The organism is Aeromonas sp. 75A, assembly GCF_051919425.1.
Taxonomy (GTDB): Bacteria; Pseudomonadota; Gammaproteobacteria; order Enterobacterales; family Aeromonadaceae; genus Aeromonas; species Aeromonas veronii.
Window position 1 is genome coordinate 3776423 of record NZ_JBQBES010000002.1, and the last position, 230686, is coordinate 4007108.

Annotated in this window: 199 protein-coding genes, 5 tRNA genes, 3 pseudogenes and 1 riboswitch (2 of these 208 cut by a window edge); of the genes and pseudogenes, 119 read left to right on the forward strand and 88 right to left on the reverse strand. The window is 59.3% G+C overall.

Going from position 1 to position 230686, the window contains the following annotated elements:
- A protein-coding gene (locus ACTG2T_RS17610) for an aminotransferase-like domain-containing protein (protein WP_330125545.1) crosses the window boundary here: on the reverse strand, positions 1-1409 show its 5' portion. It extends 7 nt beyond the left edge of the window; the window shows 1409 of its 1416 coding nt (coding positions 1-1409); the start codon lies at positions 1407-1409; its stop codon lies off the left edge, out of view.
- 122 nt (positions 1410-1531) lie between these two features.
- On the opposite strand from ACTG2T_RS17610, the gene ACTG2T_RS17615 reads away from it, so the two are divergent.
- The 8 genes from ACTG2T_RS17615 (at position 1532) to ACTG2T_RS17650 (ending at position 8022) form a co-directional block, all read left to right on the forward strand.
- A complete protein-coding gene (locus ACTG2T_RS17615) occupies positions 1532-3103 on the forward strand; it encodes a cytochrome ubiquinol oxidase subunit I (RefSeq protein WP_279496536.1) in 1572 nt (523 codons plus the stop codon).
- Positions 3103-4242, forward strand: a complete 1140-nt coding sequence (cydB, locus tag ACTG2T_RS17620; RefSeq protein WP_330125546.1) for a cytochrome d ubiquinol oxidase subunit II — start codon at positions 3103-3105, stop codon at positions 4240-4242. The genes ACTG2T_RS17615 and cydB overlap by 1 nt, the downstream gene beginning before the upstream one ends.
- 16 nt (positions 4243-4258) lie before the next feature.
- Positions 4259-4369: a cytochrome bd-I oxidase subunit CydX gene (cydX, locus tag ACTG2T_RS17625; RefSeq protein WP_005337572.1), complete on the forward strand. Its 111-nt coding sequence runs from the start codon at positions 4259-4261 to the stop codon at positions 4367-4369.
- 131 nt (positions 4370-4500) lie between these two features.
- Complete coding sequence (locus ACTG2T_RS17630) at positions 4501-5460, forward strand: MBL fold metallo-hydrolase (RefSeq protein ID WP_330125547.1); 960 nt, start codon at positions 4501-4503, stop codon at positions 5458-5460.
- The gene (locus ACTG2T_RS17635) at positions 5453-5785 is read left to right on the forward strand and encodes a hypothetical protein (protein ID WP_330125548.1); all 333 of its coding nucleotides are present in this window, start codon (positions 5453-5455) and stop codon (positions 5783-5785) included. Before ACTG2T_RS17630 ends, ACTG2T_RS17635 begins: the two co-directional genes overlap by 8 nt.
- Positions 5773-6630: a DUF692 domain-containing protein gene (locus tag ACTG2T_RS17640; protein WP_330125549.1), complete on the forward strand. Its 858-nt coding sequence runs from the start codon at positions 5773-5775 to the stop codon at positions 6628-6630. Before ACTG2T_RS17635 ends, ACTG2T_RS17640 begins: the two co-directional genes overlap by 13 nt.
- Positions 6623-7417 (forward strand): HvfC/BufC family peptide modification chaperone, encoded by a 795-nt coding sequence (locus tag ACTG2T_RS17645; RefSeq protein WP_330125550.1) that lies wholly within the window; start codon positions 6623-6625, stop codon positions 7415-7417. The genes ACTG2T_RS17640 and ACTG2T_RS17645 overlap by 8 nt, the downstream gene beginning before the upstream one ends.
- A complete protein-coding gene (locus ACTG2T_RS17650) occupies positions 7414-8022 on the forward strand; it encodes an HvfX family Cu-binding RiPP maturation protein (protein ID WP_005337566.1) in 609 nt (202 codons plus the stop codon). Before ACTG2T_RS17645 ends, ACTG2T_RS17650 begins: the two co-directional genes overlap by 4 nt.
- 114 nt (positions 8023-8136) lie before the next feature.
- Here the strand turns inward: ACTG2T_RS17650 and ACTG2T_RS17655 are convergent, their stop codons facing one another.
- Both ACTG2T_RS17655 and ACTG2T_RS17660 read right to left on the reverse strand, forming a co-directional pair.
- The gene (locus ACTG2T_RS17655; protein ID WP_330125551.1) at positions 8137-8808 is read right to left on the reverse strand and encodes an NAD(P)H-dependent oxidoreductase; all 672 of its coding nucleotides are present in this window, start codon (positions 8806-8808) and stop codon (positions 8137-8139) included.
- Positions 8809-8963: 155 nt separating this feature from the next.
- A complete protein-coding gene (locus tag ACTG2T_RS17660) occupies positions 8964-10142 on the reverse strand; it encodes an MFS transporter (protein WP_330125552.1) in 1179 nt (392 codons plus the stop codon).
- 352 nt (positions 10143-10494) lie between these two features.
- On the opposite strand from ACTG2T_RS17660, the gene ACTG2T_RS17665 reads away from it, so the two are divergent.
- Positions 10495-11505 carry an HAD family hydrolase gene (locus tag ACTG2T_RS17665; protein ID WP_330125553.1) on the forward strand — a complete coding sequence of 337 codons (1011 nt, stop codon included), beginning with the start codon at positions 10495-10497 and terminating at the stop codon, positions 11503-11505.
- Between the two features lie 162 nt (positions 11506-11667).
- Here ACTG2T_RS17665 and dkgB read toward each other — a convergent pair whose 3' ends face one another.
- From dkgB to ACTG2T_RS17685, 4 genes are all read right to left on the reverse strand, one after another.
- Positions 11668-12471 (reverse strand): 2,5-didehydrogluconate reductase DkgB, encoded by an 804-nt coding sequence (gene dkgB, locus ACTG2T_RS17670; RefSeq protein WP_279464899.1) that lies wholly within the window; start codon positions 12469-12471, stop codon positions 11668-11670.
- Between the two features lie 65 nt (positions 12472-12536).
- Positions 12537-12833, reverse strand: coding sequence for a putative quinol monooxygenase (locus ACTG2T_RS17675; RefSeq protein ID WP_199416070.1), 297 nt, complete (start codon positions 12831-12833; stop codon positions 12537-12539).
- A 119-nt stretch (positions 12834-12952) separates the two neighbouring features.
- Positions 12953-13315 (reverse strand): VOC family protein, encoded by a 363-nt coding sequence (locus ACTG2T_RS17680; RefSeq protein ID WP_236374082.1) that lies wholly within the window; start codon positions 13313-13315, stop codon positions 12953-12955.
- Entirely contained in the window at positions 13302-13700 is a 399-nt protein-coding gene (locus ACTG2T_RS17685) for a DUF6404 family protein (protein WP_330125554.1), read from the reverse strand. Before ACTG2T_RS17685 ends, ACTG2T_RS17680 begins: the two co-directional genes overlap by 14 nt.
- A gap of 195 nt (positions 13701-13895) precedes the next feature.
- Here ACTG2T_RS17685 and ACTG2T_RS17690 point away from each other — a divergent pair, with 195 nt between their 5' ends.
- The gene (locus ACTG2T_RS17690) at positions 13896-14798 is read left to right on the forward strand and encodes a LysR substrate-binding domain-containing protein (protein WP_330125555.1); all 903 of its coding nucleotides are present in this window, start codon (positions 13896-13898) and stop codon (positions 14796-14798) included.
- Positions 14799-14969: 171 nt separating this feature from the next.
- Here ACTG2T_RS17690 and ACTG2T_RS17695 read toward each other — a convergent pair whose 3' ends face one another.
- From ACTG2T_RS17695 to ACTG2T_RS17710, 4 genes are all read right to left on the reverse strand, one after another.
- A complete protein-coding gene (locus tag ACTG2T_RS17695; protein WP_005337550.1) occupies positions 14970-15203 on the reverse strand; it encodes a hypothetical protein in 234 nt (77 codons plus the stop codon).
- Between the two features lie 193 nt (positions 15204-15396).
- Complete coding sequence (locus ACTG2T_RS17700; protein ID WP_330125556.1) at positions 15397-17373, reverse strand: methyl-accepting chemotaxis protein; 1977 nt, start codon at positions 17371-17373, stop codon at positions 15397-15399.
- Between the two features lie 226 nt (positions 17374-17599).
- On the reverse strand, positions 17600-19102 hold the full coding sequence (gene glpK / locus ACTG2T_RS17705) for a glycerol kinase GlpK (RefSeq protein WP_005337546.1): 1503 nt from the start codon (positions 19100-19102) through the stop codon (positions 17600-17602).
- Between the two features lie 54 nt (positions 19103-19156).
- Positions 19157-20005 carry an MIP/aquaporin family protein gene (locus tag ACTG2T_RS17710; protein WP_005350866.1) on the reverse strand — a complete coding sequence of 283 codons (849 nt, stop codon included), beginning with the start codon at positions 20003-20005 and terminating at the stop codon, positions 19157-19159.
- Positions 20006-20494: 489 nt separating this feature from the next.
- Between ACTG2T_RS17710 and glpT the strand changes: the two genes are divergently transcribed.
- The 9 genes from glpT (at position 20495) to ACTG2T_RS17755 (ending at position 30410) form a co-directional block, all read left to right on the forward strand.
- Positions 20495-21853 (forward strand): glycerol-3-phosphate transporter, encoded by a 1359-nt coding sequence (gene glpT, locus ACTG2T_RS17715; protein WP_005337540.1) that lies wholly within the window; start codon positions 20495-20497, stop codon positions 21851-21853.
- Positions 21854-21955: 102 nt separating this feature from the next.
- Positions 21956-22714: a DeoR/GlpR family transcriptional regulator gene (locus ACTG2T_RS17720; RefSeq protein ID WP_005347045.1), complete on the forward strand. Its 759-nt coding sequence runs from the start codon at positions 21956-21958 to the stop codon at positions 22712-22714.
- A gap of 317 nt (positions 22715-23031) precedes the next feature.
- The gene (gene glpD, locus ACTG2T_RS17725; protein WP_103251020.1) at positions 23032-24519 is read left to right on the forward strand and encodes a glycerol-3-phosphate dehydrogenase; all 1488 of its coding nucleotides are present in this window, start codon (positions 23032-23034) and stop codon (positions 24517-24519) included.
- A gap of 106 nt (positions 24520-24625) precedes the next feature.
- Positions 24626-25714, forward strand: a complete 1089-nt coding sequence (glpQ, locus tag ACTG2T_RS17730; protein WP_330125557.1) for a glycerophosphodiester phosphodiesterase — start codon at positions 24626-24628, stop codon at positions 25712-25714.
- 218 nt (positions 25715-25932) lie between these two features.
- Positions 25933-26415 carry a serine protease inhibitor ecotin gene (eco, locus tag ACTG2T_RS17735; protein WP_005337529.1) on the forward strand — a complete coding sequence of 161 codons (483 nt, stop codon included), beginning with the start codon at positions 25933-25935 and terminating at the stop codon, positions 26413-26415.
- A 298-nt stretch (positions 26416-26713) separates the two neighbouring features.
- A complete protein-coding gene (locus tag ACTG2T_RS17740; protein ID WP_005350885.1) occupies positions 26714-27085 on the forward strand; it encodes a DUF413 domain-containing protein in 372 nt (123 codons plus the stop codon).
- Positions 27085-27957, forward strand: a complete 873-nt coding sequence (hdfR, locus tag ACTG2T_RS17745; RefSeq protein WP_330125558.1) for an HTH-type transcriptional regulator HdfR — start codon at positions 27085-27087, stop codon at positions 27955-27957. Before ACTG2T_RS17740 ends, hdfR begins: the two co-directional genes overlap by 1 nt.
- A 175-nt stretch (positions 27958-28132) precedes the next feature.
- Positions 28133-29074 (forward strand): hypothetical protein, encoded by a 942-nt coding sequence (locus tag ACTG2T_RS17750; RefSeq protein WP_330125559.1) that lies wholly within the window; start codon positions 28133-28135, stop codon positions 29072-29074.
- A 145-nt stretch (positions 29075-29219) separates the two neighbouring features.
- A complete protein-coding gene (locus ACTG2T_RS17755) occupies positions 29220-30410 on the forward strand; it encodes an amino acid aminotransferase (RefSeq protein WP_005347039.1) in 1191 nt (396 codons plus the stop codon).
- A 106-nt stretch (positions 30411-30516) separates the two neighbouring features.
- Here ACTG2T_RS17755 and ACTG2T_RS17760 read toward each other — a convergent pair whose 3' ends face one another.
- Entirely contained in the window at positions 30517-31020 is a 504-nt protein-coding gene (locus ACTG2T_RS17760; RefSeq protein ID WP_042081972.1) for a DUF2062 domain-containing protein, read from the reverse strand.
- On the reverse strand, positions 31014-31532 hold the full coding sequence (locus ACTG2T_RS17765) for a DUF2062 domain-containing protein (protein ID WP_069555024.1): 519 nt from the start codon (positions 31530-31532) through the stop codon (positions 31014-31016). The genes ACTG2T_RS17760 and ACTG2T_RS17765 overlap by 7 nt, the downstream gene beginning before the upstream one ends.
- Before the next feature lie 27 nt (positions 31533-31559).
- Between ACTG2T_RS17765 and ACTG2T_RS17770 the strand changes: the two genes are divergently transcribed.
- From ACTG2T_RS17770 to ACTG2T_RS17820, 11 genes are all read left to right on the forward strand, one after another.
- On the forward strand, positions 31560-33761 hold the full coding sequence (locus ACTG2T_RS17770) for a DNA internalization-related competence protein ComEC/Rec2 (protein ID WP_330125560.1): 2202 nt from the start codon (positions 31560-31562) through the stop codon (positions 33759-33761).
- A gap of 104 nt (positions 33762-33865) precedes the next feature.
- Complete coding sequence (gene msbA, locus ACTG2T_RS17775; RefSeq protein WP_330125561.1) at positions 33866-35629, forward strand: lipid A ABC transporter ATP-binding protein/permease MsbA; 1764 nt, start codon at positions 33866-33868, stop codon at positions 35627-35629.
- Entirely contained in the window at positions 35629-36618 is a 990-nt protein-coding gene (gene lpxK, locus ACTG2T_RS17780) for a tetraacyldisaccharide 4'-kinase (protein WP_330125562.1), read from the forward strand. The genes msbA and lpxK overlap by 1 nt, the downstream gene beginning before the upstream one ends.
- Before the next feature lie 120 nt (positions 36619-36738).
- Entirely contained in the window at positions 36739-36927 is a 189-nt protein-coding gene (locus ACTG2T_RS17785; protein WP_005347033.1) for a Trm112 family protein, read from the forward strand.
- Positions 36924-37673, forward strand: a complete 750-nt coding sequence (gene kdsB, locus ACTG2T_RS17790; protein WP_330125563.1) for a 3-deoxy-manno-octulosonate cytidylyltransferase — start codon at positions 36924-36926, stop codon at positions 37671-37673. The genes ACTG2T_RS17785 and kdsB overlap by 4 nt, the downstream gene beginning before the upstream one ends.
- Before the next feature lie 212 nt (positions 37674-37885).
- A complete protein-coding gene (gene uvrY, locus ACTG2T_RS17795; protein WP_005337448.1) occupies positions 37886-38530 on the forward strand; it encodes a UvrY/SirA/GacA family response regulator transcription factor in 645 nt (214 codons plus the stop codon).
- 127 nt (positions 38531-38657) lie between these two features.
- Positions 38658-40511 (forward strand): excinuclease ABC subunit UvrC, encoded by a 1854-nt coding sequence (gene uvrC, locus ACTG2T_RS17800; RefSeq protein ID WP_330125564.1) that lies wholly within the window; start codon positions 38658-38660, stop codon positions 40509-40511.
- Between the two features lie 199 nt (positions 40512-40710).
- Positions 40711-41265 carry a CDP-diacylglycerol--glycerol-3-phosphate 3-phosphatidyltransferase gene (gene pgsA, locus ACTG2T_RS17805; protein ID WP_031227442.1) on the forward strand — a complete coding sequence of 185 codons (555 nt, stop codon included), beginning with the start codon at positions 40711-40713 and terminating at the stop codon, positions 41263-41265.
- 181 nt (positions 41266-41446) lie between these two features.
- A tRNA-Gly gene (locus tag ACTG2T_RS17810) sits at positions 41447-41522 on the forward strand.
- A gap of 35 nt (positions 41523-41557) precedes the next feature.
- Positions 41558-41631: transfer RNA gene (locus tag ACTG2T_RS17815), tRNA-Cys, on the forward strand.
- Between the two features lie 41 nt (positions 41632-41672).
- Positions 41673-41759: transfer RNA gene (locus ACTG2T_RS17820), tRNA-Leu, on the forward strand.
- A gap of 416 nt (positions 41760-42175) precedes the next feature.
- Here ACTG2T_RS17820 and ACTG2T_RS17825 read toward each other — a convergent pair.
- The 3 genes from ACTG2T_RS17825 to ACTG2T_RS17835 are packed head-to-tail and all read right to left on the reverse strand — an operon-like array spanning position 42176 to position 45147.
- The gene (locus tag ACTG2T_RS17825) at positions 42176-43708 is read right to left on the reverse strand and encodes a tripartite tricarboxylate transporter permease (RefSeq protein ID WP_019445074.1); all 1533 of its coding nucleotides are present in this window, start codon (positions 43706-43708) and stop codon (positions 42176-42178) included.
- Between the two features lie 9 nt (positions 43709-43717).
- Complete coding sequence (locus tag ACTG2T_RS17830; RefSeq protein ID WP_040067758.1) at positions 43718-44149, reverse strand: tripartite tricarboxylate transporter TctB family protein; 432 nt, start codon at positions 44147-44149, stop codon at positions 43718-43720.
- Between the two features lie 11 nt (positions 44150-44160).
- Positions 44161-45147 carry a Bug family tripartite tricarboxylate transporter substrate binding protein gene (locus ACTG2T_RS17835; RefSeq protein WP_042082378.1) on the reverse strand — a complete coding sequence of 329 codons (987 nt, stop codon included), beginning with the start codon at positions 45145-45147 and terminating at the stop codon, positions 44161-44163.
- Positions 45148-45369: 222 nt separating this feature from the next.
- Here ACTG2T_RS17835 and tctD point away from each other — a divergent pair, with 222 nt between their 5' ends.
- Positions 45370-46044 (forward strand): transcriptional regulator TctD, encoded by a 675-nt coding sequence (gene tctD / locus ACTG2T_RS17840; protein ID WP_330125565.1) that lies wholly within the window; start codon positions 45370-45372, stop codon positions 46042-46044.
- Between the two features lie 43 nt (positions 46045-46087).
- Complete coding sequence (locus tag ACTG2T_RS17845; protein ID WP_330125566.1) at positions 46088-47443, forward strand: sensor histidine kinase; 1356 nt, start codon at positions 46088-46090, stop codon at positions 47441-47443.
- 65 nt (positions 47444-47508) lie between these two features.
- Here ACTG2T_RS17845 and ACTG2T_RS17850 read toward each other — a convergent pair whose 3' ends face one another.
- The 6 genes from ACTG2T_RS17850 to ACTG2T_RS17875 form a co-directional block, all read right to left on the reverse strand.
- Positions 47509-47757 carry a GlsB/YeaQ/YmgE family stress response membrane protein gene (locus tag ACTG2T_RS17850; RefSeq protein WP_005359720.1) on the reverse strand — a complete coding sequence of 83 codons (249 nt, stop codon included), beginning with the start codon at positions 47755-47757 and terminating at the stop codon, positions 47509-47511.
- A 248-nt stretch (positions 47758-48005) separates the two neighbouring features.
- Positions 48006-48182: a DUF3606 domain-containing protein gene (locus tag ACTG2T_RS17855; protein ID WP_005350931.1), complete on the reverse strand. Its 177-nt coding sequence runs from the start codon at positions 48180-48182 to the stop codon at positions 48006-48008.
- Positions 48183-48439: 257 nt separating this feature from the next.
- Positions 48440-51874, reverse strand: a complete 3435-nt coding sequence (locus ACTG2T_RS17860; RefSeq protein WP_330125567.1) for an ImpA family metalloprotease — start codon at positions 51872-51874, stop codon at positions 48440-48442.
- A gap of 297 nt (positions 51875-52171) precedes the next feature.
- Positions 52172-52927: a UDP-2,3-diacylglucosamine diphosphatase gene (gene lpxH / locus ACTG2T_RS17865; RefSeq protein ID WP_330125568.1), complete on the reverse strand. Its 756-nt coding sequence runs from the start codon at positions 52925-52927 to the stop codon at positions 52172-52174.
- Positions 52924-53721, reverse strand: coding sequence for a DUF4269 domain-containing protein (locus ACTG2T_RS17870; RefSeq protein WP_330125569.1), 798 nt, complete (start codon positions 53719-53721; stop codon positions 52924-52926). The genes lpxH and ACTG2T_RS17870 overlap by 4 nt, the downstream gene beginning before the upstream one ends.
- Positions 53711-54208, reverse strand: a complete 498-nt coding sequence (locus tag ACTG2T_RS17875; protein WP_005337417.1) for a peptidylprolyl isomerase — start codon at positions 54206-54208, stop codon at positions 53711-53713. The genes ACTG2T_RS17870 and ACTG2T_RS17875 overlap by 11 nt, the downstream gene beginning before the upstream one ends.
- Before the next feature lie 212 nt (positions 54209-54420).
- Here ACTG2T_RS17875 and cysS point away from each other — a divergent pair, with 212 nt between their 5' ends.
- Positions 54421-55797, forward strand: coding sequence for a cysteine--tRNA ligase (cysS, locus tag ACTG2T_RS17880; RefSeq protein ID WP_323929874.1), 1377 nt, complete (start codon positions 54421-54423; stop codon positions 55795-55797).
- 725 nt (positions 55798-56522) lie between these two features.
- Here cysS and ACTG2T_RS17885 read toward each other — a convergent pair.
- From ACTG2T_RS17885 to ACTG2T_RS17925, 9 genes are all read right to left on the reverse strand, one after another.
- The gene (locus ACTG2T_RS17885) at positions 56523-59615 is read right to left on the reverse strand and encodes an SIR2 family protein (RefSeq protein ID WP_330125570.1); all 3093 of its coding nucleotides are present in this window, start codon (positions 59613-59615) and stop codon (positions 56523-56525) included.
- Positions 59616-60828: 1213 nt separating this feature from the next.
- Complete coding sequence (locus tag ACTG2T_RS17890) at positions 60829-61584, reverse strand: substrate-binding periplasmic protein (protein ID WP_075115588.1); 756 nt, start codon at positions 61582-61584, stop codon at positions 60829-60831.
- Positions 61585-61723: 139 nt separating this feature from the next.
- Entirely contained in the window at positions 61724-62470 is a 747-nt protein-coding gene (locus ACTG2T_RS17895) for a substrate-binding periplasmic protein (RefSeq protein ID WP_043819315.1), read from the reverse strand.
- A 130-nt stretch (positions 62471-62600) separates the two neighbouring features.
- Positions 62601-63347 (reverse strand): substrate-binding periplasmic protein, encoded by a 747-nt coding sequence (locus tag ACTG2T_RS17900; RefSeq protein WP_330125571.1) that lies wholly within the window; start codon positions 63345-63347, stop codon positions 62601-62603.
- Positions 63348-63418: 71 nt separating this feature from the next.
- Positions 63419-63937, reverse strand: coding sequence for a GDYXXLXY domain-containing protein (locus tag ACTG2T_RS17905; protein WP_139472792.1), 519 nt, complete (start codon positions 63935-63937; stop codon positions 63419-63421).
- The gene (locus ACTG2T_RS17910) at positions 63934-64938 is read right to left on the reverse strand and encodes a DUF4401 domain-containing protein (RefSeq protein ID WP_330125572.1); all 1005 of its coding nucleotides are present in this window, start codon (positions 64936-64938) and stop codon (positions 63934-63936) included. The genes ACTG2T_RS17905 and ACTG2T_RS17910 overlap by 4 nt, the downstream gene beginning before the upstream one ends.
- On the reverse strand, positions 64931-65869 hold the full coding sequence (locus ACTG2T_RS17915) for a DUF2157 domain-containing protein (protein WP_330125573.1): 939 nt from the start codon (positions 65867-65869) through the stop codon (positions 64931-64933). The genes ACTG2T_RS17910 and ACTG2T_RS17915 overlap by 8 nt, the downstream gene beginning before the upstream one ends.
- Before the next feature lie 164 nt (positions 65870-66033).
- Positions 66034-66591 (reverse strand): TMEM165/GDT1 family protein, encoded by a 558-nt coding sequence (locus ACTG2T_RS17920; RefSeq protein WP_005337386.1) that lies wholly within the window; start codon positions 66589-66591, stop codon positions 66034-66036.
- Between the two features lie 259 nt (positions 66592-66850).
- On the reverse strand, positions 66851-67180 hold the full coding sequence (locus ACTG2T_RS17925) for a translation initiation factor (RefSeq protein WP_005337385.1): 330 nt from the start codon (positions 67178-67180) through the stop codon (positions 66851-66853).
- A gap of 119 nt (positions 67181-67299) precedes the next feature.
- Here ACTG2T_RS17925 and ACTG2T_RS17930 point away from each other — a divergent pair, with 119 nt between their 5' ends.
- The 3 genes from ACTG2T_RS17930 (at position 67300) to ACTG2T_RS17940 (ending at position 70163) form a co-directional block, all read left to right on the forward strand.
- On the forward strand, positions 67300-67527 hold the full coding sequence (locus ACTG2T_RS17930) for a FeoA family protein (protein ID WP_005337384.1): 228 nt from the start codon (positions 67300-67302) through the stop codon (positions 67525-67527).
- A 129-nt stretch (positions 67528-67656) separates the two neighbouring features.
- A complete protein-coding gene (gene feoB, locus ACTG2T_RS17935) occupies positions 67657-69927 on the forward strand; it encodes a Fe(2+) transporter permease subunit FeoB (RefSeq protein WP_330125574.1) in 2271 nt (756 codons plus the stop codon).
- Positions 69924-70163 (forward strand): FeoC-like transcriptional regulator, encoded by a 240-nt coding sequence (locus tag ACTG2T_RS17940; protein ID WP_005346763.1) that lies wholly within the window; start codon positions 69924-69926, stop codon positions 70161-70163. The genes feoB and ACTG2T_RS17940 overlap by 4 nt, the downstream gene beginning before the upstream one ends.
- Positions 70164-70262: 99 nt before the next feature.
- Here ACTG2T_RS17940 and ACTG2T_RS17945 read toward each other — a convergent pair whose 3' ends face one another.
- Together ACTG2T_RS17945 and ACTG2T_RS17950 are read right to left on the reverse strand one after the other, a co-directional pair.
- Positions 70263-70913 carry a DUF2913 family protein gene (locus ACTG2T_RS17945; protein ID WP_330125575.1) on the reverse strand — a complete coding sequence of 217 codons (651 nt, stop codon included), beginning with the start codon at positions 70911-70913 and terminating at the stop codon, positions 70263-70265.
- A gap of 98 nt (positions 70914-71011) precedes the next feature.
- Positions 71012-72307, reverse strand: a complete 1296-nt coding sequence (locus tag ACTG2T_RS17950; protein ID WP_330125576.1) for a DEAD/DEAH box helicase — start codon at positions 72305-72307, stop codon at positions 71012-71014.
- A 287-nt stretch (positions 72308-72594) separates the two neighbouring features.
- On the opposite strand from ACTG2T_RS17950, the gene ACTG2T_RS17955 reads away from it, so the two are divergent.
- Positions 72595-73173 carry an O-methyltransferase gene (locus ACTG2T_RS17955; RefSeq protein ID WP_127006443.1) on the forward strand — a complete coding sequence of 193 codons (579 nt, stop codon included), beginning with the start codon at positions 72595-72597 and terminating at the stop codon, positions 73171-73173.
- A 79-nt stretch (positions 73174-73252) separates the two neighbouring features.
- Here ACTG2T_RS17955 and ACTG2T_RS17960 read toward each other — a convergent pair whose 3' ends face one another.
- Both ACTG2T_RS17960 and gltB read right to left on the reverse strand, forming a co-directional pair.
- The gene (locus tag ACTG2T_RS17960) at positions 73253-74668 is read right to left on the reverse strand and encodes an FAD-dependent oxidoreductase (protein ID WP_042056188.1); all 1416 of its coding nucleotides are present in this window, start codon (positions 74666-74668) and stop codon (positions 73253-73255) included.
- A 12-nt stretch (positions 74669-74680) separates the two neighbouring features.
- A complete protein-coding gene (gene gltB / locus ACTG2T_RS17965; protein ID WP_127006444.1) occupies positions 74681-79138 on the reverse strand; it encodes a glutamate synthase large subunit in 4458 nt (1485 codons plus the stop codon).
- 611 nt (positions 79139-79749) lie between these two features.
- On the opposite strand from gltB, the gene ACTG2T_RS17970 reads away from it, so the two are divergent.
- The 9 genes from ACTG2T_RS17970 to ACTG2T_RS18010 all read left to right on the forward strand — a co-directional run bounded on the left by ACTG2T_RS17970 (position 79750) and on the right by ACTG2T_RS18010 (position 103141).
- Entirely contained in the window at positions 79750-80679 is a 930-nt protein-coding gene (locus ACTG2T_RS17970) for a TIGR01212 family radical SAM protein (RefSeq protein ID WP_005350979.1), read from the forward strand.
- Between the two features lie 377 nt (positions 80680-81056).
- Positions 81057-83201 carry a type I secretion system permease/ATPase gene (locus ACTG2T_RS17975; protein ID WP_127006445.1) on the forward strand — a complete coding sequence of 715 codons (2145 nt, stop codon included), beginning with the start codon at positions 81057-81059 and terminating at the stop codon, positions 83199-83201.
- Positions 83194-84627 (forward strand): HlyD family type I secretion periplasmic adaptor subunit, encoded by a 1434-nt coding sequence (locus ACTG2T_RS17980; RefSeq protein ID WP_005350982.1) that lies wholly within the window; start codon positions 83194-83196, stop codon positions 84625-84627. The genes ACTG2T_RS17975 and ACTG2T_RS17980 overlap by 8 nt, the downstream gene beginning before the upstream one ends.
- A 37-nt stretch (positions 84628-84664) precedes the next feature.
- On the forward strand, positions 84665-85990 hold the full coding sequence (locus ACTG2T_RS17985; RefSeq protein ID WP_005359768.1) for a TolC family outer membrane protein: 1326 nt from the start codon (positions 84665-84667) through the stop codon (positions 85988-85990).
- Between the two features lie 135 nt (positions 85991-86125).
- Complete coding sequence (locus ACTG2T_RS17990) at positions 86126-86878, forward strand: transglutaminase-like cysteine peptidase (protein ID WP_204420651.1); 753 nt, start codon at positions 86126-86128, stop codon at positions 86876-86878.
- Positions 86879-86881: 3 nt separating this feature from the next.
- The gene (locus ACTG2T_RS17995) at positions 86882-88807 is read left to right on the forward strand and encodes an EAL domain-containing protein (RefSeq protein WP_330125577.1); all 1926 of its coding nucleotides are present in this window, start codon (positions 86882-86884) and stop codon (positions 88805-88807) included.
- 263 nt (positions 88808-89070) lie between these two features.
- Positions 89071-101721 (forward strand): DUF5801 repeats-in-toxin domain-containing protein, encoded by a 12651-nt coding sequence (locus ACTG2T_RS18000; RefSeq protein ID WP_439973805.1) that lies wholly within the window; start codon positions 89071-89073, stop codon positions 101719-101721.
- A gap of 86 nt (positions 101722-101807) precedes the next feature.
- The gene (locus ACTG2T_RS18005; RefSeq protein ID WP_005337339.1) at positions 101808-102368 is read left to right on the forward strand and encodes a hypothetical protein; all 561 of its coding nucleotides are present in this window, start codon (positions 101808-101810) and stop codon (positions 102366-102368) included.
- 56 nt (positions 102369-102424) lie between these two features.
- A complete protein-coding gene (locus ACTG2T_RS18010) occupies positions 102425-103141 on the forward strand; it encodes an SIMPL domain-containing protein (RefSeq protein WP_330124514.1) in 717 nt (238 codons plus the stop codon).
- A 136-nt stretch (positions 103142-103277) separates the two neighbouring features.
- Here the strand turns inward: ACTG2T_RS18010 and ahpF are convergent, their stop codons facing one another.
- The 3 genes from ahpF to ACTG2T_RS18025 all read right to left on the reverse strand — a co-directional run bounded on the left by ahpF (position 103278) and on the right by ACTG2T_RS18025 (position 106686).
- Positions 103278-104858, reverse strand: a complete 1581-nt coding sequence (ahpF, locus tag ACTG2T_RS18015) for an alkyl hydroperoxide reductase subunit F (RefSeq protein WP_064339974.1) — start codon at positions 104856-104858, stop codon at positions 103278-103280.
- 124 nt (positions 104859-104982) lie between these two features.
- Positions 104983-105549 carry an alkyl hydroperoxide reductase subunit C gene (gene ahpC, locus ACTG2T_RS18020; protein ID WP_005337335.1) on the reverse strand — a complete coding sequence of 189 codons (567 nt, stop codon included), beginning with the start codon at positions 105547-105549 and terminating at the stop codon, positions 104983-104985.
- A gap of 690 nt (positions 105550-106239) precedes the next feature.
- The gene (locus ACTG2T_RS18025; RefSeq protein ID WP_013723842.1) at positions 106240-106686 is read right to left on the reverse strand and encodes a CBS domain-containing protein; all 447 of its coding nucleotides are present in this window, start codon (positions 106684-106686) and stop codon (positions 106240-106242) included.
- A 212-nt stretch (positions 106687-106898) separates the two neighbouring features.
- On the opposite strand from ACTG2T_RS18025, the gene queA reads away from it, so the two are divergent.
- The 7 genes from queA to nlpI all read left to right on the forward strand — a co-directional run bounded on the left by queA (position 106899) and on the right by nlpI (position 113868).
- Positions 106899-107951, forward strand: a complete 1053-nt coding sequence (queA, locus tag ACTG2T_RS18030) for a tRNA preQ1(34) S-adenosylmethionine ribosyltransferase-isomerase QueA (RefSeq protein WP_040066529.1) — start codon at positions 106899-106901, stop codon at positions 107949-107951.
- Positions 107952-108025: 74 nt separating this feature from the next.
- Positions 108026-109162 (forward strand): tRNA guanosine(34) transglycosylase Tgt, encoded by a 1137-nt coding sequence (gene tgt / locus ACTG2T_RS18035; RefSeq protein ID WP_005337329.1) that lies wholly within the window; start codon positions 108026-108028, stop codon positions 109160-109162.
- Between the two features lie 52 nt (positions 109163-109214).
- A complete protein-coding gene (gene yajC / locus ACTG2T_RS18040) occupies positions 109215-109550 on the forward strand; it encodes a preprotein translocase subunit YajC (protein ID WP_005337327.1) in 336 nt (111 codons plus the stop codon).
- Between the two features lie 18 nt (positions 109551-109568).
- The gene (gene secD / locus ACTG2T_RS18045) at positions 109569-111422 is read left to right on the forward strand and encodes a protein translocase subunit SecD (protein ID WP_267529145.1); all 1854 of its coding nucleotides are present in this window, start codon (positions 109569-109571) and stop codon (positions 111420-111422) included.
- Between the two features lie 10 nt (positions 111423-111432).
- Positions 111433-112380 carry a protein translocase subunit SecF gene (gene secF, locus ACTG2T_RS18050; protein WP_005337322.1) on the forward strand — a complete coding sequence of 316 codons (948 nt, stop codon included), beginning with the start codon at positions 111433-111435 and terminating at the stop codon, positions 112378-112380.
- A gap of 84 nt (positions 112381-112464) precedes the next feature.
- On the forward strand, positions 112465-112833 hold the full coding sequence (locus ACTG2T_RS18055) for a rhodanese-like domain-containing protein (protein ID WP_005351016.1): 369 nt from the start codon (positions 112465-112467) through the stop codon (positions 112831-112833).
- 90 nt (positions 112834-112923) lie between these two features.
- Positions 112924-113868 carry a lipoprotein NlpI gene (gene nlpI / locus ACTG2T_RS18060; protein WP_005351017.1) on the forward strand — a complete coding sequence of 315 codons (945 nt, stop codon included), beginning with the start codon at positions 112924-112926 and terminating at the stop codon, positions 113866-113868.
- 65 nt (positions 113869-113933) lie between these two features.
- Here nlpI and ACTG2T_RS18065 read toward each other — a convergent pair whose 3' ends face one another.
- Both ACTG2T_RS18065 and ubiU read right to left on the reverse strand, forming a co-directional pair.
- Complete coding sequence (locus ACTG2T_RS18065; protein ID WP_129504229.1) at positions 113934-114806, reverse strand: U32 family peptidase; 873 nt, start codon at positions 114804-114806, stop codon at positions 113934-113936.
- 11 nt (positions 114807-114817) lie between these two features.
- Positions 114818-115813 carry a ubiquinone anaerobic biosynthesis protein UbiU gene (gene ubiU / locus ACTG2T_RS18070; RefSeq protein ID WP_040066524.1) on the reverse strand — a complete coding sequence of 332 codons (996 nt, stop codon included), beginning with the start codon at positions 115811-115813 and terminating at the stop codon, positions 114818-114820.
- Positions 115814-116002: 189 nt separating this feature from the next.
- Here ubiU and ubiT point away from each other — a divergent pair, with 189 nt between their 5' ends.
- Positions 116003-116536 carry a ubiquinone anaerobic biosynthesis accessory factor UbiT gene (ubiT, locus tag ACTG2T_RS18075; RefSeq protein WP_101530750.1) on the forward strand — a complete coding sequence of 178 codons (534 nt, stop codon included), beginning with the start codon at positions 116003-116005 and terminating at the stop codon, positions 116534-116536.
- Here ubiT and ACTG2T_RS18080 read toward each other — a convergent pair.
- Positions 116489-116905 carry a hypothetical protein gene (locus tag ACTG2T_RS18080; protein WP_005351023.1) on the reverse strand — a complete coding sequence of 139 codons (417 nt, stop codon included), beginning with the start codon at positions 116903-116905 and terminating at the stop codon, positions 116489-116491. The genes ubiT and ACTG2T_RS18080 overlap by 48 nt on opposite strands.
- A gap of 187 nt (positions 116906-117092) precedes the next feature.
- Between ACTG2T_RS18080 and trmJ the strand changes: the two genes are divergently transcribed.
- The 20 genes from trmJ (at position 117093) to ACTG2T_RS18180 (ending at position 136082) form a co-directional block, all read left to right on the forward strand.
- Complete coding sequence (trmJ, locus tag ACTG2T_RS18085) at positions 117093-117815, forward strand: tRNA (cytosine(32)/uridine(32)-2'-O)-methyltransferase TrmJ (RefSeq protein ID WP_245147977.1); 723 nt, start codon at positions 117093-117095, stop codon at positions 117813-117815.
- Positions 117816-117907: 92 nt separating this feature from the next.
- Positions 117908-118411, forward strand: coding sequence for a Fe-S cluster assembly transcriptional regulator IscR (iscR, locus tag ACTG2T_RS18090; protein WP_026035025.1), 504 nt, complete (start codon positions 117908-117910; stop codon positions 118409-118411).
- A gap of 53 nt (positions 118412-118464) precedes the next feature.
- Complete coding sequence (locus ACTG2T_RS18095; protein ID WP_330124515.1) at positions 118465-119679, forward strand: IscS subfamily cysteine desulfurase; 1215 nt, start codon at positions 118465-118467, stop codon at positions 119677-119679.
- Between the two features lie 41 nt (positions 119680-119720).
- Positions 119721-120104: a Fe-S cluster assembly scaffold IscU gene (iscU, locus tag ACTG2T_RS18100; RefSeq protein WP_005333813.1), complete on the forward strand. Its 384-nt coding sequence runs from the start codon at positions 119721-119723 to the stop codon at positions 120102-120104.
- Positions 120105-120119: 15 nt separating this feature from the next.
- Positions 120120-120443, forward strand: coding sequence for an iron-sulfur cluster assembly protein IscA (gene iscA, locus ACTG2T_RS18105; protein WP_005333812.1), 324 nt, complete (start codon positions 120120-120122; stop codon positions 120441-120443).
- 118 nt (positions 120444-120561) lie between these two features.
- The gene (gene hscB / locus ACTG2T_RS18110; protein ID WP_330124516.1) at positions 120562-121080 is read left to right on the forward strand and encodes a co-chaperone HscB; all 519 of its coding nucleotides are present in this window, start codon (positions 120562-120564) and stop codon (positions 121078-121080) included.
- A 28-nt stretch (positions 121081-121108) separates the two neighbouring features.
- The gene (gene hscA, locus ACTG2T_RS18115; protein WP_005351033.1) at positions 121109-122956 is read left to right on the forward strand and encodes a Fe-S protein assembly chaperone HscA; all 1848 of its coding nucleotides are present in this window, start codon (positions 121109-121111) and stop codon (positions 122954-122956) included.
- Position 122957: 1 nt separating this feature from the next.
- Positions 122958-123296, forward strand: coding sequence for an ISC system 2Fe-2S type ferredoxin (gene fdx, locus ACTG2T_RS18120; protein ID WP_005333808.1), 339 nt, complete (start codon positions 122958-122960; stop codon positions 123294-123296).
- Positions 123297-123469: 173 nt separating this feature from the next.
- Positions 123470-124774 carry an aminopeptidase PepB gene (gene pepB / locus ACTG2T_RS18125; RefSeq protein ID WP_330124517.1) on the forward strand — a complete coding sequence of 435 codons (1305 nt, stop codon included), beginning with the start codon at positions 123470-123472 and terminating at the stop codon, positions 124772-124774.
- Entirely contained in the window at positions 124771-126054 is a 1284-nt protein-coding gene (pepB, locus tag ACTG2T_RS18130; RefSeq protein ID WP_167569474.1) for an aminopeptidase PepB, read from the forward strand. The genes pepB (ACTG2T_RS18125) and pepB (ACTG2T_RS18130) overlap by 4 nt, the downstream gene beginning before the upstream one ends.
- 267 nt (positions 126055-126321) lie before the next feature.
- Complete coding sequence (ndk, locus tag ACTG2T_RS18135; RefSeq protein ID WP_005333805.1) at positions 126322-126750, forward strand: nucleoside-diphosphate kinase; 429 nt, start codon at positions 126322-126324, stop codon at positions 126748-126750.
- Positions 126751-126917: 167 nt separating this feature from the next.
- The gene (locus ACTG2T_RS18140; RefSeq protein WP_005344856.1) at positions 126918-128021 is read left to right on the forward strand and encodes a bifunctional tRNA (adenosine(37)-C2)-methyltransferase TrmG/ribosomal RNA large subunit methyltransferase RlmN; all 1104 of its coding nucleotides are present in this window, start codon (positions 126918-126920) and stop codon (positions 128019-128021) included.
- 11 nt (positions 128022-128032) lie between these two features.
- A complete protein-coding gene (gene tapF / locus ACTG2T_RS18145; RefSeq protein ID WP_085943024.1) occupies positions 128033-128824 on the forward strand; it encodes a PilW family type IVa pilus biogenesis/stability lipoprotein TapF in 792 nt (263 codons plus the stop codon).
- Complete coding sequence (rodZ, locus tag ACTG2T_RS18150; protein WP_330124518.1) at positions 128814-129782, forward strand: cytoskeleton protein RodZ; 969 nt, start codon at positions 128814-128816, stop codon at positions 129780-129782. Before tapF ends, rodZ begins: the two co-directional genes overlap by 11 nt.
- Positions 129783-129792: 10 nt before the next feature.
- On the forward strand, positions 129793-130908 hold the full coding sequence (gene ispG / locus ACTG2T_RS18155) for a flavodoxin-dependent (E)-4-hydroxy-3-methylbut-2-enyl-diphosphate synthase (protein ID WP_005333801.1): 1116 nt from the start codon (positions 129793-129795) through the stop codon (positions 130906-130908).
- A gap of 138 nt (positions 130909-131046) precedes the next feature.
- The gene (hisS, locus tag ACTG2T_RS18160) at positions 131047-132324 is read left to right on the forward strand and encodes a histidine--tRNA ligase (RefSeq protein WP_330124519.1); all 1278 of its coding nucleotides are present in this window, start codon (positions 131047-131049) and stop codon (positions 132322-132324) included.
- A gap of 3 nt (positions 132325-132327) precedes the next feature.
- Positions 132328-132978, forward strand: a complete 651-nt coding sequence (locus ACTG2T_RS18165; protein WP_236341807.1) for a YfgM family protein — start codon at positions 132328-132330, stop codon at positions 132976-132978.
- Positions 132971-134155: an outer membrane protein assembly factor BamB gene (gene bamB, locus ACTG2T_RS18170; protein WP_005333796.1), complete on the forward strand. Its 1185-nt coding sequence runs from the start codon at positions 132971-132973 to the stop codon at positions 134153-134155. Before ACTG2T_RS18165 ends, bamB begins: the two co-directional genes overlap by 8 nt.
- Positions 134156-134229: 74 nt before the next feature.
- The gene (gene der, locus ACTG2T_RS18175; protein WP_005333794.1) at positions 134230-135726 is read left to right on the forward strand and encodes a ribosome biogenesis GTPase Der; all 1497 of its coding nucleotides are present in this window, start codon (positions 134230-134232) and stop codon (positions 135724-135726) included.
- A gap of 131 nt (positions 135727-135857) precedes the next feature.
- On the forward strand, positions 135858-136082 hold the full coding sequence (locus ACTG2T_RS18180) for a zinc ribbon domain-containing protein (protein ID WP_307896631.1): 225 nt from the start codon (positions 135858-135860) through the stop codon (positions 136080-136082).
- Between the two features lie 373 nt (positions 136083-136455).
- Here the strand turns inward: ACTG2T_RS18180 and mltF are convergent, their stop codons facing one another.
- A complete protein-coding gene (gene mltF, locus ACTG2T_RS18185; RefSeq protein ID WP_005344877.1) occupies positions 136456-137940 on the reverse strand; it encodes a membrane-bound lytic murein transglycosylase MltF in 1485 nt (494 codons plus the stop codon).
- A gap of 149 nt (positions 137941-138089) precedes the next feature.
- On the opposite strand from mltF, the gene purL reads away from it, so the two are divergent.
- The gene (purL, locus tag ACTG2T_RS18190) at positions 138090-142025 is read left to right on the forward strand and encodes a phosphoribosylformylglycinamidine synthase (protein ID WP_330124520.1); all 3936 of its coding nucleotides are present in this window, start codon (positions 138090-138092) and stop codon (positions 142023-142025) included.
- 230 nt (positions 142026-142255) lie between these two features.
- On the opposite strand, the gene nuoN is transcribed toward purL, so the two are convergent.
- The 31 genes and pseudogenes from nuoN to ACTG2T_RS18345 all read right to left on the reverse strand — a co-directional run bounded on the left by nuoN (position 142256) and on the right by ACTG2T_RS18345 (position 174776).
- Positions 142256-143719 carry an NADH-quinone oxidoreductase subunit NuoN gene (nuoN, locus tag ACTG2T_RS18195; protein WP_330124521.1) on the reverse strand — a complete coding sequence of 488 codons (1464 nt, stop codon included), beginning with the start codon at positions 143717-143719 and terminating at the stop codon, positions 142256-142258.
- Positions 143716-145260, reverse strand: coding sequence for an NADH-quinone oxidoreductase subunit M (nuoM, locus tag ACTG2T_RS18200; protein WP_005337249.1), 1545 nt, complete (start codon positions 145258-145260; stop codon positions 143716-143718). The genes nuoN and nuoM overlap by 4 nt, the downstream gene beginning before the upstream one ends.
- 98 nt (positions 145261-145358) lie before the next feature.
- Positions 145359-147206, reverse strand: coding sequence for an NADH-quinone oxidoreductase subunit L (gene nuoL, locus ACTG2T_RS18205; RefSeq protein WP_330124522.1), 1848 nt, complete (start codon positions 147204-147206; stop codon positions 145359-145361).
- Positions 147203-147511, reverse strand: a complete 309-nt coding sequence (nuoK, locus tag ACTG2T_RS18210; RefSeq protein ID WP_005337247.1) for an NADH-quinone oxidoreductase subunit NuoK — start codon at positions 147509-147511, stop codon at positions 147203-147205. The genes nuoL and nuoK overlap by 4 nt, the downstream gene beginning before the upstream one ends.
- Complete coding sequence (gene nuoJ, locus ACTG2T_RS18215; protein WP_139747384.1) at positions 147508-148059, reverse strand: NADH-quinone oxidoreductase subunit J; 552 nt, start codon at positions 148057-148059, stop codon at positions 147508-147510. Before nuoJ ends, nuoK begins: the two co-directional genes overlap by 4 nt.
- Positions 148060-148069: 10 nt before the next feature.
- Positions 148070-148612 carry an NADH-quinone oxidoreductase subunit NuoI gene (gene nuoI, locus ACTG2T_RS18220; RefSeq protein ID WP_101346854.1) on the reverse strand — a complete coding sequence of 181 codons (543 nt, stop codon included), beginning with the start codon at positions 148610-148612 and terminating at the stop codon, positions 148070-148072.
- Positions 148613-148622: 10 nt separating this feature from the next.
- Positions 148623-149591: an NADH-quinone oxidoreductase subunit NuoH gene (gene nuoH, locus ACTG2T_RS18225; protein ID WP_111899614.1), complete on the reverse strand. Its 969-nt coding sequence runs from the start codon at positions 149589-149591 to the stop codon at positions 148623-148625.
- Positions 149588-152344: an NADH-quinone oxidoreductase subunit NuoG gene (nuoG, locus tag ACTG2T_RS18230; RefSeq protein ID WP_330124523.1), complete on the reverse strand. Its 2757-nt coding sequence runs from the start codon at positions 152342-152344 to the stop codon at positions 149588-149590. Before nuoG ends, nuoH begins: the two co-directional genes overlap by 4 nt.
- Positions 152345-152385: 41 nt before the next feature.
- A complete protein-coding gene (nuoF, locus tag ACTG2T_RS18235; RefSeq protein ID WP_005359832.1) occupies positions 152386-153771 on the reverse strand; it encodes an NADH-quinone oxidoreductase subunit NuoF in 1386 nt (461 codons plus the stop codon).
- On the reverse strand, positions 153768-154310 hold the full coding sequence (nuoE, locus tag ACTG2T_RS18240; protein WP_128814753.1) for an NADH-quinone oxidoreductase subunit NuoE: 543 nt from the start codon (positions 154308-154310) through the stop codon (positions 153768-153770). The genes nuoF and nuoE overlap by 4 nt, the downstream gene beginning before the upstream one ends.
- Positions 154311-154390: 80 nt before the next feature.
- A complete protein-coding gene (nuoC, locus tag ACTG2T_RS18245) occupies positions 154391-156196 on the reverse strand; it encodes an NADH-quinone oxidoreductase subunit C/D (RefSeq protein ID WP_330124524.1) in 1806 nt (601 codons plus the stop codon).
- Between the two features lie 2 nt (positions 156197-156198).
- Entirely contained in the window at positions 156199-156873 is a 675-nt protein-coding gene (locus ACTG2T_RS18250; protein WP_005344917.1) for a NuoB/complex I 20 kDa subunit family protein, read from the reverse strand.
- Positions 156874-156902: 29 nt separating this feature from the next.
- Positions 156903-157307, reverse strand: a complete 405-nt coding sequence (locus ACTG2T_RS18255) for an NADH-quinone oxidoreductase subunit A (protein ID WP_150998911.1) — start codon at positions 157305-157307, stop codon at positions 156903-156905.
- Between the two features lie 100 nt (positions 157308-157407).
- A complete protein-coding gene (locus ACTG2T_RS18260) occupies positions 157408-157644 on the reverse strand; it encodes a hypothetical protein (RefSeq protein ID WP_330124525.1) in 237 nt (78 codons plus the stop codon).
- Positions 157645-157685: 41 nt separating this feature from the next.
- Entirely contained in the window at positions 157686-158255 is a 570-nt protein-coding gene (locus ACTG2T_RS18265) for a DUF1566 domain-containing protein (protein WP_330124526.1), read from the reverse strand.
- A gap of 13 nt (positions 158256-158268) precedes the next feature.
- Positions 158269-159708: a DUF1566 domain-containing protein gene (locus ACTG2T_RS18270; protein WP_330124527.1), complete on the reverse strand. Its 1440-nt coding sequence runs from the start codon at positions 159706-159708 to the stop codon at positions 158269-158271.
- 59 nt (positions 159709-159767) lie between these two features.
- Positions 159768-162215, reverse strand: a complete 2448-nt coding sequence (locus ACTG2T_RS18275; RefSeq protein ID WP_330124528.1) for a proprotein convertase P-domain-containing protein — start codon at positions 162213-162215, stop codon at positions 159768-159770.
- The gene (locus tag ACTG2T_RS18280; RefSeq protein ID WP_330124529.1) at positions 162212-164218 is read right to left on the reverse strand and encodes a prolyl oligopeptidase family serine peptidase; all 2007 of its coding nucleotides are present in this window, start codon (positions 164216-164218) and stop codon (positions 162212-162214) included. The genes ACTG2T_RS18275 and ACTG2T_RS18280 overlap by 4 nt, the downstream gene beginning before the upstream one ends.
- Complete coding sequence (locus ACTG2T_RS18285) at positions 164218-166356, reverse strand: TonB-dependent hemoglobin/transferrin/lactoferrin family receptor (protein ID WP_330124530.1); 2139 nt, start codon at positions 166354-166356, stop codon at positions 164218-164220. The genes ACTG2T_RS18280 and ACTG2T_RS18285 overlap by 1 nt, the downstream gene beginning before the upstream one ends.
- A 162-nt stretch (positions 166357-166518) precedes the next feature.
- Complete coding sequence (locus ACTG2T_RS18290) at positions 166519-167394, reverse strand: flagellar motor protein MotB (protein ID WP_106844513.1); 876 nt, start codon at positions 167392-167394, stop codon at positions 166519-166521.
- A pseudogene (locus ACTG2T_RS18295) lies at positions 167372-168129 on the reverse strand (flagellar motor protein). Before ACTG2T_RS18295 ends, ACTG2T_RS18290 begins: the two are co-directional and overlap by 23 nt.
- A 382-nt stretch (positions 168130-168511) precedes the next feature.
- Positions 168512-168599 (reverse strand) — tRNA-Ser (locus ACTG2T_RS18300).
- Positions 168600-168744: 145 nt separating this feature from the next.
- Positions 168745-169362 (reverse strand): TPM domain-containing protein, encoded by a 618-nt coding sequence (locus ACTG2T_RS18305; RefSeq protein ID WP_005337196.1) that lies wholly within the window; start codon positions 169360-169362, stop codon positions 168745-168747.
- A gap of 20 nt (positions 169363-169382) precedes the next feature.
- Complete coding sequence (locus ACTG2T_RS18310; RefSeq protein WP_005351128.1) at positions 169383-170108, reverse strand: TPM domain-containing protein; 726 nt, start codon at positions 170106-170108, stop codon at positions 169383-169385.
- Complete coding sequence (locus ACTG2T_RS18315) at positions 170105-170695, reverse strand: LemA family protein (RefSeq protein WP_005346564.1); 591 nt, start codon at positions 170693-170695, stop codon at positions 170105-170107. Before ACTG2T_RS18315 ends, ACTG2T_RS18310 begins: the two co-directional genes overlap by 4 nt.
- 85 nt (positions 170696-170780) lie before the next feature.
- The gene (gene mepA, locus ACTG2T_RS18320) at positions 170781-171518 is read right to left on the reverse strand and encodes a penicillin-insensitive murein endopeptidase (RefSeq protein ID WP_005359850.1); all 738 of its coding nucleotides are present in this window, start codon (positions 171516-171518) and stop codon (positions 170781-170783) included.
- A complete protein-coding gene (locus tag ACTG2T_RS18325) occupies positions 171512-171703 on the reverse strand; it encodes a hypothetical protein (RefSeq protein WP_257691729.1) in 192 nt (63 codons plus the stop codon). Before ACTG2T_RS18325 ends, mepA begins: the two co-directional genes overlap by 7 nt.
- Complete coding sequence (locus ACTG2T_RS18330) at positions 171700-172392, reverse strand: ABC transporter permease subunit (RefSeq protein WP_439973806.1); 693 nt, start codon at positions 172390-172392, stop codon at positions 171700-171702. The genes ACTG2T_RS18325 and ACTG2T_RS18330 overlap by 4 nt, the downstream gene beginning before the upstream one ends.
- A complete protein-coding gene (locus ACTG2T_RS18335; protein WP_330124532.1) occupies positions 172392-173213 on the reverse strand; it encodes a transporter substrate-binding domain-containing protein in 822 nt (273 codons plus the stop codon). Before ACTG2T_RS18335 ends, ACTG2T_RS18330 begins: the two co-directional genes overlap by 1 nt.
- 2 nt (positions 173214-173215) lie before the next feature.
- Positions 173216-174013: an amino acid ABC transporter permease gene (locus ACTG2T_RS18340; RefSeq protein WP_150389275.1), complete on the reverse strand. Its 798-nt coding sequence runs from the start codon at positions 174011-174013 to the stop codon at positions 173216-173218.
- Entirely contained in the window at positions 174006-174776 is a 771-nt protein-coding gene (locus ACTG2T_RS18345) for an amino acid ABC transporter ATP-binding protein (RefSeq protein WP_330124533.1), read from the reverse strand. Before ACTG2T_RS18345 ends, ACTG2T_RS18340 begins: the two co-directional genes overlap by 8 nt.
- A gap of 106 nt (positions 174777-174882) precedes the next feature.
- On the opposite strand from ACTG2T_RS18345, the gene ACTG2T_RS18350 reads away from it, so the two are divergent.
- Both ACTG2T_RS18350 and ACTG2T_RS18355 read left to right on the forward strand, forming a co-directional pair.
- On the forward strand, positions 174883-175425 hold the full coding sequence (locus tag ACTG2T_RS18350) for a hypothetical protein (protein ID WP_247822969.1): 543 nt from the start codon (positions 174883-174885) through the stop codon (positions 175423-175425).
- Between the two features lie 216 nt (positions 175426-175641).
- Positions 175642-175923, forward strand: a complete 282-nt coding sequence (locus ACTG2T_RS18355) for an RNA recognition motif domain-containing protein (RefSeq protein WP_005337180.1) — start codon at positions 175642-175644, stop codon at positions 175921-175923.
- A gap of 71 nt (positions 175924-175994) precedes the next feature.
- Here the strand turns inward: ACTG2T_RS18355 and ACTG2T_RS18360 are convergent, their stop codons facing one another.
- Positions 175995-176894 carry an aldo/keto reductase gene (locus ACTG2T_RS18360; protein WP_026034846.1) on the reverse strand — a complete coding sequence of 300 codons (900 nt, stop codon included), beginning with the start codon at positions 176892-176894 and terminating at the stop codon, positions 175995-175997.
- Positions 176895-177041: 147 nt separating this feature from the next.
- On the opposite strand from ACTG2T_RS18360, the gene ACTG2T_RS18365 reads away from it, so the two are divergent.
- From ACTG2T_RS18365 to ltaE, 3 genes are all read left to right on the forward strand, one after another.
- Entirely contained in the window at positions 177042-177449 is a 408-nt protein-coding gene (locus ACTG2T_RS18365) for a helix-turn-helix domain-containing protein (protein WP_005351138.1), read from the forward strand.
- Between the two features lie 87 nt (positions 177450-177536).
- Entirely contained in the window at positions 177537-178238 is a 702-nt protein-coding gene (locus tag ACTG2T_RS18370) for an SDR family oxidoreductase (RefSeq protein WP_330124534.1), read from the forward strand.
- 112 nt (positions 178239-178350) lie between these two features.
- On the forward strand, positions 178351-179370 hold the full coding sequence (gene ltaE, locus ACTG2T_RS18375; RefSeq protein ID WP_330124535.1) for a low-specificity L-threonine aldolase: 1020 nt from the start codon (positions 178351-178353) through the stop codon (positions 179368-179370).
- An 89-nt stretch (positions 179371-179459) separates the two neighbouring features.
- Here the strand turns inward: ltaE and ACTG2T_RS18380 are convergent, their stop codons facing one another.
- The 3 genes from ACTG2T_RS18380 to ACTG2T_RS18390 are packed head-to-tail and all read right to left on the reverse strand — an operon-like array spanning position 179460 to position 181915.
- Entirely contained in the window at positions 179460-179891 is a 432-nt protein-coding gene (locus ACTG2T_RS18380) for a PAS domain-containing protein (protein ID WP_042081919.1), read from the reverse strand.
- A gap of 8 nt (positions 179892-179899) precedes the next feature.
- The gene (locus tag ACTG2T_RS18385) at positions 179900-180922 is read right to left on the reverse strand and encodes a response regulator (RefSeq protein ID WP_043851470.1); all 1023 of its coding nucleotides are present in this window, start codon (positions 180920-180922) and stop codon (positions 179900-179902) included.
- 54 nt (positions 180923-180976) lie between these two features.
- The gene (locus ACTG2T_RS18390; RefSeq protein ID WP_005337171.1) at positions 180977-181915 is read right to left on the reverse strand and encodes a LysR family transcriptional regulator; all 939 of its coding nucleotides are present in this window, start codon (positions 181913-181915) and stop codon (positions 180977-180979) included.
- Positions 181916-182776: 861 nt separating this feature from the next.
- Between ACTG2T_RS18390 and ACTG2T_RS18395 the strand changes: the two genes are divergently transcribed.
- The 5 genes from ACTG2T_RS18395 to ACTG2T_RS18415 all read left to right on the forward strand — a co-directional run bounded on the left by ACTG2T_RS18395 (position 182777) and on the right by ACTG2T_RS18415 (position 188739).
- The gene (locus tag ACTG2T_RS18395; RefSeq protein WP_013723827.1) at positions 182777-184729 is read left to right on the forward strand and encodes a putative bifunctional diguanylate cyclase/phosphodiesterase; all 1953 of its coding nucleotides are present in this window, start codon (positions 182777-182779) and stop codon (positions 184727-184729) included.
- A 143-nt stretch (positions 184730-184872) separates the two neighbouring features.
- Positions 184873-186438 carry an AbgT family transporter gene (locus ACTG2T_RS18400; protein WP_040069319.1) on the forward strand — a complete coding sequence of 522 codons (1566 nt, stop codon included), beginning with the start codon at positions 184873-184875 and terminating at the stop codon, positions 186436-186438.
- A 71-nt stretch (positions 186439-186509) separates the two neighbouring features.
- On the forward strand, positions 186510-187235 hold the full coding sequence (gene nfsA, locus ACTG2T_RS18405; protein ID WP_005351148.1) for an oxygen-insensitive NADPH nitroreductase: 726 nt from the start codon (positions 186510-186512) through the stop codon (positions 187233-187235).
- A 191-nt stretch (positions 187236-187426) separates the two neighbouring features.
- The gene (locus tag ACTG2T_RS18410) at positions 187427-188191 is read left to right on the forward strand and encodes a hypothetical protein (protein WP_005337161.1); all 765 of its coding nucleotides are present in this window, start codon (positions 187427-187429) and stop codon (positions 188189-188191) included.
- On the forward strand, positions 188185-188739 hold the full coding sequence (locus ACTG2T_RS18415) for a VOC family protein (RefSeq protein WP_330124536.1): 555 nt from the start codon (positions 188185-188187) through the stop codon (positions 188737-188739). Before ACTG2T_RS18410 ends, ACTG2T_RS18415 begins: the two co-directional genes overlap by 7 nt.
- Positions 188740-188884: 145 nt before the next feature.
- On the opposite strand, the gene ACTG2T_RS18420 is transcribed toward ACTG2T_RS18415, so the two are convergent.
- Positions 188885-190108, reverse strand: a complete 1224-nt coding sequence (locus ACTG2T_RS18420) for an MFS transporter (RefSeq protein WP_330124537.1) — start codon at positions 190106-190108, stop codon at positions 188885-188887.
- Positions 190109-190203: 95 nt separating this feature from the next.
- On the opposite strand from ACTG2T_RS18420, the gene ACTG2T_RS18425 reads away from it, so the two are divergent.
- Together ACTG2T_RS18425 and ACTG2T_RS18430 are read left to right on the forward strand one after the other, a co-directional pair.
- The gene (locus ACTG2T_RS18425) at positions 190204-191079 is read left to right on the forward strand and encodes a LysR family transcriptional regulator (protein ID WP_005351154.1); all 876 of its coding nucleotides are present in this window, start codon (positions 190204-190206) and stop codon (positions 191077-191079) included.
- A 63-nt stretch (positions 191080-191142) separates the two neighbouring features.
- Positions 191143-192099: a LysR substrate-binding domain-containing protein gene (locus tag ACTG2T_RS18430; protein ID WP_330124538.1), complete on the forward strand. Its 957-nt coding sequence runs from the start codon at positions 191143-191145 to the stop codon at positions 192097-192099.
- Between the two features lie 81 nt (positions 192100-192180).
- On the opposite strand, the gene ribA is transcribed toward ACTG2T_RS18430, so the two are convergent.
- Positions 192181-192774: a GTP cyclohydrolase II gene (ribA, locus tag ACTG2T_RS18435; RefSeq protein ID WP_167567461.1), complete on the reverse strand. Its 594-nt coding sequence runs from the start codon at positions 192772-192774 to the stop codon at positions 192181-192183.
- A 248-nt stretch (positions 192775-193022) separates the two neighbouring features.
- On the opposite strand from ribA, the gene cmk reads away from it, so the two are divergent.
- The 6 genes from cmk (at position 193023) to pyrF (ending at position 198196) form a co-directional block, all read left to right on the forward strand.
- A complete protein-coding gene (cmk, locus tag ACTG2T_RS18440; protein ID WP_019444698.1) occupies positions 193023-193715 on the forward strand; it encodes a (d)CMP kinase in 693 nt (230 codons plus the stop codon).
- 94 nt (positions 193716-193809) lie between these two features.
- Positions 193810-195480 (forward strand): 30S ribosomal protein S1, encoded by a 1671-nt coding sequence (gene rpsA, locus ACTG2T_RS18445; RefSeq protein WP_005337148.1) that lies wholly within the window; start codon positions 193810-193812, stop codon positions 195478-195480.
- 92 nt (positions 195481-195572) lie between these two features.
- A complete protein-coding gene (gene ihfB, locus ACTG2T_RS18450) occupies positions 195573-195857 on the forward strand; it encodes an integration host factor subunit beta (RefSeq protein WP_005299934.1) in 285 nt (94 codons plus the stop codon).
- Between the two features lie 158 nt (positions 195858-196015).
- Entirely contained in the window at positions 196016-196300 is a 285-nt protein-coding gene (locus tag ACTG2T_RS18455; RefSeq protein ID WP_005337143.1) for a LapA family protein, read from the forward strand.
- A 9-nt stretch (positions 196301-196309) separates the two neighbouring features.
- Positions 196310-197476, forward strand: coding sequence for a lipopolysaccharide assembly protein LapB (gene lapB, locus ACTG2T_RS18460; protein ID WP_047438342.1), 1167 nt, complete (start codon positions 196310-196312; stop codon positions 197474-197476).
- 18 nt (positions 197477-197494) lie between these two features.
- On the forward strand, positions 197495-198196 hold the full coding sequence (gene pyrF / locus ACTG2T_RS18465) for an orotidine-5'-phosphate decarboxylase (protein ID WP_139442044.1): 702 nt from the start codon (positions 197495-197497) through the stop codon (positions 198194-198196).
- Here pyrF and rrtA read toward each other — a convergent pair.
- Positions 198171-198764, reverse strand: coding sequence for a rhombosortase (rrtA, locus tag ACTG2T_RS18470; RefSeq protein WP_279496013.1), 594 nt, complete (start codon positions 198762-198764; stop codon positions 198171-198173). The two genes, pyrF and rrtA, sit on opposite strands and share 26 nt — an antisense overlap.
- Between rrtA and ACTG2T_RS18475 the strand changes: the two genes are divergently transcribed.
- The 5 genes and pseudogenes from ACTG2T_RS18475 to ACTG2T_RS18495 all read left to right on the forward strand — a co-directional run bounded on the left by ACTG2T_RS18475 (position 198763) and on the right by ACTG2T_RS18495 (position 201650).
- A complete protein-coding gene (locus ACTG2T_RS18475) occupies positions 198763-199386 on the forward strand; it encodes a tRNA-uridine aminocarboxypropyltransferase (protein WP_158110732.1) in 624 nt (207 codons plus the stop codon). The two genes, rrtA and ACTG2T_RS18475, sit on opposite strands and share 2 nt — an antisense overlap.
- A 20-nt stretch (positions 199387-199406) precedes the next feature.
- Positions 199407-200114 carry a 7-cyano-7-deazaguanine synthase QueC gene (queC, locus tag ACTG2T_RS18480; RefSeq protein ID WP_330124539.1) on the forward strand — a complete coding sequence of 236 codons (708 nt, stop codon included), beginning with the start codon at positions 199407-199409 and terminating at the stop codon, positions 200112-200114.
- A 61-nt stretch (positions 200115-200175) separates the two neighbouring features.
- Entirely contained in the window at positions 200176-200847 is a 672-nt protein-coding gene (queE, locus tag ACTG2T_RS18485) for a 7-carboxy-7-deazaguanine synthase QueE (protein WP_019444695.1), read from the forward strand.
- Between the two features lies 1 nt (position 200848).
- Positions 200849-201079 carry a DUF3820 family protein gene (locus ACTG2T_RS18490; protein WP_167569438.1) on the forward strand — a complete coding sequence of 77 codons (231 nt, stop codon included), beginning with the start codon at positions 200849-200851 and terminating at the stop codon, positions 201077-201079.
- Positions 201076-201650 (forward strand): annotated as a pseudogene (locus ACTG2T_RS18495) (cob(I)yrinic acid a,c-diamide adenosyltransferase). The gene ACTG2T_RS18490 and the pseudogene ACTG2T_RS18495 overlap by 4 nt, the downstream one beginning before the upstream one ends.
- Before the next feature lie 69 nt (positions 201651-201719).
- On the opposite strand, the gene ACTG2T_RS18500 reads toward ACTG2T_RS18495, so the two are convergent.
- Positions 201720-202124 (reverse strand): H-NS family histone-like protein, encoded by a 405-nt coding sequence (locus tag ACTG2T_RS18500; protein WP_005337123.1) that lies wholly within the window; start codon positions 202122-202124, stop codon positions 201720-201722.
- A 302-nt stretch (positions 202125-202426) separates the two neighbouring features.
- A riboswitch (Lysine riboswitch) is annotated at positions 202427-202598 on the forward strand.
- 88 nt (positions 202599-202686) lie between these two features.
- Between ACTG2T_RS18500 and ACTG2T_RS18505 the strand changes: the two genes are divergently transcribed.
- Positions 202687-204267: a Na+/H+ antiporter NhaC family protein gene (locus ACTG2T_RS18505; RefSeq protein ID WP_005351177.1), complete on the forward strand. Its 1581-nt coding sequence runs from the start codon at positions 202687-202689 to the stop codon at positions 204265-204267.
- Between the two features lie 91 nt (positions 204268-204358).
- The gene (locus tag ACTG2T_RS18510) at positions 204359-204940 is read left to right on the forward strand and encodes a thymidine kinase (protein WP_005337121.1); all 582 of its coding nucleotides are present in this window, start codon (positions 204359-204361) and stop codon (positions 204938-204940) included.
- Between the two features lie 80 nt (positions 204941-205020).
- On the opposite strand, the gene ACTG2T_RS18515 is transcribed toward ACTG2T_RS18510, so the two are convergent.
- Positions 205021-206358, reverse strand: a complete 1338-nt coding sequence (locus tag ACTG2T_RS18515) for a flavohemoglobin expression-modulating QEGLA motif protein (protein ID WP_330124540.1) — start codon at positions 206356-206358, stop codon at positions 205021-205023.
- A gap of 158 nt (positions 206359-206516) precedes the next feature.
- Between ACTG2T_RS18515 and ACTG2T_RS18520 the strand changes: the two genes are divergently transcribed.
- The 4 genes from ACTG2T_RS18520 (at position 206517) to htpG (ending at position 210063) form a co-directional block, all read left to right on the forward strand.
- A complete protein-coding gene (locus tag ACTG2T_RS18520) occupies positions 206517-206972 on the forward strand; it encodes a YbjN domain-containing protein (protein WP_005337119.1) in 456 nt (151 codons plus the stop codon).
- Between the two features lie 134 nt (positions 206973-207106).
- Positions 207107-207194, forward strand: a tRNA-Ser gene (locus ACTG2T_RS18525).
- Between the two features lie 184 nt (positions 207195-207378).
- Positions 207379-207981, forward strand: coding sequence for a recombination mediator RecR (gene recR, locus ACTG2T_RS18530; protein WP_005346280.1), 603 nt, complete (start codon positions 207379-207381; stop codon positions 207979-207981).
- Positions 207982-208149: 168 nt separating this feature from the next.
- The gene (htpG, locus tag ACTG2T_RS18535) at positions 208150-210063 is read left to right on the forward strand and encodes a molecular chaperone HtpG (RefSeq protein ID WP_330124541.1); all 1914 of its coding nucleotides are present in this window, start codon (positions 208150-208152) and stop codon (positions 210061-210063) included.
- A gap of 104 nt (positions 210064-210167) precedes the next feature.
- On the opposite strand, the gene ACTG2T_RS18540 is transcribed toward htpG, so the two are convergent.
- From ACTG2T_RS18540 to pspF, 6 genes are all read right to left on the reverse strand, one after another.
- The gene (locus ACTG2T_RS18540; protein WP_216948463.1) at positions 210168-210953 is read right to left on the reverse strand and encodes a peptide ABC transporter ATP-binding protein; all 786 of its coding nucleotides are present in this window, start codon (positions 210951-210953) and stop codon (positions 210168-210170) included.
- Positions 210954-210987: 34 nt separating this feature from the next.
- On the reverse strand, positions 210988-211986 hold the full coding sequence (locus tag ACTG2T_RS18545; RefSeq protein ID WP_005333679.1) for a peptide ABC transporter ATP-binding protein: 999 nt from the start codon (positions 211984-211986) through the stop codon (positions 210988-210990).
- Complete coding sequence (locus ACTG2T_RS18550; RefSeq protein WP_005333677.1) at positions 211986-212879, reverse strand: ABC transporter permease subunit; 894 nt, start codon at positions 212877-212879, stop codon at positions 211986-211988. The genes ACTG2T_RS18545 and ACTG2T_RS18550 overlap by 1 nt, the downstream gene beginning before the upstream one ends.
- Positions 212880-212914: 35 nt before the next feature.
- The gene (locus ACTG2T_RS18555) at positions 212915-213874 is read right to left on the reverse strand and encodes an ABC transporter permease (RefSeq protein ID WP_021231386.1); all 960 of its coding nucleotides are present in this window, start codon (positions 213872-213874) and stop codon (positions 212915-212917) included.
- A gap of 2 nt (positions 213875-213876) precedes the next feature.
- Positions 213877-215472 carry an ABC transporter substrate-binding protein SapA gene (gene sapA, locus ACTG2T_RS18560; protein WP_041202111.1) on the reverse strand — a complete coding sequence of 532 codons (1596 nt, stop codon included), beginning with the start codon at positions 215470-215472 and terminating at the stop codon, positions 213877-213879.
- 108 nt (positions 215473-215580) lie between these two features.
- The gene (gene pspF / locus ACTG2T_RS18565; RefSeq protein ID WP_005333674.1) at positions 215581-216609 is read right to left on the reverse strand and encodes a phage shock protein operon transcriptional activator; all 1029 of its coding nucleotides are present in this window, start codon (positions 216607-216609) and stop codon (positions 215581-215583) included.
- A gap of 196 nt (positions 216610-216805) precedes the next feature.
- Here pspF and pspA point away from each other — a divergent pair, with 196 nt between their 5' ends.
- The 15 genes and pseudogenes from pspA to tyrR all read left to right on the forward strand — a co-directional run.
- A complete protein-coding gene (gene pspA / locus ACTG2T_RS18570) occupies positions 216806-217492 on the forward strand; it encodes a phage shock protein PspA (protein WP_005361184.1) in 687 nt (228 codons plus the stop codon).
- Between the two features lie 3 nt (positions 217493-217495).
- Positions 217496-217732, forward strand: coding sequence for an envelope stress response membrane protein PspB (gene pspB, locus ACTG2T_RS18575; RefSeq protein ID WP_005333672.1), 237 nt, complete (start codon positions 217496-217498; stop codon positions 217730-217732).
- Positions 217729-218132 (forward strand): annotated as a pseudogene (gene pspC / locus ACTG2T_RS18580) (envelope stress response membrane protein PspC). The gene pspB and the pseudogene pspC overlap by 4 nt, the downstream one beginning before the upstream one ends.
- 145 nt (positions 218133-218277) lie before the next feature.
- Positions 218278-219684, forward strand: a complete 1407-nt coding sequence (locus ACTG2T_RS18585) for a YcjX family protein (protein WP_330124542.1) — start codon at positions 218278-218280, stop codon at positions 219682-219684.
- Between the two features lie 53 nt (positions 219685-219737).
- Positions 219738-220769 (forward strand): YcjF family protein, encoded by a 1032-nt coding sequence (locus ACTG2T_RS18590; RefSeq protein WP_330124543.1) that lies wholly within the window; start codon positions 219738-219740, stop codon positions 220767-220769.
- 190 nt (positions 220770-220959) lie between these two features.
- Positions 220960-221883, forward strand: coding sequence for a LysR family transcriptional regulator (locus tag ACTG2T_RS18595; RefSeq protein WP_330124544.1), 924 nt, complete (start codon positions 220960-220962; stop codon positions 221881-221883).
- A gap of 197 nt (positions 221884-222080) precedes the next feature.
- Positions 222081-223226, forward strand: a complete 1146-nt coding sequence (locus ACTG2T_RS18600; RefSeq protein ID WP_144712756.1) for an ABC transporter substrate-binding protein — start codon at positions 222081-222083, stop codon at positions 223224-223226.
- A gap of 142 nt (positions 223227-223368) precedes the next feature.
- Complete coding sequence (locus tag ACTG2T_RS18605; protein WP_019444921.1) at positions 223369-224382, forward strand: ABC transporter ATP-binding protein; 1014 nt, start codon at positions 223369-223371, stop codon at positions 224380-224382.
- Positions 224379-225347, forward strand: coding sequence for an ABC transporter permease (locus tag ACTG2T_RS18610; protein ID WP_005346227.1), 969 nt, complete (start codon positions 224379-224381; stop codon positions 225345-225347). Before ACTG2T_RS18605 ends, ACTG2T_RS18610 begins: the two co-directional genes overlap by 4 nt.
- A gap of 35 nt (positions 225348-225382) precedes the next feature.
- Entirely contained in the window at positions 225383-226210 is an 828-nt protein-coding gene (locus ACTG2T_RS18615) for an ABC transporter permease (RefSeq protein WP_330124545.1), read from the forward strand.
- Positions 226211-226239: 29 nt separating this feature from the next.
- Entirely contained in the window at positions 226240-227670 is a 1431-nt protein-coding gene (locus ACTG2T_RS18620; protein WP_144712760.1) for a gamma-aminobutyraldehyde dehydrogenase, read from the forward strand.
- Between the two features lie 152 nt (positions 227671-227822).
- Positions 227823-228617 (forward strand): phenylalanine 4-monooxygenase, encoded by a 795-nt coding sequence (phhA, locus tag ACTG2T_RS18625; protein WP_040069354.1) that lies wholly within the window; start codon positions 227823-227825, stop codon positions 228615-228617.
- Between the two features lie 63 nt (positions 228618-228680).
- Positions 228681-229019: a 4a-hydroxytetrahydrobiopterin dehydratase gene (locus ACTG2T_RS18630; protein ID WP_267967690.1), complete on the forward strand. Its 339-nt coding sequence runs from the start codon at positions 228681-228683 to the stop codon at positions 229017-229019.
- Positions 229016-229138 (forward strand): 4a-hydroxytetrahydrobiopterin dehydratase, encoded by a 123-nt coding sequence (locus tag ACTG2T_RS18635; RefSeq protein ID WP_330124546.1) that lies wholly within the window; start codon positions 229016-229018, stop codon positions 229136-229138. Before ACTG2T_RS18630 ends, ACTG2T_RS18635 begins: the two co-directional genes overlap by 4 nt.
- A 148-nt stretch (positions 229139-229286) precedes the next feature.
- Positions 229287-230686, forward strand: partial view of a transcriptional regulator TyrR gene (gene tyrR, locus ACTG2T_RS18640; protein WP_069556244.1) — the 5' portion only. The gene runs 148 nt beyond the window's last position; the window shows 1400 of its 1548 coding nt (coding positions 1-1400); its start codon is at positions 229287-229289; its stop codon lies off the right edge, out of view.

The window sequence follows — 230686 nt, forward strand, 5'->3', positions numbered from 1 at the left end:
TCACCGAGCTGCGCGGCAATCAGCTCCGCCAGTCGGGTGAGGGCCTGCTCCAGCTGTTCGCTCCAGGGATGGGAGCTGTTGAGGCGCAGGCAGTGGTTGTGTTGTCCCTGACTGGAGAAGAGCGCGCCGGGGGCCACTGAAAAACCGCTGCCCAGAGCCTTGGCGTGCAGGGCTCGGCTGTCGAAATGGGCAGGCAGCGCCAGCCAGAGGAAGTAGCCGCCATCGGGGGAGGAGATCCGCACCTCGTCCGGAAGCAAGCGCTGCAGGGCCGCCCGCATCTGCTGCTGGCGCTGGGCCAGGGTGTGGCGCAGGCGGCGAAAGTGGGCATCGACCCCGCCCTGGCGCAGCATCTCGGCCAGAGCAAGCTGGCTCGGTACATTGGTGGAGAGGGTGGACATCAGTTGCAGCCGTTGCACCCGCTCGGCATGGGGCCCCGCCACCACCCAGCCGACCCGAAAGCCCGGCGCCAGACACTTGGAAAAGGAGCTGCAGAGCAGGCTGTCGCCACGCTGATCCCAGTGGCGGATCGGCTTGGGGCGCTCGCGGCCGAAGTAGACCTCGGCATAGACGTCATCCTCCACCAGCGGCACCCCATGGCTGTTGAGCAGTGCCATCAGCCCCTGTTTGTGTGCATCGGGCATGGTGTGGCCGAGCGGGTGCTGCACATTGCCCATCAGCCAGCACGCCTTGACCGGAATGCGGGTGAGGGCGTCGGCCAGCAGGTCGAGATCGATGCCCACCCCCGGAATGACCGGGATCTCCACCGCCTTGAGTTTCAGCCGCTCGATGGCTTGCAGGGCGCCATAGAAGGTGGGGGACTCCACCACCACCCAGTCACCGGGCTCGGTCAGCACCTGCAGGCTGAGGGAGAGCGCCTCCATGGCGCCGGTGGTGATGATGATCTCCTGCGGATTGACCGCCACTCCGTCGCTGGCGTAGCGCTGGGCGATGGCGCGGCGCAGCGCTTCGTTGCCGGGGGGCAGGTCGGCCACCGTGCTGAAGGGGTCGAGCTTGCGCATGCAACTGGCCAGCGCCCGCCCGAGCTGGGGATGGGGGAATAGGGTCGGGTCTGCTACCGACATGCCAAGGGGCACCAGATCCCGCGATTTGCTCGCCTGCAACACCTCGAACACCAGATCGTTGATATCCACCGAGCCGCTGTAGTGGGTCTGGCTCGGCGTGTGCTGCACGACCTGTGGTGAGGCGGCTTTGACGTAGTAGCCGGACTGGGGGCGGGCGAGGATCCGCCCTTGACTCTCCAGCAGTTGATAGGCCTGCAGCACCGTCATGGGGCTGAGCCCGTGGGTCTTGCAGCTCTGGCGAATGGAGGGGATGCGCTCCCCCGGTTGCCAGATACCATCGTCGATCTGGCTTTGCAGGCGGTCGGCCAACTGCTGGTAAAGAGACATGATCTGGATCAACTGTTATAGGTGTAATTCAATATAACTGCATCTGTTATAGGTGTCATGCTCCGTGATGTACTTGTCACGCACGAAACGTGCAAGGCAAATACAACAAAAGAGAGTGACGCATGATCAATCCGGATGACGTGGTCAGCCTGTCTCGCCTGCAATTTGGCGCCACGGCCCTGTTCCACTTCCTGTTTGTGCCCCTCACGCTGGGGCTGTCCTGGATCCTGGTGATCGCCGAGTCGGCTTATGTGATGACCGGCAAGGTGATCTATCAGGACATCACCCGCTTCTGGGGCAAACTGTTTGGCATCAACTTCGTCATGGGGGTCACCACGGGGATCACCATGGAGTTTCAGTTCGGCACCAACTGGGCTTACTACTCCCACTATGTGGGGGACATCTTCGGTACTCCGCTGGCCATCGAGGGGCTGATGGCCTTCTTCCTCGAATCGACCCTGGTGGGGCTCTTCTTCTTCGGTTGGGACAAGCTCTCCCGCGGCAAGCACCTGCTGGTGACCATGCTGGTGGCGCTCGGCTCCAACCTCTCGGCGCTCTGGATCCTGATCGGCAACGGCTGGATGCAAAACCCGGTGGGGGCCGAGTTCAACCTGCTGACCCAGCGCATGGAGCTGGTGGATATTGCCGCCGTGCTCTTTAACCCGGTGGCGCAGGTGAAGTTCGTTCACACCGTTGCGGCGGGCTATGTTGCGGCCTCCATGTTTGTGATGGGGGTGAGCAGCTGGTATCTGCTGCGCAAGACCGAGGTACAGTTCGCCCTGCGCTCCTTCGCCATCGCCTCCGGTTTCGGGCTGGCGGCCATCCTCTCGGTCATTGTGCTCGGGGATGAGTCGGGCTATCGCACCGGTGAGGTGCAGAAGGTCAAGCTCGCCGCCATCGAGGCGGAGTGGGAGACCGAGCCAGCGCCAGCCTCCTTTACCCTGTTCGGCTTCCCGGATCAGCAGGCGGAAACCACCCACGCCGCCATCAAGATCCCGTATCTGATGGGGATCATCGCCACCCGCTCCATCGACGAGGCGGTGACCGGTCTCAAGGATATCAAGGTGCAAAACGAGGCGCGCATTCGCAGCGGCATGGTGGCGGCCGAGGCCCTCGAGCAGATCCGGCAGGGCGATGACACCCCGGCCAACCGCGCCCGCTTCGAGCAGCACGGCAAGGATCTCGGCTACGGCATGCTGCTCACCCCCTATGCCAGCAATATCGCCAAGGCCGGTGAGGCAGAGATTGCCAAGGCGGTCGATGACTCCATCCCGCCGGTGGCGCCGCTCTTCTGGGGCTTTCGGGTGATGGTGGGGCTTGGCGTCACCATGCTGGGGCTGATGGTAGTGAGCTTTGTTCAGCTCTGCCGCAACCGGCTGCAAGACTCACCGCGCCTGCTCAAGACCCTGCTCTGGAGCATTCCGCTGCCCTGGATTGCCATCGAGGCGGGCTGGCTGGTGGCCGAGCTCGGCCGTCAACCCTGGACCATCAGCGATGTGCTGCCGGTCTCGGCCTCGGTCTCTTTGCTTCAGCCGGGCCAGCTCTGGTTCAGTCTCATCGCCATCTGTTCCATCTACACCCTGTTGCTGGTGGTGGAGCTCTTCCTGCTGCGACATGTGATCCGCAAGGGGCCCGCCATTCTCCATACCGGCCGCTACAGCGGTGAACAACCCGAACTTGCGAGGATCGCCTGATGGATTACGCAACCCTGAAACTCATCTGGTGGGCGCTGGTGCTCTTCATGATGGTCGGTTTTATCGTGATGGATGGCTTCGATCTCGGCATCGCCATGCTGCTGCCGGTGGTGTCGAAAGATGACGACGACCGCCGTCTGGTGATCAACAGCGTGGGGCCGGTGTGGGAGGGTAATCAGGTGTGGCTGATTGCCGGTGCCGGTGCCCTGTTCGCCGCCTGGCCGCTGGTCTATGCCGCCGCCTTCTCAGGGCTTTACATCCCCATGGTGGTGCTGCTGCTTGGGCTCTTTCTGCGTCCGGTCGGCTTTGACTATCGCAGCAAGCTGGCCGATCCGCTGTGGCGCCGCTGGTGGGATCGGGCGCTGGTGGCCGGTGGCCTGATACCGGCGCTCATCCTTGGTGCAGCTATCGGTCTGGTGATGGAGGGGCTGCCGTTTCGCTTCGACACGGCGCTGCGTCTGCACTACGGCGCGTTCGACTTCCACTGGGGCTGGCTGATCTCGGTGCTTGCTACTGCCATCAGCCTGTTGCTGCTGCACGGCGCCGGTTTTCTGCAAGCCAAGGTGACCGGCACCCCTGCACTGCGCGCACGGGGGATCGCCATCCTGCTGGCCCCGCTGGTGAGCCTCTGCTACCTGCTGGCCGGCTGGCATCTGGTGGATCTGCAAGGGTTTCAGCTGACCGGTGTCGGCACACAACCCTTTGACCCGAATGCTGCCATCAGCCCGCTGATGAAGGGGGTGATCCCCCACGCCGGAGGCTGGCTGCGCAACTACTTTGACTATCCGCTGCTGTGGCTGGTGCCGATCATCGGGGCGCTGGCGCCGCTGGTGAGCGGGATTGCCTCCTGGCTGGAGCGGGGCCGGATTGCGCTGCTGGCCAGCGCCATTGCCTGCGCCGCCATGCTCTGCTCGGTGGCCATCGCCCTGTTCCCCTTCGTGCTGCCTTCATCCCTCGATGCGGTCAGCAGCCTGACCTTGTGGGACAGCACCTCCAGCTACAAGACCCTGGCCATCATGTTCGGCCTCGTGCTGGTGCTGATGCCGGTCAACCTGGGCTACACCGGCTGGGTCTATCGGGTGGTGCGCGGCAAGCTCGACCGTGCCCGCATCAAGCGCGACAGCCATCAACTCTACTGACCTCAAGGGATCTGCTATGTGGTACTTCACCTGGATTTTAGGCCTCGGATTCGCCCTGCTGCTGGGCCTGTGCAACCTGCTCTGGCTGGAAGCGCGCTGGCAGGCGGACGAACGGGACGGTAACTGACGGCGGGGCTCGCGCCCCTCCCGATGGCCGTTGGCTGGCGCTCCACTCGTCGCCATCGGCCCCTCTCTCCCCCTCTTTAAACGACACAAACGACACACTTTCAACCGACAACCAACCGACAGGTAATTGTGATGAAACAGAGATTGAAAGCGGTGGCGCTGGTCATCGGGTGCGCGCTCACCGTCGCCCCGGCCTGTGCCGAACCGGTACAACTGACGCCACTGGATAAAACCTTCACCCTGCAGGTGCTCGGCAGTGGTGGCCCCATCTCCGACGACCTGCGTGCCTCCTCCAGCGAGGTGATCTGGTGGAAGGGGAAATCCCGCATCCTGATCGATGCCGGTGGCGGCGTCTACCTGCGCTTCGGCCAGGCGGGGGCCAAGCTCGAAGAGGTCGATTTTATCGGCATCACCCACTTTCACACCGACCATGTGACTGACCTGCCCGCCCTGCTCAAGGGGGCCTACTTCTTCGAGCGCAGCGATCCGCTGGATCTGGCGGGGCCGCAAGCCGGCTCGGCCTTCCCCAGCATGAGCGGCTACTTCGATGCCCTCTTCAACAAGGACAAGGGCGCTTATGCCTACCTGAGCGGCTTCAAGGATGGCACCGATGGCCTCTTCCCCATCACCTTGCACGATGTGCCCTACCAGAGCCCGCAGCCCCACACCGTCTATCAGCAGGATGGGCTGACCATCACCGCCCTCGGCATCCCTCACGGTGACGTGCCCTGTCTGGCCTATCGTATCGAGAGCGCCGAGGGGACCATTGTTATCTCGGCGGATCAGAACGGCAGCAACCCGGCTTTTGTGCCGTTTGCCAATGGGGCCGACATTCTGGTGATGCCGCTCGCCATCCACGAAGGGGCCGACCCTGTCTCCGCCTCGCTCCATGCCAAGCCATCTGTGGTGGCCAAAATTGCCGCCGAGGTGAACCCCAAGCTGCTGGTGCTCAACCACTGGATGGGAGTTGGCCTCAATCACAAGAAAGAGGCGATGGCCATCGTCAAACAGCAGTTCCACGGCCAGATCGTGGCCGCCCGCGATCTCTCCAGCTACCCCGTTTCATCAGTCAAGGAGTCCGCCCATGAGTAACTCAAGCAGCAACAAAACCAACAAACTGACCCTCTCCATCGCCATGACCAGCCTGATTGCCCTGACCCCGGGGCTGGCGCTGGCGGCCACCCCGAGCGATGCGCCGGTGAAAACCGCCCCCAGCGAACAGCACGGCGGCAAGTGCGCGGCGGGCAAGTGCGGCACCGAGAAGCGCTTTGAAAAGCAGGCTCTCGACAGCGATCCGCAGGGGCGGCTGGTGCGCGCCCGCGACGGCAAGTGCGGCGTGGCGGGAGAGGGGATTGATGGCGACAGATCCGGTTCCAACAACGGCAGCAAGATGACGGAGGGGGTATGCGGCCAATAAGCTCCCGCAGTCGGGGGATCGGGCTGCGCCAGGAGCATCTGGATGCGCTCTGCTCCGGCCCCGTCCGCCCCGGTATCGACTTTCTCGAGCTGGCGCCGGAGAACTGGATGGCCATCGGCGGCGCCAGGCGGGCGCAGCTGCATCAGCTGGCCGAGCGTTACCCGATGGTGGCCCACGGCCTCAGCCTCTCCCTCGGCGATTGCCAGCCCCTCAATCGCACCCTGCTCAGCCAGATCCGTACCTTTCTGGATGAGTTCGGTATCGGGATCTACAGCGAGCACCTGAGCTTTTCCCGCGACCAGCAGGGTTATCTTTACGAGCTTTTACCGGTGCCGCGCCAGTGGGAGAACATCCCCTATCTGGCCGAGCGGATCGAGCAGGTGCAGGAGGCGCTGGCCCGCCCGCTGGTGCTGGAAAATATCTCCTACTACCACGGCTATGACCATGAGATGCCGGAGGAGGATTTTCTCGCCGAACTGGTGGCGCGCAGCGGTTGCGAGCTGCTGCTCGATATCAACAACGTCTTTGTGAACAGCCGCAACCACGGTTACTGCCCCAAGCGGATGATCGCCGGGCTGCCGGGCAGTGCGATCCGTTACTTCCATATTGCCGGTCATCTGGAAGAGGCGGATGGCACCTTGCTGGATACCCATGGCAAACCGGTGTGCGAGGAGGTGGTGGCGCTGGCCCGTTATACGGTGCAGACCCATGGCCTGCGCCCCCTGCTGCTGGAGCGGGATCACCATCTGCCACCGCTGGCAGAGCTGGAGGCCGAGCTGGCGCGGGTGCACGGCGCCTGTTGCGAGGCACTCGACCGTCAGGTGCGGGAGGTGCGTTATGGATAGACGGTTATCTCTGATCACTGCGCCCAAAACGGCACCGCAGCGGATGCAGCAGCAGACCGCCTGGCTGGCGAGCCGGGTGCGGCTGCCGCAGGATGGCATCGCCAGCCACTATGCCCGCAGCGTGCGCGCCAATGTGGAGTCGGTGCTGGAGAGCGCTTTTCCGCTCACCCACGCTCACTGGGCGCCGGTGGACAGGTGGCAGCTGGTGGAGGGCTTTGTTATCCAGCACGGCGCCGAGGCCCCGGAGTTTCACCATATCGCCACCGAGTTTGTCCGCTATGTGCAGCATCGCCACGGCGAGGGCTCTCTCAACTGGCCCAGGCAGCGGCTGGCGCTGCTGGAGTACGAGTGGGCCTGCCTCTGTGTCGAGATTGATGAAGGGGTAGTGCCGCAAGTTATGGCGGGGGAGGTGGTGACGGCGGAGAGTTCGTTTGTGCTCAATCCCACCCTGCAACTGCTTGAACTCCCCTTCGCCATTCGTCGCAGCGGCGTGGTGCTGACCCGGCAGGGCAACCACTTCTATGGCCTGTTTCGCAGCCCGGAGCATCAGGTGGTGACCCAGCGGTTGCGCGAATGGGACGTGGCGCTGATCCAGCTGCTGCAACAGCAACCGGGGATCAGCCAAGCCGCGTTCCAGCAACAGGTGCAACAGGTTCGCAGTGATTTTGATCTGAGCGAGTGGGCTCGCCATTTTCACCGGTTGGGTCTGCTTACCCTGCCCGTTGGCGAGCGCCAGCCCGGCACCCCCTTGCCCCCATTTAGCAAACACCAAGGAGAATTCCCATGAACAACACCCTGATCCAGTGGTACGAGCGGGCGGTGGCCCAGTGCAAGCGGCTCGATTTTCTGGCCCTGTTGGCCATTCGTCTCTATCTCATTCCGGTCATCTATGTGGGGGCCCACTCCAAGGTGATGGGCTTTGCCGGCACGGTCGCCTGGTTTGGCGCCCCGGTCTCGGAAGGGGGGCTCAACCTGCCGTTCCCGACCCTGCTCGCCTTTCTGGCGGCGGGCACCGAGGTGCTGGGCTGCATCTGCATCGCCCTTGGCCTCTTTACCCGCATCATGGCCATTCCCACCATCTTCCTGATGAGCGTGGCGAGCGCCATGGTGCACTGGAAGCACGGCTGGGATGCCATCGCCACCGGCAGCATGGAGGCCACTGTGCGCCTCAACGGCTTTATCGAATGGCTGGCGGCGAATTTCCCCGGTCGCTACAACTACATCACCGAGCTCGGGGATCCCGTGATGCTCAACAACGGGATGGAGTTTGCCGCCACCTACTTCGTGATGCTGCTGGTGCTGCTGGTTTACGGCGGGGGCCGTTACGTCAGCCTCGACTACTGGCTCAAGCGGGCGGTGACCGGTAAAGCAGGCGTGCAACAGGCGGCATAAGGCTTGCCCACGGATAACAAAAACCATAACGACAGAGCGTGAAAAACAGCGAGCGGCCGGCGGCCGCTCGCTGTTTTTGTGCTGTGTGGGGGAGAGTGTCAGCTGCGTCAGCCGTTACTGGTAGCGGCCGACCGCGATGGGGGACTCCTGCTCAATCTGGCCAAGGCGATCGGCCCACTGGGCGAGCCAGGCTTCCCGCTCTTCTTGCGAGACCCGCACCGGGGCATAGCAGATATGGGGGCGCAGCACGTCGAAGCCCACAAATTGCAGGATCCCGCGCTGGATGGGGCGCAGCACCCCGTCGATATCGCCGTTGAAGCCGTCGGGCAGATAGGTCTCGGCAGGGCCGCCGGTGGTGAGGCTCAGCAACGCCCGCTTGCCGCGAAACTTGCCGCTCTCGTAGATATGGCCCTGACCATAGACCCGCCCCATGGCAAAGACCCGATCCACCCACCCCTTGAGGATGGCGGGCAGGCCGAACCACCAGAGCGGGAACTGGAAGATCAGCAGATCGGCCGCCTCCAGCTTTTGCATTTCCTGCTCCAGCTGCGGGGCAAAGCTGTCCTGCTCGGTGGCAGCCAGCTCTTCGAGCTGTAGCTTGAGAAAATCGGGATCGCTGGCGGCAGTGAAGTTGCGCCGATCCGAGACGGGATCAAAGCCCATGGCATAGAGATCGCTGGTCATCACTGTGTGGCCCGCCTGCTCCAGCGCCCTGATGGCGTGGCAGAAGAGGGCACCGTTGAAACTTTTGGGTTCGGGATGGGCATAGACAATAAGCACCTTCATAACAGACTCCGTGGCAAATGATGCGAGGGTGACAGGCTTGGTTGCTGAAAAAGTTGCTGAAACAGTTGCCGGGTTGGCGCTGTGTCACAGCATAGAAGCCTGCCGCACCGATTGCAGCAGGCGCCACGCCCTTGCGTGACGCCTGCTGGCGCAGCTTATGCCTGACAGGCTGCGAGCCGGAGGGCTTCGCGGCGCTCGCTGACATGGGTCAGTCCGTAGGCCAGCAGCACGATAAGGGCGCCGATCCAGGGGGTGTGCATCAGGCCGAGGTGCTCAACCACCAAGCCACCAACCACGGAGCCGAGCGCGATGCCGACGTTGAAGGCGGCAATATTGAGGCCCGATGCCACATCCACCGCCTTGGGGGTGTGCAGCTCGGCCTGCTTCACCACCAGAACCTGCAGACCCGGCACGTTGCCGAAGGCAAAGGCGCCCCACACCAGCACGGTGAGCACGGCCAGCACCGGATGGGGGGCGGTGAAGGTGAGGGCCAGCAGCACCAGCGCCAGACCGGCAAACAGCAACTTGAGCGCAGGCAATGGGCCCATCTTGTCGGCCAGCTTGCCACCCCAGATATTGCCGACGGCGACCGATACCCCGTAGACCAGCAGGATCAGGCTCACCGCACCGGCGCTAAAACCGCTCACCTGCTGCAGGATGGGGGCGAGGAAGGTAAACGCCGTGAAGGCACCGCCATAACCGAGGGCGGTTTTGGTGTAGACCAGCAGCAGCGGCTTCTTGGTCAGTACCGAGAGTTGCTCGCGGATGGTGGAGGCCGCCCCCTTGGGCAGGTTGCCCGGGATCAGCAGCAGGCTACCCACCATGGCGACGAGGCCGAGCAGGCTCACCACCAGAAAGGTTTCCCGCCAGCCAAAGACCTGACCAATCCAGGTGCCGAGCGGTACGCCGGTCACCAGCGCCACGGTAAGGCCGCTGAACATGATGGCGATGGCGCTCGCCGCCTTCTCTTTGGCCACAAGACCCGTGGCTATGGTGCTGCCCACCGAGAAGAAGACCCCGTGCGCCAATCCGGTCAGGATGCGGGCCACAATCAGGCTCTCGTAACCGGGGGCCTGCCAGGCCAGCAGGTTGCCGGCGGTAAAGAGCGCCATCAACCCTACCAGCAGCCACTTGCGCGGCACCTTGCCGGTGAGCGCCGTGAGCACGGGGGCGCCGATGGCTACGCCAAGGGCATAGAGGCTGACCAACAGGCCCGCCGAGGGGAGCGAGACACTGAGCTGCTCGGCGATGGTAGGGATAAGCCCCACGATCACAAATTCGGTGGTGCCGATCGCAAAGGCACTTAAGGTAAGGGCAAATAACGCCAGTGGCATAACAACTCCTTGGTTTGGGACTCCCGACGGGAGAATGGCGCCAGTATGCCGATGGGTTTTGTTGGCAAAAATGACGGTGACATCAAATTACTTTTGCCAAATAAGCAGCAATAACGCTGAGTGGGATGATGTTTGGGTTGCCCGCGGCGTGAGCGCAACGCAGTGATCTGCCTCGCAAAACGGGATGAACGCTGCTCCTTTTCTGAGCTTGCTTAAGCTCCAGTACAAGCTGGCCGCCATAGGATTTTCCCTGTGAAACCCGAGTGTGTTGAACCCATGCGCGCCGGTGTTGTGATGGCCGTGCGCTTTCATCTACAGGCAATAGACAGGCAATATCCAGCTGACAGGTAACATGATGACATTGAACCGACTCTCCTCTCTTTTGCTGCTGTGCGGCGCCTTTGCGGTACAGGCTGGCCAGAGCGATCCCCTCTCTGCCTGGAATGACACGGCAGCCAAGCAGGCGATCACCCGCTGGGTAACCAATGCCACCGATCAGCTGCAGGCCACTTTTATTCCGCCAGAGAAGCGCCATGTGGTGTTTGACAATGACGGCACCCTCTGGCCTGAAGCGCCCATGACCTATCAGCTGCAGTTTGCGATGGACGAGATCAAGCGCCTGGCGCCGGAACACCCGGAGTGGAAGGCCGACCCCATCGTCGCGGCAGTGCTGAACAACGACCTCAAGGCCGTGGCCAAATCGGGGGAGAAGGGGCTCGCCAAGCTGGTGGGACTGACCCACAGCGGCATGACTACCACCGAGTTTGCCGAGCGGGTCACTCGCTGGGTCAACAGCAGCAAGGATCCCCGTTTTGGCTGCCACTACGATCAGCTCGGTTATCTGCCGATGAAGCAGCTGCTGGGGTATCTGCGGGATAATGGCTTCCAGACCTGGATTGTCTCCGGCGGCGGCGTCGATTTTATGCGGGTGATGTCCGAGCAGATGTATGGCATCCCGCCCCAGCAGGTGATTGGCTCCTTTACCCTCGGCGAGTTTGCCCTGACCGGGGAGGGCAGCGAGATCCGCAAGACCATGAACGGCGCCTATTTCGATGACAGCAAGGCGAAACCGGCCGCCATTCACCTCTTTATGGGGCAGCGTCCGGTTGGCGCCTTTGGTAACAGCGATGGCGACGTGCCCATGCTGCAATACACCTCGACCAACCCGGATTACCACACTTTTGGTCTGTTGGTGCACCACACCGATGCCAAGCGCGAATACGCCTACGACAGCCATCCGCCAGCCAGCGGCAAGCTGATCGACGGGCTGGTGCAGGCAAAAGCGCGGGGCTGGGTGGTGGTCGATATGAAATCAGACTGGAATCAGGTTTTCGATCCCGCCCTTTGCCAGAACGCGCCCTGATTGCGGGGCTGCATCTGGCATCAATATGGCGGCTGGACGTTCAGCAAGCGCTGCAAAGCGTGAGGCAAGAAAAGAGACAGGGAGAGCATGATGCTCTCCCTGTTTTATCTGGCTTGCTGGCAGAGCCAGCCTTTCTTTCGCGTTAGCCTCACGCCTTTCGCGTCAGTCCCATGCGGGGGCAAAATCGGGATTGGCGCAGCGCTCGCCCCGATCCAGCGTGGCGATGGCGGTCATCTCCTCGCTGCTCAAGGTGATATCGAGAGCGGCCAGATTGGCGGCCTGATTCTCCCGCTTGGTGGAGCTCGGGATCACTGCCATGTCCTGCGCCAGCAGCCAGGCCAGCGACACCTGTGCCGCTGATACTCCGTGGCGCTGGCCAATCTCCATCAGCAGCGGCTCGCTCAGCACCTTGCCATAGGCGAGCGGCATATAGGCGGTGACGGCGATACCCTGGGCTTTGCAGAACTCGACCACCTTGCGGTTTTGCAGCAAGGGATGAACTTCGATCTGCTGGTGGGCGATGGCCCCCGGCCCCAAAATCTCGATAGCTTGTTTGAGCTGGGCCACGGTGAAGTTGGAGACCCCGATCTCCCGGGTCAGGCCCCGGGCCTTGGCCTCGGCCAACTGCTCCAGATAGACTGCCATCGGCACCTCATCCTTGGGGGAGGGCCAGTGGATCAGCGCCAGATCCAGATAGTCGGTGCCCAGTTTTTCCAGGCTCACCTCAAGGCTCGGGATCAGCTTGCCCGGGCCAAACTCGCTGGTCCACACCTTGGTGGTCAGGTAGATCTCGTGGCGGGCAACAGTGCTGCGGGTCAGCACGTCGCCGACCTCGGCTTCGTTGTCATAGATCTGGGCGGTATCGATATGGCGATAGCCCAGCTCCAGACCGTTGGTCAGGGTGGCAAGCAGCGGCTCGCCCTTCAGGCGAAAGGTGCCCAGACCCATGGGTGGCATATTGATCATCTCGTTCCTCAATGGGGTGGTGGTTGGCCCTTGACGGGCTGAACGGAAAGCGGCACAGGGGCCAGTCAGGCGCCCAGCGGCAGATAGCGGCGAATAGTGCTGCTGGCAAACCAGGGCTCGGCCTTGGCGACAAATTCGGTAAAGTGGGGCTGACCCTGATGGGCGGTGAGGGCCGCTTCGCTCTCCCATACCTCGTAGAGCATCCAGCTGTGTGGATTGTCCAAGTCCTGATGCAGCTGATAGCGCTGGCAGCCCGCCTCTTGCAAGGTGGCCGCAATCAGCGGCTCAAGGGCGGCGCGAAACTGGGCGGCGAATTCGGGTTTGGCTTCAAGCTGGGCAATCACAATCACGGGTGATGACATCTGAACCTCCTTGGCAAAAACGAAGGGTCAGTATGCCTGCCGTGACTTGCAGGAAACAGGGTTAATGGAGCAGCAGTGAATTGAGAGGCACAGCAATCGGGGGCCGTGGCCCCCTACTATCAGACTTTGGCGGGTTCCGACCAGACTGCAAACTCATTGCCGCTGGGCTCAACGAAGTGGAAACGGCGGCCACCGGGGAAATCGAAAAGAGGACAGTTGATGGTGCCACCGTGTTGGCTCACCTTGGCTTGAGTCGCTTCAATATCCGCGCTGTAGAACACCAGCAGGGCGCCGCCCTGAGCGGTCAGGTTGCACAGATCCGCACGATAGAATCCGCCATCCAGCCCCTCATCGGAAAAGGCACAGTAGTCGGGGCCGTAATCGACAAATTGCCAGCCAAATACGGCCTGAAAGAATGCCTTGGTCGCGGCGAGATCCCTGGCCGCAAACTCCACATAGTTCAATTTTTCATGGGCTTTCATTCAGTTCGTCTCCCTCATCATCAGCATCGCTGGGTTCAGCAAGTTGTTCCCACGGGGTCAGTTTAAGCTGCTTGCGCCGTAGCCAGAGCCAAGATGCCATGGTCAGGCCGAAGAATCCCGCAAACAGGGCTGTTTGGCGCAGGGCAAATAGCGGATCTATCCCCATGGGGTGCCAGCTGAAAAACCACATCGCCATGCCCCAGACAAGACCAATGCCGACCCCGAATACCAGAACGTTGGTTAACCAGCCCTCATAGTGAGGCGGTTTGACGGGATAACCGAACCTGCGCAGCAGCCTGCACAGAGGGGGATTGTAGTTGGCATGCCAGACCCCTTTGTTAGCCAGCTCCTGATGGGCGGCGGCCAGCCGTTCTTCAAATGTCATGGTATTCATCCTTGTGAAATAAGTGGTGCCATACGGTGCTTTTTAGGCTGCATTGTACTGACAAATCGCGGGTATGATGTGGGCTCGCGGTCACGTTATTTCTCTGTAGAAAAAAAGAACTGGCCTCACCGCATGCTTGCCAACCCACAGCGGCTGCGCCTATAAAGGCCCATTACTCTTGTCCGGATAACAGCAATGAAGACCCATTCTGATGAACTGACCCTGTTTGTGGCGGTGGTGGAGGCGGGCAGTTTTCGCCAGGCGGCGGAGAACCTCGGCATGGACAACTCGGTGGTGAGCCGTGGCATCAAGCGGCTGGAGGAGAAGCTCTCCACCGTGCTGCTCAATCGCACCACCCGCCGGGTCAGCCTGACCGAGGAGGGGAGCTGGTTCTATCAGCGGGCGGTGAAGATCCTGACCGAGATGAGCGAGGCGGAGGGGCATCTGCTGATGCGCCGGGAACAACCCGAAGGGGTGTTGAGAGTCGATGCGGCTACCCCCTTTATTCTGCACCGGCTGGTGCCGCTCATCGGCGAGTTTCGCCGCCGCTACCCTGCCATCGAGTTGCAGCTGCACAGTTCGGAGGGCTTTATCAATCTGATGGAGCGGCGGGTGGACATGGCCATCCGCATCGGCGAGCTGACCGACTCCTCCCTGCGTGCGCTGCCGCTTGGCCGTTCGCGGTTGCGGCTGCTGGCCTCTCCCGCTTACTTGAGCGAGCGCGGCACCCCGCGCCAACCGGCGGATCTGCTGAGCGGTCACGAGCTGCTTGGATTTTTGCATCCCGATCACCTCAACCACTGGCCGCTGCTCAGTGCCGAGCAGGGGGATCGCTTTGCCATTATCCCCAGCCTGCGTGCCAGCAGCGGCGAAACCTTGCGTCAGCTGGCGCTGGCGGGGCAGGGGATCGTCTGTCTGTCGGATTTCATGACCGGGCCGGATCGAGAGAGCGGCGCGCTGGTGGAGGTGCTGGCCCGCAGCAACAGTGGCGCCTCGCGCCCCATCAACGCCGTCTTCTACTCCGATGCCCAGCGGGATATCCGGCTGCGGGTCTGGCTCGATTTTCTCAAAGAGCAGCTGGGCAGCCATACCCTGTAGTTCAGGTTGGTTTGTGCGGTTTGTTTGAACGGTTCGTCGTTGCGGTTTGCTTAACGAAAAACAAGCCGCGCCTTCGTTGCGGCCAATCAGCATGAGCCAGCCGGCAGATAAACAGACGGCCGACTTGAGGGTCGGCCGCCGGTTCGGGAAGGTGTGTGAGCTGAAGCGCAGTTAGCGGGGCAATTTGCCCCATACCCGGCTGAGCAGGGCGCCGCCGATCACCGGTGGAATGGCCAGCAACAGGGTCCACTGCCAGGAGAGGCCGCCGACGGTGGCGGCCAGTACGATGCAGGTGAGCACCACCAGTTGGGCCACCATCATCAGGAAGGTGCCTTCGCGGGGGGTCAGGGTCTCTTTTTGAGTGGCGACGTGGGCTACGGGCGCTTGAGTGGTGGTCGGTTTCATGGCGATATCCCTCTGTTGAGTCTGATATCACTAAGCAATGGCCATTCCACATTTTTTCATGTTAATTATCAATTGCTTGCGAGTTTTGTCGTCATTCCCGTTTCGAGAGCGCAGGCAAAATGATTTGCAAAATGAAAACGCCACCCTGCGGTGGCGTCTTGGTTATTGAGAGGGATAGAGGGAAGCGCCGGGTCTAGCCAATCCGGTATTGGCGGATCTGCTCGTCGATGGCTTTGGCCAGTTCGAACAGTTCGCGGCTGGCGGCATTGCTCTCCTGCGCGTGTTCCCGCTGGTGTTCGGCCACCATGGCCAGCTCGTCGAGCGCGGTTCTGGCTTGCCCCATCTGTTGATTCTGCGCCTGCGCCAGCGCGCTGATCTCGTTGATCTCGAGGGCGGTCTGGTTGATCTGGCTGGTGGCATCAACCAGCACTTCTCTGGCCTGATTCATCCGGTTGTATCCCTCTTCGCTCAGGTTGCGTGAGTCTGCCATCGAGCTGCTGGCCTGCCGGGTTCCCTCCTGCAGGCGCAAGATAAGATCCTGCACATCCTTGGTGGCGGTCTGGGTACGTACCGCCAGCTGGCGTACCTCATCGGCCACCACCGCAAAGCCCCGTCCCATATCCCCCGCCCGGGCCGCTTCGATGGCCGCATTGAGGGCCAGCAGGTTGGTCTGGTTCGAGACATCGCGGATGAGATTCATGATCTGGGTGATGTTGTTGCTGTCTTTCACCACCTCATCGAGCAGAGCCGAGGAGCTGCCGATGCTGCTGCGCAAGGTGTCGAGTTGCGCGGCGCTCTGGGTCACATCCTGCTCGATGCTGAGCATATGGTTGGCGATGCGTTGGGTTACGTCGTTGACCCCTTCAGAGCGGCTGGCGATCTGCTCGGCGTTGTCGCCGATGGTGGTGACCACAGTGGTCAGCTCCTGAATGCTCTGGGCCTGCTGGCATGCTTCTCCTGCCAGTGCCTGGGCCTGTTGCATGGATTGGGACGACTGCGCGGAGAGGGCGCTGCCTGACTGCTGGAAGCGGGAGAAGCTCTGGTTCAGGCTCTGGATCAGCTGATTGAAACTTTGGGCCATCATGCCCAGCTCCGACTCGTCAGAGAAGTCGAGGCGGGTCGCCAGATCCCGATCGGCGGTGATGTGGTGCATGCCATCGGCTGCCTGACGAATCGGGCGACTGATGGAGTGAGCCAGCCAGGCGGAGGCCAGCATGGCGATCCCGCCGATGGCGAGCGACACCATGATGATGAGCTGGCGGGATTCCTGCAGTCCCTCTTCCAGCTCGGAGCTGTTGATCTCGCCAATCAGCAGCCGGTTGAGGGTGGGGATGTAACGCACCGCGATGAGGTAGGTTTGCCCCTCCAGTGTTAGCGCCTCTACGGCCACCTGTTCCCGGGCATTGGGAATAAGCCGCTTGACGGTATCGAGGAAGGATTGCTGGTGGTGGGCGGCGCCTTCCACCTCCTGCTCGGGGTGGATCTCGATATTGCCCTCCATGTCGGCCAGATAGACCTGACCGCTCTTGCCGATCCGGTAGCCGCTGATGAGTTTGCTCAGGGCGCTCATGTCGATGGAGGTGCCTGCCACTGCCAGGGTCTTGCCCTCGTGGGTGACGGCGGTGTTGATATAGAGGGAGGCGCGCTTGTCAAAATCGGAGATGTCGAGGTTCAGCTCATAGGGTTTGCTGCGTTTGAGAAAGCCGAAAAACCACCCATCTTTCGGGTCTGATTCGCTCAGCGATTTCTGGGCGGTGGGGCCGCCGCTGAAGTTGATCAGGGTGTTGCTCTGGCGGGGGGCGATAAAGACGTTGCCGCCGATCCGCCGTTGCAGATCCTGAAAGTAACGCTCCATGGCGGGCCACTCTTGCTCTGGCATGCCAGCGGTCAGCCAGTCGATGACAAAACGGTTGCTGGCCAGCGCCTGCGCCTCGGTCAGGTGCTGGATAAGCTGCGCTGTCAGCTGGTTGGCAATGCGATCCACGCTGCTTGGCAGCTCGTAGCGTTCGACCCGCTGCTGGGCCTGACTGTGGGATATCTGCTCGAGGATCAAGGTGATGCAGCTGATGGCGATGGCCATCAGTATCGCCACGCCAGCGAGGATCCTAGTGCGGATCCCGAGACCTGACCAGAGTGATTGCAGTGTAAAACGGTGTATCGCCCTCTCCATATCGCTCTCCTCATAAATAAGGTCGCATATGCGACCCAGATGATGATTATAGATAGATAACTCAATTGCGTTGTGGCGGATGGTGACAACAGAGGGTGGCAGAAAAACAGGAGGGAGCAATGAGCAGGGAAGGGGGCAGAAAGCGGCAAGGGAAAGTATAAAAAGAGAGGCCGACATTGCGGTCGGCCTCTCTGGTGTCTATCTCAACGGAATGTCGGGTGCCCGATCAATCCTCTTCAGCCCAGCGGCGTGAACGCTCAACTGCTTTTTGCCAGCCGCTGTAACGTTTGGCGCGATCGTCTCTGTCCATCTGCGGGATGAACTCGCGGTCCACGCTGAACTTGTCTTCCAGCTCGTCCGAGCTCTTCCAGAAGCCGACTGCCAGACCTGCCAGGAAGGCGGCGCCCATGGCGGTAGTCTCGATGCGGGTCGGACGTACCACCGGGGTGTGCATCATGTCAGCCTGGAACTGCATCAGGAAGTCGTTGGCTACGGCGCCGCCGTCTACTTTCAGCGCTGCCAGCTTGATGCCGGAGTCCTGCTGCATCGCATCCAGCACGTCGCGGCTCTGATAGGCGATGGATTCCAGCGCAGCACGGATGATGTGGTTGCGGTTGGCACCACGGGTCAGACCAACCATGGTGCCGCGAGCATACGGATCCCAGTAGGGCGCGCCCAGGCCAACGAAGGCCGGCACCAGATAGACGCCGTTGGTATCGCCCACCTTGGAGGCGAAGTAGTCGGTGTCGCGGGCATCGTGGATGATCTTCAGCTCGTCACGCAGCCACTGGATGGTGGCGCCACCCATAAACACCGCACCTTCCAGCGCGTAGTTCACTTCCCCTTTCGGGCCGATGGCAACGGTAGTCAGCAGGCCGTTGCTGGAGCGAACCGGCTCGGTGCCGGTGTTCATCAGCATGAAGCAGCCGGTACCGTAGGTGTTCTTGGCCATCCCTTTTTCAAAGCAGAGCTGGCCGAACAGGGCAGACTGCTGGTCACCGGCGATACCGGCGATGGGGATGCGGGAGCCGCCGCCACGGGTGGTGTAGCCATAGACCTCGGAAGAGGGTTTCACTTCCGGCAGCATGGACATGGGGATGCCCAGCTCGTCCAGCATCTTCTCGTCCCACTTCAGCTCACGGATGTTGTAGAGCATGGTACGGGAGGCGTTGGTCGGGTCGGTGACGTGCACTTCGCCATTGGTCATCTTCCAGACCAGCCAGGTGTCGATGGTGCCGAACAGCAGCTCACCGTTCATCGCCTTCTCGCGGGCACCTTCCACGTTGTCGAGGATCCACTTCACCTTGGTACCGGAGAAGTAGGCATCCAGCACCAGACCGGTGTTCTCGCGAACGTACTCTTCCAGACCGCGAGCTTTGAGCTCTTCGCAGATGGCGGCGGTGCGGCGGCACTGCCAGACGATGGCGTTGTAGATGGGCTTGCCGGTGGCCTTTTCCCAGACAACGGTGGTTTCACGCTGGTTGGTGATACCGATGGCGGCGATCTCTTCGCTGCGCAGGCCGGTCTTGGCCAGTACTTCGGTAAAGACGGAGGATTGGGTCGCCCAGATCTCCATCGGGTCGTGCTCTACCCAGCCCGCTTTCGGGTAGTGTTGGGTGAATTCGCGCTGGGAGGTACCGACAATGTTGGCATCCTGATCAAACACGATGGCGCGGGAAGAGGTGGTTCCCTGGTCCAGAGCGACGACATATTTCTTTTCAGCAGACATGATGTTCTCCACGTTTCTATTTTCCACGTTTTTATACGTTGGAGGGGGCCGCTCTTATGCGGCAGCCTCTTCTTTGGCGGTTTGGGTCGCTTGCTCGGTGGTGACGACACGGTTGCCCGGGACGCAGGGAGCCAGCACTTTGACATACAGAGCGGTACCAATCTGGGCGCCAACGATGGGGCCAAGGATCGGAACCCAGAAGTAGGGGTTGTCACGACCACCGGTCAGGGCAACATCACCCCAGCCAGCAAAGAACGCGAACAGTTTCGGACCAAAGTCACGGGCCGGGTTCATGGCAAAACCGGTTAACGGGCCAAGGGAGGCACCGATCACCGCGATCAGGATACCGATCAGCAGAGCGGCTGCGAAACCTTTGGGAGCGCCGTTGTTGTTGTCACCCAGCGCCATGATGCCCAGCATCAGGACGGCGGTGATCACCAGCTCGACGGCAAAAGCTTGCATATTGGTCAGCAGGGCATTGGGGTAGGTGGAGAAGATCCCGGCGGTGCCGAGGCTCTCGACGCTGCCGCGCACCACGTTATGGGTCACTTCCCACTGGGTGAAAAGGTTACCATAAAGGAAGTAGACAAGGGCGGCGAAGCAGAAGGCACCGGCCATCTGGGCGATGATGTAGGGGACCACCTTGCGCTTGTCGAACCCGCAGAAGGTCATCAGCGCCAGGGTTACAGCGGGGTTCAGATGAGCACCTGAAATGCCGCCGGTCACATAGATGGCGATGGCCACACCCAGACCCCAGGTAATGGAGATTTCCCACTGCCCGAAGTTGGCGCCTGCCAGCACCAGTGCCGCCACACATCCGACGCCGAAAAATATCAGCAGGCCGGTTCCGATAAACTCGGCGATGCACTCGCCAAGCAGGGTATTGGGTCTTTGTATGCTCATACTTTTGTTCCTTATATCCACCCGTAGAGGTTTGATGTTCCGTTTTATCTTTTTGTGTCTATCCGTTGCCGCCGAAAACGTTTCCTTGTTGTTTTTGCGTCTTGCGCAAACGTTATGCTCGTTTGCGCTCGTTATCGGTCGTGACAGAAAATAACCCTTCCCAATAATTTCACCATCCCCCCTCCATAGGAAATGTGGACAAGATCCCACTCATTGCTAAGAAAATGTGACGTAAAGCATCTTGATAACCGCCAGTTACCACTTAGGGGGTAGCTCGCAACCCTTGCCACACAAGGGCTGGCGCTTGCTGAGTGATTTCTCATTTGGAGCTTTTATTTGTAATAAAACTGCAATATTTGAGCATGCATCACAGATTAAATGAGCGCATATGAGCACAATAGGCTCGCTTACGAATCAGCGGACTCACATGATTCGTCGGAATGGTCAGGGCATCCTCAACCGCCCATAACAACAATAAGGAAGCAGAACATGCTTAGTCTCTTCAGGCCTGCGGCGCACATCGACAGGCTCCCGGCTGACAAGGTCGACCCCTTCTACAAACGCATGCGTTGGCAGGTGTTTTTCGGGATCTTCTTCGGTTACGCCGGCTACTATCTGGTACGGAAAAACTTCAGTCTGGCGATGCCCTATCTGATCGAGCAGGGCTTCTCCCGTGGTGATCTCGGTTTCGCGCTCTCCGGGGTCTCCATCGCTTACGGTTTGTCCAAGTTCCTGATGGGGAACGTCTCTGACCGTTCCAACGCCCGTTATTTCCTCTCCGCCGGTCTGCTGCTCTCGGCTGCCATCATGTTCATGATGGGTACCATGCACTGGGCCACCTCCAGCATTGCCATCATGTTTGTGCTGTTGTTCCTGAACGGTTGGGCACAGGGCATGGGCTGGCCGCCCTGCGGTCGCACCATGGTGCACTGGTGGTCACAGAAAGAGCGCGGCGAAGTGGTTGCGGTCTGGAACGTGGCACATAACGTGGGTGGCGGCATGATTGGCCCGCTGTTTATCCTCGGGATGGGCTGGTTCAACGACTGGCGCAGCGCCTTCTATGTGCCTGCGGCAGCGGCGGCCGCCATCGCGGTGATCGCCTTCTTCGTGATGCGTGATACCCCGCAATCGGTCGGTCTGCCTCCTATCGAGGAGTACAAGAACGACTATCCGAAGGATTACAACGAGAGCCACGAGCAGGAGTTCTCCGCCAAGGAGATCTTCGTCAAGTACGTGCTGCACAACAAACTGCTGTGGTACATCGCGATCGCCAACGCTTTCGTTTACCTCATTCGTTACGGTGTGCTGGACTGGGCGCCAACCTACCTGAAAGAGGCCAAGCACTTCACCGTCGACAACTCCTCCTGGGCTTACTTCCTCTACGAGTGGGCCGGTATTCCGGGCACCCTGCTGTGTGGCTGGATCTCTGACAAGATGTTCCAGGGCCGCCGTGCACCGGCCGGTATCCTGTTCATGGTGCTGGTGACCCTGGCTGTACTGGTCTACTGGTTCAACCCGGCCGGCAACCCGACCATCGACATGATGGCGCTGGTGGCTATCGGCTTCCTGATCTACGGCCCTGTCATGCTGATCGGCCTCTATGCTCTTGAGCTGGCACCGAAGAAAGCAGCCGGTACAGCGGCAGGTTTCACCGGTCTGTTCGGTTATCTGGGCGGCGCCGTGGCAGCCAACGCCATGCTGGGTTATACCGTTGACCACTTCGGTTGGGATGGCGGCTTCATGGTGCTAACCGTCTCCTGCGTGCTCTCCATCATCCTGCTGGCGATGACCCTCAAGCATGAGAACATTGCCGTTGCGGCCAAGAAAGCGGCTGCCCATAAGGCATAAAACGTGATCCTCAGCTTATTGATCCCAAAGGGGATCAGGTAAACTGCCAAAAGGCCCCGCATCTGCCGGGGCCTTTTTTTGTCTCATCATCGGAGTGCAAGCGTGAAGCAAACCCAACGACATCTGGAGATCCTGGACGTCCTGACGCGGCAGGGATTTGTCTCGACCGACGATCTGGTGACCCACTTTGACGTCAGCCCCCAGACCATTCGCCGGGATCTGAACGATCTCGCCGAACAGAACAAGATCCGGCGCCATCACGGCGGTGCCTCCCTGCATTCGAGTACCGTCAATACCGCCTACAGCGCCCGTAAAGTGATGCAACTCAAGGAGAAAGAGCGCATCGCCCGCGAGGTAGCGGCCAATATTCCCGACGGCTCATCGCTCTTTATCGACATAGGCACCACCACCGAAGCCATTGCCCGCGCCCTGCTCGATCACCGCGAGCTGCGCATCGTCACCAACAACCTCAACGTGGCCAGCATTCTGACGGCCAAGGATGACTTCACCGTCATCATTGCCGGCGGCGAGATCCGCAACCGCGATGGCGGCATCGTGGGGGAGGCGACCCGCGACTTTATCGGTCAGTTTCGCATGGACTATGGTGTCATCGGGATTTCGGGGATCGACAACGACGGCTCCCTGCTCGATTTCGACTATCACGAGGTGAAGATTGCCCAGGCCATCATCGCCCACTCCCGTCAGGTCTTTCTGGCCGCTGACCACACCAAGTTCGGTCGCAATGCCATGGTCAATCTGGGCAATCTCAGCCAGATCCACGCCCTCTTTACCGATCAGGAGCCACCGGAAAAGCTGACGCGATTGATGGCGCAACACCAGATCGCCTGCCACATCTGCTGACGGCGAAACACGCCAAGGCTGTGCCGGTCGCCCGTCAGGGCGGCCTCCTTTCTCTTTTTCTCCCCCATCTCCGCACCCATATCACCCCTTTATGGGTATTGCCAAAACCACTATTCAATCTGGTTTTTTTGGCTATTAACCCGCCGATGTTGGCCCGACGCCATTTGCTCCGCTGACCAGTTCCCTTTGTCACCTCTGGCGGGCTGTGGCGATCACACTTTCATCATAAAATGTTCGTTTGTTGTATTTTCATGTTCTAAAATGAGCGAAATCAAACATTGTTGTTATAGCAATCATAAAAATGAAAGTAGGTGAACATGAGCGAACATTATGATCTGGTCGTCGTCGGTGGCGGCATCAACGGGGTCGGCATCGCAGCCGATGCGGCAGGACGGGGTCTGAAGGTTGCCCTGTTTGAGGCGCAAGATCTCGCCTCTGCCACCTCCTCCAACTCCAGCAAGCTGATCCACGGCGGTTTGCGCTATCTCGAACATTACGAATTCCGGCTGGTGAAAGAGGCGTTGGCGGAGCGTGAGGTGCTGCTCGGTATGGCGCCTCACATTGCGCGTCCCATGCGTTTTCGCCTGCCGCACCGCCCGCACCTGCGTCCGGCCTGGATGATCCGCGCCGGTCTGTTCCTCTATGACAATCTGGCCAAGCGCGACAAGCTAAAGGGGAGCTGTGGCGTGCGCTTCCTGCCGCAAGATGGCTTGACCGCAGGGATCAATAAGGGGTTTGAATACTCGGACGCTTGGGTCGACGATGCCCGGTTGGTGGTGCTCAATGCCATGATGGCCCGTGACAAGGGGGCCGACGTGCAGACCCGCACTCGCTGCATCAAGGCGGTGCGCGGTTCCAAACACTGGACGCTCACTTTGGAGCGGGAAGGGGGCGAGCAGTTCACCGTCACCTGCCGTGGTCTGGTCAATGCAGCGGGCCCCTGGGTCAAGACCTTCTATGACGAGAGCCTGCACGAGAAATCCCCCCGCGGCATTCGCCTTATTAAAGGCAGTCACATGATAGTGCCGCGCATCCATGAGCGCGAAGAGGCTTATATCCTGCAAAACGAAGACAATCGCATCGTCTTCGTCATCCCGTATCAGCAGGACTACTCTCTCATCGGCACCACCGATGTGGAGCACCACGGCAGCCCGCGGGAAGCGAAGATCAGCGAGGCCGAAATTACCTACCTATGCAAGGTGGTCAACGCCCACTTCACTCGCCAAATTGCGCCGAAAGATGTGATCTGGACTTACGCCGGTGTGCGCCCGCTCTGTGATGACGAGTCAGATTCACCGCAGGCGGTGACCCGCGACTACACCCTCGAACTTTCTGGCGAGTCTGACGGTGCGCCGCTCTTGTCGGTGTTTGGCGGCAAGCTCACCACCTATCGCAAGCTGGCGCAGGCCGCCTGCAACAAGCTCAAACCCTGGTTCAGTCAGATGGGGGATGACTGGACGGCGACCAGCCGGCTGCCCGGCGGCGAGTTTGACTGCTCGGTGCGCGAGCTGGCCCGTGCCTTTGCGCTGGAGTTTGACTGGCTCGACGATCGCAGCGCCCTGCGCATTGCCGAAGCTTATGGCGCCCATGCCCGTCTCTGGCTGAAAGAGGATCGCGGCATTCACTTCGGTGGCGGCCTCTACGAGTCGGAAGTGCGCTATCTCATCGAACGGGAGTGGGCCTGTTCACTGGACGATATCCTCTGGCGCCGCAGCAAGCTGGGGCTGCGCCTGAACGACTCAGAGCAGCAGATGCTGCAGATCTGGCTCGACCAATACCATCAGGCTCTGCGCAAGGCGAGCTGATGAGTGACGGTGGGCAGTGCGCTGCTGCCTACCGCTTTCCACCGTAAATATGCAACAAACCTCTGATAGAACAATTACCTACACACAATAATAAAGAGCATCACATATGAAAAAACTCGCTGTTTCCCTCATCGCCTTGAGCCTTGGGGCATCCCTCTCATTACCCGTGTTGGCTGCCGATGAAGGCAAGGTGGTGATCGCCCACCGTGGCGCTTCCGGCTACCTGCCCGAGCATACCCTGGAGTCCAAGGCGCTGGCCTATGGCATGGGGGCCGACTATCTGGAGCAGGATCTGGTCATGACCAAGGATGACCAGCTGGTGGTGATGCACGATCACTTCCTCGATGGCATCACCGATGTGGCGGTGCGCTTCCCCGGTCGTGCCCGTCCGGACGGCCGTTATTATGTGGTGGATTTCACCCTGGACGAGGTGCGCTCCCTGCGTATGACCGAGCCGTTCCAGCTGGTGGATGGCAAGCAGGTGCCGGTCTATCCGGCCCGCTTCCCGCTCTGGAAGTCAGACTTCAAGATCCATACCTTCCAGGAGGAGATCGAGATGATTCAGGGGCTCAACAAGAGCACCGGCAAGAACATCGGGATCTACCCGGAGATCAAGGCGCCCTGGCTGTTCCGTCACGAAGGCAAGGATATCTCCAAGGCGGTGCTGAAGGTGCTCAAGGAGTACGGCTACACCGGGAAGGATGACAAGGTCTATCTGCAGTGCTTCGATGCCGATGAACTCAAGCGCATCAACAGCGAGCTGATGCCCGCCATGGGTATGGATCTGAAACTGGTGCAGCTGATGGCCGAGACCGACTGGAACGAGACCATGGTCTACGACGCCAAGGGTAAGGCGACCCCCTACAACTATGACTGGATGTTCAAGCCGGGAGCGATGAAAACCATCGCCAGCTATGCCGAAGGGATTGGCCCGTGGAAACCGATGATCGTCACCGAGCCGGGCACTTTGGGCAAACCGGTCTTCACCGGCATGGTAAAAGAAGCCCATGCGGCGGGCCTGAAAGTTCACCCCTATACCTTCCGTCAGGATGAGGGGCAGATCCCGGCCTATGCCAAGGACTTCACCGATCTCCTTAACATCTTCCTCTATCAGGCCGATGTGGACGGGGTGTTCAGCGACTTCCCCGACAAGGCGGTGGCCGTCATCAAGGCCCATCAAGATGCGGCCAAATAGCACTCTGGCGCCATTTGAATGCAAAGCGAGGCCAATTGGCCTCGCTTTTTGTTTCAGGCTCTTGCAACGGGAGTGTGCGCCCTGTCAGAAAATAGCCAGATCACGTCATGGTATGCCGGATCTGCATCATTTTACGCAGTTTTTACGTAGCAGATCGCTGGCATGAAATCGGCAGAGCGGTTAGTCTAGCGGCGTTGAACCAACCCCATGAGGTACAGATGAAAACCGTATTGCGTTTTAGCCTGCTGGGCGCCTTGTTGCTGGGTGGCCATGCCTTCGCCGCCGAGCCGAAAAAATTTGATATCAGCATGTTCCCAGCCGCTGACGTGAATCAGGAACGTGTGGTGATCCGCCTGCCTGAAGTCGAAAAAGAAGCCGACATGATGGTCGAGCTGCAGGTCGGCAAAAAGATGATGGTTGATTGCAACGTACCGCGTTTTGCAGGCAACCTGGAACAGCACAGCGTCAAAGGCTGGGGCTACAACTACCTGAAACTGGGCAAGGTCTCCGACCCCATCAGCACCCTGATGATGTGCCCGGATAATCAGCAGAAAGAGACCTTCGTCCAGATCTACGGTCAGGGCTTCTTCGTGAACTACAACTCAAAACTGCCGTTCGTGATCTACGTGCCGCAGGAGTATGAAGTGCGCTACCGTCTGTGGCGTGCCGACAACCTGGCCCAACCGGCCATGATTGAGTAAGCATGTTTGAACCAAAGGTTCAGCTGGTTCACCTGATGTGATAAATAAAGCGCCGTATGGCGCTTTATTTTTGCCTGCACAGTCCAAAAAGTGACGTGCAAATTGGCTGCACGTTTACATAAGTTTATTATTTATCAACGTTTTTTGTGTATTATGCCACAAAATCGGCGTCAGCTATGGGGCAAAGTGACTTCGATAAAAGATATTTATTAACATAGTGAGAAAATTGATTTTGCACTCGGCGATGGCCTGATGATACTTGCCCGCAAAGGTCAAACTAACCAGAAAAAAGAGCACTATGAGCTTCGAATCAGACAAGCGTTTCAACGACTTCAAACATTTTCCCCGTGGCCTGCGTCGCAGTGGCGAATTCACTGTGGCCGAAGCGGACAGTCTGGAAAAGTATGGTACCGCCATGCTGGCACTCTACCAGGGCAACCTTGCACCCCGTGACGATGTCGAGTCCGCCTTCGTCGAGCAGGTCAAATCCGGCGAAGCCGGTGCCAACCCCCATGCCAAGGTGTGGTTCAAGTACCTCAAGGTGATCGGTCCCAAGCGCGTTCATCGCCTCTGCACCGTTGTTGGCGGCGCCAGCGAAGAGAGCAGCGGTGGCGGCAGCTTTGATGTCGGTGGTGGCAGCGGTGGTGGCAGTGACGAGTCCATCGATTAATGGATACCGAGCTGCTTCGGACCTTTATCGAGGTGAGCAAGACCCGGCATTTTGGCCGGGCTGCTGAAAATCTCTACCTGACCCAGTCGGCGGTGAGTTTCCGGATCCGCCAGCTAGAGCAGCAACTGGGTGTCAGTCTGTTTGCCCGTCATCGCAACAACATCCGCCTGACCGCCTCCGGTGAGCGTCTGCTGCCCTATGCAGACGCCATCTTGCACACCCTTGGTCGCGCCAAGCAGGATGTGGCGCTCTCACCGGGATTCAGCCAGCAGTTGGCCATCGGCGCGCCCGCGGTGTTCTGGGAGCTCGATTTCAACGACTGGCTCAATCACATCTATGCACTGGCGCCCGGTTTGGCGGTACGGCTGGAAACAGCCTCCCGCGAGCACCTCTGCCGCCAGTTGCTGGAGCGCTCCCTCGATCTGGCCCTGCTCTCCGAGCCCACCAAGATCGACGAGATTGCCCTGCATCCCATCGGTGAGCTGGTGTTCGAGCTGGTGAGCCGGGATCCGGCCGCCAATGCCGACAACCTGATGCAGATGCCGCACATCCACCTCGACTGGGGCACCAGCTTCGAGCCGCAACCCAGCCGTTTGCAGAGCCTGCAAAAGACCCCGGTGCTGCACTCCAGCTCCGCCAGCATGGCGTTGCAGTTTGTGCTGGCCAACGGTGGCGCTGCCTACCTGCCACGGCGGATGGTCAGCCCCTTCCTCGAGAAGGGGACGCTCCATCTGGTCGAGGGGGGGCAGCCGCTGAGCCGTCCGCTCTATCTCGCCTATCTGGAGAAATCCGATCGCCGGGAGCTGATCGATCAGCTGCTGACCCTGCCACTGGGTTGGCACGATGCTGAGCTGCGCCTCAACATCGAATAAGCATCGAGTGTGATCCAAGGAAGAGCCCACCCCACGGTGGGCTCTTCTGTTTGGGGAATATTGCAGGGAGCGAGGTCACGTAATTGGCGCGGGAGGCTTGGCGTCATCGGTCTGTAACGGTACCTTTTCAGGCTGTTTGTTTATCCGATTGAGCACTGACAGGGATGGATTGTAATTGATCGACTTTAGTCACCCCGAATGGCGGGCGCTGGCGCAGCAGTTGCTGAGCCACTCACCTGTGGTGATCCGTGGCCGCCAGTGGCAACCGCTGGTGGGCCTGCTCAAGGATAACCAGCTGCTGCTCGCCCATGGCAGCCACAGCTATGAGCTCACCCCGGCCGGACGCCGCTATCTCACCCGCGAGCTGATGCTGGCCGAGATCGCCACCGCGCCCCCCGAGCCCGAGGAGTGGTTGCATGCTCAGGGCTGGCAATTGGGGGAGCTGGTCAACGAACGGGTGCTGGCGGCGCTCTATCGCAAGAGCGAAGTGAACTTCACCCCCAACGAGCAGATTGATTTCGAGGACAAGGGGATCCGGCTCTGTGCCGATCAGCTGTTGCGCTTGCGCGCCGTCCAGCCGTTCAGCCTCTTTTTCAGCGGCGGCACCCTGATCGACGCCGCCCCCTGGTTGCAGGCGCTGGGGGAGGTGGCGCTGCCCGAGCGCACCCTGGCGGGTCTTGGCAAGATCCTGTGGGGGGAGGGGAGTATCGAGCGGGTGATCACCACAGACAGCGTCGGCGCCTTTGCCGAGTTGCCCCTTGATGCTGGCACCTTGCTGGTGTGGGCTCCCCCATCGGCTCCTCTAGCCTTGCAGCAGGTAGTTGCCGCCTTGCCCCCCAATGTGTTGTGGAGTCATCTCACCGCCCTCGACCCTGCCGGGGTGGATAGGCTGCAGGCGTTGGCCCAGCGCTTGGGCCGTCCGGCCAGCTGGTGGCTGCCTCGTGATCTGGCCCCCATTCTCAGTGCGTATGCCCAACCTTTGACTGAGGCTAGGCACTGGGAGCCGAGCCGGATCCCCAAGTCATTGTTAGCAGTTTGTAGCGGTTTGGTTGAGTCCAATGGTGGCTTGTCGGCCGAGGTGTGCGCACTGGCGCCAGCGTGGCATGCCGTTGGTTGAAATTGGTCTGAAAGCGAGCCAAAAAGCGGTTTTCCCTCATTGAACGCGGTGATATAAAGAGTTGACGAAGCGCTCGCCAGATGAGCGCTTTTGTTTATCAAGCCGCTTTGCCACCCAACGAACTCAACGGAATACAGGGAATACCATGTTTGAAAAGGTTGTTGCCGCCCCAGCGGATCCGATCCTGGGCCTGACCGAAGCCTTCCGCGCTGACTCTCGCAGCCACAAGATCAATCTGGGCGTAGGGATCTACAAGGACGAGTCCGGTGCCACCCCAATTCTTCACTGCGTCAAGAAAGCCGAGCAGAAGCTGCTGACCGACGAGAAGACCAAGAACTACCTCGGTATTGAAGGCAATATCGAATATGGCCGCATCGTGCAGCAACTGCTGTTCGGGCAGCACTCTGCGCTGGTTGCCAGTGGCCGCGCCAAGACCGCGCAAGCGCCGGGCGGTACCGGTGCCCTGCGTATCGCGGCCGAATTTGTGGTGCGCAACGGTCTGGCCAAGACCATCTGGATCTCCGATCCCACCTGGGCCAACCACGTCAGCGTGTTCCAGGCCGCGGGCCTGACCGTCAAGTGGTACAAGTACTACGACGCCGCCACCAAGGGACTCGACTTTGCCGCCATGCAGGCCTCGCTGGCCGAAGTGCAGCCGGGTGAGCTGGTGCTGCTGCACGGTTGCTGCCACAACCCGACCGGTATCGATCCCACTAGCGATCAGTGGCGCGCGCTGGCCAAGCAGAGTGCTGCTGCCGGCTGGTTGCCGCTGTTTGACTTCGCCTATCAGGGTTTTGCCCGTGGTATCGAAGAGGATGCTGAAGGCCTGCGTATCTTCGCCGAGTGCCATGACGAGCTGCTGGTGGCGAGCTCTTTCTCCAAGAACTTCGGCCTCTACAACGAGCGGGTCGGCGCCTTCACGCTGGTGAGCGCGACCAAAGAGATCGCCGATGTGGCCTTCACCCAGGTCAAGACCGTCATTCGTGCCAACTACTCCAACCCGCCGTCACACGGCGCCGCTGTGGTCACCGCCGTGGTGAGCGATCCGGCTCTCTATGCCGAGTGGGTCGAAGAAGTTGCGGCCATGCGGGTGCGTATTCGCGAGATGCGCGAACTGCTGGTAGAGAAGCTGGCTGCCCTCGGCGTGAGCCAGGATTTCAGCTTTATCCGCGAGCAGAACGGCATGTTCTCCTTCTCCGGTCTCTCCAAGGATCAGGTTGAGCGCCTCAAGAGCGAATTTGCCATCTACATCGTCGGCTCAGGCCGGATCAGCGTGGCCGGGATCACCCGCGCCAACATCGATCCCCTGTGCGAGGCGATCGCCAAGGTGCTGTAATCGCATTGCCTTGTGCTCTGGCACTATGCCATGAAAAAGCCCGTCACCTTGGTGACGGGCTTTTTTGATCGTCAACGGCTGATCGCCAAACAAGGGTAAGGGGGGCTCAGTGGTGGCGGGCACCTTGCCACAGCTTGCGCAGTTGCAGCAGCAGCGCGGTCAGGGCGCCGCCGCTCAGGGCGGTGAGTACCGCCAGCAGCAGGCTGCCGAGCAGGAAGGGGGGCACCAGAGTGGCCGCCTCCTGCTCCAGCCAGTGGAGGGTCCAGCTGAGGTGGAAAGGCTCCGGCGTCTGGTGCAGTACCAGACAACCGGTGCGATAGGCGTAGAGGTACATGAACGGCAAAGTCAGCGGATTGTTGAACCAGACCGCCAGCAGCGCCAGTGGCAGGTTGAGGCTGAATGCCAGCGCCAGACCGACTGCGATGAGCGAATGCATCGGGATTGGGAACCAGCAGGCGAAGATCCCGGCCGCTACCGCGCCGCTCAGGGCGCGTGTTCCCCCTTGCCAGAGGGCTGGGGCAAGCAGTCGCTCACCAAACAGGGCAAACCACTTCTGCTGGCGCAGGGTATCGGGATCTAACTTGAAGCGGGCAAACCAGCGACTCAGCATGGGCGTGCCATCTTGCGTTTTTGCCACTGGCGCACCGTGCTGATCCGCCAGAAGGTGCGGATCAGGGTGTAGCCGATAAGGGAACTGAGCAGGGCCAGGATCAGCGAGCCCAGCAACAGCGGCGGTGCCACTGTGCCCAGTACCGAGACCAGCCACTCCCAGGTGAACTCAATCTCTATCTGCTGCGCCGAATGTCCCAGCAGCTGGCAACCCACCAGATAGGCACCATAGAGCAGGGGCGGCATGGTAAAGGGGTTGGAGAGCCAGACCAACGCCACCGAGAGCGGCAGATTGACCCGGCACAGGATGGCGCCACCGGCGGCCAGCAGCATCTGGCAGGGGAGCGGCACCCAGGCCATGAAGAGGCCCACCGCAAAAGCCCCGGCGGCCGAGCGGCGGTTGAGGTGCCAGAGGTTGGCATCGAGCAGCAGTTTGCCGAACAGCCGCAGGTGCTTGTGTTCTTTCAGGGTTTGCTGATCGGGCATCCAGCGTTTAATGAGTTGTTTGGGCATATTGAAACCTTGCTAAATACTTGCTCCATGGATCTGCGTCTGTTGTCGTTTGCCCTGGGGGCAAGCTCCTCACTGCTCTGGCCATGGTTACCTTCACTCGCATGGGGGGGCCTGTTGCTGTCCCTGCTGATCCCCCTTGCATATTGCCGTGCCTGGCGGTGGCTATTTCTCCTGCTCGGCATCCTCTGGATGCAGGCCAATTTTGCCTATCGGCTGGCCTGGCTGGAGCGGTTGGGTGATCAGACGAGCCACATGATAACCGCACAGCTGCAAAGTGCAGAGCCCGAGGGGGATAAATTTGTCCGGCTGCTGCTGCGGGTGAGCACCCTCGACGAGCAACCGGTGACACCTGAGCCCCTGATCCGGGTCAATGCCTATCAGGCATTACCCGCCATGACAGTGGGCAGCCGAATCACCCTGGTGACCTCGTTGAAACCGGCTCACGGTCTGGCCAACGAGGCGGGGCTGGATGGGCGGCGTCTGCTGCTGGGCAAGGGGATCACCGCCACCGGCAATTTGCGCCGGGTGATCGACATTCAACAGGCACCTGCGGGTTGGCGTGAACGTTGGTTGGGGGCCGCGACCGAGAGTTGGCGTCCGCTTGACTATGCCCCCTTGCTGGCGGCGCTCACTTTTGGCGAGCAGAGCGGTATCACGGATGCCCAGTGGGAGCTGTTTCGCGGCAGCGGCCTGACCCATATCATCGCCATCTCAGGGCAACACATCGCGCTGGTTGCGGTGCTCGGGTGGTGGCTGGGCAGGCTGTTTGGTCTGCGCGGCGCCATCATAACCTCCCTGCTGTTTGCCGCCGTCTACAGCGCGTTGGCCGGATTTGCGGTGGCCACCGAGCGGGCCCTGATCATGGTGCTGGTGTGGAGTGTGCTGCGCTGGAGCCGGCGAGAGTGGCCGGCCTGGCGCATCTGGCTGTGGGCCTTTGTGGTATTGACCCTCTGGGATCCCTTCGCCCTCTATTCGGCCGGCTTCTGGCTCTCGTTTCTGGCTGTGGCCATCTTGCTGCTGGTGGGATATGTCCACGACAAGCCGGGGCTCTGGCAGATCCAGCTCTGGCTGCTGCTCGGTCTGCTGCCGTTGCAACTGACGTTGTTCGAGGGGATAGCGCCCCTTGCCATGGTGATCAACCTGTTGGCGGTGCCGCTCTTTTGTATCGCCATCATCCCGCTGGCGCTGATCGGTGTGCTGCTGGCGCCGCTATCCACCTCGCTCGCCTATGGCCTGTTCTGGCTGGCGGATCTGGGGCTCGGGTGGGTGCTGACGATCCTGAGCTGGCTGGCCGATCAACTGCAACTGTGGTGGCCACTACCCGGCTGGTGGCTGCCGCTTTGCACCCTGCTGTTGCTGCTCTGGTTCGCCGCGCAGTGGCGCCCGGCACGCTGGCTCTGGCTACCGGGCGCCCTTGCGCTGGTGTTGGCGTGCTGGCCTGATCCGGCCCGCTGGCAACTGAGGGTGCTGGATGTGGGGCAGGGGCTGGCGGTGCTGATCAGCAAGGGGGAGCGTGCCATCCTTTATGACACTGGTGATCGCTATCCCGGAGGCTACAACATGGCGGATGCTGTGATCCTGCCCCAGCTGAGCCATCTGGGGATCCGGGTCATCGATCGCCTCATCATCAGCCACAAGGATCGGGACCATGCCGGCAATCGCAAGCGACTGCTCAGCGCCATGCCGGTGCGCTACGAGCTCTCCTCTTACCCTTTCAGTGAGGGAACGACGCTCTGCCAGCGTGGGCAACAGTGGCGCTGGCAGGGGCTCTCGTTTGCAGTGCTCTGGCCCGAGCGCCCCGGTGGCGGGCGCAATAACGATGGCTGCGTGGTGCGTATCAGCGATGGCGAGCGCAGCGTGCTGCTCAGTGCAGATATCGAGCGGCAAGCCGAGCAGCGGTTGGTGGCACTGGAGGGAGAGGGGTTGGCCAGCACCTTGCTGGTGAGCCCCCATCATGGCAGCCGCACCTCTTCCACGCCCCCGTTTGTCGCGGCGGTGGCGGCAAAGGATGTGATCCACAGCGCCGGTTTTATGAATCAGTGGGGCTTTCCCCGTCCAGATGTGGTGGCCCGCTATCGGGATGCCCGCCAGTGGATCACCGGTCAGCAAGGGGCGATGCTGGTCGAACCCACCGCAGCGGGCTTGAGCGTCACCGCCGAGCGAGATCTGGGGCCCTGGTACCGGCGCAGTGGTGAGTGGTGGCGACCGCGAGTGTGGTTTGAGCAATAATCCGCCATTTCTGCCGTGTAGGAATGCGATATAGGTGGCGGCGCTTGGTGTAAGCCTGCGCTTTGGCTAGAATAGCCCGTCATTTCCATTACTAACGGCTATTCATGCAACAAGAAACCTCACAAGAGAGCTGGCCAGTATTCAAACGCCTGCTCGGTTATGTCCGTGATCGCAAGCTGGGCCTGGTCGGTGGCATCATCGGGATGCTGGGCTACGCCGCCGTGGATACCACCTTTGTCTACTCCATCAAGCCGCTGATCGATCAGGGCATTAATGGCAACGACAGCACCGTTTTGAAATGGATGCCCTTCTTCGTCCTCGGCATCGTGGCCCTGCGCGGTGTCGCCAACTTTCTCTCCAACTACTGCATGGCCTGGGTCGGCAACCACGTTGTGATGCGTCTGCAACAGCAGGTGTTCAATCACATGGTGGCGATGCCGATGAGCTTCTTCGACCGCCAGAACACCGGTCATTTGCTCTCCAAGGTGACCTATGACGCCAGCCAGGTCTCCTCGGCTGCGAGCACCACGCTGGTGACCCTGGTGCGGGAAGGGGCGACCGTGGTCGGTCTGCTCGGCCTGATGTTCTGGCACTCTTGGCAGCTGTCGGTAATTTTCCTGGTGGTTGGCCCGCTGGTGGGGGTCATCATCGGCCTTATCAGCCGTCGTTTCCGCCAGATCAGCCGTCACATTCAGCAGGCGGTGGGGGATATCACCACCTCCACCGAGCAGATGCTCAAAGGGCACAAAGAGGTGCTGATGTTTGGTGGCCAGAAGGTGGAAGAGAAACGCTTCTTCCAGGTCAGCAACAACATGCGCCAGCAGACTATGAAGATGGTCGCCGCCGATGCCATCGGCAGCCCGGTAGTGCAGATGGTTGCCTCCATCGCGCTGGCGGCCTTCCTCTACGTCGCGACCATTGACAGCGTCAAATCAACCCTGACTGCCGGTACGTTTACCGTCATGATCACCTCCATGATGATGCTGCTCAAACCGCTGAAAAGCCTGACCGACGTCAACAACCAGTTCCAGCGCGCCATCACCGCCTGCCACAGTCTGTTTGGCCTGCTCGACACCGAGCCGGAGCAGGATACCGGCACTCTCACTCTGGAGCGTGCCCGCGGCGAGATCGAGTTTCGCAACGTCACCTTCACCTATCCGACCAAGGATACTCCGGCGCTGCACAACGTCAGCTTCAAGGTTGATGCGGGTAAATCGGTGGCGCTGGTGGGCCGTTCCGGCTCCGGCAAGAGCACCATCGCCAGCCTGTTGACCCGCTTTTATGACATCGATCAGGGCGAGATCCTGCTGGACGGCATCAACATCCGCGAATACAAGTTGAGCGAGCTGCGCAAGCAGTACGCGCTGGTCTCCCAGCATGTCCACCTGTTCAACGACTCGGTGGCCAACAACATCGCCTACGCGGCAGAAGACAAGTACAGCCGTGACCAGATCGTGCAGGCCGCTCGCATCGCCCATGCCGACGAGTTCGTCAGCAAGATGCCGCTGGGGTACGACACCGTGGTTGGCGAGAATGGTGCCTCTCTTTCCGGCGGTCAGCGCCAGCGCGTCGCCATTGCGCGCGCCCTGCTGCGCGATGCGCCGGTTCTGCTGCTGGATGAGGCCACCTCGGCCCTCGATACCGAGTCCGAGCGCCACATTCAGGCGGCCATCGACGAGCTTTGCAAGGCCCGTACCTCGCTGGTGATCGCCCACCGCCTCTCCACTATCGAGAAGGCGGACGAGATCCTGGTTATCGACGAAGGCCATATCGTCGAGCGCGGTAACCACGAAGCATTGATGGATCAGCGCGGCACTTATGCCCAGCTGCGTGCCATTCAGTTTGGTAACGCGGGAAACAAGGCCTGATGCTGGAACGGCTCTGGTATGCAAAGAGTGGCTGGCGCTGGTTGCTGGCCCCCTTTGCCCTGCTGTTTGCCATCATCAGCGGCACCCGCCGCTACGCCTATCGCCACGGCTGGCGCAAGGGGTATCGCGCCTCCTTGCCGGTGATCGTGGTGGGCAATATTTCGGTGGGGGGCAACGGCAAGACGCCGGTGGTGGTCTGGCTGGTGGAGCAGTTGCAAGCCCGTGGCTATCGCCCCGGAGTGGTGAGTCGTGGTTATGGTGGCAAGGCGCCCCATTACCCGTATCGGCTCGATGCCGCCAGCACCACGGCGCAGGCGGGAGATGAGCCGGTGCTGATTGCCCGGCGCTGCGGCTGCCCGGTGGTGGTGGCTCCGAAACGGGCCGATGCGGTACGACTGCTGGAGCAGAGCGGTGAGGTGGATATCATCATCACCGACGATGGCCTGCAGCACTACGCACTGGCCCGCGATATCGAGCTGGTGGTAGTGGATGGCGCTCGCCGTTTTGGCAACGCCTGCCTGCTGCCGATGGGGCCGCTGCGCGAGCCTGTCACTCGTCTCAAGCGGGTGGACGCCATCATCTGTAACGGCGGCGAGCCGGGCAAGGGGGAGTACCCCATGCAACTGGTCGCCGATACCCTGCGTCGGGTGCACGACGATGCACCGCTGGCCGCCCCCTTGTCGGGTCCGGTTGATGCGCTGGCGGGGATCGGTCATCCACCCCGCTTCTTCGCCACCCTTGAGGGGCTCGGCTATCAGTTGGATCAGCAGGCAGCCTACGGCGATCATCACCCCTTCGATAGGAATGAGCTGGTGGGCCGTTTTGCCAGCAAGCCACTGCTGATGACCGAGAAGGATGCGGTCAAGTGCCGCGCGTTTGCCCTCGATAACTGGTGGTATCTGCCGGTCAGTGCCGAGTTGCCCGCCTCCCTGCTCGACACCCTGCTGCACAAGCTGGGGGCGAAGGGCGCTGCCAAGGCACAAGATTAGTCTCTCTCGCCTCGGCGGGAGAGCAGGGGGTGATATGCCCCGTATGGAATATCTGGTTGCTCGACATCCATCGCTGGCGTGATGAAGCCGCCAGCGCGACATCGTTGAAGGAGTATCGTTTTGGCTTTGGACATCAAGTTGCTCGACATCATCGCCTGCCCGGTTTGCAAGGGTAAGCTGCACTACAACAAGGCCGTGCATGAGCTGGTCTGCCGCTTCGACAAGCTGGCCTATCCGCTGGAGGAGGGGATCCCGGTACTACTGGAGAACCGTGCCCGTCCGCTCAACAGCGATGAGCTGCCGTCATGAGTTTCGTCGTCGTTATTCCCGCCCGCTATGCGTCAACCCGTCTGCCGGGCAAGCCGCTGGCGGATATCCATGGCAAGCCCATGGTGCAGCACGTGGTAGAGAAAGCCCTGCAATCCGGTGCCGATCGGGTGATCGTTGCCACCGATGACGAGCGGGTACAGCAGGCACTGCAGAGCACCGGCGTCGAGGTGTGCATGACCTCACCGGATCACCAGTCCGGCACCGAGCGTCTGGCCGAGGTGTGCCGCAACTACGGCTTTGCCGCCGATACCATCATCGTTAACGTGCAGGGGGATGAGCCGCTCATTCCGCCCGCAATCATTCGTCAGGTAGCAGACAATCTGGCCGCCGCCACGGCGCCGATGGCGACCTTGTCGGTGCCGATCAAGGATGCCGAAGAGGCGTTCAATCCCAATGCAGTAAAGGTGGTGACTGACAAGGATGGCTACGCCCTCTACTTCAGCCGCGCCAGCATTCCCTGGGATCGGGATCGCTTTGCCAACAGTCACGAGCAAATTGGTGACCACTACCAGCGCCATATCGGCATCTACTCCTATCGCGCCGGATTTATCCTGCGTTATGTAGACTGGGCGCCGAGCGTGCTGGAGCAGGTCGAGGCGCTGGAGCAGCTGCGGGTGCTCTGGTATGGGGAGAAGATCCACGTCGCCCAAGCCCTTGAAGCACCGCCGGTCGGGGTGGATACCCAGGCCGATCTGGAGAAGGTGCGGGCCTTTTTGGCCAAGTGATGGCCACAGCACTAACGTCATGAAAAACGGTGTCGCAAGGCACCGTTTTTTGTTTTGAAAATGTATATAATTATTTGATTTTAAACGCTAAACATGGGTTTTCTCAAACTTTTGGCGTGCATGGTTTGCCAAAGCGACGAGTTTGGTTATGATGCAAGACGCCCTGTTAACCCTAACCGGGCGGCTAAAACGAGATAAAACGGGGTGTTTGGGTGATAAATGTATTCCTGGTCGATGATCATGAGCTGGTGCGTACAGGGATAAGACGCATTCTTGAAGATGTGCGCGGGATCAAGGTGGTGGGCGAAGCACAGAGCGGCGAGACTGCAGTTACGTTCTGTCGCCAACACCATCCGGACGTGATCCTGATGGACATGAACATGCCGGGTATTGGTGGTCTGGAAGCGACCCGCAAAATTCTGCGGATCCGCCCCGATGTGCGCATCATAGTGCTGACCATTCATTCAGAAAATCCGTTCCCCACCAAGGTGATGCAGGCAGGCGCCGCCGGTTACCTGACCAAGGGGGCTGCTCCCGACGAGATGATCCAGGCGATCCGGTTGGTGCACTCCGGTCAGCGCTACATCTCCCCAGAGATTGCCCAGCAGATGGCCCTCAGCCAGTTTGCCTCCGCTGACGAGAATCCCTTCAAGTCCCTTTCCGAGCGCGAACTGCAGATCATGATGATGATCACCAAGGGGCAGAAGGTGACCGATATCTCCGAGCAGCTCAACCTGAGCCCGAAGACGGTCAACAGCTACCGCTATCGTCTGTTCAGCAAGCTGGGGATCAACGGTGACGTGGAACTGACCCATCTGGCCATTCGCTATGGCATGCTGGATGCCGATACCCTCTAATCGGGTGGCGTGTGGTCACAAAGGCGGCGCGTGCCGCCTTTTTGCTTTTCTGCCCCTTTGCTTTTCGGGCGGCGAGGGCAGTATGCTCTGCCCGTCAATTTTTGCCTTTGTGTGAGCCGAGTAGCTGATGACCCTCTCTCCCGAACCTCTCTTCGACAGCAAGGCGTTTCTGAGCGCCGTCACCCATCAGAGCGGCGTCTACCGCATGTATGACAGCGGTGGCACCGTGATCTACGTGGGCAAGGCCAAGGATCTGAAAAAGCGGCTCGCCTCCTACTTTCGCTCCAACGTTGACAGCATCAAAACCCGCACCCTGGTGCGCCAGATAGCCGATATCCAGGTCACCGTCACCCACACCGAGACTGAGGCGCTGATCCTCGAGCACAACCTCATCAAGCAGTACCAGCCTCGCTATAACGTGCTGCTGCGAGACGACAAATCCTACCCCTGGATCATCATCACCGCGCACCAGCATCCGCGCATCGGCGTCCATCGCGGCGCTCGCAAGGTGAAGGGGGAGTACTTCGGCCCGTACCCCTCTGGCGGTGCGGTGCGCGAGAGTTTGCATCTGATGCAGAAGATTTTTCCGGTGCGTCAGTGCGAGGATGCGGTCTATGCCAACCGCACCCGTCCTTGCCTGCTCTATCAGCTCAAGCGCTGCGCTGGCCCTTGCGTACCCGGACTGGTGAGCGAGGCCGAATATGCCCAGCAGGTGGAGCTGGCCAAGCTGTTTCTGGCGGGCAAGAACCAGCAGGTAATTGGCGAACTGGTGGGCAAGATGGAGTCAGCCAGCGGTGATCTGCGCTTTGAAGAGGCGGCCCGCTATCGGGATCAGATCCTGGCGCTGCGCCGGGTCACCGAACAGCAGTCGGTGAGTGGCAACGTGCTGGACGAGCTGGATGTGGTGGGGGTCGCCTTCCAGCAAGGTGCGGCCTGCATCCACGTGCTCTTTATCCGCCAGGGTAAGGTGCTCGGCTCGCGCAGCTACTTCCCGAAAGTGCCGGCCGATACCCCGCTCGACGAGGTGGTGCAATCCTTCCTGCTGCAGTTCTATCTGTCGGGGCAGGGGGGGCGGCAGATCCCGAGTGAGGTGCTGCTCGATGTGGCGTTGGAGGATGAGAGCGCCATCGCCGAGACCCTGAGCCAGACCGCAGGCTACAAGGTGCGGGTGGTGAGCCGAACCCGCGCCGAACGGGCCCGCTTTATCAAGCTTGCCTCCATCAATGCCGAGACAGCGCTGCGATCGCGGCTGGCTCACAAGAGCACCATCACCGCGCGCTACGACCAGCTGGAAGAGCTGCTGGAGCTGGAGCGCCCCATTGCCCGCATGGAGTGTTTCGATATCTCCCACACCATGGGGGAGCGCACGGTGGCCTCTTGCGTGGTGTTCAACCGGGAGGGGCCGCTCTCATCGGAATATCGTCGTTTCAACATCGACGGTATCACTGGCGGTGATGACTACGCGGCGATGGAGCAAGCGCTGGAGCGCCGCTTTGGCAAGCAGCAGGAGCCGGACAAGGTGCCGGACGTGCTGTTTATCGACGGCGGCCTCGGCCAGTTGCGCCGCGCCGAAGAGATCCTGGCCCGTCAGCTGGAGTTCCTCGGCGGCAAATATCCGCTGCTGGTGGGGATTGCCAAGGGGGTCACCCGCAAGGCGGGGTTGGAAACACTCATCATGGGGGAGAGCCACGAAGAGCTGCATTTACCGGCAGATATGCCCGCTTTGCACCTTATTCAGCATATTCGCGATGAATCCCACCGTTTTGCCATTACCGGCCACCGGGCCAGACGGGCCAAGGCCCGCACCAGCAGCAGTCTGGAGGATATTCCGGGGGTGGGGCCAAAGCGGCGGCAGGCACTGCTCAAATATCTGGGCGGCCTGCAGGAGGTCAAAAAGGCGAGCGTGGATGAACTGGCCAAGGTACCTGGCATCAGTCAGGAGCTGGCCCAGACCATCCACGATGGCTTGCACAGCGCCTGAGCAGGATTTGCGGCATGGCAAAATCGCTAACTCCTTGATGCACAAGAGCCGTGACGCGGGGGGGCCGTAAATGCCATAATGGCCCTCGCATTTTGAGAAGATTGATGGATTAAAAAGACCAAGACGGGCGCCAGTGCGGTTGCATCGCAAATCGGCTTTGGCGCACTATGTAGCGACGTACAAGAAGTGGCTGAAAATAATGACAAACATACCTAACCTGTTGACGTTTTTCCGGATTTTGCTCATTCCCGTCTTCGTCATCCTGTTCTATCTGCCTTATCAATGGTCCTATCTGGCTGCCGCCATCATCTTTATTCTGGCCGCTGCCACCGACTGGTTTGATGGCTATCTGGCCCGTAAGCTCAATCAGTCCACCGCCTTTGGCGCCTTCCTTGACCCGGTTGCCGACAAGATCATGGTCGCCGCCGCACTGGTGGTCATCGTCGAACACTACAACACCATCTGGGTGACCATCCCTGCCATGACCATGATTGGCCGCGAGATCATCATCTCCGCCCTGCGTGAGTGGATGGCTGAGCTCGGCAAACGCTCCTCGGTGGCGGTCAGCTGGATTGGCAAGTGGAAGACCATGATCCAGATGGTGTCGCTCACCGGTCTTATCTGGCAATACAACGTCTGGATGGTGTGGCTCGCCTATGTGATGCTCTATGTCGCCACCGTGCTCACCTTCTGGTCGATGTTCCAGTACATGAAGGCGGCCTGGGGCGATTTGACTCACCACGCCAACCTGTGAGTCACCTGCGCCGCAAGGTGAGGTTTCCGCTGATTTGAGGCAGGAAACGGGCAAAGGCGCTAAAACTGTTCAAAAAGGGCAAAAAATGCCCGAACGATCAGGTAATTAAATATTTCTGGTTGACTGGGCGAGGAACATCGCTAGAATGCGTCCTCGTAGTCAGGCAGTCAGCCAGACCAATGCGGGAATAGCTCAGTTGGTAGAGCACGACCTTGCCAAGGTCGGGGTCGCGAGTTCGAGTCTCGTTTCCCGCTCCAAATTCAGACAATAGAGAGCCAATTCTCTTTTGCATGGCGCGTTAGCAAAGCGGTTATGCAGCGGATTGCAAATCCGTTTAGTCCGGTTCGACTCCGGAACGTGCCTCCATATTGACAAGCCCGCCACGCGAGCTTGATACCGATTGCGGTGCCCGAGTGGTGAAATCGGTAGACACAAGGGATTTAAAATCCCTCGACGTTCGCGTCGTGCCGGTTCGATTCCGGCCTCGGGCACCATTAAAATCAAAGAGTTACGAAAGGCCACTAGAAATAGTGGCCTTTTTCTTTTTCCTCCGAGTCCACATTTGAGCCACACAGGTGTAGTCCGGTAGAGCTTGCGGCTTTTACTTGCCAGCTCAAGCTCACTATCAGGCTTGCCCACCTCCTGACTCGGTGGGGAATACAGAGCGAGTACAAGGGATACTGCGGCCAGTTTGAATTCCTCCGTGCAACGTTTCAGCTTGCTCATAACACTTGTTGAATTACGTCAGTTTGATGTTCTTGAGGTGTCAGAGAAAGCGGGGCGATTAGCGTTGATATATTGGGTGTTTTTATATCGTTAGTGACAGATGGATGCGGTCAGTTAAAAAGGGCGAGATCGTTCAGATCTCGCCCTTGTTTATCAATAGGCCCGTCATCTCTGTCTTATCGGGTCAGGCTCCCTGCTCTGGGCGGGCATCCGGGATCAGCGGATCGGCTTTGCGGCGGCGCAGCAGGCGTACCAGCGGGGGCAGGGTGATCACTGCAATGGCCAGTACCAGCAGGGTCTGGCTGATGCCGCTGCTCCACAGGATGGCGGTATCGCCATTGCTGATGGAGAGGGCGCGGCGCAGGTTCTGCTCCAGCATTTCACCCAGCACGAAGCCCAGAATGAGCGGTGACATGGGGAAGTGCATCTTGCGCAGCAGGTAGCCAAAGACCCCGAGGGCCACCATCAGCAACAGGTCGAAGGTGGTGCTGTGCACCGCATAGACTCCCACTGCCGAGACGCTGGCGATGGCGGGCACCAAAAACCAGAGCGGGATGGAGAGCATGCGGGTAAAGAGCCCCACCATGGGGATGTTCATCACCAGCAGCATGACGTTGGCCAGCAAGAGGGCGGCGATCAGTCCCCACACCACATCGGGCTGTTCGGTGAACATGGTGGGGCCCGGAGTGATGTTGTAGAGGGTCAGTGCCCCCATCATCACCGCTGTGGTGCCCGAACCCGGCACCCCCAGGGTCAGCATGGGGATAAAGGAGCCGCAGGCCGATGCGTTGTTGGCCGCCTCCGGCGCGGCCACGCCGCGAATGTCCCCTTCGCCGAATTTGGCATTGGGCCCCGCCAGTCGCTTCTCGGTCATGTAGGTGATGGCACTGGCGATGGTGGCACCGGCACCGGGCAGAATGCCGACGAAGAAGCCGATGGTGGAGGAGCGCAACATGGTGCCGGTGCAATGGACCAGCTCCTTGAAGTTGAACAGCATCCGTCCGGTGGTGCGCACCAGCTTGCCGCCGCCACTGGTGTGCTCCAGCATCAGCAAGATCTCGCTCACCGAGAAGAGGCCGATCACCACCACGATAAACTGCACCCCGTCCGAGAGGTGAACGCTGTCGAAGGTGAAGCGATAGACGCCAGTGTTGGCATCCACTCCGACGGTGGCGAGCCCCAGCCCAATCAGCGCCGCCATAAAGGACTTGAGCGGGTTCTGGCTCATCATGCTGCCAAGGCAGGCGATGGCGAACACCATCAGGGCGAAATATTCCGCCGGGCCGAAGGCCAGTGACCAGCGCGCCAGCGCCGGGGCGAACAGTATGATCCCGCCGATGGCGAGCATGGAGCCGACAAAGGAGCTGACCGCCGAGATGGAGAGGGCCACTCCCGCCTTGCCCTGCTGGGCCATGGGGTAGCCATCCAGCGCGGTCATGATGGCGGCGGCATCCCCCGGCACGTTGAGCAGGATCGAGGAGATCCGCCCGCCATACTCGCAACCGATATAGACGGTGGCGAGCAGAATGAGCGCCGATTCGGGGGGCAGTTTCAGGGCAAAAGCCAGCGGCAACAGGATGGCGACCCCGTTGATGGGGCCAAGGCCCGGCAGCAGGCCGACCACGGTGCCGACAAAGCAGCCGATGAGGGCAATCACCAGATTCTCCGGGGTGAGTGCCACCGCAAAGCCCTGGGAGAGGTACATCCAGGTATCCATATTGACTCCTTAAGAGAACCAGACGCCGAGGGGCAGGGTGACATCCAGCAGCCGGTCGAAGGCGAGATAGAGCACCAGACCGCCGACAACGCCGGAGAGCAGGGCGGCTTTAGTAGAGGCGCCAAACAGGCGCCCCAGTACAAAGGTGAGCAGGGTGGTGGCCAGCGGAAAGCCCAGCCACTCGAAGCTGGCACCGTACCCGGCCAGCGCCACCACCATGATGGCGAGGTGGCGCAGGGTACGCAGCGGCGGCCAGGTAACGGTGTCCGGCTGGCGGCGCAGCAGGAGCAGGGCACAGAGTGCCATCAGGCCGATGATGCCGAGCGGGAAGGGGCGCGGCCCCAGCGGCTCATAGCTGTATTCGCTCTGGATCTGCCAGGCGATGGCGGCGCCTGCCAGACAGAGCAGCAGCCAGATGGCGGCAAAGATGCGATCGCTCATGGCTGCGGCTCCTATTTGGCCAGACCGAAGGCCTTGGCCTGCTCGCGATATTGCGCCACCTGCTCCTTGACGTAGCTGTCGAGGGCCTCGCCGGTGAGGTCAAACTCGAACAGGCCGCGCAGATCCCGCTGCGCCTTGAAGGTGTCGGTCTTCACCAGCTGATCGAAGGTCTGCTTCCACCACTGGTATTCGCTGTCGCTCACCTTGGGGCCGACATAGAAGCCGCGGATCACCGGCCACACCAGGTCATAACCCTGCTCCTTGGCGGTGGGGATGGTGGCCAGCTTGCCTGGCAGCCGCTCGGCAGAGAACACCGCCAGCACCCGCAGCTTGTCGCCGCCGATATAGGGCACCATCTCGCTCAAATCGCCGGAGACTGCCTGCACATGGTTGCCAAGCAGCGCGGTGACCGGCTCGCCGCCCCCTTCAAAGGCGACGTAGCGCATCTTGTGAGGGTCAACCCCGGCCTGTTTGGCCAGCAGCGCCGTCTTCATCCAGTCCTGACTGCCGATGGAGGCGCCCGCGCCGATCACCACGCTGTTGGGATCGCGCTCCATGGCGCTCACCAGCTCCTTGAGATTCTGATAGGGGGCATCGTGGCGCACCGCGATCATGCCGTAATCGGTGCCCACCGCCGCCAGCCAGCGCACATCGTCCACCCCGTAACGGCCAAATTTCCCCTGTGAGAGGTTGAGCAGGGAGCCACCGGAGAAGGCGACCACGGTCCCCGCCTCGGCGGGGCGCTGGGCCACGATGGCGTTGTAGGCCACGGCGCCGACCCCGCCCGGCATGTAGGTGACCCGCATCGGCTTGTCGATGGTACCGGTCTCCTGCAGGCTCACCTGCAGCAGCTTGCAGGTGAGATCGAAACCACCGCCCGGTTTGGCCGGTGCGATGCATTCGGTACGGCTCGGGGTCGCGGCACTTTCGGCCGCCTGCAGTGGCAGGGCGCCGAGCAGGGTCAGCAGGGCGAGGGCATGACGTGTGCGTTGCTTCATGGTTGTGTGCTCCATCTTGTCGTTGTTTTTCCTGGGTGTGACTCCGTCGATAGACGAAGTGATGCGAAATTGTTAAAACAACAACCTTTCATTCACCTTTCAATCGCTGACCAAGAGCCGGGAGTGTGACCTTGATCTCACCTTCTCCTGCACTGGCAGTGACGAAGGGATGCAGTTGAAGCAGTGCGGCTGAATGCCGTGGTTAGGAACAAGGGGAGAGGGATGCGCTTGCTGTTGGCAGAAGATAATCACGAACTGGCCCACTGGCTGTCGCGGGCACTCACCAGCGCCGGTTTCGCGGTGGATTGGGTGGCTGACGGGGCTCAGGCTGATCACCTGCTGCGCCACGAACAGTATGCGCTGGCGGTGCTCGATATCGAGATGCCCAAGCTCGACGGGCTGGCGGTACTCTGCCGGTTGCGCAGTCGGGGGCAGGGGGTGCCGGTACTGCTGCTCACCGCCCGCGGCGCGGTGGAGGAGCGGATCTGCGGTCTCAATGCGGGAGCCGATGACTATCTGGCCAAGCCGTTCGATCTGGGGGAGCTGGATGCCCGGCTGCGAGCCCTGCTGCGGCGCAGCGAAAGTGGCGGTGCCGAGCTGCGGCTGGGGCGCCTGACCCTGCACCCCGATGGCTATTTTCTGCTGGCCGATGCCCGCCTTGCCCTGACTCCGCGCGAACTGGCGCTGCTGACCGCGCTGATGTACCGCCACGGGCGGCCCGTCGCCAAAGGGCAGCTGTTCGAGCAGGTGTTCAACCTCGATGACGAGGTAGGGCTCGACAGCATCGATCTCTATATCCACCGGCTGCGCAAAAAGCTGGTGGGCAGCGGGGTGGTGATCACCACCCTGCGCGGTCTCGGCTATCTGCTGGAAGCGGCGCCGGAGGCCTCCCATTAGCCGCTCCCTGCTCCATCAACTGCTGCTGTTTCTGGGAGGCCCCTTGCTGATCCTCTGGGCTGCCTCGGCCTGGTACAGCTACTACGGCGCGTTGGCGGCGGCTACCTCGGCCTATGATCGTACCCTGCTCGCCTCGGCCCGCACCGTCGCCGAGCGGCTGACGGCAGCCGAGGGCAGCCTCAGGGTGGATGTGCCCTATGTGGTGCTCGACAGCTTCGAGCGCAACATGCGCGATCGCCTCTTCTATCAGGTGCGCGGCATCGACGATAGGGTCATCTCCGGCTTTGACGATCTGCCCCCCATGCCGGACGGTACGCCGCTGACCGACCGCTATCCGGCGCTTGCCTACTTCTATGACGGGCTCTATCAGGAGGCGCCAATCCGCGCCGTGATGCTGCTGCAACCGGTGGGTGAGGGGGGCGTCAACGGCATGGCCCGCATCACGGTGGCGGAAACCCTGCTCGGCCGCCAGCAGCTGGCGGAGCAACTGCTCTGGTCGGCCCTGCTGACCCAGGGGGCGCTGGTGGTGCTCACCCTGCTGCTCGCCTATCTGTTGCTCAAACGGCTGCTCACCCCGATGCGGCGTCTGTCGCGGGAGATCCTGCGCCGCGATGCCGCCAATCTCGCCCCCTTGCCGGATTTGCTCCCCTGGCAGGAGACCCGGCCGCTGGTGCAGGCGTTCAATCGCCAGCTGGCCCGATTGCGCCAGCTGGTGGCCCGGCAGGAGCGCTTTAGCGCCGATGCCGCCCATCAGCTGCGCACGCCGCTCACCATTTTGAAAACCCAAGTTGAGGTGGCGCGCGGCAGTGGCGATCCGGCCCTGATGAGCGAAAGCCTCGATGCCATGGCCGTGCGGCTCGATCACACCATCGCCCTGACCGAACGGTTACTGTTGCTGGCCCGACTCAAATCGGACGAGTGCTCCGGGCTGCGCCAGCGTGAGCCCATGGAGTTGACGGCGCTGGTGCAGCAGGCCTGTCTGTCACGGTTGGCGCAGGCCCGCAGCAAGGGGATCGATCTCGGGTACGAGGGGGAGGAGTCCGCCATCATGGTGGCGGGGGAGCCGCTGCTGCTGGGGGAACTCTGTGCCAACCTGCTCGACAACGCCATCAAATACACCCCGCCCCACGGCACTGTGACGGCGCGGGTGGAGCGAAGCAACGGGCAGATCTGGCTGGAGGTGGAGGATAGCGGCCCCGGCATCGCCCCCGAGTTGGCGGAACGAGTCTGGCAGCCGTTCCAGCGCCTCGAGCAGGGGAGTGAACAGCCGGGAGCGGGGCTTGGTCTGGCGCTGGTACGCGATATCGCCCACTACCACCACGGCGAGGTGGTGCTGCTGCCAGCGACCCAGCTGGGTGGCTTGCTGGTGAGGCTGATCTTGCCGTTAGCAACATCGTGAGGGCGATAAAAAAGAGAGGGCACCTCGCGGTGCCCTGTTTATCTACACATAGATGGCGGTGGGGGTCAGCTGCGGATCTTGTTGAAGACAAACAGGACGATAAGGGCGCCCACGGTCGCCAGCGCGATGCTCGGGATATTGAAACCGGTCACTGAGCCCAGCCCCAGCAGGGTACCCACATAGCCGCCAACCATGGCGCCGACAATCCCCAGCAGGGCAGTCATGAAGAAGCCACCACCGTCGCGGCCCGGCATGATCCACTTCGCCAGAATACCCACCAACAGTCCCAATACGATCCAGGTGATAAAGCCCATGGATTAATCTTCTCTGTGTGTTTGAGCCCGCATTATAGGCAGGGATGCCGGGATGCGAAGGGCCGGATGGCGCTGGCTGGTCACAAGCTGTCGGACGGCGGCCGGCGCTGGTCGGGCTGCACAATCCGGTTATGAGCGGTTGAAAGGCGGTATGTGCGCAGCCAAACCGGAGGCAGGACGGGCCCACGTAAAGGCCAAGATGAGAAAAGCCCCGCGAGCGGGGCCGGGTTTGTGACGGGGTTGCACCCTCACTTCTTGAGGTATTTTCGGATCGCCTTGCCTGAGGTGCCGACTGCTTTGACCGCCCGTTTCAGCTGGACTTCGGTGCACTCGAACATTTTGACCCACTGCTTCATCTCATAGGGATCGTTGACATTGATCTTCTTGGCATCGAACGGGTGAGCGACCGCATTGCTGTCAGGCATACAAACCTCAACTTGTTGAAATAGCTGGCGAGAAAGATGTTTCTGCCTGAGCGCCATCATCCTCTCAATTGGCAAGGGGCAAGGTGACGGGGTTCACACAACCCGGGGCCTGAAGGAGGAGTGCAGGTTTGCTTTGCTGATCTGTGAGCGATCACCACTTATCCCACCCTCTTCACATCATCAACAACGGGGCCAGAGGCTGGATAAGCAACAAGCGCCCTGCCGGGCGCTTGTTGTGGTTATCGCGATGATCCTATTCAGGGTGTTGGGCAGGCGCTTGGCGAGCCGCTGTTGCGGGGCCAGAGGGTGGATCCGTCGCTTTCGGAGAGCGGCAGGAATGTGACGCCTTCGCTCATGTTGGCAGGGGGCAGGTCATCCTCCAGCACATACATCCCCATCGGCAGGCTGCCATAACGCTGGTTGGCCTGCACCTGAGCGACCGCGAGGCTGGAGTAACGCAGGCCAAGCAGATCGAAGTGATTACGCCAGTCCCAGCCGGTGAGCCGACTGAGTGCAACCAGCATAAAGTCATTGCCCGGTATGTCGCGCACCCGTTTGCCGCCATAGACCGCATGCCCCGAGTAGGGGAACAGGCTAAAGCCGAGCCTATCCTTGTTGGCATTCCACTGCGCTTCACTGTCGGCTGCCGCGCCGAAGATCCGTGAATGCTGATAGAGCAGGGTGAAGATAGTGAAGCCATCGTTCAGTCGGGTGCCATCAGTCAGGAGCATACGGTGGGCGCGTAATGCCATCTGGATATAAAACGCCATGCGATAGCCGTTGTGGACGGCGTAGGCATTGCTCTTCCAGGGGGCTTCGTAGCGACTCTCGCCGGTATCGAGCACCTGGCAGTTGGCCCCGAGCACGACGCGGTTGCCACTCCTGTCACGTACCTGCGCCGCATCAGACATGAACACATAGAAGAGATCCTTGTGGTTCATGTGCCCATCCTTGATGGGCGCCGTGTTGCCATCTCTCAGATAATGGGCGCGCCACTTCACCACATAAGGGAAGATGTTGTTGGAGTTTTCCCCCGCCCGGCTGCCGTAGCCACTCCAGTTGTCGGCATCGTCTGCCGCTGCGTACTGCACGTTCAACCGGTTGGTCTGCAGGTTGTGGCCCAGTTCGTGATTGTCGAGCCAGCCGGTCGGGCTGATGCTGCCGGAAGAGTCCCACGGGTTGCCACTGCAACCGCTGCCGCAATGGGCATTCTGGTCATAGTTGGCATGCTGGATGATGGTGCGGGTATGAATCGATTCATCGAGACAACCCTCCCCCAGCAGTGCCACGCAGGCGTTTTTAACATCCGCAGGCAGCGACTCATCGAGCCCCTTGCCCTGAATTTTCAGGCCCGCCAGGGTGTAGACGCCATTGATGTGATCCCGGGCGATGCTGTCGAGCAGGGCATTGGTGTCGGGGATGACGCCACCCACCGCCTTGGTGAAGCGATCCCGGCGCAGATGCTGTTCGGCGCCATCGGCCCGCAGATCGATATGGGGCAGCTCGGTTTGTTCCAGCCGCTCGTTGAACTCGCGCATCTGCTGCTCATCACTGAAATCCATGATGGCCGGATGACGGGTGACGCCCGTGGCGCTCACCTGGACGGCCAGCGATGCTGCCCCCCCTTCCAGATAGAGGTAGATAGGGCCGCCATAAGGAGAGGTGAAGGTGACGCTGCCCCCCTTGGCCAAGAGCAGTCGCCCTGTGGTCAGCTCCAGCGGGGCTCGATAGATCTTCTGCTCATAGGCGCGATTGGTGTTGGGCCTGTGGTAGTTGAGTCGGACGGTAGCAGACACATCGGCGTTATCGGTGCGTCTCAGGGTGATGGTTTGTCCCGGCAGGGCATACCAGCCGGTGGTGGTCCACTGCCCGCTGTAGGGAACCGCAATGCGCCGACTGTCGGTGAGCGTCGCGGGATAGGCGTAGTGAGCTGCTTGTCCCTTCACCACCTTGTTGCGATCGGTGACGTACTCCCCCAGATCGGGCTGGGCCGGGGTACGGGTGCGGGCATAGCTCACCAGCCAGTCGGCAAACATCGCCTGCTGCCAGGATTGATGTTCATCCCAGGCAATCGGGTAGTCGATGGCGGCCCTGTATTTGTCGGCCAGCAGCAGGGTGGCGGGCAACAGTGTCACGCCGTCACGAGCAAAGGGACTGATCCCGGCCTTGTCGAGGGTGATGGCCGCATTTCTCAGCCAGTCGGCACCCAGCTTGAACTGCTGGTTGAAGCTCTCCGAGCCACCGCAATTGATAAAGTTGCCGCCGCAGCTATCGAGCCACTGGGTAGTGAAGTTGCGATCCTGAAGGTTGCCAAGCAGGGTATCGACCGCCATCAGCTGGGCGTCGGGTGCCATGATGGTGTTCACTGCCAGATCGCTGGCTCTGAGTTTTGACCAGTAGTTGCCCCAGGTGACCAGCCCCATATCGAGATAGAGGGGGCTTAGCAGCGGGCTGGCATCGCGCCGGTAGTTGGAGAGCAGCAGCGGGATCCCGGCCGCTTTGGCCTTGGCGATCCCCTGGGCGATCCCCTGATACCCCAGCCCCTGGCGGTCGATATCGCTGATCACGATAAGCTCCGGCGCCATGGTATCGATACAGTCGCTCAGCGCCTGATAATCGCAGGTATTGGCCGGGTTGATGCTGTGCTTGTCGGGATAGATCGCCTTGAGCCAGTCACGCACGCCTTCGTTATGGGGAAAATACCAGCTATCGGTGCGGCTTGGCATCTGGGCGGTGAGGATGCGCAGGCCATCGCTATCCTTGCCCCGGGTCAGCCAGCCAATCAGCCCCTTGAGCAGCGCCTCGCTCTGCGCTGTGCGGTCAACGGAAAACAGGTTCGCCCCCATGGCGGCCTGACGGTAATCGGCTTGCTCGGAGACCATCACCAGACCCCGGATCTCGCTCTCCCCCTTGCCATTGATGTTGGAGGGGAGCAGGGTCACCGTGCTCTCCGGCTGGAAGCTGGAAAAGGTGATGGAGTCGTGGCTCGGGTTCCAGCTAATCTGTGCCATTCCCTGATAGAGGCTGCGAACCAGCTCGGTGCGGTGCGCCTCACTGTCGGCAATCGCCGCACGGGCATGGGCGATCAGGGATTGCTCGCTGGCAAGGGTATGATCTTCCCGGGCAATCGCATTGGCGGCATCGCTGATAAAGCGGGCCGAGATCTGACAATCGGCGCGCATGGGGGCTGTGGTGTAGGTATTACCCGTCAGGGTGCCCTCACACCCAGTGACCTGCGCCAGTACGAAGCCACTCTCGGGCTGCACGGTGAAACGGCCCTGTTCACCGGCGTTCAGACGCAGGGCGTCGGGGCTGAGTGCGCCCCCCTGAGAAGCTTGGGTGGTGGCGTTGAAATAGACGGCGGCACTCTCCTGCGTGAAGCTGGCCGAGATCTGGCAATCGCTGCTCATGGGGCCAGTGGTATAGGTGAGGCCGTCCAGGGTGCCATCACATCCGCTTATCTCGGTCAGGAGGTAACCGCTGTCAGCCTGTACCGAGAAGCGCCCCTGTTCACCCGCCGCCAACCTCAGGCTGGTAGGGTTCAACTGTCCGCCCACGCTGCTCTGGCTGGATGCCTCGAAATAGTTGGGGGTGACAGGTGGGCGGATAGGGGTCTCTTCCTGTTCGCCATCACCGCCGCCACAGCCTGTGATCAACAGCGCCAGTAAGGGAGTGAGAACCGTCTTTTTCATTGTTTGATACGTTCCTTGTGTTACGACGGGTAGGGGAGTCGGTAGTCTAATGAGCTGCCTTGCTTATTTCAACGCTGATTGAATGGTCATTTTGCTTTATTTTCAGCATCTTGGATGTTTTTTTGGCCGGCTTTTGCCGTATTTGGTGTTGCTGGCGCAGCAGAACCGATAGGGATGGGGCGAGTACCCCATCAGCACAGGCCATACCAGCCTGAGCTCACCGTAATGAGTCGCTTCACCGGGTTAACAGGGGATGCTGGGCCGCAGGTTTTGCCTGCAACCCGCACAGGGGGGATGTCAGCCGGATGGCTGAGCGGCGGGGTCGATCGTTGCCAGCGCCCGCGTTTCCAGCCGCTGCTCGCCAGGGCGGCAGATCAGCACCGAGCCCTGCTCGAACCAGTCTCCCAGCACGATGCGGCGGGCGGGGTGGCCATCGAGGGTGAAGTCGTGGATGGCGGGTCTGTGGGTGTGGCCGTGGATCATCATCCGGCAGTCGTGGGCGCGCAGGGTGTCGTCCACCGCCGCGGGCGTCACATCCATGATGATCTGGCTCTTATGGGCATTCTCCATCTGGCTTTGGCCGCGCATCTTGCTGGCGATGGCCTGACGGCGGGCGAGCGGCAGGCGCAGGAACAGCCAGCGCAGCCATTTGAGTTGGGTGATGCGGCGAAACTTCTGATACCCCTCATCCAGGGTGCAGAGCAGATCGCCGTGGCTCAGCACTACCCGCTCCCCATAGAGGTCGATGACGCAAGGGTCCCCCAGCAATGTCATCCCAGCGCGCTTGGCAAACTGTTGTCCCAGCAGAAAGTCGCGGTTGCCGTGGATAAAGTAGATGGGCACGTTCTGCTGGCTCAGGGCCAAGAAGGCGTCGGCCATCTGTTGATGGAGCGGATTGGGGTCATCGTCGCCAATCCAGAATTCGAAGAGATCCCCCAGCACATAGAGGGCATCGGCGCCGGGGGCGTCGTGCTCGAGAAAGCGCACCAGTGCCGCGGTCATATCGGGCCGCTGGGCAGAGAGGTGAATGTCACTGATAAAGAGGGTGCTCATGATGTGGGGGTCGGGCTCTCGGTCGAAACAGGGCAAACAGGGGTGGCAGAGATAGTAGAAACAACGGGGGACGAACAGTGCGCTGCGGGCGCCATCGCGCCAGTTGCGGTATGGATATCGTCACGGGATGGCGGCTGCCATGACAGCTCGGCCAGATTTCGTTCCTCCAGCGTCAGCAGCGCTTCATAAGGATCGCCCGCCAGCTTCAGCAATCGGCACATCGCCGCTTCCCCTTTCAATCCCTCTTCAAGGCGCAGGCGCTGCACTTCGCGGTAGAAAGCATCGCCAAACCGCTCGAGCAACGCGGCCATCAGGGTGAGGTGGCGCCAGCCGTTCAGCGTCTCGATGGGGGCGGGGGTGACATAGAGTTCCAGCGGCCAGCTGGCCTCGCTCGTGTCAGAACCGGTATCTGCACAGCTCTGGTCGAGGCAGGAAAAGGTGCGCTCCAGCAGCCAGATATTGTCGCCTTTGGCGCTTGCCAGCCAACCTTGAGCTTCGAGCGTTGCGGCAAACGCCGCCGGATCAGCAAGCTGGCAGAGGATATCGAGATCGCTGCCCGGCCGATCGAGGCCGATGGCCAGCGTGCTCACCAGCGCCATATCGGCGCACTGCGCGGCCAGCTCATCCCACACACCGGCGGTGAGCAGGGCATGGGCCGAGCGCTGGCGCGGGTTGCCGTGGGCCAGATAGTCGAGGCGGCGCCAGTTTGGGCTGGCAGTGGGGGAGGCAGATGGAAAAACTGCGGCCGGGGCCGCAGTTTTGTCAGTGCCGAGTCGGCAGAGATCAGTCAGCAAGGGTCACCTTGGTGATCACCACGTCTTCTACCGGCACGTCCTGGTGGATGCGGCCGTAGTTACCGGTCTTGACGCCCTTGATCTTGTTGACCACGTCCATACCGGCGGTCACTTCACCGAATACGCAGTAGCCGAAGCCCTGGGTGGTAGCGGATTTGAAGTCAAGGAAGTCGTTGTTGTTCACGTTGATGAAGAACTGGGCGCTGGCAGAGTGCGGCTCCATGGTGCGGGCCATGGCGATGGTGCCGATCTTGTTGGACAGACCATTGGCCGCTTCGTTCTTGATGGGGGCGCGGGTGTCTTTCTCTTCAAAGCCCGGGGCATAGCCGCCGCCCTGGATCATGAAGCCGTCGATGACGCGGTGGAAAATGGTGTTGTCGTAGTGACCGTCACGGCAGTATTGCAGGAAGTTGGCCACGGTTTCCGGGGCTTTTTCAGCGTTCAGGGTGAGGGTGATGTCGCCGTGATTGGTGTGCAGAGTGACCATGATATGTCCTTTCATTTGATGCGGACGACGAAGTGCCCGCAGGTGTATGGCATAAAGTGGTGGCAATTCTAGCCCATCAGGGGCTGGCGGCATAGTCTCTCTGGCGCCGTAACCGTGCTGGCAGGCGGGATTGGCCCGCTTTTCTGCCTCGTTTTCTGCCCCTGAACGGGGTATTATGACCAACCATTTTACTCACAGGCAGTGGTTAGAAGATGCTGAAGATATACAACACACTCACTCGTCAAAAAGAAGAATTCAAACCTATCCACCCGGGCAAGGTGGGCATGTATGTGTGTGGTGTCACCATCTACGATCACTGTCATATCGGCCACGGCCGCACCTTCGTCGCCTTTGATGTGGTCGCTCGTTACCTGCGTTACGCCGGTTACGACCTCACCTACGTGCGCAACATCACCGACGTGGATGACAAGATCATCAAGCGTGCCGCCGAGACCCAAGTGACCTGCGACGAGCTGACCGAGCGTCTGATCGGCGACATGCACGCCGACTTTGACGCCCTCGGCATGGTGCGCCCGGATATCGAACCGCGCGCCACCCAGCACATCGAAGAGATCATCGAGCTGGTGCAATCCCTGCTGGAAAAAGAGCACGCCTACGTGGCGGACAACGGCGATGTGATGTTTATCGTCGAATCCTACGCCGACTACGGCAAACTCTCCGGTCAGGATCTGGAGCAGCTGCAAGCCGGTGCCCGCGTTGACGTGGTGGATGCCAAGCGCAACCCGCTCGACTTCGTGCTGTGGAAGATGTCCAAGCCCGGCGAGCCGACCTGGGAAAGCCCCTGGGGCCCGGGCCGTCCTGGCTGGCACATCGAGTGCTCCGCCATGAACTCCAAGCACCTTGGCAACCACTTCGACATCCACGGCGGCGGCTCCGATCTGCAGTTCCCGCACCACGAGAACGAGATCGCCCAATCCTGCTGCGCCCACGGTGGCGACTACGTCAACACCTGGATGCACAGCGGCATGGTGATGGTGGATAAAGAGAAGATGTCCAAATCCCTTGGCAACTTCTTCACCATCCGCGACGTGCTGGCCCACTACGACGCCGAAACCGTCCGTTACTTCCTGATGTCTGGCCACTACCGCAGCCAGCTCAACTACTCGGAAGATAACCTGAAGCAAGCCCGCGCCGCGCTGGAGCGCATGTACACCGCCCTGCGCGATCTGCCGGTGGCCGCTGCTGCCGGTGGCGACGAGCAGGTAGCGCGCTTCAAGGATGCGATGGACGATGACTTCAACACCCCGGAAGCCTACTCAGCCCTGTTCGATCTGGTGCGCGAGATCAACCGCCAGAAGGGTGAAGACATGGCCGTTGCCGCCGCGCTGGGCGCCCGTCTGCGCGAACTGGGCGCCGTGCTCGGCATCCTGCAGCAAGACCCCGAGGCTTTCTTGAAGGGTGACGAAGCGGACGAAGAGGTTGCCGAGATCGAGCGCCTGATCGCCGAGCGCAATCAGGCCCGTGCCGACAAGAACTGGGCCGCTGCCGATGCCGCCCGCAACCGTCTCACCGAGATGGGTATCGTGCTGGAAGATAGCGCCGGCAAGACCAGCTGGCGCCGTGCCTAAGGTCGGTGGGCCTTGTTGGCGTCTGGTGCCAACAGGTTGAGCCAATAAAAAAACCGCAGCCCTTGGGCTGCGGTTTTTTTTTGTGGTCTGCCGAAGTCTCGGCATCCTGCGGTCTGATCCCCTCGCCCCTTGGGGGAGAGGGTTAGGGTGAGGGGACTAACGTCATTCCTCGGCTGAATGCCGTCCAACGCCTTAATGGCATGGCTTCGCCATGCAGGATCAGCCCCCCTCTCCCCTTGCGGGAGAGGGGGGCTAACGTCATTCCTCGGCTGAATGCCATCCAGCGCTTGAATGGCATGGCTTCGCCATGCAGGACGCGAGGGCACTGCCCTCGACGGGGTTTCGCCGCCGCTGCGCGGCTTGGCGAGTGACTTTTGAAAGACCAAAAGTCACCAAAAGTCTTTTCCCCCGGCAAACCGCCCGCTTCGCGGGTTCCCTCGTCTCGTCCAACGGGTCGGACGGAGCGCCGCAGACGGCACATCCCTGTGCCGGCTGCGGCTGCGCCATCATCCCTGATGGCGCTCCTGACCCGTTGAACTCGACTCGGCGGTTTACAGGGGGAACCAATACCGTGCCCGCCCGTGACTTTAGCGTGCATGTTGAACGCAGATTCCATCTCAGGCGATCAACCGTGCGAGGAATTGACTTAATAGGCTGCAGTCGTAGTGAAAGACAGCTTAGGGAATCGAAATAAAAACGTAGCTCCAGGCTGAGGTTTGTATAGTTTAGAATTCCAGTTCTGGTATGTTAGATTTTTGGATAAGCAGGCATCGTTGTTGAATGCTTTTTATCCTTGTATCATCGTTCCCATTAGCTAATTCAAGTATAGACTGCATTAGTTTTGCATATTTCAGCTCATCGAAGTGATTACCATTAACGCGCCAAACTAAAGCGCTGGTCATAAATAATTTATAGAGTTGCTCTACATCATTATCATTTTCTAGTACTTTCCATAAGATCTCGTGACATCGGTTGAAAAGCTTGTCTAGTCGTTGCATAAACAAGTAACTATAAGCACTTAACAAGCTCATTCTATCTTTGGCATTAAGTGAAATGCTGGGTTTTGATCTAATTATTTCATCAAATTTTATTAGCATTGCACGTATTTTAGTATAAATGCTATCCTCCGATGACATTACTTTGTTTACATATTCCATTTCTTGGTCTTTTAATAATCTGGCAAGTTCTAAACTAATGTTGTTCGCTATATTAACAATCCCGCTGCTTCGGGCTAACTTCTCTATTTTCTTTAGTCTGACAATTCGTTCTTCCTTTGGAAGTTTAGTTGTGAATATTTTTTCCCCTAAGAATCTACCATAAGATTTTTTCGGTGATTCAGAGCGTAATTTTTTAGCAAAAATATAGGCTTTTTCATTATTTGAATGAGAGTATGATAAAGCTAAAGTATGCATGATTCTTTCATATAAATCCTTATTATATAATTTTTTGTTTCTATCTATATCTTCAAATATAGGTTCTAAAATTGAGATGGCAGCATCCTCTTGCCCAAGCATGCGCATTCCTTCTGCAAGGAAATAATTAATCCATAATGCATCAATTGTATTTTTTGCTATATTTAAATTAATTATTTCCTGTGCAAAGGCAGTAACCTCTTTAAACCTGCTCTTATCCTTTAACAGGGTGCAGTATGCAACCATTGCTTTAATAATTGTGTCGGTGTCTTGTGAATGTTTTTTAGCATGTTTTAGTTCTGAGATTAAAAGGACATGGGCATTCCCAGGGGAAAAATCCATATAGTTAAAAACCATCTTTGATGTAGATATAAGATCTGTTCGCCCTTGCTTCCAACATTCCCCTAGAATTAATGACATAGCATTGTGGCGTTGACTATGAAGTTCCTCGGGATCCATTAATGAAATGACATAATCTTTAACTAGAGAGTTAACTCTATTTATTTTTACCCCTTGAAAATCCTCTATATCAATTGGGTAAATTAGATCCATATCTATCAAAATAGCAAAGTCAGATAATGTGAACCTATATGAATAGTAATGTCGCATTATATTTCTAGCTTGTTCGCCATACTCAATAATACTCAATATTTTTAATAGTTCATATAGTCTGGCATTCTCATCCTTCTCTGCTCTTGAAAGTGTTGAAATCTTATCCAACAGATATTTAGGGATGCTATCTGATGAGTCATTTGGTATCAGATCAAGTTCTCCATGAGCATCCTCTAATACATGTTCTAGTGAGGTAAATTCTAGAAAGTTCTTTATTAAATCTAGCTTGGCTGGTAAACCTGATGATTTATGACACAGACGTTCAAGTGACGAGATACTCATGTTTCTTGATTCTGGAATAATGCGGATGTATTCTTTTACATCAACGATATCAAGATTCTTTAATCGAATCTTTTCATTTGAAAGATTACAATCTTTACTGACAATAAATATACCCTTTATTATATTCCCGTAATCTCTAATAATATCTATTATGCCATTGAGGTAACTGATAACATCATTGTTTGTATGTATTATATTGTCAAAAATAATAACTAATCGACTCGATTCTATTCCACCTGCTGCCAGCATAGTGAAATCAACGCCAACATCTTCTCTGATTTTAATTTCAATTTGCTCTTTATTTTCTGCAGTAGATAAATCAGTTCTTAATTGTGTATATCCTGATAAGTTGTCTGAAAAAAGGGATGATATAAAACCAAGTTTTCCATATCCCCACCCACAAATTAAAGTGAGACTACCATCTTTTTGTAATATATCAAAAGCATCGCCTTGCTCTGATAATCTGATTGTTTCATGTGATGGATCAGGAGGGTTAGGAAATGGTTTTATATAAAAATCATTTCTTTTTTTGCTAGGTGGAGAATATAGATCAGAAAGTGGGATTATTTTATTTTTTTCCTCAACTCTTCCGTCGTCTGATTTTTTCGAGTCAGTTATTTCAATTCTATTTATTTTATTGTATATATCTTCAAATAATATATCGCAATTAACACCCTTATAAATATTAAATCTTCCTTTTAGTATTGCTGGTTGAAGTGTTGAAATTAATTTTGCATTATGTTCTCTAATTTCCGATTCGTTTTCATTAAAGAATGCCCACCTAACTTCATATTTGCTTTTGGGTGTGTTTACAATTTCAGTCAATGTGACGTTAAATATATCATCCCAACCACCATATCCAATAATATATAGCTTGCATTCAGAAAGAATTTCTTTCAAAGATTCCTTTAACTGCACCCTGGTAGCTAATAACTGATTCGGTGTATGCATAGTATCTCCAGTGTAGAACCCATGGAGATGTATAACGTTAATAGCACTCTTGTTATATGAGTCAAAACTAATGATATTTGAATCACAATCTAGTACAATCTTATTTACATGAATGTCATTTTTGTCAAGAGACTCTTCTAGCAAGGGGTCAAAGTTGGTTGTAAATATATGGCTTATATTGAAGAAACCAAGTTTTATAAGTTTTGTTAGATCTTGTATGGTTTTTGTTATTTGCCATTCATCGCCACATTTTGCTCTATCCATGACTCTGTTCATGATGGTTTGTAGATCAGATTGCTCTCCTACAGAAAGCAAATAATCAAATATTTCTTGATAGCCTTCTGAACCAGAAAGATGTTTTTGTACTGCACAATAGTCCTCCAGCATTTCAGACTCTTCCAGGTACTCTCTTATAATTTCAATGATCGAGTTTACCCCTGGTACGCCACTACCATCTTTTGATACACTTATTGCTGAACCGAAAAGAAATGTAATTTTTCTTTTTTTCTTAATATCGTTAATTAATGATGTAACTAAACGTTCATAACTTGATATATTCATTATATGAAGTCCATTAATTTTTTGATGGCGTATGAGTGGAATATTAATTAGCCCGTAGGTTCAATTAGTGAAGCGTAATCGGACGTTCGAGAAATATGGTGTTATTACGGTGAAATACTCACTGCCGAGCCTTCAATATAAAGCCGTTTCCCAATTGGGATATCTGCCGCTTGCCGTTATACCCACCATGATTTTTTCACCTATGCAACCATGTCGATAACACCTGTTGCATAAGTGCGACAATCTAATCTCGTAATAGAGTGGGCGAGGGGCGGATCAGAGATAACGTCTCTCCCGATCACAGTCTCGAATACACCGGATGCTGTTAACCAACCTCGATGCTGCGGGTTGGGAGTTGCCCCCTGTTGTTCGCCGAGTTGAGGGCACAAGGTCAGGAGCGCCGTCATGGACGACGGCGCAGACGCAGGCGGTACAGGGATGTACCGTCTGCGTCGTTCCGCCAGACCTTTTGCCTGAACCGAGGGAACCCGACGCAGGAGGGCGAACAAGTGGGGGTGGCCTTTCTTTTGGTGACTTTTCTTTGGCCACGCAAAGAAAAGTCACTCGCCAAGCCGCGTAGCGGCGGCGAAACCCCATCGAGGACGGAGTCCTCGCGTCCTGCATGGCGAAGCCATGCCAATACCTTGTTGCAGGGCAAAGACGTTACCGACCCCCTCACCCTAACCCTCTCCCGCACGGGGAGAGGGAACAGCGACCGTGGACGATTACGCTTCGCTAATCGACCCTACTGGCGAAGCCATGCCAATACCTTGCTGCAGGGCAGATACGTTACCCAACCCCTCACCCTAGCCCTCTCCCGCAAGGGGAGAGGGGACGGTTACCGCGGACGATTACGCTTCGCTAATCGACCCTACGCTAAAGTCGCTACCGCCCCTGACTGTCGCTACCAGATTGCGCCGTTGACCATTGATCTCGGAAAAGGGGTCAACAGACGCCCGTCGCCATATTACGGAGCCAGAGTGGTCTTATCTATGGTTTTGATGAGCTAACTATCAGAAAAGAGTGATTTTTTGCGCTGGCACAAACTTTTATTAATTAGCGATTAGTTGATGATTGTCGGGGCTTGGCAGTGGCAGGGCGGTGGGGTGACGCCGCGAGAGGAGTGCAAACGGTAAAAAGAGTGAAGCGCAAACGGAAAAAAGCGAAGGGGCCCGCGGTGGGCCCCTTGTTGTGGGTGCTCGACGCGGTTCCGCTATTTGGCTGCGGGGGTTGGGAAGTATTTGCTGTGCAGCAGCGGGTATTCGCTGCTCGCCAGCACCTGGGTCAAACCGGTCTGGAACTCCTTGACCAGCTCGTCGCTCACCGGATGGCTGAAGGCGAAGCAGAACTGCTCCGAGCTCAGCACCCACTGCTCCTTGAAGCGGGCGGGGTCGAGTTTTTGCTCGACGATCAGCTGCTCCATGGTGGTCTTGTTGGTGGAGACCAGATCGACCCGGCCGGAGGTGAGCATCTTGAGCGCCTGTGCCAGCCGGTTGGCGGCCATCAGTTTGGTCTCGTCAAAGCCGTTGTTGAGCAGCAATTGCTCCCCCACATCGGCTCGCACCGCCCCGATATTGAACGTCTTGGCATCGTCGAGCTTGGTGATGGTGATATTGCGATCGGCCAGCCCCACCAGCACGATCTCGGCATACCCGATGGGGCAGGCCCACTTGAACAGGGGATCCCGCGCTTGGGTGCGGGCGGTGGAGAAGAGCACCGCATTGGGCTTTTGGGTCAGCAGGTAGTAGCCGCGCGCCCACGGCATGATGGTGACGGGCTGCGCTGGCGTATTGGTCTTTTTCCACACCAGTTGCAGCAGCTCGACCGCGAGGCCGGTGGGGGCGCCGCTGGCATCGGCGTAGTTGTAGGGTTTGTACTCTTCGGTGATGTAGTGCAGTTTGCCAAGCTCAGGACTCGCCTGTGCGAGGGTGGCCAGCAGCGCCCCGGCCAATCCAATCCATGGTTTCATTTTTGCCATCCTGATCAAGGGAATATCTGCTCAAGTGTGACCAAGCTGGCCGATTTCGCCAAGGCGATGGGGCATGTTTGGCAAAAAAGCATGGGTGCACAGTCCCATCCCGCGCCCTATGACGGCGGCGATCAGGGCGTTAGCGCAGCGGCAGGTATTTGGCTTGCAGGGCCGAGAAATCCGCCGAGGCGACGACCTGGGTCAGCGCCTGCTGAAAGAGGGCGACCTCGCTGTCGGGCACCTGACGGCTGAAGGCGTAGCAGAGCGGTCTGGCATCCAGCACGAAGGCGACATGAAAGTCATCCGGCTTGAAGCCCAGTTGTTGCAGGGTTTGATAGCCCGCCAGCTTGTTGGTCGCAAAGAGATCGGCGCGACCTGAGGTGAGCATTTTGGCCGCCTGGGTGAGGCGGTTGGCCAGCATCAGCTGGCGCTCATCGATACCGCGTTCGAGCAGCAGCTGTTTGGAGACGGTAGAGCGCACCACGCCGACCTTGTAGCGGCTGATCTCGGCCTCCGAGCCGAGGGTGATGTTGTCCGCCTTGCGCCCCAGCAGCACAAACTCCGAGTGATCGATGGGGCAGGCCCACTTGAAAAGCGCTTCCCGCTGCGGGGTGCGGGCGGTGGCAAACAGCACCACATTGGGTTTTTGTTGCAGCAGGTTGTAGCCCCGGGCCCAGGGCATAATGCGGATGGGCTGGGGCGACACGCCGCGCGCTTTCCAGATAAGCTGCATCAGCTCCACCGACAATCCGGTCGGCATCCCTTGCTGGTCGCTGAAATTAAACGGGGGAGAGATTTCGCTCAGATACTCGAGTTTGCCCGGATCGGCCTGCGCGAAGGTGGCCCACAAGAGCAGTAGCAGATGAGGTAGGTGCCATGTCCGCACGGGAAAGATCCTTCGCAATCAACTATGTAGCCCAGTTTGACTGCTTGCGGCGGGAATAGCTAGCCACCTCTATTGTATCTTTCATCAATAAAATGGGCAGCGAACCGCTGCCCGTCGGGTGAGTGAGTGCTCAGCGCACCGGCAGGTATTTGGCCTGCAATTTGCGAAACTCTTCCGAGGCGAGGGCGCGGGTCAGGCCCTGCTGAAAGAGGGTGATCTCGCTGTCGGGCACCTGACGGCTGAAGGCGTAGCAGAGCTGCTCTGCGCTCAGCACCATGGCCACGTTGAAGTCGTCGCCATTGAGCTTCAGTTCGCGGATGGCGTCATATCCCGCCAGCTTGCTGGTGGCGAGCAGGTCGGCGCGGCCGGACAGCAACATCTTCAATCCCTGCGACAAGCGGTTGGCCGGGATGATGTTGTTGTCATCCATGCCGTTGTTGAGCAGCAGCTGTTCGGCGGCGTCCGAGCGCACCGCGCTGATCTTGTATTGGCTCATCTGTTCGAAAGCGGTCAGGGTGATGTTCTGCGCTGTGCGGCCCAGCAGTATGTACTCCGAGTAGCCGATGGGGCAGACCCACTTGAAGAGATCCTCCCGCGCCTGGGTGCGGGCTGTGGAGAAGAGCACCACGTTGGGCTTCTGGGTTAGCAAGTAATAACCTCGCGCCCAGGGCAGGATGCGCACCGGCTGGGGTGTCACGCCGCTGTGTTGCCAGATCATCTGCAGCAGATCGACCGCAAGGCCGGTGGGCTGGCCTTGCGGATCGCTGAAGTTGTAGGGGGGGTACTCTTCGGTGAGGTACTCGAGCTTGCCCAGATCAGCCCGGGCCGTCGAGGCCCAGCAGAGCAGCAACAGATGACAGATCAGCCATATCCTCATTGGGAACATCCTTAGCGATCAACCTTCCCTTGAGTGTGACCATGAACAGAGTAAATAGCCACTCACTGCCGTTACCAGCGGGCGCGGATCTGCCCGATGGGCTGGTAGGCCTCATCCCGCAGCCCCACCAGCAGGGTCTTGCCATCCGCTTGCAGCCGGAACTCACCGTAGCGGGCTGTTTCGTACTGCTCCCCCGTGCCCTCTTCAAAGAAGTAGGCATCGGGGCCGATCTGCCACTGCCGTTCGCTCTGGTGCACCTGCAATAGCCGCTCATCGCTGGCGAGCCGATCCGGTTTGCCATCGGCCACCAGAGTGGCCACCTGATGGGCATCGAGGCGTATCACCAGGGTATCGCTGCCCTTGTCTTGATTAGCACGGGTGTCGCGGCTGGTCAGCTCGCGGGCAATTTCATAGTTGAGCCGCATGTAATCCCCCTGCATCAGGGAGCGGGGATCGACCGGAGCGAGCCGCAGCAGCACCACTTCGCCGCTGCTCATGGCGTGCTCATAGCGCCAGACGGTGGCATTGATGCCCGCCAGGATGGCGAGGCCGCTCAGCAACAGGGCGAGCTGTCGGGTGACGGGTTTCATGAGTCGCTCCTTGCCGCGAAGGTGGTGAGCAGCTGGCGGGCACCCAGCAGCAGGATGCCGGAGCCCAGCAGCAGCCAGGATTTGGTCATCAGGGTGAGCCCCAGATCGTAGTAATAGAGCGAGCCATAGCCGAGCAGCAGCAGGGCCGAGAGGGTCATCAGCCCCAGACTGCCGGCATAAAAGCCGAGGATCAGCACCAGTGCGCCTGCCCCCATGCCGGGGATGATGGCGCTGATCAGCACCAGCGGCAGGCCAAACAGCAGGGGGAGCTTGAGTTTCACCATCACCGCCAGCAGCAGGGCGGCGCAGATCAGGGGATTGAGCCAGAGCGGCAGGCGAGACAGCCCCAGTTCGTCCAGCACGCTGCTGCCGCCATCCCAGAGCGGTTGGTGCAGACGGCCCAGCACCAGCAGGGAGAGGGCGAGCCCCAGCGTGATGGAGTGGTAGAGCTGGTGACGCTCTGGATCCCTATCTGCCCGCAGCCAGCAGAAGGTGATGGCCGCCATCACTAGCGGCAGCGCCAGCAGTTGCAGCCCGAGGCAAGCGAGGCCAAGGGTGAGCAGCAGGGCCGCCGCCACGCTGTGAAACAGCCGCACCAGCCAGTGATCGAACAGCACGGCGATGGCAAGGGAGAGCAGGCACAGACCGAACCAGAGCAGGGCGTGATGGAGATCCAGCTGATCGAGCAGGCCATAGAGCAGCCAGGCATCGGCCGCCAGGGTGAGGGCCAGTACGAACTGATCCCAGAGATCGCCGCTTTGGCTGCGATTGAGGGCGTAGGCCCCCGCCAGCAGCACGGCCCCCAGCAGCAGGGCGCTGTTGGCCTCGCGGGTCAGCTGCTCGAAGGTGAGAAACAGGAAAAAGAGCAGGAACAGGGCGGCAATCCAGCCTACCAGCCCCAGCAGAAAGCGGCTCGACCAGTGGGGTTGGGTATCACGGGGCATCTCCCCCTCCACCAGATTGGCCTGTTGCAGCGTTTGCCAAAGGGTCAGATCACTCATGAGACCTCCGTTGTTGTTGCAGCCAGCGGGCGGCGGTGACGGAAAGGCCGATGGCGATCAGGCTCAGCAGCAAAAAGCCATTGATGTCGGGTTCCATCCATTTACCAAGGGTGGCGAGGATGACGGCAATCAGACTGAGGCACCCCATGGCGAGTCCGGCGATAAATCTGTGGTGCCACAGGGCATAGGCCGCAGCGAGCCAGCCAAGCCAGAGTGGCCACACCAGCGGGGAGGCAGCATCAAACAGCGCCAGCAGGGTGAGCAGGGTGGCCCCCAGACCGGCAGCCAGGCCCGCCAGCCAGCTTGGCATCAGGCGCCAGCGGTTTGGTGCCAGCAGAAGCAGACCCCAGAGGGCGGCGTTGAGGAGGGTCAGGCACCAGCCCAAACCCTCTTCATCGAAGTTAAAGAAGAACGTGAACAGGCCGAGCCGCCAGTAGAGCACCAGCGCCAGCTGGCCGAGCAGCCAGCTTAAGGTCCAGAGCAGGGGGCTTTGGCCAAATACCGCCAGTGGCACCAGCATCAGCGCCCAAGTGGCGAACAGCTGCCAGGGATCGGCGCCGGTCTGGTAGGTCTGACCCACCAGCGCCAGCAGGGCGCCGATATTGAGGGCGATGGCGAGCAGCAGCGCCTGACGGGGGGTATCCCCCAGCGGTTTGCGCCACAGCAGAAGCAGCATGGCGAGCAGCGGCGCCTCCAGCAGGGCGAGGCGGGAGACCCGGCCCAGCTCTTGCCAGTTGAAGGCGACGAAGAAAATAAGGCCAGCCCCGATACAGAGGGCGCCGAGCCAGAGCAGCAGCCGGTCAAACAGCCACTGCCAGCGCGCCGGATGGGGGGGAAGATCGGCGAGGGTCAGGGCGTCCGCCAGCTTCTCTGGCGCCAGCCGTCCCTGTTTGACCCATTCGAGAAGCGTCTCTCTTGATACGTTGTGCATGGGGGGACTCCGCGAGGTTTGCCCCATTATGGCATGAGGCACCCGCAACCGTGCACTGCCCCTTGGCTCTGCGGCTGGTGGTTGCGACAGCGGATTACGCAATAGACAAAGCTGCAAACAAAAAAGCCCTCCACAGGGGAGGGCTTGGTCAGCGGAAAAGGCGATCAGGCAAAGATCAGAGTGCTCACCCCAAGGCCGACGAAGAGGATGGCGCAGGCGATGCGGATCCCCTTGAGCGGCAGCTTGTCTGCCCCCAGCTTGCCGATCAGCACCACAGGCACGTTGGCCAGCATCATGCCGAGGGTGGTACCGGTAATGACCTGCACCAGCGAGTCATACTTGGCGGCCAGCAATACGGTGGCGATCTGGGTCTTGTCGCCAATCTCGGCGATGAAGAAGAGCACGAAGGTGGCCATAAAGGGGCCGTATTTATCCAGCGAGCTCTCCTCGTCATCCATCTTGTCCGGCACCAAAATCCAGATAGCCATGGCGATAAAGGCGATGGCGACCAGCCAGGTCATTATCTTGGGATCGAGCCAGCGGCTGATGAACTCACCAATCCAGGCAGCGCCCGCATGGTTGAGCAAGGTAGCCGCCAGCATGCCGGCGATGATGGGCCAGGGCTTGCGAAAACGGCAGATGAGCAGCAACGCCAACAGCTGGGTTTTATCGCCGATTTCGGCAATGGCGACGCTGAGGGTTGAGGTTAACAAGGCTTCCATAAAAATGACCGGGGGACGGAATTGTTATAAACCAAAGACAAGCCTGCGCCATCCGTCCCCGGTATTGGCACTGGCCCGTCAAAGGTCTTGTCAAATCCATGGCTGGCATGGATCACCCTGACCATGGTGATTTGGCACCAAGTATGTTGATCAGGGTCGCAAACCGGTATTCATGCAATGGATGGCACCGGCGTGCGAGACTACTCCCCCTCGATGGGAGCGGGCATTCTAGGGAAAAACCGCATGAGTGACAAGGGGATCAGCCACCCACCAGCTTGACACTGAAACCGGCTTTCTCCAGCTCGGTTTTGATCAGGTCCCGTTTATCCCCCTGGATCTCGATCACTCCCTCCTTGATACCGCCTCCGGTGCCGCACTTTTTCTTGAGCAGGGTGGCAAGGGATTTTTGCTGATCGGCGGGTACGCCATGAATGGTGATCACCCCGGCACCCTTGCGCCCCTTGGTCTCGCGGCGAATGCGCACGGTGCCGTCGGTGGGGAAGGGGGAGGCGGATTGGGGAGCGCTCTGCTCCTTGATCATGCCGCCATCTGTGCTGTAAACGAGGCGGCTGTTGTTGTCGTGACTCATGGCAATACTTTATGGGTTAGCTAAGCGGAGTTTGATTTTACTCAAATAAAAGTTGAAGACACAGCTTATAATGCCCCAAGTAAAAGCGAATTATTATTGTTTAACTTCAGGAGTCAGTCATGGTACTCACGCAGTTGTCACCGGGACAGAGTGCTCGCATCAAGAATATGAATCAGCTCGCCCGGCCGCTGCGCCGCAAACTGATGGTGATGGGCCTGTTGCCCCAGACTGAAGTCATCTATCTGCGCTCCGCCCCCCTGGGGGACCCGCTCCAGATCCAGTGCCAGGGGATCTGTCTCTCCATGCAAAAGAGTCTGGCCCAGCAAATAGAAGTCGAGCCGGTATAACCCCCTGTTCGGCTGCCGCTCCGGTCAAGGAACGTCACCGGGAGCGGTTCAGAGACAAGAAGTCGAACCTGCAAAGCGGCTTGCCACACGCACGCGGCGGGTTCAGAAGAAAATAGAGGTAGAGCTGGTATGAATTATTCCCTGGTAACGGTAGGTAACCCCAATAGCGGCAAGACCTCCCTGTTCAACGCCCTGACCGGCGCCCGCCAGCAGGTAGGCAACTGGAGTGGTGTCACCGTCGACAAGAAGATGGGTGAGTTCAGCGCGGGTGAACATCACTTCAAGCTGATGGATCTGCCCGGCATCTATAGCCTGGCCAGTCAGGATGGCAGTCTGGACGAGCAGATCGCCAGCCGCTTTGCCCAGGGCCAACAACCCGACCTGCTGCTCAACGTCATCGACGCCGCCAATCTGGAGCGCTCCCTCTACCTCACGCTGCAACTGCGCGAACTGGGCCTGCCCATGGTAGTGGTGCTCAACAAGCTGGATATCCTGCAAAAGCGCCGCATCGTCATCGACGAGAACAAGCTCGGCAAATCCCTCGGTTGCCCTGTAGTGGCCCTCTCTGCCCACAACAGCAAGCAGGTTGCCGCCTTCAAGCAGCAGATCCGGCAGTTTATCGGTCAGCCGCAAGCCGCCTTGCAGCTCGATTACGGCCATGAGCTTGAAACCGATCTGGCGGAGCTGGAGACCCTGCTCGCCCCGCATCACCTCACTACCCGTGGTCGCGCCCTGCGCCTGCTGGAAGAGGATGCGGTGATGCAGGAAACCCTGCTGCCCGGTCAGCAGGCGGCCGCCGCCAATGTGGTGGCTCGCGCCCATCAGGGACAGGATATCGACCTGCAACTGGCGGATATTCGCTACGGCCATATCCACCAGTGGGTACAACAGGCTCGTCAGCAGAAGGGCAAGCTCACCGAGGCCCAGAGCGAGTGGCTGGATCGGGTGCTGCTCAATCGCTGGATTGGCATCCCCTTCTTCCTGTTTGTCATGTACCTGATGTTCCTGTTTGCCATCAACGTTGGCAGCGCCTTTATCGACTTCTTTGACATCATGGGCGGCGCCCTGTTTGTCGATGGGGTGCACCACCTGCTGGGGCTGGTCAATGCCCCCGAGTGGCTGGGCGCCATTCTGGCGGACGGCTTTGGCGTTGGCTTGCAGACCGTGGCCACCTTTATTCCGGTGATTGGCTGCCTCTATCTGTTCCTCGCGGTGCTGGAGAGCTCCGGCTATCTGGCCCGTGCCGCCTTCGTGGTAGATGCCCTGATGCGCCGCCTCGGCCTGCCGGGCAAGGCGTTCGTGCCGATGCTGATGGGCTTTGGCTGTACCGTCCCCTCGGTGATGGCGACCCGTACCCTCAACTCCGAGCGGGAGCGGCTGATGACCTCCGCCATGGCCCCCTTCATGTCGTGCGGTGCCCGTCTGCCGGTTTACGCCCTGTTTGCGGTGGCTTTCTTCCCCGAGTCTGGCCAGAACCTGGTGTTCGGTCTCTACCTCATCGGCATTCTGGTGGCGGTGCTCACCGGCCTGTTGCTGCGCAGCACCCTGCTGCCGGGCAAGAGCGACTCCATGCTGATGGAGATGCCGGATTACGAGTGGCCGCGTCCGGTCAACGTTGCCATCAAGACCTGGCAGAAGCTCAAATCTTTCGTCTTTGGCGCCGGTAAAACCATCGTACTGGTGGTCGCCGTGCTGAGCGTGCTCAATTCCCTGGGTACCGATGGCAGCTTTGGCCATCAGGAGCAGGAGAGCTCGGTGCTGAGCAAGATCAGCCAGGCGGTGACCCCGGTGCTGCACCCCATAGGTGTACGCGATGACAACTGGCAGGCCACAGTCGGTATCGTCACCGGTATCTTCGCCAAAGAGGCGGTGGTCGGGACCCTCAACAGCCTCTACGCAGGTGGTGGCGATGCAGAGGAGGAGAGCGAGTTCTCGCTGGTGGCCAGTTTCCACGAAGCGATCGATGCCGTGGCGGCCAATCTGGCGGAGATCAACCCGAGCGACCCCATGGGGCTTGATGTTGGCAACCTCGACGACCAGAAAGCTGCCGCCGAAGCGCAGGAGGTCGATGTCTCCACCTACGGCAACATGCAGACCCACTTCGACGGGGCGGCCGGTGCCTTTGCCTACCTCTTGTTCGTGCTGCTCTACATGCCTTGCGCCGCCGCCATGGGCGCGCTGGTGCGGGAAACCGGTCGTCAGTGGGCACTGATGACGGCGGTATGGTGCAACTATATGGCCTTTATGTGCGCGACCCTCTTCTATCAGGTCGCGACCTTTGCCGCTCATCCGGAGCAGAGCCTGTTCTGGATCGTCAGCTACGGCCTCTCTCTGGGACTGCTCTGGTGGGCCGGTCGCCGTCACGGTGACATCGTTGCCCGCAAGGTGGTGACCTTATGATCCTGCGTGAGCTGGGGGATTACCTCGCCGCGCAGCAGAAGGTGAGCAGGCGCGATCTGGCTCGCCACTTCCACACCTCGGAAGATGCGGTGGAGGCCATGCTCGGCGTCTGGATGCGCAAGGGGCGGGTCATCAAGCGCGAGAGTCGGGTCTGTGGTGGCAGTTGCTGCGGCAAGAGCGAGGAGGTGATGTTCGAGTGGTGTGACGCGGGCCAGATTGGGTTCAAGATCCGCTAAACGATTACCAGACTTCATCACCAAACATCGAACAATAAAAAACGGCAGGCCCTGCTTTAAATGAGGGTCTGCCGTTTTTATTGCTGCACACTGGCGGGATCAGGCGATCTGGCGAGCCTCGCTCAGCAGTGCCAGTGCCGGTTGGGCGTTGTCCGGCATCAGCCGGTAGGCCTTGTGATGTTTGACCAGGGTGGTCTTCTTGTTGCCCTGGCTCAGCAGCAGGCCGTGCTTGAAGGCCGCCTCAGCCAGCACCTTCTCGTCACCGCGCACATAGAGGGTGAGGGGTTTGACAAGCTCACCTGCTTCGATGTGACCCTGATACTCGCTATGGCTTACCACCAGACTCGCCTGACCGCCAGATTGCAGGCGCAGCTTGGCGTTCACCTCGCTCTCGGTCAGCACCAGCCAGCCTGCCGCCGTCAGATCCTCCAGCAGGGCAGCCAGCTTGGCTCCCAATTGCTGCGGATTGGTCATGGCGCACTGGTATTGGAAGGCGATGCGCTCCAGCAATCCCTTGAGATCGGCGCACGCACCCAGCGTGCGGCCAAGCTGCACCCAAGCTTTCAAATCCTCCATCACCAGACGGGAGAAGCGCTTCTCCTTGAGGGAGTCGGCCATCCAGGTGCAGAGAAAGTGGCTCTCTTGCGCCGGAGTGCGCTTGCCCGCCTTTTGCTCGGCGGTGCGGGCCAGTTCGGCCAGGCTCTGGGTGGCCATCTCGAGCAGGGCCTGATTGTAGGTCGGAGAGGTCATAAGCAATCCTTGAGTTGACCACCACAGGTCAACACCGATGACAGAGATGGCAAAGGCGCCAGTGGCGCCTTTGCGGTTCAATAGAGCCACTGCCCGCCTTATTTCGGCTGACGGGGCTTCTTGGCGGCGGCCAGACGCTTGAGGCGCTGACCCTGCAGCTTGGCTTCGGCCATCACCTGGGCCACGGCGTTATCTTCACGCTGCGGGCGCTTGCCAAAGCGACGACGCTCTTGCATCTGTTTGATCAGCTCGTCACGGCTGCTCACCTCATAGCCCGGTACCATGATGCGACGGATCTTCTGGCCGATCAGGGCCTCGATCTCCAGCAGGGTGCGCTCCTCTTCACGGCTGACGAAGGAGATGGCCATGCCGCGCTTGCCGGCACGACCGGTACGACCGATGCGGTGCACGTAATCTTCCGCCAGGAACGGCAGATCATAGTTGACCACGTATTCCAGGTCCGGAATGTCCAGACCACGGGCGGCCACTTCGGTGGCGACCAGTACCCGTACCTTGCCTTCCATGAATTCGCGCAGGGCGCGGCGACGGTTGCCCTGAGCCTTCTCGCCATGGACCACGGCGGACTTGATGCCGTCGAGGTTCAGCTCCTCGACCAGCACATCACAGCTCTCGCGGGTACTGGCGAACACCAGCACCTGCTGCCAGTTCTGCTTGCCAATCAGCTCTGAGAGCAGCTCGCGCTTGCGCTTCTGCTCGACCGGATAGACGGTGTGGCTGACGGTGTCGGCGGTGGAGTTCTGCTTGTTGACGCTGACGATCTGCGGTCTGTCCAGCATCAGGTTGGCCAGCTTCTTCACCGCGTCGGAGAAGGTGGCGGAGAAGAGCAGGTTTTGACGGGTCTTGTTGACCGCTTGCAGGATCTTCTGCACATCGGCACTGAAGCCCATGTCGAGGATGCGATCCGCTTCATCCATCACCAGACACTCGACGCCGGAGAGGCTGAGGTTGCAGGCGGTGAGGTGCTCCAGCAGACGGCCCGGGGTGGCCACAATGATGTGGGCGCCCGCTTTGAGCTTCTTGGCCTGCACGTCCTGCTTGCCACCGCCGACGATGGTGATGGTGGTGATATCGAGATACTTGGCGAAGTCATTGATGTTGCTCGCCACCTGAGCCGCCAGCTCGCGGGTCGGGGTCAGGATCAGCACACGGGCGTTGGAAGGCTGGACCGGAGCCGGATTGTCTACCAGACGCTGCAAGATGGGCAGGGCGAAGGCGGCGGTCTTGCCGGTACCGGTCTGGGCGCTGGCCAGCACATCGCGGCCACGGCGAATGGCCGGGATCGCCTGTTGCTGCACAGGGGTCATCTCCTGATAACCGCAATCTGAGACAGCACGCAAAATCTCGGGGGCAAAATCGAACGATTCAAATCTCATAATGGGTTCCTGTGTTCCAGCTGGGCTGTGTTTGGCTTGGTTAGCTCGGCATGAGCGAGACGGAGGTTGTAACCACCGACGGCTGCGCCTGACATCAAGTCAGAGAGTGAGCCGGAAAATGGCGGGCGCGAAGTGTAACAGATAGACGTCACAAATTCTGCCTCAAATGGTTGTCCTTTTCTCATCCTTTGTGGTGTGAATGGCGGTTGAAAGCAATCATTTGACTCCCAAATGCCAAGCCTAGAGGTGTGGGCTAACGGTTTTGGGCAAGGACGAAAGGGATATCGATGGAACTGGAACAGTTAAAACGCCAGCTGGAGCAGCTTGGCGAGCGCAATGACAGCATGCAGCAGGCTCGACACCGCAAGCTGCTCAATATCACCCGCGATACGGGGGAGTTGCTGTCAGTGCTGGTACAGACCCGTGGGGCGCAGGCGGTGCTGGAGATCGGCACCTCCAATGGTTACTCCACACTCTGGCTGGCAGAAGCGGTGCGTCGGCTGGAGGGGCACGTTACCACCATTGAGCTGGATGAGGATAAGCGCGTGCTGGCCCATGACAACTTTCAGAGGGCAGGGCTGGCCCCCTGGGTAACCTTGCTGGCAGGGGATGCGGGTGAGCTGTTACCGACCTTGCCGCAAGGCGGTTATCAACTCATCTTCCTCGATTCGGATCGTCAGCACTACCGGGCATGGTGGCCGCAGATCCGCCGCCTGTTGGCGCCCCGTGGCTTGTTGGTGGTTGATAACGCCATCTCCCATCGCAGCGAGATGGTGGAGTGGATAAACGAGGTCGGGCAGGACCCCGCTTTTGTCACCTCGCTGGTGCCGGTCGGCAAGGGGGAGTGGCTGGTGGTGCGTTTGTAGGGGGTGGGTAGCTACAAAAAATCAGCCCCGCATGGGCGGGGCTGATAGTAAAAGCGCATCCGGGCCTTGGTCGGTCGGATCAGACCGCCAGATAGTCCATGATCCCTTCGGCCGCTTTGCGTCCTTCGTAGATGGCGGTCACCACCAGATCGGAGCCGCGTACCGCATCGCCACCGGCGAACACCTTGGGATTACTGGTCTGGAAGGCATACTCCGCCTGCTCGCGGGCCTTGATGCGATCCCGGTTGTCGAGCTCGATGCCGAACTCGGCCATCCAGGGCTGGGGGTTGGGCTGGAAGCCAAACGCCATCACCACCGCATCGGCGGCCAACACCTGCTCTGAGCCCTCGATGACCACCGGATTGCGGCGGCCATTGGCATCGGGTTCACCCAGCTCGGTGCTCACTACTTTGATGCCGACGGTGCGACCGTTGGCATCCAGCTCGACCGCCACCGGCTGCAGGTTGAACATGAATTCAACCCCCTCTTCGCGGGCGTTTTTCACCTCCCGCTTGGAGCCCGGCATGTTCTCCTCGTCGCGGCGATAGGCGCAGATCACCTTGTCAGCCCCCTGACGGATGGCGGTACGTACACAGTCCATGGCGGTATCGCCGCCGCCCAGCACCACCACCTGCTTGCCGGCGAAGTCGATGTAGTCGGCTTGCGCCTTCTCGAACCCCAGCAAGCGGTTGGCGTTGGCGATGAGGTAGGGCAGGGCGTCATAGACTCCCGGCGCCTCTTCGTTGGCAAAGCCGCCCTTCATGTACTTGTAGGTACCGACCCCGAGGAAGACCGCATCGAACTCGCCGAGCAGATCGGCGAAGGTGATGTCCTTGCCCACCTCGGTCTCGAGACGAAACTCCACGCCCATCCCCTGGAAGATCTCGCGGCGACGCTGCATCACCTCTTTTTCCAGCTTGAAGGAGGGGATACCGAAAGTGAGCAGGCCACCGATCTCCGGGTACTTGTCAAACACCACCGGGGTGACGCCATTGCGTGCCAGCACATCGGCACAGGCGAGGCCTGCAGGGCCGGCACCGATGACGGCGACCCGCTTGCCGGTCTTGACCACGTTCGAGAGATCGGGCTTCCAGCCCATCTCGAACGCCTTGTCGGTGATGTATTTTTCGATGTTGCCGATGGTCACCGCGCCGAAGCGATCGTTGAGGGTGCAGGAGCCCTCACAGAGGCGATCCTGCGGGCAGACCCGACCGCACACTTCCGGCAGGCTGTTGGTCTGGTGGGAGAGCTCCACCGCCTCCAGAATGCGCCCCTCTTTGGCCAGCTTCAGCCAGTTGGGGATGTAGTTGTGGACCGGACACTTCCACTCGCAGTAGGGGTTGCCGCACTCGAGGCAGCGATCCGCCTGCATCTGTACCTGCGGCTGATTGAAGGACTCGTAGATCTCCACAAACTGGATTTTACGGATCTTGAGCGGCTTCTTGGGCGGGTCGACCCGCTGGACATCGATAAACTGAAATACGTTCTGGCTCATAGGGTTCCCTCCTTATTGCGCCTGGATTCTGAGTTCTGCACTGGAGCGGCTGGTGTGACCCAGCAGCGATTTCACGTCGCTGGACTTGGGTTTGATCAGCCTGAACTTGGGCACATAGGAGTCGAAGTTGGCCAGGATCTCCTCGGCGCGCGAGCTGCCGGTCTCATTGAGGTGCGCCGTGATGATGCCGCGCAGGTGCTCCTGATGGATGGCGAGATCCGCCACGTCCAGCAGTTCCACCAGCTCGGGGTTGGTGCGCTTGGCGAAGTTGCCGCACTCGTCGAGCACGTAGGCAAAGCCGCCGGTCATGCCCGCCGCGAAGTTGACGCCTGTCTGACCGAGCACGGTGACGATGCCGCCGGTCATGTATTCACAACCGTTGTCGCCAATCCCCTCGACCACCGCCAGGGCGCCGGAGTTGCGCACTGCGAAACGCTCGCCGGCAGTGCCCGCGGCGTAGAGTTTGCCGCCGGTGGCGCCGTAGAGGCAGGTGTTGCCGATGATGGCTGCTTCGTGGGATTTGAACGCCACGCCGACATGGGGCTTGATCACCAGCTTGCCGCCGGTCATCCCCTTGCCCACATAGTCGTTGGCGTCACCGGTGAGGATCATCTCGAGGCCACCCGCGTTCCAGACGCCGAAGCTCTGGCCCGCTGTGCCGTTGAAGTGCACCTTGACCGGATCCGCCGCCATGCCCTGATTGCCGTGACGTTTGACGATCTCGCCCGAGAGGCGCGCACCCACCGAGCGGTCGGTGTTGCGAATGTCGTAGCGGAACTCGCCACCGCTTGAGGTCTCGACCGCCTCCAGCAGATCTTCCACCATTTTCAGGTTGAGCGGCCCCTTGTCGAAGGTGGGGTTGTGCTGCTGGCTGAACAGGCTGGAGCCTGCCGGTGCCACCGGACGGGCCAGAATGCCGGAGAGATCCAGCTTGGCCTGACGGGCGGTGAGGCCGGGCAGGGCTTCCAGCAGATCGGTGCGGCCAATCAGGTCGGTCAGCTGGGTGACGCCGAGCTGGGCCATCAGCTCGCGGGTCTCTTCGGCGATGAACTTGAAGTAGTTCATCACCATCTCCGGCAGGCCGGTAAAGTGCTCGCGACGCAGCTTCTCATCCTGAGTGGCAACGCCGGTGGCGCAGTTATTCAGGTGGCAGATCCGCAGGTATTTGCAACCGAGCGCCACCATGGGGCCGGTGCCAAAACCAAAGCTCTCGGCGCCGAGGATGGCCGCCTTGATAATGTCGAGGCCGGTCTTGAGACCGCCATCCACCTGCAGCCGCACCTTGTGGCGCAGACCGTTGGCGACCAGAGCCTGCTGGGTTTCAGCCAGACCCAGTTCCCACGGGGAGCCGGCATATTTGACCGAGGTGAGGGGGCTCGCGCCAGTGCCGCCGTCATAACCGGAGATGGTGATGAAGTCGGCATAGGCCTTGGCCACGCCGCAGGCGATGGTGCCCACGCCGGGCTCGGAGACCAGTTTCACTGACACCAGACAGCTCGGGTTGATCTGCTTGATGTCGAAGATGAGCTGGGCCAGATCCTCGATGGAGTAGATATCATGGTGCGGCGGCGGCGAGATCAGGGTCACGCCGGGCACGGAATAGCGCAACTGGGCGATCTGGGCAGTCACCTTGTCACCGGGCAGTTGGCCACCCTCGCCGGGCTTGGCCCCCTGAGCCACCTTGATCTGCACCACATCGGCGTTCATCAGGTAGTGGGGGGTGACGCCAAAGCGGCCGGAAGCCACCTGCTTGATGCGGGAGTTTTTCTCGGTACCGAAACGCTTGGGATCTTCGCCACCTTCGCCGGAGTTGCTCTGACCACCGAGGCGGTTCATTGCGACAGCCAGCGCCTCGTGGGCCTCAGGGCCGAGGGCACCGATGGACATGGCGGCGGAGTCAAAGCGGGGGAACAGCTTGTCGGCCGGCTCAACCTGATCCAGCGCGACCGGATTGTCGACCTTCTTCAGTGCCAGCAGATCGCGCAGGGTGGCAACCGGGCGCTCGTTCACCAGACGGGCATACTCCTTGTAATCGGCATAGTTGCCGGAGCGCACTGCGGTTTGCAGGGTCTGCACTACATCCGGGTTGTAGGTGTGGTACTCGCCGCCGTGGACGAACTTGAGCAGGCCGCCGTGGGGGAGGGGCTTGCGCACCAGCCATGCCTGACGGGCCAGATTGTGCTGATCCTGCTGGATGTCGGCAAAATCGGCACCCTGAATACGGCTCGATACGCCGCGGAAGCAGGTATCGACTACCGATTTGGCCAGGCCCACAGCTTCGAACAGCTGGGAGCAGCGGTAGCTGGCGACCGTGCTGATGCCCATCTTGGACATCACCTTGTAGAGCCCCTTGTTGATGCCGTTGCGGTAGTTGACCATGGCCTGGCGCAGGGACATGGTGAGCACGCCCTCTTCAACCTGTTTGGCCAGGGTTTCGTAGGCGAGATAGGGGTAGATGGCGGTCGCGCCAAAGCCCAGCAGCACCGAGAAGTGGTGCGGATCGCGGCAGCTTGCGGTCTCCACCAGAATGTTGGCGTCGCAGCGCAGGTTGTTGTCCACCAGGGTGCGCTGCACTGCACCCACCGCCATGGCGGCCGGGATCGGCAGGGTGTCGGCGCTGATATCGCGATCCGACAGCACCAGCAGCACGGTGCCACTCTTGGCAGCAGTTTTGGCTTCGTCGCAGATGCGCACGATGGCCGCTTCCAGCCCCTCTTCGGGCTTGAAGTTGAGGCTGATCACCTGATGACGGTAGTACTCACCTTCCAGTGCCAGCAGCTGGTGGAAGTCGGAGTAGAGCAGGATCGGCGACTGGAACAGCACCCGGTGGGCGTGGCCGAAGGTCTCGTTGAAGACGTTCTGCTCGCGACCGATACAGGTGGCCAGCGACATCACGTGGTTTTCCCGCAGCGGGTCGATGGGCGGGTTGGTCACCTGCGCAAACATCTGGCGGAAGTAGTCATAGAGGGTGCGCGGGCCGGAGGAGAGCACCGCCATCGGGGTATCATCCCCCATGGAGCCGACCGCTTCCTGACCATTCTCACCGAGAACCCGGATGATCTGATCCAGCTCCTCAAAGGAGTAGCCAAACAGCTTCTGATAGGTTTTCAGCTGGTCGTCGGAGAACTCGCGGCTACCGGTCTGGCTGTCGTCCATCTGCTCGAAGGGGACCAGTCGGCGGCAATGTTTATCCATCCACTGCTTGTATGTGTGACGGTTTTTGAGATCGTCATCGATCTCGAAGCTGGTCCACACCTTGCCGTTGCTGGTATCCACCACGAACAGCTCGCCTGGGCCGACCCGGCCCTTCTCCAGCACTTCGTCCGGGGTGTAGTCCCAGGTGCCGACCTCGGAGGCGAGGGTGATGAACTTGTCCTTGGTGATGACGTAGCGGGCCGGACGCAGACCGTTGCGATCAAGTGCGCAGGTGGCGTAGCGACCGTCGGTCATGACGATACCGGCTGGGCCATCCCACGGCTCCATGTGCATGGAGTTGAAGTCGTAGAAGGCGCGCAGGTCGTCATCCATGTTCGGGTGTTTTTGCCATGCAGGCGGGATCAACAGGCGCATGGCGCGGAACAGGTCCATACCACCGGCGAGGAAGAGATCCAGCATGTTGTCGAGACTGGAGGAATCCGACCCCGTGGTGTTGACGAAGGGGGCCGCTTCCTGCAAATCGGGAATGAGCGGGGTGGCAAACTTGTAGCTGCGCGCCTTGGCCCACTGGCGGTTGCCGGCGATGGTGTTGATCTCGCCGTTGTGGGCCAGATAGCGAAACGGCTGCGCCAGCGGCCAGCGCGGGCTGGTGTTGGTGGAGAAGCGCTGGTGGAAGACGCAGATGGCCGCCTGCATACGGATGTCGGCGAGATCCAGATAGAAGCGCGGCAAGTCCACCGGCATGCACAGCCCTTTATAGACGGTGACCAGGTTGGAGAGGCTGACCACATAGAAGTAGTCGTCGTTGACGCGCTTTTCGATGCGGCGGCGCACGATATAGAGACGGCGCTCGAGATCCTTGTCGACCCAGCCGGGCGGGGCGTTGACAAAGACCTGTTCAATGCTGGGCAGGGAGGCTTTGGCGATGGTACCCAGTACGTTGGTATCGACGGGCACCTTGCGCCAGCCGACCAGACTCAGGGTCTCTTTTTCCAGCTCTGCGTCGATGATGTCGCGGGTCTGCTGGGCCAATACGGGGTCAGGGTTGAGAAACAGCATGCCGACCGCATAGTTGCGGCCAAGGTGCCATCCCTTCTCCTCGGCGACAGCTCTGAAGAAGCTGTCCGGTTTTTGCAGCAGCAGACCGCAACCATCGCCGGTCTTACCATCGGCGGAGATCCCGCCGCGGTGCTGCATGCGAGCCAATGCTGACATCGCGAGACGGACAAGCTTGTGGCTGGCTTCCCCTTCCATGTGGGCCAACAGGCCGAAGCCACAGTTATCCCTCTCCAGCTTTGGATCATATAGTGACATTGCATTTCTCCCTTGCTCGGCCTTGTATCGCACAGTCATCACCTGACTGCATAAATTGCGATTGGCTCTTGTGGTTCCGTCTGCCTGACGTGGCGAATCTCCAAACTAATGGGATTTTCTGGCGAGGTCAATCGCAGGTCAGGTTTGTCTTCATGGTTACATTCGCATAACAAAATGTCGGGTTAGGGGGATTAGCTCGCAGTTATGGAGTGTTTATTCTGTATGGTGTGATTTTGTTGGTTAAATATATCGCCATTGACGGGCTCAATGGTGCGCTCGGCGACGATGGGCGAATGTAGTAATTTTACCAACCCGATGTGGCCGACAGCGGAAGGGATCACATTTTCAATATCCCATGCTTGCAATTGTGTGCTGTCGGGTCTCTTTGAATTTTTCATTGTTCAACAGTGGGTTATCAGGTCTCATTTTCATATGGATGTTTACTGTTTGAATCGTCAAAGAACTGTAAAAATCCTTTTTTTGCGCTTTTTCTCTATATTTATTCAAAATTGGTCGGGTATTTATATGTTTTGCCCTCTCCGCTAGCTTGATCCAGCTCAGCCCCTGTTTTGCGCAAGCTCGTACAATGGCGCTCCTTTAGCGGAGGTGTCATGCAGTTACACGAACTCGTCAATACATTCGGTCAGGATCTCAAGCAGCGTCATGGTCAGAAGATCCACAAACTCTCCATCCACGGGGCCTTCACCTGCCCGAACCGTGACGGCACCCTGGGCCGTGGTGGCTGCACCTTCTGCAACGTATCCTCTTTTGCTGACGAGTCGGCTCAGCAACTCTCCGTGGTGCAACAACTGTTGGCTCGCCGGGACGAAGTCACCCGTGCCAAGCGCTATCTTGCCTACTTTCAGGCCTATACCAGTACCTATGCCGAGGTCGAATATCTGCAGCGGATGTATGAAGAGGCGCTGTCGGTGAGCGATATGGTGGGGCTCTGCGTGGGCACTCGCCCCGATTGCGTACCGGATGCGGTGCTGGATCTGTTGGCGGGCTATCAGGCCCGGGGCTACGAGGTGTGGCTGGAGCTCGGGCTGCAAAGTGCCAACGACAAGACCCTGCAACGGATCAACCGCGGCCACGGTTATGCCGCCTATGAGGATGCGGTAAGACGTGCCCATCAGCGCGGCATCAAGGTATGTGCTCATCTGATCGTCGGCCTGCCTGGCGAAGTGCCGATGGACAGCCTCGATACCTTGCATCGTATCGTTGAGACCGGTATTGAGGGGATCAAGCTGCATCCGCTTCATGTGGTTGAGGGTAGTACTCTTGGCAAAGCGTGGCAGGCGGGGCGCCTTGAGGTCTTGACGCTGGAGCAGTATGTGGAAGCGGCCGTTGCCATGATCCAGCACACGCCGCCCGAGGTGGTGTATCACCGGATTTCGGCCTCCGCGCGCCGTCCAACCCTGTTGGCGCCAGCCTGGTGTGAAAATCGCTGGACGGCCATGGCGGACATTGCCAAAGCACTCTCATTGAATGGCCCGCAAGGTCACGCGTTGGGCAGACCCTTCATACTTCCTGACCTATAATTGAGCACCAGATTATTATTTTCACGTAAAACATAGGGTTATATAAAAAACTTCATACCCTAAACTATAGTTTTGGTACGTGCCGGTTGATATAGTGGTGCGCCATAATAAATGTCATTATCAATTAACTCCGACATTCACCCTGATTGCAGTGTTAGCATGGTGTTGATGAGCCGATTATTTTTACCAATAACGAATCATGCCGCCATTGCTGCTGTGCCGGGAAATTGGCGATGAGTGTCACGATCTATCTGGACAGGTTTATCCCCTGATCAGTCTCATCAGCGGGAAGGCCACTCGGTTTTAGCGTGGCTATAGCAGGGAAATATGAGCGATGAACGTTCTTATCTACCTCATTTATGCAGTGACAGGATGCTATGCAAGCAGAAACAAGTCGTATTGATGAGTTATTGGAGTGTCTGGTCTTCTTGACCCGTTTTTATGGTGTGCCCAACAGCCAGGATGCCCTGACGACCGGGTTGCCACTGGTCTCCGGACGCCTGACAACCGCACTCTTTTGCCGTGCTGCCGAGCGGGGCGGGTTATCCGCCCGTGAAGTGATACAGCCACTGGCTGATATCTCTCCCTTGCTGCTGCCTTGTGTATTGCAGATGCGCAGTGGTGGCGCCTGCATTTTGCTGGAGTGGAATGAAGATCGCAGCCAGGGGAAAGTGATTTTCCCGCAGGCCGGTGATGCCGCGCAATGGCTGACCGCAGCCCAGTTGGGTGATGAGTATCTGGGGCGCCTCTTCTATGTAAAGAAGCAGTTCAAGTTTGACGAACGCTCGCCCAAGGTGCTTGAAACCCGTGATGGACACTGGTTCTGGAGCACCTTGTTCGAATCCAGCGGCATCTATCGCGATGTGCTGATCGCCTCCATTCTGATCAACCTGTTTGCCATCGCCAGCCCTCTTTTCACCATGAACGTCTATGACAAGATTGTGCCCAATCTGGCGTTTGATTCACTCTGGGTGCTGGCGGTCGGGGCCATGGTGGTCTTTACCTTTGATTTTGTGATGCGGCAGTTGCGCAGTTACTTTATCGATATCGCTGGCAAAAAGTCTGATGTGCTACTGTCCGCCAAGATTTTCGCCAAGGTGATGGGCATGAGGATGGAGTCTCGTCCCGCTTCCACTGGCGCGTTCGCAAAACATCTGCAGGAATTTGAATCGGTGCGGGAGTTTTTCACCTCCGCAACGGTTTCTACTCTTATCGATCTGCCCTTTGCCGTCTTCTTCCTTTTTATTATCTGGATGTTTGCAGGCGTAATGGTGGTGGTTCCCATCGTCGCCATGCTGATCCTCATCGCCTACAGCTTCTATATTCAAGAGCCCCTCAAGCAGTCCATCGAAGAGGGGTCACGCCTTGCGTCCCAGAAGAACGCCAACCTGATTGAAAGTATTTCCGGGCTGGAAACCGTCAAGATTTTCGGCGCCGAGAGCATGTTCCAGCATCGCTGGGAACAGGCCGTCTCCCATATTTCCACCTGGGGCGTACAGACCCGCCGCATTACCAACTCCATGTCCTCGTTGGCCAGTTATATCCAGCAGGTGGTGACGGTCGGTCTGGTGATTGTCGGTGTTTACCAGATCTCCGAAGGTTTGGTCACCATGGGGGGCATGATTGCCGCCGTGATGCTCTCCAGTCGCGCCATTGCACCTATGGTGCAACTCTCCGTGTTGTCGACCCGTTATAACCAGGCCAAGTCAGCACTGGATATTCTGGAAAAAATCATGCAAACCCCGGGAGAGCAGGAGGAAGGCAAGCAATATATCCATCATCCGGTGATTGCCGGTCGAATTGAATTTGAAAATGTCTCCTTCAAATATCCCGGCATGGAAACCAGCACTCTGCACAATATCAATTTGCGCATTCAGCCGGGCGAAAAGGTGGCGATTATCGGCCGGATTGGGGCGGGTAAAACGACCCTCGAGAAGCTGTTGATGGGGTTGTATCGACCGACCGATGGCTCGGTACGTATCGACGGTTTTGAACTCGATCAACTGCCACCTGCGGTAATCCGCCGCAATATTGGTTGTGTCCCGCAAGATGTCATTCTTTTCTTTGGCTCGGTGCGGGACAACATCATGCTGGGTAATCCGCTGGTGGATGATGTGAGAGTCTTGCGCGCCGCCAAGCGGGCGGGTGTCACCAACTTTACCAACAGGGATCCCAACGGGCTGGATCGGCAGATAGGTGAGGGTGGCCGTCAGCTTTCCGGTGGCCAGCGTCAGTCGATCCTGCTGGCTCGCGCCCTGCTCAATGACCCCCCCATTCTGGTGATGGATGAGCCGACCTCCAACATGGACAACCAGTCCGAGATGCAGGTCAAACAGGAGCTTGCCAGACTGGGCCCGGAAACCACATTGATCCTCATCACTCACAAAACCTCGATGCTGGATGTGGCATCGCGAGTGATCGTTATCGAGCAGGGGCAGATCGTTGCTGATGGCCCCAAAGAGGTGGTGTTGCAGCAGTTGAAGGAAGGCAAGGTGCGCGTGCAGGAGGTGTCCCATGGTTAAGGGGCTCATGGACTGGTTCAAGCGCAGCAAAAAGACGCCTTCCGGCGAGGTATTGCCAGCACCCGAGCATCTGGAGTTTGTCGATGACGGCGCGGCAGCTGTACTGCTGACCACGCCGACCGGAGCTCGTATCCTGCTATGGTGCTGTTTCCTCTTTTTCATGAGTGCCATCGTCTGGGCGGCCTGGGCCGAACTGGATGAAGTCACCGTGGGTCAGGGCAAAGTTATTCCGTCCCGTCAGCTGCAGGTGATCCAGAACCTGGAAGGGGGGATCGTCAAAGAGATCTTCGTCAAAGAGGGGGACATCGTCGAAAAGGGGCAGCCGCTGCTGCGTATTGATGACACCCGTTTCCGCTCCGACTTTAGAGAACGGGAGCAAGAGGTCGTCACCCTCAAGGGGGATGTGGCCCGTCTGCGCGCCGAGATGGCCAGCGTCGAGGTGAAAAACGACCCGGCACTGGGGTGGCGTGAACAGGTCGTGGTAGGTGAAGCGCCAATCCAGTTTCCCGATGGTTATGAAACTGTTTTTGCCGAATACGCACACCGTGAGCGCTCTGTACAGCGGGATCGCCTCAATAACCTGAAGAACCAGCTTTATATTCTTGGTCAGCAAATCGAACAGAAAGAGCAGGAGCTGATTGAACTTAATGCCAAAATTCGCACCGTGAATCGCAGTGTGGATCTGGCCAGACAGGAACTGAATATTAGCCGTCCGCTGGCGAAAGAGGGTATAGTGCCTCAAGTGGAGCTAATTAAGCTGGAGCGGCAGGTCAACGAGATGCAGGGGGAGCTGGAGAGCAACCGTCTGCTGATCCCAAAACTCAATTCGGTACTGCGTGAGACCATCTCCAAACGTAATGATATTGCGCTGAAGTTCAGAGCAGACTCCCAGACTGAACTGAATGAGAAGCAGGGGCGGCTTGGCCAGTTGTCAGAAGGGCAGGTTGGCTTGCGAGACAGGGTTGACCGGACCAGCGTGATTGCTCCGCTCAAGGGCACCATCAAGAAACTCAAGATCAACACCCTGGGCGGCGTGGTTCAGCCCGGCATGGATTTGATGGAGATTGTGCCGCTGGAGGATACCTTGCTGGTAGAAGCCAAGGTGTCACCGAAAGATATCGCCTTCCTGCGACCGGGGCTGGATGCCATCGTCAAAATTACTGCCTACGACTTTACAATCTATGGAGGATTGCATGGCAAGGTTGAACAGATAAGTGCGGATTCGATCCAGGATGAGGAGGGGAACTCCTTTTATCTGGTTCGGGTTCGAACAGAGAAGAGTTACTTGGGCGATGAGCTTAACGCACTTCCCATCATCCCCGGTATGTTAGCCAGTGCTGATATCATTACTGGTAAAAAAAGTGTCCTAGACTATTTGCTTAAGCCGATTTTACGGGCAAAGCAGTCGGCACTGAGAGAACGATAAGCCAACAATCTAAAAACAAAACATGACTGGAGATAACATGAAAAAAACGATTGTTGCCATGCTGGTCAGTGGCTGCATCCTGATCCCGAGTTTGGGTCAGGCTCAGACTCTGGAAGAGTCGGTGGCACAGACACTTGCTACGCATCCCAAGATAAAGGAGGCGTTTGATCTGTATCAGGCACGACTCTATCAGCATGATGGAGCCAAGGGTGGCTATTATCCTACGATCGACCTGCGTGGCGGCGTAGGCTATGAAAAAACTGACAGCCCTTCTACCCGCGCTGCCAGCGCCAACAGCAATATTGATGATTCCATGACTCGCAAAGAGGCTGGACTCAGCCTGCGGCAAATGTTGTTTGATGGCTTTGATGTCAGCAACAACGTCTCCCGAACTGAAGCTGAAGCCAATGCCCAGCGTCTGGCGATGATCTCCGAAGCTGAAAATACCGCGCTGCGAGTAGCTGAGGTCTACCTCAATATGCTGCGTCAGCAGGAGATCCTGGAGCTTTCCAAACAAAACCTGGAAACCCACGAACAAATCCGCAGCGATATCAGCAAGCGGACTGATTCAGGGCTTGGCTCTACTGCGGATCAGACCCAGATAGAAGGTCGTGTTGCCCGGGCCTATTCAAATCAGGCCGCTGCTGAAAACAACTATCGCGACGCAGAGAGTGAATTTATTCGTGTCGTGAACGAGGTACCAAAAGATCTGGTACAGCCGGTTCCCAATACCGAGCTTATCCCGACCAGCCTCGATAGTGCGCTGAAAACGGCGACCGAAGTCCACCCGACCCTGCTCTCTTCACTGCAGGATATTGAAGCGGCCAAGTATCAACATGAAGGTGCCAAATCCGGTTTCTACCCCAATGTAACATTCGAGGTCGATCAGAACTGGAATGAGGATATCGATGCGGTCAAAGGGCGCAACGATGATCTGACCGCCATGGTGCGGATGCGTTACAACCTGTTCCGTGGCGGTTCTGATGTGGCAGAAAGCAATGCAACATCGGCGCTCTACTCTCAGGCGAAAGACATTCATTTGAATGCGTTCCGCCAGGTTGAGGAAGGCACTCGTCTGGCCTGGAACGCGAAAGAGTCGCTGGCCAAGCAAAAGACCTTCCTGAAAGAGCATGTTGACGCCAGCTATGACACCGTACAGGCGTACAAGAAGCAGTTTGGTTTGGGTCAACGGACATTGCTGGACGTATTGAACACCGAGAACGAACTGTTCGAGGCGCGTCGCAGCTATATCACCGCTGAGTATGATGCACTGCTGGCGGACTATCGCATTCTCAACGCGACAGGCAGTCTGCTCAATGCATTTAGCGTCAAACAACCCGCTGAATGGCAGGCCAGGCAATAACCGTTTGTTCATGATCCCGCAGGGATCATGAACGCCAACATGGTGACTGCTGCTGGCAGTCACCATGTTTGGCTAACGCAGGTTGTTGTACGAGCTTTGAGGAGTGCAGCAGTAATAATGCAGCAGGAATATGACGTGACACTCCAGCGTGGTACCGGTAGCAGATGGTGTTATCTTCTCAATGAATGGAGATACCGATCGCTACGCGCTTTGCACCACTCCTTATGGATCCTGCTGTTACCCTTCTCACTTCTGCTCTGTGCCAGTCAGCCTCTGCCACAGGAAGATCTCAACTTGATCAAACGGGCGGAGCAGACCTATGGCGCCAGAGCCGGCAAGCGTGTAACCAGTTGGCGTATGCTGGTCATGGAGACGAAGGGCAGGGCCCTGAGCGAAGAAAAAAAGCTTGAGCGGGTAAATAATTTTTTCAATCGGATGCGTTTTATTGACGATATCAAGTTGTGGCGCAAAAAGGATTATTGGGCAACCCCGCTAGAATTTTTGGGAGCCGCTGGGGGAGACTGTGAAGATTTCAGTATCGCCAAATACTCTACGCTGCTCGAGCTTGGGATCCCGGATGATAAAATGCGGATGGTGTACGTTAAGGCTCTTGATTACAACCAGTTCCACATGGTGGTGGCATATTATGAGACACCCTCTTCCGTTCCGGTTATTTTGGATAATTTGATAGGCTCGATTCGCCCAGCCACACAGCGGCGTGATCTGGTGCCTATTTACAGTTTTAACGGTAGTCACTTGTGGTTGATGAAGGCACGAGGCCAAGGGGAACTGGCTGGTCAATCATCCCGCTTGGGATTATGGAATGATTTACGCAATCGCATGACCTCGGGGCGATTGGCTCGGCCAGTGGTGAATTTGGATGATTAACCTATGACGCTCTATCGACAGTTATTAGCCACCATGCTGCTGCTGTTTGGATTGTTATTTGCGGCCACATACTGGGTGCAATTCAATTCAACCCGCACTTATCTGGCGCAGCAACAGGAAACAACGGTCATCAATACGGCAACCTCACTGGGGCTTGCGCTCACCCCCTATCTGGAAAACGGTGACAAGGTTGGTGCCGAGTCGGTGATCCAGGCCATTTTTGATGGTGGCTATTATCGACTAGTTCGCCTTGATCTGCTGGCATCAAAGGATGTCATCGAGCAGGAAAATACCAACAATATTCAGGGGGTGCCACAGTGGTTTGTGAAATTGGGACTGTTTCCTGAGGTATCTAACGAGTCAATTCTGACGTCTGGCTGGTTGCAGCTTGGAAAATTAAAAGTAGTGGGTCACCCCGGCCAGGCTTATTACGAGTTGTGGCGTGGGATGAGTGAGCTGGCGAGCTGGTTTCTGGTCGGCTTTTTGATCACCACAATTTTGTTGATGAGAGCACTCAACTACTTGCTCAAGCCACTCAAACAGATCTGTGATCAAGCCGTCGAGATTGAGCTGCACCATTTCGGTCATACGATCCCGGAGCCTAAAACCCATGAATTGAAGCAGGTCGTTCAGGCGATCAACACCCTCTCAAGCAAGTTGGCGTTGCAGTTCAAAGAGCAAGCCGATGAGGCCGAGAAATTGCGTGAGCGGGTTTATGTCGATGCCGTGTCAGGGCTTGGCAACCGAGCCTATTTTGTGGGTCAGGTAAACGCATGGATAGCGGAGGCTGGTCAAGGTGGTGTCATGCTGGTTGCGGTCGACATGCTGGATGATATCTATCGCGATGAAGGCTTTGCTGCCCGTGACAACATGGTCAAATCGATAGCACAGGCTTTGAAAGAGCAATTTAAAGGGTGGGATGGCGCAGCCTTGGCACGGATCTCCGCGACGGAATATGCGCTGCTCTGTCCAACTGACGATCTGACTCAGCTAAAAGAGTTGGCTGAAGTGATTAATAGCCGCATTGCCGATCTGGTGGTGAATCCAATGGGCGAAGGGGATGCGCTCTCCGTCATTGGTATTGCTGGTCGTGATGGCAATGATGATCTCTCTGCCTTGTTGACCAAAGCCGATAATGCGCTTGGCAAGGCGCGCAATGAACGCCGCGGTGCTGTGGTGATGGAAGGGGGTACCGAGCAAGGTTTGATGGGGCGTTTGGCCTGGCGAGATCTGGTACAAGATGCCATTTCACGACAACTTTGGCGCTTCAAAGCACAACCAGCTTGCCGGTTTGATAATGGAGCAAGGTTGCATGCCGAGCTGTTTGCTTCTATCTCTCGGGATGGCACAGATTATTTTGCCGGTCAGTTCTTGCCCGCGATTGAACAGTTCAAATTGGGTGGCGAGTTTGACCAGGCGGTGCTTGATGCTTGCGTTCCATTACTGCAAAAACACTTTGATCTGGTACTGGCGATCAACATCACTGCTGGCTCGCTCTGCTCGGATGAATTTTTAACCTGGCTGACGCGTTACCTGACCGAGCATGTTGAGCTGAAAGAGCGGTTGTTATTTGAAATACCTGAAGCTGCCATCATGAAACATAAAGACAACGTGGCTGCGTTGGTGGGCACCTTGCAAGCTCATGGCTTCCAGTGGGGGGTTGACCACTATGGTCGTCACTTCCAGTCTCTGGGCTATCTGGAGGAGTTGTCGCCGGCTTATGTCAAGGTTGATCACGGTTATACCAGTCAGGTCATGGAGCCGGGGGCTGACACCTCATTCCTGGCTGCAGTGTGTCGCGCCGCACATAATGCCGGTGTGACCACCATTGCAACCCGCGTCGAAGATCAACATCAAGTGGAACTGCTTTCCAAGTTGCATATCGATGGTTACCAGGGATTTGTTCATCCCGCCTTCCCATTGTCTTGAATTAAATGCTGGAAATGGCCCCGATAGGGGCCTTTTTTATACCAGTCACTTCTCTTTTCGCCATTTTTCTATAACCAACTCAAGGTCGGTCTTGAATGGGGCTGTGTCTAGGGTTCTGATTTGTATTAAGAAATTCCAACTCTTCGATTTTTTTCCATCCATTTGTTGAATTCCTCTCGAACGTACGCTTTTTTGCAACGGAACAGCGCGCTATCTCCTTCTACGGTGTAGACATCAAGATCTGTCACCTTGGAGCAATGGATATGCGTACCCAAATCATCGACAAGTCCGTGGTTGTCTCAGCTATAGAAGGCAATGTGGAGATTGTGCTGGCTGATGGAAGCAGCCGCCCTCTGCAAAAAGGGGAAATTCTCCAACCCGGAGCAAAATTGACCATAGCGGATGACGCCAAGCTGGCTCTTTCCCCTTATGACGATACTCCAGCATCGGATGTTCCGGCCGGTTCCGAGTCCGCTGAACCTGCTCAACCGCAAGTGGCGGCCAGCCAGGAAGGCGCACCTTCAGATATTGCCGCATTGCAAGAATCGATTCTGCAGGGTGTTGACCCGACTCAAAACTTTGAGGCTTCTGCTGCTGGTGGGGCTCCAGCGGCCGGTGGTGGTGGTGGTATTGGTGGGGTTGCGGGGGCCAGTGGTAATGGTGGTTTCGTCACAATTGATCGAACTGGCGATGCCACGATAGCGGCTGCAGGGTTTGATACCACCTACGATACGGCCGCTGTCATCAATGAAAATCAGGCCGAAGATTTGATACTTGAAAATCAGCTTGATGATTTGGGCGAAACCGCCGTAACCCTGGAAGACACTCAGGTCAGTGGGAATTTGCTCGACAATAGTACCAATCCAGATGGACCCGCTGATGCCTCTATCGTTTCATATGACTGGGGTATCAATATCGGAGTCCCTGCCGGTGTTGCTGCCACCATTACCGGAGTGGGCACGCTGATCATCAATCCGGATGGGAGCTATACCTTTACTCCGGCTCCTAACTATGATGGCGCAGTTCCCCCGGTGAACTATCAGGTAACTGATGGCCAGGACACAGTGACATCGACATTCGTTGTCTCCATTACCCCGGTAGATGAAGAAGTAGATCTTGCTGGGCTGGCTCGGGAAGGGGGGGAGGTACAAGTCAGCGATACCAATTTAGCGGATGGTTCGGCTCCCAACGCAGCAGATCTGACTCAAAGTGGAGTGTTTACCTTCAATGCTCCTGACGGCGTCCAGAGTTTGACCTTGGCTGGCGTTACATTAATCACCAATGGCCAGTTAGGCGCATCGTTTCCACAATCCATTATCAGCCCGTTAGGAAATGTACTGACTATCTCAGCGGTGACCTACAACCCGGTGACCGGTGAAGGGCAAGTCAGTTACAGCTATACCCTTGGTGATAATGGAGACCATACAAGACCCGTCAATGACACCTCCCTGAGCGAAAGCTTCAGCGTTGTGCTGATCGATAGTGATGGTGATACGGCTAGCGATACCCTTGATGTCGCCATTTTGGATGACATACCAACTCTGGTTGATGGGGAAGAACTATCTGTGCGCAGTTTGGTCCATGAAGATGCGCTGACCAGCGGTAATAGCGAAGGGGCGGGTCAGAGTGTGAGCGCCAGCGGTGCGGCCGGTACCCTCAATAGCTTGGTCAACTTTGGTGCCGATGGGGTAGGCAGCTTTGGTCTGGGCAGTGATGTCAGCAGTCTGGTGGGGCAGGGTCTGAGCAGCGGCGGTGTAGCGCTCAGCTACAGCGTGGTGGGTAATGTGTTGACCGCCAGTGCAGGCGGTGTGCCGGTCTTTACCCTGACCGTAGGGACAGACGGTAGCTATAGCTTTACCCTGAGTGGTCCGCTGGACCATCCGACAGCGGATGGTGATGACGGCGAACAACTGACTGGCGTGGGGATCGACTTCTCTGGCGTACTGACCGCCACCGATGGTGACGGAGATCAGCTTACAGATAGCTTCCCGGCGGGGAGCTTTGCCATCAAGGTGGAAGATGATGTGCCACGCGTGGCTATCAGCGTCAACAGCAGTGCGGTGGCGGGGCTTGATGAGAGTGGTGCCAGCGGTACCGCCACCCTTGATACCGGAGCGGTGGTGAAAGGTAACGATCCGGATGTGAGTGGGGCTGGGTATATCAGCAAGGCCAGCAGTAATGGCGCCGTTGTGACATTGACAACCGAAGCCTACGGGGCGGATGGCGCGGCGGTGGCAGGCAGCAAGGTGTACAACCTGGTGGTGAGTAATGCCACTTCGGGCCTGGCGCTGACCGACGGTTCGGCCATAACCCTGGTGCAACTGGACAACGGGGTGGTGGTCGGCCAGGTGGTGGGCGGAGCCTTTGCTGGCCAGGCGGCGTTTGCTATCCAGATAGACAGTGCGACGGGCGTGATGACGGTAGAGCAATACCTGTCGCTGGATCACCCGGCGGAAGCCGTGGCAGGAAATAGCTACAACAGCTACGACGAATCCGTTGCACTGGCAGCCAGTTCGTTGGGGGTCACGGTCACCCTGAAAGACGGTGACAACGACACCGTGCAGAGTGCGACAGCAGATATTTCGGGTCAGGTACGTTTCAACGACGATGGTCCGCGCGTGGCTATCAGCGTCAACAGCAGTGCGGTGGCGGGGCTTGATGAGAGTGGTGCCAGCGGTACCGCCACCCTTGATACCGGAGCGGTGGTGAAAGGTAACGATCCGGATGTGAGTGGGGCTGGGTATATCAGCAAGGCCAGCAGTAATGGCGCCGTTGTGACATTGACAACCGAAGCCTACGGGGCGGATGGCGCGGCGGTGGCAGGCAGCAAGGTGTACAACCTGGTGGTGAGTAATGCCACTTCGGGCCTGGCGCTGACCGACGGTTCGGCCATAACCCTGGTGCAACTGGACAACGGGGTGGTGGTCGGCCAGGTGGTGGGCGGAGCCTTTGCTGGCCAGGCGGCGTTTGCTATCCAGATAGACAGTGCGACGGGCGTGATGACGGTAGAGCAATACCTGTCGCTGGATCACCCGGCGGAAGCCGTGGCAGGAAATAGCTACAACAGCTACGACGAATCCGTTGCACTGGCAGCCAGTTCGTTGGGGGTCACGGTCACCCTGAAAGACGGTGACAACGACACCGTGCAGAGTACGACAGCAGATATTTCGGGTCAGGTACGTTTCAACGACGATGGTCCGCGCGTGGCTATCAGCGTCAACAGCAGTGCGGTGGCGGGGCTTGATGAGAGTGGTGCCAGCGGTACCGCCACCCTTGATACCGGAGCGGTGGTGAAAGGTAACGATCCGGATGTGAGTGGGGCTGGGTATATCAGCAAGGCCAGCAGTAATGGCGCCGTTGTGACATTGACAACCGAAGCCTACGGGGCGGATGGCGCGGCGGTGGCAGGCAGCAAGGTGTACAACCTGGTGGTGAGTAATGCCACTTCGGGCCTGGCGCTGACCGACGGTTCGGCCATAACCCTGGTGCAACTGGACAACGGGGTGGTGGTCGGCCAGGTGGTGGGCGGAGCCTTTGCTGGCCAGGCGGCGTTTGCTATCCAGATAGACAGTGCGACGGGCGTGATGACGGTAGAGCAATACCTGTCGCTGGATCACCCGGCGGAAGCCGTGGCAGGAAATAGCTACAACAGCTACGACGAATCCGTTGCACTGGCAGCCAGTTCGTTGGGGGTCACGGTCACCCTGAAAGACGGTGACAACGACACCGTGCAGAGTGCGACAGCAGATATTTCGGGTCAGGTACGTTTCAACGACGATGGTCCGCGCGTGGCTATCAGCGTCAACAGCAGTGCGGTGGCGGGGCTTGATGAGAGTGGTGCCAGCGGTACCGCCACCCTTGATACCGGAGCGGTGGTGAAAGGTAACGATCCGGATGTGAGTGGGGCTGGGTATATCAGCAAGGCCAGCAGTAATGGCGCCGTTGTGACATTGACAACCGAAGCCTACGGGGCGGATGGCGCGGCGGTGGCAGGCAGCAAGGTGTACAACCTGGTGGTGAGTAATGCCACTTCGGGCCTGGCGCTGACCGACGGTTCGGCCATAACCCTGGTGCAACTGGACAACGGGGTGGTGGTCGGCCAGGTGGTGGGCGGAGCCTTTGCTGGCCAGGCGGCGTTTGCTATCCAGATAGACAGTGCGACGGGCGTGATGACGGTAGAGCAATACCTGTCGCTGGATCACCCGGCGGAAGCCGTGGCAGGAAATAGCTACAACAGCTACGACGAATCCGTTGCACTGGCAGCCAGTTCGTTGGGGGTCACGGTCACCCTGAAAGACGGTGACAACGACACCGTGCAGAGTACGACAGCAGATATTTCGGGTCAGGTACGTTTCAACGACGATGGTCCGCGCGTGGCTATCAGCGTCAACAGCAGTGCGGTGGCGGGGCTTGATGAGAGTGGTGCCAGCGGTACCGCCACCCTTGATACCGGAGCGGTGGTGAAAGGTAACGATCCGGATGTGAGTGGGGCTGGGTATATCAGCAAGGCCAGCAGTAATGGCGCCGTTGTGACATTGACAACCGAAGCCTACGGGGCGGATGGCGCGGCGGTGGCAGGCAGCAAGGTGTACAACCTGGTGGTGAGTAATGCCACTTCGGGCCTGGCGCTGACCGACGGTTCGGCCATAACCCTGGTGCAACTGGACAACGGGGTGGTGGTCGGCCAGGTGGTGGGCGGAGCCTTTGCTGGCCAGGCGGCGTTTGCTATCCAGATAGACAGTGCGACGGGCGTGATGACGGTAGAGCAATACCTGTCGCTGGATCACCCGGCGGAAGCCGTGGCAGGAAATAGCTACAACAGCTACGACGAATCCGTTGCACTGGCAGCCAGTTCGTTGGGGGTCACGGTCACCCTGAAAGACGGTGACAACGACACCGTGCAGAGTACGACAGCAGATATTTCGGGTCAGGTACGTTTCAACGACGATGGTCCGCGCGTGGCTATCAGCGTCAACAGCAGTGCGGTGGCGGGGCTTGATGAGAGTGGTGCCAGCGGTACCGCCACCCTTGATACCGGAGCGGTGGTGAAAGGTAACGATCCGGATGTGAGTGGGGCTGGGTATATCAGCAAGGCCAGCAGTAATGGCGCCGTTGTGACATTGACAACCGAAGCCTACGGGGCGGATGGCGCGGCGGTGGCAGGCAGCAAGGTGTACAACCTGGTGGTGAGTAATGCCACTTCGGGCCTGGCGCTGACCGACGGTTCGGCCATAACCCTGGTGCAACTGGACAACGGGGTGGTGGTCGGCCAGGTGGTGGGCGGAGCCTTTGCTGGCCAGGCGGCGTTTGCTATCCAGATAGACAGTGCGACGGGCGTGATGACGGTAGAGCAATACCTGTCGCTGGATCACCCGGCGGAAGCCGTGGCAGGAAATAGCTACAACAGCTACGACGAATCCGTTGCACTGGCAGCCAGTTCGTTGGGGGTCACGGTCACCCTGAAAGACGGTGACAACGACACCGTGCAGAGTACGACAGCAGATATTTCGGGTCAGGTACGTTTCAACGACGATGGTCCGCGCGTGGCTATCAGCGTCAACAGCAGTGCGGTGGCGGGGCTTGATGAGAGTGGTGCCAGCGGTACCGCCACCCTTGATACCGGAGCGGTGGTGAAAGGTAACGATCCGGATGTGAGTGGGGCTGGGTATATCAGCAAGGCCAGCAGTAATGGCGCCGTTGTGACATTGACAACCGAAGCCTACGGGGCGGATGGCGCGGCGGTGGCAGGCAGCAAGGTGTACAACCTGGTGGTGAGTAATGCCACTTCGGGCCTGGCGCTGACCGACGGTTCGGCCATAACCCTGGTGCAACTGGACAACGGGGTGGTGGTCGGCCAGGTGGTGGGCGGAGCCTTTGCTGGCCAGGCGGCGTTTGCTATCCAGATAGACAGTGCGACGGGCGTGATGACGGTAGAGCAATACCTGTCGCTGGATCACCCGGCGGAAGCCGTGGCAGGAAATAGCTACAACAGCTACGACGAATCCGTTGCACTGGCAGCCAGTTCGTTGGGGGTCACGGTCACCCTGAAAGACGGTGACAACGACACCGTGCAGAGTACGACAGCAGATATTTCGGGTCAGGTACGTTTCAACGACGATGGTCCGCGCGTGGCTATCAGCGTCAACAGCAGTGCGGTGGCGGGGCTTGATGAGAGTGGTGCCAGCGGTACCGCCACCCTTGATACCGGAGCGGTGGTGAAAGGTAACGATCCGGATGTGAGTGGGGCTGGGTATATCAGCAAGGCCAGCAGTAATGGCGCCGTTGTGACATTGACAACCGAAGCCTACGGGGCGGATGGCGCGGCGGTGGCAGGCAGCAAGGTGTACAACCTGGTGGTGAGTAATGCCACTTCGGGCCTGGCGCTGACCGACGGTTCGGCCATAACCCTGGTGCAACTGGACAACGGGGTGGTGGTCGGCCAGGTGGTGGGCGGAGCCTTTGCTGGCCAGGCGGCGTTTGCTATCCAGATAGACAGTGCGACGGGCGTGATGACGGTAGAGCAATACCTGTCGCTGGATCACCCGGCGGAAGCCGTGGCAGGAAATAGCTACAACAGCTACGACGAATCCGTTGCACTGGCAGCCAGTTCGTTGGGGGTCACGGTCACCCTGAAAGACGGTGACAACGACACCGTGCAGAGTACGACAGCAGATATTTCGGGTCAGGTACGTTTCAACGACGATGGTCCGCGCGTGGCTATCAGCGTCAACAGCAGTGCGGTGGCGGGGCTTGATGAGAGTGGTGCCAGCGGTACCGCCACCCTTGATACCGGAGCGGTGGTGAAAGGTAACGATCCGGATGTGAGTGGGGCTGGGTATATCAGCAAGGCCAGCAGTAATGGCGCCGTTGTGACATTGACAACCGAAGCCTACGGGGCGGATGGCGCGGCGGTGGCAGGCAGCAAGGTGTACAACCTGGTGGTGAGTAATGCCACTTCGGGCCTGGCGCTGACCGACGGTTCGGCCATAACCCTGGTGCAACTGGACAACGGGGTGGTGGTCGGCCAGGTGGTGGGCGGAGCCTTTGCTGGCCAGGCGGCGTTTGCTATCCAGATAGACAGTGCGACGGGCGTGATGACGGTAGAGCAATACCTGTCGCTGGATCACCCGGCGGAAGCCGTGGCAGGAAATAGCTACAACAGCTACGACGAATCCGTTGCACTGGCAGCCAGTTCGTTGGGGGTCACGGTCACCCTGAAAGACGGTGACAACGACACCGTGCAGAGTGCGACAGCAGATATTTCGGGTCAGGTACGTTTCAACGACGATGGTCCGCGCGTTGCTATCAGCGTCAACAGCAGTGCGGTGGCGGGGCTTGATGAGAGTGGTGCCAGCGGTACCGCCACCCTTGATACCGGAGCGGTGGTGAAAGGTAACGATCCGGATGTGAGTGGGGCTGGGTATATCAGCAAGGCCAGCAGTAATGGCGCCGTTGTGACATTGACAACCGAAGCCTACGGGGCGGATGGCGCGGCGGTGGCAGGCAGCAAGGTGTACAACCTGGTGGTGAGTAATGCCACTTCGGGCCTGGCGCTGACCGACGGTTCGGCCATAACCCTGGTGCAACTGGACAACGGGGTGGTGGTCGGCCAGGTGGTGGGCGGAGCCTTTGCTGGCCAGGCGGCGTTTGCTATCCAGATAGACAGTGCGACGGGCGTGATGACGGTAGAGCAATACCTGTCGCTGGATCACCCGGCGGAAGCCGTGGCAGGAAATAGCTACAACAGCTACGACGAATCCGTTGCACTGGCAGCCAGTTCGTTGGGGGTCACGGTCACCCTGAAAGACGGTGACAACGACACCGTGCAGAGTGCGACAGCAGATATTTCGGGTCAGGTACGTTTCAACGACGATGGTCCGCGCGTGGCTATCAGCGTCAACAGCAGTGCGGTGGCGGGGCTTGATGAGAGTGGTGCCAGCGGTACCGCCACCCTTGATACCGGAGCGGTGGTGAAAGGTAACGATCCGGATGTGAGTGGGGCTGGGTATATCAGCAAGGCCAGCAGTAATGGCGCCGTTGTGACATTGACAACCGAAGCCTACGGGGCGGATGGCGCGGCGGTGGCAGGCAGCAAGGTGTACAACCTGGTGGTGAGTAATGCCACTTCGGGCCTGGCGCTGACCGACGGTTCGGCCATAACCCTGGTGCAACTGGACAACGGGGTGGTGGTCGGCCAGGTGGTGGGCGGAGCCTTTGCTGGCCAGGCGGCGTTTGCTATCCAGATAGACAGTGCGACGGGCGTGATGACGGTAGAGCAATACCTGTCGCTGGATCACCCGGCGGAAGCCGTGGCAGGAAATAGCTACAACAGCTACGACGAATCCGTTGCACTGGCAGCCAGTTCGTTGGGGGTCACGGTCACCCTGAAAGACGGTGACAACGACACCGTGCAGAGTACGACAGCAGATATTTCGGGTCAGGTACGTTTCAACGACGATGGTCCGCGCGTGGCTATCAGCGTCAACAGCAGTGCGGTGGCGGGGCTTGATGAGAGTGGTGCCAGCGGTACCGCCACCCTTGATACCGGAGCGGTGGTGAAAGGTAACGATCCGGATGTGAGTGGGGCTGGGTATATCAGCAAGGCCAGCAGTAATGGCGCCGTTGTGACATTGACAACCGAAGCCTACGGGGCGGATGGCGCGGCGGTGGCAGGCAGCAAGGTGTACAACCTGGTGGTGAGTAATGCCACTTCGGGCCTGGCGCTGACCGACGGTTCGGCCATAACCCTGGTGCAACTGGACAACGGGGTGGTGGTCGGCCAGGTGGTGGGCGGAGCCTTTGCTGGCCAGGCGGCGTTTGCTATCCAGATAGACAGTGCGACGGGCGTGATGACGGTAGAGCAATACCTGTCGCTGGATCACCCGGCGGAAGCCGTGGCAGGAAATAGCTACAACAGCTACGACGAATCCGTTGCACTGGCAGCCAGTTCGTTGGGGGTCACGGTCACCCTGAAAGACGGTGACAACGACACCGTGCAGAGTACGACAGCAGATATTTCGGGTCAGGTACGTTTCAACGACGATGGTCCGCGCGTGGCTATCAGCGTCAACAGCAGTGCGGTGGCGGGGCTTGATGAGAGTGGTGCCAGCGGTACCGCCACCCTTGATACCGGAGCGGTGGTGAAAGGTAACGATCCGGATGTGAGTGGGGCTGGGTATATCAGCAAGGCCAGCAGTAATGGCGCCGTTGTGACATTGACAACCGAAGCCTACGGGGCGGATGGCGCGGCGGTGGCAGGCAGCAAGGTGTACAACCTGGTGGTGAGTAATGCCACTTCGGGCCTGGCGCTGACCGACGGTTCGGCCATAACCCTGGTGCAACTGGACAACGGGGTGGTGGTCGGCCAGGTGGTGGGCGGAGCCTTTGCTGGCCAGGCGGCGTTTGCTATCCAGATAGACAGTGCGACGGGCGTGATGACGGTAGAGCAATACCTGTCGCTGGATCACCCGGCGGAAGCCGTGGCAGGAAATAGCTACAACAGCTACGACGAATCCGTTGCACTGGCAGCCAGTTCGTTGGGGGTCACGGTCACCCTGAAAGACGGTGACAACGACACCGTGCAGAGTACGACAGCAGATATTTCGGGTCAGGTACGTTTCAACGACGATGGTCCGCGCGTGGCTATCAGCGTCAACAGCAGTGCGGTGGCGGGGCTTGATGAGAGTGGTGCCAGCGGTACCGCCACCCTTGATACCGGAGCGGTGGTGAAAGGTAACGATCCGGATGTGAGTGGGGCTGGGTATATCAGCAAGGCCAGCAGTAATGGCGCCGTTGTGACATTGACAACCGAAGCCTACGGGGCGGATGGCGCGGCGGTGGCAGGCAGCAAGGTGTACAACCTGGTGGTGAGTAATGCCACTTCGGGCCTGGCGCTGACCGACGGTTCGGCCATAACCCTGGTGCAACTGGACAACGGGGTGGTGGTCGGCCAGGTGGTGGGCGGAGCCTTTGCTGGCCAGGCGGCGTTTGCTATCCAGATAGACAGTGCGACGGGCGTGATGACGGTAGAGCAATACCTGTCGCTGGATCACCCGGCGGAAGCCGTGGCAGGAAATAGCTACAACAGCTACGACGAATCCGTTGCACTGGCAGCCAGTTCGTTGGGGGTCACGGTCACCCTGAAAGACGGTGACAACGACACCGTGCAGAGTGCGACAGCAGATATTTCGGGTCAGGTACGTTTCAACGACGATGGTCCGCGCGTTGCTATCAGCGTCAACAGCAGTGCGGTGGCGGGGCTTGATGAGAGTGGTGCCAGCGGTACCGCCACCCTTGATACCGGAGCGGTGGTGAAAGGTAACGATCCGGATGTGAGTGGGGCTGGGTATATCAGCAAGGCCAGCAGTAATGGCGCCGTTGTGACATTGACAACCGAAGCCTACGGGGCGGATGGCGCGGCGGTGGCAGGCAGCAAGGTGTACAACCTGGTGGTGAGTAATGCCACTTCGGGCCTGGCGCTGACCGACGGTTCGGCCATAACCCTGGTGCAACTGGACAACGGGGTGGTGGTCGGCCAGGTGGTGGGCGGAGCCTTTGCTGGCCAGGCGGCGTTTGCTATCCAGATAGACAGTGCGACGGGCGTGATGACGGTAGAGCAATACCTGTCGCTGGATCACCCGGCGGAAGCCGTGGCAGGAAATAGCTACAACAGCTACGACGAATCCGTTGCACTGGCAGCCAGTTCGTTGGGGGTCACGGTCACCCTGAAAGACGGTGACAACGACACCGTGCAGAGTGCGACAGCAGATATTTCGGGTCAGGTACGTTTCAACGACGATGGGCCGATTGCATCGGTAGCAACTAACACGGGTCAGGCCACTCAGGTGCAAAATACCAACCTGATGTTGATCCTCGATATTTCCGGCAGTATGGGTGATCCATCGGGCTATCAAGGCATGACCCGGATGCAGGTGATGCAAAAATCTGCCTTGGAGTTGCTCGACAAGTACAGTGCCTATGGCACCGTTATGGTCAATATCATCACATTTGCATCCTCTGCTACTAACCCAACCAGTATCTGGGTCAATGTGGATGTGGCCAAGTCGACCATATTGGGGCTGCAACCATCAGGTGGTACTAACTATGACGATGCTCTAAATGAGGCGATCAAGGCCTTTGGCGATACAGGCAGGCAGATTAACGCACAAAATGTCTCCTATTTTATGTCAGATGGTCAGCCTACAGCGAACGCATTGAGTGGCTCAGCCGCTTCTGTCCTGGATGGAGATAACTCCCTTGGTGGTGGCAATGGCATTGATGGTGACGGCTCGACACTGAGTGGAGAAACCAAAGATTGGGCTGATTTCCTTAAAGCGAACAATATTAACTCCTTTGCGCTAGGGATGGGCTCGGGATCTACCCAGTCTGCACTTGATCCCATCGCTTACAATGGTGTCAGCGGCGCGAGCCCAGCGAATACAACCGCTGTGGTTGTGACTGATTTCAGTCAATTGGCCGCTACGCTTTTGAGTACCGTTGTGGCGCCACCGCTGGCGGGTCAAATAATCAATGGCATAGTGGCCAGTGCCGGGGCGGATGGTGGCTGGCTCAGCTCCATTACTGTTGGGGGGATAACGTATACCTACAACCAGAACACGGATACCCCATCTGGCGATACGTCGGTTGGGACCTTTAACCAATCAACAAACGAATGGATGATTGCGCTGGCTGGCGGCACCCTCAAGGTAGATATGGACAACGGGGCGTATACCTATACTCCGCCGTCTGCTATACCGGCAGGGGGCATAAACCAGGTCGTGGGCTATAGCGTTACCGATAAGGACGGGGACACAGCGTCCAGCACCCTGGCCATCGTTATCAGGCCAGCGGTTGGTCCCACTGCGGTGCGTGATGATTTCATCATCACCAACCAGGACCCTGTAACCGTTCCGGATTGGGCACTGCTTGTCAATGATACCGGGCCGCTGGCTGCGACCCAGATTATTACGGGTGTTTCTGGGGCCGTTGGCGGAACAGTGACAGATAACGCGGGTTCGGTGACGTTCGATGATACCTCTGGCAGCGCAACCCCCAGTAGCTACGAAGGGTCATTCAACTACACCAATAGCTCGACCACAGATACGGCCAAGGTCTTCGTGGATGTTCAAAGCGGGGCAACGCTCACAGGAGGATATCTGGACGAGATCCTCATCGGCGGGACGGGGGCGGATACGCTCAACGGCAATGCTGGAAATGATATTCTGCTGGGCGGTGCCGGTAACGACGCTTTGAATGGTGGCGAGGGCAACGACATTCTTGTTGGCGGTGCAGGCAACGATAACTTGAACGGTGGTGCTGGCAACGACACGGCCAGTTACATCGATAGTACGGCCGGTGTCACTGTTAAGGTCAATGGTAATAATCAGGCGACCGGTGGTGCGGGTACTGACAGTCTGAGCAATATGGAAAATCTGGTGGGTTCCATGTTCAACGACAGTCTGACGGGGGATGGCAATGCCAACGTACTGAGCGGTTTGGTTGGAAGCGACATCTTGAGCGGTGGTGGCGGCGATGACTTGCTCCTTGGTGGTGCTGATGGCGACACCCTGACAGGTGGAGGCGGTAAAGACACCTTTAAGTGGGGGGCGGGTGATATCGGTGGTGTGGATGTCATCAAAGACTTCACCACCGGCACTGGCGGAGATGTACTGGATATAAGCGAGCTGCTCACTGGCGAACATGCCAACTCTGGTTCGCTTGATGCGTACCTCAATTTCAGTAGTGATGGGCCAGGCACAAACAAATCAACATTGACTATTGATTTGGATGGTACGAATGGAGGAACCACCCACGTCATAAAATTTGACAGTATTGACTTGACGACCCTGGGTAACAGTGACTTGCAGATTATTCAGAAGTTGCTGGATGACGGTAACTTGAAGGTTGATCCGTAACCTTGTCTTGGGGCCGGGCTTGCCTGGCCCCTGTTTTTTCCTCAAGGGGATGGATAAGATAGCGGCAGTAGAGGAGAGGGGTAATCATGCAGTCATTCAACTGGGTCGACATTGATGGCATCCGTTATAGCTGGGATGGGCAGGGGAACATTACCTGCGCAGGCCAGTTTGGCTATCAGGCCTCGATCGCGGGGGATCGGCTGGATGGGATGGAGATTGAGAATGAGGCCGGTGATGTAGCGGGCTCGCTCTATGTTGACTTCGCTACGGCCTCTATCACTTATGTGCCGGTCATGGATACCGAGTCTGCTCATAACATGATTCTGGTTGGCCATCATCAGGGGCAGCAGGAGTATCCGCTGGCCAGTTTTCACTCTCCGTTGTTGCAAGATTTGCTAGGACCATCTGATACCATCCCTTGGTCTGCGATGGAGGAGGATAGTGGTGGCACCAATATTGGACAGGCGGTGCAAGGACACGTTCTGTCGTGGGACTCGTTCCATTTCGATGATGAGGTGTTGGTCTGTGGCGCGGCTCCTGCGCTGGATATGGCAAACCAGAGCCAGGATCCCGGCAGCATGGTCACCATTAGTCTCGATCTGACCAATCAGATACTGGATCAACTCCCCCCCTTGCACGATATATGAATCCCGTAGCTGCACGGGCATAATGGCCTCAATCTTTCCGATTGAGGTTTTTTTCTATGTGGCGTCCCCTTCTTACTCTTTCCGCTCTGGTTGTCAGTGCTCCGCTGCTGGCGATTGAAGTGCCGCAAGCGCCCCATCTGGTGGTGAGCGGTTATGCCGAGCAGAAGACCGAACCCGATATGCTCACCCTCAATGTGGCGGTGAGTGCACTGGATAAGCAGGGCCTCAAGGCCAAGCAGCAGGTCGATACCAAGGTCGCAGCCTTTTTCAGCCAACTGGAAGGGTTGGGGATCAAGCGCAGCGATGTTGAGGCTGGCAACCTGATGGTCTCTCCGGAATATCAGTATGGCGAGAACAAGAAGCCGGTATTGTTGGGATACCGTGCCCAGCGGCAATTGGCGGTGAAGCTCTATCAGCTCGACAAGTTGAGCCCCCTGATGGATACCGCACTCAAAGCCGGGCTGGAGTCCGTATCCCAGATTGAGTACGGGTTGAAATCGCCGCAGGTCATCAAGGAGCAGGCCCGTCTGAATGCCGTTGAGGATGCCAAAACCAAGGCTGAATCTCTGGCCAAGGTGTTCGGGATGAAGCTTGGCAAGGTCTACAGTGTGGAGTACCGCAATGCTTCGCCCATTACCGCCTACAGCCGCAACCTGAAAGTGGTGCAGGCCATGGCGATGGCTGCACCTGCGGCGGATATGGCGGACAACAGCTATCAACAACAGCAGATCACGGTAAGTGATAATATCGAGGCTGTTTTCTTGCTGGAGTGATGCCCGTCGTTTAAGTCCAGTCATGAACAACCCCGCCATTTGCTGCGGGGTTTTTATTGCGCATCGATGCAGATATAAAAAAGCCGACGCTCGTGTTTACTTAATCGAGCGTCGGCTTTTTGTTGCGCTGGGTTTATCAGGCGGTCACAGCATCAGCCTGGGTCGCTTCAGGAGCCGGGTTGCGGATGAGGTAATCAAACGCACCCAGTGCGGCGGTGGCGCCAGCACCCATGGAGATGATGATCTGCTTGAACGGTACCGTGGTGGCATCCCCTGCGGCGTAGACGCCGGGCAGGGAGGTCGCCCCTTTGGTATCGATCTCGATCTCGCCAAAGCGGGTCAGGGCAATCTCGCTCCCTTTCAGGAACTCGGTGTTCGGTACCAGGCCGATCTGGACGAAGATCCCCGCCACCGCCAGGTGTTTAATCTCACCGGTGGTGCGATCTTCGTAGTCCATACCGACCACCTTGCTGCCATCACCGATCACTTCGGTGGTGCGAGCGCTCATGATGATGTCGATATTGCCCATGGAGCGAGCCTTCTTCTGCAGCACTTCATCGGCACGCAGGGTGTCGGCGAACTCCACCACAGTCACATGCTCGACGATGCCAGCCAAGTCGATCGCTGCCTCGATGCCGGAGTTACCGCCACCGATCACAGCTACTCGCTTGCCCTTGAAGAAGGGACCATCGCAGTGCGGGCAGTAGGCCACGCCCTTGGTGCGGTACTCAAGCTCGCCCGGTACGTTCAGATCACGCCAGCGGGCACCGGTCGCCAGGATCACGGCGCGGCTCTTCAAGGTGGCGCCAGAGGCGAGATCCACGTTCACATATCCATCTTTGCTGATGGCGGCGGCGCGCTGCTCGGTGATCACTTCAACGCCGTACTCTTTGACGTGCTGCTCCAGGCTGGCGGCCAGCTTGGGGCCTTCGGTGTAGGGCACGGAGATAAAGTTCTCGATGCCGACGGTGTCCATCACCTGACCACCGAAACGTTCGGCAACGATGGCGGTGCGAATGCCTTTACGAGCGGCATAGATGGCCGCTGCCGCGCCAGCCGGGCCACCGCCCACGACCAGCACATCGTAGGGATCTTTCTCATTCAGCTCGGCAGCCTTGCGCTCGGCGGCACCGGTGTCGAGTTTGGCGACGATCTCTTCCAGCGAGATACGGCCCTGGCTGAACGGTTGGCCGTTCAGGTAGACATTCGGTACCGCCATGATTTGACGCTCGGCAACCTCTTCCTGGAACAGGGCGCCGTCGATCATGGTGTGAGTGATGCCGGGGTTCAGGGTCGCCATCAGGTTGAGGGCCTGTACTACGTCCGGGCAGTTGTGGCAGGAGAGGGAGATATAGGTCTCGAAGTGGAACTCACCCTTGAGATTGCGGATCTGCTCCTGCACGGCTGCATCGGCCTTGGAGGGGTGGCCGCCGCTTTGCAGCAGGGCGAGCACCAGAGAGGTAAATTCATGACCCATGGGGATGCCGGCAAAGTGAACGCGCGGGGCTTGGCCCTGCGGCGCGACACTCATGGAAGGCTTGCGAGCGGCAGTGCCAGAGGTCTGGGTGATCTTGGGGGACATCTCGGCGATCTCGCTGGCCAGTGCCAGCAGCTCTGCAGATTTGTCGCTGTCGTTGCCGGACACGCTGATCTCGATGGGATTGACGATGTACTGCAGATAGGTGTTCAGCTGTTGTTTGAGGTTGGTATCCAACATCTTCGAATTCCTTCTTGTGATTGCGGGTCGGCGTGAGATGTAAGCCGGAAAGCAGACCGGTGCCTTTGCTTGGGGCCGGAAACAAAACCGGCCCTTATGCGGGCCGGTCTTGGAAGCGGGAGGCTTAGATCTTGCCTACCAGGTCCAAGGACGGGGCCAGAGTGGCTTCGCCTTCTTTCCATTTAGCCGGGCACACTTCACCCGGGTGGGAGGCAACGTACTGGGCTGCTTTGACTTTGCGCAGCAGTTCCAGTGCGTCACGGCCGATACCGCCAGCGTTGATCTCGACGATCTGGATGATGCCCTGCGGGTCAATCACGAAGGTACCGCGGTCAGCCAGACCAGCTTCTTCGATCATCACACCGAAGTTGCGGGTGATGGTGCCAGTCGGGTCACCAATCATCGGGTACTGGATCTTCTGAATGGTGTCAGAAGTGTCGTGCCATGCTTTGTGAGTGAAGTGGGTATCGGTAGAGACAGAGTAGATCTCGACGCCCAGCTTCTGGAATTCAGCGTAGTTGTCAGCAAGGTCGCCCAGCTCGGTCGGGCAAACGAAGGTGAAGTCAGCCGGGTAGAAGAAGACCACGGACCACTTGCCTTTCAGGTCAGCGTCAGACACCTGAACGAATTTACCATTGTGGTAGGCGGTAGCGTTGAACGGCTTGATTTCAGTGTTGATGTAGGTAGACATGTAATTGCTCCTTGGTGATGTACATATGCCGGTCTGGTGTTGAAGAGTCTTGCCAGACGAGGCGCTTAACTTTCGATGGATTCATCATAGGGGCTTCCACTAATCGATAAAAGCCGCAATTTTGAATCGCTTAAATCTATTTATTAGATAACTCACTATGGCTGTACCTAACATGAATATCTCTGGCCTACTGAGATAACTCCTTGTCGTGGTTCAATATCTGTGCGCTACATCGCCTTTTCAAGGCATAAGAAGGGGGGTGCAGAGCCACGATGACGCGATGAGATAAACGGTGGTGCAAACAGGTGGCGCAGGAGATTGAGACCGCTGCTCGCAGCGATGGGGGGGTGCTGGTAAGGGGGAAGCCGAAAAGCGCAGATAAAAAAATCCCGGCGCTATCGCAACGACAGGGCCGGGTCATCAAACAAGGAATGGCTATATAAACAAATGCTTTACAGCAAAGACTAACTACGGGGTGTGCAAACTTGCAGACATATGAGAGGAAGATAATGGGTGCACAATCCCTCGTCTCCCCCTCGGCAACTATTGCATGAGAGGATGATAGTGTGACGCAGATCACAAGGCAAGTATTTGGTGTAATTTTTCAATCAAAATGAAAGTGTTTCATCATTTTAGCTTATTTCGACGGCTGAAAACGCTTTTATTGTAATTTAATTACATCCAGATCTGTCAAAAGTCGGTAGGTGGTTCCTGCTCTTCCATCAATTCCAGCAGGTTGATGGCCACGGCAATGAAGTCCGACTCGGTGACAATGCCGATCAGCTTGCGTCCTTTGAGTACCGGCAGGCAGCCATATCTGTGCCGCTGCAGGTAAAGTGCCGCCTCCTTGATGCCGGCGTGAGGATCTACGCTCGCCACTTGCCGTGTCATGATCTCGTCGAGTTGCACGCTGTCGGTAAATTCGGCTTCCCGCTCCGGGCTGATGAGCAGCAGCTTGGATTCCCGGGTGGCCAGGATATCGGTAAGGGTCACCAGCCCCAGCAGGTGGTGCTGCTCGTCGACGATGGGAATGTGGCGGATCCGCTCCTGCTGCATCAGGTCCATCGCCTGTTTGACACTGTTTGACGGACCCAGAGTGAAGGGGTGTTCGGTCATGATTTCGGATAGGGTCATCATGGTGGGCCTCCTTGTGTATCTGCTTTCACCCTAGCCCAGCCCCAACTGGCAAAACATGATCAGGGTCAATACAGAACATTAAAGAATCATTAACCGGAGGTGTGTCTCAATATTGCTCGCTACCCCTTGTCTCTCTTGGGTTTTTGGTCTTTTGGGTTGCCTTGGAAGATGGGGATAACTAGACTAGCCGCCGATTCCCCCCGAGGTGAAAGATGCAAGTATCCGATTTTCATTTTGATCTGCCAGACGAGCTGATTGCCCGCTATCCGATGGCAGAGCGTACCGCCAGCCGCCTGTTGCAGCTCGATGGTCAGACTGGCGCCCTGCGCCACGGTCAATTTGTGGATGTGCTGGATCAGCTCAATCCGGGTGACCTGCTGGTATTCAATAACACCCGTGTCATTCCGGCGCGCATGTTTGGCCAGAAGGCCAGCGGCGGCAAGCTGGAGGTACTGGTCGAGCGCATTCTGGACGAGCACAGCGTGCTGGCCCATGTCCGGGCCTCCAAGGCGCCCAAGCCCGGCACCCGGATGATCATGGATGGTGGTGTTGAAGCCGAGATGCGCGCCCGCCACGACGCCCTGTTCGAGATCCACTTCCTCGACCCGCGTCCGGTGCTGGAGATTTTGGAGGCCATCGGCCACATGCCGCTGCCCCCCTATATCGACCGTCCCGACGAGGATGCCGACAAGGAGCGCTACCAGACCGTTTACAATCAAAAGCCGGGCGCCGTCGCGGCGCCGACCGCCGGTCTGCACTTTGATGAGCCGCTGCTTGAGAAAATTCGGGCCAAAGGGGTTGAAACGGCCTTCGTCACCCTGCATGTAGGGGCGGGGACCTTCCAGCCGGTGCGGGTAGATAAGATTGAAGATCACCATATGCACTCCGAGTATGCGGAAGTGCCGCAAGAGGTGGTAGATGCCATCGCGGCCACCCGTGCCCGTGGTGGCCGGGTGATCGCGGTGGGGACCACGTCGGTCCGTTCGCTGGAGAGCGCGGCCAAGGTCACCCTGGCGCAGGGCAAACCGCTGGCGCCCTTCTTTAGTGACACCGATATCTTCATCTTCCCTGGTTACCAGTTCCAGATTGTCGATGCCATGGTCACCAACTTCCATCTGCCGGAGTCGACCCTGATCATGCTGGTCAGCGCCTTTGCCGGTTATGACAACGTGATGGCGGCCTATCAGGCAGCCGTGGCCGGGCAGTACCGTTTCTTCAGCTACGGGGACGCCATGTTCGTCACCCGTCGCCAGGTTGAAGCATAAGCTTCAGCTTATTTACCGGGCCGTGAGCGGCCCTCCTATTGTCAGACTGTTTATCTGACGCAGCCGAGGTAGCAATGAAATTTGAACTGAAAACCACCGACGGCCGTGCCCGTCGCGGTCAACTGGTCTTCGAACGTGGTGTGGTACAAACACCGGCCTTTATGCCGGTCGGGACTTACGGCACCGTCAAGGGGATGACCCCGGAAGAAGTGCGTGAAACCGGCGCCCAGATCCTGCTGGGTAACACCTTCCACCTCTGGCTACGTCCGGGTCAGGAAGTGATGCGTGCCCACGGCGATCTGCATGACTTCATGAACTGGCAGGGCCCGATCCTGACCGACTCCGGTGGTTTCCAGGTGTTCAGCCTGGGCCATATTCGCAAGATCACCGAAGCGGGCGTCCACTTCCGTCACCCCATCAATGGCGAGAAGATCTTCCTCGACCCCGAGAAGTCCATGGAGATCCAGTACGATCTGGGCTCCGACATCGTGATGATCTTCGACGAGTGCACTCCGTACCCGGCCACTTATGAAGAAGCGCGCAAGTCCATGGAGATGTCCCTGCGCTGGGGCAAGCGCTCCCGCGACAAGTTTGATGCGCTGGGCAACAAGAACGCCCTGTTCGGCATCATCCAGGGCTCGGTCTACGAAGATCTGCGTGATGTCTCCCTCAAGGGGCTGCTGGAGATCGGTTTCGACGGTTATGCGGTCGGTGGTCTGGCGGTGGGTGAACCCAAAGAGGACATGCACCGTATCCTCGAGCACGTCTGCCCGAAAATTCCGGCTGACAAGCCGCGCTACCTGATGGGTGTCGGCAAGCCGGAAGATCTGGTGGAAGGGGTGCGCCGCGGTATCGACATGTTCGACTGCGTCATGCCGACCCGCAACGCCCGCAACGGCCACCTGTTCACCACCGATGGTGTGGTGAAGATCCGCAACGCCCAACATCGCAACGACACCAGTACCCTGGATGCCGAGTGTGATTGCTACACCTGCAAGAACTACAGCCGAAGCTACCTGCACCATCTGGACAAGTGCAACGAGATCCTCGGTGCCCGTCTGAATACGATTCATAACCTGCGTTACTACCAGCGTGTGATGCAGGGTTTGCGGGACGCGATCGAGCAGGGTAAATTAGACGACTTTGTAACAGAGTTTTACCGTCGGCAAGGGAAGCCTGTGCCTCCGTTAGCTGAAAATGACGTTAAATAACAACAACATATAATTTTGTTTTTTTAAATCTACATCAATAAGAGGTTGTTAAATGAGCATTATCTCCAAGGCGTATGCAGAAGGCGCAGCACCGGGTGCACAGGGTGGTGGTATGGAAATGATCATCATGCTGGCCGTATTCGGCCTGATTTTCTACTTCATGATCTATCGTCCCCAGGCCAAGCGTGCCAAGGATCACCGCAATCTGATGAGCTCCTTGTCCAAGGGTGATGAAGTGCTCACTTCCGGTGGCCTGGTTGGCAAAATTGCCAAAGTGGCTGCAGACAGCGATTACCTGGTGATCGCCCTGAACGACCAGACTCAAGTCACCATCAAAAAGGACTTCGTCTCTGCCGTTCTGCCCAAGGGTTCTATCCAGTCCCTTTAATCTCCCAAGGAGCACAGCGTGTTGAATCGCTATCCGCTGTGGAAATACCTGATGGTGATCCTGGTGATCGCCATCGGTTTTCTATATGCAGCCCCCAATCTTTACGGCGAAGATCCGGCTTTGCAGGTTTCTGCCAGCCGTGGTGCCGAAGTCAAGCTAGATACTCTTGAACTGGTGAAAGAGACCCTTGAAGCGGCCAAGATCCCGGTCAAACATGCTGCATTCGAGCACGGTTTTATCCTGATCCGTTTCAAGAACACCGAAGACCAGCTGAAGGCGCGCGATATCGTTGCCAACAAGCTGGGCGACAACTTCATTACCGCACTCAACCTGGCACCTTCCACTCCCGCCTGGCTCGAAGCCATCGGTGCGGCGCCTCTGAAGCTGGGTCTTGATCTGCGCGGTGGTGTGCACTTCCTGATGGAAGTGGACATGGCCGAAGCACTGACCAAGCAGCAAGAGCAGATGGTGCAGGATTTCCGCTCCGAGCTGCGCACCCAGAAGATCCGTTACTCCGGCGTGCGCCGGGTCGGTGATCAGGTGCAGGTGATCTTCCGTGACGAAGCCGATCAGGAACGCGCCGTTTCTCATCTGCGTCGTCAGAACCCTGATTTGACCTTCACTACCGAGCAGAAAGGGGATGAGTTCATCCTGCTGGCTGGTCTGAGCGAAGCCAAGATCAAGGAAGTGAAGAAGTACGCCCTCGAGCAGAACATCACCATCATCCGTAACCGGGTCAACGAACTGGGCGTGGCCGAGCCGCTGGTACAACAGCAAGGCGCCGAGCGCATTGTCGTTGAACTGCCCGGTATTCAGGATACCGCCCGCGCCAAGGAGATCCTGGGGGCAACCGCGACCCTGGAATTCCACATGGTCGATGAGACTGCCGACATCCAGGCTGCGGCCGATGGTCGTGTCCCGCCCAGCTCCAAGGTCTACAACGATCGCAATGGTCGTCCCGTGGTGCTGCAAAAGCGGGTGATCCTGACCGGTGACCACATCGTGGGTGCCCAGTCCGGTTTCGACGAGTACAGCCGTCCCCAGGTCAACATCAAGCTGGATGGCCAGGGTGGCAACAAGATGGCCAACTTTACCAAGGATAACGTCGGTAAAGGGATGGCGACCGTCTTCATCGAGTACAAGCCGGTCGGTCAACCGGGTCCGGATGGCAAGCGCAAGTTCCGCAAGCAGGAGGAGGTGATCAACGTCGCCACCATCCAGTCGCGTCTTGGCAGCCAGTTCCGTATCACAGGTATCGACAACGCCAACGAAGCCCACAACCTGGCGCTGCTGCTGCGTGCCGGTGCCCTGATCGCCCCGATCCAGATCGTGGAAGAGCGCACTATTGGCCCGAGCCTGGGTCAACAGAACATCGACAGCGGTATGGAAGCCATCGGCTGGGCCATGCTGGTGATCGTGTTGTTCATGGGGATCTACTACCGCGCGTTCGGCTGGGTTGCCAACCTGGCGCTCTGTATGAACCTAGTGTTGATTGTCGGCATCATGTCGATGATCCCGGGGGCCACCATGACATTGCCGGGGATCGCCGGTATCGTCCTGACGCTGGGTATGGCGGTGGATGCCAACGTGCTGATCTACGAGCGTATTCGTGAAGAGATCCGCAACGGTCGCGGTGTTCAGCAAGCCATCCATCTGGGCTTTGATCGGGCATTCTCCACCATCGCCGACTCCAACGTGACCTCGCTGATCACCTGCGTGATCCTGTTCGGTATCGGTACTGGCGCCATCAAGGGCTTTGCCCTGACGCTGGGCATTGGTCTGACCGCCTCCATGTTTACTGCCATCACAGTTTCCCGTGCCATTATCAACCTGGCTTGGGGTGGACGGCGTATCGACAAGCTGCCCATCTGAGGATAGAGAGATGTTTCAGATTCTACATTTTGAAAAACCGATCCCGTTTATGCGCTATGCCAAGCCGGGTGTGGTTTTCTCTTCCGTGCTGATGGTGGTAGCCCTGTTCTTCCTGTTTGATCGGGGGCTGAACTGGGGTCTGGACTTTACCGGTGGTACCACTATCGAGGTGGGGTTCCAGCAGTCGGTGAGCCTGGACAAGATCCATGACGCTCTGGAAGAGCAGAAGATTGAAGGGGCAACCCTGCAACACTTTGGCTCCAGCCGTGACGTGCTGTTCCGCCTGACCCCGAAAGAGGGGGTCAAGGTAGAACAACAGGGTAACGAAGTGCTGGCGGCGGCCAAGCAGCTCGACGAGGGCGCAGTGCTCAAACGCGTCGAGTTTGTCGGCCCTTCCGTGGGGGATGAACTGGCGACCGATGGTGCGCTGGCGATGCTGGCCTCCATCCTCTGTATCCTGGCCTACGTGGCAGTGCGTTTCGAATGGCGTCTGGCGCTGGGGGGGATTCTCTCCCTGGTGCACGACGTGGTGATCACGCTGGGTGTCTTTGCCTACTTCCAGTACGAGTTCGACCTGACCGTACTGGCGGCACTGATGACCCTGGTGGGTTACTCCCTGAACGATACTATCGTGGTGTTCGACCGCTTGCGGGAGAACTTCCGCAAGGTGCGTAAAGGGGATACCGAATACATTCTGGATCTCTCCATGACCGAGACCCTGAGTCGTACCATCATCACCTCCGGCCTCACCTTTATCGTGGTGCTGGCGCTGCTGCTCAAGGGCGGTGCGCTGATCCACGGTTTTGCCGTGGCCATGGTGATCGGTGTGGCGTTCGGTACCTACTCCTCCATCTATGTGGCGAGTGCGTTTGCCATGTTCCTCGGCGTCAAGCGCGAGCACATGCTGCCCACCCAGGTAGAGAAAGAGGGTGCGGACCAACAGGAAATCCTGCCGTAACAGTGAAGAGCGCCTCATGGCGCTCTTTTCTTATCTCTGCGTGTCGTTTGCTGACGCACATGATTTAAACAACAGGAGTTTGTCATGCATCACAATCCCCGTTTTTTGGCGCTGGTTGACGGGATCCGCTCCCGCATCACCGAAACCGATGTTCACCAGATCAAGCGCTGGCAGGACGAAGGGCGCACGTTTCACCTGATCGACGTGCGGGAAGAGAGCGAGTGGGCCAGGGGGCATCTGCCCGGAGCCCGATACTTGGGTCGTGGCGTGATTGAGCGGGATATCGAGACCCAGTTCCCGGATCTCGAGACCGAGCTCTACCTCTATTGTGGTGGTGGTTTTCGCTCCATTCTGGCTGCGGACAACCTGCAACAGATGGGTTATCGCAAGGTGATCAGCGTCGACGGCGGGTTTCGCGGTTGGTGCGATGCCGGATACCCTGTCGAATCCTGATTTATTTGAGGTAGAGGGGCACAGCTACATGACAAAGCAGCTGTTGACCTTTACCATATGCGGGGTCAAGCGTAAGCGTCGGAGTGTTCATTGAACGTCAGGAAAGGGATTGGATACCTCCTCGGTATCCTGTTGTTGCTTCCCATGTGGGGTTGCAGCAGTAGCAGTCAGGTTAACACCCCCAAGGTTCCCAAGCCGCAGCCTGCTTCACTGGTGTTGGCGACCCCCCTGCAGGTCTCCTACCAGAGTGAGCTGGCGCTCGCCCGACTCGGGCAGATGCTCAGTGAAATGGAACTGACCACCGAGCAACGGGCAGAGTTGTTCTATGAGCGTGCCGTGGTGTTTGATCGGGTTGGTCTGCGTTCCCTCGCGCGGCTCGATTTCAACCGTGCCCTGCGGGAGAAGCCGGATTTCGCCGAGGCCTACAACTTCATCGGCGTCTATCTGGTACAGCAGCAGAATTACGACGAAGCCTATGATGCGTTCGATTCCGCCCTCGAACTGGCGCCGGACTATGACTATGCCTATCTCAATCGTGGCATCGCCCTCTATTACGGTAACCGTCCCGAACTGGCCGCGGCCGATATGAAGCGTTTCTACGAGGCGCAGCCGGAAGATCCCTATCGGGTGATCTGGCTCTATCTGGCCGAGCAGAAACTCGACCCGTCGGCCGCCATGAGCCGGATGCGCGAGCGTCTCAACAAGTACGATGACGATGCCTGGAACTGGGATCTGGTTCGCCTCTATACCGGTGAGATCAACGCTTCCCAGCTGATGGGCAACGTGGTGAAAGGGGTGAAGGATAACCGGGAGCTTGCCGAGCGCCTGTGTGAAACCTACTTCTATCTGGGCAAGTTCGAGCTGGGCAAAGGTAACCGCAAGGAAGCCATCAGCTACTTCAAGCTGGCCTTATCTAACAACGTCTATGATTTCATCGAGCACCGCTATGCGCTGCTGGAGCTGGAGTTGATGGCGCGCAAGCCCTTGCCGCCAGGTGCCCAGAGCGCTCGTAACAAGGGTGATCAGCCCTCCTGAACCACTGCCAGATAGTGGTAAAAAAGGCCTCGCGATGAGGCCTTTTTGTTGGGCAAATGGCGGGTTTACTCCACCAGGCTCATGCCGGGGATCTGGCGCCAGTAGCCGTTGCAATCGCTTCCTTGCTGCAAGGAGAGGGGAGCCTGGCCCTGCCGGTTGGCTTTGAAGCGGGCCAGCATCTCCAGCGTCTCCATCCCTTGCGGCGAAAGCCTGACCACATCTACCAGACCTTCCATACCAGCCAGCTCGTTACCCAGGTTGTAGCAGTAACCGGACTGGGTCTGGATCCCGTTGAGATTGAACACCCGTTGCCCTTCGCGGCTGTTGGCCAGTCGTCCGGTGGGGTAGTTGATGCAGGCGAGCTCGCAGTTATCTTTCGGTTTGTCGAGGGAGCGGGCGGTGAAGCAGCGCGCCGAATAGGCGAGCGGCAGATGGCCGTAGGCAAACACCTCCACCTCAAATTGGTCGCGCAGGGTGCCCAGATCCTGATTGAGCTGGATCAGCCAGTCACGGGACAGTTCAACCGGCATGACCCAGCGTTTCATCCCCTGTTTGAGCAGCATGCGCAGCACATCGGCGTTATAGGCGTTGATGGCGGGACCACAGACGAAGGGGATCCCTGCCTCCCAGGCGAGTTGCACCGTACCGAGATCGTTGGCTTCGACCATCAGGTCGCCATTGTCGACCAGCCGCTTCACCTCCTTGAGTTCGGAGGGGGCGGAGATAAGGGCGAGGGTCGAGAGCACCACCTGCTTGTCGGAGCAGGCCATCTGACGGGCCAGCGCAATCCAGTCATCGACTTTGAGTTCGCGCCGCTTGCTGCAGACGGTCTCCCCCAGATAGATGATGTCGGCCTGACTGTCGGCAGCGGCATGGTAAAAGGCTTCGGTATCGGCTTTGGGCCAGTAGAAGAGCAGAGGCCCGAGAGAAAATTGCATGGGTGGACTCCTTATTGCCACTGACGATGGTAGGCGCCGAGGGTAGTCTGGCTACCTTCGGAGACGCGGGCTAGCTGGGCATCCCACTCAGCTTTAACCTGATAGGCCTCGGGATTGGCCTGATAGGCATCGATGGCTGCACGCCAGACCCGGGTCACTTGCTCCACATAGGCGGGGCTGCGCTGGCGCCCTTCAATCTTGACCGACTGGATCCCGGTCTTGAACAGCTCGGGCAGGAGACCCAAGGTATTGAGACTGGTGGGCTCTTCCAGCGCGTGGTAGGTCTGGCCATCCACGTCGAAACGCCCCTTGCACAGGGTCGGATAGCCAGCATTTTCGCCCGGGCCATAGCGGTCGATCAGCACCTCGTTGAGCCGCGACTCGAGACCATTCGGGGTCTCTTCCCAACGGACGAACTTGGCCGGTGAGCAGGCGCCGACGGTGTTGGGACTCTCGCCAGTCATGTAGGAGGAGAGATAGCAGCGCCCCTCGGCCATGATGCAGAGGCTTCCAAAAGCGAATACCTCAAGGCCAACATCGGTCTCGCGGGCCAGCTGCTTGACCTGATGCATGGAGAGCACCCGGGGCAGCACCACCCGTGTGACATTGAATTGCTGCTGATAGAAGCGAATGGCGGCGGTATTGGTGGCGCTGGCCTGCACCGAGACATGGAGTTCCATCTCGGGGTAGTGGCGGCTGGCATATTCCAGCACGGCGAGATCGGCGATGATTAACGCATCGGCGCCGAGGGCCACCCCGCGATCAACCGCCTGTTTCCATCGAGTATCGGCCCCGGGATGGGCAAAGGTATTGATGGCAATATGCAGCTTGCGACCATGTTGATGCACATAATCCACCGCCTTCTCCAGTTTGCTGTCGGTAAAGTTGAGACCGGCAAAGTGGCGGGCATTGGTGTCATCCTTGAAACCGATATAAACGGCATCGGCCCCGTTATCCACGGCGGTTTTCAGTGCCGGCAAACTGCCTGCCGGACAGAGTAATTCCATTGGTACGCTCCGAGAGTGCATATGAAGGGCAAACGAGCCCTGATTGTATGCAGCCATGCACTCCCGCTTTTTGACCTGAGGCAGCTTTGTGTGGCTTTACCCTTCTTGAGGTAACCCTGCACAAGTTTGATTTCCAACAGGATCTTGACACTCTCCCTGTGTTTGAATGCGCAAAAAAGGGAGTCTATCGTGTTTCAACAACTGCAACGCCGCCTGGTCGAACAGGCTCCGCGCTTCTTGCGCCATCCCCTCAAGCTGGTTCCCTTCAATCTGCAAAAGCAGCTGATGGAGAGTTTGCTGGCCCGGGTATTCAAAGAGGCTATCGAAGATGGCGATTTCGAGTTTTTGGCAGACAAGTGGCTGAAAGTCGAAGTCTCTGATCTGGAGTTGTGCTGGTTTATCAGTGAGCAGAATGGCCAGCTGGTGGTGGCTCGCGAGTGTGACAAGGCCGATGTCTGCTTCAGCGGTACTGCCAACGACCTGATCCTCATCGCTGGTCGCAAAGAGGATCCGGACTCGCTCTTTTTCCAGCGTAAGCTGAAGATAGAAGGGGATACCGAACTGGGTCTTGAGGTGAAAAACCTGATGGACAGTCTGGATCTCGATGGCTTGCCAAGCCTGATGAAGTATCCCCTGATGGATCTGGCGACGTTTATCGAACGCGCCCGTACCGCGTCAGCGCAGGCTCCGGTGCAGACGGCGCCGGGCGGGATCCCGTCTTAGGTGGACAATCACCCCATGGGCATGGCGACGATAATGGTGCCGTGCCCAGAGGCAACGACAGGCCCACAGACAGGGCACCAAGGCGATGAGTGCCGCAGGGGCGGGCAGCTGTGACATGGCCAGCCCCGCAGCCAGCCAGATGAAGGGCTGCGCTTCATACAGCCACTCCGGCTGCAGCCAGCGTTTGCTCGGAAAGATAATCAGATCGGTACGCCGGTAGCTGGAACGCATCATCCAGGTCACCGCTCCGGCGATAAACAGCAAGGCGCCTGCAAACCAGAGCAGGGGCTGTTCACTCAACGTAATAATGGCAATGGCTGCCAGCAGGTAGAGGCTGGGCAATCTCTCATAGATAAAGGGAGGAAGCATGGCGTGGTGTCTCCTGTGCCGTTTATCGGATATCCATCAAGTTTAGTCCCCCCCTCTCACTTCCCTCATGCTGGTTTGTTATACAAACGGCTGGTTTTGTTCTGAAATGGCTCGGCTTTTACGGTGCCAACATCGTGTTCTCTTATGTTACAATTGCGCGCCATTTTTGACTGAAGATTGACTGGGCATGTTGGATCAGATTCGTATCGTTTTGGTAAACACTTCTCATACCGGCAACATGGGGTCTGCGGCACGCGCCATGAAGACCATGGGGTTGACCCAGCTGGTATTGGTTGATCCGCAAGCCTTGCCGGATGACAATGCCTTCGCCCTGGCGGCTGGTGCCAGCGATGTGCTTGCCAATGCCCGTATCGTCCCGACTCTGAATGACGCGATCGCTGATTGTGGTTTGGTGATTGGCACCAGCGCCCGCTCTAGAACCCTGAGCTGGCCCATGCTCGATCCCCGTGAGGCCGGCGAAAAGTCGGTGGTTGAGGGGATGCAGCACCCGGTCGCGCTGGTGTTTGGTCGTGAGCGCACCGGTCTCACCAACGACGAATTGCAAAAGTGCCACTACCACGTGGCCATTCCGGCCAATCCTGATTACAGCTCTCTCAATCTGGCCATGGCGGTGCAGACCCTCTGTTACGAAGTGCGGATGCGCTGGCTGCAGGGGCAGGCCGCCGAGCCTGAAGATGAGATGGCCTATCCGAGTGCCGCCCAGCTGGAAGGGTTTTATCAGCACCTGGAACAAACCCTGATGAAGACCGGTTTTATTGCCGATGACCATCCGGGTCATGTGATGAGCAAGCTGCGTCGCCTGTTCAATCGGGCTCGGCCGGAAGCGGCTGAGCTCAACATTCTGCGCGGGATTCTGACCTCGGTGCAGAAAGCGCGCGTACCGGATTAATCCGACTGATTTACTCAACCATATACTTGACTGATTTGGTCGGGTATGTGACCATGTGCCCCATTAAATTGCTTCGCAAGACGGTAAGGCACATGAGACTGACTTCAAAAGGACGTTACGCTGTAACCGCCATGCTCGACGTGGCGCTGCATGCAGAGCAGGGGCCCGTCCCCCTTGCCGATATTTCCGAGCGCCAGGGCATCTCGTTGTCCTATCTCGAGCAGCTCTTTGCCCGCCTGCGCAAACATGGTCTGGTGAGCAGCGTGCGTGGCCCGGGTGGTGGTTATCGCCTCGGGTTGGCCCCAGGCGAGATTTCGGTTGGTCAGGTGATCACCGCGGTCGATGAGTCGGTCGATGCAACCAAGTGCCTCGGCAAGGGCGGCTGCCACGGTGGTACCCAGTGTCTGACGCACTCCCTGTGGCGTGATCTGAGTGAGCGGATCTCCAGTTTCCTCGGGGATATCACCCTGGCCGAGCTGGTACGCCAGGCCGATGTGCGCCGCATTGCCGGCAAGCAAGATGAACAAATGAAGACCGTGTTGTCCCTGGTTGATCGGGCAGAACACGGCGATGTGAGCTTGAAAGTCCAACTATAAACGTGCTTTCCACAGCGGGACTCTGTATGACCCGGACTGTGACGGAGAAAAACATGAAACTGCCTATTTACCTTGATTATTCGGCAACCTGTCCGGTGGACCCGCGTGTCGCAGAAAAAATGATGCAGTGTCTCACCATGGATGGCCTGTTCGGCAATCCGGCTTCCCGTTCTCACCGTTTTGGCTGGCAAGCCGAAGAGGCGGTGGATCTGGCCCGTAATCAAGTGGCAGATCTGATCGGTGCCGATCCCCGCGAGATCGTCTTCACTTCCGGTGCGACCGAATCCAATAACCTGGCCATCAAGGGTGTTGCCCACTTCTATGCCAGCAAGGGCAAGCACATCATCACCTCCAAGACCGAACACAAGGCGGTGCTCGATACCTGTCGCCAGCTGGAGCGTGAAGGGTTCGAGGTGACCTATCTTGAGCCGATGCCAAACGGCCTATTCACTATCGAGATGATCGAGAATGCCATGCGTGATGACACCATCCTGGTCAGCATCATGCATGTGAACAACGAAATCGGCGTGGTTCAGAACATTGCCGCCATCGGCGAGTTGTGCCGTTCCCGCAAGATCCTGCTGCACGTGGATGCCGTTCAGAGTGTGGGCAAGATTCCGGTAGATGTGGAAGTACTGAAAGTGGACCTGCTCTCCGTCTCTGCGCACAAGGTGTATGGTCCGAAAGGGATCGGTGCACTGTTTGTTCGCCGCAAACCCCGCGTTCGCCTGGAAGCCCAGATGCACGGTGGCGGCCACGAGCGCGGCATGCGTTCCGGTACTCTGCCGACCCACCAGATCGTCGGGATGGGCGAAGCTTTCCGCATCGCCAAAGAAGAGATGGTGAGTGAAGGCGAGCGCATCTTGGCTCTGCGCCAGCGTCTGTGGGATGGCATCAAGGATATTGAAGCCGTCTACATCAATGGCGATCTGGATCAGCGTGTTCCGGGCAACCTCAACGTCAGCTTTGCCTATGTGGAAGGGGAATCCCTCATCATGGCGCTGAAAGATTTGGCGGTCTCTTCCGGTTCGGCCTGTACCTCCGCCAGCCTGGAACCTTCCTATGTGCTGCGCGCACTGGGTCTGAACGACGAGTTGGCACACAGCTCCATCCGTTTCAGCATGGGTCGCTTCACCACCGAGGAAGAGATTGACTACGCGGTCAAGCTTATTCGTGACTCCATCGGTCGTCTGCGCGAGATGTCCCCCCTGTGGGAGATGTACAAAGACGGCGTCGATCTGAACACGGTCGAATGGGCTCATCACTGATCTATTTGGTCAGTGAGTAACAGAATTAGCAGGAGTGAGATATGGCTTACAGTGAAAAAGTAATCGACCACTACGAGAATCCTCGCAACGTCGGTGGTTTTGACAAGAATGATCCCAGCGTTGCAACCGGCATGGTCGGTGCGCCCGCCTGTGGCGACGTGATGAAGCTGCAATTGAAGATCAGCGACGAAGGCATCATCGAAGATGCCAAGTTCAAGACCTACGGCTGCGGTTCCGCCATCGCCTCCAGCTCCCTGGTGACCGAATGGGTCAAGGGCAAGACCCTGGACGAAGCGGCTGGCATCAAGAACACCGATATCGCCGAAGAGCTGGCTCTGCCACCGGTGAAGATCCACTGCTCCATTCTGGCCGAGGACGCCATCAAGGCCGCCATCGCCGATTACAAGCAGAAGAAAGGTCTCTAAGCGCCGGAGAGCAGTATGGCTATTACCATGACAGATGCCGCCGCGGCACGGGTTTCCTCTTTTCTGGCTAACCGGGGCAAGGGCATTGGCCTGCGCCTCGGCGTCAAAACCACCGGCTGCTCCGGTCTGGCTTACGTGCTTGAGTTCGTTGATGAACTGACCGATGAGGATCAGGTGTTCGAGCAGCAGGGCGTCAAGATTATTGTTGATGCCAAGAGCCTGATCCATCTGGATGGCACCGAGCTGGATTTCGTCAAGGAGGGCCTCAACGAGGGCTTCCAGTTCAACAATCCCAACGCCAAAGGCGAGTGTGGGTGCGGCGAAAGCTTCAGTGTCTGAGATGTTTGACGTCAATGATCCTTCGTCTGTGGTTGAGCGGGTCGCCGATGACCCGTTCAACCACATCTCATTTGCCAGGGGCGAGTGAGGTAGTGGCGAACATTTCCAAGAGGTTTGCATGAATAATTTCGAGCTGTTTGGGCTGGTTGAAGGCTTCGAGCTCGATACCCGTCAGTTGGCTGATACCTACCGCCAGCTGCAAACCCAATTCCATCCTGATCGTTTTGCCACCGCCTCCGAACGGGAGCAGCTGGCTGCGGTGCAACGTGCCGCCCAGATCAACGAAGCATTCACCACCCTCAAGGCGCCGCTGCGCCGTGCCGAATATCTGCTCTCCCTGCGTGGCACCGATATCCGTGGTGAACAGCAGACTCTGCAAGATACCGCGTTTCTGATGCAGCAGCTGGAGTGGCGCGAGCGTCTGGCCGATCTGAAAGATGACGCCGACCCTGAGCGCGCCATCAAGGATTTTCGCAGCGAGATCAGGCATGATCACCAGATGTTGATGCAGCAGCTGACCGAGTCTCTTGCCGCCGGCAGAGATCTCGTTGCCGCTGATTGCGTTCGCAAACTCAAGTTTGTCGAGAAGCTCCTCGAAGAGCTGGAACGATTCGAAGACTCGCTTCTCGAGTCTTGATCCTTTAACGCTGGAAGTTTCATTACCCATGGCATTACTGCAAATCGCCGAACCCGGCCAGAGCGCTGTTCCTCATCAGCACAAACGTGCCGTCGGCATCGATCTCGGCACCACCAACTCTCTCGTCGCTGCGGTTCGCAGCGGTCACGCCGATACCCTTTGCGATGAGCAAGGGCGCGACCTGCTCCCGTCGGTGGTGCACTATCAAAGCGACGCCATTCGAGTCGGAATTGATGCCAAGCGCGAAGCGGCGCTCGATCCTCACAACACCATCGTCTCGGTCAAACGGATGATGGGCAAGGCGCTGGCCGATATCGATACCCGCCAGCAGCCTTACCAGTTTGTTGCCGCCGACAATGGCATGCCGCAACTGCAAACCCGTCAGGGGCTGGTCAATCCGGTGCAGGTCTCGGCCGAAATTCTCAAAAAGCTGGCTGAGCGTGGCGCCCAGACACTCGGGGGCGATCTCGATGGCGTGGTCATTACCGTGCCCGCCTATTTCGATGATGCCCAGCGTCAGGGCACCAAGGATGCGGCCCGTCTGGCCGGTCTGCACGTGCTGCGGCTGCTCAACGAGCCGACTGCGGCCGCGATTGCCTATGGCCTTGACTCCGGTCAGGAAGGGGTGATCGCGGTATACGATCTGGGGGGCGGTACCTTCGATATCTCCATTCTGCGGCTGCATCGCGGTGTGTTTGAAGTGATGGCGACCGGCGGCGATTCCGCCCTCGGCGGCGATGATTTTGATCACCTGCTGGCGGACTGGATCAAGGAGCAGGCGGGCCTCTCCGGTGAGCTGGATGCCCATCTGCAGCGCGAGCTGCTGGATGTGGCCGCTGCCGTCAAACATGGCCTGACCGATGCCGAGCAGGTGGCGTGCACCTTTGCTGGCTGGCAGGGTTCAGTGAGCCGCAGCCAGTTTGATGAACTCATCACCCCGCTGGTGAAACGGACCTTGCTGGCCTGCCGCCGCGCCCTGCGCGATGCGGGCCTTGAGCAGGTGGAAGTGCTGGAAGTGGTGATGGTCGGTGGCTCCACCCGGGTGCCGCTGGTGCGTGAACTGGTGGGCGAGTTCTTCCAGCGCACGCCGCTGACCAGTATCGATCCGGATAAAGTGGTCGCCATTGGCGCCGCTATCCAGGCCGATATCCTGGTGGGCAACAAGCCCGATGCCGAGATGCTGCTGCTGGACGTTATCCCCTTGTCGCTGGGTCTGGAGACCATGGGTGGCCTCGCCGAGAAGGTGATCCCGCGCAACACCACCATCCCGGTTGCCCGCGCCCAGGAGTTCACCACCTTCAAGGATGGTCAGACCGCCATGGCCATTCACGTGGTACAGGGTGAACGCGAGTTGGTGGCCGATTGCCGCTCCCTGGCCCGCTTTACCCTGACCGGTATTCCGCCGATGGCAGCCGGCGCCGCCCATATTCGCGTCACCTTCCAGGTGGATGCGGATGGTCTGCTCTCGGTCAGCGCCATGGAGAAATCCTCCGGCGTGCAGGCCGAGATCCAGGTCAAGCCCTCTTACGGGCTGGCGGAGCAGGATATCCTCAACATGCTGAGTGCCTCCATCGAGAACGCCCAGCAGGATATGGATGCCCGCATGCTGGCCGAGCAGCAGGTTGAAGCTGACCGGGTGGTCGAGAGTCTCAATGCCGCGCTGGCTGCTGATGGCGATGCCCTGCTCAATGCTGCCGAGCGTGCCGAGATTGATGCCGCCATCGCCCATCTGCTGACCATGCGCAACAGCGGTGCAACCCATCAAATCAAAGAAGCCATTGAGGCAGCCGATGCTGTCAGTGGCGAGTTTGCAGCCCGCCGGATGGACGCCTCCATCCGCAAGGTGCTGACCGGACAAAACGTCAACAAGGTGTAATATGCCAAAACTGATCATTCTTCCTCATCCCGTACTCTGTCCGGATGGCGCCGCCCTCGAGGGGCAAAGCGGCGAGACCATTCTGGATGTGGCGCTGCGCAACGGTATCGAAATCGAGCACGCCTGCGAGAAATCCTGTGCCTGCACCACCTGCCACTGCGTGGTGCGCGAGGGCTTTGACTCGCTCGAGCCAAGTGACGAGCTGGAAGACGACATGCTGGACAAGGCGTGGGGGTTGGAGCCGGAATCGCGCCTCAGCTGCCAGGCAAAACTGGCGGACGAGGATCTGGTGGTGGAATTGCCCAAGTACACCCTGAACCTTGCCTCTGAACGCCATTAATTACACATGAGTGAATTGCACGTGCAGCATCCTGTGGTGCTTCAGTGATATGGTGGAAGGCCGCGACCCTCGGGGGCACGGCCTTTTTTGTATTCGTTATTCTCTCTTTGCCAATAAGCTCTTTCCCATAAAGAGTGCTTATACATAGTGCCAGTAAAAAGGAAGCAAACACGATGGCTGACATGATGAAGGTAGCGTTATCCACCCAGGCTGCGGCCGCCTATTGGGGCGAGGGCGCCCAGCTCAGTTTCAATGGCGACGAGGCACTGATCCATCTTGGTGCCGCCGGTCAGGAGAAGGATGTTCTGCGCACCGTTCAGCGCGCTGCCCGTCGCCTCGAATCGAGCGGGATCAAGCGGGTGACGCTGGTCGGTGAAGGCTGGGATCTGGAGCGTCGCTACGCGTTCGCCCAGGGGTTCTACGCCGCCAAGGGATCGCGTGAACTGGATTTTGGCCAGCAGAGCGATGCGGACGCCCGTGAACTGGATGCACTGCTCAAGGCGGCTCGCTGGGTACGTGACATCACCAATGGCTGTCCGGAAGAGATCTACCCCATGAGTCTGGCGGAATCGGCCCTGTTGCTCATTCGTGGTCTGGCTGGGGATCAGGTTACTGCCCGCATCACCGCCGGTGAAGCGCTGCGCGAGTCCGGCCATATCGGGATCTGGTCGGTTGGCCGTGGCAGCGAGCGCGAGCCTGTGCTGCTGGAGCTTGACTACAACCCGACCGGTGATCGCAATGCGCCCGTGGTGGCGGCGCTGGTGGGCAAGGGGATCACTTTTGATTCTGGCGGCTACTCCATGAAGTCCTCTGACAACATGCTGCCGATGAAGTCCGACATGGGGGGCGCAGCCATGGTGACCGGCGCACTGGCGCTGGCTATCAGCCGCGGTCTGAACCAGCGGGTGAAGCTCATTCTCTGCTGCGCCGAGAACCTGGTCTCCGGCCACGCCTTCAAGCTGGGCGACATCCTTACCTACAAGAACGGCATCTCGGTCGAGATCCAGAACACCGATGCGGAAGGTCGTCTGGTACTGGCCGATGGCCTGATGGCAGCCTCCGATAGCGGTGCAGCTTATATCCTTGACGCAGCCACCCTGACCGGCGCCGCCAAGATGGCGCTGGGGCGCGATTATAATGCGGTGTTTGCCCTCGATGAGACCGAACAGCTGCGTGCGCTGGCCGCCGCCAAGGTGGAAAACGAACAGGCGTGGGCGCTGCCGCTGGAGCCCTGGCATGCCAGCCAGCTCACCTCGGCCTTTGCCGATCTGGGCAACGTCGCCTCAGCCGAAGGCACGGCCGGTGCCACCACGGCTGCAGCGTTCCTTTCCCGTTTCGTACGTGATGAGGGCAAGGGCTGGGTGCACCTGGATCTGGCGGCCTCTTATCAGAAATCGGGCAACGATCTCTGGGCGACCGGCGCCAAGGGCCACGGTCTGCGTACCATCGCCCGCTGGCTGCAGGAGGTGACCGCATGAATGTCTGGTTAAGTCGTGAATTTGCACCGGCCGAGTGGGGGGAGGGGGCGCTGCTCTCTCACCGCGCCGACGGCATGGTAATCCATCTGGTGACGGCCAATCCGCTGCTCGATATCCAGCAGGCGGCCCGTCGCCTCTGCCAGCAGGGGATCCAGAAAGTGACCCTGGCTGGTCACTGGGAGCGTGAACAGCAGTGGGCTTTTGCCCAAGGGCTGCAAACCCCCAAGGCGGAGGTGCAACTGCAGTGGGGCATGTCCTCGGAAGAGGACAGAGAGGAGCTGGAAGCGCGTTGGCTCTGCGGCCGCTGGGTGCGCGAGATGACCAATGCCACCCCGGAGCAGTTGGGCCCGCTGGAGCTGGCGGTGGAAGCGGCCTCCTTTATAACCGAGCTGGCGCCGGACAAGGTGAGTCATCGCATTTTGAAAGGCGAAGCGCTGCAACAGGCGGGCTGGGTCGGCCTTTACCAAGTGGGCCGCGGCAGTGCGCGCGAACCGGTATTGCTGGAGCTCGACTTCAACCCGGGGCGTGACCCCAAGGCGCCGGTGGCGGCAGCGCTGGTGGGCAAGGGGATCACCTTTGACTCCGGCGGCTACTCCATGAAGAGCTCCGAGGGGATGCTCACCATGAAGTGCGACATGGGTGGTGCGGCGATTGTCACCGGTGCGCTGGCGCTGGCTATGCTGCGCGGGCTCGACAAGCGGGTGAAGCTGATCCTCTGCTGCGCCGAGAACCTGGTCTCCGGCCACGCCTACAAGCTGGGCGACATCCTCACCTACAAGAACGGCACCACGGTCGAGATTGTGAATACCGATGCCGAGGGGCGGCTGGTGCTGGCCGACGGCCTGCAACTGGCGAGCGAGTCCGGCGCACCGCTGATCATCGATGCCGCAACTCTGACTGGTGCTGCCGTGATGGCGCTGGGTGGGCGCTACAATGCCCTGTTTGGCCTCGATAAAGGGCTGGTAAGCCGCGCCATGACCTATGCCGATGCCGAGCATGAGCCAGCCTGGCCGCTGCCGCTGGAGCCCTGGCACCGCCAGCAGTGCCCCTCCCATTACGCTGACACGGCCAACAGCCGTCCCGTGAAGGGGGGCGGGCCGGGTGGCGCCTCCAACGCGGCGGGTTTCCTCTCCCGTTTCGTTGCCAACGAAGGGATGGGCTGGTTGCATATCGATCTGGCCGCCTGCTTCAGTGACAACGGCGATGCCCTCTGGGCGCCGGGAGCCAATACTCTGGGGATGCGCACCATAGCGCGGGCCTTGCTGGCGGAAGCCAAATAGGCGAGACAAGGCACCTTCGGGTGCCTTTTTCATGCTGTTCGAATTGTGAACAAAAGATGGGGTTTTGGCGGCTTAAGGTAACTATCGTGCGCAAGCGCACATATTTTCCGGCTCTGCTCGGTCAAGATGAGTGTGGATGTTGATTGCAAGGGAGTGATGTTTAATAAAAAGTTGCTTGTTTGTGTGTTTTTCCGGTTTTTGTTTACGTATAATCGCCAGCGAACATGGATTCTAACAATAAAACTCTGTAGTTAAGGAAAGATATCAATGGCCATCGAACGTACCTTCTCTATCGTCAAACCGGATGCTGTCAGCAAGAACCTGATCGGTGCCATCTATAGCCGTTTCGAAAGCGCAGGCTTGAAAGTGGTGGCATCCAAAATGCTGCACATGAGCAGTGAACAGGCTGCCGGTTTCTATGCCGAGCATCAGGGCAAGCCTTTTTATGACAATCTGGTCAGCTTCATGACCTCTGGCCCTGTCATGGTGCAGGTGCTGGAAGGGGAAGACGCCATCCGTCGCAATCGCGAGATCATGGGTGCGACCAACCCGAAAGAGGCGCTGGCTGGTACCTTGCGTGCCTGTTATGCCGAGAGCATCGATCGCAACGCAGTGCATGGCTCCGATGCACCTGCATCCGCTGCCCGCGAAATTGCCTACTTCTTCTCTGACAACGAGATCTGCCCGCGCGGCTGATTTTTGTGGATGATGACCCAAGGGAGCCTCGGCTCCCTTTGTTGTTTTCGCCGTTTACGCAATATCCCTCTATTCTCCAGGTGGAAAGCCAGACCCATTATTTGTACAATGCCGCCCCCTGACGTCGTCAGCCAATAATTGATGAAGTGTTTGAACTGAGGCCATTGATGAGCGAAACAAAAATCAACCTGCTGGATCTTGATCGGGATGCCATGCGTGCCTTTTTCGTCGAACTGGGCGAGAAGCCATTCCGGGCAGATCAGGTCATGAAGTGGATCTATCACTTTGGGTGTGATGATTTCGATCAGATGACCAACGTCAACAAGGTGCTCAAAGAGCGCCTCAAGGCGATCGCCGAGATCAAGGCGCCCGAGATCAGCCGCGAGCAGCGCTCTGCCGATGGCACCATCAAGTGGGCTCTGCAGGTGGGCGATCAGGAGGTAGAGACCGTCTACATCCCGGAAGATGACCGCGCGACCCTCTGCGTCTCCTCTCAAGTTGGCTGTGCGCTGGAGTGCAAGTTCTGCTCCACGGCTCAACAAGGCTTCAACCGCAATCTGAAAGTCTCTGAGATCATCGGTCAGGTGTGGCGTGCGGCCCGCGTGGTCGGTGGCAAGCGTCCCATCACCAACGTGGTGATGATGGGGATGGGCGAGCCGCTGCTCAACCTCGCCAACGTGGTACCCGCCATGCGTCTGATGATGGATGACTACGGCTTTGGTATCTCCAAGCGTCGGGTGACCATCTCCACCTCTGGCGTGGTACCTGCGCTGGACAAGCTGGGCGACCAGATCGACGTGGCGCTGGCTATCTCCCTGCACGCCCCGAACGACAAGTTGCGTTCAGAGATCATGCCGATCAACGACAAGTACAACATCGAGGAGTTCCTCGCCGGTGTCCGTCGTTACCTGGCCAAATCCAATGCCAACGGTGGTCGGGTGACCGTCGAGTATGTGCTGCTCGATCATATCAATGACGATATGCAGCATGCTCACGAGCTGGCCAAGGTGCTCAAGGACACTCCGAGCAAGATCAACCTGATCCCGTTCAACCCCTTCCCGGGCAACCCTTATGGCAAGCCGAGCAACAGCCGTATCGATCGCTTCTCCAAGGTGTTGATGGAGTACGGTTTCACCGTGATTGTCCGCAAGACCCGTGGTGATGACATCGATGCTGCCTGTGGTCAGCTGGTGGGTGACGTGATTGACCGTACCAAGCGAACTATCAAAAATCGGATGCAACAGGATGGGATTTCCGTCAAAATGGTTTAAATGCTAAGCCATTGTATAGACAGGGAATGGATACACGTACATTGATCGTAGTGGCAGCGCTCTGTGCGCTGCCAGGCTGTGTGACCGAGACCACTTACGCTGGCCAGAATTCGACCCAGCGTGAAGTGGGGCCTGACCTCAAGGCGGCTGCCCAAACCCGCCTCGACCTGGGTATCCAGTACCTGCGTCAGGGCAATGCCGAGCAGGCCAAGTTCAATCTTGACCGCGCCCTCCAGTATGACCCCTCCAACCCCCAGATCCAGATCGGTTTTGCCTACTTTTACCAGAAGGTAGGAGATTTCAAGGCAGCCGAGACCCATTACAAGAACGCCCTTGCCATGGATCCGTCCAATGCTGACGCAATGAACAACTATGGTGCCTTCCTCTGTGATCGCGGCAGGTATGCCGAGGCAGATCAGGCGTTCAACCAGGCTGTTATTCAGCCAGGCTATGTAAAAATTGCCGATACCTATGAAAATGCGGCACTTTGTGCGCTGCAAAATCGCAGAAATGATAAAGCAGGCGAGTACTATCGCCTGGCCTTGGGGTATAATCCCCGCAATCCAGGGTTATTGCTGGACTTGGCCGAGCTTTCCATGAAAGATGGCAAGCTGCCTGATGTGCAGTCCTACCTCGCCCGTTTTGCCGATGTGTCAGACGAGAACGAGGAGAGTCTCTGGTTGAGACTTCGGCTGGCACAGGCGATGGACAAGCCGGCATTACTTCACCAATTCGGGACTGAGCTGGTAAGGCAATATCCCACTTCGCAACAAGCCAAGCGTTATTTAGCCAATGACTATTGAACAGCAACACGATTTCCAAGACGACTCCCAGGCAGTAGGCCCAGGCCAATTGCTGCGCAATGCCCGTGAACAGCTTGGCTGGACACGAGAACAGGTTGCGTCCCGCATTCACCTTCGTCTGACCCTGATCGCCGCTATCGAATCGGATACCTACGACAAGCACACCTCCCATACCTTTATTCGGGGTTATTTGCGTACCTATGCCAAGCTGGTCGGGATCCCCGACGAGACCATTCTGGCCGCTTACGACAAGCTGGGTCTGACTCCTCCCGACAATATCGACATGCAGAGCTTCTCCCGTCGCTCCCGCCAGCAAGCCAACGACAGTCGGCTCAAGGTGGTGACCTGGCTGGTGATCCTGGTGTTGATTGCGCTCTCGGTCGCCTGGTGGTGGCAGAGTACTTCCCGTCGCTCCGCCGGTGATGAAGCGCTGGCAGCCACCGAGATGAGTGCAACCGGTTCGACTCCGGCTGAACCTGCCATCACGCCGCCCGATGCGATCAACACCGCTCCGGTGGAAGGCGCTACCATCGCACCGGCCGCCACGGACGTGGCTGCCCCAGCAGTGGTCTCCGATGCGACTGCTACCCTGGCGCCTGCTTCTGCGGCTGTTGCCCCGACCGATGTCAGTGCGGCTGTCGGCACTGCGACCGATGCTGCAGTATCCGGCTCCAATGGCACCGAATCTGAAGAGGCTGTCGTTGATCCGGCGACTGCGCCGCAACTGAAGATGAGCTTCACCGCCGATTGCTGGCTGGATGTTAAGGATGCCAACGGCAAGACCCTGTTCAGTGGTCTGAAGAAGGCCAACGACGAGCTGGTGCTGGAAGGCGCCGAGCCCCTGAAGTTCATCATTGGCGCGCCCATGGCCGTCAAGCTTGACTACAAGGGTCAGTCGTTTGATATGAGCCGTTACAACAACGGTCGTACAGCCCGCTTCTCACTGCCGCAGGAGTAATCTGTTTCCCATGTCTTCTCACGAATCACCCATCATTCGTCGTAAATCCAGACAGATCATGGTTGGTAATGTACCGGTTGGGGGCGATGCCCCCATTACCGTGCAGACCATGACCAACACCAAGACCACAGATGTCGCCGCCACCATCGAGCAGATCCAGCGGATCGAGCGGGTCGGTGCCGATATCGTCCGTGTCTCCGTGCCCACCATGGAAGCGGCGGAAGCCTTCCGGCTCATCAAACAGCAGACCCGCATCCCCATCGTTGCCGATATCCACTTCGACTATCGCATCGCCCTGAAAGTGGCGGAGTACGGTGCCGACTGCCTGCGTATCAACCCGGGCAACATCGGCAACGAGCAGCGGGTGCGCTCGGTGGTCGATTGCGCGCGCGACCTCAATATCCCGATCCGTATCGGGGTCAATGGCGGGTCGCTGGAGAAAGATATCCAGGAGAAGTACGGCGAGCCGACCCCAGAGGCGCTGGTAGAGTCCGCCATGCGTCACGTGGACTATCTCGATCGTCTCGATTTCCAGGATTTCAAGGTGAGCGTCAAGGCCTCCGATGTGTTCCTGGCAGTCGGTGCCTATCGCCTGCTGGCCAAGCAGATCGAGCAGCCGCTGCACCTTGGCATCACCGAAGCGGGCGGTTTCCGTGCCGGCGCGGTGAAGTCTGCCATCGGTCTGGGCATGCTGCTCACCGACGGCATCGGCGATACCCTGCGTATCTCGCTGGCGGCGGATCCTGTGGAGGAGGTGAAGGTCGGTTTCGATATCCTCAAATCCCTGCGTATTCGCTCCCGTGGCATCAACTTTATCGCTTGCCCATCCTGCTCACGGCAGGAGTTCGATGTGATCGCCACCGTCAATGCTCTGGAAGAGCGGCTCGAAGACATCATCACCCCGATGGATGTTTCCATCATCGGCTGTGTGGTGAATGGGCCGGGCGAAGCACTGGTCTCCGACCTTGGTCTGGCGGGGGCCGCCAACAAGAGTGCCTTCTATGAGGGGGGCCAGCGGGTCGATCGGCTCGATAACAAGGATCTCATTCCAACTCTGGAGCGCCGCATTCGTGCCCGCGCCGCCATGCTGGATCCCGCCAACCGGATCCCGATGGACAAGGAGTGAGCGAAACAGGGCCACATTGGGTGGCCCTGTTTCCAGGTGACTGATTTTAAATCCCGCATCCGGATTCCCTGATTTTACCTTGGGGGGGAAAATCCCTATAATGCGGCCAAATTTTACCTCTTTTTCTCGAGTATCAACGTGGCAAAACAGATCCAAGCTATTCGCGGTATGAATGATTGCCTGCCGGAGCAGAGCCCGGTATGGCAGAAGGTTGAACAGATCCTGCGCCAGGTCGTTGCCAGCTATGGCTACAGCGAAGTGCGCATGCCGATTGTCGAGCAGACTCATCTGTTCAAGCGCGCCATCGGTGAAGTGACCGACGTGGTCGAAAAAGAGATGTACACCTTTGAAGATCGCAACGGCGACAGCCTGAGCCTGCGTCCGGAAGGGACCGCCAGCTGCGTCCGTGCCGGCATTGAACACGGTCTGCTCTACAACCAGGAACGCCGGATGTGGTACATGGGCCCCATGTTCCGTCACGAGCGTCCCCAGAAGGGCCGTTATCGCCAGTTCCACCAGTTCGGTGTCGAGCTGTTTGGCATCAACGGGCCGGACATCGACGCTGAGCTGATCATGCTGACACACCGTCTGTGGCGTCTGTTTGGCATCAGCGAGCATGTCACCCTGCAGCTCAACACCTTGGGTCAGAGCGCCGAGCGCGCCGCTTACCGCGATGCGCTGGTGGCCTATCTGGAGCAGTACAAGGATCAGCTGGACGAAGAGAGCCAGCGCCGCATGTACAGCAACCCGCTGCGGGTGCTCGACTCCAAGGATGAAAAGGTGCAGGCCATTCTGGCAGATGCCCCGCGTCTGTTCGACCATCTGGGCGAAGAGAGCCTGGCCCACTTCGAGGGACTCAAGCGCCTGCTCGAGTCTGCCGGTATCAAATACGAAGTGAACGAGCGTCTGGTGCGTGGTCTTGACTACTACAACCTGACCGTGTTCGAGTGGGTCACCAGCAGTCTGGGTGCCCAGGGCACCGTCTGTGCCGGTGGCCGCTACGATGGTCTGGTGGAGCAGCTGGGCGGTCAACCGACCCCGGCCGTAGGCTTTGCCATGGGCATGGAGCGTCTGGTGCTGATGCTGGAGACCCTCGAGCTCAACGCCGATATCCGCCCGGCGGTGGATGTCTATCTGGCGATGGTGGGCGAGGGGACCGAACAGGCTGGCTTCCAGCTGGCCGAGCGTCTGCGCGATGCCCTGCCGGACCTGCGCCTGATGAGCCACTGCGGTGGTGGCAACTTCAAGAAACAACTCAAACGTGCCGACAAGAGCGGCGCGGCAATCGCCCTGATCCTTGGTGAGACCGAGGTGCAAAACGGGGAGATCACTATCAAATATCTGCGTGGTCAGGCCGAGCAACATACCGTCAAGGTTGACGCCGCCATTGCCCTGCTGGCAGCCAAAGGAGAGTAAGCTGTGGAAGTCTATACCACCGAAGAACAACAGGTTGAGGTTATCAAGGAGTGGTGGAAAGAGAACGGAACCTCGGTGATTGCCGGGACCGTGATCGGTCTGGTCGGTCTGTTCGGCTGGCGCTATTACAACCAGCACCAGCAAGAGACCATGGAGGCCTCCTCCCACTCTTACAACCAGGTGATTGAGCAGCTGGCCAAGGGCGATGCCGCCGGTTTCGAGCAGGCACAGCAGTTTGTCACCGCCAACAAGGGTGACTCCTACGGTGAACTGGCCGCGTTGCAACTGGCTGCCGCTGCCGTCAAGGCGGGCAAGCTGGATCTGGCTGCCGAGCAGCTGGAGCTGGTGGCGACCACGGGTGACGAGAGCATTCGTCCCATCGCGGCGCTGCGTCTGGCCCGTGTACTGAATGATCAGGGCAAGGCAGATGAAGCACTGGCCAAGCTGGCGACCATCCAGAATGACGCCTTCAAGGCGCAGGTAGCCGAAGCCCGTGGTGATGTGCTGCAAAAGCAGGGCAAGACCGAAGAGGCTCGTGATGCCTATCAGGCGGCGGCGGATGCCGGCGGCCTGCAGGGTAGCGCCGAGCTCAAGCTGAAAATGGACGATCTGGCCCTGCCGGCCGTTGCGACTGGTGAGGCACCGGATGCGTAATTTATTCAAGATGGTGGCGCTGGGGGCTGCGGTCTCCTTCGCTCTGCAGGGTTGCTCCCTGTTCAGTTCCGAAGAGGATTTGAACCCGATGGCGCCGCTGCCCAAGGTTGAATCTGCCTTCACGGCCGACACCGCATGGTCATCCACTGTGGGTGATGGCATCGGTGACTTCTACTCCCAGCTCAAGCCGGTGGTGGAAGAGGATCGTATCTATGCGGCGGCCCGCGACGGCGATGTCAGCGCCTTTGACCGTGCCAGTGGCGATCGCCTCTGGACTGTCGATCTGGCAGACCTGCCGGTTAACGCCGACAAGCGCAGCGCCCGCCTCTCGGGTGGTCTGGTCTCCCGTTACGGCAAGCTGTTCCTCGGCTCCGAGAACGGGGTGGTCTACGCCCTCAACGAAGAGAATGGCGAAGTGCTGTGGCAGACCAATGTGCCCGGTGAAGTGGTGGCAAGCCCCGCGGTGGAAGATGGCCGCGTGGTGGTGTTGACCACCTCCGGTCGCCTGATCGCCCTCGACACTGATGAAGGCAAGATGCAGTGGTCGCTCTCCGAAGAGCAGCCGCCGCTGACCCTGCGCAGTGCCGGTGCACCGGTGATCACCAACGGCGCCGTGATTTACGGTCGTGCCGATGGCAAGGTGGGCATCGCCCTGCTGAGCAACGGCCAGCCTGTGCGCCAGTCCAAGGTGGCTGATCCGCGCGGTGCCACCGAGCTGGACCGTATGGTTGACGTCGATGCCAGCCCGCTGATTGCCGGTGATGAGCTCTACGCCATCGCCTACAACGGTCAGCTGATGGCGCGCAAACTGATGACCGGCGATGAAGTGTGGAAGCGCAAGTATTCCGGCTATCGCGATCTGGCGATGACCGGCAATGCCATCGTGCTGACCGACAGTCGCAGCCATCTGTTTGCCATCGACCGTCGCAACGGTCTGGAGCTGTGGTCAAACACCCAGCTGGAAAATCGTACCGTCACTGCACCTGTCATCTTCGGTGACTATGTGGTGGTGGGTGATGTGGAAGGATACCTGTATTGGCTTGATCGTACCGACGGTACCATCAAGGCGATGCAGCAGCTCGATAGCAGTGGTCTCTATGCCGCCCCGCTGGTGGATGGCGAGACCCTGTATGTGCAGAGCCGTGACGGCAAGTTGTACGCCCTCAAGCGTCCTTGATCGTCCGATAATGTGAATATCCGGCTCCTGGTCTTCGGACCCGGAGCCTTTGTCGTCTTGAGAATGAGGCTTTTATGACTCCTGTAGTAGCCCTGGTGGGCCGCCCCAACGTGGGGAAATCCACCCTGTTTAACCGCTTGACCCGTACTCGGGATGCCCTGGTTGCCGATTTTCCCGGTCTGACCCGGGACCGTAAATACGGTCAGGCGAAGTTGGGCGAGCTGGAATTTATCGTGGTCGATACCGGCGGTATCGATGGCACCGAAGAGGGGATCGAGCTGAAGATGGCCGAGCAATCCCTGCTGGCCATCGAAGAAGCGGACGTCGTGCTGTTCATGGTGGATGCCCGTGCCGGTCTGACCGCGGCGGATCAAGCCATCGCCGAGCACCTGCGCAAGGCCCACAAGAAGGTATTTCTGGTGGCCAACAAGACCGACGGTATCGACGGTGATTCCGCGGTCTCCGAGTTCTACGGTCTGGCGCTGGGCGAGGTCTACCAGATCGCGGCCGCCCACGGTCGTGGCGTGCTGAGCCTGCTGGAACTGGCCCTGGCTCCCCATCTGGAGACCCTGGTCGACTCCGCTACCGATGAAGATGCGCAGGATGAGGAAGAGGAGGACTTCGACGAAGAAGCCCTGCTGCGCATGGTGGCTGCCGGTGAACTCGATACCAAAGAGGACACCAAGGAGACCCCGTTCGCCGACCTGCCTATCAAGTTCGCCATCGTTGGTCGTCCCAACGTCGGTAAATCTACCCTGACCAACCGTATGCTGGGTGAAGATCGGGTCATCGTCTATGACATGCCCGGCACCACCCGTGACTCCGTTTACATTCCGATGGAGCGTGACGAGCAGAAGTATGTGGTCATCGATACCGCCGGTGTGCGTCGTCGTGGCAAGGTGCACGAGACGGTGGAGAAGTTCTCCGTTATCAAGACCCTGAAAGCTATCGAAGATGCCAACGTTTGCCTGCTGGTGATCGACGCCCAGGAGACCATCACCGATCAGGACTTGAGCATCCTTGGCTATGTGCTCCACGCCGGTCGCTCCGTGGTGCTGGTGGTGAACAAGTGGGATGGTCTGGATCAGAAGGTGAAAGAGGATGTGAAGAACGAGCTGGATCGTCGCTTGGGCTTCATCGACTTCGCCCGCGTTCACTTCATCTCCGCCCTGCACGGCAGCGGTGTCGGCCATCTGTTTGAATCCATTCAGGAGGCTTACCAGTCCGCCACCCGTCGTACCAGCACGGCCATGCTGACCCGCATCATGCAGATGGCGCAGGAAGATCACCAGCCGCCGATGGTCAATGGTCGCCGCGTCAAGCTCAAGTATGCCCACGCCGGTGGCTACAACCCGCCGCGCATCGTGATCCACGGCAACCAGTTGAACGACTTGCCGGACTCCTACAAGCGGTATTTGATCAACTACTTCCGCAAGTCCCTCAAGATCATGGGCTCGCCGATCCGGGTCGAGTTCCAGGAGTCGGTCAACCCGTTTGAAGGGAAGAAGAACACCATGACCCTGAGTCAGGAACGTCAGCGCAAACGCCTGCTGAAAATGAAGAAGAAATAAGAAATAAGCCCTTGCGGCTGCCCTCACCGGCAGCCGCTTTGTTATCCTCGCCATGTTAAGGTGAGGAATAAGGGGAGGGGGATCTGCCATGGAACAAGACCATGGCAGATCCACTTTTCGAGGAGTTGATTATGGAAGCCCTGTTTTGCCCGTCATGCCAGGCTGAACTGGATACCCGCAGCAAGGAGCAAACCTGTGGCCAGTGTCAGGCCAATGTCCGCGTCACGGCCATCTGCCCCACCTGCCAGCAGGAGCTGGAGCGTCTCAAGGCGTGCGGCGCGGTGGATTACTTCTGCAACCACTGCAACTCGCTGATCTCCAAGCGGACGGTACAGTTCAAGGCGGCGCTGGTGTAAGACGATAATCAGGTGAGAAAGAAGATAAAAAAACCCGGCGAATGCCGGGTTTATGCTGTGTGCTCTGCAATAAGCAGGGTATAGGATCGATTTCTGCGCCACAGGTTGCGCTTGATGTCATTAAGCTTGAGTTTGCGTCTGGGGCTCCAGCTGCACTTCGCTTTTCTGACCAGACTGATTTTTCTACGTTTTTGCATCTTGGTCTCCTCCCAACTCAGGTGGCCATCCCGGCCTTGGGTCATTGATGGAGCCCATCCGAAATTGCTGTTATTTAATCTCTCAACATAATGAAAACAATGCGATTTCGGATAGGCTCCGATGTGAATCGATGGTAACAGAGAAGTTTGCGTGAAAACAGCCGAATAATGGCTGGTTAGCGCATGGTGATCTGATTGACCACTTCGGCGATGGCGGTGGGGCGCTCGGCCAGCTCGGGCTCGCTGTCGTTGTCGAGACTCTCCCGCTGATGTGCCTTCTGCTGCTCGTTGTCGAGCCAGAGCAGACTCTGGTAATACTGGCGCACGTTGTTGACATAGTTACGCGCCTCGCTGCCACGGGCATAGCCGTAACGTACCTTGCGGTGCCAGCGCGCCTGTTGCAGCAGCGGCAGCACCTCTTTCACGTCGCTCCAGGCGTCGGGATTCTTGCCGAGCTCTTTGGTCAGGCGGCGGGCATCCATCATGTGGCCGTAACCGATGTTGTAGGCGGTGAGGGCAAACCACACCTTCTCGTCATCGGGCACCGAATCCGGCACCTTCTCCATCATCTGTTGCAGATAGAGGGAGCCACCTTTGATGCTCTCTTCCGGATGAAGCCGGTCGTTGACTCCCATTGCCTTGGCGGTGGGCTCGGTCAGCATCATCATGCCGCGCACGCCGGTGTAAGAGCGGGCCTGCGGGTCCCAGTGAGACTCCTGATAGCTGATGGCGGCGAGCAGACGCCAGTCGATATTCTTGGCGTGAGTCTGGAACAGCGGCTGGTACTTGGGCAGCAGGCTCTTGGCGCGCTTGAGGAAGGTGCGGGTATCGACAAAGTCGAAGTTCTGCACGTGGCCGAAGTACTTCTCGTCCAGCTTGGCGATGGCACCATCCATAAAGCGCTGACCGAAGAAGTCGATCACGCTGGCATAGAGGCTGTCATCGGGCAGCTTGCTCATGGCCCAGGCAACGGTCTGCTTCTGGGCCAGGGTCAGCCCCTCGGTGAGCTCCGGGTAGTAGCGCTGGGTACGGGCCAGCACGGTATCCTGCACCACCGTGTAGTCAATCTTGCCATCCACCACCTGCTTGAGCAGCTCCTCCACATCGGCGTTGTCGCTGGTGCTCCAGGCTAGTTTCGGATTTTCTTTGCTCATCTCTTTGAGCAGGTCTTCCCCGGTGGAGCCGGCGGCCACCACCAGCTTGCCCTTGATATCGTTCAATGAGGCCGGCTTGGGTTTGCCGTTGCGGTAGACCAGTTTGGGGGAGACCTGGTAGAAGCCCGGGCCGAAGCGAAACAGCTCGCGCCGCTCGGGAGTGACCATGATGGCGGCAGCCGCCAGATCGAGTTTGCCCTTTTTCAGCAGGGTGACAAGTTGATCAGTAGTGTCGACCGGGATGATGGTGAGTTTCACCCCCAACCAGTCGGCATAATTTTGTGCCAGCTCGTAATCGAACCCCTGGGCGAGGTCGTCACGCTGGTAATAGGAGGTGGGACCATAGATGGTGCCAACCCGGATCTCGCCTCGCTGGCGGATCTGCTCCAGCTGGCTGGAGGGGCTATAGAAGTCGCAGCCAACCAGTGTCAGCGTCAACAACAGCCCGATAAACAGTCGAAAAATGCAGCGCAAGTAGGTGAGTACCTTTGTTGAAAAAATCGGCATTTGTCAAAAAAGAGGCACCTTTATACCAGAGAGTGTGCGCAGAGTCACACTGCACGAAGTGAGAAAAACGTTTGTCCGCTGTGAGCCAGATCCCTATAATACGCGCGTCTCAATTCCCCCCCACTTTAAAACTTGGTGAGAAAGGTCATATGGATATCTTGCGTGGTGCCCCAGCACTGTCTGATTTTCGTGTCCAAAAACTGCTGCAACGCTTCGCACAGATGAGAAACGAGAGTGGAGTAGAGAGCGGAGTAGAGAGCGGAGTAGAGATAGAGGATGTCTATGCCGAATACGTGCACTTTGCCGAGCTGACAAGCCCCCTCTCTCCCCCCGAGCGAGCGACCTTGGGCCAGCTTTTGCGCTACGGCCCGACCATCCCCGAACACACCCCCAGCGGTCAGCTGTTTCTTGTTACCCCCCGCCCCGGCACTATCTCCCCCTGGTCTTCCAAAGCAACCGACATCGCCCACAACTGCGGCCTGCAACAGGTTAAGCGGCTGGAGCGTGGTATTGCCTATTACCTGACCATCAAGGGGCAGGGTGAGCTGAGTGCCGCCCAGCGCAGCGCCATTGCCGCCGTGCTCCATGATCGGATGATGGAAGTGGTGTTTGCCGAGATGAGCGAAGCTGCCGCCCTGTTTGCTCACCACGAGCCGCGCCCCTTCATCCAGGTGGATGTGCTGGGCGGTGGTCGCGCAGCCCTGGCCGACGCCAACGTGGCGCTCGGTCTGGCGCTGGCCGACGACGAAATCGACTATCTGGTGGAGAACTTCGCCAAGTTGGGTCGCAACCCCAACGACATCGAGCTCTACATGTTCGCCCAGGCGAACTCCGAGCACTGCCGTCACAAGATCTTCAATGCCGACTGGACCATCGATGGCGAGCAGCAGCCCAAGTCGCTATTCAAGATGATCAAAAACACCTTCGAGCAGACGCCGGATCATGTCCTCTCTGCCTATAAAGACAACGCCGCCGTGATGGAAGGGAGCCAGGGGGGCCGCTTCTTCCCGAGCCCGGCCAACGGCGAATACCAGTATCACCAGGAACAGGTTGACATCCTGATGAAGGTGGAGACCCACAACCACCCGACCGCGATCTCCCCGTTCCCGGGCGCAGCCACCGGCTCCGGCGGCGAAATCCGCGACGAGGGAGCCACCGGTCGCGGTGCCAAGCCCAAGGCGGGTCTGGTCGGTTTCTCCGTCTCCAACCTGCGCATTCCCGGCTTCGAGCAGCCCTGGGAGCAGGATTTCGGCAAGCCGAGCCGTATCGTCAGTGCCTTCGACATCATGCAGGAGGGGCCGCTCGGCGGCGCCGCGTTTAACAACGAGTTCGGCCGTCCGGCCATTCTCGGCTACTTCCGTACCTTCGAAGAGGAGGTGCCGAGCCACAACGGCGTCGAGGTGCGTGGCTACCACAAACCCATCATGCTGGCAGGCGGCATCGGCAACATCCGCACCGAACATGTCCAGAAAGGGGATATCCCGGTCGGCGCGGCGCTGATCGTGCTGGGCGGCCCGGCGATGAACATCGGTCTGGGCGGTGGTGCCGCATCCTCCATGGCCTCCGGCCAGTCGGCCGAAGATCTCGACTTTGCCTCGGTGCAGCGTGACAACCCCGAGATGGAGCGCCGTTGCCAGGAGGTGATCGATCGCTGCTGGCAGCTGGGTGACGACAACCCTATCGTCTTTATCCACGATGTGGGGGCGGGTGGTCTCTCCAACGCCATGCCGGAGCTGGTCAACGACGGTGAGCGCGGTGGTCGTTTCGATCTGCGCGCCATCCAGAGCGACGAGCCGGGCATGAGTCCGCTGGAGATCTGGTGCAACGAATCCCAGGAGCGTTACGTCCTGGCGGTAGCGCAGGACAAGCTGCCGCTGTTCAAGGCGCTGTGCGAGCGTGAGCGCGCCCCCTATGCCGTCATCGGTACCGCGACCGAAGAGAAGCATCTGACCCTCTCTGACGACCACTTTGACAACCAGCCCATCGATCTGCCGCTGGACGTGCTGCTCGGCAAGGCCCCCAAGATGCACCGCGACGTGGTGACTCTGCCTGCACAGGGCAAAGCGCTCCAGCTCGATGGCATCACTTTGAGTGACGCAGCCGAGCGGGTTCTGCGTCTGCCGACCGTGGCGGAGAAGTCCTTCCTTATCACCATCGGCGATCGCAGCGTGACTGGCTTGGTCAATCGCGATCAGATGGTTGGCCCCTGGCAGATCCCGGTGGCCGATTGCGCCGTCACCGCTGCCACCTACGACAGCTATCACGGCGAAGCCATGTCCATGGGCGAGCGTACCCCGGTGGCGCTGCTCTCCCACGCCGCCTCCGCTCGCATGGCGGTGGCGGAAGCGCTTACCAACCTGGCGCCGGCCCACATCGGGTCGCTGAAGCGGGTCAAGCTCTCCGCCAACTGGATGGCCGCTGCCGGTCACCCGGGGGAAGATGCCGGTCTCTATGAGGCGGTCAAAGCGGTGGGCGAGGAGCTCTGCCCAGCCCTTGGCATCACCATTCCGGTGGGCAAGGACTCCATGTCCATGAAGACCCGCTGGCAGCAGGATGGCAAGGAGCACAGCGTCACCTCGCCGCTCTCCCTGCTCATCTCCGCCTTTGCCCGGGTCGAAGATGTGCGCAACACGGTTACGCCACAACTGCGTACCGATCTCGGTGAAACCGACCTTATCCTCATCGACCTTGGCAACGGCAAGCAGCGCCTCGGCGCATCTGCGTTGGCGCAGGTCTATCGCCAGTTGGGTGACAAGGCGCCGGATCTCGACAATCCGGTCCAGCTCAAAGGCTTCTTCAACGCCATTCAGGCGCTGGTGGCCGATCGCAAGCTGATCGCCTATCACGACCGCTCCGACGGCGGCCTGTTTGTCACTCTGGTGGAGATGGCGTTTGCTGGTCACTGCGGTCTCGACATCCAGCTCGATCGTATCGGTGGCGAGCTGTTGCCTGCGTTGTTCAACGAGGAGCTGGGCGCCGTCATTCAGGTGCGTCGTGAAGATAAAGAGGCGGTGATGACCCTGCTGGCCGGCCACGGTCTGGCAGCCTGCTCCCATGTGCTCGGTACCGTGCGCGAAGGGGATCTCATCACCCTGCAACGGGCCGGTCAGGAGGTCTATCGTGCCAGCCGTACCGCCCTTCGCACCATCTGGGGCGAGACCAGCTGGCAGATGCAGCGCCTGCGCGACAACCCGGCGTGCGCCGACAGTGAGCACGCGGCCCGTCAGGACGCCACCGATCCGGGTCTGCATGCCAAGCTGACTTACAACCCGTCCGAGGATGTGGCTGCACCTTACATTGCCCGCGGGGTCTCCCCCCGTCTGGCGGTGCTGCGCGAGCAGGGGGTCAACTCCCACGTTGAGATGGCGGCGGCGTTCGATCGTGCCGGTTTCGCGGCGGTCGATGTCCATATGAGCGACATTCTCTCCGGTCGCATCAAGCTGGAGGAGTTCCAGACCCTGGTGGCCTGTGGCGGTTTCTCCTACGGTGACGTGCTGGGGGCGGGGGAAGGCTGGGCCAAGTCCATCCTGTTCAACGACAACGCCCGCGAGCAGTTCCAGCGCTTCTTCGAGCGCGGCGATACCCTCTCTCTGGGTGTCTGCAACGGTTGCCAGATGATGTCCAACCTGCGAGACCTCATCCCGGGCGCCGATCTGTGGCCGCGCTTTGTACGTAACCGCTCCGAGCGCTTCGAGGCCCGCTTCAGTCTGGTTGAGGTGCAGGAGTCCCCGTCGGCCTTCTTCGCGGGGATGGCAGGCTCCGTGATGCCCATTGCCGTTTCCCACGGGGAAGGGCGTGTCGAGGTACGCGATGCCGCTCACCTGAGCGCACTACAGCAGAGCGGTCTGGTAGGGCTGCGCTTTGTCGACAACCGCGGCAGCGTGACCGAGCAGTACCCGGCCAACCCGAATGGCTCGCCGGACGGCATCACCGCCGTGACTACCACCGACGGTCGCGCCACCATCATGATGCCGCACCCGGAGCGGGTGTTCCGCACCGTGGCCAACTCCTGGCACCCTGATAACTGGGGTGAGGACGGTGCCTGGATGCGGATGTTCCGCAATGCCCGGGTTCGTCTGGGTTAATAGAGATGGCGCTAGCGCGTAACAACAGAAACCGGCCAATTGGCCGGTTTTTTTTATGGAGCAACTGAGTGGGTTAGGCAAGCGAGGTGGCCAGTCAGCCAATGGCTTTGTCGCAGCGTATGTTGATGAGGGAGAGAGTTGATCCATGCTCTGCAAATGGGTTCGGGGGAAAGGATGAGGATAAAAAAAACCGGCAGCCAAGGCTGCCGGTTTTGATTTGGAGAAGGGGATTATTGCAGAACTACGTTCTGGAAACCCTGTACCAGAGAGATGACCGGTTGTGGGTAGAGGCCGAGCAACACCACCAGCGCTGCAGAGAGCAGCACTACCAAACCACCGGAGGAGAGTGCCCAGTCGGCGCTGGCATCGCGCTGCTGCATACCCGGTTCGCGCAGATAGAGGGTCACCATCACCTTGAGGTAGTAGTAGAGACCCAGTGCGCTGCCGAGCACGATGGCACCGGAGAGCCACCAGAGCTGCGCCTCGACGGTGACGCCGATGAGGTAGAACTTGCCGATAAAGCCGAGGGTCATCGGGATGCCTGCCAAGGAGAGCATCATCACCGTCAGCACGGCTGTGAGGTAAGGACGCTTCCAGAACAAGCCGCGATAGCTGTGCAGGGAGTCTGCATCCTTGCCGCGATAGGGGCTCGACATCATGCTCACCACCCCAAAGGCACCCAGGCTGGTGAACAGATACATCAGCAGGTAGACCCCGGCTGCTTCCACCGGCATCTGGCCGAATCGGCTCGCCACGATTACCGCCAGCAGGTAGCCGAAGTGGGAGATGGAGGAGTAACCCAGCATCCGTTTGATGTTGGTTTGCACCAGGGCCAGCAGGTTGCCGACCAGGATGGAGATGACCGCCATGGCTGCCAGCAGCCAGTGGATCATGGGATCGCTCGCCGCCGGTACCGCCAGATAGAAGCGCAGCAGCACGGCAAAGACCGCCACCTTGCTGACGGTGGCGAGGAAGGTGGCGACCGGTGCCGGGGCACCTTCGTAGACATCCGGGGTCCAGAGGTGGAAGGGGGCCAAGGAGAGTTTAAAGGCGAAACCGACCAGCATTAACCCCAAACCCCCCATCAGCAGCGGGTGGTGAGCCGGGCTCTCGGCCAGGGTCTGCCCCAGGGCTGCAAAGCTCAGGCTGCCTGCCTGTGCATAGAGCAGCGCCATGCCAAACAGCAGGAAGGCGGTAGCTGCGGCAGAGAGCACCATGTATTTCACCGCGGCTTCCAGCGAGTGGCGCTCGCGGTAGGCGTAACCCACCAGACCGAACATCGGCAGGGTCAGCATCTCGATCCCGATAAAGAGAGAGGCGAGGTGACGGGAGCAGGCCAGCACCAGACCACCAGCGGTGGCGATCAGCAGCAGCAGGAAGAACTCCTCCCGGTTGTCCGGGTAGGCTTTCAGCCACGATTGACCGAAGGTGCAGGTGGCCAGGGCGCCGATGAGCACCAGTCCCATGTAGAAGACGGCGTAACTGTCCACTTGCAGCAGCGGGGTGACCCCCTGATCCCCTTGCGCCATCACGATGGGCAGCGAGAACAGAGCAAGGTTGAGGCCAACAATGGTCACGGTAAAGGCGGTAGTGACACAGCGGCGCCACGCGATGGCCAGCATCAGGGCCGCCATGGCCCCGGTGGTCAACAGCAGGGGAAGCAGTGCCAGCAGTTGGGAAGCGGAGAAAGTCATTGCAGGGCTCCAGCAGTCGGCAGCAGATACCAGTGCAGCACGTTGATAAGGCTGCTGCTGGCGGTGTCAATCACGGGTTGGGGATAGAGGCCAAGCAGAACCAGCAGGCCCGCGATCACCATCATCATGGTCAGCTCGCGGCGATCCAGTCCCTTGAGCATGCTCTCATCCTTGGCGGGGCCAAAGCAGGCGCGCTGCAACATGATGAGGGAGTAGACCGAGGCCAGTACCAGACCGAAGGTGGCGACCGCCGTGATGACAGGGGCAACCTGGAAGCTGCCGACCAGGATCAGGAACTCGCCGACAAAGTTGCCGGTGCCCGGCATGCCGAGCGACGCTACCGAGAAGAACAGCATCACGCCGGGCAGATAGCGCAGGCGTCCCCACAGGCCGCCCATCTGGCGCAGATCCCGGGTGTGCAACCGCTCGTAGAGCTGACCGCAGAGGATAAAGAGGCCGGCAGCCGAGAGACCGTGGGCGATCATCTGCACCACGGCGCCCTGCAGGGCCAGCTCGCTACCCGAGTAGATGGCGATCATCACAAAACCCATGTGGGAGATGCTGGTGTAGGCTACCAGCCGTTTGATGTCGGTCTGGGCAAAGGCCACGATGGCACCGTAGACGATACCGATCAGGCCAAGCACCATGGCGTAGGGGGCAAACTCGGCGGACGCCTCGGGGAAGAGCGGCAAGGCAAAACGCAGCAGACCGTAGGCGGCGGTTTTGAGCAAAATACCGGCGAGATCCACCGAGCCTGCGGTCGGCGCCTGACTGTGGGCATCCGGCAGCCAGCCGTGCAGCGGCACCAGTGGCATCTTGACCGCGAAGGCGATAAAGAAGCCCAGCATCAGCAGCCACTGAACGCCCTTGCTCATCGGGGTATTGAGCAGCTCCAGATAGTTGAAGGTGAAGACTCCGGTGGCATGCTGGTGGGTCAGCACCAGCCCGATGATGGCCACCAGCATGATAAGGCCCGAAACCTGGGTGTAGATAAAGAACTTGGTCGCGGCGTTGATCCGTGATTTGCCGTCAGTGACCGAATGGCCCCAGAGCGCAATCAGGAAGTACATGGGGACCAGCATCATCTCCCAGAAGAAGAAGAAGAGGAACAGGTCCAGCGCCATAAAGACCCCGAGCACGCCGCCCAGGATCCAGAGCAGGTTGAGGTGGAAGAAGCCGATGCGCTGCACGATCTCTTTCCACGAACAGAGAATGGCCAGTACTCCGATAAAGCAGGTGAGGATCACCATCAAGAGCGACAGGCCATCCACCGCCAGATGCAAAGAGATGCCGAAGCGGGGGATCCAAGGCAGGCGCCACTCGGCGGCCCAGGCGGAGGCAGCACCAGAGACGCCCGCGCTGTCGAGGCCGGTCGTGGCAAGGGAGAAATCACCACTTAGCCAGATGGCACAGGAGAGCAGCAGGCTGGCGCTCATGGAGAGCAGGGCAACCCAACGGACAAACTGCCCGCCGAGACGCTCCATCTGCCAGCAGAGCAAGCCGCCGATAAAAGGAATTAGCAAGATCCAGAGTAAGGTCACGGTATCAGCTCTCGTTCAAGTTCATATGAGATTGCGCTCCCTGTTCCATCAGGGAGAGCAAACAGCCTGGCTGTATGATTGTCCGGTTGTTCATCGAGTTACCCCAGCAGCAACAGCGCCAGCACCAGCACGGCGCCGATCCCCATGGAGGCGGCATACCAGCGCAACTTGCCGGTCACGGTCCAGGCTAGCAGCTGGTTGCCACGCAGGGCAAGCCAGGCGGGCAGGCCCATCATCCAGTCCAGCGGATCCTGCCCGACCAGACGGGTCGCCAGCAGATAGGGTTTGACCCACAGCTGGTCATAGAGCCAGTCAAAGCCCCAAGCGTTGAACCAGAGGGTGCTGAGCAGGCGGCCCGGCGCGCTGTTGGCAATGGAGGTGGCCAGACGGCGCTCACCAAGGAACAGAAACGCGGCCAGCGCGATGCCAGCAATGGCAATGATGCCGGAGGTGATCTCCAGCGCATGGCGACCCTCTTCGATATGGTCCCCCGGGCCTGCGGGTAGTACACCTGCCAGTGGCGGGGTGATCAGCGCGCCTATGCCGGTGGAGAGCACCAGCAATACCAGCAGCGGCAGATGGTGAGCCAGACCGTGGCCCGCATGGGCTTTGGTCTGCTCTTGGCCATGGAAGGCGATAAAGATCAGCCGGAAGGTGTAGAGCGAGGTGAGGAATGCCCCTACCAGACCTGCCCACAGCAGCGCGCTTTGGCCAGAGGCTTCTACTTGCCACAGGATGGCGTCCTTACTGTAGAAGCCGGAAGTGACCAGCGGCAACGCCGCCAGCGCAGAGCCGCCCACCAGGAAGCAGGCATAGACCAGCGGCAAACTCTTGCGCAGGCCACCCATCTTGAAGATGTTCTGCTCATGGTGGCAGGCAACGATAACGGCACCGGCGGAGAGGAACAGCAGCGCCTTGAAGAAGGCGTGGGTCATCAGGTGGAAGATGGCCCCTTCCCATGCGCCGACACCGAGAGCCAGGAACATGTAGCCAATCTGGCTCATGGTGGAGTAGGCGAGGATCCGCTTGATATCGGTCTGAACCAGCGCGGCAAAGCCTGCCAGCACCAGGGTGATGGCGCCAACCAGCCCGACCAGATGGAGGATCTCTGGCGCCAGCAGGAACAGGCCGTGGGTACGGGCAATCAGGTAGACACCGGCGGTCACCATGGTGGCGGCGTGGATCAGCGCTGAGACAGGGGTCGGGCCTGCCATCGCATCCGCCAGCCAGGTTTGCAGCGGCAGCTGGGCCGATTTGCCGACCGCGCCGCCCAAGAGCATCAGGCAGGCCAGCGACAGGGCAGGGGAGCCCTCGGCAAACAGGGTCGGGGCACGAACCAGCAGCTCGTGGATATTGAGGGTGCCCAGTTCCCGATAGAGGATAAACAGGCCGATGGCGAGGAAGACATCACCCACCCGGGTCACGACAAATGCCTTGAGGGCCGCCGCGCCGTTCTTGCGATCCTTGTAGTAGAAGCCGATCAGCAGATAGCTGCACAGCCCCACCCCTTCCCAGCCGAGGTAGACAAACAGCAGGTCATCGGCCAGTACCAGAAACAGCATGCTGGCGATAAAGAGGTTGGTGTAGGTGAAGAAGCGGGAGTAACCCTCTTCCCCACGCATATACCAGGAGGCGAACAGGTGGATGAAGAAACCCACCCCGGTCACCACCCCCAGCATGGTCAGCGACAGGCCATCCAGTGCCAGCGAGAAGCTCGGGGTAAAGTTGCCCACCGCCATCCATTGCCACAGGCGCTGGACATAGACGCCCCCCTCGGGCGGGTTGCCCAGAAAGTCGATGCCCACCCACAGGGTAGTGAGGGCCGACAGGCCAATGGAGCCAACCCCGATCAGCGCCGAGGTACGCTCGCCAAACCGGCCGAGGGAGAAGGCCAGCACCAGCCATCCCAGCAGCGGAAATAGAAAAGTCAGATATAAGAGGCTCATCCGCGCATCTCGCTCACAGTGTCCACGTTCAGGGTGTGGTAACGACGATAGAGCAGCAGTAACAGGGCAAGGCCGATACTGGCCTCCGCTGCCGCCAGAGAAATCACCAGGATATACATGATCTGGCCATCGGCCTGGGCCCAGCGGCTACCCGCCACCACAAACGCCAGTGCCGAGGCATTCATCATGATCTCGATACTCATCAGGATGTAGAGCAGGTTGCGGCGGATCAGCAGACCGCACAAGCCGATGCAGAACAGCACCGCGGCCAGCAGGAGGCCGTGCTCCATAGGGATTCCATTCATTGCTGACCTCCTTCTTGTGCAGAGCGGGATGCTGTGCGGGGGACGGAGAGCACTTCACCACTCTTTTCTTCCCGACCCAGGTGATAGGCGGTCACCAGACCCGCCAGCAGCAGGATCGAGGCGAGCTCCACCGCCAGCACATAGGGGCCAAATAGTTCGACACCCACCTGCTTGGCGGTCACCTCGGTCACTCCTATCAGGCCCCCACTCACCCCGAGGATGCCGTGGGCCAGAAAGCCCAGCAGGATCAGCGAGAGCAGGGCTGGGCCCCCCCAGGTCATGGGGGTGAGCCACTTTTTCTCCTGCGCCTGCGCTGAACCCAGGTTCAGCATCATCACCACGAACACGAACAGCACCATGATGGCGCCGGCGTAGACGATCACCTGCAGGGCGCCCGCAAAGGCGGCACCCAGGCAGAAGAAGATCATGGCCACGGCGATTAGGGAGATGATGAGATTGAGCAGCGCATGCATGGGATTGCTGGTGCTGATCACCCGCAGCGTGCTGTAAATGGCCACCAGGGCCGAGGCATAAAATGCCAGTTCCATGATTGACTCCTCAGGGCAGCAGGCTCTTGACATCGATGGGCTTGGCTTCGTTTTCGGCATCCCCTTTCGGCTTGCCGTCGATGGCCATCCCGCTCATGCGATAGAAGTTGTAGTCCGGGTATTTGCCGGGCCCGCTGATCAGCAGATCTTCCTTCTCGTACACCAGATCCTGGCGGCGATACTCACCCATCTCGAAATCCGGTGTCAGCTGGATGGCGGTGGTGGGGCAGGCCTCTTCACACAGGCCGCAGAAGATGCAGCGAGAGAAGTTGATGCGAAAGAACTCCGGATACCAGCGACCATCTTCCCGCTCGGATTTTTGCAGCGAGATGCAGCCGACCGGGCAGGCAACTGCGCAGAGGTTGCAGGCCACGCAGCGCTCGTCCCCGTCGGGGTCGCGGGTCAGCACGATGCGACCGCGGTAGCGGGGGGCCGCATAGACTGCCTGCTCCGGATAGCTGAGGGTTTCACGGGGCCGCCAGGCATGGGAGAAGACCATGGCCAGGCTGCGTAACTGGGTGCCGACACCCTGAATAATGCTAACAATTTTCATATTGAGTGCCTCACTGCGTACTTATCAGTACAACTGCCGCGGTGACCAGCATATTGAGCAGGGTCAGCGGCAAGCAGACTTTCCAGCCAAACGCCATCACCTGGTCAAAGCGCGGGCGAGGCAGGGAGGCCCGCAGCAGGATGAAGAACACCATGAAGCAGGCGGTCTTCAGAGCAAACCAGATGAAGGGGGGCAACCAGGGACCATGCCAGCCACCAAAGAAGAGGGTCACGATGAGCGAGGAGATCAGCACGATGCCGATATATTCGCCCACGAAGAAGAGACCCCACTTCATCCCCGCATACTCGATGTGATAGCCGTCGGCGAGCTCCTGCTCGGCTTCCGGCTGATCGAACGGGTGACGGTGGGTGACGGCGACACCGGCAAACAGGAAGGTGACAAAGCCCAGGATCTGGGGCACCACGTTCCACAAGTCTGCCTGTGCCTCGACGATATCCCGCAGGTTGAAACTGCCGGTCTGGATCACGATCCCCATCAGCGACAAGCCCAGAAACACCTCGTAGGAGAGGGTCTGGGCCGAGGCACGCAAGCTGCCGAGCAATGAGTATTTGTTGTTGCTCGACCAGCCGGCGAACAGCACCGCATAGACCGCCAGCCCCGCGATGGCCAGGATGTAGAGCAGTCCCACATTGAGATCCGCCACGCCCCAGGTGGGGGTGATGGGCACCACCGCAAACGCCAGAATAAAGGCAGTGAAGGCGATGATGGGGGCCAGGATAAAGATCCGCCGATCAGCGAACGGCGGGATCCAGTCCTCCTTGAAGAACATCTTGATCATGTCGGCGGCCAGCTGGAGCAGACCAAACGGCCCCACCCGGTTGGGGCCGTAGCGATCCTGCCACAGGGCCAGCAGACGGCGCTCGATGAAGCTCATGAAGGCGCCAGCCCCCACGATCCCCACCAGCACGATCAGTGCCTTGCCCACCTCCAGCAACAGATCGATCAGCGACTCGCTCATGCGATCACCTCCTGCAGGGTAGTGATTGAGGCTTGTTGCAGGGCCGTCGGCAGGCCGTTTACCCCAAGGGGGAGCCCCACCAGACCGGCGCTCAGCTGCTCGCTCAGGCGCAGGCGCAGTTGCCAGTGGCTACCGCCCCAGGAGAAGGAGACCTGACTGCCCCCGTGGAGGGCCAGACGCTGCGCATCTGCTGGATTCAATACCAGCTCGGGTTCGTTCATTCGGGCCTGAATAACCGGGCTGCGAGCGGAGAGCTCTTCGCCGCCAAACAGCTGGGCATAATTGACCACTTGCAGCGCCTCTGCGGCCTTGAAGGGGGCGGGGATGGTGGTGAACCAGCCGAGCAGCTCCTTGCCTTCCGCCTGCGGGTCTGTTGCTTCCAGCAGACGGCGACCCGGATCGCCAGCACGCAGTTTGCCACCCACTTCATCCTGGAACTTGTTCCAGGCGGAGGGAGAGTTCCAGCCCGGCGCCCAGGCGAACGGTACTTGCGGCAGCGGCTGACGGGCTCCGGCATACCCTTCCATGGAGAAGTTGAAGGGGGAGTCGGGATCTTGCGCTACCCGTGGCTCGCTGACGTTCTGATCCGCCAGCATGGAGGTGCGACCACTGTAGCGGTGTGGCTCGCGGGCCAACCGCATGCCACGGATCCGCAAGCCTGCGTTGGGCGCCGCTTCCAGCATGGTAGCGAGCAGCGGGTGGCTGCTGGCGCAAGCGTGGCTGATCTGCTCGAAGTTCTGCCAGCGCAGCGGCTTGCGTTCGATCGCCCCTTGCAGCGCCGCCAGCCAGCGCCACCCTTCACGCACCTGAATATCGGCGTTGTAAAAGGCGGGTGCATAGACCTGGAAGAAGCGCTGGGCGCGCCCTTCCATGTTCACCAGGGTGCCATCGGCCTCGGCAAAACTGGCCGCTGGCAGCACCAGATCAGCCTTGTTGGCGGTCGGGGTCGCCTGATGGTCTATGACCAGCAGGTGCTGCAGCCGTGCCAGTGCAGCATCCACCCGGTTGCGCGGCGCGCGGCGGTAGAGATCGTTCTCCAGAGTGACCAGCGCCAACCCCTCTTCTGACTCGATACGCGCAAGGGCGGCTTCGAGCGGCTTGTCTGACAAGGTTTGAGCGCCCAGCATGGCCAGCCCCAGCGAGTTGGCCTCTTGGCCAACCAGCGCGATGCTCACCTCCTGAGCTCGACCTTTCAGGGCGCGGGCAATGTTGCTGGCCGCCTCAAGCAGCGCCACGTCACGGGCACTGGAGCCTGCAATGATGAGCGGCTTCTTGGCGTTGCCGAGCAGCTCGGCCCAGCGAGTCGCTTGTGCCTGCTGCTCGGGGCAGAGGTCGGCCACGGCCGGTGCTACTGGGTCGAGCAGGTTGGCGATGGCAAAGCCAAGGCGCGCCTGATCGGCATAGGGGGCGTGCAGCTTGTCGGCCGCCACATCGTCCAGACGGGTTGTGTCGAGGCTGGTGATGAGCAGCGGGTAGCGCTCGTTCTGACCCAGGGTCTGAACGGCGGCGACTTGCCACAGATCCACCTTCATCTTGCGGGCAAGCTCGCGGGCCTTGCCCTTGACGGCTTGGCGCAGCGCCAACGCGATACGGGCGGCGCTCATGGTGACATCTTCACCGAGCAGCAGAATGGCGTCGGCCTCTTCCATGTCCCGCAGGCTCGGGGTTGGCACGCTGCCCTGTTGCAGGATCTGCAGCATCTTCAGCTGACAGGCCCATTCGGCCTGCTCGACGCCAGCGTAGAAGTTGTCTGCACCCACCAGCTCGCGCAGGGCAAAGTTGCTCTCCAGCGAGGCGCGGGGCGATCCGATGCCGATGAGGCCGCGGGCCGTGCGCAGGGCATCGGCGGCTCGGTTGAGGGCGCCATCGACCGTGATGGCCAGCTGGTCGTTGCCATCTTTGAGCAGCGGTTGGCGCGGGCGGTCGGCCAGATTGACGTAGCCATAGCCAAAGCGGCCACGGTCACAGAGGAAGTAGTGGTTGACGCTGCCGTGGAAGCGGTTTTCGATGCGGCGCAGCTCGCCATAACGCTCGCCCGGACTGATGTTGCAGCCCACGGAGCATTGCTGGCAGATGCTGGGGGCAAATTGCATGTCCCACTTGCGGTTGTAACGTTCGGAGTGGGTCTTGTCGGTGAAGACGCCGGTGGGGCAGACCTCCACCAGGTTGCCGGAAAATTCGCTCTCCAGAGTGCCATCCTCGACCCGCCCGAAATAGACGTTGTCGTGGGCACCGTAGACCCCGAGATCCTCGCCACCGGCATAATCCTTGTAGTAGCGGACGCAGCGATAGCAGGCGATGCAGCGGTTCATCTCGTGACCGATGAAGGGGCCCAGCTCCTGATTCTGGTGGGTGCGTTTAGTGAAGCGGTAGCGACGGCTGTTGTGGCCTGTCATCACCGTCATATCCTGCAGGTGGCAGGCGCCGCCCTCTTCACACACCGGGCAGTCGTGGGGGTGGTTGGTCATCAGCCACTCCACCACGCTCTTGCGAAATTCTTTAGCCTCTTCATCCTCAATGGCGATGTAGCTGCCATCAGTGGCCGGGGTCATGCAGGACATGACCAGACGGCCGCGCTTGTCATCGGCATTCTGATACTGTTTCACCGCACACTGGCGGCAGGCGCCAACGCTACCCAGCGCCGGATGCCAGCAGAAATAGGGGACGTCCAGACCCAGCGACAGACAGGCTTGCAGCAGGTTATCTGCTCCGTCTACCTCGTACTCTTTGCCGTCTACATAAATGGTTGCCATACAACTTCCCTGAAACCTGTTTTGTGAAATCTGTGGTGTCGTTACCAGCGCTCGCCCAGCAGATTGGGCTGGATCCCTTTGACCGGCTTGCGGTTATCACCGCTGCCTTTGATCCCGGCCTCGAATTCGGAGCGGAAATATTTGATGGCGCTGGCCAGCGGCTCGACGGCGCCCGGCGCGTGGGCGCAGAAGGTCTTGCCCGGGCCAAGGAAACCGCAGAGTTGCTCCAGAGTCGCCAGATCGCCGGATTGCCCTTCGCCACGCTCCAGTGCCCGCAGCAGCTTGACGCTCCAGGGCAGGCCGTCGCGGCAGGGCGTGCACCAGCCGCACGATTCGCGGGCGAAGAACTCCTCCATGTTGCGCAGCAGGGAGACCATGCTGATGGAGTCATCCACCGCCATGGCGAGGCCGGTCCCCATCCGGGTGCCGACCTTGCCGATACCGGCGGTATACATCTGGGCATCGAGGTGCTCCGGCAGCAGGAAACCGGTTCCCGCGCCGCCCGGTTGCCAGGCTTTCAGGCGATAGCCGCTCTTCATGCCGCCGGCGTAATTTTCAAACAGCTCGCGGGCGGTGATGCCAAACGGCAGCTCCCAGACCCCGGGGTTGTTCACCTTGCCGGAGAAGCCCATCAGCTTGGTGCCGTGATCTTCCGAGCCCGGCAGCGCCAGCCCGTGATACCAGGCGACCCCGTTGCCGATAATGGCGGGGACGTTGCAGAGGGTTTCGACGTTGTTGACGCAGGTGGGTTTGCCCCAGACGCCGGAGACGGCGGGGAAGGGGGGTTTGGCGCGCGGGTTGGCACGGCGCCCTTCCAGCGAATTGATCAACGCCGTCTCTTCACCACAGATGTAGCGGCCGGCGCCGGTGTGGACGAACAGCTCGAAGTCAAAACCGGATCCCAGAATGTTCTTGCCCAGTAGACCGGCGGCCTTGGCCTCTTCCACCGCACGGCGCAGATGGATGGCGGCATCAACGTATTCGCCGCGCAGGAAGATATAGCCGCGATAGGCCTTGAGCGCCCGAGCACTGATGATCATCCCCTCGATCAGCAGATGGGGCAGTTGCTCCATCAGCAGGCGATCTTTCCAGGTGTTGGGCTCCATCTCGTCGGCGTTGCAGAGCAGGTAACGGATGTTCATGCTCTCGTCTTTGGGCATCAGCCCCCACTTCACACCCGTGGGGAAGCCCGCGCCGCCACGCCCCTTGAGACCGGCATCCTTGACGGTACTGACAATCTCGTCCGGGCTCATCTGGCCGAGCGCCTTGCGCACCGCTTCATAGCCCTGTTTGGCCTGATACTCCTCCAGCCACACCGGCTGGCCGTCATCCCGCAGCCGCCAGGTGAGCGGGTGGGTCTCGGGGGCTCGCGGGGTGCGATTGGCGGTGCCAAGAGAGGCGAGGATCTTGTTTTGCGGCAGGCTCATGGGTAAGCCTCCAGCGTTTTCAGCAAGGTCACCGGATCGAGGCCGCCATAGGTGTCGTCATCGATCATGATGGCTGGCCCCTTGTCGCAGTTGCCAAGACAGCAGACCGGCAGCAGGGTGAAGCGGCCATCCGGGGTGGTTTGACCGGGGCCGAGGTTCATCACCTCCTTGAGACCGGCCATCAGATCTTCATGGCCATTGATGTAGCAGACCATGCTGTCGCAGACGCGGATGATGTGACGGCCTACCGGCTGGCGGAAGATCTGGCTATAGAAGGTGGCAACCCCCTCCACGTCGCTGGCGGGAATGCCGAGCTCGGCGGCGATGGCGTGAATGGCGCCGTCGGGGACCCAGCCTCTGGCCTGCTGCACGATCTTGAGCGCTTCGATGCTGGCGGCGCGGGGATCTTCGTAGTGGTGTTTCTCGTGTTCGATGGCATCGCGTTCAGCCTGGCTCAGAACGAAGTTGTCCTGTTTGCTGCTGCATGCCCCTTGCCCCTGTGGGGTCTGATTATTGTGACACTGACATTGCTGGCTCATGACTTGACCTTTGGTGGCTTGTCCTTTTACTGCTCGTCCGGCGATCCCGATTCCCAGCCATGGCCGGGAGGGCGGATCACTTAACGGTCCACATCCGACATAACAAAATCGATACTGCCCAGATAGACGATGAGGTCCGATACCATGCTGCCCTTGATCACCGAGGGGATCTGCTGCAGGTGAGCAAAGCTCGGGGTGCGGATCCGGGTCCGGTAGCTCATGGTGGAGCCGTCACTGGTCAGGTAGTAACTGTTGACCCCCTTGGTCGCCTCAATCATCTGGAACGACTCGGCTGCGGGCATCACCGGGCCCCAAGACACTTGCAGGAAGTGGTTGATCAGGGTCTCGATGTGCTGCAGGGTGCGCTCTTTAGGCGGCGGTGTGGTGAGGGGATGATCCGCCTTGAACGGCCCTTCCGGCATGTTCTTCATGCACTGTTCGATGATCGACATGCTCTGGCGGATCTCCTCGATCCGCACGGTGGCTCTGTCGTAGGCATCGCCATTGCTGCCGACCGGCACTTCAAAGTCGAACTGATCGTAACCGGAGTAGGGGCGCCACTTGCGTATGTCGAAGTTGAGGCCGGTGGCGCGCAATCCGGCCCCCGTGGTGCCCCAGGACAACGCCTGCTCGGTGGTGTAGGCAGAGACGCCTATGGTGCGACCGCGAAGAATGCTGTTGCGCATCGCCGCTTTTTCGTAATCCATCAGACGTTTGGGCAACCAGCTCAACAGGTTGTCCTGCACCAGCCGCTGCCATCCCTTCGGCAAGTCGTGGGCCACACCGCCGATACGGAACCAGGCCGGGTGCATGCGGGCACCGGTGATCGCTTCGATGATGGTGTAGATCTTCTGCCGATCGGTGAAGGTGAAGAAGACCGGGGTCATGGCCCCCACGTCCTGGATATAGGTCCCGAGGAACAAGAGGTGGCTCTGGATGCGAAACAGCTCCGCCATCATCACCCGGATCATGTCGACCCGCTGCGGCACCTTGATGCCAGCCAGCTTCTCGACCGCCAGCACATAGGGGAGGTTGTTCATCACCCCGCCCAGATACTCGACCCGGTCGGTATAGGGAATATAGCTGTGCCAGGACTGGCGCTCGCCCATCTTCTCGGCACCGCGATGGTGGTAACCGATATCGGGCACACAGTTACGGATCTCCTCGCCATCGAGTTGCAATACCAGACGGAAGGCGCCGTGAGCCGAGGGGTGGTTGGGGCCGAGGTTGAGGAACATGTAGTCCTCATTCTCGTTGCCGCGGGCCAGACCCCACTCTTCCGGTTTGAACAGCAGGTTCTCCTGCTCCATGTCCTGTTTGGCGGCATCGAGTATGAAGGGATCGAATTCGGTGGCGCGCGCCGGGTAATCCTTGCGCAGCGGGTGACCCTGCCAGCTCTTGGGCATCATGATCCGGGTCAGATGGGGATGGCCATCGAAGGTGATGCCCATCAGATCCCACACTTCCCGCTCGTACCAGTTGGCATTGGGGAAGTGGTTGGTGATGGTGGGCAGATGCAGGTCACTTTCGGCCAGCGCCACTTTCAACATCACATCGGCGTTACGGTCGATGGAGATGAGGTGATAGAAGACGGTGAAATCGCTCTGGGGCAGACCGTCGCGATGGCTGCGCAGCCGCTCATCGGTGGCGCTGAGATCAAACAGCATCACGAACGGGGAGGGCACTTTGCGCAAGAAGCCCATCACATCCTGCAGCAGTTCGCGGGGGAGCCAGACCACCGGCACGCCGGTGCGCGTGGTCTGCACGGTGAAGTGCTCGGCCCCGAAGTGGGCAAACAGTTCGCCAATAACTTTGGCATCCTTGTGGTCGCTGGGCTGCCACTGGGCCATGGCGTAATTGCTGGGAAAATCACGAGTCAGTTTCATGGTCAGATCTCATCCGGCGTGCGCAGGTTGGTCACATTGATCCGTTCGCCGCGCTTGCGCTCTTTTTCGGCCTGCATCTGGGGACGGTAGATCCCCTGATCGCCCACCACCCAGGAGAGGGGGCGGCGCTCTTTGCCGATGGAGTCCTGCAGCAGCATCAGGGCTTGCAAAAAGGCTTCGGGACGGGGCGGGCAACCCGGAATGTAGACGTCGACCGGCAGGAACTTGTCCACCCCCTGCACCACGGAATAAATGTCATACATGCCGCCGGAGTTGGCACAAGCCCCCATGGAGATCACCCACTTGGGTTCGAGCAACTGTTCATACAGGCGCTGGATGACTGGCGCCATCTTGATGAAGGGGGTCCCTGCAATCACCATGAAATCGGCCTGACGGGGCGAAGCGCGGATAACTTCGGCGCCGAAGCGGGCCACATCGTGGGGGGAGGTGAAGGCGGTACACATCTCCACGTAGCAGCAGGAGATGCCGAAGTTGTAAGGCCAGAGGGAGTTTTTGCGGCCCCAGTTGACTGTGTCTTGCAGCACCTCCTCGAGGCGGCCCATCATGATGCCGCGCGTCGCTTCTTGCGCCAGTGGGTCATCGACGGTCTGGCGCTGCTCCTGGGGGTAGCGCTCAACGGGTGCATCCGGGTCAATCCGGGTCAGGGTGTACTTCATGGTGCAACCTCAAGGAAAGGGTCTGTGGTTCAATCACTGTTTTTGTTGTTCAACGGCGGTTTGCGCGGTGACCAGTCCAGTGCGCCGATGCGCCAGAGGTAGATCAGGCCGATAAGCAGCAGTCCGATGAAAATGGTGGCTTCAATAAAGCCGACCCAGCCGCTCTCCCGCACGGAGACAGACCAGGCAAACAGGTAGAGCGCCTCGACGTCGAAGATGACGAAGAACATGGCGACCAGATAGAACTTGGCGGAAAAACGCAGGCGGGCACTGCCGACCGAGTCGACACCAGATTCAAATGGCTTGTTCTTGGTGCGGCCGTAGGCACGACCTCCCAGCAGGGCGGCGAGGCCTATCATCACCAGACAGATGGTGATGGCACCGATGACATAAATGGCAAAAGCCCAATGTTGAGCAGAAATATCAGCAAACATAGAGGTTTTTCCTAACCAAATTAATCAAGCGACTTAACAATAATGTTACGCATTATGACACTTTCGCACTGATTTACATGTCATTTTTACGGGTTAATTATTAATCGGTTAACCGGTAATTAAATTTTGTTAAGAAGCGCACTTTTTTGTTGGTTATGGCGGGCGAGAAAGGCCTGGAAAGCGCAGAGAGCTGCTCCTCGTCATCACCTGAAAGGGGTAAATGCCGCGGGCGAACCCGGATCAGGTCGGTATCGCGGGCAGGGGGCACTGGCGGGAGAAGAGCGTGATGGTGGGTGAGATAGGGGGTGGCAAGAGCAATAAAAAGAGAGGCTTTCAAGCCTCTCCTGTCATCGCGTTCCGGTTTCGAGCGTGGGGCGGTCAGGGTTTATTGGCGACCAGCAAGACCTGATCCGGGTAGGCGCCAATGGCGCGAAGACCGATATCTCCCGAGGTGATATCCAGATACGCCCGCTGACCATTGGCGGAGGTTACCGTGCTGCTCATCAGATAGACATAGCCCTCATTGACCTCTTTACCGCCCCCCGCCATGGCGCGCGGGAAAATGGCTTCATTGAGAGAGGGCTTGTAGCAGGCATGCTCGACCAGGGTCGCCAGCTCCTTGATGTCGGGCAGGCGCCACTGGCTAATACCGCCGAAGTGATAGAGAGCATGACTGCTGTCACTGCGGATCCGCTCCGCCACTTGCAGCCCCTGCTGCCAGTAGTAAACGGTCGGTTCCCCCAGGCAACTGCTGCCATTCCATGTCTGCCCCAGTTTGCAGCGCATCCAGGTGAGGCCGGTGTGTTGATCCGTGACGGTGCCGTTGCCATGGTCAAGAAAACGGGCAGAGGGGGCGGTGCGATCCATGGTGTCATCACAAATGGCAGCACCGTGGGCCAGGGGGGCCAGCAGTGCCAGCATGGCGAACGAAAAGCGATAAAGGCTCATGATATTCCTCGGATTATTGGGAAGTGGCGACCAGTCGTACCTGCATCAGCTCGATATAGGTATCTTGCTGCACCAGCGCGGGATAGGTGGTGCCCGCATCTTCTCCCAGGAGCAGGACTGTGCGTTTGCTGATGGGGCCACCGGAGAAGCGCTGGGCTGTGTTGCTGGTGGCGCTCCAGTAGTAGCCATGGTAGGTGTCATCTTCCGAGGAGGCGATATCCGGGAAGTAACGGGTATCCACGATGATGCGTTGACCCAGCGGGTCCTTGGCCAGGCTGCCGTAGTGCATCAGTGACATCAGCTCACCCATGGTGGGCAGCCGCCACTGGCTGATGCCGCAGCGCTGCTCGCCATTGAGCCACTGCTGATACGCGCGGGTGGTCAGTATGGTGGTCAGCGCCTGTGCCCGGGCGAGGGCCGCCAGATCTCCTTCGGCGGTGAGCTGTTCGATCCTGTTATGAATATGCTGGTAGGCCGCTTGCTGCTCGCCTGCGGTCGCCTTGAACTGCTCATCCTCATAGGCAAAGGGTCTGCTTTTCCAGTCAGGACTCAAGGGATCATCCGATTTGACCTCCCACACCAGACCGGTATTGAGATCCTTGACGCACTGCCAGCTCGGCGCGTTGTCGGGGAGCACCTGACCGCGATCATCGAGCTTGCGATAGGCAAGTTGGGGACGAGTGCGATTCCAGCTGGCATCTTGTCCCGGATAGTCATCGGGCTCCTGTTCCAGCAGCGGATCGTTGCCATCGCTGAAGGTGGTGACGCCGGTGACGGTCAGCAGGTTGCGTGGCTGCTGTTGCACCAGCAGGGTCAGCAGTTCGCTTTGGATATTTTCGGCAAACTGGCCGTTGCGCTGCCACTCCTGAGCCAATTGCGCCAGCATCAGGCTGATGGCGCGATAGCTGGTGGTGAGCAACTGGGTCTCCTTGGCGGTGGCAAGGCGTGTGCGGGCCTGTTGCTGCAAGCTGATCGCCACCTGTTGTAGCGCTTGATCAAACTGGCCGAGACCTGCGAGGGCCGCGCGATCGCCGCCCGGTTGCAGCGGCGCGAGATCGGCCAACATCTGCGTCAGTGCGCGATCGGCGGCCACCCCTTCGGCAATGCGGCTCTGCCACAGGGTGCTGAGCAGGGTCGGTTGTAGCCGTTGTGGATCCCCTTTGGCAGCCGGATGTGCCAGCAGAAGGCCTCCGCTCCTCGGTACGAACAGCAGGGGCGAGTTGACGATGTTGGCCGAACGGCCGACCAGGGCCACAACTCCTTCGCCGCTGACGGCAGGGTCGGCAGGATCACATTGCCAGTTCTGATCCAGATCGGCGCACAGGGTTCCGGCAGTCGGCAGGGCGACATCGACCCGGTAGTCCGGGATCGCCAGTGGTGCGTTATCTTCCCCGCCGCCACAGGCGCTGAGCAGGGCTGAGAGGGTTGCAATAACCAGTACGGATTGTTTCACTTCACATTCCTTGATTCGGTCACAGGTTCACGGGGGCGGTAACCCCCGTGGTACAGGATTCAACGGCGCGGGGTGCTCCGGCGCCAGAGGCGGGGCCAGAGGGCCAGCAACAGCAGCAGGGGGGAAGCCGTGCCGCCACCCCCTTCATCCTGCTCAAGGGGAATGATGCCGGTGTTGGGCAGGGCTTCATCCTTGTCGCAGCGGGCGCCGACTTGCTGGGCTACCCGCCAGTTGCGCAACTGACCGGTGTCACCGGCGCTGGTGTCGTTGATCTCCAGCAGCCAGCGGCCAGCGAGCGGTTCGTCGTGCAGCTTGTCCAGAGATTCGAACGGTACCAGTTCACGGGGAAACTCCCCCTTAAGCCGGGTATGGCTGGCGTAACCCTTGTTCCACAGGCTGATCCGGGTGCCGTAAGGGGAGGTGAGCCAGATCTCCAGCTGCTCCAGCTTGCTGTGCTCCAGATCGAGGGCGACCACGAATCCGCTGTCGATGCGGGCCTTGCTCTCGGGCAGGGTGAGAGTGAAGCGGGACAGGCCGTGCCGTTCATCGCTCACCGCATCCTTGATCTGGCCACCCTGGCCGATGGCCCGCTGCCAGAGCGGTTCACCGATCGGCAGTTGCAGGTCAAGGCGGGTCTGGCGCTCGGTGGGGCTGGGCAGGGTGAGCTGGAACTGCAGCGGCAAGGTGACTGCCTCGCCACAGGTCAGGTTGCTCGCCGCTTCCAGCGGCAGGATCCAGCGGGCGGTGCCATCGGCGTTGAGCTCTCCTTGCCAGTGACCGTCACCCATGAGCCCCTTGGTCGGGAGCAGGCTGGCGTCAGCCACGGTCAGGGGGCGGCCGCTTTGGTTGGTCAATTCGATGGCGAGGCTCTTTTTCTCCCCGGCCAACAGGTAGCTGTCGTCGGCAAGGCGGGCCGCGATGGGGGTGGGCAGCAGGGCGTGATGGCGGAAGGCCTGCTCCAGCAGCTTGCCATAACTGCGATCCGGATAGAGGCGGTTGGCGGTATCCACGGTGACCCGCGCCAGCTGGGGCATCCGCACCTGCGGGCCGAGGCCGAAGTGGGATTCAATCAGCAGGGTATCGAACTCGTCACGGGCTACCTCGCCATATTGTTCAACGGCCTGGCGCAGCGCGGTGAAGAGCGGGGTGCCCCACAATTGGTCGCCGTTGCTGCCGTTGATGGTGAGGTGAGCCGGATAGAGGAAGCCCGGATGATAGCGTGCCCGCAGATCATCGAGCTGACGGGGCGTCCGGCCGCTGATCCTGGCATCCCAGTTGAAGACCATGAAAGGCTCGAACTGGCGAGCCTCTGGACTACGCTGGCGCCAGCTGGCGGCCAGATAGTCGCTAAAGCCCTCACCGATGGCGCCCCAGTCACCCTCTTCTCCCATGTCGGGCAGGATATGGTGCTGCACCGCATGGCCAAACTCGTGCCAGATCACCATGGGATCTTCCGCATCGGGTACCCCTATCCGGCCAATTTCCAACCGGCGCAGGAAGGGGTCATAGAGGGAGTTGTCCTGCTCCCCGGCATCGGTATCGATGGCCAGGGGGCCGCCCATCAGCGTCGGGTAGCCAAGGGATTCCACATGGCGCTGTGCCAGATCCAGATGGTAGTAGCCATTGATATCGAGGAAGGCGGGCTGCTGGTGATCCAGCTGGAAGCCATCGGCATCAGGGCTGCTAAAGGGGGCAGTTTCCGGCGCCGTGCCATCCACGACCCGGGCGCGTGGGCCACTCAGCAGGTAGGTGTCATCCACCTTTTGTACAGTGAGCGGCACGGTGCGATAGGCCCCGTTGTCCAGTACCAGATCATGGCGCCACAGCAGGTTGCCATCTTGCAGCTGGGTGCGTGGGTCGAGGGCAAAGATGCGGGCCTGCACCGTGGCCGTTTCCCCTGCCAGCGGGGCCGCTTCGGCACGGGTGCTGGCCTCTTGCAGCGTGCGCCCCAGCAGGGCGCTGCCATCGCAGGTGACAAACAGTTGCCAGTGGCTGCTCTTGCTGTTGCCCGGCTGGCTTTCCACCGCCAGCAGACGCCAGGCCGCAGTCAGGGTGTCGCCATCCTGCCAGTACCAAGGCTGGGCTTCGTCACTGCCAGCGAATTGCCACACCGTACCATCCAGCGTGGCGGTATAGGCATCCACCCCGGCGCGGCTTGCTTCATCACATGGCGTCGCCTGTGCCTGCATCAGTCGGGTATTGTGATAAAGGCGCCACGGGCGACCCTGCTCATCGAGACTGACGGCGGCCATCAGGCCGGCGATCGGTGCGCCATTGAGCTGCTGGCGATAATGCAGATAGTGGCCCAGCTTGCCTTGGCGCTGATAGGCCGGGGCATCACTCAGGGTGACGCCGAGCTGCTGTTCGAGCCAGAGGCGGGTATCGGCCGGGGCGTCCTGTTCGACAAAACGCAGTTCGGCGGCCTGAGTGGAAAAGCCAGCCAGCCCCAGCAAGAGGACGGGCAACAGGGGTTTCATAGTGGTACTCCCAATCAGCGGCAGGGTCATTGATTGATCCCCGCCAGATGCAACAAGAAGGCAAATTCACGAGCCCGATCGCCACCACCGGCGCGGTGGCCTCCCTCCAGTTCGGTCAGCAGCAGGTAGGGGCCGGAACCCGTGCTGTGCTCCCGCAGGCGGGCCAGCCACTTGACCGGCTCCCAGTAGGGCACCTGGCTGTCGTGCAGGGCGGTAGTGACCAGCAGGGGCGGGTAGGGTGCGCGGTGCAGGTTGTCGTAGGGGCTGATGCGGCGCATCGCCTGATACTCTGCGGGCTTGGCCGGGTTGCCCCACTCCTGGTACTCCTGACGGGTCAAGGGGAGGGCGGGATCACTCATGGTGCCAAGCATATCGACGAAGGGAACCTGCAACACGGCGCCGCTAAAGAGTGTCGGTTGCTGGTTGAGGGCCGCAGCAACCAGTGTGCCCCCCGCGCTGCCCCCCATGGCAAACAGGGGCAGGGGAGCGGCGTCGGGCGACCAGTGGCGCAGGGCGTGACCGGCTGCGATAAAGTCGCTAATGCCGTTCTGCTTGTGGATGCCCCGTCCGTCGCGGGTCCACTGCTCCCCCAGCATGCCGCCGCCGCGCACATGGGCGATGGCGTAGACAAAGCCCCGATCCAGCAGGCTTAACAGCTCTTTCTGGTAGTAGGGGCGCATCGGCGTGCCATAGGCGCCATAGCCGTAGAGCAGTACGGCGCGAGGGGCCAGATCCTTGCGCCACACCAGCGAGACAGGCACCCGGGTGCCATCGGCAGAGGTGATCCAGCGCCGCTCGCTCTGATAGGGCAATGCTTTATTGCCTGCGGTGTGCTGGTCGTTGATCCACTGGCCGCTGGTCAAATCCAGCCAGCGCTGGCCGGAGGGCTGACTCAAGCCCTGACTGCGCACCAGAATGCGGTCGCTGGCCGGGTCATGTTCTCCTTGCAGCCAGCCGGTACCGGCGCCACTGGCCAGCGGCAGGCGCTGGCGTTCATGGCCGTTGCGATCGAGCAGGGCGAGCCAATCCTCCCCCTGCTGGCGAAACTGCACCACCAGATGGCGATCAAACAGCCGCCACTTCTCGGGATCGCCGAGATCCTCCCCTTTGGCGGGCCACAGGCGCTGCCACTCACCGAGCGGCGTGCTGGCTGAGTAGAGGGCAAACGCCCCCTCCCGGTTGCTCTTGATCACCCAGCCGGATTGACTGTCCAGATAGTATTCCACCCCGCGCTGGCGGGGTTTGACCTGCTGCGGCTTGCCCGAGTCGAGCAGGTATTGCTCCGAGCTGTCGTGGTTGTTGCCCTGCAACACCAGATGCTGGCCATCCGTGGTGCGATAGAGGCTGAGCAGCCAGGCGGGATCCTGCTCCTCATAGAGAGTCTGCTCCTGGCCATCCTGCCAGCCGCGCAGCTGCCAGGGGCGCAGGGTGTAGCGCTCGTTGGCGATGGTGTAGAGGGTGCGACCATCTTGTGACCAAGCTAGATCAGCGCTGCGCTGCGCCAAACTGGCCAGCGCCTTGCCGCTTTGGAGATCGAGCAGGGTGACCTGATAGTCGAGATCGCCGCGCCTGTCTTCGGCGATGGCCAGCGTGCGGTTATCCGGGCTCAGGGCCCAGCCGCCCGCTTCGTAATAGCCCTCACCCGCTCTGGCGGGAAGCCGTTGTTGCACCTTGCCCCCGTGGCGTTGCCAGAGTGAGCCATCCGGGCGCAGCTGCCATGCCTGAACGCCGCGGACAAGCCAGTTGTCTGGCACGGGTTCCCCCGCCGGATGGCGGGCAAATTCGGCGCGCAAGGTTGCTTCCAGCGGCTGCTGCGCGGCGAGCTGCTGCTCGCTCCAGCGATTTTGCTGCTTGAGCAGGGCGAGAATGGCCGGGTTGCTACGACTCTCGTCCCTCAACCAGAAGTAGGGATCCTGGCGTACGGGACTGCCTGAAATCAGGTGCGATTGGGACGGGATCGGCGGTGGCAGGGCCTCTTGCGCCCACGCCAACGGGGCGGCCAACAGGGCCGCCATGATTGCATGATGCTTCATCACATCCCCACGAAACGGTAGCTAAGGCTGGCTGACAGGTAGCGGCCGCTCTGGCTGTAGAGGGAGGTATCGCTGCCAGCCGGGAGTCCGGCCACATCCTGATAGCGGACATAGCGGGTATCGAGCAGGTTGCCGATGGTGGCATTGACCTTGAGCGCCTCGGTGATCTGCCAGTCGCCGGTGAGGTCCAGGCTGAACCAGCCTGCGCTGCTCTGGCAGGCACCGTTGTAGCCAGTCTGCGCATTGGCGCACTGGGGCACCTTGGTCATGGCGGCGGCATAGTTGCCACTGAGCTCAACCCCCCAGTCGAGTTGTTGCCAGCGCAGGGTGGTGTTGCCTTCCAGCGGTGTCTGGGTTCGCAGCGGCTCACCGCGGTGATCCTTGCCATCCATCCAGGCCAGATTGGTCGAAAGCTCCCACTCGTCGCTCAGCCAGAGGCTGGCGGCCAGCTCGGCGCCCCAGGTTTCTGCTTTGGCAACGTTGCGATATTGGCGCAGGAAGACACCGTCATCGAGGCGAAAACCGGTCTGGCGCCAGTCGATGAAGTTGTAGTAACGGTTGTAGAAAACGGCCGGTTTGACGCTCCAGTTGTCGCTTTGGCCATTCACTCCCCACTCCAGACTGTGGCTGGTCTCCTCCTTGAGGTTGGGGTTGGCAATGATCTCGAATGGCGGCATGGCAAAGTAGTGGGGAATGTTGCCGTAAACCTGATCGTAAGCGGGGGCGCGGAAGCCGTTGGCATAGCTGAGCCAGCTTCGCCATGTCTCGTTGAAGCGGTAACTGGCCGCTAGGCTGGGGGAGATGTGGTCGCTGTGGTTCTCGGCCAGATTGCTGTCCGGTGCGCGCAGGCGCTGGCGGTCAAAGCGCAGGGTCGGGGTAAACTGCCAGCTGCCCAGATCGATCACATCGCTCAGCCAGATGCCAGCGCGGCGGGTCTCGGCCTTGCTGAAGGGGGCTTTCTGTCCCTGGGTGGTGATGCCATCTTCCTGGGTCAGATTGCTGACCGGCCGCTCGTGGTTGGCCTGCTCCAGCTCCACACCGTAGCTGAAGGTGTGATCCAGCGAGCCGGTGCTCAGCTTGCTCTGCAACTCCAGCTCGCTGCCAAGGCGTAGCTCCTCGAAGGTGGAGAGGGTGCGCTGGCTGCGATATCTGGGATAGCCGCTCAGGGCATCGTTGCGCAGCAGCTGGCGCTGGTTGGCTTCGTTGCGTGACTGGTTGCCAAACAGGCTCCAGTTGAGGGTATCGACCATGCCCAGATCGTTGGCTTCCCAACTGAACTTGCCGCCCTGGGTGCGCTGATCGCCATCTTCCTGAAAACCGACCACGTCCCAGCTGCCATCGGGTTGGGGCACCGCTTTGGGCCCCATCTGGCGTTTGGCGTGATCCTCGTAGTAGTCCAGCTCCAGCCGCAGAGCGTGATGGGCATTGAGGGGGAGGCGGCTGCTGGTGGAGGCACTCATGCCATCCAAATCAGCCGGAATGCGGTTCTCCTCAAAGTTGGCGGTTTCGTTGCCGCGCCAGCCGGAGAGGCGCAACAGATGTTCGCTCTCCAGTGCCCGCACCGCGCCTGTCATGCTGAGCTTCTTCTTGTTGCTGTCGCCACCGTAGAGAGTCTTGGCCGCCAGATAGCTATCCTGCTGTTGCAGATAATCTTCCGGCTGCTTGGTATTCATCACCACGGTGCCGCCGATGGCATCGGAGCCATGCAGGGAGGAGCCGGCCCCCTTGGCCACCTCAATCTGCTTGATGTCATCAAGGTCGAAGTTGAAGCGACCTACCTTGTCATTGATGTTGTCGGCGCCAAAGCCGTCGCTGACGCGCACCCCATCCTTGATCAGCAGGATACGGTTGCCACCGATGCCGCGTACGCTGATGTTTTGCGGTCGCCCGGCAGAGCCGGTGACCGAGACACCGGGGATCTTGCGAAACACATGAGTCAGCTCGCTGGCGACCTGACGGTCCAGCTCTTCCTGGGTGATGACGGTAATGGAGCCGGAAACATCGGAGAGTTTCTGTTGTACCCGTTGCCCGGTGACAATGATGGTGTCGTCGCTGCGCGCCTTCTCCACAGGGGGAAGACCGGCCGCGCCAGCGGAGGCACACAGGAGTGCCGGCCATGCCTGAAGCAGTTTGTTCATAATGATAATTGTTTTTATTTAAGCCTGAAGGGCGGCATTATTGCAGAGGCCTGACCACTTGACAATAAATGGCAATCATTATCATTAAGATCTTATGGCGTTGATATTATTGAGTTATTTGTTTTTAAAAAGAGGCTCCCGCGCGAAGCGGGAGCGGGGGGATCAGGGCTTGAGCAGTTGCAGTGACTCTTCTGCTGCCTTGCCTTGGGAGAGGGTGATATCGACCCGGCGGTTCGCCTGGCGATGTTCGGGGGTGTCATTGGCAAAGCGGGGTTGAGTGTCGGCAACACCCTGAGCGATGACTCGTCTGGCATCCAGCTGGGGATTGGTCAGCATGGTCTGCACGATGGAAGAGGCCCGCAGCACCGAGAGCTCCCAGTTGTTGCGATAGAGCTCCACCGGCGCTTGGGAGTTGTCGGTATGACCGGTGACCACTACCTGCCCCGGGATGTTGGCCAAAATGCCGGCGATCTTGTTGACCAGCGGGATGAACTGGGGCTGCAGGAACGCCGAATCGGAGGGGAACAGCGCCTTCTCGCCGATGCGGATCACCAATTGACTACCGAGTTGCTCGACCTCGAGATCTTTCGATTCAATCTGGGCCTTTAGCTGCTGCTCCAGCTTCTGCTTGGTCACCTGCACCCACTCCTGCTCCTTGGTCTTGTGGGGCCAGGCTTCGGTGGCGCTCGGTTTTTCAGAGGCACCTATGGTCTCGTTGAAGGGGTCCGATGCCGCCATGGGGGCATCTTTCTCCAGCACAGTCTCCTCTTTCGGGCTGCTCGGCGTAGTTTTTGATTCTGGCTCGAGAATCCCTGTGCCCCCCTGCATCAAGGGTGAGCCGGCAGGCGGGGAGATGAGGCCGATTTTACCCAGCGACTCGATAAAGCCCTGGATAAGCACCCGGGTTTCGGACTGCTTGGCCATGGCAAAGGAGTAGAGCACCACAAACAGGGCGAACAGCAGGGTCATGAAGTCGGCATAGGAGACCAGCCAGCGTTCATGGTTCTCCGGTGCTTCAGCCTTTTTCTTTTTGGCCACCGTGACCTCCCAGATAAGGTTCGAGGGTAACTTGCAGGCGTGCCTGTGACTCGCCATCCACGATGCAGAGAATGCCGGTCAGGGTCATCTCCTTGTAGTGGCGGATCTGGTGGGCAAACCCCTTGTAGCGGTTGCCGAACGGCAAGAAGATCAGGTTGGCGGCGGATACCCCGTAGATGGTGGCGATAAAGGCCACCGCGATGGCACCGCCCAGCTTGTCGGGGGCATCCAGCAGACCCATGGCGTGGATCAGGCCAAACACCGCCCCGACGATCCCCATGGTCGGGCAGTAGCCGCCCATGGCTTCGTAGAATTTGACTGTCTGTTCGAGATCTTCCTGCTCGAACTCGATCTCGTTCTCCAGCACCTCGTGTATCTTGGTTTTTTCGTAACCATCAACCATCATCTGCACCCCTTTCTTCAGGAAGGGATCCTTGATCTCCTCGATCATCCCTTCCAGCGCCAGCATGCCGCTACGGCGGGCGTTGCCTGCCAGGGTCTCCAGCAACTGGGCCTGTTCATGCATATCGAGCTTGAGGGGGAGAGCAGCCATTTGAAACGCTTCATGGTGCTGCCGACGACGGAGAAAGGGAACTGGGTCAGCGCAGCACCTATGGTGCCACCGATCACGATAAGAAATGCGGGCAGATCGAGCAGTGCGCTGGGATGACCACCCTCGATCATGTTGCCGCCAAGGATGGCGATCAACGCCAGTACCAAGCCAATCAAGCTCATTTTTTACACATCCCTGCATGTTGATAATCGCTAGTGTAGCTACTTAAGTATCAGTTTTTCAAAATGATATCCAATCGCTGAGCAATTAATGGGCGCTGGGTAACGTCCATAAAAGAAGGCGTGTTGCGGCCATAAGATGGCATTGCAATCATCTTGTTGCTCCTGTTGTGACTGGAAGGAACGCTTGTCGGGTGGGGCAATCACAAAAGCAAGGTAGGGGGTGGGGGCTGGCAATACGAAAAGCAGTGATGTTCCATCAGGGCTTTGCAAACCGGGGGATGAGTGCGTGGATGATCTGCCACTGCGTGGCTCTGGCTCACTTGTCGGCATAGGTGTTTGCCGGAAAGCAAAAAACCGACCCTGAGGTCGGTTTTTTTAGATTTGGCGGTGAGGGAGGGATTCGAACCCTCGATACGTTGCCGTATACACACTTTCCAGGCGTGCTCCTTCAGCCACTCGGACACCTCACCAAATTTTCGTTCGCTGCGCTGTTGCGCTGGAACGGGGCGTAATTTAGGGGAAAGGGCTGTGTGGGTCAACCTCTTTTCCCCTTATTTTTCATAATCTTTTCCGAATGCCTAACGCTTGCGCAGAATGCCTGTTTTTTAAACCGGATCAGGGCTTGTCGAGGATGATCAGGCTGTCCGGCAGCTCGTTTTGATCCCGGGTGGCCGGGAAGGCATCGGTCAGAATGGCGCTAACGCGCTCAACGCACTCCAGAAAACCTTGTTCGATCTCCTTGTTGCGCACTCGCGCCACGAAGTCGTCGATGATCTCCTGCCACTGGCCGTTGTCGATATGCTGGGCGATGCCGTCATCCACCAGTATTTCTACATAGTGCTCGGCGGCCGAGACGAAGATCAGCACCCCGAGCCGGTCGCGGGTGCGGTGCAGCCCCTGCTCGACAAATTGCAGGCGAGCCATCAGGGCCGCCCGGTGCTGGCGAACCTTCTTCGGGATGAGCCGCATCTTGATGGGGGTCCAGTGGAACAGCAGGCTCAGCAGCAGCCAGACCGACCACTGCACCAGCAGGATTTCGTACCAGCCGAGCCAGAAGCCGAGCTGGAACACCAGCAGCGGCGTGAGCATCGCCAGCAGCGCCGCCCAGAGGGTGGGAATGTAGCGATAGCCATCGCTGGCCGGGGCCAGCACGGTGACCAGTTCAGCATCAGTCTCTAGCTCCGCTTCGCGCACCTTGGCCTGAAGCGTGTGGAAGAACTGTTTAGAAATCATGATTTGTCTCTTTACTCCTGTTACCAGCCACCGGAGGCTCCGCCGCCGCCAAAACTGCCGCCGCCACCGCTGAATCCGCCGCCAGAGCGACCACCAAAGGAGCCGGCACCCAATCCACCGGCCATGTAGGTCGACCGACGTCGTCCTCCCGGCCCACCGCCACCACCCCCGCGCAGGTTGTGGAGCACGATCATCGCAATCACCACCAGAATAAACAGCCAGGGGCCGCCACCGTTGTCACTCTTTGGCTGCTCGACCGGCTGATATTCCCCGGCGAGTGCCTTCATGATGCTCTGGCTGCCCGCCATGATCCCGGCCACCATATCGCCGCGCTTGAAGGCGGGCAGGATGCGGCCATGGATGATGTTGGCGGCGATGGCGTCGGGCAGGGCACCTTCCAGCCCATATCCCACCTCGATCCGCACCTTGCGCTCATCCTGGGCGATCAGCAACAACACGCCATTGTTTTTGCCTTTCTGGCCGATCCCCCAGTGGCGACCGAGCTGGTAGCCGTACTCCTCGATGGTCTCCCCATCGAGGCTGTCGACAGAGACCACCACCAGCTGGATACCGCTGCGCTTTTCAAAGGCGGCCAGCTGTTGGGTCAGTTGATGGGCCTGTTTGCGGGACATCAGACTGGCTTCATCCACCACCCGTCCGCTCAGCGTCGGGAAGTCCGGTGCCGCTTGCAGGGCACTGGCCCAGAGCAGCAGACAGGGAAGAAACCAGCGCAGCATCATCTTCATTGGAAGCTGACCTTGGGCGCCTCATCGGCACCGGGTTTGGCACTGAAACTGGGTTTGGCCTCCAGATCCGAGTAGAGCAACTTGGACCAGATGACGCCGGGGAAGGTGCGGATCTCGGTATTGAACTGGCGTACCGCCTCGATATAGTCGCGGCGTGCCACCGAGATGCGATTCTCGGTTCCTTCCAGCTGGGCCTGCAGGGCAAGGAACTGCTGATCCGCTTTCAGCTCGGGGTAGCGTTCTACCACAACCATCAGGCGGGAGAGGGCGCTGGAGAGCTGGTTCTGCGCCGCTTCAAACTCCTTGAGCTGGGCAGGATCGCTCACCTGCACGCTGCCGACCCGGGCACGGGCATCGGTGACCGCCTTTAGGGTCTCCTGCTCATGGCTGGCGTAGCCCTTGACGGTGGCGACCAGATTGGGAATGAGGTCGGCGCGGCGCTGATACTGGTTCTCAACCTGCCCCCAGCTCGCCTTGACCTGCTCATCCAGGGTCGGAATATTGTTCATGCCGCAGCCGGTCAGGCCGAGCAGCAGGGTCAGGGTCAACAGGCTCTGCGTGGTTCTGCGCCAGAGTGATGTGGCCATCTTGTTGTTCTCCTTTGGTATTTCGAGTCGATAGTGCGCCATGGATGGTGTACGACCAAGAGTGCACCACCATACCAGCTTGGGGTCAGTTGCCACAACGCGCAGGTAGCTCAGGTCGCTTGTTGATGCCGGAGACCTTGGGCAACTGGGGCTTGTCTTTTAGCCAGGATGCCAGCTCTTCCCCGCAGCCATTACCGGGCGGAATGGGAGCCTGGGGCTCGCAATCGGGGCTGCCCACCGGGCAGCGCAGCCGCACGTGGAAGTGACTGAAGTGGCCCACCCAGGGGCGCAGCTTGGCGACCCAGGGTTCGTTGCCTGCCTGTTGGCAGACCGCGGATTTGATCACCGGATTGACGAAGATGCGGGCCACCTCGGGTTTGCTGGCCGCCAGCCGCAGCAGGGTTAGCTGCTGGGGGCCAAAGCGACCCGGTAACATCTTGTAGCTGGGTTCGTCGATCAGTGCCCACTCCTTGGGGGCATCCTGCTCCCATTTGCTGATGGGGCGGTTGGCCATGCGAAACCAGATATCGGCATCAAGGCCAGTCTGGTGGCTGCGATGGCCGGAGGTAAAGGGGCCGCCACGGGCCATCGCCAGATCGGCGATATAGAGATCCGGCAGCCCGGCCATGCGGGTCTGGTTGGCCAGCGCTTGCAGGTAGTGGATAAGGTCGGGGTGGCCGTAGTAGCGCAGCCGTTTGGTGCGGATCACCTGATAACCCGGCCCTTCGAGGGGCAGGGATACGCCGTTTTTCAGGCAACCGGCGGCATAACCACCGATGGCCTCCGCTTGCAATACAGTCGCCAGCAACAGGGACGTCAGCATGTGCGTGCTCCTTGTCTTGCTTCGAGTCGGCTCAGCAATACGAACAGACTCAAACATATAAATAAATAGGCCGCGGCTACCAGCAGCCAGATCTCGTAGACTAGTCCGCTGGAGTTGGCCATCTCGGTACCGACGAAGGTGAGCTCCTGCACCGAGATAAGGGAAACGATGGCGGTATCCTTCACCAGCGCGATGAGCTGACCGGTGAGGGGGGCAACATCAGCAGCATGGCCTGCGGCAGGATCACATGGCGCAGCCGCACCCAGGGGGAGAGTCCGAGGCTCTGCGCCGCCTCCCACTGGCCACGGGGGATGGCGGCAAGCCCGGCACGGACGATCTCGGCGACGAAGGCTGCGCTGATCATGCCAACGCAGAGGGTGCCTGAGATGAGGTTTTCCCAGCGGGCAGGTGGGCCAAACAGCGCCTCTTGCCACGGGGAGAGTGATACGGTGCCGAGCCAGCGGGAGAGGCCGCTCGCAGGCAGCAGCTGGTTGGCGATAAAGAAGTAGAAGATGAAGATAAAGACCAGCGGCGGCAGATTGCGGATCAGCTGGATAAACAGGGTGGCCGGCAGCACCAGCCAGGGGCGGCGGCTGAAGGTGGCAAGGCCGAGAGCAGTGCCGAGCAGCAGCGCCAGCAGCATGCCAAACAGGGCGATGCGCAAGGTGGTGAGCAGGCCGCTGAAAAAATAGGGCAGCTCACCGTGCGGGCCGCGAGTGAACAGCAGCTCGAAGGCCTGATGCCAGTGCCACTGGTAGGCCACCCCGATATGGATGCGGCTGGCGAGCCAGGCCGCCGTCAGCAGCAGGAGCACGACAATCGCCCCATCCAGCCAGCCGACGTGGCGAATGGCCCCTCTTATCTTCGTCAGCATCAGGGGTTGGCGACCTGCGTTTCCCATGCAAGGGACTTGAACCAGTAGTCATGGCGCGCTTTGAGCCAGCCATCGGCCTGGCGGGCGTCGATCCACTCGTTGAACTGCTCGGCCAGGGCCCCGTCCTCCTTGCGCAGGGCAAAGCCTTCGTTCCCCTGCGCCAGCGGGGTGACGAAGGGCATGAAGAGGGCATCGGGGTGGCGCAGTGCCTCCTGCTCCGGTTTGGGGGAGGAGGAGAGAGCGCCGTGGGCGCGGCCGTTCAGCACCTCCTGAAACACCTGGGACTCGTCATCGAACTGGCGCAGGGTTGCCTTGGGAAAGTTGACCTTGGCCACCTGTACCGGCGAGGCGCCACGGCGCACCGCCAGGATCACCCCGCGCTGGTTGAAGTCGGCCAGGGTTTTCTTCTCGCTTGCCATGGATGTTGAGGCGGCCAGCTGAACGCCGGAGTGGGAGTAAGGGTGGGTGAAGCGCACGCTCTTCTCCCGCTCGGGGGTGATGGTGAGGCCGCCGATGATGACGTCATACTTTTTCGCCAACAGGGAGGGGATGATGCCATCCCAGGCGGTAGGCACGAACTCTACCTGCCAGCCGTTATCTGTGGCGAGGCGACGGGCCACGTCAATCTCGAAACCGATCAGAGCCCCCTGCTTGTCGCGCATCGCCCAGGGGGCGAAGGTGGACATGCCGACCCGCAGGGTACCGCTCTGCTCGATCTGTGCCTGGGTGTCGGAGGGGGCAGTTTGTGCCAGTGCCGGAGTGAGCAGGCTTGTCAGTAGCAGGGCAGCGCCCGACAGGGTGGTCTTGAATGACAGATTCATGGTTAGCGTCCTTGTTGATCCGGATTCAGGTGACGGGCCAGCGCCCGCGAACAGGCTGACAGCGTCAGGGTTAACAGCAAATAGAGGGCAGCTACGGTAAACCACACCTCAAAGGTCAGAAACGTATCGGCAACCAGAGTACGCCCTTCGTTGGTCAGATCGAAGATGGCGATCACACTCACCAGCGCCGAATGTTTGATAAGGGAGACCAGCTCGTTGGTCAGCGGTGGCAAGGTGATGCGCACCAGCTGGGGCAGGATCACCTTGCGCAGGGTGATGGCCCGTGACAAGCCAAGCGACTGGGCTGCCTCCCACTGTCCTTTGGGAATGGCCTGTACACCTGCACGCAACACCTCGGCGGTGAAGGCGCCCTGATAGAGGGAGAGGCTCAACACGGCGCAGGCAAGGGGGGCCAATCCCAGCATGGGGCCCAGCAAGAAATAGAGAATATAGAGCTGCACCAACTGGGGCGTGGTGCGCACCAGCGCCAGATAGGCGATAGCGAGCCAGGGGCCGAGCCTGGAGGGAAGCAGCCGCAGGCTGACCACGCACACACCGACCGCCATCGTGCCCAACAGACTGAGCAGCGCCACCTGCAAAGTGACCAGCAGGCCGTTTAGCAAGGGGCCGGCATAAAAGGTTCCCTCATCCCATTCACCGAGAAAGGGCAACACCCGCGGCCACTGCCACTCATAGCCCATCTGGCGAGCGCCGCTATAGAGCGCCCAGCCCAGTAGCGCAGAGAGCATCACAGAGCCTGACAACCAGCCAAGCAGGCGGGGGCGTTTGAGCCTAGCCATGATAGCTGAGCACCTGTTCGAGGAAGGCTTGGGTACGCGGGTGACGAGGGGCGTTGAACAGCTGGGCGGGCGGGGCCGACTCGATGATTTTCCCCTCATCCATAAAGAGCACCCGATCCGCCACTTGACGGGCAAAGCCCATCTCGTGAGTGACGCAGATCAGGGTCATCCCCTCGTCAGCCAGCTCGCGGATCACATCGAGCACTTCGCGGATCATCTCGGGGTCGAGGGCGGAGGTGGGCTCGTCAAACAGCATCAGCTCGGGTCGCATGCAGAGGGAGCGGGCGATGGCGACCCGCTGCTGCTGGCCGCCGGAGAGCTGGTGGGGGTATTTGTCGGCCTGCGCCTGAATGCGCACACGCTCGAGCAGACCGAGCGCCCGGGCTTTGGCCTCCTGGGGGCGCAACCCCAGGGTATGCACCGGCGCCACCATTAGGTTCTCCAGCACCGTCATATGGGGGAAGAGGTTGAACTGCTGAAACACCATGCCAACCCGACCTTGCAGGCGGCGCAGGTAGGAAGGGGTCACCGGCTCGCCAAACAGGAACAGCTGGCCGTCGTCGATCCCCTCCAGCCCGTTGATGGTGCGGATCAGGGTCGATTTTCCCGAGCCTGACGGGCCACAGATGACCCACTTCTCTCCCCGTTCAATGGTGAGATCGATGTGATGAAGAGCCTGAAAGTCGCCATAGAATTTGTCGACGCCACAAAAGCGCACACAGGGTTGCGAGCTGGTCAAGAAGCGGGTTCCACTGAGAATCATTTACGCCATGGTATTGATTTTATAGGGGGATGACAAAGAAAACCCCCTTGTCAGCATCCTGATGGCTATTCACAATGGCGCCATTTCGTGATGACAGGAGCTTTTCATGCGTATTACATCCTTGCTTGCCGGTTCCCAGGTGCAGCTGTTGATGCCGCCAGCGGTTCGCTATCGCTGCGTCATTTTTCTGCTGTTGCTGGTGAGTTGGGGCGTGGTGGCGGCCTCCTTGTGGGATGGCTGGGGCGCCATGGCGCTGCTCAACTGGGTGGGCGTGCTCTTTGGTGGCATCACCGGGATCATGGTGTCGCTGCCCCGCAGCTGGCAGCCCTGGCGACTGGCGGAGCTGGGGTGGGATGAACAGCATATCTATCTGCTCAATGGCAACAAGGATGAAGCGCTGGCGCTGCCCCGCAGCCAGCTGGTGGCGCTCGAGCGGGAGCGGCGAGTGGGTCACGACGGCCAGTGGCTCGACTTCAGCCTCGATCTGCAACTGAGTGAAAAGGAGCTGGCGGCGGCCATGGCCTTGCTGGATCTCAAGGCGGGGGAGCTGCATCTGGTGAGCCCGTCTGTCTATCGCTTCGGCTTTAAACGGGCCTGGCACGGTCGCCGGATGCTGGCGCAACGGTTGTCAGATCTGCAATCGGCCTGAGTCGACTATTTTCTCGACAATTCCCGGCAAAGCTCAGATACTGCCAGTGACTCGAATTGATCTTGTCTGCACTGTTAACCCAAGAGATCAATCACTTGACGACAGTGTGGAGAAGGCCACGGCATGAAGCCATGGCAGGTCCGGCATAGGGGTTGTGCCCTTACCGTTATGCTGGGAATTGCATAGAGAAGGCACCTTGAATCGAGAGTGGATGGCATGAAGATTTACGTAGGAAATCTGTCGTACCGGATGACGGCCGACGAACTGAAAACCCTGTTCAGCCAGTTTGGACAGGTCGACAAGGTTGATATCATCATCGACCGCGATACCGGCCAGTCAAAGGGGTTTGGTTTTATTGAAATGCCGGTCAATGGTGATGCCGAGAAGGCCATCGCTGGTCTGCATGGCACAGAAGTCGGTGGCCGTACCATCACCGTCAACCAGGCCAAACCGAAGACAGATGCTCCCCGTGGTCGCCCGCAACAGCGCCACCGCTAAGGTACCTCGGCAATAAAAAAACGGCATGGGTTTCCCCCATGCCGTTTTTGTTTCTGGACGTTTTGCTGTTATCAGGGGACGTCGTAACCGAGCGCCGCCTTGCGGATGCGGAACCACTGCTGGCGATTGAGGACGATGGATTCGGTGGCCACGGCGGCAGCAATCCGCTCCCGTTTGCCGGAGCCAATCAATGGCAGCGGCTGGCTTGGCAGCATCATTACCCAGGCGTAGACCACCTGCTCGATAGTCTGGGCGCCCACTTCCTGACGGATCTGCTCCAGTTCGGCACGCAGCGGGGCATAGGCGTCATCGCTGAACAGTCGGCCGCCGCCGAGACATGACCAGGCCATCGGCTTGATGCCAAGCTGTTGGCACTGATCCAGGGTACCATCGAGGGTCCCTTCCTGATGAAGCGGCGAGATCTCCAGCTGGTTGGTGACCAGCGGGAAGGGGAGGCGCGATTGCAGTAGCTCGAACTGACGGGCGGTGAAGTTGGATACCCCGGCGTGCTTGATCTTGCCCGCCTGTTTCAGGGTTATAAAGGCGTCGGCCACTTCATCGGCGTTCATCAGGGGATCCGGGCGGTGGATCAGCAGCAGGTCCAGATGGTCGGTGCCGAGCTTGCGCAGCGAGGCCTCAGCGCTGGCGATGATATGGTCCTTGCCGGTGTTGTAGTGGTTGAGAGCATGCTCCGGCTTGGCGGTGAGGGCGATACCGCACTTGGTGACGATCTCCATCCGGCTGCGCAGGGAAGGCTCGAGGCGTAGGGCGTGACCAAAGGCCTCTTCGCACTGGTAGCCACCATAGATATCGGCGTGATCGATGGTGGTGACCCCCAGATCCAGATGATATTTCATCAGATCGAGCAGAGCTGCCGGAGAGAGCTGCCACTCCATCAGGCGCCAGTAACCCATGATGAGGCGAGAGAAGGTGGGGCCTTGCGGATGCAGGGCGACACGGGATACAGACATTGTTGACTCCTTGAAAAACACGATGCGAAAACGATGTGCAACATAGATGACTGCGGGCATCTTGGCCCCATGTGGCTGGCAAAGCAATAATGGGCAGTGGCATGATTCGAACTTTGGTTCTGACCGCAGAGTAGGGGAGAGAGTTGGATGGAAGGATTTGCCGAGCGCTTGCAGAGCCTGATCGGGGAGATGAGCGTGAGCGCGTTTGCCCGCAAGGTGGGGCTTAGTGAAGCGCTGATCCGCAAATATTTGAAGGGAGCCGAGCCTGGCCTGGCGCGGGCCAACCAGATCGCCATGGGGGCCAACTGCTCGCTGGAGTGGCTGGCAACCGGCTGCGGTTATCTCTACCGTCAGGCGGAAGTGGTAGACAGGGAGGCGTTGGCAGCGGCGCAGCTACTGCTGGGCGAGCAGCAACCCGGGGTGGGGCTGCCCGATGAGGAGGCACTGGTCACCCTGCTCGCCTATTACCAGTTTTTGCGCACCCACAAGAAAGCGGACGGTTTTCTCGATTTGGCGCTGGCGCGGGAGTTTGGTCGCCATCTGGGGGAAGCGTGATGAGGGGCATATTACCCTTTGGTCGTGTCACGGCCGGTTGATTATTCTGATACGCTCTAAGCAAGATAACTCTCCATGGAATGGGCGATGAGCTACTTGATCCTCGGAAGTGGTGCGCTGGGCTCGGCGCTGGCAAGAGAGCTGATGGCAAGGGAGGAGTCCTTCCTTCTGGCCGGGCGCACCTATCCAAAAGGGATCGAGATGGGGGCTTTCTTCCCGCTGCAAGAGGTGGACGCCATCTCGTTCGATGCCCTGTTTACCCTCTACGACACCGATCCGCTTCCCACTGTGGTGATCAACACCATCGGCCTGTTGCACGATGTCAGCTTTATGCCAGAGCGGCGGGTCGAAGAGGTGCACCCCAAGTGGCTGTGCGACAGCCTGCTGGCCAATGCCTGGCCAACGCTGGCGCTGGCTGCCCGTTTCAGTCGGTTGATGGGCAATGACCATCCGCTGTGGCTCTGTGCCATCTCTGATCTGGCGGGCTCCATCACCTCCAATCTGGAGGGGGGACGTTACAGCTACCGGATGAGCAAGGCGGCCCTCGACATGGGGGTGAAAACGCTGGCCCTCGAGTGGGCGCAACGTTTCCCGCAAGCGGGGGTGGTGGCGGTGGCGCCCGGCTTGATTGACTCCCCGATGAACACCCCCTTTCTGAGCGAGTTGCCTGCGGATCAATTGCAGGAGCCTGCAGAGGTGGCGGTGAAACTGCTCAATCTCATCAAGGGGTTATCGTTGACCCAATCGGGTCAGCTACTGGATCTCAACGGTCAGCCGCTACCCTGGTAAATCCAGCCTGCGAGTTCTACGGACGTCTATTGGCTTCACATTCTGCTCATGCGCCCCTTGCCAAGCGAGGGGCGCATGGCTAACGTCACTCTCCTGTTTCAGGAGGGATCTCATGCGCTATATCGATTTACGAAGTGACACTGTCACCCAGCCTACTGACGCCATGCGTCAGGCCATGCTCCACGCCGAAGTCGGTGACGATGTCTATGGTGAAGATCCGGGCGTCAACGCGCTGGAGGCCTATGGGGCCAGATTGCTGGGCAAACAGGCGGCGCTGTTTGTGCCGTCCGGCACCATGTCCAATCTGTTGGCGGTGATGAGCCACTGTCAGCGCGGTGAGGGAGCCATCCTCGGCAACGCCGCTCACATCTATCGCTATGAAGCGCAGGGGAGTGCCGTGCTGGGCTCCGTAGCCCTGCAACCCTTGCCGATGCAGCGCGATGGCACGCTGGCATTCGATGATATCAAGGCTGCGCTGGCCCCTGATGATGCCCACTTCGTCCAGACTCGCCTGATCTGCCTTGAGAACACCCACAACGGCAAGGTGCTGCCGCTCTCCTATCTGCAGGAGATGGGGGCATTCGTTGCCGAGCGCGGCTTGAAGCTTCATCTCGATGGCGCCCGGCTCTTTAACGCCGCCGTGGCCAGCGAGACCCCGGTCGAGGTGATCGCAGCACCGTTTGACAGTATCTCGATTTGTCTCTCCAAGGGGTTGGGGGCTCCGGTGGGCTCGCTGCTGGTGGGCAGCCACGATTTCATCGCCCGTGCGCGCCGCCTACGCAAGATGCTGGGAGGTGGCATGCGTCAGGCGGGGATTCTGGCGCAAGCCGGTCTGTTTGCCCTCGAGCAGCATGTGACCCGCCTGGCCGATGATCACCGCCGTGCCAAACGGCTGGCCGAAGGGTTGGCTGCACTGCCGGGCATCGAGCTCGACCTCTCGCTGGTGCAGAGCAACATGGTGTTCCTGCGGCTGCGTGAGGGGGAATCGGCCCCTCTGCTCGCTTTTATGAAGGAGCGGGGGATCCTCTTCTCCGGTTACGGCGAGCTGCGGTTGGTGACCCATCTGCAGATCAACGATGACGATATTGAAGAGGTGATCGACGCCTTGACCGAGTATCTCGGGGCGCGTTGAGACGGCTGGTCAGGTAGAGGTTATACCAAGACTTGTTCATACCGAAATAACAGAGGGCGCCGCGGCGCCCTCTGTTATTTGCAGCCAGCTCAAGCCTGTCGCTGGCCGCTCATCAGCATGGCCTCATCGGTGGCATCGTAGATCATCACCGCGATATGGGTCACCTGACCGCCGAAATCGGCCAGTGGCACCAGCGTCAGGTTCTGGAACATGTGGGGGGCCGAGCCGGTAATGGGGCGATAGTTGGAGAAACGCAGCAGATAGGGTTTCTGCTCCCAGGTGCTGAAGGCGCGGTTATTGAGCTTGAAGACCATGTTGGCCTTGCGCTCGAACCAGGCTTTGTCCACATCGGGGAAGAGCTCGAACAGCACGCCGTCACGCACGTCACTGGCCAGTCGGCCGCTGTGGCTCTCCATAAAACCGTTCCACACCTGTACCTTGTACTCCTTGTCGAGCACTACCAGGCCTACGTCCAGGTTCTGGACTATGTTCATCAGCCAATGAAATTCACGGATTTCCATAGTCACTCCTAGAGCATGTGCATGATTTTGTTGTTCATGGTGGCGATGGAATCTTCGGTAAACAGCAGCAGCAGATCACACTGCACCGCATAATCCTGGATCCGGTAGTTGATCTCGATGGCGAGCGTGCGGCGCCAGCGACTCTTGTTGGTGTTGATCAGCTCGTTGATGGGTCTGTGTTGGCCGAGCACCACCGGGTGGCCCTGACTGAAGGGGGTGTCGAGCTGGTTGGCGTAGCCGCGTAGGAAGGCACCGATCAGCACGTTGGCGGTATCCATCAGCAGCTCTAGCTCGGCAGTGCGATCCAGCGTTCCCTGATGGTTCATCAGCTTGGCCAAATCTTTAAAGCTGGAGTCATGGAACAAGATCAGCGCTTCGCCGGCGATCCCCGCTCCGATAAAGCCCTGACAGACGGCGGAGAGGGTATCCGAATCAGCAGCGGCAGAGAGGGCCATATGCAGCTCTGATACTTCCAGCACGTTGACATTGGGGATCGGCAATACCACGAAGGCGTTGAGCAGCCGGGCCAGCAGGTCGGCTGCCTGGCCCATGGAGACGTTGGCCAGCTCCTGATAGACGTCGCGGATTTCCGGAGTGATCTTGACGCCTGCATCGGCGACGACGCCACCGGTTGGCGCCGCAGCTGTTGCGGCTGTGTTGCCTGGCTCTGCGCTCCAGAAACCGTGCTGTTTGAGCAGGGCAAGCAGGGTTTCGGGGGCCGCGGGTTTCTTGATGAAATCGAGTGCGCCCAGCCCCATCACCCGTTGATAGGCCTCTGGCTGGATATCCCCGGAGACCACGATCACCTTGTTGCGCAGACCCTCCCGTTGGAGGGTCTCCAGCACGCCGTAACCGTCCATCTCCGGCATGGTCAGATCGAGGAAGATGAGATCGCCATGACCCATCAGCACCTGTTCGATCCCTTCGAGACCATTGGCTGCGTAGTGCAAATCGACTTTCCAGTCGGCCGGGAGCGCCCGCGCCAGCTGTTTGCGGGCGAACCCGGAGTCATCACATATCAATACATTCATGGCGTTAGGCAGGCTCTGTTGGCAAGGGATGCTATAAGTGTGGCCCGCTAACGGTCAGATGCAATGGGTGAGGCTATCACCTTGTGAAAATTGGTTGTCCCACTGCCGATTGCGATAGCGTGCTGAGTATTTTTCAACAAATTCAACGAACATCTTAACACGCAACGGAGCGAACTGGTGCTGGCAACACAACATGTAGAAGGGGCGATTGCCGGTTTGCCAGTCGGTCAGTACCGGCACCAGCTGCTCGTCATGGAGGAAGCTGCTCAGATAGTGCAGCGGGGCGTTGACGATCCCCAGATGACGTCGGGCTGCGCGTACCGCGGCCTGGGTCTGGTTGACGGTCAGTTTGGCGCTGCGTTTGATGCAGACGCTCTGGCCATCCTTGTCGGTCAGCTGCCAGTGCTGGTGAGGCCAGCAGTAGATCAGATCGTGCTCTTCCAGCTGGTTGGGATGGGAGGGGGTGCCCTTTTTGGTCAAATAGAGTGGTGAGGCAAACAGACCGTACTCGATATGGCCGAGACAGATCGCATTGGGCAGCGACTGGGGCAGCTCACCGTTGAAGAACACCAGATCCCGATCATTGTCGAACAGGTGCTGGTGATCATTGGTCTGGGTGATATCGAACTGTACCTCGGGATAGTGCAGCCCGAATTCGGCCAGCATATCGATGAGGATGGTGTTGGAGAGTGCGATCGGCGCAGCTATCCGGATAAGCCCGGTGATATCGGCCTCTTGACCCTGGATCTCGCTGGTGGCCTGCTCGATTTGTGCGAGTGGCGTGCAGAGACGTTCGTAGTATCTGAGGCCATCATCGGTAAGGCGGAGCTTGCGGGTAGAGCGATGTAGCAGGGAGCAACCCAGTTGCTCTTCCAGCTGGGAAATGCGTCGACTGATGGTGCCTGTTGGCATGCCCAGTGCGGCTGCAGCGTGGGAGAATCCTCCCTCTTGCACCACCTTGACGAACAGGTAGAACTCTTCGATGTGCTTCATAAACGCTGTTCTGGGTGTAACAAGGGGGCAACCATAAAAAGAGCGTTCCGGGTTGGCAAGGGTAATTCAGCGTTTAATTGATCTGGATTCGATTTCTGTTGATACCAGTTCTCCACCCGCCCGTCATCACAGTTTCCCCGAGCTGGTGATTATTTCGGCACGATGCCAAATGGTGCTGCGGCAGAGATGTTTGCCATATTTCCTGATTTGTTCCGCTATAACCGCGGGCGAAGGCCGATATTGCAATCTGATGGAAGGAATCTGGGTTGCTCTGCGTACTCAGCCGGGGTGGTTTGCCATCTACAGCCAATGTGATGCAGATCATATATTCGGGTTTTGCTCATTGCCTGTTGAAAAATGAATTTGGGGTATATCAATTCCGCCTTAGTGAACTATTTTTGTCCGTTTTGGCGTTTTTTTGGCTGTTTATCCATCCGCTTGGTTAATTAATGGAAGCTTTGTGACAGAGAGTGATGACTATTTCCACCATTGATTTAAATGTTAATAACAAATTTATCGCAGCAAATATGCAATTGCTCTTTCAAGGTCTCGAGTGGATAGCTCTTAGTGCTTGTTTTTACTGGGGAAAAAAGTTAAAAATCGACTATATGATTTGCCTGGATTAACAGGGTCCTTGGCTGAGTCCTTTGTAGTATTGCCGTACAGGCTGCCCTGTTGTTGATATCTGAAATAGTTTTGTCCGCTCTTGGCTATGTGAAAAGGGATAATGGCCGAGAGGTATTTGCACCTTGCATTCTGCAGCTAGCGGTTTGCCAGATCTGTTTTCCGGTTAACCAGTGACCATCCAGCATGAATGACCTTGACCAGATGAATACGCTTGACGAACGGTTACTGAAGACGATGGATGTTCTGCATACCCCGATCTGGGTTTATGACATCGAGCATCACCATATTTTCTGGGCAAACAGCGCCGCGCTCTCCGTGTGGGAGGCGACGTCACTCGACGAACTCTGCTCCCGCGACTTCTCTGCCGATATGGCAACCGCCATCGATCTGCTGCTGCAGCGCTATCTGGGTGATTTTCAGCAGGGGCGCAGTTACAACGAGTGGTGGACCCTCTCCCCAAAGGGGGTCAAGAAGCAGATCTATCTGCGCCTCTCCGGTATTCAACTGGCAGGCCGGCTGATGATGATGACCGAAGCGGTGCTCGACTCCGATACCCTCTATCAGGAGTCCTCGCTGGCAACCGGCGATACCCTTGCCTGCCTGTTCGATAGCCACGGTGTGTTCGAGAGCGGCAACTATCACTTCGAAATGTGTTTCGGCCACCAGATCGCCAAGCTCTCCCAGGTTTTCTCCGGCAATGATGACAGCTTCTACCAGAAGCTCTCCCGTCTCGATGAAGTGGTGACCGAGGGGGAGTGCCGTACCCTCAAGGGGATGCGCTGGTTCCAGTATCAGTTCCGCTATATCCAGCAGGGGGCCCGCATTCTGCTCACCATGCGGGATATTACCGATCGCAAGCTCGAGGAGCTGGAGCATCGCCACCTCGCCTGGCACGACTCCCTGACCGGCCTGCTCAATCGGTATGGCTTGATGAAATCCCTTGAGGCATATTGCGGGCTGGGGGAGCGTTTTGCGCTGGTGTTCATGGATCTGGACAACTTCAAGCTGGTCAACGACAACTACGGCCACAAGGCGGGAGATCGCCTGCTGGAGCGGGTCGCCGGTCGCCTCAAACAGATTTGCCCGCGGGATGTGGAGCTGGCTCGCCTCGGTGGCGATGAATTCACAGCACTGGTGCCGCTGGGCAATCAGGGGGATCGGGCGCAAGAGGTGGCCGATCAGATGCTCTCCCAGATGACCAAGCCGCTGCAACTGAGCGGGCTGCCGGAGGTGACCATCGGTGGCAGTATCGGTATAGCCATCTATCCCGATGATGCGGATGACGGGGACAACCTTATCACCCGTGCCGATATGGCCATGTATCAGGCCAAGCAGATGGGGCGGCTGCGCTGGCAGCGTTTCACCCCCAGCATGCAGCAGACCCTGCAGCGCAAGCTCAATCTCAAACAGTTTCTGGCCAAGGCCATCGGCCGTCAGGAGCTGAGCCTCTGTTACCAGCCGCAGGTCGATGCCGCCAAACGGCGTCTGATCGGTTACGAGGCGCTGCTGCGCTGGTACAACCCGGTGCTCGGCCATGTCTCGCCGGTGGAATTTATCCCGTTGGCCGAAGAGATGGGGCTGATCCGCGAGATCGGCAGCTGGGTGCTCTCCACCGCGCTGGCACAGGTCGCCAGCTGGCAGAAGCGCTTCCATCAGCGGGTGCCGGTCTCCGTCAACCTCTCCGGTTTCCAGCTCTCGTCGGCGCTGCCCGGGCAAGTTCGCCAGCAGCTGGAGCTGCACGGGGTGGATGCCTCCCTGTTGACGCTGGAGCTGACCGAAACCGTGCTGATGCTCGATATGAAGGGGTGCCTCGGCATTCTCGACGATTTGAGCGAGCAGGGGATCAAGATTGCCATCGACGATTTCGGTACCGGCTACTCCTCGCTGGCCTATCTCAACCGGTTGCCGATCAACAACATCAAGCTGGATCGCTCCTTCGTGGTCGGTCTCAACTTGCCGGTGATCCGGGCGACTGCGGCCATGGCCACCAATCTGGGGTTGGGGATCATGGCGGAAGGGGTGGAGGAGCCTCACGAGCTGGCCGCCCTGCAGACCCAGGGGTGCCATGTGTTCCAGGGATATCTGTTCAGCAAGCCGCTGACGGTGGCGCAAGTCGAGGCGAGCGGTTTTGTGGTGGAGTGCCAGGTTGGGCGTTATCCACTGCTAGATGCCGTGATGGCAGAGTAACAAGTGTGCGTTAGGCCACAACTTGGAATTTTATTCCGCAATATTTAATCAAAATTAATCATTCTTTTGCGATCGGTCATGAGACGGATTGGCTGGAATTGCTAGCATGCGACCTCGTTTCTAGGGAAAGGAGTATCGCAATAATGAGTCATGCTGCTGTCAATGACCGTCCAGCCAGCCCTCCCAAAGGTTGGCTGAACCGTTTCCTCAATGGCGTCGAGAAAGCCGGGAACAAATTACCCGACCCCGCCATGCTGTTCCTCTACGCCTTGTTGATCGTCTGGGTCGGCTCCTGGGTGTTGTCACAATTCCAGTTTGATCTGGTCAATCCCCGTACCGGGGAGGCGGTAGTGGTCAACAACCTGCTGACCGGTGCCGGTCTGGCCGAGTTTCTCTCCACCATGGTGACCACCTTTACCGGCTTTGCCCCGCTGGGGATCGTGCTGGTGGCCATGCTCGGGGTCGGGGTGGCCGAGCAGTCCGGTTTTATCAATACCGGTCTGAAAAAGTTGCTGAAAGTGACGCCTGCCCGTTTTCTCACTCCCATGCTGATCCTGGTGGCGATCGTCAGCCACACCGCCGCAGATGCGGGTTATGTGCTGGTGATCCCCATCGGTGGCATCATCTTCCACGCTGCCGGACGCCATCCGCTGGCGGGGATCGCCGCTGCCTTTGCCGGTGTCTCCGGCGGTTTTGCCGCCAACTTCCTGCCCTCCGGCGGGGATGCGCTGCTGCAGGGTTTTACCCAGTCCGCCGCTCAGTTGCTCGATCCTGACTACATGGTCAACACCCTGTGCAACATCATCTTTACCGGTGCCTCTTCGTTGCTGATCATCTGCGTCGGCTGGTTCGTCACCGAAAAGGTGGTGGAGCCGCGCCTCAAGCACGTGGCGCTCAACGAGGATCTGGAGAGTGCCGACGAGATGGGGCGCTACAGCGCGCAAGAGAGCCGGGCCTTCAACTGGGCCGGGTTTGCCATGCTGGCGGCTATCGTGCTGCTGGCGCTGGCGCTCTCCCCGAGCGATTCACCGCTGCGTGCTGCCGATGGCTCCCTGACCACCTTCGCCGCGCCGGTGATGAAGTCCATAGTGCCGCTCATCTTCCTGCTCTTTATCCTGCCCGGGATTGTCTACGGCTTTGTCGCAGGCAGCTTCAAGAGTGGCAAGGATGTGATCGATGCCATGTCGGCCACCATGAACAAGATGGGCTCCTACATGGTGATGGCCTTCTTCTGCGCGCTCTTTATCAAGGCGTTTGGTGACTCCAATCTGGGTACCCTGCTGGCCCTCTCCGGTGCCGAAGTGCTCCATGCGCTGGCGCTGCCCGGTGAGGTGACTATCGTCGGGATGATCCTGCTCACCGCCACCGTCAATCTGGTAGTCGGCTCGGCCTCCGCCAAGTGGGCGCTGATCAGCCCGATCCTGGTACCCATGTTGATGGCGGTGGGGATCTCCCCCGAGCTGACCCAGGCGGCCTATCGGGTCGGGGATTCTGCTTCCAATATCATCACCCCGCTGATGGTCTTCTTCCCGCTGGTGGTGGTCTATTGCCAGCAGTATGTGAAGAGCACCGGGATCGGTACTCTGGTCTCCATGATGCTGCCCTACTCGCTGGCCTTCCTGGTGAGCTGGACGATTTTCCTGCTGCTCTACTGGGCGCTAGGCTTCCCGCTCGGGTTGCAAGCCCCTTACGTCTATCCGGCCCCTTAAGCTGGGTGTGCGAGGGAGCCTTGGGCTCCCTCGTTTTTTTCGCTATGGTGTTACCTCATTTTGGAGGTGCCATGAATCAGACCATCGATCTTATCCTTTCCCATCGCTCCATTCGTCAGTTCACTGCCGAGCCGATCGCCCCGCAGCAGCTGGATGCCATTCTCGCCGCCGCCCAGTCCGCCTCAACCTCGAGCTTTTTGCAGGTGACCAGTATTGTGCGAGTCTGCGAGCCCGAGGCGCGTCAGCAGTTGGCAATGCTGGCGGGCAATCAACCCTATGTGGTGCAGGCGGCCGAGTTTCTGGTGTTCTGCGCCGATTACCACCGCCACACCCAGATCGTGCCCGAGGCCCAGACCGGCTATGCGGAGCAGTTGCTGATCGGAGCCATCGACGGCGCCCTGATGGCGCAAAACGCCTTGCTGGCGGCGCAGTCGCTGGGGCTGGGCGGGGTCTATATCGGCGGCATTCGCAACCATCCGGCCGAGGTGAGCGAACTGCTCGGCTTGCCCCATCAGGTGATCCCGCTGTTTGGCCTCTGCCTTGGTCATCCTGCCCAGCAGCCGGAACAGAAACCCCGTCTGCCCAGGGGATTGGTTGTGCATCAGGAGCGCTACCAGCACGAGCTGGATCGCGACCTGCTGGCCCGGTACGATCAGCAGATCGCGGACTACTATCAGGCCCGCAGCAGCAACAACAAGCAGCAGACCTGGAGCGGCCAGATCCGCGCCATTCTGGGCAAGGAGTCCCGCCCTTTCATGCTGGGATTCCTGCAATCGCGGGGCTTTAACCTTAAGTAATGGCGCTGATGGGCGATACTATGGGGAGGTGACCGTCATGGTCATCATCCCCTGATCCTGCAATCTCTCCCTGAGACCGGGGGCACAGCTTGGTGACAAATCGTGGGCAAGGGGGGATCTGCAGGCTACCTTAAGTGGGTAAGCTGTTGTAGGATCACGCAATTGGATAGGAACAGGGGTTTGGACATCCTATGATTTTAACTTTGGTATTGCTGTCTATTGGCGCACTCCTGTTTTTGGTTATCGCCTATAACGTGGTGCAGCAATATAAGCAGAAGGCAGAGGCGGACAAGCGTCACGCCGTTGCCAGACACAAGACGGTGGCTGACGAGACCGAAGAGGTGTTGCTGAACGTCAATCTGGTGCCTTTCTCCAAGAACATGGTGTTGCTGTTGCAGCACCGGATCCTCGATGCCTATCGCGCCATCGCCCAGGTGATGCCGAACAATCAGATCAAGCAGCGCATCGTTGATGTGCAGACCCAGATCAAGAATGTGCAGGAGAACTACAGCGTGCAGGATGAGGGGCAGTTCAAGACCCCGGAGTCCGATCGTCAGGCGATCCAGATGCTGCAGCTGGTCAAGAAGATGCGGGCCGTGCTGCGGGTCGAGCACAACAAGGGCAAGATTGACCCTCAGGGGTTTGCCCAGGAAGAGCGCCGCCTCGAGCTGATGCAGCTCAAGATCAACATCTCCAATCTGGTCAAGCGGGCGATGGATGCCCGCATTCAGGGCCAATATGGCACTTGCCGCCAGCTCTATACCAAGGGACTCTCTGCCATGGCGAGCGTGGGCGACAAGGATCCCTATCTGCTGGCCCGTGAAGAAGATATGCGTCAGGGGCTCAAGGAGCTTGAAGAGCTGCAGCAGCAAAATAGCGCGCAGGATCTGCAAAACATCAAGGACAAGGAAGCCGACGAGCTCGATGTCCTGTTTCAACCCAAGAAGAAATGGTAAGCATGTCCCATCCACTCGATTCCACACTGGGGCCAATGGCCCCATTTGTTTCTCAGCTGTTGGCCGAACTGGCCGCCACTGGCGTCACCATTTCCCGGCCAACGGTAGATCACCTCTGTTATCGGGCGGCTACCCTGCAGGAGTACCGCGCACTATGTGCTGTGCTGGCTGAGGCGGGCTCCTTGCTGGTGGAGGGTATGATTGGCGGACGTCCCATCGCCACCTATCAGTTGCATCAGCCTCTGTTGGCTGGTGAGGTACAGGTACCCTGTATCGAGCTGGCTGCACCGAAACCAGGTCGCGTCCATCAGGCGGGGCTGGAACATATCGAGCTGGTGGTTACTTCACTGCAAGATCTGGTAGCGCGCTATCCCGAGCTGCCATTCAAAACTGGCAAAATGCAGGATACCCGCAACCCCGATATTGGCCTGATGTTGCCTTCCGGCCAGATCAAGTTTCACCTGCGCCCGCTGGCTGAGATGATCGCCGAAGAGGTGGCGACCGACGCTGTGGTCGCGGTGCCTGCGGATTATTTCGATCAGGAGTGATCCTGCGCTCAATGCGGTGCGAGCCTGACAGGCTCTTGAATAACGCAGCAAAAGGGGTCACCGGTGTGACCCCTTTTGTTATCTGGCGGTGCTGGGTTGCGAGATCGCCATCTGCTTGTGGGTGACCCTGTTTGCGCTGAGCCCGTTACCCGTGTCGGTGGGGTTGCTGGGCGGGCAGTGGCGATTGGCTTCGCTGCTTGAGACGGCCGAGCCAGAGGCTCAAGCCCGCCGTCAGGATGAGGACCAGTTCAATTCCTATGACCAGACCGCCCAGCTCACCCTGCTCCCAGAAGGGGTGCAGGTAAAGTCCCCCCAGACTGGCTCCCAGATAGTAGGCCACCAGATAGAGGGAGGAGGCGAGGGCGCGGTTGTGTTCGACATGATGACCGACCCAGGCACTGGCGCAGGCGTGTGCCAGGAAAAAGCCGAAGCTGGAGACCAGCAAGCCGCTCAGGATCCCGAGCAGACTGCCCTGCAGCAGCCACAGACTGCCGATAGCCATCAGCGCGATCCCCACTAGCAGCATGCGTTGTGCCCCCCAGCGGTTGGCAAAGCGGCCGCTCAAGGAGGAGGCTACAGTCCCCGAGAGATAGGTGAGAAACAGCATGCCGAGCCACTGGGTGGGCAGGGAGAAGGGGGGCTTGGCCAGCAAGAAGGTGAGGTAGCTGAACTGGTTCAGAAACACCATAAAGTTGAGGCCGCCAATCAGATAGGCCCCTACCAGCAAGGGATTGGTCAGGTGTTGTTGCAAGGCGCGAGCAAATTGGCCGCGAACGGGGGCGCTCGCCACAAAGCGGGTCTGATGGGGCAGCAGCCAGAAGACCAGCGGCAGCAGTGACAGGCTGATCACACCAATCCCCAGAAAGGTATGCTGCCAGTCGCCAAACCAGCCCGCCAACAGACCGCCGACCACCCGACCGGCAATGCCACCGAGGGAGTTGGCGGCAATATAGACCCCCACCGCCGAGAGGAGCGCCCGTTTGCTGAACTCTTCCCCCATATAGGCAATCGCGGTCGCGGGCAGTCCTGCCAGCAGCGCGCCCTGCAGGATGCGTAGCAGCAGCAGGGTGCCAAACTGCTCAACCATCGGGATCAACAGTGAGAGCAGGATCGCCAGGGTGAGGGTACCCAGCATGACCTGCCGACGGCCATGGCGATCAGCCAGTCTGGCGCAGATCAGCAGGGAGGCGGCGAGGCCTGCAGTGCATCCTGCCAGGGTCCAGCTGGCCGAGAGGGAGTTGACCGAGAAGACCTCGGCAATCAGGGGTAACAGGGGATGGGTCTGGTAGAGGTTCAGAAACACCAGAAAAGAGCCCAGGCTGAGGGCCAGGGTTGCACGTATCCACTCGCGACTTCCAACTTCAATCATTGCGTATTGTCCTGACTACTTTTGGTCAGGGTAGAGTCCTTACGGTTATAAATATAATATATTTAAGTTATCTATCTCATAAGATGAATTGATACATGGATCTGAAACAGCTCACCTATCTGCTGGCGGTCAGGGATGCCGGCTCATTTACCAAGGCAGCCAACAGTCTGCATGTGGCACAACCGGCCATCAGCATGGCCATCGCCAAGCTGGAGCAGCAGCTCGAATTGCGGCTGTTTGATCGACAGGACCGGGCGGTACGGCTCACCCCGGAGGGAGAGGTGCTCTGTCGCCATGCCGAGCGCTTGTTGCTGCAGATGCATCAGGCCGAGGCCGAGATGGCCGAGCTCAAGGGGTTGGAGCGGGGGGAGGTGCGGATCGGGATCCCCTACATGATGGGCTCCTACTATTTCCCCCCTCGTCTGATGGCCTTCAAGCATCGCTATCCCGGCCTCAAGATCCGGGTCGAAGAGGCCGGCACCCGTGAGCTGCTCAGCCGGATGGTGGATGGCTCCCTCGATCTGGCCATTCTCATCACCAGTGATCTGCCTCCCGCCATCGAGGGAGCGCATCTGCTGAGCGAAGAGATGTTGATGGTGGTGGGGGACGATCACCCCTTGCGTGGCGCATCGGCCGTCACCCTCTCGCAGTTCTTTGCTCAGGAGTTGGCGCTGTTTCGCCGTGGTTTTTACCACCGAGAGCATATGGAGGCGCTAGCCCAGAGCCTGGGCGTTGAACCCGATATCGCCTTCGAGAGCAATCTTATCCCTCTGCTCAAGGCGGTGGTGCGGCAAGGTTTTGCGGTGACCACCTTCTTGCGGATGGTGCTGGAAGAGGAGCCGGATCTGAGTGGCGTGCCCTTTGACCCGCCCATCTATCTCGATCTCTGTGTGGCGTGGCGGCGGGGCGATCCGCTCTCCATGGCCAATCGTGCCTTGCGTGATTTCCTACTCAAGGAGCGCCCGGCCTGATGGCGGCGGGCCATTGCTGAAAGTTTGTTACTATTAATGGTGGGTTCGCTTGAGGGCTACACCATGAAATTGCAGCAATTGCGCTATATCGTCGAGGTGGCGAACCACAGGCTGAATCTGTCGGCCACCGCCGAGAGCCTCTTTACCTCCCAGCCCGGGATCAGCAAACAGGTGCGGATGCTGGAGGATGAGCTGGGGATCCAGATCTTCGAGCGCAGCGGCAAACACTTGACCCAAATCACCCCCATAGGTCGGGATGTGATCAAAGTGGCCGCGGAGGTGCTGGACAAGGTGGCCACCATCAAGGTAATGGCCAGGCAGCATGTGCATCCGGAGCAGGGAACCCTCACCATTGCCGCTACTCATCTGCAAGCCCGTTATATTCTGCCCGCCATCCTCAAGGGTTTTATGGCCCGCTTTCCCAAAGTAGCCGTAACTGTGATGCAGGGGAGTGCGGCGCAGTGCCGCGTAGCCGTGCATGATGGCGCTGCCGATCTGCTGCTGGCGGATGAACCGGAGGAGGGGAGCGATCTGCTCATGCTCCCCTCTTTTCAGTGGCAACGGGGCTTGGTGCTGCCCAAGGATCATCCGTTGGCCAAAGCAACATCGCTGACCCCGGCCGAGCTGGTGGAGTTTGCATTGGTGACCGATGGAAGGGCGCTCTCTGCTGCACATGGCACTGATTGTGCTCATGCCGAGAGCCGGATCGCCTGCTGTGCGAGCGACAGCGATGTGCTCAAGACCTATGTCAGACAAGGGATGGGCATCGGGGTGATGGCAACTTTTGCCTGGGAGCCCCAGCGCGATGGGGATCTGGTGCTCAAAACGGCGCCCTGGCTACCAGGCGGTGTAGCCGCTATCGGGTTGCGCAGAGGGGCATTTTTATGCGGCTATCTCTACGATCTGATTGAACGTCTCGCGCCGCAATTGACCCGCGAGCGGGTCGAACAATACAGTGCTGCCCGCACTGGCGAAGAGCTTGAAGCTCTGCTGGCCAATCTGACCGTACCACAGAGATAGCTAGGGTTGATGTGTGGTCGTTCCAAGAAAAACGCCTCCGATTGAGAGGCGTTTGACTATCTGGTATTCGTCAATGCAGGCTCATTTCTTCAGCATATGATCCAGCTTGTTGGCCTTGGTCGACAGATAGAACTCGTTGTGGGGATTGCGTCCTTCCTGCAACGGAACCCGTTCGGTCACCGGAATACCGAAGGATTCCATCGCTTTCATCTTGCGCGGGTTGTTGGTCATCAGTTTGAGAGACTTGACTTCAAGCTGCTTGAGCATGTCGGCGCAGATGGTGTAATCGCGCATATCGGCGGCAAAACCAAGGGCCACGTTGGCCTCCACGGTATCGGCACCCTGATCCTGCAGGTGATAGGCGCGGATCTTGTTGAGCAAGCCGATGCCACGGCCCTCTTGACGCACATACAGCAACACGCCACGACCGGCTTTGGCGATATTCTCCATGGCCGCCTGCAACTGGAAACCGCAGTCACAACGCAGGCTGAACAGGGCGTCGCCGGTCAGGCACTCTGAGTGGATCCGGCCCAGCACGGGCTCGTCACCTGTAATGTCGCCCATCACCAGTGCGGCGTGATCTTTGCCTGTGCCGGTTTCCTGAAAACCTACCAGCGTGAAGGTGCCCCAGGGGGTTGGCAATTTGGATTTGGCCACGAGGGTAACGCTGCTCATAGGTTGCTCCTTACTACTAACGGCTCAAAAAAGGGGGCCAGTTTAGCGCGCCTTGTCAGGAACGACCATAAGAACAAGTCCCTGCATTGCTTAATGAAATCTCCAAATGAGATACAAGCACAGCCGTCCGTCGGGGTTTTGGCCCTTTGTGCGGATTGATGACTGCCAGGCTCACCACATTCGGGTATAATCGGCGCCCATTAACCCACCCCTTCGGGATGGGAGCAACACAGTGCAGGAGAGAAGTTATGCCTCAGATGGCCCCCGTAATGACAATTGATGGCCCCAGTGGTGCAGGTAAAGGCACCTTGTGTCAGCTGCTTGCTGAGAAGCTGGGTTGGCACTTGCTGGACTCGGGCGCCATCTATCGGGTGTTGTCCCTGGCCGCCCTGCATCACGATGTAGAGCTGGACAGTGAAGCCTCACTGGTGCCTCTGGCTGCCAATCTGGATGTGCAATTTCAGGTAGAAGGCGATCTGGTCAAGGTGATCCTGGAAGGGGAAGATGTCTCCCGCACCATTCGCACCGAAGAAGTGGGTAATGCTGCCAGTAAAATCGCCGCCTTCCCCCGTGTGCGCGAAGCCTTGCTGCGCCGTCAGCGTGCATTTCGTCAGGCACCGGGTCTGATTGCCGATGGTCGTGACATGGGTACCGTAGTTTTTCCCGAGGCCGAGGTGAAGATTTTCCTCGACGCCAGTGCCGAAGAACGGGCCCAGCGTCGCTATAAGCAGTTGCAAGATAAGGGCTTTGATGTTAACTTTGAGCGTCTTTTAACCGAGATTCGGGAACGTGACGATCGTGACAGAAATCGCGCTACTGCACCCCTGAAACCGGCAGAAGATGCTCTGGTGGTAGACTCTACCGCCATGACCATAGATGAAGTGCTGGCAACAGTACTCGCCTATGCAGAGCAACAACTTGGTGATGCCAGCGCAAGCTGACATCCGGTCGTCTGCACCAAGGATGGCGCAGATTATTTAAAACAGCCCCGCTTGTGCCGGATTGCAAGTGGATGTTTCATTTGTGACATAAACAATGATCGAATCTTTTGCTCAACTCTTTGAAGAGTCCCTGAACGCCGTTGAAACCCGTCAAGGTTCCATCGTCAAGGGTACTGTCGTTGCTATCGAGAACGGTTTCGTACTGGTTGACGCCGGTCTGAAATCCGAGTCCGCTATCCCGGCTGAAGAATTCAAGAACGCCATGGGCGAGCTGGAAATCAACGTCGGCGACACCGTTGACGTGGCTCTGGACTCTATCGAAGATGGTTTCGGCGAAACCAAGCTGTCCCGCGAAAAAGCCAAGCGCCACGAAGCCTGGCTGCAGCTTGAGAAGGCTTACGAAGAGCAAGCTACCGTTATCGGTATCATCAACGGCAAGGTCAAGGGTGGTTTCACCGTTGAACTGAACGGCATCCGTGCCTTCCTGCCGGGTTCTCTGGTTGACGTGCGTCCGATCCGTGACACCGCTCACCTGGAAAACAAAGAACTCGAGTTCAAAGTCATCAAGCTGGACCAGAAGCGCAACAACGTTGTTGTTTCCCGTCGTGCCGTGATCGAGACCGAGAACACCTCCGAGCGCGAAAGCCTGCTGGCTAACCTGCAAGAAGGTCAAGAAGTTAAGGGTATCGTCAAGAACCTGACCGACTACGGTGCATTCGTAGATCTGGGCGGTGTTGACGGCCTGCTGCACATCACCGACATGGCGTGGAAGCGCGTTAAGCATCCTTCCGAAATCGTCAACGTTGGCGACGAGATCGCTGTCAAGGTTCTGAAGTTCGACCGCGAGCGTACCCGTGTATCCCTGGGTCTGAAGCAACTGGGCGAAGATCCCTGGGTTGCTATCGCCAAGCGTTACCCGGAGACCACCCGTCTGTCTGGCCGCGTGACCAACCTGACCGACTACGGCTGCTTCGTTGAAATCGAAGAGGGCGTTGAAGGCCTGGTACACGTATCCGAGATGGATTGGACCAACAAGAACATCCACCCGTCCAAAGTTGTTAACGTTGGCGACGTGGTTGACGTGATGGTTCTGGACATCGACGAAGAGCGTCGTCGTATCTCCCTGGGTCTGAAGCAGTGCAAATCCAACCCGTGGCAGCTGTTTGCCGAAACTCACGCCAAAGGCGACCGTGTTTCCGGCAAGATCAAGTCCATCACTGACTTCGGTATCTTCATCGGTCTGGATGGCGGTATCGACGGCCTGGTTCACCTGTCTGACATCTCCTGGAACAACCAGGGCGAAGAAGCCGTGCGTGAATTCAAGAAAGGCGACGAGATCGAAGCCGTTGTTCTGCAAGTGGATCCGGAGCGTGAGCGCATCTCCCTGGGTGTCAAGCAGATCGAAGAAGACCCGTTCAACAAGTACCTGGCTGACAACAAGAAAGGTGCTATCGTGAAGGGTAAGGTTACCGAGGTTGATGCCAAAGGTGCCGTTATCGAACTGGCTGATGGCGTAGAAGGCTACCTGCGTGCCTCCGACGCTGCTCGTGACCGTGTAGAAGACGCCACTCTGGTGCTGTCTGTTGGTGACGAAGTTGAAGCTAAATTCATGGGCGTTGATCGTAAGAACCGCACCGTAAGCCTGTCTGTCCGTGCTAAGGACGAGGCTGATGAGCGTGTTGCTATCGATAACCTGAACCAGCAAGAAGAAGTTGTGTTCAGCAATGCTATGATGGAAGCGTTCAAAGCCGCCAAGGGTGAGTAATCCTTGATGCAAGAAAAGGGCGGCATTGCGCCGCCCTTTTTTATCCTGGCAAAATGAATATTGCATGTGATCGGGGAAGGAGATTTAACGTTATGACCAAATCAGATCTCATCGAACAACTGGCAGCCAGCCGCATGCATATGCCGGCCAAGGATGTCGAAGCCGCCATCAAGGAGATCCTTGAGCAGATGGCGTCGACCTTGCAAAACGGCGACCGGATTGAAATCCGCGGATTTGGCAGTTTTTCACTGCACTATCGTGCGCCCCGTGTGGGCCGCAACCCCAAGACTGGGGACAAGGTTGAACTGACCGGGAAATATGTCCCGCACTTCAAACCTGGTAAAGAGTTGCGCGAGCGCGTCAACATCATTGAATAATGCAGAAATGGGCATACCTCGGGTATGCCTTTTTTCTTTTTGGCACCGATTCCTGTGCCAATCGTCTTGTTTCTTAAACTCTTTTCCCATTCACTCTAGAGTCTGCCTGCGATTTTAAGGATAATCAGCCTCTCATTAGATACTGACAGGGAGCTCTTATGAAGCGTATTTTGGCCCTCATTCCGCTGGTGCTGGTGTTTGTTCTGACCCTGGCGCTGGGCTCACAAAATGGCCAGCTGGTTCAGTTCAATTACCTGATCGCTCAGGGTGAGTTTTCGCTTGCCATGCTGTTGGGCTTCTTCTTCGCTGGCGGTTTTTTGCTGGGCTGGCTGGTATTCGGCCTGCTGTTCCTGCGCCTGAAAATGCAAAACCGCACCCTCAACCGCACCATGCGTCGTCAATCCCGCGAGTTGGAGCTGGCCCGGTCACCGGGTAAGGAATAATGTTCCTCAATGCTTGAACTGCTTTTCCTGCTGTTGCCCATCGCCGCCGGTTATGGTTGGTACATGGGTCGCAGGAGTGTTCGTCAGGACACCCAAAAACAGAGTAACCAGTTTTCCCGCCAGTATGTGGCGGGCCTCAACTATTTGCTGTCCGATGAATCCGACAAGGCGGTGGATCTCTTTATCCAGCTGCTTGAGGTGGACAGTGAAACCATCGAAACACACCTCTCCCTCGGCAACCTGTTTCGCCAGCGTGGGGAGGTCGATCGTGCCATCAAGATCCACCAGAACCTGGTAACCCGCCAGCTGACCCGGGAGCAGCGCCAGCTTGCTCTGCAGGAGCTGGCTCGCGACTTTCTTGCTGCCGGTCTGCTGGACCGGGCGGAAGCGCTCTGGAATGAGCTGTGTGACGACAGCGATTATGAAGAGACGGCGCTGGCACAGCTGTTGATCATCCATCAGCAGCTGCGGGATTGGGATAAGGCCATCGATGTGGCGGTTCGTCTGCAAAAATTCCAGGGCAAGAAGCTGGCCGACCCCATCTCCCATTTCTATTGCGAACAGGCCGAAACCGCGCTGCGTGAGGGCAATAAAGGGGAGGGGCTGGCCAAGCTCAAACGGGCGCTCAGTATCAATCCGGCATGTGCCCGAGCCAGTTTGCGCCTCGCAGAGCTCGCCATGGCGGAAGGGGAGTATGAGCAGGCCAGCAAGGAGCTGCTGCGGGTGTTCGAGCAGGATATCGACTTTGCCTCCGAGGCGATGCCCAAATTGCTCGAGTGCTATCAGCAGTTGGGCCGCACGCCTGCGTTGATCCCGCTGCTTGAGAAGGCAGTGGAAGATCACGCCGGTGTCAGCGTGACCCTGGCCCTTGCCAAGCTGGTTGAAGAGCGTGATGGCCTGAGCCAGGCCCGTTCGCTGGTGTTGCGTCAGCTGCGTCGTCATCCCTCGATGAAAGGTTTTTACCAGCTGGTGGGTTTTCAGCTGGCCAGTGCGGAAGAGGGGCCTGCCAAGGAGAGCCTCGAACTGCTGCAACAGCTGGTCGGCGAGCAGATCAAAATCAAGTCAACCCACAAGTGTCGGCAGTGCGGCTTTGCCACTCACTCGCTGTTCTGGCAGTGCCCGTCTTGTCGCCAGTGGGGTTCCATCAAGCCGATCCGTGGTCTGGACGGTGAATAACAAGCAATAGGATGTGAGATGCAAGATCCCAAAGTACTGGTAGCGCTGGATTATCAGCACGAGGCAGATGCCTTAGCGTTCGTTGAACGTATCTCTCCGGCCCAGTGCCGTCTCAAGGTAGGCAAGGAGATGTTTACCCTGTTTGGCCCGCAGTTTGTACGCCAGCTGGTGGCCAGGGGATTCGATGTCTTTCTGGATCTGAAATTTCACGATATTCCCAATACCGTTGCCAAAGCCGTGGCAGCCAGTGCCGAGCTCGGTGTCTGGATGGTCAACGTGCATGCCAGTGGTGGTGAGCGGATGATGCGTGCCGCCAAAGAGGCGCTACTGCCTTATGGCGACAAGGCGCCCCTGCTTATCGGCGTGACCGTGTTGACCAGCATGGAGCAGTCCGACATGATCCCTCTTGGTCTGGATGTAAGCCCGGCCGAGCAGGTGATCCGGCTGGCTACCCTGACCAAGGCATCCGGTCTGGATGGTGTGGTCTGCTCTGCCAACGAGGCCCATGAGTTGAAAGCATTGCTGGGCGCCGATTTCAAGCTGGTGACCCCGGGTATTCGCCCGACAGGTTCAGCGGCCGGGGATCAGCGCCGGGTGATGACACCCAAAGCGGCGGTCGAGGCGGGTTCCGATTATCTGGTTATCGGTCGCCCCATCACGCAGGCTGCCGATCCGGCCGCCATGCTGGCCAGCATCAATGCCGAGCTGGCTGGTGCGTAACAGGCTCACTCAGTGAGACGCGGTGCAGGCCGAGCAACAGGCCTGCACCGGCCCCGATAAGATGAGAGCCGATGTGTACCCTGGCATTGATCAGGGTGGCGATCGGACTCTCTCCTGCGTTGTAGAAGTCCATCACCAGCTTGAGCCCCATCCCCGCTAGCAGCAGCCAGCCCGACGTGCGGCGTCCGTGGCGGATATCCTGCATTGCCCCCCAGACAAACAGGCCATGCAGCGAGCCGGATAGCCCCATGTACCATTGGGTCTGCGGGCACCACCACCAGATCCCCAAGCCCACTGCCAACCAGAGCAGCAACATCAGCAGCGGCAGGCGAGCCCCACCCAGATAGTCGCGAAACAGGCTATAGAGGATGGCGAGGCCGCCCAGATTGAGCAGCAGGTGCCACAGATTGGTATGAGCCAGATTGCCTGTTATGATCCGCCACCCTTCGCCCCCGGCGATCAAGGGCCGATCGAAGGAGAGCTGAAGATTGGGAACGGTAAAGAAGAGTAGCAAGCTGGTGAGAGAGAGCGTGATAACCCAGAGCAATCCAGATTTGTCTGACAACATGAAACAGTCCAACGACAAGAACAGTCGATACTGTACACGTTGCACCCGAGCCCTCAAAGCCTGCCTGTGCGATTATATTGTGCCGGTTGACAATCATACGCCCCTCTACATCTTGCAGCACCCCAACGAGGTGGCACATCCCAAGGGGACTGCGGCGCTGCTGGCAGCCTCTTTGCAACAGTGCGAGATCCATGTGGGGGAGGACTTTTCCCGCGATGAGTGGCTCAATGGGTTGCTTGCAGATCCTTCCCGTCGCTGCTATCTACTCTGGCCGGATGAGGATGCCATTTCGCTGACCGATCTTCGCCAACAGTGGGAGAGTGAATCCTCTGGCTCCGCATCCGTCGCCTTTATCTTGTTAGACGGCACCTGGCGCAAAGCCTATCGCATGTTGCAGAGCAACCGGGCACTGGCCCGTTTGCCCCGTATCGGCATTGGTGCCATTGCCGGTCAATATGCCATTCGCAAGAAACCCTTTCCCGATGCCCTCTCTACCATAGAGGCGGGCTATCACCTCTTGTCCCGGTGGGAGGGAAGGCAGGAGCGCTATGCGCCCTTGCTGACCCTGTTCAATCGGTTGAATACCCAGTGGCAGGACTTTGCCGAAGGCCGCCGCGCGTGACAATTCAAGGAGTTACCAAGATGAAAAAAGCAGTCGTGGTTTTCAGTGGCGGTCAGGACAGCACTACTTGTCTGGTGCAGGCATTGGCCCGGTATGATGAAGTGCACGCCATCACCTTCGACTATGGCCAGCGCCATCGGGAAGAGATCGACACCGCGCGCTGTCTGGGCAGTGCACTGGGGATTGCCGCCCACAAGGTGATGGATGTGACGCTGCTTAATGAGCTGGCGGTCTCTGCCCTGACCCGTGACGACATTCCTGTCAGCTGCGAGCTGCAGGATAACGGGCTGCCCAACACCTTCGTGCCGGGCCGCAATATCCTGTTCCTGACCCTGGCTTCCATCTATGCCTATCAGGTGGGCGCCGAAGCGGTGATCACAGGTGTGTGCGAGACTGACTTCTCCGGCTATCCCGATTGCCGTGACGAGTTCGTCAAGGCCCTCAATCAGGCGGTGTCGCTCGGGCTGGATCGCGGCATCCGTTTTGAAACTCCCCTGATGTGGCTCGACAAGGCCGAGACCTGGGCACTGGCGGATCACTATGGTCACCTCGACACGGTGCGCCAGCAGACCCTGACCTGCTACAACGGCATTGCCGGTGACGGTTGCGGCACGTGTCCTGCGTGTGAACTGCGCAGTCGCGGCCTAAACAACTATCTGGCCGACAAGGCGGGCATCATGGCCAGACTGTTTGAGAAAACCGGGCTGGGTGAGAAAAGCGCAGAGTGAGCCTGCGTCTTGCCGTGGCTTGGGGTATAATCCGCGACTTTTGCAACAAGCCGTGATCGAGATGCACTACCCAATCAACGAGATTTTCCAGACCATCCAGGGGGAGGGCATCTTTACCGGCCTGCCCGCCATCTTTGTTCGCCTGCAGGGTTGCCCGGTGGGCTGCCCCTGGTGCGATACCCGTCATACCTGGGTTGTTGATCCGGCTCGTGAAGTGGGCAAGGCGGCGGTGCTGGATCGCTCCAACGAATCCGATTGTTGGAGCCAACTCAGCACCGCGCAGATTATCAAGAGCTTTACCGACCTGGGTTATCAGGCGCGCCATGTGGTGATCACCGGTGGCGAGCCCTGCCTCTACGATCTGCACGAACTCTCGTCAGCCCTGCTGGCGGCGGGTTATCAGGTGCAGATTGAAACCAGTGGCACCAGCGAGATCAAGACCCATGAGCAGACCTGGGTAACAGTCTCCCCCAAGATCGGTATGAAAGGGGGGCTGCCTGTGCTGGTCTCGGCGCTGGAGCGGGCCAACGAGATCAAGCATCCGGTGGCCACCGAGCACCATATTGAAGAGCTGGATACGCTGCTCGCTACTGCTACCCTGCGCCCTGATGTGGTCATTGCCTTGCAGCCGATCAGCCAGAAGCCAAGGGCCACCCAATTGGCGATGGATACCTGTATCGCGCGTAACTGGCGACTCTCAATCCAGACTCATAAATATCTGGATATCGATTAATATGGATTGGCTATCCGACGAACAGGTGCTGCTGACCCTGACCAACAAGATGCCTTACGGTAAATATCAGGGGCGGCGTATCATCGATATTCCCGAGCCCTATCTGGTGTGGATGGCGCGCAGCGGTTTTCCGGCGGGTAAATTGGGCCAGACGCTGGCGTTGGCTTACGAAATCAAACTCAATGGACTCGAATCCATGATTATTCCCATTATTAACAGGGTGTCGGTATGAGAATATATACGAGGCAGGGCGACAAGGGCATGACCCGGCTGGCCGATGGTATCCAGTTGCCAAAGGATCATTTGCGGGTCGAGACCTACGGTTATATCGATGAGCTCAACTCCCATATTGGCTTGCTGATTTGTGACGTGCCGTCGCAAGAGGTCGGTTTATTGGCTGATTTACAGCTGTTGCAACAGGAGTTGTTTGATCTGGGGGGGAGTTGGCATTCTCCAGTGACGCCCAGAATGAATCGATTTGGCAGGTTAATGCCGCTTGGACCACTCGCCTTGAACAGCAGATAGATCGTTATAGTGAGCCATTGCCACCGCTGCGCCAATTTATATTGCCCGGTGGTTCCCGTGCCGCGGCGCAAGCACATGTGGTGCGTACTCTGGTGCGTCATTGCGAGCGCTTGCTGCTGACATTGAGCCGGGAAGAGCGGGTCAATCCCGAGGTGCTGCCCTATCTGAACCGGATGAGTGACTGGTTCTTTACCGTTGCCCGCTATCTCATCTGCGTAGCAGGGGATCGTGAAGTGCTGTGGGTCAAGGCAGCAGATCGCCCGCAATCGGCTATCTGATATGTCACATTTAAGCGGCAATAAAAAACCTCGCCTTGGCGAGGTTTTTTATTAGCAACGAGATTGAGATCAGATAGCAAAGTCTTCCAGTGATTTGCCTGCTGCCACTGCGCTGGCAATAGCCGAAGGCATACGGCCCTGGCCGGTCCAGGTTTTCTCTACGCCATTATCCTGATAGCGATATTTGGCAGGACGTGGCGCCCGCTTTGCTTTTTCTGATTTGCCGGGGTTGGTAGCGACAGCGCTTACCAATTCTGCCGGGTCAATACCGGCGGCTTTCAGCATTTCGCTATATTCGTTAATTTTCCGCAGATGCTCTTCACGGGCCTGACGCTCGGCAGCTTCATCCTGCTGACGCTCAGCAACGATCGCAGAGAGTTTTTCCAGTGCCTCTTCCAGTTGTTCCAGAGAAAGTTCGCGGCAGGTCGCACGCAGACTGCGGATATTAAGCAGTACCTTTAAAAATTCATTCATAGGCGTTACCACGTCGAGTCAGAGAAAAATATTATGTTCCAGCTGATTCTTGCTTGGTGATTTAAATAAGTCAAGCCGGGTTAAATATAATATCCGTGGGGAACATCAATACAGATATTTAATATGGCCTGCAATAGGCTTGGAGATTGGATGCCAATGAAGCCGCAGTAGGTGAAAATAGCGTCAAAACAGGCGTTGTTGCATCATTTGACTACCATTTTTCGACCTTGATATATTTATCGTGACTATTTAATCAAAAAACTTGCTATAAGCTGCCATCTCGATAAAATGTGCGGCGAATACCTTTAAGTAGAGGCGCGCTGCCTATGAGTATTTGTGCGGAGGGTGATGCCTGTGATGCACAAGGAAAGGAGTCAGCGCCGAAGTGGCCAGGCCATCATACCGGGCTGCTGGTTCTGCATCTAATAGGTGCAGGACTGCCATAGTCATCCACTATGGAGCGCTACCTGAAGGGGCTGAGGAGTATGACCTCCCCATAGGTTTTGTTTCTTTAGATCCTCTCGGTAGATCTCCACCTGTAATCTTTAGGTGCAAAGAGATCATGGACATTAGTCATTTCGCCGACTCCGGTTGGTCAGTTCTTCCCCCCCTGTTGGCTGTCGCGCTGGCGATCATGACCCGCCGCGTGCTGCTGTCCCTTGGTGTGGGCATCGTCACCGGCAGTTTGCTGCTCAATCAGTTTTCACCCCTCGAATCCCTGCATTACATGTTGAATACCGTGCTCAAGATCTTCTGGGTCGATGGCGCGCTCAATCGTGACAATGTCAACATGATCCTGTTTATGCTGCTGCTGGGTGGCCTCATCAGCCTGATGAGCGTCTCCGGGGCGACCCGTGCCTTTGCCGAGTGGGCCGAGCGTCGAGCCAAGACCCGCAAGGGCGCCAAAGCCCTGACTGGCATGATGGTGTTTGCCTTCTTTATCGATGACTTCTTCCACAGCCTGTCGGTGGGGGCCATCTGCCGTCCGGTGACCGACCGCTTCCAGATCTCCCGTGCCAAATTGGCCTATCTGCTGGACTCCACCGCGGCGCCGGTCTGCGTGCTGATGCCCATCTCCTCCTGGGGGGCTTATATCATCGCCCTGGTTGGCGGCATCATGGCGGCCCACGGTCTGACCGAGCAGAGCCCCATCGCTGCGTTTGTCGAGATGATCCCGATGAACCTCTACGCCGTCTTCACCCTGATCATGGTGTTGGTGGTGATCGCCTGTCAGCTGGATATCGGCCCGATGCGTCAACACGAAGCGTGGGCGCTGGAAGGCAAGCTGTGGGATGAGTCCAAGGGCCGCCCCATCGGTCTGGATATGGAGAGCCCGGAAGAGAGCAACGGCGGCATGATCGACATGGTACTGCCGATCCTGACCCTGACCGCCGCCACCATCTATTTCATGATTGATTCCGGTGCTGCGGTGCTGAGCGAGAAAGGTCTGCCCTTCAGCGTGCTTGGCTCGTTCGAAAACACCAACGTCGGCTCTTCGCTGGTTTACGGTGCCTTGTGCAGTCTGGTGGTCTCCATCGGTCTGGCTATGCGCCTGAAGCTGGGTGCCAAGAACTGGATCAAGGCCGCGCCGCAAGGCGTCATGGCCATGCTGCCAGCCATCAACATCCTGCTGTTTGCCTGGACCATAGGTGCCGTGGTGCGCGACGTGGAGACCGGCAAGTACCTGGCTTCGCTGGCTAACGGCAACCTGCCGATCGAAGTGCTGCCTGCCGTGGTCTTTATCCTCTCCTGTGCCATGGCATTTGCCACCGGCACCAGCTGGGGTACCTTCGGCATCATGCTGCCGCTGGCCGGTGACATGGCCGCCGCCAGCGACATCAGCCTGATGCTGCCGATGCTGGCTGCGGTACTGGCTGGCTCGGTGTTCGGGGATCACAGTTCACCCATCTCCAGCACCAGCATCCTCTCTGCCACCGGTGCCGGTTGCCATCACATCGATCACGTGATGACCCAACTGCCCTATGCACTGGCCATCGCCTTCGGCGCGGCCATCGGTTACCTGGCGATGGGCTTGATGCACTCCAGCCTGGCCGGTTTCAGTGTCAGTGCCCTCTGGTTCGTGCTCTTTACCGGTTATCACCTGAAAAAGGCCAAAGCGCGGCCAGTGCTGGCCACCGCGTAACATTTATAGAGCAAGGGGCCCGCGGGCCCCTTGGTTTTGTCAGGGGCTTTGGTTAGCATGCGCCCCATAAATTCAGTTTCGGAACAGTATCATGGCTTCACTGCACTACAAATTTGCCACCATGAATTCAGGCAAATCCACCCAGCTCATTCAGGCGCACTTCAACTATCTGGAGCGGGGCATGCATCCTCTGGCGATGACGCCAGCCATCGATGACCGTTTCGGGGTCGGGGTGATCAGTGCCCGGGTAGGCCTTGAACTGAAGGTGGACGTGTTCAGCGACAGCTGCGATCTGTTTGAAATGGTGAAAGAGCGCCATGCGAAGAAACATATCGATGTTTTCATCGTGGACGAGGCCCAGTTCCTGACCCGTGAGCAGGTCTACCAGCTGGCCCGCATCGTCGATGAGCAGGATATTCCGGTGATGGCCTATGGCCTCAAGACCGATTTTCGCGGTGAGCTGTTCCCCGGTTCCTACCATCTGCTCTGTCTGGCCGACAAGTTTGAAGAGCTGAAGAGCATCTGCTGGTGTGGCAACAAGGCTCACATGAACTCCCGGGTCAACGAAGCGGGGCAGGTGATGCGTGATGGCGAACAGGTGGAGATCGGCGGCAACGATCGCTATGTATCGCTCTGTCGCAAACACTATCTCGAAGGTCGGGCCTACAAGTAATTCGGCTGCGATATTTGAATCGTCGAGCAGGGCGCCAATCTGGCGCCCTTTTTATTTTCCCCAACTTGTATCGCTGTGGTTCAGTCGATCTCGATATCCACCGGCGCAATGATGGGGTCGGCCACCGGCAGGCGTTGAAACAGCTGGCGAAAATGGTGCTGTACCCGGCCGATATCCACCAGCGACATGCCGGAGGCAAAACCGAACCAGACATAGAGCCCGGTGAGATCGCGAAACATCGGTGGCAAATAGCGGGGGGCGGCGATCAGCCCCTCCAGATAGTGCTGATAGAGCACCGGAATGTCATCCAGTGTCACCTTGCCGACAAACAGCATCGGCAGGATCTCGGGCACCCCTTCCAGCACGGCGCTGCGGATAAAGTTGACCGTCTCCACATAGCCACGCACGTAGGAGAGATCCTTGGTAAAGCAGGCGCCGCCGCGCACCATGCCACCACGAAAGACCCGCTGGGTGATCTTGTAGGCGTCGTGCTCGCTGGTGCCCTGCTGCACGAAGTGCTGAAACACCTCGATAAAATCGGCGCCGCGCTCGGCCATGTCGATGGCCATCACCCGATCGGAGATGCGCTTGGCCCGATCCGGAAAGGAGCTGAAGGTGAGGGTCTCTATCAGGACAGCCAGCCCCTCCTGACAGGCGGTGATCCGCGGTGAACCGGCGCTCAGCCAGGTGGCATAGGGCTGCTGGCGACCGTTGAGGGTGGTGCCGACATGGACCCACCCCTCGTGTACCTCCAGCACCTGCAAGTCCAGCTCGGAGAAACGGGCGTGGGAGTTGAGCTTGATGTAGTCGCCCCCGGCAGCGGCATCGGAGACAATCCCATCGCTCAGCTTCACCTGCACAGTGCCGTCACTGAAGTAGCTCGACAGCTTGCCCTGCAGTTTGGCGACCGCGGCTTCTCCTTCGAACTCCTTGGGGTAGGGGCGCACCAGATGGCGCGCGCCGGGCAGGGAGAAGATATCGCACAGGCGGGCGCCCAGCTCCTTGAGGGTCTTGCGATCCCCACGCAGGTGATCGCTGGCAGAGCCATAAAGCAGCTGGCTGTAACGCTGAAAATCGGGTTGGCCGCGCTGGCGCAGCATCTCGATCACCACCATGTACTGATCGACCGTCTCTTGCAGGATCCGGCCAAGATCGTCCTGTGGCCCCAGTTTTCTGCGGATCCGGTCCCGCAGCTCCTTGAGCTCCAGATACTTGTTGCGCGGATCGAAGCCGAGGGGGAGGGCATCATAGAAGTGCCTGTCGATAGCGGGCAGCTCCCTGCCACCGCTTGCCAGAAAGCGATCCTGCAGATGGCGTGGCCATTTGATGGCATCCAGAATGCGGATGGGTTTTTGCAGGGTGAGCAGCTCATCCGAGAGTGATTTCAGATGAAGGCGATACTTTTCTTGGATAGTCATGGGGCCCCCTGTGGGGCAAGCATCATCGTGGATTTGGCTGAGTATATGCATAGCGCTTGCCAAAAAGAAGCGAGCCGCAGGGTTATCGGGTTGGCGTGCTTTTTGTTGATAGCAAATTGGTTTAGACTGCGCCCCTTGATCCCAATCTTGTCGTGGAAATGATGAATATCCCCAGCTCCGAAATGATAATGCGTTGGTTGCAACAGGCTCGTATCGAGCACTATGTCTGCGACCAGTGTCACGGTATCCACATTGTCTCTTTGCAGTCGGTCGATGGTATTCAGGAGAGTCGGATCTTCGTGGAAGAGGAAGGCCTGCTGTTCTCCTCCGAGCTGGAAGTGCGCCCCTCCGCAATGCTGCCGCTGGTTGCCGAACTGGGCCGACTCAATATGCAGTACCCCTCCCTCAAGGTGTTCCTCGATATCATCGATGACAACCTGCCGCGGCTGGTGGTCGGCCACACCGTCTTTACCAAGGCCGGACTCAGCGTCGAGCAGTTCCTGCTGTTCGTGCAAAGCACCATCGCCGCAACCCACGAACTGGTTGCCGAATGCGAACGTTCCGGCTTCCTCAACCTGCCGGAAATCCAGGTCGCACCGGAATCTGTGCATTAAGTGTTCGAACGGTTCGCCAGGTGAAAAAAGCCGTTGACGCGGGCGGGGCTTTCCCCTAAATTACGCCCCGTTCCAGCGCAACAGCGCAGCGAACACCGTGTTGGCTGAACACGTTAAACCACAGGCCAAAATTTGGTGAGGTGTCCGAGTGGCTGAAGGAGCACGCCTGGAAAGTGTGTATACGGCAACGTATCGAGGGTTCGAATCCCTCCCTCACCGCCAAATTGCAAAGCCCCGATGGAAACATCGGGGCTTTTTGCTATTCGCGTTTTTGCTGGCGCTGTGGGCAAGCCTATGGCGATGGGCGGCGGGCTCGGGTATAGTCCTGCGCCAATGGCGTTATCCTGTTTTGCTGACCCGTCGTGGCCCTGGTGGTGGCGAGGGGCAGGCCTGTGTAAGGAGTGTTATGAAGTTCAGTCCCCTGCTCGATGAGATGATGAAAGCCCTGCAGGTATTGCCTGGGGTGGGGCCCAAGTCTGCCCAGCGGATGGCCTTTACCCTGCTCGAGCGTGAGCGCAGCGGCGGTTTGCGTCTGGCCCAGTTGCTCTCCCGCGCCCTGACCGAGATCGGTCACTGCAGCCACTGCCGCACCTTTACCGAGAACGATCGCTGCGATATCTGCGCCAATCCCAAGCGGGAAGAGAATGGCCTGCTCTGCGTGGTGGAGAGCCCGGCGGACGTGGCCGCCATCGAGCAGACAGGCCAGTTTTCCGGTCGTTACTTTGTGCTGATGGGCCATCTGTCGCCACTCGATGGTATCGGCCCGGAGGAGCTGGGGCTCGATATTCTGGAGCGCCGCTTGAAAGATGAGGCGATCAGCGAACTGATCCTCGCCACCAATCCTACCATCGAGGGGGATGCCACCGCCTGGTATATCGCTGATATGGCCCGTGCTGCCGGGGTAGAGGTGAGCCGCATCGCCCACGGGGTGCCGGTGGGCGGCGAGCTGGAGCTGGTGGATGGCACCACGCTCTCCCACTCCCTGATGGGGCGCCAGCGCCTCAAGTAAGGGGAGGGTGGCGGCAGGCAAGTCGCGAAAAACTGAACATAAAATAGGCGGTCACACGCCAACAGGGGGCGAATGAGCAGGATTGCACATTCGCCCCCTTGATATTTGGATCCCTGTCCCCATCTAGGTTGGGCATATGTTCAACCCGATGTTTCTGAGGATTGGTCCATGACCCAAAGTGTTCATGCCGAAACCCACGGCTTTCAGACTGAAGTCAAACAACTGCTGAGCCTGATGGCTCACAGCCTCTACTCCAACAAAGAAGTATTCCTGCGCGAGCTGATCTCCAACGCATCCGATGCGGCGGACAAGCTGCGCTTCAAGGCGCTTTCCGATGCCTCTTTGTTCGAAAACGACGGCCAGTTGCGTGTGCGTCTGGTGGTGGACAAAGAGAAGCGTACCCTGACCATCTCCGATAACGGGATCGGTATGACCCGCGATCAGGTGATTGAGCACCTGGGTACCATCGCCAAGTCCGGCACCGCAGAATTCTTCAAAAACCTCTCCGGCGATCAGGGACGTGACTCCCAGCTGATCGGTCAGTTCGGGGTCGGCTTCTACTCCGCCTTTATCGTGGCCGACAAGGTGACCGTGGTCTCCCGCGCCGCCGGTACTGCTCCGGAGCAGGGCGTACAGTGGGAATCTGAAGGGGAAGGCTCCTTCACCGTCGCTGACGTAACCAAAGAGGGTCGCGGTACCGACGTCATCCTGCACCTGCGTGCCGAAGAGGACGAGTTCCTCGACGACTGGCGCCTGCGCTCCGTGGTGGGCAAGTATTCCGATCACATCAGCGTGCCGGTGGAGATGTTCAAAGAGGGCACCCCGGATCGCGAAGAGGATGGTGAGACCATCGTCGGCACCCCGGGCGAGTGGGAGCAGGTCAACCGCGCCACGGCACTGTGGACCCGCAACCCGAAAGATATCAAGGACGAGGAGTATCAGGAGTTCTACAAGCACGTCGCCCACGACTTTGAAGATCCGCTGCTGTGGGGTCACAACCGGGTGGAAGGGGCGCAGGAGTACACCAGCCTGCTCTACGTACCGGCCCGCGCACCGTTCGACCTCTACAACCGCGAGCAGAAACACGGTCTGAAGCTCTACGTACAGCGCGTCTTCATCATGGATGACGCCGAGCAGTTTATGCCGACCTACCTGCGCTTCGTCAAAGGGGTGCTGGACTCCAACGATCTGCCGCTCAACGTCAGCCGCGAGATCCTGCAGGACAACAAGGTGACTGCCTCTCTGCGCAAGGCTTGCTCAAAGCGCGTGCTGACCATGCTCTCCAAGCTGGCAAAAGACGATGCCGAGAAGTACGCCAAGTTCTGGAAAGAGTTCGGTAACGTGCTCAAAGAGGGCCCGGCCGAGGATTACGCCAACCGCGAAGAGATCGCCAAGCTCCTGCGTTTTGCCAGCACCGCTGGCGAGGGCGAAGCCCAGACCGTCTCTCTCGAGGATTACGTTGGTCGCATGAAGGAAGGCCAGCAGAAGATCTACTACATCACTGCTGACTCCTATGCCGCTGCCAAGAACAGCCCGCACCTCGAGATCTTCCGCAAGAAGGGTGTCGAAGTGCTGCTGATGTGGGAGCGCGTGGACGAGTGGCTGATGAGCCACCTGACCGAGTTCGACGGCAAGCAGCTTATCTCCGTCACCCGTGGCGAACTGGATCTCGGCGATCTGGAAGACGAAGCCTCCAAGCAGGCCCAGGAAGAGGCCGAAAAGGCCAACGCCGGTCTGGTGGAGCGGGTCAAGAAGAGCCTGGGCGATGCAGTGAAAGAGGTGCGTGTCACCCACCGTCTGACCGACTCCCCCTCATGCATCGTCACCGACGCCTACGGTATGAGCACCCAGATGATCAAGCTGATGCGCGCGGCCGGCCAGCCGGTACCGGAGCAGAAGTACATTCTGGAGCTCAACCCTGACCATGCGCTGGTGAAGAAACTCGACACCATTGAAGACGAGGCACTGTTCGGTGAGTGGGTCACCCTGCTGCACGAACAGGCCCAGCTGGCCGAGCAGGGCGGGCTGAACGATCCGGCGCGCTTCGTCTCCCGCATCAACCGTCTGCTGCTGCAAGCCTAAGCAGCAACGCCGGTAACAGAAAGCCCACTGCATGCAGTGGGCTTTTTTGATCTCGCCGTGTGAGCGCGGCGAAAACAGCGGCAAAGGAGGCGGTCTGCGCCTCTCTATTTGCGGTATTCGTTGTTGTAGTTCTGGATGAGACGGCGAGTCACCTCATGTTGGGGATCGGCAAACACCTTGAGGGTCTTGCCGCGCTCCACCACCCGACCTTCGTGCATCACCAGCACCTCGTCGCTGATATGGCTGACGATGCCCAAATCGTTGGCTACCAGCACATAGCTCAGCCCCATGGTCTCCTGCATCTCCAGCAGCAGGTTGATGATCTGGGAGCGCACCGAGATATCCAGGGTGGAGAGCGCCTCATCGGCCACCACTATCTTGGGGTTGAGGATCAGCGCGCGCGCCAGCGCCACCCGCTGCTGCTGACCGGAGGAGAGCATCTGCGGATAGAACAGGGCGTGATCCGGCAGCATCCCCACCATGCGCAGGGTCTGCACCACCTTCTCGCGGCGCTCCTCCTCGGTCATCTCGGTGTTGAGACGCAGCGGCGTCTCCAGGATCTGGCCGACCCGGATCTTGCGGTTCAGCGAGGTGTTGGGATCCTGAAAAATCATCCGCAGCAGTTTGCAGCGAGTCTGGTAATCGCCATGCACCATCAGGTGGCCGTCGATGGCGATGTCGCCGCTGGTGGGTTCGATCATGCCAGCCAGAATGCGGGCGAGGGTACTCTTGCCGGAGCCTGCCTCGCCGACGATGGCGAGGGTCTGGCCCACTTCAAGATCAAACGAGAGGGGCTTGATCGCCTCCACCGCCTGACGACGGAACAGACCGGTACGGTTCTGGTAGGTTTTGCTAAGGCCTCTGACCTGCAACAGGGACGGCTCGATCACAAGCGGGGCTCCTTCATGGGGGCATTAACGGTCATCATTTTTTCGGCTCCTCCATGTTCAGCGGGAAGTGACAGCTGAACTGATGGCCCTTGATCTTGTTCATCAACGGAGTTTGCACGCACTGCTTCTGGGCGTAGGGGCAGCGCGGCCCCAGACGGCAGCCGATGGGCAGGTGTTGCAGCGGCGGGATGACGCCGGGCAGGGTCTCGAGGCGCGACTTGTGGCGCACCAGCTTGTCAAAGTCGGGGATCGATTTGAGCAGGGCATCGGTATAGGGGTGATGCGGGGTCTCGAGGATCTGCTCCCGTGTGCCCACTTCCACCATCTGGCCGCAGTACATCACGTTGATGGTATCGGTCAGGTTGGCGATGGCGGCGATATCGTTACTGATGATCAGGATAGTGGTATTGCCCAGCTTGTTCATCTTGTCCAGCAGTCGCAGGATCTGGGAGTGGGTGGTGGACTCCATGGCGCTGGTGGGCTCGTCGGCTACCAGCAGACGCGGCTGGTTGGCAATGGCCATGGCGATCATCACCTTCTGGCACATGCCATCCGACAGCTCGTGGGGATAGGCACGCATCACCTTGCGGTGATCCTTGACGCCTACCCGGTGCAGCAGGGCGATGGCCTTCTTCTTGCGCCACTGGAAGCGCTGCCAGAATTGTCCCTCGAACGAATCGGTCGGGATCGCCTCTTCCAGCTGGGTGCCGATCTCCTCGGAGGGATCGAGACAGCTGATGGGGTCCTGGAAGATCATGGCGATCTCGCGACCCATGATGCGACGGCGCTCCTTGGGGGCCATGGTCAGCAGATCCATGTCGTTGAAGCGCATCCGGTCGGCACGTACCGTCCAGTTGTCCTTCTCGATGCCGACGATCACTTTGGCGATCAGACTTTTACCTGAGCCGGATTCACCCACCAGACCGCGGATCTCCCCCTCGGTCAGGGTCAGGCTCACCTTGTCCACCGCCTTGACCTTGCCTTGCGGGGTGTCGATCTCGATGGTGAGATTGCGTATGTCGAGCAGCGGCATCAGTCATTCCCCTCTTTGAGTGCTTCACGAATGCCTTCACCAACTAAATTGGTCACCAGCACGCTGAACAGGATGGCTATGCCGGGCAAGGTGACGGTCCAGGGGGCGAGATAGATAAGATCGCTCGAGTCAGCCAGCATGGTGCCCCACTCCGGTTGGGGAGATTGGGCGCCGAGGCCAAGAAAACCGACCGCCGAGATATCGAGAATGGCCGCCGATAAGGTGCGGGTGGTCTGGGCCACCAGGGTCTCGACAATGTTGGGCAAAATAGCCAGCCGCATGATCCGGAAGGGAGGCGAGCCATCGAGGCGGCTGGCGGTGATGTACTCCTTCTGCATCTCGGCATGCACTGCGTTATAGGTGGCCCGGATAAAGGGCGGGATCAAAGCGAGCGTAATAGCAATCAGGGTATTGCCAAAACCCGGCCCCATGATGGCGACCATGATGATGGCCATCAGCAGGGAGGGGATGGAGAGCAGGGTATCGAGCAGGTGGTGCAGCACGCTCGATTTAAGCCCCTTGCTCATGCCGCCGAGGATACCGATGGCGGAGCCCACCACCATGGCGATCACCACCACGACCAGCGCATAGCCGAAAGTGAGACGCGCCCCTACCACCAGCCGGGAGAGCATGTCGCGCCCCAGATCGTCGGTGCCGAGGAAGTAGTCGATGTTGCCGGTCGCCGCCCACGAGGGGGCCAGCAGCAGCTTGTCGGTGTGCTGTTCATCAATGCCGTAGGGGACGACCAGCGGCCCCACCAGCGTGATGAGCAGCAACAGCAAAAAGCACCATAGCCCTGCCATCGCCAGCGGATTGCGGCTGTAGGAGGCCCACGTCTGCTCAAGGGGCGAGAGGATCTTGAGCTCGGGATAGATGTTCGATTTATCTTGCATAGGATACCTGGCTCCTGGTCACGCCATGAGCGCGTTTAATCTTGTTTGGCATACAACTCTTTGCGCCGTGCCGGATAGATAAGGGTGGTCAGCAACTCGGTGCTGACGCTGGTCAGGATCACGAAACTGGCCACTACCAGGGTCGCGCCGCGAATGGCGGCGTAATCCTGCAGGGCGATGCTGCTGATGAGCCAGCGGCCGATCCCGTGCCACTCGAACACCACCTCGGTGATCATGGCGGAGGTAAGCACGCTACCCAGTTGCAGACCCAGCAGCGGCAGTACCGGCGGCAGGGCGTTCTTCAGACCATGGCGCCAGACGATCTGCGCCTTGGAAAGGCCCCGGCTCGCCGCCGCCTTGATGTAGTTCTGCTTCATCACGTCGATGAGGGAGCTGCGCACATGGCGGATCACCTCGGTGGTGGGCACCACCGCCAGCACCAGTGACGGGAGAATGAGGTGGCGCAGGGCATCGTGCAGCGCCGCTTGCCGCCAGGGTTCGTTGCTGAGCAGCACATCGATCACCGCGATGCCGGTAATGGGGGGGACGTCGTAGAGCAGGCTGATCTGCCCGGAGGCTGGCAACCAGCCGAGATCCAGCGAAAAGAGCATCACCACCAGCAGCGCCAGCCAGAACACCGGCACCGCATAGCCGATAAGACCGGCAGTCATGATGGAGAGATCCAGCGTCTTGCCCTGTGACAGGGCCGCCAGGGTTCCGAGAGGGATCCCCACCAGCAGCGAGATGGCGAACGCCGCCAGACAGAGGATCAGGGTCGCCGGGAAGTAGTGGCGGATCTCGTCCAGCACCGGCAGCCCGGAGACGCTGGAGAGCCCCAGGTCACCTGCGAAAATGCGGCGCAGGAAATCGGGGTAGCCGCTCCAGAAGCTGAGCTGATTGCCGATCAGCCGATAGTCCAGCAGATAGGCGACAAAGGTCAGCGCCAGCAGGGTGATGAGCAGCAGGTTGATGCGGCGCAAGGTGTATAGAAGCATGCTTACTCCCTGTGAGCCTGGTTGAAGGAGGTGCCGCCAAAGGGCATCAGCGTCAGCCCCTCGATGTCGCTGCGGCTGACCTGGGTACGCAAGGCGTGTGCCAGCGGGATCAGCGGCAGCTGTTCGTTGAGCAGGGTCTGGGCATAGTAGTAGTTACGCAGCCGGAACGAGAGCTGGGGCGTGGTGACCGCATCATCCAGCAGCTGATCGAAGGCCGGGCTACACCAGCGGCTGTAGTTGTTGCCGCGCTCCACTGCCGAGCAGCTCAGCAGCTGGCGGAAGAAGTTGTCCGGATCTGCGTTGTCGGCAATCCAGCCGGAGAGCAGACTGTCGTACTGCCCCTTGGTGAGGCGGCCTTCGATCACCGGCCACTCCCGTTGCACGATCTTGAGCTTGATCCCGACCTTGGCCAGATCGCTGCGGATCAGCTGGGCGGTCTTGACCGCATCCGGGTTGTAGGGGCGGGCGTCCGGTTGTACCAGCACCTGCATCTCGAACCCTTTCTCCAGACCCGCCTCCTTGAGCAGCTGGCGCGCCCGTTTCAGATCGGGTTTGCGCTCGGGCAGGCTGGGGTTGTACCCCCATGAGAGGGTCGGCAGCAGGCTGTTGGCGGGCAGGCCGGTATCGAAATAGACCGCCTGCAGCAGGTTGTCGATATTGATGGCGCTGGCAATGGCCTGACGCACCTTGACGTTGTTGAACGGCGGCTTGCGGGTATTGAGGGCCAAAAAGGCGACGTTCATCCCCGACTGGACCGAGAGGCTCAGTGCCGGATTTTGCTTGATCACCGAGAGCTGGCTGGCGGAAGGGGTGCTCATCACGTCGCACTCGCCGGTCAGCAGCTTGGCCAGCCGTTTGGCGGATTTGGGGGTGATGTCGTAGACCAGCTGTTCAATCTTGGCATCGCCACCCCAGTAGCCGGGATGGCGCAGATAGCGAATGAACTCGTTGTGGCGATACTCCTTGAAGCTGAACGGCCCGGTGCCGATGGGGCGGCTATCCAGCAGGGCTGGCGTGCCCGCCTGCAACATCTGCTCGGCGTATTCGGCGGAGAGGATCACCGCATAGTCGCTGGCCAGAGTGGCGAGGAAGGAGGCGTTCGGCTGATTCAGCTCGAATACCACCGTCTGCGGCCCCTTCTTGCTCACCCGCTTGATCAGCAGATCTTGCCCCAGGCTGTAGAAGTAGGGGTAATCGCCGCCGGAGACATTGTGATAGGGGTGCTGCTCGTCCAGCTGGCGGGCATAGGTAAAGACCACGTCATCGGCATTGAAAGTGCGGGTGGGCTTGAACCAGGGGGTATGGTGAAACGTTACCCCCTTGCGCAGGGTCAGGGTATAGGTGAGGCCATCCTCGCTGACATGCCAGTTGGTGGCGAGCGCCGGTTCCAGCGCCAGGGTGTTGGGGTTCACCTCCAGCAGGCGGTCGTAGAGCGGACGGGCACTGGCATCCAGTGTCACCCCGGAGTTGGAAACATGGGGATTGAAGGAGAGGGGGGATCCCTCAGCACAATAGATGAGTCCGGTTTTGGAGGCCTCGGGTTGCTTCTGGCAGCCGGTGACCAGCACCAGCAGACCCAGCAGCAAGGGTGTGAGCATTCTCATTGTTGAACCATGTTCTTATAGGGGTTTTGTACGCACGTTTTGATACAAATGTGCCAGCGCGAAGGCTGGCGTGTTGCTGGAGTCGGCATCAACCGCGCTCCTTCACTCTTGTTCTGCATCGTTATCGCCATCCAGCAGCTGATATTTGCGTAGCATGCCACGGAACTGGTGATAGCTTAAGGCCAGCAGTTGAGCGGCTTTGCGCTGATTATACTGGGATTGCTGCATCGCTTGCTTGAGTAAATTAATCTCGTACTCCGCCACCGCCTGCTTGAGATCGAGCGGCAAGGCAAGGGGGGATGCAGATTGTACCTCGCTTCGGGCCTCTTGCGCAGGTTGCGTGACCTGTGGTCGCCAGGGGGAATCAAACGGGTTGAGCACCAGTGTCGAGAGCGGCAGCTGGGGATTGCCCTGACGATAGATACTGCGCTCCACCACGTTCTTCAGCTCTCTCACATTGCCCGGCCAGTGGTAATCCAGTAGCAACTGGGTCGCCTTGCGCGAGAAACCGGCAAACAGTGGATAGCCCAGCTCCCGGGTCATGCTGTGGGCGAAGTGCTCCGCCAGCATCAGGATATCTTCCCGCCGCTCCCGCAAGGGGGGGAGGGTGATCACATCAAACGCGAGTCGGTCGAGCAGATCGTGGCGAAACTGCCCCTTGTCGGCCAGCGCAGGGAGATCCTCGTTGGTGGCGCAGACCAGCCGCACATCCACCTTGAGGGGCTTGGCCCCGCCCACCCGCTCGAACTCGCCATACTCGATGACCCGCAGCAACTTCTCCTGCACCCGGGCGCTGGTGGTGGCCAGCTCGTCAAGGAACAGGGTGCCGCCATCGGCCCGCTCGAAGCGGCCCTGATGGCGTTTGGCGGCGCCAGTAAACGACCCCGCTTCGTGACCGAACAGCTCGGTTTCCAGCAGGCTCTCGCTCAGAGTGGCGCAGTTGATGGTGACAAAGCTTTGATCCCAGCGCGCCGAGAGATAATGTAGGCGGTGGGCGATGAGCTCCTTGCCCGTCCCCCGCTCACCGATGATCAGCACGGGTTTGCGCAGCGGGGCGAGCCGTGAGGCCTGCTCAATGATCTCGAGAAATGCGTTGGATTCCCCCAGCAGGCTTTCCGTGGCCGTGGTCATAGTGATCCCTGTCAGTTGTAAAAGCTGGTCAATCTTACCAAAAGTTGGTGATTTTAATCATCTCTTGCGCGAGGCATCTTGCAATCCGGCTATTCTGCCCCATATAAATCAACAAGTTAAATTTTGTTCCAGATTGGCACACAAGTTGCCATTGTCAATGGAGAAATAACGCCATGCCAATAACAGGAGTGCAATCATGAGTATTTTTTCCCGTCTGGCCGACATCATCAATTCCAACCTGACGGCCCTGCTCGACAAGGCAGAAGATCCCCAGAAGATGGTGCGCCTGATCATCCAGGAGATGGAGGACGAGCTGGTCAAGGAGCGCTCCAATCTGGCCCGCTTCCTCGCCAGCCAGAAAGAGATTGGTCGTCAGGTCGCCCGCCATCAGGAGCGGGTCGACGAGTGGCAAGCCAAGGCCGAGCTGGCCCTGACCAAGGGACGTGAAGATCTGGCCCGCGCCGCCCTTATCGAGAAGAAGAAACAGACCGAGTTGTCAGAGACCCTCTACCGCGAGCAGCAGGCGGTCGACAGTGGCATCGAGAAGCTGGGTGAAGAGATCCGTCAGCTCGAAGCCAAGCTGGAAGATGCCCGCGCCCGTCAAAAGGCGATGGCCATTCGCACCGAAGCGGCCAGCAGCCGTCTCAATGTGCAGAGCCAGGTAGCCCGTGGCGAGAGCCAGGCGGTGGTGAGCAAGTTTGAGCGGATGGAGCGTCGCATCGACGAAATGGAAGCGCGCGCCGATCTGGGACAGTCCGACAAGGCGCTGGCGCAGCAGTTTGCCGAGCTGGAAGTGGACGATCAGATAAGTCGTGAGCTGGAAGCCATGCGCCAGAAGCTGGGGCAGGGCGACAGCAAAAGCGAAGGCAAACAGGGGGAGTAACAGATGGAAGATCTGCTGGGCGTATTGATGGTTCCCATGGTGGTCTTCATGGTGGTGGTGGCCCCCATCTGGCTGGTGCTGCACTATCGTGCCAAGGGGCGCATTGGCGCCGGTCTTGCCGATAGCGAGCGGGAACAGCTGCAAGGGCTGCTGGCTCGCACCGAGAAGATGCAGGAGCGAGTGGGCGCGCTGGAATCGATTCTGGATGCGGAAGTACCCGGTTGGAGGAACAAGGTATGAGCAGTGTCAGTCGTGAAGGGCGCAACCTCTATCGCGATCCCCAGCGTGGCAAGATAGCCGGGATCTGTGCCGGTTTGGCTGAGTATTTCGGGGTGGAGACCTGGATCGTGCGGCTGCTCGCCATCAGTGGCCTTATCTTCGCCGGTTTCATTACCTTCACCGCCTATATCGCTGCCTGGTTCTGCTCGACAAAAAGCCGGTCACCCTCTATTCGCAAGAGGATGCCGACTTTGCCGAGGTGCGGATGAAAGCGCGCAGCTGGCAGGCGGGGATCACCCCTCATCAGGCGCTGGGCCGCATCGCGCAGGAACTTGACGCGCTGGAGCCCAGAGTTCAGCGGATCGAGAAGCTGGTGACATCCAGGGAGTTCACCCTGCAGCGGGAATTTCGCAAGCTGTAGTTCTTGCTCAAGCACTCAATGTCGATGGTGGAATCTTCTGCGATGATCCACCATCGACGACAACTATCCAGACGTGGATAAGCGGTCGACCTCTCGCACGGCTGAGCACGCCGGATGCAACCACCAAGGGAGAACGGGTCAAGCCTTGATACTCAATAAACTGGAACAGAAGTTGACTCGCCTGCAACACAAGGCGAACGACGTGGTGAACCGGGTGCGGGATCGCCATATCCGGCTGGCGGTGACCGGCCTCTCTCGCAGCGGCAAAACCGCCTTTATCACGGCGCTGGTCAACCAGCTGGAACACGCGGCCATCGATGGCCGTTTGCCGTTGTGGGATGCCCTGCGTCAAGGGCGCATCCTCGGCGCCCGCCGGGTGCCGCAGCTCAATGCCCACATCCCCACCTTTGCCTACGAGCGTGGCCTCGACTCCCTGTTTGGCGATCCACCTGCCTGGCCCGAGCCCACCCGCGGCGTGGCCGAAGTGCGCCTCGAAATCCGCTATCGCACCCGTCACCCTCTGCGCAAGCATCTGGGGGAGATCTCCACCCTCTACGTGGATCTGGTGGACTACCCCGGGGAGTGGCTGCTCGACTTGCCGCTCCTTGAGATGAGCTACGAGCAGTGGAGCGAACAGGTGCGCGAGCAGCTTCGTCGCCCAGAGCTGCAGGCACTTGCCGCCAGCTGGCTGACATCCGGGTGGCAGGCTGAGCAACGCTTCGAAGAGCGGCCGGTGGCTGAGCTTGCCGAGCGCTACACCGCCTATCTGCATGCCTGCAAACAGGAGCTGGGATTGCACCTTATTCAACCCGGTCGCTTCGTGTTGCCGGGGGAGTATGCCGGTGCCCCCATGCTGCAATTTGTCCCCTGGGTGTGGGAGATGCCTGCCAGCGAGCCCGCCGATGGCACTCTTTACGCCACTCTCAAGCAGCGCTTCGAGCAGTACAAGCAGCATCTGGTGCAGGGTTTTTATGAGCAGCACTTTGCCGGTTTTGATCGCCAGATCGTGCTGGTGGATTGCCTGCAGCCCCTCAACGCCGGGGCGGCCAGCTTTGGCGACATGCAGCAGGCCATTGCCCGCATCATGGAGAGCTTTGCCTACGGCAAGAGCAACTGGTGGCGGCGACTCTTCTCGCCCCGTATCGACAAGCTGCTCTTTGTGGCGAGCAAGGCCGATCACGTTACCCCCGAACAGCATGCGCCCATGGTTTCCCTGCTCCAGCATCTGGTGCGCAGTGGCCGCGGGCAGGCCCGTTTTGAGGGGATCACCACCGAGTGTCTGGCGCTCGCCGCCATCAAGGCGACCGAAGTGGGCAAGGGGGTGGCCAATGGCCGCGAGTTTCCCGCCATCCGTGGCACCAGCCTGAGCGGTGAGCCGCTGCTGCTGTTCCCCGGGGAGGTGCCGCCCCATATTCCGCCTGCGCAGTGGTGGAACAGTCAGGGCTTTGATTTTCAGGCGTTTTGCCCCATGCCCATGAGCCCCCATCAGGCGCTGCCCCATATCCGGCTCGATGCGGCGCTGGAGTTTCTGCTCGGGGATCACCTCGAATAACGGGGTGCGGTCTTGGCACCTGAGCCGAAGGCTGCGCACAGGAGAACAATGCGATGAACGATCAGATAAAAGAGCGGCCACCGTTGCAGGGCAAGGTGATTCTTGAGCCTGCCTTGACGGTGGCCAGTGACGAGCGACCCCCCGCACCGGCCCTGCGGCTGGAGGAGGCGAGCTTCGAGCGCCTCGACGAGCTGGACGAGTTCACCGAGGTGGAGAGCGCCCTCGTCATCAAACCGCGCCGCCGCCATCGGCTACTGGCGTGGGGGCTGGGGGCGGTCGGTCTGCTCTCGTTGGGCCAGTATGGCGCCTTTCTTTACGATCAATTCCTCACCACCCCGCTCTGGGGCAGCGCCTGGCTGGCGGCCTCGGCGCTGGTCGCTGCGGGGACAGCCAGCGTGGTGGGGCGCGAGTGGCTGCGACTACGGACCCTCAAGCGGCGTCAGGATGTACGCTCGCGAGCAGAAGATCTGCTTGCCCATCAGGGAGTCGGGCAGGGGCAGGCCTTTTGCGAAGGGTTGGCGGTCAAAAGTGGCGACAAGGGGCGCGAGGGGTATCAAACCTGGCTGGCCCAGCTCGATGAGAGCCACAACGATCGGGAGGTGCTGACCCTTTACAGTCAGCTGGTATTGAGCGAACGCGACAAGCTGGCGCAGGCGCGGGTGGCCAAATGGTCGGGGGAGGCCGCTGTGCTGGTGGCGCTCAGCCCGCTCGCCACCGTCGACATGATGCTGATGTTGTGGCGCAACCTGCGGATGATCGAGGATATCGCCGATGTCTATGCCATCGAGCTCGGCTACTGGAGCCGCATACGCCTCATCCGTCAGGTGTTTCGCAACATGCTCTACGCCGGTGCCACCGAGCTGGTGACCGAGGTGGGGATGGACTTGCTGGGCGCCGAGTTTGCCGCCAAGCTCTCCGCCCGTGCGGCGCAAGGGGTGGGGGCGGGGCTACTCACCGCTCGCCTTGGTCTGCGCACCATCGAAGCGTGCCGCCCGCTGCCATGGTGTGCGGACGAGAAGCCGAAACTCGGCGAGCTGCGCAAGCGGCTGATCGGCCAGCTGGCGGGGTATCTCAACAAATCCTGATAGCTCTGTCTGCACCTTGCTGCGATGACCCATGCCCCTGTTGTGCTCGCCAAGCCGCAGGGGCATGGTTTTAATCGGCAGATCATTGAGTTGGCAGCAGTGCCCGGTTTTGGCGAGGCGCCCGTTTACGGTTAAGCTGGCAGTCAATCTTACCAATCACACCAATATTACCAATCGGCAAGGATGCCCGATGAACTTTACCTTTCGCCAGATCCGTTATTTTGTGGCCGTGGCCGACAGCTTCTCAGTGAGTCGCGCCGCCGCCGAGCTGCATATCTCCCAGTCGGCGGTCACCAGCGCCATTCGCGAGCTGGAGACCGATCTCGGCGCCCCGCTATTCGAGCGCAATCCGCGCGGCGTCACCCTCACCACTCAGGGCCACCAGTTTTTGTTCCACGCCCGCCGTATTCTCGGCGCCATGACCGAGGCGAGCCACTCCCTCAAAGCAGTAGCCCAGCAGGATCAGGGACGGCTCACTATCGGTGTGACCACCTTGGTGGCGGGTTACTACCTCTCAGAGGCGCTCGGCCGTTTTCGCCGCGCCTTTCCGGCGGTACAGATCGAGGTGAAGGAGGATGAACAGCCTTTTCTGGAGCACCAGATCGTCAACGGCGAGGTGGATGTGGGGATCCTGATGACCAACCGCACCATCCGGCAAGAGGCGTTTGATACCGAGTTGCTGACCCGTTCGCCGCTGCGGCTCTGGCTGGCCGCCAACCACCCGCTCTGCGCCGAGTCGACCCTCTCGCTCACCGCGCTGGGGGAGGAGCCGATGATCTCGCTGACCGCCGATCAGCTCGATCAGATCATCGGTGGCGGCCTGCGCCGCTACGGCATCTCCCCCCGTATCGTGCTGCGCACCGCGTCGGTGGAGGCAGTGCGCAGTCTGGTGGCGAGCCAGCTCGGGGTCGCCTTGTTGCCCGATTTTGCCTATCGCCCCTGGTCGCTGGAGCAGGAGCGGGTCGAGGCGCGCGCCATCAAGGAGCCCATTCCCGCCATCGATATCGGGCTGGTGTGGCGCCGTGGTTCTCGGCTGGATTGGACGGCGCGGGAATTTATCGATATTGCGCGGGATCAGAGCCGGTTGCGGGCCCGTCAGGCGCTCCCTCGCTAGCCATCTCTTGCGGGGTAGCCACCAAAAATCAGATTCATCTGCACTCGATATCGATTTAGCTGATACCTGAGCCATCAAAAATTGAAATATTCATCGTATTGCCACTCCCCTAAGCTCATTGCTGGTTAACAGGATGTTAACGCCGATGGTGGCGTTCCTTCACCTGATGCAAGTCAACACAATGCAAGGAGTGCATGATGAAATTGACCCCTCTGATGCTGGCTCTTGTTCCGGCGCTGCTGGCAGGCCAGACCCAGGCTGCCCCGACCGAGCTCGGCAAGGGTGAAGGCCAGCTCAATATCGTGGCCTGGGCTGGCTACGTTGAGCGTGGCGAGACCGACAAGAACTACGACTGGGTGACCGGATTCGAGAAAGAGACCGGCTGCAAGGTGAGCGTCAAGACGGCGGCCACCTCGGACGAGATGGTGGCCTTGATGAACGAGGGGGGCTTCGATCTGGTGACCGCCTCCGGCGATGCCAGTCTGCGTCTGATTGCCGGTGGCAAGGTGCAGGCGCTCAATCTGGCACTCATCCCGAGCTACAGCAAGATTGATCCCCGGCTGCAAAATGCCCCCTGGCACACTGTGGATGGCAAGCACTACGGCGTGCCCTACCAGTGGGGCGGCAATATCCTGATGTACAACACCAAGGTGTTCCCCAAGGCACCGGACTCCTGGAACGTGGTGTTCGAGGAACAGACCCTGGCGGATGGCAAGTCCAACAAGGGGCGGGTGCAGGCCTTTGACGGCCCGATCCACATCGCCGATGCCGCCCTCTATCTGATGACCCATCAGCCCGCCCTGGGCATCAAGGATCCTTACGAGTTGAACGAGGATCAGTACAAGGCCTCCCTCGATCTGCTGCGCAAGCAGCGCCAGCTGGTGGGACGCTACTGGCATGATGCTTTCGTCCAGATCGATGACTTCAAGAACGAAGGGGTGGTTGCGTCAGGCTCCTGGCCGTTCCAGGCCAATGCCCTGATCGCCGACAAGCAGCCCATCGCCACCACTGTGCCGAGAGAGGGAGTGACCGGTTGGGCCGATACCAGCATGGTGCACAGCGATGCCAAGAACCTCACCTGCGCTTACAAGTGGCTGGAGCACTCCCTGAGCAACAAGCTGCAGGGGGATCTCGCCGCCTGGTTTGGCTCGGTGCCTGTGGTGCCTGCCGCCTGTGAGGGCAATGCCCTGCTGGGCCCGACCGGGTGCAAAACCAACGGTATCGACAACTTCGATCGGGTTCGCTTCTGGCGCACTCCGGTCTCCCAGTGCAAGAGCCAGGGAACTTGCGTGCCCTATTACCGCTGGGTTTCCGACTATATCGCCATTCTGGGCGGCCGCTAAGGTGGGGTGAGCAAGGTGGTCGGAACCGCTGCCACCTTGCCAACGGCAGGGGAGCTGCGCCTCCTCTGCACGACTGCCGAGAGCGGATAATCAAGCGGGCCGGACAGGAGTCGGCCCATCCCAGTACAGACAAGGACGCCCCATGAACGCCGTACAATTTGACCGGGTCAGTCGCCACTATGGCGAGGTGAAGGCGGTCGACGATATCTCTTTCCAGATCCCCTCCGGGGAATTCTTTACCCTGCTGGGGCCGAGCGGTTCCGGCAAGACCACCTGCCTGCGGATGATCGCGGGCTTTGAGTACCCGAGCGACGGGGAGATCCGCCTGTTTGGCGAACCCTGCTCCACCGTGCCCCCCTACGATCGCAACCTCAATACCGTGTTTCAGGACTACGCCCTGTTTCCCAACATGGATGTGCGCGACAACATCGGCTATGGCCTGATGCTCAAGGGGGTCGCCAAGGCACAGCGTTACCGCAAGGTGGACGAGATGCTGGAGCTGGTGCGACTGCCTGGGGTCGGCAAGCGCCGCCCAAGCCAGCTCTCCGGCGGCCAGCGCCAGCGCATCGCCATCGCCCGGGCGCTTATCAACCAGCCACGCATCCTGCTGCTGGACGAGCCGCTGGGGGCCCTCGATCTCAAGTTGCGCGAGCAGATGCAGCTTGAGCTCAAGGCGTTGCAACGCCAGTTGGGCATCACCTTTATCTTCGTCACCCACGATCAGCAGGAGGCGCTCTCAATGAGCGACCGGATCTGCATCTTCAGTCAGGGCAAGATCGAGCAGATTGCCGCCCCCGATACCATCTACGACGCTCCGGCGACGCCGTTTGTGGCCCGCTTCGTTGGCACCGTCAATCTGTTCGAAGGGGAGCAGGCCAGACGGCTGTGCGGCGACGGCAGCCAGATGATGGTGCGCCCGGAGCGGATCCGGCTCGCTGAGGCGGGTGCGCCGGGCTGGTCGGGAGAGATCCGCGAGGTGGAGTATCTGGGTCCCTTCGTCCGTTATCGGGTTGATCTCGGGGAGCAGCTCGAGATCATCGTCAACCACCCCAATGAGGGGCAGGCCCGTCTGGCCCGTGGCAGCAGGGTCAGCCTCAGCTGGCCGGAGCAGGCCATCCATCGCCTGAGCGGCGCCCATCAGGGGGCGCAGCCATGAGTGCCCCTCACAGTGCGAGTCTTGCCATGAACCATCAGCCCGAACCTGCCCGTTTCAGGCCGCTGCGGCGCCTCTCGACCCTGCTCTATGGTCGGCCCGGCCTGCTGCTGGCGATCCTGCTGGGGCCGCCGCTGCTGTGGCTCGGCATCATCTATGTCGGCTCCTTGCTGATGCTGCTTTCCAACTCCCTGTTCGGGCTGGACGAGTTTAGCGGTCAGGTGCGCCACGAGCTGGGGCTGCAAAACTTCGTCGCCCTGCTGCGACCGGAGAATCTGGATGTGATCGGCCGCACCGTCGGCATGTCGCTGCTGGTGACCCTGGCCTGCGCCCTGCTCGGTTTTCCGGTTGCCTACTACATGGCACGCTACACCAGTGGCAAGACCCGGGCGCTGTTCTATGTGGGGATCATGCTGCCACTCTGGTCCAGCTATTTGGTACGGGTCTATGCCTGGAAGTTGATTTTGGCCAAGGAGGGGGTTGTGAGCTGGCTGGCGGACAGCATGGGGCTGGAGTGGCTGCTCGATGCCATCCTCTCCCTGCCGGTGATAGGTGGCCCGTCGCTCTCCTTCTCGCGGCTCGGCACCTTTATCGTGTTCGTCTATGTCTGGCTGCCCTTCATGATCCTGCCCATTCAGGCGGCGGTGGAGCGTATACCGCGATCCCTGCTGGAGGCGAGCAGCGATCTGGGGGCGACACCCGCCCAGACCTTTCGCAACCTGATCCTGCCGCTGGCGTTGCCCGGTGTGGTGGCGGGCTCCATCTTCACCTTCTCGCTGACCCTCGGTGATTACATCATCCCCGGCATTATCGGCAACTCGACCATGTATATCGGTCAGGTGGTCTACATGCAGCAGGGAACGGCGGGCAATCTGCCCTTTGCCGCCGCCTTCTCGCTGGTGCCGATCCTTATCATCGCCATCTATCTGGCGATTGCGAAACGACTGGGGGCTTTTGATGCGCTTTGACCCTATCGCTTTGAACCGGCAGCAAGGAGGCCGTCATGTCAGCTAGCTCAATGAGCCGTCAGGGAGAGCGCCCTTCGGGCCTGCTCAAGTACGCCGCCATCGGCGGGCTTCTGTTCCTGCACTTTCCCATTCTGTTTATCTTCCTCTACGCCTTCACCAGCGAGAGCAAGAGTTACCAGTTTCCGCCCCCCGGGCTCACCCTCAAATGGTTCGAGGTGACCCTCAATCGCCCCGATGTGTGGCGTGCCATCCAGCTGTCGCTGGAGGTTGCTGGGCTGGCGACGCTGGCGGCCATGATCCTCGGCACCTTGGCGGCAGGGGCCATTGCCCGCAGCCGCTTCTTCGGTCAGGAGGTGGTGTCGCTCTTGCTGGTGCTGCCCATCGCGCTGCCCGGTATTGTCACCGGTATCGCGCTGCGCTCGGCCTACGGCTTGATGGAGATCCCGTTCAGCTTCTGGACCATCGTTATCGGCCACGCCACCTTCTGTGTGGTGGTGGTCTACAACAATGCGCTGGCCCGTTTTCGCCGCACCAACCAGAGCCTCATCGAGGCGTCGATGGATCTCGGGGCCGACGGCTTCCAGACCCTGCGCTACGTGATCCTGCCCAATCTGGCCACGGCGCTGCTGGCGGGGGGCATGCTGGCCTTTGCCCTGAGTTTTGACGAAGTGATCGTCACCACCTTTACGGCGGGCCAGCAGACCACCCTGCCCATCTGGATGTATCAGGAGCTGATCCGTCCCCGTGACAGGCCGGTCACCAACGTGGTGGCCATCATCATAGTGGCCTTCACCACTATCCCTATTTTGCTTGCCTACTACCTCACTCGCGACACCCATGATGTCGCTGGCAGTGGCAAATGATGACTCAACGCGTGCGCAAGGATGCAACCATGAAACTCTCTACCCAACTCTTGATTGATGGCCAGTTTGTGACCGGCGAGGGGCAGGCCGAACCCATTCTCAACCCGGCCAACGGCGAACAGATCGCCGCCGTGCCCGAAGCCTCGTTCGAACAGGTGAACCGGGCGGTGAACGGTGCCCAGCGCGCCTTCGCCCAGTGGAGCCGCACTACCCCTGCCCAGCGCAGCAACCTGCTGCTGCGTCTGGCGGAGCTCGTCGAGCGCCACGCCGAGGAGTTTGCGGCGCTCGAATCCCTCAACTGCGGCAAACCCTATCTGGCCGTGCTCAACGACGAGTTGCCCGCGGTGGTGGACTGCTTCCGCTTCTTTGCCGGGGCGGCCCGCTGCCTGCAAGGGCCGCTGGCGGGGGAGTATCTCGAGGGGCACACCAGCATGATCCGCCGCGACCCCATTGGTGTTGTGGGCAGTATCGCCCCCTGGAACTACCCGCTGATGATGGCGGCCTGGAAGATGGCGCCGGTGCTGGCGGCGGGCAATACGGTGGTGCTCAAACCCTCCGAGCAGACCCCGCTCACCGCTTTGCGGCTTGCCGAACTGGCCAGCGAGATCTTCCCCCGCGGCGTCATCAACGTCATCTGCGGGCGGGGGGAAAGCGTGGGGGCGCCGCTGGTGGAGCACCCGCTGGTGCGGATGGTGTCGCTCACCGGCGATATCGCCACCGGCCAGAAGATCCTGCAGAGCGCCGCCCGCACCATGAAGCGCACCCACCTTGAGCTGGGAGGCAAGGCGCCGGTCATCATTTTCGACGATGCGGATCTGGAGGCGGTGGTGGCGGGCATTCGCACCTTCGGTTTCTACAACGCAGGCCAGGATTGCACCGCCGCCTGCCGTATCTATGCCCAGGGCAAGATCTACGACAAGTTCGTCGCCGCCATGACCGATGCGGTGGCCTCCATCAAGGTGGGAAGCCAGTACGAGGAGGGGGTGGAGATGGGGCCGCTTATTTCGGACAGACAGCGCAACCGGGTCGCCAGCTTTGTCGAGCGGGCCCAGAGCAGCGGTCATGTGGAGGTGACGGCGGGGGGCAAGATCCGCCCAGGCAACGGCTTCTTCTTCGAGCCGACCCTGATTGTCGGGGCCCGTCAGGAGGATGAGATCGTGCGCCGCGAGGTGTTTGGCCCTGTGGTGTCGGTGACCCGTTTCAACGATGCCGAGCAGGTGGTGCAGTGGGCCAACGACTCGGACTATGGCCTCGCCTCGTCGGTCTGGACCAAAGATCTGAGCCTCGCCAGCAAGGTGGCCAGCCACCTGCAATATGGCTGCACCTGGATCAACACCCACTTCATGCTCACCTCCGAGATGCCCCACGGCGGCATGAAGATGTCGGGCTACGGCAAGGATCTCTCCCTCTATGCGCTGGAGGATTACACGGTGCCGCGCCATATCATGGTCAAGCTGTAGTGGGGACTGGTTAGCGGGTTGTCACAATTTGTTTACAACTGTTTCCGGCAGCCGGCTCATGGGTCGGCTGCTTTTTTTGTTGCCATTTCGTTACAGTGAAACCGTGATGAAACGGCAAGGCGCCTGATGTGGCGCCAGAGGATGGAACCGCTATGGCAACCTTTTACACCGCCCACCAGCCGGATGCTGACGGGGTGATCCACTACAGCAACGAGGAGCATGGTACCTGGCAGGTCCTGATCGAACGTCAGTTCGCCGCTCTCGATGGCAAGGGGTGTGACGAGTATCTGGCCGGTCTCGACAGACTGGGGCTGCCCCGTGAGCGCATCCCCCAGCTGGCCGAGATCAACGCCGTCTTGCAGCCTGCGACCGGCTGGTCGGTGGCGGCGGTGCCTGCGCTTATCTCGTTCGATCGCTTCTTCGCCCTGCTGGCCAACCGCCAGTTTCCGGTAGCGACCTTTATCCGGCGCCGGGACGAGCTCGACTACCTGCAAGAGCCCGATATCTTTCACGAGATCTTTGGCCACTGCGCCATGCTGACTAATCCGGCCTTTGCCCACTTCACCCACCTATACGGTCAGTTGGGGCAGCAGGCGAGCAAGGAGCAGCGGGTTTTTCTGGCGCGGCTCTACTGGTTCACCGTGGAGTTTGGCCTGCTGGCCACGCCTGACGGGCTGCGTATCTACGGTGGCGGCATTCTCTCCTCCATCGGCGAGACCGCCTATGCCCTCTCCGGCCAGCCGCTGCTGCAACCTTTCGATCTGTTGACCGTGCTGCGCACTCCCTATCGTATCGACATCATGCAGCCCACCTATTTTGTGCTGCCGAGTCTCGATCATCTCTACCAGCTGACCGGTGAGGAGATCATGGCTGCTCTGGCGGAGGCCAGTCGGCTTGGCCTCTATCCGCCACGTTTTGAGGTTGCCGCTGGCAAACAGGCGAGCTGACCAAAAGCAAACAACCCTATTTCATTTTCATTAATTTTTCATTAATTCAAGCAGGAGTAACCCATGTCCGAACTGGCCAGCCAACAGTGTGAAGCGTGTCGCGCCGATGCCCCCAAGGTGAGCGATGAGGAGCTGCGCGAGCTGATGCCGCTTATTCCCGACTGGCAGCCGCTGGTGGAGGAGGGGGCGCTGCAACTGCGGCGGGAATTTACGTTTCGCAACTTCAAGGAGGCGTTGGCGTTTACCAACCGCCTGGGGGAGCTGGCGGAAGCGGAGTTCCATCATCCGGCCATCCTGACCGAGTGGGGCAAGGTGACCGTCAGCTGGTGGACCCACAAGATCGGCGGCTTGCACCGCAACGACTTCATCATGGCTGCACGCACGGATGAGCTGCTGAAGTGAACGCCACCACTCATCGAGTGAGCGATATGGTGATCGTCAGCTGGTGGATGCATAAGATCGGCGGTTTGCATCGCAACGACTTCATCATGGCGGCGAGCACCGATCAGTTGCTTCGGTAATCGCACCCCACACCAGCGTCATCGGTTGACCCGGGCCTGCCTGCGAAAGCGGGGCGGGCCCGCATTTTTATGGGCTGGCGCTCGCACTGGGGGGATCGAGACTGTATTATCCGCTCATTCATAGAGTTAGCTAGGAAGTGTGTCCCGAATGCGTCTTGAAGTCAGCTGTGAAGACCGCCTGGGCCTGACCCGGGAACTGCTCGACCGCCTGGTGGAGCACAATATCGATCTGCGCGGCATCGAAATCGATACCTCAGGCATCATCTATCTCAACTTTCCCGAGCTGGAGTTCAGTGATTTTCAGCACCTGATGCCGGAGATCCGCCGTATTCCCGGCGTCTACGACGTCAAGACCATCCCCTACATGCCTTCCGAGCGAGAGCACCACGAAATCGAGGCGCTGCTCAAGGCGCTGCCGGATCTGGTTTTCTCTCTCGACAGCAAGGGCAAGGTGACCCAGGCCAACCAGTCTGCCCTCACCACCCTCGGCTTGCCGGTGGAGGAGGTGCGCGGCGTGGCGCTCGGTTCGCTGGTCAAGGGGTTCTCCTTCACCCGCTGGCTGGAGGCGAGCGAGATCAAGCCGCAGACCTGCAAGCTCAGTTTCAATGGCGAAGAGTATCTGGCAGATCTGATGCCGCTGTTCGTGGCAGAAGCCCGCGGCAAGCAGGCGCTGGCTGGGGCCGTGGTGGTGCTCAAATCTGCCCGTCGGGTCGGCCTGCACTTCAGCGCGCTCCATGCGGTGGAAGTGGGGGGCTTCGAGCATCTGCAGGCCGAGAGCCCCAAGATGAAAGAGGTGCTGTCGCACGCGCGCAAACTGGCGATGCAGGACGCGCCGCTGCTGATTGTCGGTGAGACCGGCACCGGCAAGGAGCTGCTGGCCCGAGCATGTCACGGTGCTAGCCTGCGCTCCAGCCACCCCTTTATGGCCCTCAACTGCGCCGCCATGCCCGATAACGTGGCCGAGAGCGAGCTGTTTGGTTATGCCCCCGGCGCCTTTGGCAACAACACCGAGGGCAAGCGCGGCGTGCTGGAGCTGGCGAGCGGCGGCACCCTGATGCTGGACGAGATCGGCGACATGTCTCCCCATCTGCAGACCAAGTTTTTGCGGGTGTTGCAGGATGGGGTGTTCCGCCGGGTTGGTGACGAGCAGGAGGTGAAGGTCAACGTGCGTTTCATCTGCACCACCCAAAAACAGTTGCTGGATCTGGTGCACGAAGGAACCTTCCGCGAGGATCTCTACTATCGCCTCAACGTGCTCAGTCTGGCGCTGCCCCCCCTGCGCGAGCGCAAGGCGGACATCATGGTGCTGGCCCAGCAGTTTGTCTCCCGCTTTGCCAGCGAATTGCAGCGACCCCGTCCGCGCTTTACCCGCAACATGGCCGACTACCTGACCGCCTACCGCTGGCCGGGCAACGTGCGCCAGCTGCGCAACTGTCTCTACCGCGCCATGACCCTGCTGGAAGGGGATGAGCTGGGACCCGAGCAGATCGACCTGCCGGTGGCGGCCGATACCATGCCGCTGATCGACGAGTGGTTTGAGGGGAATCT

Excerpts from the sequence above, each read along its gene's own strand:
- ACTG2T_RS17615 (WP_279496536.1), top strand. The coding sequence starts at position 1,532 with ATGATCAATCCGGATGACGTGGTCAGCCTGTCTCGCCTGCAATTTGGC.
- cydB (WP_330125546.1), top strand. The coding sequence starts at position 3,103 with ATGGATTACGCAACCCTGAAACTCATCTGGTGGGCGCTGGTGCTCTTC.
- cydX (WP_005337572.1), top strand. The coding sequence starts at position 4,259 with ATGTGGTACTTCACCTGGATTTTAGGCCTCGGATTCGCCCTGCTGCTG.
- ACTG2T_RS17630 (WP_330125547.1), top strand. The coding sequence starts at position 4,501 with ATGAAACAGAGATTGAAAGCGGTGGCGCTGGTCATCGGGTGCGCGCTC.
- ACTG2T_RS17635 (WP_330125548.1), top strand. The coding sequence starts at position 5,453 with ATGAGTAACTCAAGCAGCAACAAAACCAACAAACTGACCCTCTCCATC.
- ACTG2T_RS17640 (WP_330125549.1), top strand. The coding sequence starts at position 5,773 with ATGCGGCCAATAAGCTCCCGCAGTCGGGGGATCGGGCTGCGCCAGGAG.
- ACTG2T_RS17645 (WP_330125550.1), top strand. The coding sequence starts at position 6,623 with ATGGATAGACGGTTATCTCTGATCACTGCGCCCAAAACGGCACCGCAG.
- ACTG2T_RS17650 (WP_005337566.1), top strand. The coding sequence starts at position 7,414 with ATGAACAACACCCTGATCCAGTGGTACGAGCGGGCGGTGGCCCAGTGC.
- ACTG2T_RS17655 (WP_330125551.1), bottom strand. The coding sequence starts at position 8,808 with ATGAAGGTGCTTATTGTCTATGCCCATCCCGAACCCAAAAGTTTCAAC.
- ACTG2T_RS17660 (WP_330125552.1), bottom strand. The coding sequence starts at position 10,142 with ATGCCACTGGCGTTATTTGCCCTTACCTTAAGTGCCTTTGCGATCGGC.
- ACTG2T_RS17665 (WP_330125553.1), top strand. The coding sequence starts at position 10,495 with ATGATGACATTGAACCGACTCTCCTCTCTTTTGCTGCTGTGCGGCGCC.
- dkgB (WP_279464899.1), bottom strand. The coding sequence starts at position 12,471 with ATGATCAATATGCCACCCATGGGTCTGGGCACCTTTCGCCTGAAGGGC.
- ACTG2T_RS17675 (WP_199416070.1), bottom strand. The coding sequence starts at position 12,833 with ATGTCATCACCCGTGATTGTGATTGCCCAGCTTGAAGCCAAACCCGAA.
- ACTG2T_RS17680 (WP_236374082.1), bottom strand. The coding sequence starts at position 13,315 with ATGAAAGCCCATGAAAAATTGAACTATGTGGAGTTTGCGGCCAGGGAT.
- ACTG2T_RS17685 (WP_330125554.1), bottom strand. The coding sequence starts at position 13,700 with ATGACATTTGAAGAACGGCTGGCCGCCGCCCATCAGGAGCTGGCTAAC.
- ACTG2T_RS17690 (WP_330125555.1), top strand. The coding sequence starts at position 13,896 with ATGAAGACCCATTCTGATGAACTGACCCTGTTTGTGGCGGTGGTGGAG.
- ACTG2T_RS17695 (WP_005337550.1), bottom strand. The coding sequence starts at position 15,203 with ATGAAACCGACCACCACTCAAGCGCCCGTAGCCCACGTCGCCACTCAA.
- ACTG2T_RS17700 (WP_330125556.1), bottom strand. The coding sequence starts at position 17,373 with ATGGAGAGGGCGATACACCGTTTTACACTGCAATCACTCTGGTCAGGT.
- glpK (WP_005337546.1), bottom strand. The coding sequence starts at position 19,102 with ATGTCTGCTGAAAAGAAATATGTCGTCGCTCTGGACCAGGGAACCACC.
- ACTG2T_RS17710 (WP_005350866.1), bottom strand. The coding sequence starts at position 20,005 with ATGAGCATACAAAGACCCAATACCCTGCTTGGCGAGTGCATCGCCGAG.
- glpT (WP_005337540.1), top strand. The coding sequence starts at position 20,495 with ATGCTTAGTCTCTTCAGGCCTGCGGCGCACATCGACAGGCTCCCGGCT.
- glpD (WP_103251020.1), top strand. The coding sequence starts at position 23,032 with ATGAGCGAACATTATGATCTGGTCGTCGTCGGTGGCGGCATCAACGGG.
- glpQ (WP_330125557.1), top strand. The coding sequence starts at position 24,626 with ATGAAAAAACTCGCTGTTTCCCTCATCGCCTTGAGCCTTGGGGCATCC.
- eco (WP_005337529.1), top strand. The coding sequence starts at position 25,933 with ATGAAAACCGTATTGCGTTTTAGCCTGCTGGGCGCCTTGTTGCTGGGT.
- ACTG2T_RS17740 (WP_005350885.1), top strand. The coding sequence starts at position 26,714 with ATGAGCTTCGAATCAGACAAGCGTTTCAACGACTTCAAACATTTTCCC.
- hdfR (WP_330125558.1), top strand. The coding sequence starts at position 27,085 with ATGGATACCGAGCTGCTTCGGACCTTTATCGAGGTGAGCAAGACCCGG.
- ACTG2T_RS17755 (WP_005347039.1), top strand. The coding sequence starts at position 29,220 with ATGTTTGAAAAGGTTGTTGCCGCCCCAGCGGATCCGATCCTGGGCCTG.
- ACTG2T_RS17760 (WP_042081972.1), bottom strand. The coding sequence starts at position 31,020 with ATGCTGAGTCGCTGGTTTGCCCGCTTCAAGTTAGATCCCGATACCCTG.
- ACTG2T_RS17765 (WP_069555024.1), bottom strand. The coding sequence starts at position 31,532 with ATGCCCAAACAACTCATTAAACGCTGGATGCCCGATCAGCAAACCCTG.
- ACTG2T_RS17770 (WP_330125560.1), top strand. The coding sequence starts at position 31,560 with ATGGATCTGCGTCTGTTGTCGTTTGCCCTGGGGGCAAGCTCCTCACTG.
- msbA (WP_330125561.1), top strand. The coding sequence starts at position 33,866 with ATGCAACAAGAAACCTCACAAGAGAGCTGGCCAGTATTCAAACGCCTG.
- lpxK (WP_330125562.1), top strand. The coding sequence starts at position 35,629 with ATGCTGGAACGGCTCTGGTATGCAAAGAGTGGCTGGCGCTGGTTGCTG.
- kdsB (WP_330125563.1), top strand. The coding sequence starts at position 36,924 with ATGAGTTTCGTCGTCGTTATTCCCGCCCGCTATGCGTCAACCCGTCTG.
- uvrC (WP_330125564.1), top strand. The coding sequence starts at position 38,658 with ATGACCCTCTCTCCCGAACCTCTCTTCGACAGCAAGGCGTTTCTGAGC.
- pgsA (WP_031227442.1), top strand. The coding sequence starts at position 40,711 with ATGACAAACATACCTAACCTGTTGACGTTTTTCCGGATTTTGCTCATT.
- ACTG2T_RS17825 (WP_019445074.1), bottom strand. The coding sequence starts at position 43,708 with ATGGATACCTGGATGTACCTCTCCCAGGGCTTTGCGGTGGCACTCACC.
- ACTG2T_RS17830 (WP_040067758.1), bottom strand. The coding sequence starts at position 44,149 with ATGAGCGATCGCATCTTTGCCGCCATCTGGCTGCTGCTCTGTCTGGCA.
- ACTG2T_RS17835 (WP_042082378.1), bottom strand. The coding sequence starts at position 45,147 with ATGAAGCAACGCACACGTCATGCCCTCGCCCTGCTGACCCTGCTCGGC.
- tctD (WP_330125565.1), top strand. The coding sequence starts at position 45,370 with ATGCGCTTGCTGTTGGCAGAAGATAATCACGAACTGGCCCACTGGCTG.
- ACTG2T_RS17850 (WP_005359720.1), bottom strand. The coding sequence starts at position 47,757 with ATGGGCTTTATCACCTGGATCGTATTGGGACTGTTGGTGGGTATTCTG.
- ACTG2T_RS17855 (WP_005350931.1), bottom strand. The coding sequence starts at position 48,182 with ATGCCTGACAGCAATGCGGTCGCTCACCCGTTCGATGCCAAGAAGATC.
- ACTG2T_RS17860 (WP_330125567.1), bottom strand. The coding sequence starts at position 51,874 with ATGAAAAAGACGGTTCTCACTCCCTTACTGGCGCTGTTGATCACAGGC.
- lpxH (WP_330125568.1), bottom strand. The coding sequence starts at position 52,927 with ATGAGCACCCTCTTTATCAGTGACATTCACCTCTCTGCCCAGCGGCCC.
- ACTG2T_RS17875 (WP_005337417.1), bottom strand. The coding sequence starts at position 54,208 with ATGGTCACTCTGCACACCAATCACGGCGACATCACCCTCACCCTGAAC.
- cysS (WP_323929874.1), top strand. The coding sequence starts at position 54,421 with ATGCTGAAGATATACAACACACTCACTCGTCAAAAAGAAGAATTCAAA.
- ACTG2T_RS17885 (WP_330125570.1), bottom strand. The coding sequence starts at position 59,615 with ATGAATATATCAAGTTATGAACGTTTAGTTACATCATTAATTAACGAT.
- ACTG2T_RS17890 (WP_075115588.1), bottom strand. The coding sequence starts at position 61,584 with ATGAAACCATGGATTGGATTGGCCGGGGCGCTGCTGGCCACCCTCGCA.
- ACTG2T_RS17900 (WP_330125571.1), bottom strand. The coding sequence starts at position 63,347 with ATGAGGATATGGCTGATCTGTCATCTGTTGCTGCTCTGCTGGGCCTCG.
- ACTG2T_RS17905 (WP_139472792.1), bottom strand. The coding sequence starts at position 63,937 with ATGAAACCCGTCACCCGACAGCTCGCCCTGTTGCTGAGCGGCCTCGCC.
- ACTG2T_RS17910 (WP_330125572.1), bottom strand. The coding sequence starts at position 64,938 with ATGAGTGATCTGACCCTTTGGCAAACGCTGCAACAGGCCAATCTGGTG.
- ACTG2T_RS17915 (WP_330125573.1), bottom strand. The coding sequence starts at position 65,869 with ATGCACAACGTATCAAGAGAGACGCTTCTCGAATGGGTCAAACAGGGA.
- ACTG2T_RS17920 (WP_005337386.1), bottom strand. The coding sequence starts at position 66,591 with ATGGAAGCCTTGTTAACCTCAACCCTCAGCGTCGCCATTGCCGAAATC.
- ACTG2T_RS17925 (WP_005337385.1), bottom strand. The coding sequence starts at position 67,180 with ATGAGTCACGACAACAACAGCCGCCTCGTTTACAGCACAGATGGCGGC.
- ACTG2T_RS17930 (WP_005337384.1), top strand. The coding sequence starts at position 67,300 with ATGGTACTCACGCAGTTGTCACCGGGACAGAGTGCTCGCATCAAGAAT.
- feoB (WP_330125574.1), top strand. The coding sequence starts at position 67,657 with ATGAATTATTCCCTGGTAACGGTAGGTAACCCCAATAGCGGCAAGACC.
- ACTG2T_RS17940 (WP_005346763.1), top strand. The coding sequence starts at position 69,924 with ATGATCCTGCGTGAGCTGGGGGATTACCTCGCCGCGCAGCAGAAGGTG.
- ACTG2T_RS17945 (WP_330125575.1), bottom strand. The coding sequence starts at position 70,913 with ATGACCTCTCCGACCTACAATCAGGCCCTGCTCGAGATGGCCACCCAG.
- ACTG2T_RS17950 (WP_330125576.1), bottom strand. The coding sequence starts at position 72,307 with ATGAGATTTGAATCGTTCGATTTTGCCCCCGAGATTTTGCGTGCTGTC.
- ACTG2T_RS17955 (WP_127006443.1), top strand. The coding sequence starts at position 72,595 with ATGGAACTGGAACAGTTAAAACGCCAGCTGGAGCAGCTTGGCGAGCGC.
- ACTG2T_RS17960 (WP_042056188.1), bottom strand. The coding sequence starts at position 74,668 with ATGAGCCAGAACGTATTTCAGTTTATCGATGTCCAGCGGGTCGACCCG.
- gltB (WP_127006444.1), bottom strand. The coding sequence starts at position 79,138 with ATGTCACTATATGATCCAAAGCTGGAGAGGGATAACTGTGGCTTCGGC.
- ACTG2T_RS17970 (WP_005350979.1), top strand. The coding sequence starts at position 79,750 with ATGCAGTTACACGAACTCGTCAATACATTCGGTCAGGATCTCAAGCAG.
- ACTG2T_RS17975 (WP_127006445.1), top strand. The coding sequence starts at position 81,057 with ATGCAAGCAGAAACAAGTCGTATTGATGAGTTATTGGAGTGTCTGGTC.
- ACTG2T_RS17980 (WP_005350982.1), top strand. The coding sequence starts at position 83,194 with ATGGTTAAGGGGCTCATGGACTGGTTCAAGCGCAGCAAAAAGACGCCT.
- ACTG2T_RS17985 (WP_005359768.1), top strand. The coding sequence starts at position 84,665 with ATGAAAAAAACGATTGTTGCCATGCTGGTCAGTGGCTGCATCCTGATC.
- ACTG2T_RS17995 (WP_330125577.1), top strand. The coding sequence starts at position 86,882 with ATGACGCTCTATCGACAGTTATTAGCCACCATGCTGCTGCTGTTTGGA.
- ACTG2T_RS18000 (WP_439973805.1), top strand. The coding sequence starts at position 89,071 with ATGCGTACCCAAATCATCGACAAGTCCGTGGTTGTCTCAGCTATAGAA.
- ACTG2T_RS18005 (WP_005337339.1), top strand. The coding sequence starts at position 101,808 with ATGCAGTCATTCAACTGGGTCGACATTGATGGCATCCGTTATAGCTGG.
- ACTG2T_RS18010 (WP_330124514.1), top strand. The coding sequence starts at position 102,425 with ATGTGGCGTCCCCTTCTTACTCTTTCCGCTCTGGTTGTCAGTGCTCCG.
- ahpF (WP_064339974.1), bottom strand. The coding sequence starts at position 104,858 with ATGTTGGATACCAACCTCAAACAACAGCTGAACACCTATCTGCAGTAC.
- ahpC (WP_005337335.1), bottom strand. The coding sequence starts at position 105,549 with ATGTCTACCTACATCAACACTGAAATCAAGCCGTTCAACGCTACCGCC.
- ACTG2T_RS18025 (WP_013723842.1), bottom strand. The coding sequence starts at position 106,686 with ATGATGACCCTATCCGAAATCATGACCGAACACCCCTTCACTCTGGGT.
- queA (WP_040066529.1), top strand. The coding sequence starts at position 106,899 with ATGCAAGTATCCGATTTTCATTTTGATCTGCCAGACGAGCTGATTGCC.
- tgt (WP_005337329.1), top strand. The coding sequence starts at position 108,026 with ATGAAATTTGAACTGAAAACCACCGACGGCCGTGCCCGTCGCGGTCAA.
- yajC (WP_005337327.1), top strand. The coding sequence starts at position 109,215 with ATGAGCATTATCTCCAAGGCGTATGCAGAAGGCGCAGCACCGGGTGCA.
- secF (WP_005337322.1), top strand. The coding sequence starts at position 111,433 with ATGTTTCAGATTCTACATTTTGAAAAACCGATCCCGTTTATGCGCTAT.
- ACTG2T_RS18055 (WP_005351016.1), top strand. The coding sequence starts at position 112,465 with ATGCATCACAATCCCCGTTTTTTGGCGCTGGTTGACGGGATCCGCTCC.
- ACTG2T_RS18065 (WP_129504229.1), bottom strand. The coding sequence starts at position 114,806 with ATGCAATTTTCTCTCGGGCCTCTGCTCTTCTACTGGCCCAAAGCCGAT.
- ubiU (WP_040066524.1), bottom strand. The coding sequence starts at position 115,813 with ATGGAATTACTCTGTCCGGCAGGCAGTTTGCCGGCACTGAAAACCGCC.
- ACTG2T_RS18080 (WP_005351023.1), bottom strand. The coding sequence starts at position 116,905 with ATGCTTCCTCCCTTTATCTATGAGAGATTGCCCAGCCTCTACCTGCTG.
- trmJ (WP_245147977.1), top strand. The coding sequence starts at position 117,093 with ATGTTGGATCAGATTCGTATCGTTTTGGTAAACACTTCTCATACCGGC.
- iscR (WP_026035025.1), top strand. The coding sequence starts at position 117,908 with ATGAGACTGACTTCAAAAGGACGTTACGCTGTAACCGCCATGCTCGAC.
- ACTG2T_RS18095 (WP_330124515.1), top strand. The coding sequence starts at position 118,465 with ATGAAACTGCCTATTTACCTTGATTATTCGGCAACCTGTCCGGTGGAC.
- iscU (WP_005333813.1), top strand. The coding sequence starts at position 119,721 with ATGGCTTACAGTGAAAAAGTAATCGACCACTACGAGAATCCTCGCAAC.
- iscA (WP_005333812.1), top strand. The coding sequence starts at position 120,120 with ATGGCTATTACCATGACAGATGCCGCCGCGGCACGGGTTTCCTCTTTT.
- hscB (WP_330124516.1), top strand. The coding sequence starts at position 120,562 with ATGAATAATTTCGAGCTGTTTGGGCTGGTTGAAGGCTTCGAGCTCGAT.
- hscA (WP_005351033.1), top strand. The coding sequence starts at position 121,109 with ATGGCATTACTGCAAATCGCCGAACCCGGCCAGAGCGCTGTTCCTCAT.
- fdx (WP_005333808.1), top strand. The coding sequence starts at position 122,958 with ATGCCAAAACTGATCATTCTTCCTCATCCCGTACTCTGTCCGGATGGC.
- pepB (WP_330124517.1), top strand. The coding sequence starts at position 123,470 with ATGGCTGACATGATGAAGGTAGCGTTATCCACCCAGGCTGCGGCCGCC.
- pepB (WP_167569474.1), top strand. The coding sequence starts at position 124,771 with ATGAATGTCTGGTTAAGTCGTGAATTTGCACCGGCCGAGTGGGGGGAG.
- ndk (WP_005333805.1), top strand. The coding sequence starts at position 126,322 with ATGGCCATCGAACGTACCTTCTCTATCGTCAAACCGGATGCTGTCAGC.
- ACTG2T_RS18140 (WP_005344856.1), top strand. The coding sequence starts at position 126,918 with ATGAGCGAAACAAAAATCAACCTGCTGGATCTTGATCGGGATGCCATG.
- rodZ (WP_330124518.1), top strand. The coding sequence starts at position 128,814 with ATGACTATTGAACAGCAACACGATTTCCAAGACGACTCCCAGGCAGTA.
- ispG (WP_005333801.1), top strand. The coding sequence starts at position 129,793 with ATGTCTTCTCACGAATCACCCATCATTCGTCGTAAATCCAGACAGATC.
- bamB (WP_005333796.1), top strand. The coding sequence starts at position 132,971 with ATGCGTAATTTATTCAAGATGGTGGCGCTGGGGGCTGCGGTCTCCTTC.
- der (WP_005333794.1), top strand. The coding sequence starts at position 134,230 with ATGACTCCTGTAGTAGCCCTGGTGGGCCGCCCCAACGTGGGGAAATCC.
- ACTG2T_RS18180 (WP_307896631.1), top strand. The coding sequence starts at position 135,858 with ATGGAAGCCCTGTTTTGCCCGTCATGCCAGGCTGAACTGGATACCCGC.
- mltF (WP_005344877.1), bottom strand. The coding sequence starts at position 137,940 with ATGCCGATTTTTTCAACAAAGGTACTCACCTACTTGCGCTGCATTTTT.
- purL (WP_330124520.1), top strand. The coding sequence starts at position 138,090 with ATGGATATCTTGCGTGGTGCCCCAGCACTGTCTGATTTTCGTGTCCAA.
- nuoN (WP_330124521.1), bottom strand. The coding sequence starts at position 143,719 with ATGACTTTCTCCGCTTCCCAACTGCTGGCACTGCTTCCCCTGCTGTTG.
- nuoL (WP_330124522.1), bottom strand. The coding sequence starts at position 147,206 with ATGAGCCTCTTATATCTGACTTTTCTATTTCCGCTGCTGGGATGGCTG.
- nuoK (WP_005337247.1), bottom strand. The coding sequence starts at position 147,511 with ATGAATGGAATCCCTATGGAGCACGGCCTCCTGCTGGCCGCGGTGCTG.
- nuoJ (WP_139747384.1), bottom strand. The coding sequence starts at position 148,059 with ATGGAACTGGCATTTTATGCCTCGGCCCTGGTGGCCATTTACAGCACG.
- nuoI (WP_101346854.1), bottom strand. The coding sequence starts at position 148,612 with ATGAAAATTGTTAGCATTATTCAGGGTGTCGGCACCCAGTTACGCAGC.
- nuoH (WP_111899614.1), bottom strand. The coding sequence starts at position 149,591 with ATGAGCGAGTCGCTGATCGATCTGTTGCTGGAGGTGGGCAAGGCACTG.
- nuoG (WP_330124523.1), bottom strand. The coding sequence starts at position 152,344 with ATGGCAACCATTTATGTAGACGGCAAAGAGTACGAGGTAGACGGAGCA.
- nuoF (WP_005359832.1), bottom strand. The coding sequence starts at position 153,771 with ATGAGCCTGCCGCAAAACAAGATCCTCGCCTCTCTTGGCACCGCCAAT.
- nuoE (WP_128814753.1), bottom strand. The coding sequence starts at position 154,310 with ATGAGCCAGCAATGTCAGTGTCACAATAATCAGACCCCACAGGGGCAA.
- nuoC (WP_330124524.1), bottom strand. The coding sequence starts at position 156,196 with ATGAAACTGACTCGTGATTTTCCCAGCAATTACGCCATGGCCCAGTGG.
- ACTG2T_RS18250 (WP_005344917.1), bottom strand. The coding sequence starts at position 156,873 with ATGAAGTACACCCTGACCCGGATTGACCCGGATGCACCCGTTGAGCGC.
- ACTG2T_RS18255 (WP_150998911.1), bottom strand. The coding sequence starts at position 157,307 with ATGTTTGCTGATATTTCTGCTCAACATTGGGCTTTTGCCATTTATGTC.
- ACTG2T_RS18265 (WP_330124526.1), bottom strand. The coding sequence starts at position 158,255 with ATGAGCCTTTATCGCTTTTCGTTCGCCATGCTGGCACTGCTGGCCCCC.
- ACTG2T_RS18275 (WP_330124528.1), bottom strand. The coding sequence starts at position 162,215 with ATGACCCTGCCGCTGATTGGGAGTACCACTATGAAACCCCTGTTGCCC.
- ACTG2T_RS18280 (WP_330124529.1), bottom strand. The coding sequence starts at position 164,218 with ATGAAGCATCATGCAATCATGGCGGCCCTGTTGGCCGCCCCGTTGGCG.
- ACTG2T_RS18285 (WP_330124530.1), bottom strand. The coding sequence starts at position 166,356 with ATGAACAAACTGCTTCAGGCATGGCCGGCACTCCTGTGTGCCTCCGCT.
- ACTG2T_RS18305 (WP_005337196.1), bottom strand. The coding sequence starts at position 169,362 with ATGATTTCTAAACAGTTCTTCCACACGCTTCAGGCCAAGGTGCGCGAA.
- ACTG2T_RS18310 (WP_005351128.1), bottom strand. The coding sequence starts at position 170,108 with ATGAAGATGATGCTGCGCTGGTTTCTTCCCTGTCTGCTGCTCTGGGCC.
- ACTG2T_RS18315 (WP_005346564.1), bottom strand. The coding sequence starts at position 170,695 with ATGGCCACATCACTCTGGCGCAGAACCACGCAGAGCCTGTTGACCCTG.
- mepA (WP_005359850.1), bottom strand. The coding sequence starts at position 171,518 with ATGCTGACGTCCCTGTTGCTGGCGACTGTATTGCAAGCGGAGGCCATC.
- ACTG2T_RS18330 (WP_439973806.1), bottom strand. The coding sequence starts at position 172,392 with ATGCTGACGAAGATAAGAGGGGCCATTCGCCACGTCGGCTGGCTGGAT.
- ACTG2T_RS18335 (WP_330124532.1), bottom strand. The coding sequence starts at position 173,213 with ATGAATCTGTCATTCAAGACCACCCTGTCGGGCGCTGCCCTGCTACTG.
- ACTG2T_RS18340 (WP_150389275.1), bottom strand. The coding sequence starts at position 174,013 with ATGGCTAGGCTCAAACGCCCCCGCCTGCTTGGCTGGTTGTCAGGCTCT.
- ACTG2T_RS18345 (WP_330124533.1), bottom strand. The coding sequence starts at position 174,776 with ATGATTCTCAGTGGAACCCGCTTCTTGACCAGCTCGCAACCCTGTGTG.
- ACTG2T_RS18350 (WP_247822969.1), top strand. The coding sequence starts at position 174,883 with ATGCGTATTACATCCTTGCTTGCCGGTTCCCAGGTGCAGCTGTTGATG.
- ACTG2T_RS18355 (WP_005337180.1), top strand. The coding sequence starts at position 175,642 with ATGAAGATTTACGTAGGAAATCTGTCGTACCGGATGACGGCCGACGAA.
- ACTG2T_RS18360 (WP_026034846.1), bottom strand. The coding sequence starts at position 176,894 with ATGTCTGTATCCCGTGTCGCCCTGCATCCGCAAGGCCCCACCTTCTCT.
- ACTG2T_RS18365 (WP_005351138.1), top strand. The coding sequence starts at position 177,042 with ATGGAAGGATTTGCCGAGCGCTTGCAGAGCCTGATCGGGGAGATGAGC.
- ACTG2T_RS18370 (WP_330124534.1), top strand. The coding sequence starts at position 177,537 with ATGAGCTACTTGATCCTCGGAAGTGGTGCGCTGGGCTCGGCGCTGGCA.
- ltaE (WP_330124535.1), top strand. The coding sequence starts at position 178,351 with ATGCGCTATATCGATTTACGAAGTGACACTGTCACCCAGCCTACTGAC.
- ACTG2T_RS18380 (WP_042081919.1), bottom strand. The coding sequence starts at position 179,891 with ATGGAAATCCGTGAATTTCATTGGCTGATGAACATAGTCCAGAACCTG.
- ACTG2T_RS18385 (WP_043851470.1), bottom strand. The coding sequence starts at position 180,922 with ATGAATGTATTGATATGTGATGACTCCGGGTTCGCCCGCAAACAGCTG.
- ACTG2T_RS18390 (WP_005337171.1), bottom strand. The coding sequence starts at position 181,915 with ATGAAGCACATCGAAGAGTTCTACCTGTTCGTCAAGGTGGTGCAAGAG.
- ACTG2T_RS18395 (WP_013723827.1), top strand. The coding sequence starts at position 182,777 with ATGGATGTTCTGCATACCCCGATCTGGGTTTATGACATCGAGCATCAC.
- ACTG2T_RS18400 (WP_040069319.1), top strand. The coding sequence starts at position 184,873 with ATGAGTCATGCTGCTGTCAATGACCGTCCAGCCAGCCCTCCCAAAGGT.
- nfsA (WP_005351148.1), top strand. The coding sequence starts at position 186,510 with ATGAATCAGACCATCGATCTTATCCTTTCCCATCGCTCCATTCGTCAG.
- ACTG2T_RS18410 (WP_005337161.1), top strand. The coding sequence starts at position 187,427 with ATGATTTTAACTTTGGTATTGCTGTCTATTGGCGCACTCCTGTTTTTG.
- ACTG2T_RS18415 (WP_330124536.1), top strand. The coding sequence starts at position 188,185 with ATGGTAAGCATGTCCCATCCACTCGATTCCACACTGGGGCCAATGGCC.
- ACTG2T_RS18420 (WP_330124537.1), bottom strand. The coding sequence starts at position 190,108 with ATGATTGAAGTTGGAAGTCGCGAGTGGATACGTGCAACCCTGGCCCTC.
- ACTG2T_RS18425 (WP_005351154.1), top strand. The coding sequence starts at position 190,204 with ATGGATCTGAAACAGCTCACCTATCTGCTGGCGGTCAGGGATGCCGGC.
- ACTG2T_RS18430 (WP_330124538.1), top strand. The coding sequence starts at position 191,143 with ATGAAATTGCAGCAATTGCGCTATATCGTCGAGGTGGCGAACCACAGG.
- ribA (WP_167567461.1), bottom strand. The coding sequence starts at position 192,774 with ATGAGCAGCGTTACCCTCGTGGCCAAATCCAAATTGCCAACCCCCTGG.
- cmk (WP_019444698.1), top strand. The coding sequence starts at position 193,023 with ATGCCTCAGATGGCCCCCGTAATGACAATTGATGGCCCCAGTGGTGCA.
- rpsA (WP_005337148.1), top strand. The coding sequence starts at position 193,810 with ATGATCGAATCTTTTGCTCAACTCTTTGAAGAGTCCCTGAACGCCGTT.
- ihfB (WP_005299934.1), top strand. The coding sequence starts at position 195,573 with ATGACCAAATCAGATCTCATCGAACAACTGGCAGCCAGCCGCATGCAT.
- ACTG2T_RS18455 (WP_005337143.1), top strand. The coding sequence starts at position 196,016 with ATGAAGCGTATTTTGGCCCTCATTCCGCTGGTGCTGGTGTTTGTTCTG.
- lapB (WP_047438342.1), top strand. The coding sequence starts at position 196,310 with ATGCTTGAACTGCTTTTCCTGCTGTTGCCCATCGCCGCCGGTTATGGT.
- pyrF (WP_139442044.1), top strand. The coding sequence starts at position 197,495 with ATGCAAGATCCCAAAGTACTGGTAGCGCTGGATTATCAGCACGAGGCA.
- ACTG2T_RS18475 (WP_158110732.1), top strand. The coding sequence starts at position 198,763 with ATGAAACAGTCCAACGACAAGAACAGTCGATACTGTACACGTTGCACC.
- rrtA (WP_279496013.1), bottom strand. The coding sequence starts at position 198,764 with ATGTTGTCAGACAAATCTGGATTGCTCTGGGTTATCACGCTCTCTCTC.
- queC (WP_330124539.1), top strand. The coding sequence starts at position 199,407 with ATGAAAAAAGCAGTCGTGGTTTTCAGTGGCGGTCAGGACAGCACTACT.
- queE (WP_019444695.1), top strand. The coding sequence starts at position 200,176 with ATGCACTACCCAATCAACGAGATTTTCCAGACCATCCAGGGGGAGGGC.
- ACTG2T_RS18490 (WP_167569438.1), top strand. The coding sequence starts at position 200,849 with ATGGATTGGCTATCCGACGAACAGGTGCTGCTGACCCTGACCAACAAG.
- ACTG2T_RS18500 (WP_005337123.1), bottom strand. The coding sequence starts at position 202,124 with ATGAATGAATTTTTAAAGGTACTGCTTAATATCCGCAGTCTGCGTGCG.
- ACTG2T_RS18505 (WP_005351177.1), top strand. The coding sequence starts at position 202,687 with ATGGACATTAGTCATTTCGCCGACTCCGGTTGGTCAGTTCTTCCCCCC.
- ACTG2T_RS18510 (WP_005337121.1), top strand. The coding sequence starts at position 204,359 with ATGGCTTCACTGCACTACAAATTTGCCACCATGAATTCAGGCAAATCC.
- ACTG2T_RS18515 (WP_330124540.1), bottom strand. The coding sequence starts at position 206,358 with ATGACTATCCAAGAAAAGTATCGCCTTCATCTGAAATCACTCTCGGAT.
- ACTG2T_RS18520 (WP_005337119.1), top strand. The coding sequence starts at position 206,517 with ATGATGAATATCCCCAGCTCCGAAATGATAATGCGTTGGTTGCAACAG.
- recR (WP_005346280.1), top strand. The coding sequence starts at position 207,379 with ATGAAGTTCAGTCCCCTGCTCGATGAGATGATGAAAGCCCTGCAGGTA.
- htpG (WP_330124541.1), top strand. The coding sequence starts at position 208,150 with ATGACCCAAAGTGTTCATGCCGAAACCCACGGCTTTCAGACTGAAGTC.
- ACTG2T_RS18545 (WP_005333679.1), bottom strand. The coding sequence starts at position 211,986 with ATGCCGCTGCTCGACATACGCAATCTCACCATCGAGATCGACACCCCG.
- ACTG2T_RS18550 (WP_005333677.1), bottom strand. The coding sequence starts at position 212,879 with ATGCAAGATAAATCGAACATCTATCCCGAGCTCAAGATCCTCTCGCCC.
- ACTG2T_RS18555 (WP_021231386.1), bottom strand. The coding sequence starts at position 213,874 with ATGCTTCTATACACCTTGCGCCGCATCAACCTGCTGCTCATCACCCTG.
- sapA (WP_041202111.1), bottom strand. The coding sequence starts at position 215,472 with ATGCTCACACCCTTGCTGCTGGGTCTGCTGGTGCTGGTCACCGGCTGC.
- pspF (WP_005333674.1), bottom strand. The coding sequence starts at position 216,609 with ATGACCACGGCCACGGAAAGCCTGCTGGGGGAATCCAACGCATTTCTC.
- pspA (WP_005361184.1), top strand. The coding sequence starts at position 216,806 with ATGAGTATTTTTTCCCGTCTGGCCGACATCATCAATTCCAACCTGACG.
- pspB (WP_005333672.1), top strand. The coding sequence starts at position 217,496 with ATGGAAGATCTGCTGGGCGTATTGATGGTTCCCATGGTGGTCTTCATG.
- ACTG2T_RS18590 (WP_330124543.1), top strand. The coding sequence starts at position 219,738 with ATGAACGATCAGATAAAAGAGCGGCCACCGTTGCAGGGCAAGGTGATT.
- ACTG2T_RS18595 (WP_330124544.1), top strand. The coding sequence starts at position 220,960 with ATGAACTTTACCTTTCGCCAGATCCGTTATTTTGTGGCCGTGGCCGAC.
- ACTG2T_RS18600 (WP_144712756.1), top strand. The coding sequence starts at position 222,081 with ATGAAATTGACCCCTCTGATGCTGGCTCTTGTTCCGGCGCTGCTGGCA.
- ACTG2T_RS18605 (WP_019444921.1), top strand. The coding sequence starts at position 223,369 with ATGAACGCCGTACAATTTGACCGGGTCAGTCGCCACTATGGCGAGGTG.
- ACTG2T_RS18610 (WP_005346227.1), top strand. The coding sequence starts at position 224,379 with ATGAGTGCCCCTCACAGTGCGAGTCTTGCCATGAACCATCAGCCCGAA.
- ACTG2T_RS18615 (WP_330124545.1), top strand. The coding sequence starts at position 225,383 with ATGTCAGCTAGCTCAATGAGCCGTCAGGGAGAGCGCCCTTCGGGCCTG.
- ACTG2T_RS18620 (WP_144712760.1), top strand. The coding sequence starts at position 226,240 with ATGAAACTCTCTACCCAACTCTTGATTGATGGCCAGTTTGTGACCGGC.
- phhA (WP_040069354.1), top strand. The coding sequence starts at position 227,823 with ATGGCAACCTTTTACACCGCCCACCAGCCGGATGCTGACGGGGTGATC.
- ACTG2T_RS18630 (WP_267967690.1), top strand. The coding sequence starts at position 228,681 with ATGTCCGAACTGGCCAGCCAACAGTGTGAAGCGTGTCGCGCCGATGCC.